This is a genomic window from Grimontia sp. THUN1695, from assembly GCF_059704325.2.
In genome coordinates, this window is the sequence record NZ_AP046576.1 from 115,343 (window position 1) to 346,028 (window position 230,686).

A 230,686-nucleotide genomic window follows, 5' to 3' on the forward strand; every position below is an offset into this window, starting at 1 on the left:
ACCCGGCGCGGCAGACACTTCACCCAGTTCCCAGGCGTAAAGAAAGAAAGGAACCGCATACCAGAAGACCAGCACCAGAAAGGGGAGGAGCAAGATCAACAGACCAAAGAGTTCAATCACTGCCTGGGTTTTCAGTGAGAAGCGGTCACGAAGTAAATCGACTCTGACATGGCTGTCTGTAACCATGCAGTAAGAGAGGCCAACCAGCCAACCCAGCGCATAAAGATGCCATTGAAGCTCTTCAAACTCGATTCGCCCTTCACCTAACAGGTAACGCATCAGCACATTGGTAATGATGACCAGCATCAGAATGACCCAGACCCAGGAAAATGCATTACCGATCCTGAGTAATGCCGAGTCCAGAGCACGGGAAAGGCGAGTTTCTGGCAGCATGTTTTCCGGTACTGTCGCCACTTCTGAATTGAGTTTGGTATTATTGTTTTGCATAGCGAATCCTTGCCCTGAATAGCTCCCCGGCCGCACAGACTGGGGAGTGTTTATGTCATCCCAGTTGCCGAATTACTCGAAATTGCGTGGCAGGTAGGCCTTCTGTTTCCAGAGTTTGTAGTTTTCCATAAAGGCTTGTTGCGAGGCGTAGATGCGCTTGAAGTCAGGGTCTGACTCGGCAATTTCAGTCATCACTTCGGTTGACAGAGTATTGAGTGATTTCAACAGCTCCGGGCCCAGTGAACGTGCTGTCACTCCTTTTTCTCCGAACCCGGCCATCACATCACCCTGAAGTGACTCGCCCCGGGTCAGCGCGCGGAATGTGCCCGCGGTGCAAGCCATGTTGATCGTGGATTGGGTTGATGCTTCAAGTGAATCCCAGACGTCTTTGTTAACGACAAGATGAGAGGCGGTGAAGGTTTGGTGCCAGCCAGGGAAGTAATTGTTTTTGGCAATCTTGTCAAAACCCATCATGCTATCGATGGCGGGCATAGAAAATTCGGATGCATCAATAGCGCCTTTTTCCAGTGCGGGGAAAATTTCGCCGCCCGGCAGCACAGTGACTGATGCTCCGGCTTTTTGCAGCACTTTGCCGCCAATGCCTGCGAAGCGGATTTTCAATCCTTTAAAGTCATCGAGAGATTTTATTTCCTTGGTAAACCAACCAGCAGTTTCAGGGCCAATGACACTACAAAGCACAGGATGAACGCCGTGTTTTCCGTAAAGTTCCTCGGCAAGTTGTTGACCTTCTCCTTCATACCACCATGTCGCGTATTCCCATGGCTCCATGCCAAAAGGAACCGCGGCAAACAGGGCTGCTGCCGGGATTTTTCCCTGGTCATAACCCAGCCAGGTATAACCGGCATCAATTTGTTTGTTTTTGATTGCTTCGGTGATCCCAAAAGGGGGAACCAGTTTGCCCGGCTCATAGATTTTGAACCGGATATCACCGTCGGTCGCTTTTTCAATCTGCTCGGCAACCTGCATGATCGGATCGCCCAATGCTGGTAAATGGGTGCCAAATACGGCTTGTACCTTCCAGCGGATTTTCTCTTGGGCTGCAACTGGAACGGCCAGCATTGCTGCAATAACGCTGCCCAATACCGTGACTGTCCATGCTTTTCTTCCTTTAAATCCATTATTTATCATTGCCTTGGTCCTCTCTGTTTCATGCCCAACATCAGGCAGTCATACTTGGTTGCTATCAAAATGATACGATATTTATCATTTTGTTAATTTAATGGTTTTGCAAGAGAGGGTCATATCGATACAAAATAAATCAATATAACGTTTCATATGTGCAATTAAATGGCCATATGTTTTAAAAAAGAGAATTAAAAAGAAAAAATAGTTATATATCAGTGAGCTAGTCTGTTAAGCAAATAACAAAAAACCATGAAAAGGAAAGGGTTACCTGAAGTCTTTTTCTTAATAATGAAACGTTTTAGGGTGGGCTGTGCGGTTTCATTATCCCGATGATACGACAGTCATGTTGTTATCGGTAACAGTTCGAAACATTTCCCTGTCTTGCTATCAGTCATTTTTGTCGAAATGATTTAAGAAGTTTTTGCTTGGTCGTATTTTGCGCGTAAAAAGTTTAAAAAAATCGCTGTTGAAATCTTGTATTCATATTTCTGTAATATTCAGTTCATAGCATCCACTTCGAACTGAAAACATTATTATCAGGAAGTGAGTTATGAGCATCCAGTCTGATGCGCTACAAGGACCGCAGTCCGCAAACCCCAAACGCGCCATCCAATGGGCAACCCTTATTGGTATGCTGTATTTGCTGCTGGTTTCTGTTTCTATGATCGGCAGTGGTTTCAAGTGGGCTGTAGGTGAGCAGGCAATAGAGCTTTTCGAGTTTGCTTCTAATCCTGTTGCTGGCTTGATGATTGGTATCGTTGGTACTGCACTGATTCAATCTTCAAGTACTGTCACGGCGATTATTGTAGGACTGGTTGCTGGAGGCTTGCCCGTTGCGACAGCGATACCAATGGTCATGGGGGCCAATATTGGTACCACAGTGACCAATACGCTGGTAAGCCTTGGTCACGCCCGTTGTAAAGACGAATTCCGCCGCGCCTTTGCATGTGCCACTGTCCATGATTTTTTCAACCTGTTTGCGGTTGCTCTTTTTCTGCCGCTGGAAATGATGACCGGTTTTCTGGCGAAAATATCAGCCTGGTTGGTGTCACCACTGATGCAGGCAGACAACCTGAGCCTGAAAGGCCTGAACTTCATCAAACCCCTGACAAAACCGATGGTCAGTGGTGCCAAATCCCTGTTTGAAATATTCCCCGGCACGCTGGGTGGTGTGGCTCTGGTAATATTCGGTATTCTTCTGGTGGTGGTGTCTATCACAGTGATGGGCAAACTGATGAAGAAATTGATGGTGGGTAAAGCGCGTGAAGTGCTGAACAGTGCGATTGGCCGTGGCCCGCTACACAGCATTGCTTCCGGTACGTTGGTGACGATTCTGGTTCAATCCTCTTCCACCACGACAAGCTTGATGGTACCGCTGGTTGGCACCAATGTGTTGAGCGTGCGTCAGGTCTATCCATTTACCCTCGGTGCAAATATCGGTACCTGTATCACTGCGCTGCTGGCAGCCACTGCTGTGACGGGGGGAAATGCCGTATTCGCATTGCAGATTGCCTTGGTTCACCTGGCTTTCAATGTATTGGGTATTCTGGTTATCTTCGGCGTTCCTTTCTTACGTGAGCTACCACTCAAATGTGCAGAGCTATTGGCTGAGTATGCAGCCAAGACCAAACTGGCTGTTGTGGCTTACCTTGGGGCTGTATTTGTGCTGCTACCGGGTCTGGTGTTGTCAGTGTCTTAACCGCTCTAAGAAGATAACAAAAGAAAAGCCCTGCCTATTTAAGGTCAGGGCTTTTTGCTTTGAGGAATATCAGTGCTCATGGGAGGCAAAAAGGCTTGCAAACCTGCCTGTGTCTGTTCAGGAATTGGACAACTCCGGCAGGTGTTCTGGCATCTATGATTGCACACCATGGAGGACACAGAGACAAGGCCGGTGACAGCTTGTGCCGGTTTAATGTGATGTCTGGGTGCAAAAATATAAAATTAGCGACAAGTTAATTAGATTATGCTAAAATAAATGTATTCAGGTGAAATGTTACGAATGAGGAGGTGGTTATGTCACAGGTTGATTCAGGTTCTGATCAAGGAAAAGGGATGTCACTTGAAGGTGCAGTGCGGATTTTTGCTGGCGTAATGGTGCTGGTTTCTTTAGCACTCACGATATGGGTAAACCCGTTGTTTATCTGGTTGACTGTATTTGTCGGGTTTAACCTTATCCAGAGTGCCTTTACGGGGTTTTGTCCTGCGGCCATGGTGTTTAAGAAATTAGGTTTTCGTTGAATCCGGTATGTTGAGGTTAGATCTTCACTTTTCCGCGCAGTGATTTGGTTTTTCCGCGCTGGGTTTTCGCATCCATCCGCTTTCTCTGGGAAGAACGGGTGGGTTTGGTGGCCCGGCGTGCTTTCTGCACAACAGTCACGCTTTTAATCAGCGTTTGCAGGCGCTGCAATGCATCTTCACGGTTCTTTTCCTGAGTCCGGAATTGCTGCGCTTTGATCACGATGATGCCGTCTTTACTCAGACGGCTGTCTTTCAGCGCAAGTAGGCGGTCTTTGTAAAACGCTGGCAATGATGACGCGTTAATGTCGAAGCGAAGGTGTACTGCTGACGACACTTTATTCACATTTTGTCCGCCGGCTCCCTGGGCACGGATATAGGAAAGATCAATCTCGTCATCGGGGATTGATACGTTGTGTGAAATAAACAACATGTCTTTTTTCTCTTCAGGTCGGCAGTCCATGGTTCAGGAGGCGGTACTATAACCAAGCTGACTGCCTGTGCCTACCCGTGTAACTAACTGGAGGTCACCGGTTTTTGGGCGCGGGAGAGGTTGGCAATCAGAATGCCGGCAACGATAAAAGCCATACCCAGCCAGTGATATCCCTGTAGCTGTTCGCCAAGCAGCAGCATCGAGAAGATAAGCCCGAAAACCGGGATCAGGTGCATAAACTGCCCGGTTGTTGCCGCGCCCATCCGTTGCACCGCCGCATTCCAGCAAAAGAAAGCAATGCCAGAGGCAAAAATGCCGGTGTAGAGTGAAATGGCAATGCTCTCCCAGGTAACAGGCATGGTTTCAATCCACACTGATTCAGCCAGATAGACCGGCAGCAACATCAGGTTGCCGAGAAACACGGTATATCCCAGCATGGGTAAGCCTTTTAGCGCGGCGGGAAGCTTTTGTACCAATACGGAATAGGTCGCCCAGACCAAAATAGCAAACAGGGCGATCAGCTCGCTCTGGCCGATGGCAAAACCGATAGCCAACTGCCCTTTCGTAATGATGAGCAATACTCCAACAGCGGACACACAGATGGCAAACGTCTGCTTAAAAGTGGTGAACTGGCGAAACAGCACGAACTGGACCAGCAAAATCATCAATGGCGAGGAAGATTGCAAGATCACCACGTTGGTGGAGAGGGTGTCCTCAAGCGCGATGTAAACCAGCGTGTTGTACCCTGCGACACCAAAGAGCGCGAGCAGCAGTACCAGCCGCCAGTGTTGCCTGAACAGGGGAAATTGCTGCTGCATTGGACCGATGACAAAAGGCGCCAGCACCAGTGAGGCTATTGTCCAGCGCCAGAAAGCGAGCCCGATAGGTGGGATCGATTCATTGACCAGCTTGGCCAGTGTGATATTGCCAGCCCAACTCATGGTCGCGATAACGGCGAGCAAAATAGAGAGCCAGGCCAGTGAGGGACGGGTATGGGTCATATGCCTGTAGAATCATTACACTCAAGCCGTCCAGTTAGGCACCTTGTTAACGCTTTGGCAACAACCTGACGTCAGCAATGTGCCATTACTCACTTTGTGTGGGAATTCAGTCGTACACTATGACGGTGATGGCAATCGAAAAGCTTACATAAGGGTTTAAAAGGAAAACGCTGAACTCACCAAATATGACCACCAACAGGGTCTGTGTCAGAACCTAAAGTCACTTTTCGCAGCCGCTTTTGCTAGCCCAAAAAAGAAAAAACCCGCCGGTTGGCGGGTTTGGAAAGGGGTATTGGCGCTTATGCCAGCAGCTCTTTGGCTGTCTCCACCACGTTTTCGGTGGTGAAACCAAACAGCTTGAACAGTTGGTCTGCCGGTGCAGATTCACCGAAACTGTTCATGCCGATGATACGACCATCAAAGCCGACATACTTGTACCAGAAGTCGGCAATACCCGCTTCGATAGCGATGCGTGCCGTCACGTCTGATGGCAGTACGGCTTCGCGGTATGCGGCATCCTGTTTGTCGAAGGTGTCAGTCGATGGCATCGATACCACACGAACCGCTTTGCCTTCTGCGCTCAGCTGTGCGGCTGCGTCTACTGCCAGCTCTACCTCTGAACCCGTTGCAATCAGGATAAGCTCTGGCTGGCCTGTACAGTCTTTCAGGATGTAACCACCTTTGGCGATGTCAGCCACCTGCTCTGCGGTACGGTCTTGCTGTGCCAGGTTCTGGCGCGAGAAAATCAGCGAGGTTGGGGCGTCTTTACGCTCAATCGCCAGTTTCCACGCGACGGCAGATTCTACCTGGTCACACGGACGCCAGGTGCTCATGTTTGGTGTCAGACGCAGGGATGCGATTTGCTCAACTGGCTGGTGGGTTGGGCCGTCTTCACCCAGGCCGATAGAGTCGTGGGTGTAAACCTGAATGTTCTGCACTTTCATCAGTGCCGCCATACGCATGGCGTTACGCGCGTATTCCATGAACATCAGGAAGGTGGCGCCGTAAGGCACAAAACCACCGTGCAGGGCGATACCGTTGATGATGGCGGTCATGCCGAACTCACGCACACCGTAGTGGATGTAGTTGCCGGAGGCATCGTCAGCAGTCAGCGATTTGGAGCCAGACCACATGGTGAGGTTTGACGGCGCAAGGTCAGCAGAGCCACCCATAAATTCTGGCAGCAGTTTGCCGAACGCTTCCAGCGCGTTTTGCGACGCTTTACGTGAGGCAATGTTCGCAGGGTTGGCTTGCAGGTCAGCAATGATTTGGTTCGCTTGCGCTTCCCAGTCTGCGGGCAGTTCACCGCTCATGCGGCGTTTAAATTCTGCCGCCAGCTCTGGGTAAGCCGCTTCATACGCGGCAAACTTCTCGTTCCATGCGTTTTCTTTGGCTGCACCGGCTTCTTTGGCATCCCATGCGCTGTAAACGTCTGCCGGGATTTCAAATGGGCCGTGTTCCCAACCGAGGAATTCACGCGCTGCTTTGATTTCATCATGGCCCAGTGGTGCACCGTGACAGTCGTGAGAGCCGGCTTTGTTTGGCGAACCGAAACCAATGATGGTTTTGGTACAAATCAGGGTAGGACGACCGGTTTCTGCTTTCGCCGCTTCAATCGCAGCGTTGATAGCGTCTGCGTCGTGACCGTCTACTGCCGGGATAACATGCCAGCCATAAGATTCGAAACGCTTCGGCGTGTCGTCAGTGAACCAGCCTTCAACGTGACCGTCGATAGAGATGCCGTTGTCATCCCAGAATGCGATCAGTTTACCAAGGCCCAGCGTCCCCGCCAGTGAACACGCTTCGTGCGAGATGCCTTCCATCAGACAGCCGTCGCCAAGGAACACGTAAGTGTTGTGGTCAACGATGTCGTGGCCGTCGCGGTTAAATTGTGCCGCCAGTGCTTTTTCCGCAATCGCCATACCCACCGCGTTGGTGATGCCCTGACCCAGCGGACCCGTGGTGGTTTCAACGCCCGGTGCGTAACCGTATTCCGGGTGACCCGGGGTTTTCGAGTGCAGCTGGCGGAAGTTTTTCAGATCGTCGATAGACAAATCGTAACCGGTCAGGTGCAGCAGAGAGTAAATCAGCATAGAGCCGTGGCCGTTAGACAGCACGAAGCGGTCACGGTCAGCCCACGCAGGGTTTTGAGGGTTGTGGTTCATGTGGTCGCGCCACAGCACTTCGGCGATGTCCGCCATGCCCATGGGGGCACCTGGGTGACCAGAGTTAGCTTGTTGTACACCGTCCATGCTGAGGGCACGGATTGCATTGGCAAGGGTTTTACGTTCCATCTTGGGCTTACCTTGTTGAAGTGTGTTCAAATCTGATTTCAATCAAGCGAATGATATAGGAAACAAGAGAGCGGCAATAGCCGCTCTGGGTAAATCTGTTTTTCCGGTTACAGCATACTGCGGATCATGTCTTCCAGTTTGCCTTGGTCAACGGCAAAATTGCGGATACCTTCAGCCAGTTTCTCAACCGCCATCGCATCCAAATTGTGTTCCCACAGGAATTCAGCATGAGTCATTGGTGCTGGACGCGCTTTTACGTCTACATTGTCGTTCAGTTTCTGCACCACGTCCCCTTCTGCATCAGACAGCTCTTGCAGCAGTTGTGGACTGATGGTCAGGCGGTCACAGCCTGCCAGCTCTAGGATTTCACCAGTGTTACGGAAGCTCGCGCCCATAACCACGGTGTCATAGCCGTGCTCTTTGTAGTAGTTATAGATCTTGGTAACAGACAGCACACCTGGGTCTTCTGCTGCTTCAAAATCACGGCCTTCTTTGGCTTTGTACCAGTCCATGATGCGGCCAACGAATGGTGAAATCAGGTATACACCGGCTTCTGCACAGGCACGTGCCTGGGCGAAAGAGAAAAGCAGGGTCAGATTACAGTTGATGCCTTCTTTTTCTAACACTTCCGCCGCACGGATACCTTCCCAGGTTGACGCCAGCTTGATCAGGATACGGTCATTGCTGATACCTGCTTCGTTATACATGCTGATAAGCTTACGCGCTTTGGCGACGCTGCCTTCGAAATCATAAGAAAGGCGCGCATCGACCTCGGTAGAAATACGGCCAGGGATCACTTTCAGGATCTCTTTACCGATGTTAACTGCCAAGCGGTCACTCGCATCAGCCAGTTGTTGCTCAATATCGTTGCTTTTTGCTTTTGCATACGCAATCGCTTCTTCGATCAGCGGCGCATATTTCGGGATTTCGGCGGCTTTCAGGATAAGGGAAGGGTTAGTGGTTGCGTCTTGAGGTTGGTATTTAGTGATCGCATCAATATCACCCGTGTCAGCAACCACGGTTGTGAGCTTGCGTAATTGTTCCAGTTTCGTGCTCATCTTTTAAGCCTTTTGTTTATTTAATAGGGGCCCAGGACAGTGCACTTGCACACTTGATGTATCGGGGTAAAAAACCAAATGAACAAATGCAACATGCCTGAGCAAATGATGAAGTCATATTTGTGTTTTTGTGCGATAAAGTCAACGTTCTGATCTGATAAATATCACCGTGATCTCATGGAAACGTTTGCTATTTACCCTCTCTGTTGAATATGCGATGAAGCCAACGTGGTTAACCCGATTCATCTACATTCATTATCGACCATATTCAATAATGCCATTGCACAACTTGCGCTGGTCGCCAGAATATCAATCGTGCCGGTTTTCAGAGCACCAAGAATAGACAACGCTTTCCTGCTTTCACTGGCTATCGCGATAACATTGGGGATGCGCTTTAAATCACTCATTTCAAGGCCAACAACCCGATTCCGCATCAGGGTTTTGGCGCTGCTGCCATCGAGCTTAAAAAAATCAAAGCCACCAATATCTCCCACAATTCCATCATTGAGACGTGCTTCAACAAATTCACGGGCTGAGAAGCAACCCAGCTTTACCATGTGGCTGTTTTCATCCATGTCACCGATACCGACCAAGGCAAATTCTGCCTTTCGCGCCTGATTGAGGGTTTCGTTAATGTTGGGGTGGCTTAAAAACACATCACGGATTTGCGGTGTATCCACATAGGCAGGCGCGTACAAGGTTTCACTGCTGCCGCCAAACTTTTTTGCCAGCCGACGGCAGATGTGGTCCGCATTAATGATGTCACCGCTGCGGTGTGTGCCGCCAATCGCACAGACAAAGCGTGCATTGCGGTGTGATACGATGCCTGGGTGATCAGCGACGGCCGCTACGTTTTGTCCCTGACCGACAGCAACAACCATTCCTTCCTGTAAGTTTCCGTCCAGAAATGAGGAAACCAGCATTGCGACCTGGATGCGTTGTTCCTGGACGCTCGGTTGGTCAAGCGCGATCAACGCCCGTTTCAGGCTGAACTTTTCCATTAGCCTTTGCTCCAGTTGTGCGCTGTGCACGGGGTGAAACTTGACGGAAATTTCGACGATCCCTTCTTCGCGCGCCCTGCGCAACAGACGGCTAACCTTAGCCCGGCTGATCCCAAATTTTTTGGATATCTCTTCCTGTGTTGTGTTCTGTTGATAATAGAGAATCGCTATCTCGGTGAGAAAATTAGTGTCATCAAGCAGGCTTTCAAAGTTGCCGCTCAATGTGTGTGTGGAAATCATTCGGGTATCCTGCTGTATATGAACTGATACAGAGTCTACGGCGTTTTAGAGAAACGAACAAATGTTCAGTAGTGGATCATATGTTTGCAGCTACATTTTGCGATCACATTTATTAGTGAAGCATGTATCTGAACCAATTTATTTGTGTGTTATGTCCTCTGAATGTTTGAAAAAGTAGTCATTCGTATCTAGATTGAAACTATCTTTGTCAAAATTTATTTGCAGCCACCTTCGTGCCACCTTCGTTTAGTCACGGTTTCAGTGAAATTATAGAAGGCTGCGTATTGGTTGGTTTATATGGCCCAGGTATCGAACATCTTTGCTCTCGTCAACGTTGTTTGTTTGCCCCTCACTCTCCAGACCCGGGAGCAATGAATGAAATTTCAGCCTTTGATCCCGAACCGTCCGCTTTGGTTGTCTGCGGCGTTTTTTGTCATACTCTTGAGTACACTCGTGGGCGCACGGTTTGCCGGGCTCTTTCCTGCCTTGGTGGCTTCACCGGAGAATGTAGAGACAAGCTATAGCTATTTTGTTGATAATACTAATAGCCACGTACTCAGCTATGTCCGGGAGTCGGCCAGTTTCCGCACCATTGAGGATCCAAAAGACATTCCCTGGTCGCTCGGTGAGAAATCCTATTGGGTGCAGTTGGAGATTCAAAACTTTGAATCCGAATACCGTCACCTAACACTCTATTTTGATACGCCGATGATAGATAGGCTCAATATTTACCAGTATGACGAGTCTGGTCGTGAAGTTAAGCGTTGGCGGCTAGGCGACAGTCTTGAAAGAGGCTATCTGGTCGGAGATATGCCGCCAGCTATCCATTTTATGATGGAAGGCTTCGAGCGCTCCTACATCTATCTTCATGTTTATTCTAAAGGGATACCTGTTATGCCGATCTGGGTAATGGATAAACATGATTTCCATACCTTGACCCAGCTTTTGCACGCAATATGGGGGGGCTTTACTGCCATTATGCTGACAGTGGCGGCGTATACGTTTGCGGTATACGCGATGTTGCGTGAAAGGGTATATATCGTCTATACCCTTTACGTGCTGGTCTCAATGGTCCAGTTGGGCGCGGTGCACGGGTTTGGTATTTATCTGTTTCCGGCACCTATCCAGGTTTTCTTCAGTAACAATACGGTGGGTCTGACATTTGGCCTTTTTCTGCTTTCGCTTCTGTATGCCTATCTGTATTTGCGTTCTCACAAAGTCAAAAGCTTTCTCAGGCAGGTCGTGAATTATGCCATGATGGTGCTGTTAGGGCTGATGTTGATTTCTTTTGTTACCCCAGAATATATTGCTGCGACTTTCCTTATTGCCGTCCAACCGGTGTTTTATCTCCTTATCGGCATACTGGTATGGAAGCGTTGGACGATGGCACAGAAGTGGAGCCCAATGTTCACTTTCTCTTGGATACCCTTGGTGATATCGGGTATTTTTCCGCCACTGTTGATCACCGGCACCATTGAATATTCTCTGGCGTCCCGTTACGCCTTTATGTTGGGGAATGTCACTGCGGTAATGTTTATGGCCTTGGCGCTGGCAGAGCGTTTCCGTCAGCAACGGGAGCAATCGGTGTATCAAATGACCCATGACACGGTGTCTGCCACGCCTAATGTTAATGTTCTTTCCTTGGTGATGGATAACCTGATAGACCGCAACCGTGCGTTCACCCTGTGCTGCTTTCAGATAGACAGATTTAACTCTCTGGCGCCTTATATGTCTTCACAGCAAAAAAAAGTCTTCATCGGTGAAGTGTGCGATCGCCTGCATCAATCACTGGATTGCGATACTGTACAGGTGTTGGAAAGCGGTGATGATCGCACACACCGTATTGCCTGCATCAATGATGGGCTGTTTGGTTTTGTGGTGTTATCGACGGAAAAAGCGAAAATAAAACTGTTATTGGCAAGTGTGCTTGATGAGGTCGACAACTACGTCGAGCTTAGTGATCTCAGTATTCGTACTCAGGGCACGATTGGTTCAAGTGAATTTCCCAAAGATGGAAATCAACATGACACGTTACTGCGCAAAGCGATGCAGGCAGTGGCGGAAACATCACCAATAGAAAAGCGGCTCAATACCTATGATTCGTTGAACAGTTTCAATCGAACGTTAAATATGTCGTTGGTGTCTGATCTGAAAAAAGCCATCGAGAGAGACGAACTGGATCTGTATCACCAGCCACAAGTAGATTTGCGCACAGGGTCAATTCATGGTTCAGAAGTATTGCTGCGATGGGATCACCCGAAGTATGGCCAGGTTTCACCGGAGGTTTTCGTCAAATTGGCGGAAGAGGTGGGGCTGATTAATGATTTAACGCTGTGGGTTATTAAGCGTGCTTTTTACCAGCAAAGTAAACTGATTGAGCTGGGTTTTAGCCGTCGGCTGTCTATCAATGTCAGTGCATCTGATATCGTTATTCCCAATCTGGTTGATAGAATCGCTGATATCGCCCAGAAGTACCATGTGCCGACAGGAACGCTTTCTCTGGAGCTGACAGAGTCAACCATGGTGTCAGACTACGATAGCCTGCATGAAGTTATCGATCGTCTATCAGAGTATGACATTGAAGTGTCGATTGATGATTATGGCACGGGCTACTCGTCGCTGACCTACTTGTCCCAGTTACCATTTACTGAGTTAAAAATTGACCGGAGCTTTATTAAGACCCTGACCAGCAGCCCACGTAAACAGAACATTGTCCGTGCTACGACTGAAATGGCCAAATCGTTGGGTTTGATGGTAGTGGCAGAAGGGGTGGAAGATTTGGAAACGGCCTCGGTGCTGAAACGTTATGGCGTCGATATTGCCCAAGGCTATCACTATTCACGACCTCTCAGTTTCAGCCAGTACCTGTTATACCTGAAGCGGACAGCGCACCAGGTGCCGGTTGTCCTTAAAAGGTCAAACCGCTTTGGTGCGCAATCGGGATAATACATTAATCAGGGTAATAGATGGCGCCAAGCCTGCATGGGCGACTGGCGCCGGTGACATCGGGCAGGTTACCTGGTTTTCCTTCAAGGGCCTGCTGTGCCAGCCAGGCAAATGCCAGTGCTTCCAGATAATCGCCATCAACGCCTTTGTCATCTGTCGTCATCACTTGCCAGTCTGGTAACAAGGCTTGAAGCGCAGCCATCAAGGCGTTGTTTCTGGCACCACCGCCACATACCAATACCTCGCCTTGCCTAAAGCGGCGCACATCATTTGCAATTGAATGGGCTGTGAAGGCGAGCAGGGTAGCTTGCACATCCTCAGGTTTCACTGGCTCGTTGAACAGGTTGAGCTGGGCGTTCAGCCAACTGTGGTTAAACAATTCGCGTCCGGTGCTTTTCGGTGCCGGAAGCGCAAAATAATCATCACTGAGCATTTGGCTCAACAGGGCTTGATTCGTCGACCCGCTTGCTGCCCAAGCACCGTCTTTGTCGTAGGGCTTGCCGAGATGTTGGTGGACCCAACTGTCCATCAGCATATTGCCCGGGCCGGTATCGTAACCTACAACAGGATTACCCGGTGAAAGCACGGAGATATTGGCAATGCCGCCAATGTTAAGTACCACTGTTGTGGTGTCTTTCATGCCAAAAAGATACTGGTGAAATGCAGGAACCAAGGGCGCGCCCTGTCCGCCAAGTGCCATGTCTTTGCGGCGGAAGTCGGCGACGGTCGTAATGCCTGTTAATGCCGCAATCAGGTTGGCATCGCCCAGTTGCATCGTAAAGGGCATTGGGCCTGTCGGCTTATGGAACACAGTTTGGCCGTGACAGCCAATAGCGGCAATGGCAGTGGCTTCCAGCCCCTTTTCGTCTAGGAAACGGTTCACCGACCCGGCGTAGGTTTTCCCCAGAAAATGGTCAATCGTCCCTATTTCTTCAAGTGTGACGGGCGCACCTTGGCTGAGCGCGATTAGCTTGTCTTTCAGTGTTTCCGGGAAGGGGTACATGGCCTGATGATGCAGCACAACACCGGCATCAGAGAAAGAAGCCGCGACCATATCAATGCCATCCAAGCTGGTGCCGGACATGATACCGATATACATATGTTCAATTTACCTGAGTACCTTGGGTTTCCTAAGTCTCTCACACCATAGGAAAAGAGGGTATTAAATTCCGGAATTGGGCTTTTTAGCGTGTGCATGTCAGCGTAATATGTTGCCCAACATATTGAATAAACCGAACAGGAGCGAACCATGGGCCCATTGTGGCTGGATGTTGAGAGATGTGAACTCGACGCAGAAGAGCGAGAATTGCTTCAACACCCGACCGTTGGCGGTGTCATTCTTTTTGCCCGCAATTACCACGACAGCCAACAGTTGGCTGCGTTGACCACTGCTATCCGAAAAGCAGCGAAACGGCCAATTTTGATTGGTGTCGATCAGGAGGGAGGACGTGTTCAGCGCTTTCGCGAACAGTTTACGCTGATCCCACCGGCACAATCTTATGCACAAATGCGCGACGGTCTGGCCATTGCCCAGGAATCGGGGTGGTTGATGGCAGCGGAGTTGATGGCCCACGATATCGACATCAGTTTTGCCCCAGTGCTGGATCGTGGTTTTGACTGTAAAGCGATTGGTAGCCGGGCGTTTGGTGAGGATAATGATACGGTGATTCGCTACTCCACCGCGTTTATGAAAGGCATGAAAGAAGCAGGAATGGCCACCACCGGTAAACACTTCCCGGGACATGGGGCAGTGATTGCTGACTCACACGTTGAAAGTCCGAAAGATGAGCGTGACAACCTGTTCGAGCAGGACATGGCGATTTTTACTGCCCAGATAGAGGCTGGCGTGTTGGATGCCATGATGCCCGCGCACGTGATTTATCCCCACTATGACGATTTGCCTGCCAGTGGTTCGCCTTACTGGCTGAAGCAGATTCTCCGTGAACAACTTGGCTTTAAAGGGATTGTGTTTTCAGACGACCTGAGCATGGAAGGCGCGACCGTGATGGGCGGCCCGGCAGAACGTTGTAAGCAATCTTTAGCCGCAGGTTGCGATATGCTGCTACTTTGCAACAATCGCCAGTCTTCTATTGAAGCCCTCGACAACCTGCCAATCATTGAGGTACCACAAGCGGTCAATTTAGCCAAGAAAAAGCATTTCAGCGTAAAAGAGTTGCAAGGGACTGAAAGGTGGCGAGAAGCCCAAAAACGCATCGAGGCCTTTCATGTCGAGTGGCAGGAAAAGCAAGAGTAAGTCGGCAGGCAGATGATTTGCCATGCTCCACATTGGAATGCCAGTCGCTTGAAACAATAAAACCAGCGTTAAAAAACGCTGGCTTTTTTACATCAACGCATCAATCGAACGGGTAATAATCCTCTTGAAGTGAACGACCAGGACGCGTCTTGCGACGTGCCTTTTTGCCACGTTGTCGATCATCGAATTCATCGTGGAATTTAGAATGAAACTTCTCTTTGCGCTTTATGTCGTCTCTCAGCCACTGTTCCCACTTGGCCATTATTTATACCTTGTTCGTTTATCAATGCGTCGGAATAGATTCTGGTTTTAACAAACGCAGTTAACATTGCGTCAGTTGATGTCGTTGAAAATATAGCCGATGTATTGTGACTTATTGATGATGTTTTCTTGGCATGACTATGACACCAATTCCAAACAAGCATAGTTCCTGTATTACGAATAAATAAAACGAAAAAATTCACTGCTATCGATGAAAGTTTTCGATAGCTGTGGGCAAAACCTTACTCATTGGAAGATGAAAGGATAACTGCGTTTTTTCCTGTGTCCGCGTGCGCTCGTTATCGGGCTGTAAAGCAGTAAAAGTGTGATGTAAGGTCTAATGCTTGACTGATGATGCGAAGGAAGTAGAGGGAATTTTCTAGGGGTGTAGTGGTGAAAAAATGGTCAGGCAATGACATTTTTTACACAGTTACAATAAGTTACTTTTTGACCATCTCGACGTGATATAGCCTTACTGCTACCTTTGATGAAATTAGTTAAAGTTTATCTAGATAAAACTCGACAGAATTCGAAATCACCGCTATAAACCGCATTAAGAATTAAATTTATTAATCGTCAGTTCAACAATATTTTGCTTTACACCTTAGTGGTTTAATGAAGAATAAGGCACGAATTTGTTAAGGAGCTAAATAATGTTTAGTGGTCAAAAGTTTTTTGATGACAAGCATTTTCCAAAAGGTTTTGCTCGTTCAGGGTATTTTACCATCAAAGAAGCACAACTATTGGAAAGCTGTGGCCGTACCATGAAGGCATTGTTCGATGGTACCATGGTCCCACAAGACGAAGAGCAGCAAAAGTTTGTTGACGAAGTGAAGGGGCGTCGTGCGGCTGAATCAAGCTACGCTCTTTGCTGGTTGAAGTATCTGAAAGAGATCAACCACAAACATGTCGTCTACAATCTTTGCTCCACTTCCCGCAGTAGCGCGAGTGAAGATTACTCTGATCTTGAAGCTGACGAGTAACATCTATAACGTCAAAATAAAAAAGCGAGCATTTGAGGCTCGCTTTTTTACTGCCTGACATCTAGGGTTTTGGATGGTAAAAAGCCAGCAGACCCTAAGAGTTGTAACGATTACGCGAGCAAATTTTCCAACGTATAGGGATGGCGTGTTAACCCTAGTGCCTGTGCTGGTGTGAAGCCGTCACTTTTTAGGTAACATAAATTGTTCCATGCCCGGAATATATCGAGTAACGGGAGCAATCCCCCTGGGCGTAACCGGCGTCTTGGCTCATCAATCAGGGAACGGAAGTGATGATGGAAGCGATCTTGATACTCTTCCAATGCGGTTGTTGAAGCACACTGTAACCAATCTACTTCATTACCCATATCACGACCTAAGTGGCAAATTGCTTTGGCTTCGTCCCCTTGTTGGCTAAATGCCCAACGGTCACGCCACCAGCTAAGTAGCATGATGTCGATATTTTCTATTGTATTGCTTTTTTTCCACTGTGGTGTCTGTGCAACATACACCGGATGACATTGCTTATTGCGTAGACGCTCTTTGAATACACTGATAATGGCAGAGCGGAGCAATGTTTCCTGGGGCAAATAAATGGTTAGATTTTCCCAGTCGTCTGTCAGCTCTTGTAACCGCAAGTAGTGAGCATAGGCGGCATACTGTGGCCTGATCAAACATCCTTTCGAGGGATAGTCGATGTGGATTGGGCGTGTGTAAATGTCTTCGACATTTGCGCGGGAAAGCACTTCCTTGTATTTGGCGTTGATTTGGCTCAGCAGATCTGTGTGATCTGGCTCATGCGATTCCTGGATGTGTACAAAACTGTCCGGTACCAGACGTGAATTGACTGTACACATATCAACAGACTCTTTGGGTTTGTTTTCTTCCGAGGAATAATTGATGTTTTGTAGCAGCACATAACCTTGATTTGCATCGCCTGTCGTCAGCCAAAGCACGCCGTTGTTGCTGTTAGGCTGCAGAGGGGTTAATGCGCATGCCAATGGATGTTGTTTTGCCAGTTGCATAAAGCGGGCGTCAACACTTGCCAGCTTGTTCCGACATCGTGCAGCGATCTGCTCCAGATGATCGTAGAACGTTTTGGGATTGATGTGGAGTTTTCGGCAAATTTCGCGCACCGGATGACCGGTAAACAGCAAGTCTAACAGGTGCTGTTGCATGCCTAGTTTCTGGTTGGTATTTGACCACTTGTCAACAAAAGTCGACTGACAGTGCTTACAGCGATAGCGCTGGCGATCACCGCTGTAGCCAAATGCATGATAGTGTTCGCGGTGAGTTAAAACAGGTTTGCCATACGCTTCGCAGCCTTCTGTGCAGCAGGCTGCAAGGTTGCCTGCGTCCTGCTTTTTCAGGCGATTGAGTTCTTCAATAACGCCTTGGTTGTTAAGAAGAGGAGGAAAGGCACCACACTCTCTGCATACCAGGCCGGGACGGGATGGATCCGTATTCTGAAGCAAATAATACTTCTCATCACTCAATCCAAAGTTTCGACACGCCAATGTTTTACAGAAGTTGAGTTGTAATCCATCTGCCGCCGGCGGTAGCTTCCCTGTCGACACCAGTCCTCCTCGAATTCTTTTATGTCATAGATAGAAAATGAAAACCGGCGCTGTGATAAGCGCGTCAAATGGTTTCAGTACAGATGCGCGGTACTAGGAAAAAAATCGTGTGATCATGGCTTGGTAGATAACGCCCCCAAGATAAATACCTACAATGCCCATAATGCCGGAAATAACCGGTGGAGCAGGCAAAGGTAATTTCACGGCACTAAAGAAAAAACCCACAATGGCGCCAGCGAATAGCGCTAATAAAATTTCACTCATTAATATAATCCCTTTGTGTTTGCATCAAAAACAGCAATATTTATTAGTCTTTGTGTCATTACTGTTAATATTTCTTGAACCCAGTCTAGGGGTCATGCAACACGCTTCAGCAGATCCCGATCACAATCACTGCGTTTCTATTTCGTTTTTTGTATATTGATTACTAATTGTGTTGTTTTAGCGATGTATATCACATTTAAGCTTAAAGATCATCTGACCTATAATGAGATAGCGTTGAAGGGGATGTAGCGAACACAGCAGAAAATAAGCAAGCGCCGCAGAATGTGGCGCTTGTTTCCCGTTATTTGATCACGGTGATATCGACTTTTTTACCTAAAGACATAGCGAGATTGTTATCGTAGTAAGCGGCTTCATTAATAAAATGTGGATAGGCTTCATAGTTGCCATTCCAGCAGATTTCTGAGCCATCGAATGTGGTAAAGATAGGATCGCCGTTTTTTAGGGGGGTGAAGTCGGCATCCTGAACATTTTTATGCACCATGCCGATGCGTTCCCCCTGCGCGTTTTCCGGAAGTTTCAGTGTTTCTACATAACGGTAGGCTGAGATGGTGTCCGGCAGTTCAGGTACTTCACCTTTGTTGTACAGATCAACAAAATCAAGAATATGTCCTGTCATGTTGTCCATCCACTCCAGCACATCCTGGCGGACCACTGACTGTGGTTGTGGACCCACTTCTACAATAATGCCCTGATTGGCAATGGAGCAAAGGAATAATTGCTCGTCCATAGAGCAGTGATCTTCAAACAGGATCACGGCATTTTCTATTTGTTCCGAAACGTAAGCAGCCAGTTGCGTGTTGAACGCATCATTTTTCAGCAAGATAAGGGTGGGGCCCATGTTGCTGGTGGTATTGTGTAAATCAATGATCAGGTCGGTGCGGGCGTTGCCTTTTGGACCCAACTGTTGGTTGATGGCTTTCGCCCGGCTTTGTTCATAATTACCGAGTGACGGATTGTCGAGATCGGCCGGGGCAAACTGGCGGTTCAAATCGCAATCGATATACCGTTTATTGTCACGAAATGCATTGGGGTTAGCGAAAAGCGTTTCTGTTTCGAAGCTTGGGCGGCTGATAAGGGCGGGAGTCTCCTGCCACTTTCTAAGAAGATAAATGCCGCTGAATTCGTTTCCATGGGTGCCGCCAACAATGGCAACCCGGTTGAATGTATTCATCCTTGTCCTCTCCTGAACGACGAAACGCCAATATATCAGGGCGATGGACATTCCCCAAGGGGCAAAGTACCTATGAAAATGAATTTTTATTCGCTACGTAAATTTATATATGCAAATGGGGTGATCTGGTCAAAAAATCCCTCACGTTAAGTGAGGGACTTCTGTATAAAAGACAGGCTCTGCAGGTGGTTTCTTTACTATTCGAGTTAGTCTCCAACTCGGTTATCTATGATTAAAAACGCTCATTCTTCCATATAGCTTTCAATGCTTGGGCAAGAACAAATCAGGTTACGGTCACCATATACGTTATCGACGCGGTTAACGGTCGGCCAGTATTTGGCATCTTTCGACTGTGCGCTTGGGAAGCAGGCCAGTTCACGGCTGTACGGGTGATCCCACGCTGTTGCCATCAAGTCAGACTGGGTGTGTGGAGCATTAACCAGTGGGTTGTCATCCAGTGGCCATTCACCGTCCTGTACTTTGGCGATTTCTTCGCGGATTGCGATCATCGCGTCACAGAAACGATCCAACTCCGCTTTGTCTTCACTTTCTGTCGGCTCAATCATCAAGGTGCCGGCAACCGGGAATGACATCGTAGGCGCATGGAAACCGTAGTCCATCAAACGCTTGGCGATGTCTTCCTCAGAAATACCTGATGCCTCTTTGATTGGGCGGATGTCGATAATGCATTCGTGTGCGATGCGGCCGTGAGTGCCACGGTAAAGCACCGGATAGTAAGGACGCAGGCGTTCCATCACATAGTTTGCACTCAGGATGGCAACCTTGGTGGCTTCCGTCAGCCCTTGCTCGCCCATCATGGCAATGTATGCCCAGGAGATAGGCAGGATAGAGGCACTGCCGATTTGCGCTGCAGATACGGCGTAATTTGTGCCTTCAACCACATGACCCGGCAGGAAAGGGGCAAGGTGAGATTTCACGCCAATTGGTCCCATGCCCGGACCACCGCCACCGTGTGGGATACAGAAAGTTTTGTGCAGGTTAAGGTGAGAAACATCAGAACCGATAAAGCCCGGGCTGGTAAGCCCTACCTGTGCGTTCATGTTCGCGCCGTCGAGGTAAACCTGGCCGCCCGCTTCATGAACCCGTTCGCACACTTCCTGCACCGCTTCTTCATATACGCCGTGGGTAGACGGGTAGGTGATCATGATGCAGGACAGTTCGTTGCGGTGTTTTTCAATCTTCGCTTTCAGATCATCAATGTCGATGTTGCCGTTCTCATCACAGCCTACCACCACCACTTTCATGGAAACCATTGCCGCCGATGCCGGGTTGGTGCCGTGCGCTGAGCTTGGGATCAGACAGACATTACGATGACTTTCGCCACGGCTTTGGTGATAACGCTGGATGGCAATCAAGCCAGCATATTCACCCTGCGCGCCAGAGTTAGGTTGCAGGGACATCGCGTCGTAACCTGTGATTTCACACAGCATTTTATTCAGGGATGCTGCAAGTTCAGCGTAACCCTGTGCCTGATCTGCGGGCACAAAGGGGTGCAGGGCACCGAACTCTGGCCAGGTAACAGGGATCATCTCTGCCGCTGCATTCAGCTTCATGGTACAGCTGCCAAGCGGGATCATGCCGTGTGTCAGGGAGAAGTCTTTGTTTTCCAGTTTCTTCATGTAACGCATCAACTGGGTTTCACTGTGGTAGGTGTTAAACACAGGGTGCGTCAGGAAATCGGTGGTGCGGCGGCACGCTTTTGGAATGGCCGCGAACTCGTCTGCTTCGACGGAGGAGGCGTATTGCGCCACGTCTGTTTCGTCGGTCAGTGCAGCAACCAGCGCGTTTACCTCTGCAAGTGTCGTGGTCTCGTCAAAGCTGATGCCGATTTGGCCGTCCAGTTTGCGAAGGTTGAAACCGGCATCCTGCGCTTTCTGGAGCAGGGTATCGGTCTGGTCGCCGGTGTTCAGCGTAATGGTGTCGAAGAAATCATGGAATGCCAGCGTGATGCCTGCATGGTTAAACGCCGCTGCGGCAAGGGCTGTCAGGTGGTGTACACGACGGCCAATTTTTTTCAGGCCTTCCGGACCGTGATACACCGCGAAGAACGCCGCCATGTTGGCCAGCAGTGCCTGCGCGGTACAGATATTAGAGGTGGCTTTTTCGCGGCGGATATGCTGCTCGCGGGTCTGCATGGCCATGCGAAGCGCCTGATTGCCCTTGGCATCGATAGATACGCCAATTACACGGCCAGGCATGGTGCGTTTCAGTTTGTCACGGGTTGCCATAAAAGCGGCATGAGGGCCACCAAAGCCCATTGGCACGCCAAAGCGCTGCGCTGAGCCAATCACCACATCTGCACCCATTTCACCCGGTGCTTTCAGCAGGGTAAGGGACAGTAAATCTGCAGCCACTGTAACCAGTGTTTTGTTGGCCTGCGCTGCCGCGATAAGGTCTGTCAGATCGCGCACCTGACCGGTCGTGCCGGGATATTGCAGCAAGGCACCGAAGACATCGTGCTGGGGCAGGTTTTCAGCAGCGTCAACCACCACGTCGAAGCCCATGAAGCCGGCGCGGGTATTGATAACATCCAGTGTTTGTGGGTGAACATCATCAGCAACAAAGAAGGCATTGCTCTTGCTCTTTCCGCCACGTTTACACAGTGTCATGGCTTCTGCAGCAGCAGTGGCTTCATCCAGCAGGGAGGCGTTCGCCAGTTCCATACCGGTCAAATCCATCACCATTTGCTGGAAGTTCAGCAGGGATTCAAGGCGGCCTTGCGAAATTTCCGGCTGGTACGGCGTGTAGGCGGTATACCACCCCGGGTTTTCGAGAACATTACGGAGAATGGGCGTCGGTGTGTGAGTGCCATAGTAACCCTGACCGATAAAGCTGCGTTTGATAACGTTTTTGCTGGCAATCGCTTTCAGCTTGTCCAGCATAGCCACCTCACTCAGTGGTGCATCCAGTTCCATCGGCTGTGGCAACCGGATCGCGGCCGGTACGGTTTCTTCAACCAAATGTTCAAGGCTGGTGGCATTGACAGTGGCCAGCATTGCCTGTTGGTCTGATTGGCGCGGGCCATTGTGGCGGGTGACAAACTCGTTGTCTGGCTGCAATTGATCAAGTAAGCGTGATTCTGTCATGACTGTCGTCCTGAATTAGTCTTCGAGAGTTGCCTGATACGCGTCTGCATTCATCAGGTGATCAAGGTTGCTGTCATCAGCCAGCTTGATTTTGGCAATCCATCCGCCTTCGAAAGGGGCTTCGTTGACCAGCTCTGGGCTGTCTTCCAGCTCTTCGTTTACTTCGATCACTTCGCCATTTACCGGACCGTAAATATCTGATGCTGCTTTTACAGATTCTACGAGAGAAAAGCTTTCGCCGATTTCCACGTCGCTTCCCACTTCTGGCAGGTCAACAAACACCACGTCGCCGAGCAGCTGTTGCGCGTGCTCAGAAATGCCTACGGTCACTGTGCCATCGCCGTTGTCTTTTACCCACTCGTGGCTCTCTGTAAACTTCAGGGTTGCATCCATTTTTACTTCTCCGTTTTCAAACGCGTTTGATCGTCGTCGCTTACTGCGACATAACAAGGGTGGCAGGCCGGGAGCTGACCGACCCGCCAATCATTCTGTTTCGCCGTTAAACAGGCAGGATCACCAGACCCTAACAGGCAACAACATTGATGGCGATGGCATGGGTTGCCAGACCGCCCTGTGAGGTTTCCTTGTACTTGCTCATCATGTCTAGCCCTGTTTCGTGCATGGTTTTGATCACGCTGTCGAGGGAAACATGGTGCTCGCCATCGCCACTGAGTGCCAGGCGTGTGGCGTTAATCGCTTTCACTGCGCCCATGGTGTTGCGCTCAATACAAGGCACCTGAACCAAGCCGTTAATGGGATCGCAGGTTAACCCCAGATTGTGTTCCATGCCGATTTCTGCGGCATTTTCAATTTGTGCCGGTGTGGCACCCATGGCGGCAGCGAGTCCCCCTGCGGCCATTGAGCACGCGACGCCGATTTCACCCTGACAGCCGACTTCTGCTGCAGAAATCGACGCATTGGTTTTGTACAGGGAGCCAATGGCGGCGGCAGCAGCAAGGAAGGTGCGGATACCTTCCATGTTGTTGGGTGACACAAATTTATCGTAATAGGCCAACACGGCCGGAATCACGCCAGCTGCCCCATTGGTTGGCGCGGTGACGACACGGCCACCGGCTGCATTTTCCTCATTAACGGCTATGGCAAACATGTTGACCCAGTCATTGGTATCAAGTGGCAAGCCGTCTGAATCTTTCTTTTTGATGCTGTCGTGCAGCTTCTTTGCCCGGCGTTTAAGTTCAAGGCCGCCGGGCAGTACACCGTCTTGCTGGATACCGCGTTCAATACAGGCACTCATAACCTGCCAAATGGCATCAATCTGCTGGTTGACAGTCTCCATGGTCGCGTTTTTATCTTGCGACTTGGCACGGGCAAGTTCATTGGCAAACATGATGTCTGCAATCGACATCTCCTGCTTGTCGCAATGAGCCAATAACTCCAGGGCATTATTAAACGGAAAGGGCGGAACAAAATCTGATGCAAGGGCATCAGTTTCACCTTTTTCCACCACAAAACCGCCACCTACAGAGAAGTAGGTGCGGCAGAGCAATACCTTGCCGTCTGCGCCCGTTGCGGTCAGCGTCATGCCGTTTGGGTGTTCCGGCAGTGCTTGGTCGAAGTGGAAAACCAAATCGGTCTCCCAGTCAAAAGGAACAAACCGGTGTCCATCCAATGGCAACTCTTTGCTGCCTTTGACCATATTGGTCATGGTGGGGATGTCATCAGGATTGACGCTTTCCGGCCATTCCCCCATCAATCCCATCACGCAGGCAACGTCGGTTGCGTGTCCTACCCCGGTTAATGCCAGCGAACCATAAAGGTCGACAGTGACGGTTTCCACGCTGTGGAGTATGTCTTTTTCGCGCAATTCTGTTGCAAACCTGGCACTGGCAACCATGGGCCCGACAGTGTGAGAGCTTGAAGGGCCAACGCCAATTTTGAACAGGTCAAACATGCTGTGACTCATTGCACGTCTCCTTGCTGTTTGTAGGTTACGCACCCCAGCGTCCTGTTTGAATAGGATGTTTTGGGGACCGGGTGATGACTGTCTGCGTCATCGCATGCCCAGTGGGAACGCTGGCGGGCAGTATCACTCTGGGTATCGAAAGCGTGGCGCTTTATTGTTATTGAAGCTTAAACATTTACGTAACATACAAAACGTGTTTGTACCCTGCAAAACAAAATTTCCTATAGGAAACGCTTGATGTGATCTCACAAGCAGTTCTGACAAATGGCTCAGTATTGGCAAAAGGTTATTTCAATACCACAGGCAAACGTTTGCTTTTTTACGCCTTTAGACACATGATTGCAAATGTTAAATCCATGAAATCTTAATTAATCATTAAAAAACAATGAGTTGATTGTTGTTATGGAAAAGTGTTCACTCTGGCGGCATTTTTCGGCCCTTAGACGGTGCCGGATTAATGCACCCAGCGTGTTTTTTCCGGAGAAAGGCATGTTACACAGGTTTCCAATAGGAAACTTTGTGTTAAAAGTGTTAACTTGCCCGTGTTGGTTACCGCCGACTTTGTGCAAGAATGGCGACCAGTAACGACACATTTAAAGGTGTTCTCAGTTGTCGGTACGCAGGTTGGGAAAAACCAAAGGTGAGAGAAAACCATGTCAGATCATGATGCACAGGATGTGTATCCGTCAGTGACCATTGAAAGAGCAGGTACACAGGCTGATGCGCCGATTGCCCCCTTGCGCCTCGGGGAAAGGCTGAAAGAAATCCGCACCAACAACGGACTGACGCTGGAAGAAGCGAGCAAGCTGACTGGCCTGGCGCGATCGACACTGTCTAAAATTGAAAACGAACAGATTTCGCCCACGTTTCAGGCAATGCAAAAGCTGGCGGCCGGTTTAAACATCGATATTCCCCAGCTCTTTGCGCCACCCAAACAGCGTCAGGCGACAGGCCGACGCGACATTACCCGTGCCGGGGAGGGAAAAAACCGCCCGACTGGAACGTATGAACATGAACTGTTGGCAACCCAGCTCACCAACAAAAAAATGTTCCCATTTAAATCCCGCATCCGTGCCCGATCATTTGAAGAATACGATGAGTGGATCCGTCACGATGGTGAAGAGTTCCTTTTGGTATTGGAAGGCCGTATCGCTTTCTACTCCGAGTTTTATGAAGCTATTGAACTGAATGAAGGGGACAGTGTGTATTACGACGCCGCCATGGGTCATATGCTTACCTCTCTCAGCGACGAAGACGCCTTGATTCTTTGGGTGACGGCATCCTGAATCAACAGCCCCTAACAGTAACCCGCTTTATTGGCGGTTGATTTTTCAGTAAACCGGCTTGCGCCGTGATCATGGAGTGAAACATGTCTCAGGATCTACTTAAAATCCCACTGCACGCCCTACATGTAGAAATGGGCGCCAAAATGGTGCCTTTTGCAGGTTACGAGATGCCAGTGCAATATGCGCTGGGCGTGCGCAAAGAACACCTTCATTGCCGTGAACATGCGGGCCTGTTTGATGTTTCTCACATGGGGCAGCTTCGCTTGCATGGCGAAAACGCAGCAAAAGCGCTGGAGGCTCTGGTTCCGGTAGACATCATTGATTTACCGGTGGGCAAACAGCGTTATGCGCTGTTCACCAATGAGCAGGGCGGGGTGATGGATGACCTGATGGTGACTAACTTTGGCGATCATCTTTTTGTGGTAGTGAATGCCGCATGCAAAGCGCAGGACATTGCGCACCTGCGCGCCAATCTGCCGGCAGATGTTGAGCTGGAAGAAATCGAAGACCGCGCGCTGTTGGCACTGCAGGGTCCGAAAGCAGCGGCTGTGCTGGCAACTCTGAACCCAGCTGTGGCGGATATGGTATTCATGGATGCAGCGAAAATGGCGCTGGCAGGCATTGAGTGCCTGGTCAGCCGCTCCGGTTACACCGGTGAAGATGGCTATGAAATCTCGGTGCCTGCAGATAAGGCAGAAGAGTTCGCCCGCCGCCTGCTGATAAAAGAAAAAGTGGAATGGATTGGTCTGGGCGCGCGCGACTCCCTGCGTCTGGAGTGTGGTCTGTGCCTGTATGGTCACGATATTGACCAAACTACCACACCGGTTGAGGCCAGCCTGTTGTGGGCAATCAGCAAGCCGCGCCGCACCGACGGCGAGCGTGCCGGTGGTTTCCCCGGTGCGGATATCATTCTGGATCAAATCGCGACCAAGGATGTATCCCGCAAGCGGGTTGGGTTGCTGGGCATGAGCAAAGCGCCGGTGCGTGAAGGCGCAGTGTTGTTTGATGCGGATGACAATGAAATTGGCGTCGTCACCAGCGGCACGTTTGGTCCAACCAAAGGCCAGCCTGTCGCGATGGGGTATGTTTCGACAGCCAATGCGGTGATTGGAACAGAAGTGTTTGCAGAAGTGCGAGGTAAAAAGTTGCCGATGACCGTCGAAAAAATGCCGTTTGTGCCACAGCGTTATTATCGTGGTTAACGGCTACGTTACATTTCAATCCAAAGGCCGGTGTCATACATCGGCCTTTTTTCTTTTATCTGTCAGTAGGCTGGAATGGACGATAGTAAGGATGTCGAAATATTTTGCAGAGAGTTTCAAAACTGGCATCAGATATGCTAAGTACATAAAGTGAGCTTTCTATCATTAAGGATGTTATTTCTTTGGCACAGGAAGCAAGAGACCGTGAAATCCGAATGAACTGCTTAATTAAGCAGGCGATTCACGGAATTATGGATTAATGTCTTATATGTACGGCATGAAGCCGATAGGAGATGAAGTGGTATGCTTGCTGAACAACGGGATGATATTGATAACCCCCTGATCTGGCCAATATTGAGTGTACTTGAAGCGTCCAACCAGAGTTGGAAAGTGCACTACCTGATGGCAGAACTCCAGAAAAATACCATCATGGACCACCTTGATGACAACCCCCAACTGGATTTGTTCAAGCGTAACTTCCTTATCATGAACGCGCTTTACCAATTGCAGGAAATGCTGTTGCCCCAACAGTGGCTGCAGGTAGAGTCGATGGATATCCGCCTTATGTGGCGCGGCGCTGGCACTGGATTTGTCCAGCATGAGGTCGATCGTGACGACCCGCTGCGTGAATACTACATGAATTGGACAAATTATGACGCGCAGCAGGAAGATGTAAGAGAGCTGCTCAGCTCTTTCTGGAAGCGATATCAGCAGCATGTTGGCCATTGCGTTGAAGCGACCGTAGAGCGGAGAAATGCACTGGCTGCGCTGGGTCTTTCTGAACACGCGTCTGAGTCAGAAATCCGTCGCCAGTGGCGGAAAATGGCGCTCAAGTGGCACCCAGACAGACCCGAAGGGGATGCCGCTATCTTCCGCACCATGTGTGAAGCATGGCAAAGTCTGAGGCTATGACATTCTCCATGAAAGACACCCGAAAACCCAGCTAGACAGCGCTGGGTTTTTCATTATGGGTTTGGCGATTTTGGGTGTTTCCGAATGTTGCCTGGTGATTTTGTGATAAGTCAATAAGTGCAAACAAGTTTTACCTTTTCCGCCTTTATCTAGTCCAACTCGCCGTCTACGCTTATTTGATAGGAGTGTCACCATTTAGAGAATTTGGAGACAAAATGAGATCGATACGCCACATCTTTTTTGCGTTGATGGGCTTAAACCTGGTTCTCGGCATTGCCATTATCCTCGCTCACTTTCGCTCCGATACGCTGAGCAGCCAGATCAATGCTATTTATGAGCAGCGCTACCAGCAATACCATCTGGCGATGGAGCTGAAACAGAGCTCTGATCTCCTCACCCGTTTTGCCCGCATTTACGCAGTGACCTCTAGCAATAAATGGCGTTTTCTGTATGAGCAGGTTAAGGCGATCCGTGACGGACAGCTGCCTTTACCAAACAACTATAACTTCGATTACTGGAATCAATTGTCAGATCCAAACGTCATCATCGAACAGCCAGAAATCCCAATTCGCCCTAATTATCCTTCATTGTTAGCGCGTTTAAGAAATGCGGGGATCAGTGAAGCGCACATGTCTTTTTTAACCCAGGCGCTGTCTCGCTCTCAGGATTTGATTGGTATTGAACAGGTGGCGATGGATTTAATCCAGGGACGTAAACGTACTGCTCGGGGTATTGAACGTGTGATCCCTGATCCTGAACTGGCTCAGGAAATGTTGTTTGGTGCCGACTACCTGCATGCACGAAGCAAGATCATGGGACCAATCGGTGCTTTCTATGAAGCCATTGAAAAGTCAACCAACCAAACGCTTCAGCAACTGCAGCAGGAACGGGCCAATATGGATGGTATTGCGATCTCAATGGCGTTTATGTTGTTGATCGCCGTCATATCAACAACGGTATTGCTTTGGTTTCGGTTTCTTAAGCCTCTCGATAATATTCGCAGCACTATCGTCAGTAAAGTGCGTGATAAAGAATTTGAATTTAAGCTCGATGTTGATAACCAGGGGGAATTGAAAGATCTGGCTCAGGCACAAAATGAAGTGTTGCGTGAGATTGCTGAACGTTTCGAGCTTGGTCGTCAGGTCAAAGCCTTTGCTGACTTGATCCGCGGCTGTTCAGGAATGGACGAGTTGGGCGATCTGGTCACCAATTTTCTCTCAAAAGGATTGGAGCTGCCTTACGTGGCGCTTTATGTCGTACGTGGAAGGACAATGACACTGGTAGGTGGTGTGGGTGTTGATGAAAAATCAGACGCCATGGACAAAGATACGGTTTCATTCCACCGTGCCATTCTTACGACAAGACAATTTCTCCGGATCCGCAATGATAAAGGCCACTTCACACTCACTTTACCGGTGGGAGAACTGTCATTATCAGAGATGTATTTCATTCCCCTGATGGTCAACAACGAAATGGTGGGGGTGTTAGAGGTTGGAGCTGTGCGGCTTCTCTCTGATAAAGAAATGGATTGGCTTTCAGAAATGCAAGAGGATTTGGCAGTAGGGATTCAACTCACGCTCAATGCTGAGATGCAAATGGAGGCTGAGCAGCGTATTTCAGAGCAACTTAAGCTCAACCAGCAAATTATCAATGCCATTCCAAACCCCACTTACTTTCGTGACACTCAGGGAACTTATATTGGAGTCAACGATGCGTTTACTGACTTCCTTGGCCTTTTCTATATTGATGTTGTAGATAAAACGCCGTTAGAGCTGTTTGCTAAAGATGTTGCAAACATGTTTACAGAAAAAGAGCGAGAACTTTTTGAAAACCCGGGTTCAACCGTCTATGACATTGAACTGGCAAACAGCCATGGGGACGTAAGGATCCTGAACGTGTATGAGGCTACCTATTACGGCACTGACGGTGATCCTATGGGTATAGTTGGTCTGTTTGTGGATGTCACTAAGCAGAAACGTCTCGAATCTGATTTGATTGCGGCGAAAGATCAGGCCACGGAAGCGAGCAAAGCCAAAGGTGAATTCCTGGCCAATATGAGTCACGAAATCCGAACGCCAATGAACGCGATCCTCGGGATGTCGCACCTGGCTCTTCTGACTGACCTTAATGATAAACAGCGTAATTATGTCGGAAATATTGAAAAAGCCGGAAAATCCTTGCTGGGTATCATCAATGACATTTTGGACTTCTCAAAAATTGAGGCCGGTAAACTGTCAGTTGAACATGTTGATTTCCGCTTCAGTGAAGTATTGGACAACATCAGCAATATCATTTCAGTTAAAGCCAAAGAGAAAGAGCTGGAGCTGATTTTTGATATCGATCCGAACTTGCCAGACGATCTAGTCGGTGACCCGTTGCGCCTGGGGCAAATCATTATCAACCTGACCGGTAACTCAGTGAAATTTACCGAATCGGGTGAAATTATTATCCGTGCCCGCAAAGTCACAGATGTGAATGAAATCATAGAGATCCAGTTTGATATTGAAGATACCGGCATTGGTATGAATGAAGAACAACTGGGACGCCTTTTCCAATCGTTTTCCCAAGCAGATGGATCGATCACCCGAAAATATGGTGGTACCGGCCTTGGATTGACCATTTCAAAGAGTTTTGTCGAGCTAATGGGGGGCCGTATTTGGGTGGAGAGTCAACCAGGTAAAGGTTCAACCTTTTCTTTCACTATTCGTTGTGGCCGCAGCAATTCCAGTATCAAAGAGCAGATCGCCAAAACCACCATTCTCAACGACAAACGTGTGCTGGTGGTGGATGATAACCAGGCTTCGCGCGACATCATGTATGCATTATTGGATAACCTGGATCTGCGTGTTGCTGCTGTCTCTAATGGTGAAGAAGCCGTGTATGAGGTTGAGTCGGCTGACCTGAGTAATGATGGCTTTGATGTAGTGGTCATGGACTGGAAGATGCCTGGTATTAATGGTGATGAAGCGACAGTGAAAATTCGTGAGTTATCACTCAATAAAATGCCGAAAGTGATTCTGGCCAGTGCCTACGGTGAAAATTCTGGGCTTATCAATGAAGAGGTGCAAAACGTTTTTGATGCATCCTTGGTCAAGCCAATTAACCCATCTTCGTTGTTTGATGCACTGATGGAGGCGTTTGGCCAGTTGGAAATGAAACGCGCCAACAGCCGTGAAGCAGCAACAATAAAAACACAACATATTGATTTAAATGGAATAAAAATACTTCTTGTTGAGGACAACATGATCAACCAAGAAGTCGCAAAGGGCATTCTGGAGCAGTTTAACCCTACTATCGAAGTGGCAGACAATGGTCAGGTAGCGCTGGAGAGAGTGCAGAAAGAGCACTTCGATATTGTTCTGATGGATATGCAAATGCCGGTGATGGATGGTTTAACTGCGACCCGTAAAATCCGCGAGATTGAAGCACTGGCAGGCCTTCCGATTGTTGCCATGACGGCGAATGCCATGGAAAGGGATATCAAGCAATGTAAGGCGGCGGGGATGAACGATCATGTTTCAAAGCCCATCGACATAGAAGAACTCATTAACGCCATTCAGACATGGACATCCATGTCTGAACACGCCGTAAGGTCATTCGATTCGCTGAATGAGCAACAAGATGAAGTATCTACTGACACGTCTTATCTGGATGATATTGATCCCTTGGTGTTAGATGCTGCAGAAGGTATCAGCAGGATTGGAGGAAATGAGGATGCGTATTGGAAAGTGATCTCTGCGTTCACTCAGGCCAAGCTGGCAGGCATTGATAAAATCCGAAAAGACGTGCTTGATGAAAACCGACAAGAAGTTGAGTTGTTTGCCCACTCACTGAAAGGTGCTGCGGCGAATGTTTCAGCGAAAGGGCTCGCGGTGTTAGCGGGTAACCTTGAAGATCAAGCGGGTTCGAAGATAAAGATTGAAGCCTCACTGATTGACAAGATTGAACAGTGTCTAAGGGAAATCCAGGGTTATATCCCCAGTGAAAAAAAAGAAAAAGATGTCTCTGATATGATGGTGTTTACAGGGTATACGGACAAAGAATTCCGTATTGAACTCGAGCAATTGAAGATTCTACTGGATAATTTTGATACTCAGGCTGTTGATTTTATTACTGGAATTCAGGAAAACGCCAAGGGTATGGAGGTTGATTTATCTGCCGTAGAAGAGGCTATCCGCAAATTCGAATACGAAGCCGCGGCGGCAAAACTGCAGGCAGTGATTGCGTCGTTAGGGACAGGAGAAGTGGATGAAACCCCCGGCGCTTTTCTAAGAGCATAAAAAACGCCGCGTTGAAATGCGGCGTCACGTTTTGGTGTGAACTCAATCAGAGCGAGCGGCTGCGTAATTCAAAAATCAGTTTTTCCGCACTGCATTCAAACTTAAGTTTTACCGTCAGCGGGTTGAGGGAAAGTTCAGCATTTTCATTAAGATCGTGAATAACGTTTTCATTTACCTGCTTTGCTAGATCAAGATAACGTTGAAATTCAGCAACTGCTGACGCTTTGTCTTCAGCGAAAATTTCAACTTCTGCTACATCGTCACCTTCACCGATAATAAAGCCCACTTCTGCGGTCACTCCACATGCATCGCATACTTGATAGTCTTCTTGGCTCATCACTTTTTCTCTCATTTGCCGGGGCAAACCAACTCTGGAATGGCTCCGGTAAGTTGATACTTAAGCAATATTATTACACATAAGCTTTATGTTTGTAGGGATTTTTAACCCAGTGAGAGGGTCTTACTCTTCCCACTGAATTAATATGTGAGATGGCCAGTTTGCACCGATATCGTGATACTTTTTTTCAAGCAGGTGACGCTTGATCTTCAGTGTTGGCGTCAACATGCCATTCTCAATGCTCCAAGGTTCTTTGATCATTAAAACGCCACGGATTTTCGCGTGTGATTCGAGTTCACTGTTGATAGTTTCTATCACATGTTTCACGCGACGCTCATAACGCTTGCGGTCAAAATTTGGGAAATGATGGGGCAATGCCAGTAGGATCGGACCTGGCATACCTGAGCCCACCAGACACATCATTTCAACATTGCTCAGCTCAAACAGACGCTTCTCAATCGGAACGGGGGCAACAAACTTGCCTTTCGCGGTTTTAAAGGTGTCATTTTTACGCCCTTGAATGGTCAGAAAACCGTCGCTGTCCAGAAAGCCGATATCACCAGTGTGGAGCCAGCCGTCTATGATGGTTTCAGCTGTGGCCTCCGGGTTTTTATAATAACCGGTGAACAGACCTTTGCTGCGTACCAGGATTTCTTCATCTTCAGCTATCTTGATTTCCACTCCGGGACCTGCATTGCCGACAGAGCCAATTTTATCGCTGCGAAATGGGTAATTCAGTGTGCTGTATGCGTAGGATTCGGTCATGCCCCAGGCTTCGGTAATGTTCAAGCCAAGCTTTTCATACCAGCGAAGCAGTGCTGCTGAGACGGGGGCTGAACCACAGCCCAATACACGTGCCTGATCCAACCCGAGATTCTGTGCGATTTTCTTTTTGACCAAACCTGAGATGATGGGCAGCTTCAGCAACAGGTTAAGTTTGCCTTCGGGCAGTTTTTCCTGAATGCGCTGCTGGAACAGTGTCCACAAGCGGGGAACAGAGATAAACAGGGTAGGGCGATGCATTTTGACATCTTCAATAAAGGTATCGAGAGACTCTGGAAATGCCGTGCAGATACCGGCATTCATCGCTGTTGCCATGATGTAAACACGCTCCGTAATATGAGCGAGTGGCAGGTATGAGAACAGTCGCTCGCCTTCACGCATGCCAATATGATTTATCAGCTGTTGTGCTGACCAGGCGTGGGCACCATAAGTCAGCATAGCGCCTTTCGGCAGACCAGATGTGCCAGAGGTGTAGACGATAGACATTAAGTCGTCATCCTGGTGCTCAGGCCTTACTTCTGCTCTTTCGTTTTGGGCAACCAAATCATTCCAGTCATAGCCACAATTAATGGTCGGGTAGGGAAATGCAATGGTCGGAATATCAGCCCGTTCGCTGAGTGATTCTTTCAGCGCTTTTGTGTCATCCAGTTTACCGACGAACAGGGCTTTTGATTCACTGTGATCGATAACGTGGGAAATGGTTTCCGCGCCCGCAGTAGGGAAAATCGGCACACTGATATAGCTTCCGAGCATCATAGCCAAATCGGCCGTGAACCATTCTGCGCAGTTTTTGGAGATAAGGGCTATGCGATCTCCAGGCTCCAATCCCATACCGCGCAGTGCAGAAACAAGGCGCAGTGCCTGATCGACCACATCCGAATAGGTAAAGTCATTGAACTGTCGGTTGATGATTTGGCGAAGGAAAACCTCGTTGGGACGTTCATTCGCCCAGCGCAGCACTTGTAGATAGGGTTTTTGTTGAGCCATAAAGGACCCCGTATAAAAGTAGGGAAAAAAGCGTTGTTTTAATTTTGTGTTACTTGGATGTTAAATTATGTGTCGAATGGGGCGCAGGTCAAGCGATTCATTCAAACGCTTGTTCAAATTTTGATGTAAGTAACGCTGTCACTCACGGCATTACATTGTCAGTGCTGAGAATAGTATTTTTCTTTCAGTATGTTATAGCCTGACAACATGTATGACTTCTGCAAATATAAGGCTGTTTCCGCTTCTTATTTTTTACATCTAGATAGCTCATATTATAATCAAATGTACTATCTTTAAGACAACTTGCGTTAAGGGTTGGCAGTCGGTAAACCCTTTTATTATTCACATGATCAAGTTCTACATACGTGAAATACAGACTAAAAACAGCGTTTACTGCGATAGTAGTGATGTCTTGATTGCTAAAGCTCATGGAAGCCCAAAAAACAGGGATATAGCTATGCCAAAGAGAAGTAAAGAAGATACAGAAGTCACCATCAGGTTAATTCTGGATGCGGTGGTTGATCAGTTGGTCACGCTGGGATACGACAAGATGTCTTACACCACGTTGAGCCAGCAAACAGGCATATCCAGAACTGGCATTAGCCACCACTTTCCAAAGAAAACTGACTTTATCACAAGGCTTGATGACAGGTTGTTGGGTATCCTGATTGACAGGCTGGATCTTGAGGGAGATAAACGTTCTTTTATAGAAAGCTGGTTGAGCGCGCTTCGTTCCGACAACCGTTTTATTGCGGTTCTCCGCCTATTCTTTCTCCATACTGTTTCATCAGAGAATGCAGTGGAATTTACCAGCCATGCCAGCCGCAAGCTGTATGATGTCTGTTGTAACCGGTATGGCGAAGAGTTTGAAAAAGACCTTGAATGGCTAGTTGGTAAGTCGCTGTTGACAATGGCATAGAGAGCATCCAAAACGCTTTAAAAGACGCTCATTGAAGCGTCTTTTTGCTTTTGTATAGGGGTATCTTCTGGGGTGATTCTTGATCTGACGCAGTAAAAGTCAAGAAAAGTATCAATCGTTAAAATATAAGTTGAATTGTTCAAAATTAATTTAATAATGAGGTTCGATATCGAAATTCATTTATTTTGCCAATGAGATTTGTTCATGAACAATTCACTAGTACTTGTCCTTAACGCAGGTAGTTCTTCTCTTAAATTCGCATTGATAGATGCACAAACTGGCGAAGCAATCCTTTCCGGTTTAGGTGAATGCTTCGGTCTTGATGATGCGCGTATTAGCTGGAAACGCGAAGGCCAAGACAAGCAAGAAACCATGCTTGAGCAAGGTGGCAACCATCACGAGAAAGCGGTTGCGATTATCGTTGAATTAGTCGAGAGCATGGAAATCGGCGATCGTTTGATCGCGATTGGTCACCGTGTGGTGCATGGCGGTGAGAAGTTTGCCGAGGCAACCCTACTCAATGAAGACGTGGTTCGTGATATTGAAGCGCTGAGCGAGTTGGCGCCACTGCACAACCCGGCAAACGTTATGGGTATCCGCGCAGCAACGAAAGCCTTTAAAGGGCTGCCACAAGTTGCGGTATTTGACACCGCATTCCACCAAACCATGCCTAAGAAAGCGTTTACCGGTGCTATCGCCAACGAGCTTTACAAAGAATACGGTATCCGCCGTTACGGCTTTCACGGCACCAGTCACTTCTATGTTACCCGTGAAGCGGCTAAACAGTTGGGCAAGAATATTGAAGAAACAAACTTCATTTCGGTCCACCTAGGGAACGGCGCATCAGTGTGTGCAGTTCGCAATGGCAAGTCTGTTGACACTTCCATGGGCTTTACACCACTGGCTGGCTTGATGATGGGCACACGTTCCGGTGACCTTGACCCTGGCATCATTGAATTCCTGCTGAAAAAAGGTTGGAGTCAGGAGCGCGTATTTGAAACCCTGAATAAGAAATCCGGTTTCCTTGGTGTATCCGGCCTGACATCAGATGCACGTGGTATTCTGGAAGCGATGGATAATGGCCATGAGGGCGCGAAGCTGGCATTTGAAGTGTTTACTTACCGTGTTGCGAAATACATTGGTTCTTACATGATCCCTCTGGACAGTCTGGACGCGATTATCTTTACTGGCGGCATCGGTGAAAACTCACTGCCAATCCGACGTGAGATCCTGAAAAACCTCAAACTGCTTGGTTTTGTGGAAGATGAAGCGGGTAACGAAGCTGCGCGTTTTGGTAAAGGCGGCCTTATTGGTAAATCAGATCTGCTGGGCGCAGTGGCGATGGTTGTGCCAACCAACGAAGAATATGTTATAGCCTCGCAATCGGCTGAATTTGCGAAGTAATTAAGCGATTACAAGAGTTTTAAAAAGCCGCTGATGAGAGTCAGCGGCTTTTTTATGCAAACAAAAAGCACGAGAAAAAGTTTGAGTGACTCGCTCATCTTAATTTCCGAATAACAGTGCTTTTCTTCTCCCTGTAGCTGGCGGGCGACGTCAATATCATGGGTAGTGGACAGCAGACCTCCGTCAACTTTGGCTGCGACAACGGCTAATCGGGTCGTCATATCGCGGTCAAAAATTGCGTGTGCAAAACCGTGTCCGACGACCAGCTAAGAGAACAGCGAATCAATCATCACAATCTCTTCAATCACAGCGACTAATTGAATACCGATAAACGCCATACCTGGCACTGCCATATTGCGAATACTATGGCGTAAAACGTCTGTGATTTGCTTAAACCTTTAATGCGTGAAAATTAATTGAAAGCGTAGGCCCCTCCACCTCTACATTTTCGGTATAAGCTTTTATGGCAAAGATGGTAGCCATGGAGTAACGGCTGATGAAGAGTAAAAGTGTTTCAACGACCGACGATATATTGCAGTTTGTGGCACTACTCTATCAGGTGTCCAGCCATATGCAGCCTGGCGATTTCAAGCAATGGACCATCACCCAGCTTCGTCAACTTATTCATTTTGATAGCGCATGGTGGGGACGCGCGCTCTTTCCTGAACTCTCTGATACCCCAGAAGTACACGGCAATTCATTGTTCCAACTACCGGACGATTATTTTGAGCAATGGCAGAAAATTGCGGATTGCGACACCATTGCTGAACGCCTCTACAACAATGCCACACAGCCATTTATGTCAGAGGTTCAACGCGAAACAATGAGTGAGGCATTGTGTGATTTCCTTTGGCAGCACGACATTCGCCATGTGCTGTCATTTATGAAAAACGATCCTGAACTTTTGCTCGATGCTAACGGAAATATGGCGGAGAGTTTACTGGTGGATTTTCTCTCACTCTACCGCAATGAAAAAGACGATGCGTTTCAACGAGAAGACAAGCGGTGCCTTCGCCTTGTCATGCCTCACATTGCGCTCAGCCTCAATCATTGCCTCGAATTTTCGGTGTTAACGAGCCAACATGCGCAAACGAACAGTAGGGTTGAAGCCGTGATGTTCGACAGTGGGTTCATGCTGAATACCCCGTCAAATCACTTTACTGACCTGCTCAAACGGGATTATCCCGATTGGGATGGATGCATTCTGCCAGACGAGATACAAGAATGTGTGCTCGGGAAAATCTCGTCATGGAAGGGAAAACATTTCACCCTGACATTTGAACCAATAGACAACTACTGGTTTATACGGGCTTATCCTACCTCTTTGCTATTTGAACTGACGGAGCGGGAAGCGCAGGTCGCAGAGCTGTTCGCGAAGGGAAAAACCTATATGGAAATTGCGCAGGAGATTAACCGCGCACCAACAACCGTGCGCAATCACTTGCAGTCCATCTACCTGAAACTCGGTATCAGAAACAAAGTTGAGTTGGTGGAAAAATACCGTTCCCTTATTTGATACACACAGAGGGAAATCCTCCGAAAAAATGCAAAACAATGCATTTGCATCATTCACGGATCTGCGCCTGCCTCCTAGGTTGATAAATGCGTCCAGTTCAAATGACGGGACAGTTTTTCTACCAAGGAGGTACACAATGAGAAAGACAGGATTGGTGACACATGAACTCTACTTCTGGCACAACACGGGTGAGGCTGCTGCATTTTTGCCACCGGGACTAACTATTCAACCCGACAAGCATGCGGAAAATGCGGAGACGAAGCGACGTATGCTTAATCTTCTGAGCGTCGCAGGCCTTTCTGATTCTCTAACGACGATTCCCCCGCGACTAGCAAGTAATAACGATTTACTCACTTTTCATACTCAAGCCTATATCGACCGCATCCGGGAAATGAGTGATGCCAACGGCGGTGATGCGGGCGAGTTGACTCCTTTTGGTCCGGGTAGTTATGAGATTGCCTTGATGAGTTTGGGCGGCTGTCTGGAAGCCATGGATCGGATGATGGAAGGACAAGTCGACAATGCATATTGTCTGGTAAGGCCGCCGGGTCATCATGCTGAAGCTGAAATGGGACGCGGATTCTGTATTTTTGGCAATGGTGTTATCGCTGCCAACTACGCCAGAAATGTGCATGGTTTGGCACGTGTGGCCATCGTTGATTGGGATGTTCATCACGGGAACAGCCAGCAAGGCGCTTTCTATAACGATGCGGGTGTTCTGACCATTTCCATTCATCAAGATAACTTTTACCCACCCCTGTCAGGCGCGCTGGATGAGCATGGCGAGGGTGACGGCGAAGGCTACAACATAAATATTCCTCTGCCTCCAGGCTCTGGTGACGGAGCATACCGACAAGCGTTTGAAGAGGTTGTGCTTCCCGCTCTTGAGGCTTATAAGCCGGAGATCATCATTATTTCATCCGGCTTTGATGGCAGCGCACTAGATCCGCTTGGCCGCAATATGGCGACGAGCGACACTTACAGATATATGACGGAAGCCTTGGTCGCTGCTGCTGAAAAACTCTGCCATGGCCATTTGCTGTGTATCCACGAGGGTGGGTATTCCACGGCCTATGTGCCGTATTGTGGGTTGGCGGTGATGGAGGCATTAAGTGGTATAAAAACCGAGCTAGAAGACCCCTTCTTACCCATTGTTGGCGGGATGGGAGGGCAGGATTGTCAGCCTCATCAGGCAGCGTTAATCGCTGCGGTGGCTGACTCTGCTCCCTTACTGAAAAAGTAAACGCCTGACAGCGGATCGCAGGTGATCCGCTGTTCTCTAGTTGTTGACCTCTAATGGTCCTGACGTCTCATCCAGACATGGAAAAAGGGTGAGCCAAACGTGGCTTAAAACCTGGTGCCATTTAGCTTCTAACCAACGAGGAAAATGTGATTGCCTCGCAAGCTGCTGATAGGAGTAACTGTCCCGTAATGAGGCACGGGCTAGAACAGCACAACATCCAGCGGGCCTTGAAGAAAACGGCCCCAAAGTAATAAGGAGAAATTATCAATACCAGTGACAGTAAGGGTTAAACCAGCGATAGAGATAGCGATACCGATCAATAGAATCGGTTTTCTGCCAATCGCATCTGAAAGAGGACCATAAAAAAGCTGTGAGGGACCAAACCCCAAGAGATAGTAAGAGATAAGAAGTTGGACTTGCTCTGCATTCAAGGAAAACTGCTGGGCAATAGAAGGCAATGCGGGGAACAAAAGTCCCACGCTCAACTGGCCAATACTGACAATGAGGCAGGCCAATAATACAGGACGAAGGGAAAGTTTATCTGACATTAACGGGCTCCTTAGAGGTGCATTATCACCGCAAAGGAATGAACGTATTTAAAATTTCGCGGCAGGAGTTTCTTTCCATAATGGAATGAATCTCGTTTTACCGCTAATGGCGAACTTAGTTATTGCAAGACAAAGGTAATCACTGCGTCCTCAAGGAAGATATAGTGACAGTGAAAAACATATCCTTTTTCTAAAGGATCCGCCAAAGGTTGGCTCAACGTTATTGTGATTTTATCTTTAGTGATAGAGGTGACAGAGGAGGTTTCAAATCCTATCACTCGATTGATGTATGGGTAGATTGCCTTAAAGACACTTTCTTTCGCGGAAAAAATGAGCGTGGTCTTCTGAGCGTCGGTTAAAGACGTACCATCAAGTAGCGCGTATTCGCTTTCTTTGGTAATCATGGTTCGAATGCTCATTTCGCTCTCGCCTTTCACTGCGTATTCCGGCCGGATCTGAACAGTAATTCCGGAAACACTTGAACACCTATTCTGGAATCATTTGAACTCTGATTCCGGATTTATTTAGTACAGTTTTGTGCTCATTTCCGGAATCGGTGTTCAAGTACACCGGAATTTTCTCAACGCATTGAAATAACAATTAATTTGATAACTTAACCACTGACTTTTCGTTGGCGAGTGAGGGGTAGGTTTGAAAAGGATCACAATGCGTAAAATCAGAGAGGTTTTAAGGCTGCATTTCTCGGCAGGATTGAGTATCCGAGAGATCCACCGCAGCACCAAAGTCAGTGTCGGTAGTATTCAAACACTGCTCAGCAAAGCCAAGAGCATGAACTTATCCTGGCCACTGCCGGGTGAACTGGATGATGCGCAGTTGGCCCGCTGCTTTTATCCGCAAGCCGATACCCGCCATGCCAAGCGATTCCAAGAGCCGGATTGGGCAGACTTACGTAAGCAACTAAGCCGTAAGGGCGTGACGAAGCTGCTGTTGTGGGAGGAATACACTCAGCAATACCCCAACCGCTGTTACAGTTATTCCCAGTTCTGCGACCGCTATCTGCACTGGCTGAAGAAACAGCGCCGCTCCATGCGTCAGCATCACCGGGCAGGTGACGTCTTGTTCGTCGATTACGCAGGGCAAACCATGCCTGTTGTGAATCCACAGACTGGCGAGATCCGGCACGCCCAAATCTTCGTGGCGGCCATGGGAGCGAGCAGCTATTACTTCGCCGAAGCGACCTGGACGCAAGGTATACAAGACTGGCTGGGCAGCCACGTTCGGGCCTTTGACTATCTCGGTGGCGTCCCCACTATGGTGGTGCCGGACAACTTAAAAAGTGCCGTCACCAAAGCCTGTAAAAGCGACCCAGATATCAACCCGGCCTATCAGCAACTGGCGGCTCACTATGATACGGCCATCGTGCCGGCCAGACCGTATAAGCCGAAGGATAAAGCCAAGGCCGAAGTGGGTGTACAAATCATTGAGCGCTGGATATTAGCCCGGCTTCGCCATCACACTTTCTTCTCACTGTATGAGCTGAATCAGTGCATCAGCGCGTTACTGATAGAAGTAAACAGTAAGCCCTTCAAACAAATGGCTGGAACCCGTCAGCAGTGGTTCGACGAACTGGATAAACCCGCCTTAAAACCGCTACCGTGTCATGCCTATGAATACACTGACATCCGCCAGGCTAAAGTGAACATTGATTACCATGTGCAGTATGAGAGCCATCTTTACTCAGTACCGCATCAACTGGTTGGTGAGCGGGTTGAGCTTCACGCGAAGCCGCGCTTAGTGCAAATCTACTTCCAGGGTAAATGCGTTGCCAGCCACCCCCGTAATGACCGCTACGGGTTTACCACTACACCGCAGCACATGCCTGTACAGCACCAGCATTACCACAAAGTCAGTGAGGGCAGTCTGATGAACTGGGCGAAGGACATCGGCGATGACGTGCTTGTCTGGGTAAAAGCGCAGCTTAAACGCAAACCGCATCCACAGCAGGCGTTCCGCGTCTGTCTGGGCGCATTGCGATTAGCCAGCCAGTATCCACCGCAGCGGCTCAATACCGCCTGTAAACTGGCTAATCAACATCAGCTCTATCGCCTGCAACAGCTCAAAGACATCTTAAACAGTAATCAGGACAAGCTCATCAGTGAATCCAGCCAGGAAACACTGACACTCCCTCAGCACCACGAAAATATCCGTGGCCCACAGAGCTTCCATTAAGGAGAAAACCCATGGTAAACACCACACTCTCCCAACTGCACCAACTCAAACTGAGTGGCATGGCAAAAGCATTGAGCCAGCAACTCGAACAACCGGGCCAGTATCAGGACCTCTGCTTCGCTGAGCGGCTGCAACTGCTGGCCGACCAGGAAATCCATGAACGGGATAACCGTAAACAACAGCGCCTGCTCAGACAGGCCCAACTAAAACTTGCGGCAACCGCCCAGGACATCGATTATCAGCACCCGCGCGGCCTGCAAAAAAGTGTCATGACAGGGTTGCTTCAATGCGACTGGCTACAGCGGCAGCAAAACCTGTTACTGACCGGGCCATGCGGCACCGGGAAAACCTATATCGCCTGTGCGCTTGCTAACACCGCCTGCCTGAAAGGCTACACGGTGAAATACTACCGGGTGAGTCGTCTGCTCATGGAACTCACCCAGGCCAAAGCCGATGGCACTTACAGCAAGAAGCTGAAAAGCCTGGCTAAACTCAACCTGCTCATCCTGGACGACTGGGGACTAGAACCGCTAAAAGCCGCGCAGCGCAACGACCTGATGGAGATCATGGATGACCGCCATGGCAGTAGCTCAACCCTCCTCATCAGCCAACTCCCCACCGACCAATGGTATCAATCCATCGGTGATAACACGTTGGCCGATGCCATCCTCGATCGCCTGATGCACAATGCACACCGGATAAAACTGAAAGGAGAGTCAATGAGGAAAATACTGGCGACCGTTGACGCCACTTGAACACTTAAGTTAAAAATCGGTTAGCCAACGATGCGTTGATCTGAGGTGTTCAAATAAAACCGGAATGGCTGTTCAAGTAAATCGGAATACGCACTTTCACTATGTCTTCAACATCAATCCCTACAAAATCCAAGTGTTCTTGCCATGTCACTAGGCTAACAGCAAGTGAACCGCAGTGAGAGATAGACCCCCTCACGTTAGGTGGAAAGCAGGGATATCCGTCATCGCGTCTTTCGAGTTGCTCGACGCTTACCCCTATTTGTTTGAAATACTCGGGATTCAGCGGTTCACCCGTTGCTTGAATCACGAGTTCATCCGTTGTCAGCGTTGAGCCTTTCGACCAGATATTTTCTTCCAACCACGCACTGATTGGCGCGATATCCAGTGCTTCAATACACCCATCCACATCTACCGTTTTGCGCATCGCAGCCATAAATTGAGCGGCATACATAGCCCCTAAAGTGTAACTTGGGAAGTACCCGATCATTCCTTCGGTCTAATGGATATCTTTCAACTTCTTCAAAGATAACCTGGCTACATCTATGTGTGATCTGCGTAACGCTTTTGGGCATTTCTCGCTAACTTGTCGAGTGCACATACTTAATGTCCCGCTTATTCATGCCATACGAATAGAAATCCAACCAACGAAGAGTTCGTTATCGTATCGCAGGCGATGGAACTGGTTCAGAACCTGTAATAATTGAGATATTTAATCAATAAGCCACTGATTATAAGTGGTTTTTTTATGATTTAGTTTTAATTTTAGCAAAAACTAAATCTATAGCAAGGCATCCCTTTTAATCGGTGATTGGCTATTCACGTCATGTTGCTTGGGTATGTCCAATCCCAGATAAATTGATGGTGGATAAAGTACGTGATGCTTCTATAATTAATCAGTTGTCTAGACATGTCTCTGAACATATCTAGATCTCTTCCAACCAATCTCTTTGAGAGCGCCATTCCCGGGTTTTTAGACCTGTTTCTACGTGTATAGCACGGTCACAGTGTTGACACGTTGTCGTTATGAAAACGACACAAACAGACCACACGATAGGGACACCACATAACGAGGTTCCCTGAAACATGGATAGCATCATCGAAGTGAATGGTCTGACGAAGACGTTTGGAAAAAACAAAGCGCTTGATCAGATCAACCTCAAAATCCAACACAAAGAAATGGCGGCGCTACTTGGGCCTTCCGGCTCAGGAAAATCAACGCTGCTTCGCCATTTGAGCGGGCTGGTTTTCTCAGATAAAAACCCTGATGGACATATCCAAGTGCTTGGTAAAACCGTGCAAAGTCAGGGGCGTGCTTCTGGTCAGGTCCGTGACTGCCGGGCTCAGTTAGGTTACATCTTCCAGCAATTTAATCTGGTTAACCGCTTGTCAGTCATGACCAATGTACTGATTGGTGCACTTAACTACACACCTTTCTGGCGCACACTTACTGGAAACTTCACCAAACAACAGAAAGAAGATGCCATGGCTGCGCTTGAACGTGTCGGCATGCAAAACTTCGCCCATCAGCGAGTCTCTACGCTTTCCGGTGGCCAGCAACAACGTGTGGCCATCGCGAGGGCACTGATGCAAAAAGCCCGCATCATTTTCGCCGATGAGCCTATCGCTTCTCTGGATCCGGAATCTTCCCGCATCGTGATGGAGCTTCTTAGCGATATCAACCAACGTGAGGGCATCCCAGTGATCGTCACGCTTCATCAGGTCGATCACGCCCTTAAATACTGCCAACACGTTGTCGCATTGCGCGATGGCAAGATCTTCTATTAGAGAAAGTGCAGCAATCGATAAGCGCACTGGCTGAGCTCTATGGCCGTAAATCTGACATGACACAGGAAGTCGGGATAGTCGGTATGGATGAACAACCGGCTGCTGTGAAAAAAGCAGCACTTTCTTTCATCAGCTAAACCGTTAACACACAAAGCACGATGATGATGTTACGAGCACTACGCACAATCACCTGTGGATTTGGCATGCTGGCTGCGGCTATCACGGCGCCAGCTTTTGCCGATGACAAAATGGACACGCTGAACTTCGGTATAATTTCGACCGAATCCCAGCAAAACCTCAAATCGGTGTGGAACCCGTTCCTAGACGATATGAGCAAAAAACTGGGCATGGAAGTGAAAGCCTATTTTGCCCCTGGCTATGCGGGCATCATACAGGGCATGCGTTTCAACAAAGTTGACGTTGCATGGTTTGGTAACAAATCAGCGATGGAAGCGGTTGACCGTTCAGGTGGTGAAATCTTCGCGCAAACGGTTGATGCAGAAGGTAACCCCGGTTACTGGAGTTTGCTGGTAACTCACAAAGACAGCCCTATCAACAGCGTTGAAGACGTGATTGCCAACCGTAGCAAACTGGCTTTCGGTAATGGCGATCCAAACTCAACGTCAGGCTTCCTGGTGCCTTCTTACTACGTGTTCGCAAAAAACAACATCCAACCGACCGATTTCAAGCGCACCTTGAATTCTAGCCACGAAGTGAGCCTGTTCGCTGTCGCCAACAAACAGGTGGATGTGGCGACGAACAACACGGAAAACCTGCGTCGTTTCGAACGTAACAATCCAGAAAAATTCAAAGAGATCAAAGTGATTTGGCAATCGCCGTTGATCCCTTCTGACCCCATCGTATGGCGCAAGAACTTGCCAGAAAACGTGAAAAAAGACATTTACAGCTTTTTCATGAACTACGGTACAGCCGGTGATGCGCAGGAAATGGCCATTCTGAAAGGTCTGGAGTGGGCACCGTTCAAACCATCAAGCGATCTGCAACTGCTCCCTATCCGTCAACTGGCACTGTACAAACAACTCAACGGCCTGAGCAGCCAGAACACGCTTTCTGATAAGCAAGCCGCTGAGTTGGCAAATATCAAGAACTTGCTGGCTGCTCTGAACCGCCAAATGAGCGCACTGGAAGCTTTATGTCGATGAAACCCTGATCACTATCCAAATCGCGATTTGGGGCACCGTGCTTTCTGTCTTTCTTTCCATTCCATTTGGTCTGCTTTGCGCTGAAAACATCGTGCCTTGGTGGGTCTACCAGCCGATGCGCCGTTTGATGGATACCGCCCGTGCTATCAACGAAATGGTTTTCGCCATGTTATTTGTTGTCGCGGTTGGGCTTGGGCCTTTCGCTGGGGTATTGGCACTGTTTGTTCACACCACGGGTGTGCTGGCTAAGCTGTTCTCAGGAGCGGTCGAAGCCATTGATATCGGCCCAGTAGAAGGCGTGCGGGCAACCGGCGCCAACAAGATTGAAGAAGTGATGTACGGTGTGTTGCCTCAGGTACTGCCGCTGTGGATTTCTTTCACCCTATATTGGTTCGAATCGAATGTTCGTTCAGCCACCGTTGTTGGCATGGTCGGTGCGGGAGGAATTGGCGTGATGCTTTGGGAGGCGATTCGTGGATTCCAGTTTCAACAGACCGCCGCCATCATGCTGATCGTGATCGTAACCGTCAGCCTGATTGACTTTGCATCTCAGTATATTCGCAAGATGTTTATTTAACATCCCCAGACTGCTGACAAAGCCCTGGCCATTTGGCTGGGGCTTTGATCTAATAAGGGATAAGCAAATCAATCATGGATGTGGTGACATGCTTAAAGACCCTGGCCCTCAGCAATATGAATTCGAGATGGTGACACTCGAACAGTTGGTTCCCAAAAACCATCTTGTTCGCAAAATCGATGCTGCCGTCGACTTTGAGTTTATCCGCGACGAAGTCGCCCATCTCTACTGCCACAACAATGGCCGTCCTGCGATAGACCCCGTTCGCCTGTTCAAAATCCTGCTCCTAGGCTTCCTCTTCGGTGTTAAAAGTGAACGCCAGCTCGTCAAAGATATCGAGGTCAACGTCGCTTACCGCTGGTTCCTTCGCATGTCGCTAACCGAAAAGGTGATTGATGCGTCCACCTTGAGCCAGAACCGCCGCCGTCGCTTCAACGATACCGACGTGTTCGAGCGCATCTTCATCCGCATCGTCGAGCAGGCGATGAACAAAGGCATGGTCGAGGGACGCGTCTTATTTACCGACAGCACTCACCTGAAAGCCAATGCCAACAAGCGTAAATACCGTAACGAACTGGTGAAACAAAACGTCAGTGCTTATGCCGAGCTGTTAGATGAAGCGGTTGACGCTGACCGTGCAGCAGAAGGAAAACGCCCACTCAAACCGAAAGATGGTCACATTGAGAAAAACACCAAAGTCAGCACCACCGACCCAGACAGCGGGTTCATGACACGGGACCAAAAACCACAGGGCTTCTTCTACCTTGACCATCGCACCGTCGACGGCAAACACGGCATCATCCTCGACACCCATGTCACGCCAGGCAATGTGAATGACGCCCAACCGTATATCGCCCGTCTGGATACCACGTTAGCGCGCTTTACGCTCTCGCCTGTTGCCGCCGGGCTTGATGCCGGTTACTTCACCGCGACTATCTGCCATGAACTGGAGCAGCGCCAAATGCTGCCGGTGATGGGATACCGCCGGCCGCACCGTACGAAGAATCCTATCAAGAAAAAGCACTTTCATTACGACAAAGAGACGGACCGCTATCTCTGTCCTCAGGGACAGGAGCTGGTTTACAAGACCACCAACCGTCAGGCATACCGCGAGTATCACTCTGACCCACAGATATGCAAAACCTGTCCGCTGCGCGATGATTGCACCAAGAGCAAGAATCACAAACGGGTGATAACCCGGCACCTGTTCGAGAAATCGGTAGAGAATGCCAATGCCTTGAGGCTGACAGCCTGGGGAAAGAAAGTGTACCGACGACGGGCAGAGACGGTGGAGCGAAGCTTCGCAGATGCCAAACAACATCATGGCCATCGCTATGCGAGGTTCCGTGGTCTGTTGAAAGTACAAATCCAATGCTGGTTGGCGGCAGCAGCGCAAAACATCAAGAAGATAGCCTTACTGGAGGCTTATCTTCGCAAAATCGGGCTCAATACACGGCAAATAGTCCAGATAGTGACGCAATTTAGCGTCTATGGGCTAAAAGCAGCCTGAACATAACAATATGGAAAAATAGCGCGATCGCGGCCTTCGGCCACTAACAAAAGAAAACCCCGCTTGAAAAAGCGGGGTTAGTCAGCAATCTGAAGATGTTTATTTAACATCCCGGCTTTTTATTTCACCCAACTTGTCTAGATAACCTAAAAGGTAAAGGGATAAACCATGCGCGTGTATTTAGATATCGCCAGACATCTCGAACAGGAAGTTCGCAACCACTTTCAGGTGGGAGATTACCTGCCGCCTGAATCCAGGTTGGCCAAGAGATATGACGTAAACCGTCACACGGTGAGGCGTGCTATCGACGAACTGGTGTTCACAGGTCTCATCGAGCGCCAGCAGGGGCGCGGCAATATGGTGGTCAGTCAACCTTATGATTACCCGCTTCACTCCGGCGCACATTTCACTGATAACTTGTTAGAGCAGGGCAGCTTGCCTACCAGTCAGGTGATCAGCCGTGGCCTCGTGGCGGCAAACGGGAAAATGGCGGACATGTTTGGTATCGGGCTGGAATCGAAAATCATCAAGCTTCGCACCCTTCGCAAGATTAACTGTATGTCAGCCAGTGTGATCGATCACTACCTTGCTGATCTTGCATGGTGGCCGGTGGTGAAGCATTTCGAAGTCGGCTCCCTGCATGCCTTTCTCAAAGACAAGTTGGATGTTCACCTCACCCGCAAAAGTACAAGACTCAGAGCCATGATGCCGAAAAAGACCGATTGTCGGTTACTTCAACTGTCTGGCAAGACACCCATCATGGTGTTTAAAACCATCAACGTGATTACAGGAACCGACCGGATCGTGGAGTTTTCGTCATCCCATACACGTTCTGATCTGGTTGAAATTGTTTTGGAGCACTGAATGGAACAGGAACAACAAACACCGCGTCAACGCTGGATGTCAGTTCTCGCCAGAACGGATACCAATGCCTTGATAACGCACTGGGAAAAGCTTGCTCTGAGGCCGCAATACCAACGGGTTCGCGCGCCGGAAATAGGCTTGGCACAGGTCCGAGCCCGCATGGGAGGAACGGGTAATGCTTTCAATCTCGGTGATGTCACTATCACCCGGGCTGTCGTTCGGTTGGAAAGTGGCGAGTTGGGTTACAGCTACGTCACAGGAAGAAACAAACAGCATGCAGAACTTGCTGCTGTGATCGATGCGTTGATGCAAACCGCTGCACACGATGTATTACAACACGCCCTGATATTGCCCCTCGCGGCAGAAAAAGCAGAACAAGAACAGTTGCGTGCAAGAGAAGTGGCAACCAGTAAAGTCGACTTTTTCACCATGGTAAGGGGAGAGGATGAATGAACAAGATAACGGCAGGGTTTGATTCACCCGTGCATGATACGCAGCAGGTGTTCCGAAAGCTGATGGAGGCAATGTCCCGTCCGGGCAAACGTGTTTCGCTCGATCATTCAGCCCAGTTTGGCTCGGCGAGCAGCGCGGCAACACAGGTATTACTGACGCTGGCTGACAATACAACCCGCTTATGGCTATCCCGCCTTTTTAGCGCCGATGAAGCCTTGATTGAGAACGTTCGTTTCCATTGTGCTGCACCTGTCACCTTAGAGAAATCACAGGCGGCGTTTGCCTTAATAAAGGGTGATGAACAGGAGCGTTTTAAAAGCTTTTCATTCGGTGATGAGATTTATCCTGACAGAAGCACCACGCTGATTTTGGATGTTGGCGGTTTTGATAGCGGGTTGGCATTTTCACTCACGGGGCCAGGCATCAAGGCGACTGAAAAATTGTCGGTAAAAGGGCTGAGCAGCACGTTGTTGGCATCCCTCATCGCTCACCGCGGCGTGTTTCCCCAAGGGATCGACATTTTACTCACAGCGGGCAATGACGTGGCCGCGATACCACGTTCAACAGAACTGACACTGATTAGCAAGGAGGCCGCATGTATGTATACCCGTGATCATTGAAGATGCTTGATTTTCATCGGTATGAGGATCATGCTACGCCCCATGAAAGTGACTCTGACCTACAAGCAAAAACATGAACTCGAAAACCAGCACGATAAAACGCGTGATGGTCGAGTGCGTGACCGTATTAAAGCGGTACTGCTTGCTTCTGAAGGTTGGAGTACTGCCATGATTTCTCAAGCCTTGCGTATTCACGAAACCACCGTTCTCCGTCACCTTCACGATTACGCGCAGTCCGAGAAACTCAAACCTGAAAATGGTGGGTCCAGCAGTGGCTTATCGGCTTCACAGACGATGGCGCTCATCGAGCACTTAACAGAGGTGACCTATCACCATACTCACCAGATTGTTGCCTATGTTCTGGCGCAATTCGGCGTCTGCTATACCGTCGCTGGCATGAACAAGTGGCTGCATCACCACGGTTTTAGCTATAAAAAGCCTAAAGGTGTCCCTCACAGGTTTGATGAGGCTAAACAGCAAGAATTTGTCGAAGCCTACAAGGCACTTAAGTCGAGCTGCGGCAAAGAGGAAACTATCCTGTTCATGGATGCGGTTCATCCCACTCAGGCCACCAAACTCTCTCATGGCTGGATACGTACTGGGCAGGACAAAGCGATTGAAACCACGGGAAGCCGCAGTCGCCTCAACATAGTGGGTGCATTAAATCTCTCTGAGATTGGCCGCACTGTTATCGATAATTACGAGAGCATCAACAGCGAAAACATCGTTAGGTTTTTGTGTAAGCTGAGAGAAAGCTACCCACTGACGCATAAGCTCCACCTCATTTTGGATGGTGCAGGGTATCACCGAAGCGACTTAGTAAAAGACGCCGCCTTTGTGCTGAATATCGAGCTTCACTATTTACCGCCCTACAGTCCCAACCTCAATCCGATAGAACGGCTTTGGAAAGTGATGAACGAGCAGGTAAGGAACAATGTCTACTTCAAAAGTAAACGGGATTTTGAAGCGGCTATTGGCCGATTTTTCACTGTGATCCTTCCACAAATCGCAGGCTCTTTAGCGTCTCGTATAAATGATAATTTTCAAGTGCTCAATCCTGCATCTTCAAGTTGAATGGGTATATGTCAGTGAGAGTGAAAGTTGCCGCTAAATATCGACACGTTTGAACATATTCCCGCATATCTTCCCGTTGTTGAATTCAGAGAATGTGACTACAAAATAAGAATTAACCGTATTTCCTACCTTTATCAGACATACCCAATAGTCATCCTGCTAGAGTATCCCACGAACCAGTGAATGTTAGGTGGCTTGCCTGATGTCGGCTCCTGTGCACCAGCACTGACCGGAAGGGTGATAACGATAAAAACGAAAGCCTGAGGTCTCTGACTGTCTTTTGGTTTGGTAACGTGTTGTCACTGGGTAGTTTTCCGTGTTTTAGATGTGCAGCAAATGACGAGTAGCCAATGGCTATTGTTTTTCAGGGTGAGTGAATGCTGCGCAAACCCGTTAGAAAACACCGTGACTATAAAAGATTCATCAAGGTACTGAACAACTGTCAGGCGATGAGTTCGCTCCCAATAGCCGACAGTGAAGTTTGGGTTGTCCGTTGGATCAGTCATGCCAATACAGGCAATAAACACAGTTCCCGTGTTGCTTCTTGTACCCGGTTGCAAACTGGGTACAAGATAAGTGGTTTGAGGCAATTTTAATACACGGTGTGAATACCCAAAGGGGAGATACATGGTTGATACCGAGCTAACCCTGACTGGCAAACGTCAGGACGCATTGCTTATTATTGATGATAACCCAGCGTCACAAAAACAATTAAGCCACGCTTTAGAAAGTGAAATGTCAATTATAACGGCTCCACCAGATAGCGTGTCTTCAGCGCTAAACCAAGTATTAACGTCAGTGGTGGTTGTGGGCCAGACCAATGCCACTTCACTGTCTCTGGTCAAAGAAATCCTGATGCTTTCGCCACGAACCAAGGTAGTGATGGTGATTGATAAAGAAAAGGGTAGCGATCCGACACTTGCGTTAGAGGCAGGGGCTTTCGATATCATTGAGCGACCTTTCAGTGATGATCTGCTGCGGATGATAGTAAAAAGGTCCAGATACATTGCAAAGCTGGAAATTGACATTGGGCGCCTTAAAGCCTTTGAGCGGCAGCAACGTCTAATATTGGGTGGCAGTGCCCCTATGGTACAGACCCTAAAAATGGTAGATCGTGTAGCCAGTACCGATGTAAGTACTTTAATTTATGGCGAAAGCGGAACGGGTAAAGCATTGCTAGCCCGGGCGATACATGATCGCAGCGGCCGAAGCGACAAGCCATTCGTAACAGTCAATTGCGCTTCCATTCCTGAAGACTTGCTTGATAGTGAGCTGTTTGGTATCGAAAAAGGGAATTTTGGCTCGCGCCAGGTGAAGGTTGGCAAGATTGAAACAGCGCAGGAGGGGACACTGTTTCTGGATGAGGTGGGGGATATGCCTCCTGCTATTCAGGCAAAAGTACTGCGGTTTCTGCAAGAGCGCGTGGTTGATCGCATAGCAGGCCAGCGCGCGATTCCCGTTGATGTTAAAGTAGTGGCAGCGACTCATCAAGAGTTGAATCACCGTGCAGGTGATCGTCGATTTCGGGAAGATCTTTTGCATTTGCTCGGCGAAGTGACGATCAATATTCCACCGCTTCGCGAACGCGGGGATGACACTCTCTTGCTGGCGAAAACCTTTTTACTCCAGTTTAATGAAAGTTTAAGCCGTAATCTGGCTGGGTTCACAGAAGATGCTATTGAAGCCTTACTGTCTTATTCTTGGCCTGGAAATGTGCGCGAGTTGCAGAACAAAGTGCAGTCCGCTGTGATCATGGCCGATGGTACCCAAATCAGTGCTGTGGATTTGGCGCTGACAAAAGAACACCGTAAAGACTGTGGGTTGTCCATAAACCTTAGGCAGGTACGGGAAGAGGCAGAACGTCATGCCGTTACACGTGCTTTGGAGCGTGCGGAAGGCAACATGTCCCAGACTGCCAATCTGCTGGGGGTTTCACGTCCAACACTGTATACCCTGATAGAAAAATATACTCTCCAGCGCTAGGTTCTGTTGACCTTTTGTGGTCAGGAATAACCTCAAAAGGTCAACAGATTCTCGTTCTTTCCGTTTGAAGTAGTTCTTGTGTTCCGGATGGGTTGGAGTCTCTCCATCTTGATATTGCGACACTAAGGTAATTAACCATAAATATAGTGTGGAAAAAGAAATCAGCATGTACAGTTAAACAGTTGCTTGTTGTGATTATGCAAGTGTCATCTTCAGTTTTCGGGCAGCGGAGTAGTAACGATGAGAGTGACAGAACTGATAGATAATAATCTGGTGCTGAAGGCTGATGTGGATGTGTGTCTTGCCGAAAACTTTTCGCTTGAGGTTTGCAGTTATGAATCTGGCGATCAGATGGTGCTTTTTAGCCCCAACACCGGTGATGTGATGGTGTGTGACAGTGCCACCGGTGTCTTCCTGTCTCTTCTTGAGAAAAACCTTTCATTGGGAGCGGCATTGTCAGCGTTGTCTGTTTGTGAGCCGGAATATGCCCGTAACCTGCTAAAAGAGTTGGAGCGCATGGAAATCCTCTCCCTTACTGGTGTGCGCTGGCGTTAGGCAACTGCCCAACATTTCCTGACATTCGACATGTTCACGTTTTCACGTTGTTTTGGGATCAACGGCTGTAATCTCCCGGTGACTGAGGTATGCTTGGCTCCTTATTTTGGGAAATAAGAGCGGCGTTGCTTGCAGTACATCAAAATCACCGATGCCATTCGCGAACAAATTTCTAGTGGCCAGTTGGCCGCAGGTACCAAACTGCCTTCGGAAAGAAAGCTTGCTGAAGCATTTAAAACAACACGGGTGACACTCCGTGAAGCTCTGTCATTGTTGGAGACCGATGGACTGATTTTTCGTGAAGATCGGCGGGGCTGGTTTGTTTCCCACCGACCTCTCAAGATAAACCTTTCCGCTTCCCTCGATTTTTCTGCATGTGCCCTTGCCCAAAGGCGGCACCCGTCTATCAATGTGATTGCGTCAGAAAGCATGATGGCGAATAAAGAAAGCTGTCAGTTGCTATCGTTGCCACCGTTTTCCGATGTGTATCGTGTTGTTCGCCTACACAGTATTGACGGTCGGCCAGTCATGCTTGCAGAACACGTGATCCGGGCTGATCGTGTCCCCAATCTTCTGCAACATGATTTGGATGGGGAGTTACTGCCGCTTTACCAGTCAGCGTGGCAATTGCAGTTTGCCAAATCGCGCTACATTGTAAATTCCACTACGTTTGATCACAGTGTTGCCTTGGCGATACGTTCTACCGCTGGTGCCCCCGCCCTAAAAATTACCCGGGTGAATATCGATGACACAGATACTGCGCAAGAAGTGGTTTTTGAATATTGGAGAAGCAGTGCGATAGAGCTGGAGATCGAATCAACCTTTATTCGTGAGTAACCCACTGCTTGCGCAGCACGGTGGCAGTCCCAGACGGTTCCATAACTTCTTTCTTTTTGGCCCGCGTATAGAGCGCCCGGTACCGGAGACGGTATTCATGATGGCTATGTTTTTCTATGACGTATCGCCGTGAAGCCTGGCCGAGCCGCATTCGTTGATGGTCATTCTCATACAGAGTCAAGAGTTGGTATTGCATCAAGCTAGCGTCGTAGTCGGTTGGCCACAACAGTGGATCATCGTCGATACATTCACTGTCATCATCTCGTTGACTGATAACGGGCAATCCCATCGACATGGCTTCAAGCAATGAAACCGGTGTGTGCCCTTTTTCTCCCAAACTGACTATGGCATCAATATGGTGGTAAAAACGGTCGTAGTCCGGAAAGTGATTGCAGATGCGTACACTGTTGTCGCTGACACCAGCGTGCGCAAGCGCATTTTTGTATTCGCAAAGGTGCGGGCTATTCCCCAGCAGCAGAAGCAGACAATCATGTGCAAAGCATGCAGACTGCGCCCTGGCAGCGATATATTCATCCAGAAATGCCAACACTGTTGATTTATTGGAGCTTGCCACCGGCACACCCACAACGAAGTGATGTGTCGGGATTGGTACTGTCCCGACAAAGTGATTGGAGATACCAGAATCAACTTCTCGTAGCCTGGGACAATGGCAGCGGTTGTCGATACCACTACGGATAAGCTGTGTTTTCCCTGATTCCAGCTGGGCTTTTTCGGTTAACCAGATCAGGTCGCTATCTTCGGTAGAGATCACAACATCAACTGAATGGGAGAGAAGGCGATATTTCACGTTGCGGATCGGATCCAGTGGCCACCCCGATTGGGCGCGTGTTGAATGATGGATGTGGAGTTTTAACGGAATGTTGAGTCGGTGCGCAAACCACTGCACAGGAAAAGCATGTTCGCCGTAAGTTTGGCAAATATCCGGTCTCAATACCGTTAGCGCTCTATGGCATTCCCGCATGCGGTGAATCCAAGAGCCTTTCAGTGCCAGTTCAAGGCAACTGACATCGTGGGGGAGGACCATAGACAGGGGATGGGACTTTTTCAGGACAATCAGTGTGTGCTCAAAATGCGGCTGCGGAAATTGGCGAATGTTGGCAATAACCAGTGCATTCTGCTCAGCATCTTCCAGTGAGCTGATGATATGGCAAATTTGTCGCGGTGAGGTGACAGACACCATACTGGACTCCGTGCACATGCATTTTAAGGACCCCTAATAGTTGCATGTTTATAACCCCCCGTGTTTCTGAATTCAGAGACAATCGGTGAAAAAGCCGGTTGGCGTTATAGCGTTGGTGAGCAAAAAACCCCGCCCATGCTGATGGTGATAATGCTGCGGTTGGTATTACCCTGATGCAGAATGCACGGGGTACGCATGACTTGACACTTCACCCTGCAAGTGACCATAAATATCGTTGTTTGGCCAATCTCTATAAGCGGTAGAAAAAGAGGTATGTGGGTATAGCCCGGTTTTTGAAAAATAAAAGGTACATAACGCTTTAAAAACAGCAATTTATTTCAGGTTGTGTTGTGGCGGTAATGAAATCAGCTTCTATACTGAGACTGTATATGCAATCTCGCGTCTATGCGATATCAGCATATCCGGTTTTCACATGGAATAAGAGATATCACATTGAAAACGACAAAACGAATCCGCAAATTTTTCCCCTTAGACTTCTATGGTGAAGATAGAAGCTGGCGGTTTGTGATAAGAGCATACAATACCGCAGAAGTTTTCGATGCGCTGATGTGGCGTTCTTACCTCTCAGTCCGTCGACAGGACTTTAACTTGCTGCATCTTGCAATCGAAACCTTCCAATATGTCAGTGACTACTCTGATGGTCGCGCGGCTGAGATTTCTGGGTCCCGAGGCACGCTGATGCGTGTAAAAATGTTAGGGCCGGTTGTTGAAGTCAGCGCCTTGAATAAAGCGTATCGTGAGAAACAGATCCTGGTGCAGAATTACTGTTCCGTTGCCTGACAAAACGTGAAATGAAAAAGCCGGGTTGGATTTTCCCGGCTTTTTAATGAATGGGTCAATGAACTACCGGCGTGTCTTGTAGGTTTGTCGGCAGCCAGTAACTGATGGCACTCGCCAAAGCCAACATAGCTGCAGATGCCCAAAGACAGGCAACCAGCCCGTAATCCTGATAAATCCAGCCCGAAAGCAAGGTGCCAGTCAAGCGACCCATTGCATTGGCCATGTAGTAGAAACCGACATCCATTGATACACCATCTTCCCGGGCATAGCTGACTATTAGGTAACTATGGAGTGATGAATTGACGGCAAACACAGCACCAAACACCAAAAGCCCAGTGATCAGCGAAAATGCTGGCGATATATTCTGCATCAAGGCAACGGCGATGGACGCCGGCAAAAAAGCCAGTGCACCGGCCCATGCCATGGCTGTACGCCCATCTGGAGTTTTACCGGTGATTCGCGGGGCAAAGCCTTGCACAATACCGTAACCCATCACCCAGGTGGCAAGGAAGCCGCCGACATACCAGTGCTCCCAACCGAACTGGCTGGTAAGGTAAACCGGCAGTGCGACCACAAACCAGACATCCCTGGCGCCAAATAAAAACAGCCGGGCGGCAGAAAGGACATTTACTGAGGTGCTTTTGGAAAACAGGTGGGTAAATTTAGGCTTGTTTTTAGCCTGACCCAATTCCGCGTTAAGCAATATCAGGCTCATTAGCCAAACCAGACCCAGTGCCGCCGCCATTGCCGTGACGGCACCTTGAAACCCCAGCATAGACAGCAGCATACCGCCGAAAAAGAATCCGGCGCCTTTCAGGGCATTTTTGGAGCCTGTCAATATCGCCACCCATTTATAAAGTGTGCCATCTGCATTCGCGGGCACCAGGGTTTTTACTGCACTCTTGGCACTCATCTTGTTAAGGTCTTTCGCGATTCCCGACAGTGCCTGAGCGGCCATCACCCACGCAACTGTCAGCATGCTAGCGGGAACCATCAGCATGGCAAGGGCAATGATTTGGAGTCCCAAGCCAATGTTCATTGTCCGGTTCAGGCCGATCCGAGCGCCTAACCAGCCGCCAACCAGATTGGTCACAACACCGAAAAATTCATAGAACAGGAACAGCAGTGCGATTTGCAGCGGGCTGTACCCAAGCCCATTAAAATGCAGCACCACGAGCATCCGCAATGCGCCATCGGTTAGGGTAAACGCCCAGTAGTTACCTGTGACGATCAGGTACTGTTTCATTTCCCGGGAAATGGCAGAAAACGGCATGATAAAACTGCTCCTATTGTGTGTTATCCATGCGGCCTATCATCAGTGCCAGTTCAGCGGTACGGTTAGCATAGCCCCATTCGTTGTCATACCAGACGTAGAGTTTTAACTGGGTGCCGTTGATGACCATCGTTGATAGCGCATCAATAATGCCTGAGCGTGGGTCGGTGCGGTAATCGATAGAGACCAGCGGTCGTTCTTCATAGCCAAGAATGCCATTCAGTTCGCCATCGGCTGCCTCTTTCAGCAATGCATTTACCTCTGTTTCCGTTGTCTTACGACTGAGTTCGAAAACACAGTCCGTCAGTGAGGCATTGGTCAGCGGAACACGGACAGCATGACCGTTCAGCCGGCCTTGCAGTTCCGGAAAGATGTGGGTAATCGCGGTGGCAGAGCCTGTTGTCGTCGGAATCAACGAACTGCCGCAAGCACGGGCTCGACGGAGATCTTGATGGGGGGTGTCAATAATGGTTTGTGTATTTGTAATGTCATGGATGGTCGTCATGGAACCATGGACAATGCCAAGTTTTTCATGGATCACTTTTACTACCGGGGCCAGGCAGTTAGTGGTGCAGGAAGCGGCGGTCACGATACGGTGGGCGTCTGGGTTATATTGGTCATGGTTGACACCCATGACAATGTTTAACACACCGTCTTCTTTCACCGGTGCTGTTACCACAACACGCTTCACGCCCTGTTCGAGGTAGGCATTCAGCAGGCTCTGGGTTTTCATCTGGCCGGAGGCTTCAATCACGACATCACAACCAGACCAATCGGTATCGCCAATCGCTTTGTTCTGGGTACATTGAATCACTGTATCGCCGATCACCATGTTATCACCATCAGCAACCGCTTCGTGGTGCCAGCGGCCATGAACGGAATCAAAGTTGATAAGGTGCGCCAGGGTTTCTGCATTGCCAGCTGGATCATTGATTTGAACAAATTCAACATCTGCCTGATCGAATGCTGCACGAAATGACAGACGTCCCATACGGCCGAAACCGTTAATACCTATTTTGATAGTCATAGATTTTCCTTTAAAGCGCGAATGATCAATTAAGGCGAGAACACCTATATTTGATAAATCATATATTCGATTTTTCATATGTAAAGTGAAGTATCGATGACAGCGGTGTTTTTATGGTGAGTATGGACATCGTAGTGGAGAAAGAGGTAGGGAGCGTGTAAAGAGATCTGACAGTTCACGTTAGGCAAGTATAAGTCGCATACTTTTACACCTGATTTGTAACGAGATATTTCTAAAAGTAATAAAGTAACAAGTATGTGATGTGCCTGATCGAGATTAACCTATTAATATACTGAAGAAATTTCTCTTACATCGACCTAAAGTTGTATGGTGGTGTTATGGGTTTGTAATGTCCTGTTTTTGGTGCATATCGATAAAATGTGTAAAAATAACGTCTGTTGAACAAAATACGTTTAAATTTTTCATTAATCTTGCTTATTGGAGTAAAAATGGCCTTTTTAGTGGTTATTTTTCTTTCCGTTGTCGGTGGCATTCTTGCTGGCGATCACTTCCATTCTTACATGGTAGGTTTTTCGTTGGCGACATTGGCTGTCGGCTGTTGTTACTGGCTGAGTTTCCGTCATACGAAATACCCTCAACTGGCACTCCTTCTGCTCATTTCAGGATTTGCCGCGAAGTTGGGTATTACTGTGTTTGGCGTAATGTGGAGCTTGGAACGTGAACTGATTACCTCACCACTCATCTTTGCGCTGTCGTACCTGTTCTTTTCACTGGTTGCTACTTACGGTTACTTTAAATACCGCGAGTTTTGGAACAAACGAATGGGTGCTGTTAAGAAGAAACTGCAGACGACTTAACGTGACATTGTTAGAAAAAGTAGTTTTGATCACTTCTTTTATTTTTTACCTTAAACCTTACTCATTCACATATTTTCAACGTTATTCTGCATCAGAGAAATGCTTGTCTAAACTTTGAGACATTGGATGCTCAAAGAGAGATGGCGGCATGGTTATGTCTCCCAAAAAAGTCAATGTCGTGCTGGTTATACTTACGCTGATTGTGGCGGGGATGCTGGTATTGCATAACTTTCAGCAGGCTAGACACGCAGAATATATTAATGAATCTTGGAATGACAAGTCGCTAGAAGTGATGCAAACCGCCATGGATCTTGCCGCCGTTGAGCGTTCTTTTGGTTATATTGGCTTTATTCATCACTTTAAAAACTATGTATTGCGCAGGGATGAAGTGTATTACCGGGAGGCGACAAAAGCGTACTGGGTGACCAATGATGCATTGCTCCGGTTGATCTTATCTGACTTGCCAGAACGGGATGTGAGAGATCTTATTCAGGTTCAACGCACCCTGAATGAGTATTTCCGGAAGCTTAACGATGCTTATATTCACTATGCGCTGATCTGCCAGCAAAAAAGCTCGACGCTATTGTAAGGGTTGATGACTTGGCTGCCCGTGATGCGTTGTCCAGGCTAAGAATGGATATCATCCCAAATTTAAACGACCACTATCAGGTGGCTTCACTGAGTAATGCCCGGTACGAGCAGTGGACGCTGGTAAGTACGATTATCCCCCTTATGATCATCTTCGGTTTTGCTGTCGTCATTTCCGTGGTTAGCAGAAAGGTACTGATGCGGGCAAGGGAGATTGACGTTATCTTTCAGGCATCCCCAGATGCATTTATCTATTCAGATTCGAAAGGCAATATACTTCGCTCAAACCAAATGGCATCAGACATTTTCGGTTACAGTGAGTTTGAACCGAAAAAGCTCAAAATTGAAGATTTGGTTGAACCGACTAAGCAGGAGCATCACGAAAACCTTAGGAAAGCATTTGTCAAACAAGGTGGCAGACGAATGATGGGGGGGCGTAATACGAAAATAAAAGGCGTGACCAAGTCGGGAAAACGAATTCCATTGAGTATTGCTATCTCTTCGTTTTCTTTTGAGGAACATCAGGGCAGTATCGCCATTATTCGTGACATCACTGATTTTAAACGCCTGGAATCAGATTCCATGCATGATGCTCTGACGGGGGTTTATAACCGCCGTCATATCGAAGAGCGGTTTGAGGATGAAGTAAAAAGGGCAAAGCGTTACGCAAGGACGCTTTCATTACTGGTGGTAGATCTTGATAATTTTAAAAACCTGAATGATACCGAAGGGCACCGAGCTGGAGACAAGGGATTGGTTGTAGCGGCAGAACATTTGCTTTCCCAGTTAAGAAAACATGATCACATTGGTCGCTGGGGGGGTGATGAGTTTGTTGTTATATGCCCTGAACTTGATCGAGATGACGCTATTGAGATTGCAGAACGCATTCGCCGTCAATTTGAGGCACTGCAATTCCCGTGGCATCACAAAGTGACCATGAGTATTGGTATTACTTCGCTTTCCCCCCGGCAAAGGCGTAATGACGCCGCAAGACTTATTCGAAGAGGCGGATCAGGCGCTCTATCTTGCCAAGGAGCGCGGAAGAAATCGCGTGGAGCATTTCTTCGATTTCCAGCGTCCCAAGCGGGTGAAATAGCTACCTTACCCACGTGTGACTTTTTGGTCTGGTGCCGCCACGGCTTTTCCATCATCATTGAAAAACGGGGTGGGGACGTTCGTGCCCTTAATTTTGTTTTTCAGCATAAAGCGAATGATCAGCCACAGAGACAGCAGGGAAAATTTGGGATGGGGGTGAGTCGGGGGATTGCCTTTAGCGTATTTTCCCATGACATAACATTTCACTGGCCCCAAGGCTTGCTCCTTGTTTACACCATGGATGGCGGCAGTCAGGATCCCAGCAAAAGGATGCTTACGGCTAATGGTATTGGCGATCGGCGTGCGGCAGCAGGCCGTATAAAAGCGATAGATGCCACCGGGTGTCATTCTTACACAGCGTAACTGATCCGCGCCTTTGTGAATATCGATGGCTGCCGGTGCAAGCTGAAAGATATCGGTACCGCCCCATTTATCGAGCCATTTTTGCTCATTGCCAAGGTGTTTGGCGAACCCCTGGCAATCATTGCAATAGCACACAATGTGGTTACCGGATGTCGGTGACACATGCTTCAAGGTGCCTTCTAATTCGCCACATTCGCAGCGCAGAATAAGATCAGTCATACGGCTTCTCACTTGTTTAGGTCTTTCTATTTAAACACGTCATCGGCGTTTATGTGTCTGAGATTTGATACTGGAAGAATAGACGGGGTTTTGCCTGTTTACCTCGATGCCACTACCACAGTTGTTCGAATCGGTCACCGATACCAGAAGCCCCGCCGCAGCTCCGTGTGTTGACGGCAGATAGGAGAATAATGGCCGAGATTTCTGCTGCCATGTCGATTTATGCCACCAGCGTATAGGTGATCACGTAGAACTCTTCATCGTTTGGATAGATGTTGCGGATAAGGGGCTTCAACTCTTCCAGCGGGAGAAACTCCTGCGCGGCGTGCTCTTCATTGATGTCATCGAATCCAATCTTTTCAACGGAAACGATATCAATCTGGCATACGTACTCATCTTTCTCCAGCGTGTGGACATCCACGCGGGTGCCGGGCACATAATGTCTTTCAGACTTGTCACGGATGGTGATGGTTTTCTTTCCTGATGCGACAAGTGGGGTCAGCCATTCAAAGAAGGTAATTTTAGTGGGAGCGTGATTCACAGTGAGTCCTGCAATTTTTTAAAAGTGCAGAACATTATACCCAAATAACCTGAAAATGCAGGATGTTAGCGTGTATTTTAATCAAACAGCGGCTGCGTCTTCACTCTTTCCCCAGTGCGATTTTCCCCGCCAGACCTATCAGTAACATACCGGATGACCCTTCGAGCACCCTTGAGAACCGCGTTGAGGTTGCAGAAGAAAACAGCCAGCTGCCGGCAATTGCGTAGGTAAGGTTACAAAACGTGGCCGTCAGACAGAAAACAATGCCAAGAAGCAGAAGCTGGGATTCCGGTGATGCAGCCGTGGTGTCAATAAACTGTGGCAGGAAGGAGAGAAAAAACAGGGCCACTTTGGGGTTCAAAACCGCCACCAATACACCCTGTTTGAACACATTTTTCGTGGGTGCCTGCTGGGCACTGACGGTGATTTTGGAATTGCCTGCCCAAAAGCGTCTCAGGACACTGAGGCCAAGGTAAAGCAAGTAGGCTGCGCCTAAGTATTTCACCACCATAAAAGCAACGGCGGAATTGACGATAATCGCCGAAAGGCCAAACACTGCTGCCAGTGTGTGAACAACGTAACCAACCCCCAGCCCCATGGCGGCGCGAAGCCCTATCTTCATTTTCCCCGCCATGGTATTGGAGACAATGTATACCACATCTGGTCCCGGGATCAGGTTGATGGAGAGGGAAGCCACCACAAATAGCAGCAGGGTTTGGATATCCATAATCTGTTTTTTTCCTTTTACCCCGAAGGGGGGCGAGCCTTGGGTGTTCACTTGGTTGTTACCGACCTTAGCAAAACTCACGAAAAATGATACTGCCTGATATCAGGGAAGAGACGAAAACGGTTCCAATCGCAGTGACGCTTTGGGGTGAAAGGCGTATTGGATGCTGTTGAATATTATGTGAGCAAATAAGTGTGATGAGATTAAGTGTTAGCCAAAATCGGGATGACTTGTGAGCAATTATTCATTGGCTAATATTATTTTCATTTTCAAAAATAGATTTCAATCAATTAAATGATGGGAAAGTTATTAATTTATCCACTTATTTATCAAATAAATTAGTTTAATCACAGAACATATCACCAGAGCCCTAATTCTCTTGAACTCCCCTTATGGCAATGAAAGTATGCATATGAAAGTGTCTGCACTGAATGTAGATCTTCCTATAACTATTGTTAAATTAATGTTTTTTATCATTGAGTTAGAGGTTCTGATTTTCACTTGAGGACCACTGTCTCAATGCCTTTAGAAATTTTTGTTTTGAAATGATTTCATTTTGCAGTATCAGATGAGGGTCTAAATGGTTACTTTTCTTGCCTTGCCAATAATATTTGGCGTTGGTTATTTCATTGTAAAGAAATATAACACCCAGGCGGTTTTATTTCTTGCGGGTTTGTTAATGATTGCATTGGGTGTGATGGACGGTGCAACCGACTTCATTCCCAAAGGGGGCAAGCCTACCGGTTCACTGATTGTTGATTTCTTTGAAGTCATCAAAGTCCTTTCTTCTTCGACTCTGGCGAAGCTGGGCCTGATCATCATGGCGGTCGGCGGCTTTTCCAAATACATGGGCCATATTGGCGCTGCCAATGCCATGGTCCAAATCGCCACCAAGCCTCTTTCCCATATTAAAAACCCTTACTTGGTATTGGCGATGGCCTACATCATTGGCCAGTTGATCAACATCTTTATCCCGAGTGCAACGGGGCTGGCACTGTTGCTGTTGGTGGCAATGTATCCTGTGCTGGTGGGCGTAGGTTGTAACCCGGCGGCTGCAGCGGCAGTTGTGGCAACCACGGGTTGTCTGGACCTGGGCCCGGCGTCTTCTGCGGCAAACAAAGCGGCAGAAGTCTCAGGCGTTGATGTGGCAACTTACTTTGCGAGCTACCAGCTGCCGGTCGCTATCGTGACCATGATTGTGATTGCGGTGCTGCACTTCTTCAGCCAGCGTTATTTCGACAAGAAAGATGTAGAGAAAGGCGTCAGCCACGAGTTTAACATTGATGCCAAAGAGCAGCGTAACGCGCCAGCATGGTTTGCTATCCTGCCTGTCCTGCCACTGGTGTTGCTGCTGGTATTCAGTAAGTTTGCGATTACCAGCGTGCGTATGGATGTGGTGACAGCGATGTTTATTGCCCTGTTCGTTTCTATGGTGGCAGATTTCATCTACACCCGCGACGGCAAACAGGTTGCAGCGTCACTGAAAGTGTATCTGGAAGGCATGGGCAACGTTTTCTCCAGCGTGGTAAGCCTGATTATCTCTGCGCAAGTGTTTGTCGTCGGTCTGACTACCATCGGCTTTATCGACCTGCTTTTAGGCAGCGCAGCGAACCTGGGCCTCGGTTACATGGCGATGGTGCTGATCCTGGTGGGTATCATTGTGGTTGTTACCATGCTCTCAGGCTCGGGTAATGCATCGTTCTTCAGCTTCTCTAACCTGGCACCGGATGTGGCAGCGCAAGTGGGCACAACTGCTGCACACGTTGCGATGCCTATGCAGCTGGCAGCGGGCATCATGCGTTCAGCATCACCGGTAGCGGGCGTGGTAATTGCCTGTGCGGCGACGGCAAACGTATCGCCGATTGAGCTGGCAAAACGCACTATGATCCCAATGTTAGGTGGCCTTGCAACCGCATTGGTGTGCTCCCAGTTCCTAGTGTAATACTGAGCGTTAAGTGATCCTCTGAGGCTGCGGCAGTCATACCCGCAGCCTCATTGATATGAAGTGGACAGAAACATGAATATTGTCGATCGTTTTTTGCAATATACCCGCATCAATACCACAACCAGTCGTGAGAAAGGCGCCGCAGGGATCATGCCATCGTCAGATGGGCAGATGACACTGGCGCGCCTGCTGAAAGGCGAACTGGAAGCGCTGGGTCTGGTAGACATCGAGCTGCGCGATACTGCCATTCTGACCGCGACCTTGCCGTCAAACCTGCCGGAAGGGCAGAAAGAGCAGGTGAAAACCGTCTCTTTCTTTGCCCACCTGGATACCAGCGCCGAGCAAACCAATGACACCAAGGCACAGATTGTCAGTTACCAAGGCGGTGACATCTGCCTGAACAAAGAGCTGGGCATTACCCTGAAACTGGCGGAGTTCCCAGAGCTTGCTAACTATGTGGGCGACGACATTCTGGTGACAGACGGTACCAGTCTGCTGGGGGCGGATGACAAAGCCGCCATTGCCGCGATCATGGATGCGCTGAGTTTTCTGGTTGCCAACCCTCAAATCCCACATGGCGACGTGAAAGTGGCGTTCCTGCCGGATGAGGAACAAGGCCTTCGTGGTGCAAAAGCCTTTGATGTAGACGCATTCGGTGCAGACTTTGGCTATACGCTTGATTGCTGTGGCATTGGCGAGTTCGTGTATGAAAACTGGAATGCGGGTGATGTGGTGGTGACGTTCACCGGTCAGTCTGCACACCCAATGTCAGCCAAGGGCAAACTGAAAAACTCGCTACTGATGGCGCACAAGTTCATCAGCATGCTGCCGGAAGGTGAGGCACCGCAATACACCGAAGGAACAGAAGGCTACTACTGGGTGAAAGAAATGTCGGGCAACAGTGCGAAAACTGTGCTGAAAATGGATGTCCGTGATTTTACCAAAGCCGGTTACAAAGCCCGGATGGACTTTCTGAAAAAACTTGCTGAAAGCTGCGACATGCTGTGGGGCGAGGGCACAGTTTCTATCTCGCTGGCAGACCGTTACCAGAACGTGGCAAACAGTCTGGAAGGTGACGCAGGCTTCCCGATTGAGATTGCGAAACTGGCTTACGCGCGCAATAACATCGAGATGAAAGCGATTCCAATGCGCGGCGGTTACGACGGCGCGGTGCTTTCCCAGAAAGGTTTGCCGTGCCCGAACATCTTTACCGGTGCACACAACTTCCATTCTATCTACGAGTACCTGCCGGTGAAATCACTCAAAGCGGCAAGTGCTGTGGTGGTTGACGTGATTAAAATAACGGCCGAGCGTGGGTAACGCTGTTTTTGGCTGGGCAAAGGCGGGTAGGGTTACCCGCCTTTTTTCGTTTTGTCACTATTTATAACCCGTGTTATTTGCTGGGGCACACGTTTACAAAACGCTCATTTTGACGCCAGAGGGCTGATTAGTCGTGGGTTCTTTGATCATCTCTCGGTTATGGTCACAACGGTTTTCCCATCTCTCTGCTATGCTGGCGAAAACAATTGCTGGAGTAACACCATGAAAAAAATTAAACATGAGGCCCAGTTGCTCAAAAAAGCGCTACAGATTGGTGAGCAGTACGCCCGAAAGCGTGGCTTCGCGACATTTGATGAGGGCACATCCAATAAGGTGAAAATTGAATGTATTTACCGGTTGTTGGTGGAAGATAAAGTGCTGGTGCCACTGGCTTTGGATAAAGAGGATGGACCAAACATGAAGCACAAACTGGTGCTGTGGATTCACAAGCAGCTGCCGGAAGGACATCCTTTACTGCAGGACTGAACATACGCTGAAGTCCTCCCGTATTAAGGGGAATGTTGGCTTGGAAAAGAGGGAACCGACAATGAAGAAAACGGCGCTTATCTATGGTGCGTTAGGGCTTATCCCCTTTGTCGCGTTGGGTATGTTGCTACCACTGTGGCCAGATGCCTGGCAGCATGGCTTGGTTTATGCCTTTAACAGCTACAGCGCAATGATTCTGGCGTTTCTTTCCGGCGCGGTATGGGGAATGACGATCAGCGGAGCAGGGGCAGATAAACCAAGCAATGGGTTAACAGTAGGGATTATTTTCTCGCTGGTGGCTGTCGCGGCGTTGCTGATGCCATTGCCTTATTCGCTGTATATGTTGATTGCTTCCTTTGCGTTGTTGTTCTTGCTGGAAGTGGTGTTGATGTTCAAGGGTGTTTATCCTTTCTGGTATACCTTGATGCGGGCTTTTTTAACGGCAGTTGTGGTGGTATGTCACCTAGTCATGCTTTATTGGCTGAATGACCTTAGTGTAATGTCCATGCCGATGGAGCCAGTTTAACTATCAAAAAAGCGCCTTCGGGCGCTTTTTATCAAAGAAGAATCAGTCTTCCAGATCTTCCTGCCAAGGCATTTCCGGCAACATGTCCAGGTGCTCTTCATAGCGCTTGAGGTTAAACTCCCCACCGCCTTTCGCTACATCATAGATTTCAACCATCAGGGCGCAGGCGATATATTCCATGGCTTCTTCCTGGGTTGAGCCTGTCATGCAAAGGCGCATCAGGGTTTCTTTTACTTTCTTCGGGTTGTTGTCTGCCAACTGGTTTTCAACAATCTCAATCAGGTTTTCACTGGTCAGGATGTCGTCATCATTCATTACGTTATGCCTTGTATTGGAGTCAGTGCCTGAGTTTATGGTAAGCGATATCAGTTTGCTTTCACAGGGCAAGTGTCCGCTGTTCCAATACGTTCGCTGACGTGGGCTATTTTTCTTTCTCTAACGCGACGGCATTGATGCAATAACGTAGGCGGGTTGGCGGGGGCCCGTCGGGGAAAACGTGTCCAAGATGTGCATCGCACACATTGCAGGTGACTTCCACACGTGTCATTCCATGGGAAATGTCCATATTGTACGCCACCACGTTTTTTTCCAAAGGCGCGGTAAACGAAGGCCAGCCGGTGCCGGAGTCGAATTTTTTATTGGCATTAAACAGCCGTTCGCCGCAGCAGACACAGGTGTAAATGCCTGGCTCAAATAGCCTACACATTTCAGAGCTGAACGGGGGCTCTGTTCCATGTTTACGTGTCACGTAAAACTGCTCCGGGCTCAGTTCTGCCTGCCAATCGACGTCTGACTTTTCTATCCGACGCGGCGGATCCAGGTTCCCTTTTTTGGCAGTAGTGATTACAGAATCCCAGTTACGCATACTTTTCACCTTCGATCTGTTAAAAGAAATGCTGAGGGTATAAAACTTGCCGTCAGCGAAGTAAGAAATTGACCGCAACACCTACAAACTTATTTCATCTCACATCCTTATCAGCACATTGTCCAGCCTATACTAAGGTTGAATCATGACATTTCTACCGTACTTTCATACTCAACCCAACTGTCTGCCAGTCCTTGTTCTGGCGATTTACCGTGCGCTACTGCTGGTAGTTGGTCTTATTGTCTTTTCTGGGTGTGCATCGGACAACACCCGATCAGTTACGTTCAGTGATTTATCTCAGATCAAAGATGGTGAAGTGATGGTGGTTGGTAAGATGTCCAAGCTACCGGCTGTTGTTGCGGCGGATTTAAAGCAGGAAACGGATACGTTTACACCGTTCAGCGGCGAACGAATTCTTCTCTGGCTTTCCGGAAGTGCGGAGAGTGATGGTGAACCCATCGGTTTGTTGGCTAAGTGGGGAGAGCCCTTTTATTTTGCAGTCCCCAGAAAAACGATGCGATTAACCACACTGAAACGGCGCTCAGATGAAGGCGGCACATTCACTTACCTTTCCATGCCACTTCCTGAACCCTTGATATTTTTGGTACGTGCGGACGATAGGGCAGTCTATATCGGCAACATCCGGCTTTACGTTGATGAATTTGACCAGATAGTGGCGCTGGAAGTTGTGGATGAAACCAGCAAGATGAAGACGGCATTTCAACAGCGTTTTGGCACATCACTCCTCCCGCGGGTTTCATTGATTGCTCCGGAAAAACACTTCCGTTGATACCATAGCAGCTTACGCTACACCAATACCCCATTTGATTTCGTTGCTGGCATCATCCACCACTTCGTCGAGGTAGGTTTCAACCTGCTGCTCGACCAGCTTGTCCGGCTCTTCAAAGAAAGCAATGTGATAGATTGCGTCGCCTTCGTTAACCAGCGGCAGGGTTTGCTGACCAATGATGATCCCGCCCTGAGGTGCGTAAATTTGGATCTCTTCGCTGCCGACCGGGCTGCTGATTGATGCCAGGGATTGTCCCTTACTTACCCGTTGACCCAGTGAAACATGTGAGCGCAGGATACCGTCAGCTTCTGCGCGCACCCAGCGGGTTGCACGGGCGATAACAGGCTCAACGTTGGTTTTCTTGCTGGTTTTACGGATCATGCCAAGGTACTGCATGACGCGTTTCACGCCTTTAACACCGGCAGTGATGGCATACGGTTCGAAGCGCAGTGCTTCCCCAGCTTCATACGTTAGCACCGGAATGCCAATTTTTTCTGCTTCAGAACGTAAAGAGCCTTCACGCAACGCAGCATCAATAATCACTGGCGTACCGAATGCCAATGCCATGTTGCAGGTTTGCTCGTTTGACAGGTTTGCACGGATCTGTGGCAAATTAGTGCGATAGATGGCAGCCGTGTGCAAGTCAATGATATGAGTACAACGACGGGCAATTTGCTCGAAGATTTGAAACGCCATACGGCCAGCAATAGAGCCGCGCTCAGAACCCGGGAAGCAACGGTTCAGGTCACGACGGTCTGGGAGGTAGCGGGATTTATGGATAAATCCGAACACGTTAACCACGGGGATTGCAATCACAGTGCCTTTCAACGTGGCAGGATTTAAACGCTCTAGGGTTTGACGAACCACTTCAACACCGTTTAGCTCGTCACCATGAATGGCCGCGTTTATCATTAATACGGGACCGGGTTTCTTTCCATGAACCACCTCTGCTGTCACAGACAGCGGAGAGTGTGTGTAAAGTTTAGCTACTTCAAACTCAACGCTTGCACGCTGACCTGGCGGGATGGTGACCCCGCCAATTTCGAAGGCACTGTTTTTATTATTGGCTTTTGACACGTGTCCTTGTCCTCGGAGAAGAGACTATTTTCTCTATATGATCAATGATCAGGCCTGCTACGTCTTTACCGGTAGCCGTCTCGATCCCTTCAAGACCGGGTGAAGAGTTTACTTCCATCACCAGCGGTCCACGCTCTGAGCGCAGCAAGTCAACACCTGCCACATGAAGACCCATTGCTTTTGCCGCCGCAACCGCCGTTTTACGTTCCTCAGGGGTAATACGTACCAGTGAGGCACTGCCGCCACGGTGCAGGTTTGAACGGAATTCGCCCGGCAGCGCCTGACGCTTCATTGCTGCAATCACTTTATCGCCGATAACGAAGCAACGAATATCCGCGCCGCCTGCTTCTTTGATGTACTCCTGAACCATGATGTTGGCTTTCAGGCCCATAAAGGCTTCAATAACACTCTCCGCCGCTTTACGGGTTTCAGCCAGTACTACGCCGATACCCTGAGTACCTTCCAGCAGTTTAATCACCACCGGTGTGCCACCCACCATGTTCAGAAGGTCTTTAATATCGCCCGGTTTGCTCGCAAATCCTGTGATTGGCATACCAATATTCTTACGCGACAGCAATTGCAGTGAACGCAGTTTGTCCCGCGAGCGTGAAATTGCCACAGAATCGTTCAGGGTGTACACGCCCATCATCTCAAACTGGCGCAAAACCGCCGTACCGTAGAAGGTCACTGAGGCGCCGATACGTGGAATGATAGCGTCAAAGCCCACCAGATCTTCACCCATCAGGTGAATAGAGGGTTGGGTGGAGTTGATGTTCATGTAACAGCGCAGGGCATCGATAATTTTGTATTCATGGCCGCGCGCCTCGCACGCCTCGATCAGGCGACGAGTGGAATAAAGATTTTCGTTTCGGGATAAAATGCCAATTTTCATATTTTTAACCTTGTGGCGCCTGAACGAGGTAGGATTTCACCGGATCAACCATCAGTCTGTTTTCCATCGCTGTGCGACCCAGCAACATTCTAAATACCATGGTGTCGCGCTTGGTGAGTGTCATCTCAATCGGGTATGACAAATCACCAATCACCAATGTTGTTTCAATGACATAACGCAGGGTTTCATGACCACCAGAGTCACGCACATTGCGCATGTCTTTGACTTTCGCGTGACATTCTTTTTGGGTCACGTTGTCGTCTTGAATGGGGTGAATCATAAATTTCACCCACTTCTCGTTATCCTTTTCATACTCTTCGATGCCAAAGGTATGCAGGCACGAGGTTCGAGCGCCTGTGTCTACCTTCGCTTTTATCGCTGAGATACCGATATCTGGTAAGGCAACCCATTCACGCCAGCCCACAAGCAATCTGTCGTTAGAATTCGCTTGGTTCGTGTTCTCGACTGCTGGTCGAACTGTGTTTTTGTCAGTCATTACTGTCAATGCCCCAGGTAGTGAATTTCGTACGGATGGAGTGAGTGCGTGCATCAATCGTTAACGTTAACTCAAATAAACGATAGTTGCTCAGTGGGATCGTGCCGCTCACATTTATAAGAACCGATTGAATAATCAAGACTATCGTTTATACCCAAACGACCTGACGTTACAGGTGATTAGGGTGAACTCCGGCGGTGCACAACATCAGCAACTTTCTCTGCACCGTTCCAAAAGAGCGCGCAAGTTACAGCTTTGCGAGGTCAGCGACAAGTCAAATTATTACTTGTAACCATTAAGTTATTCGATTGGTGTTGGCGGTGGAATAGGCGAAATATCATGTGGTTGATGTTAGTTAGAGAGTCAGCTGGCGACATAGAGCCACGCGTTGCGTTGCCATTCGCACAGAATATCCAACAGACCTTCTTCGTTGCAGTGTTGTCTTGACTTTTTTTCTACAAACCCGTGTTTTTGCCAGAATGCGCGCGCTGTTTGGTTTATCTCGAACGTATAAACGTGTAAATCCTGGTGGGTGGTTTCTTTGGCGAGCTCAACCAGTGCACTGCCGATCCCCTGGTGTTGGTAGTTTGGGTCAACATAGAGCTGAGTAATGAAGCGGTCATCAAATGCAATCATTGCTAACACGCGTTCTGTGCGTTTTTCGACGGCAAGGTAAATGTGGTTGGTTGCTGCCAGTATGCGGTTCAGATAATAACGGTGTTGGTCAAAATCATGGGCCTCGGGTATCCCCAAGGCATTTTCTTTACTGATGCGCCACATGGAAACTGTCTGGTCTGTGTAGCGCGGGTGGTAATCAATGATGTCAATTTTTGTGTTCATAATCTTTGATAGACGTTATCCATAACGTTGTGTATTACCCGACAGTAGAAGAGGACGGGAGTCAGGCTGGACTGAACGGGAGCAATACCTAGGTATAGAAGACACTGTAGGGATCATCAGTGTCGTTACCGAAGGGGGCGCGTGTTTCAAAGCCAGACCGCTCATACAAACGTCGGGCAGGGAGAAATTCCAGTTCAGTACCTGTCTTTAAACTTAGACGTGCGTACGGATTTCTGAATGGCTTTTGGATAATATGTGCGAGCAGGTTCGCAGGGTTTTTGCGTCTTTTGCTTGCTGTGCACCATCAGTAACAGGCTGGTTACCACCAGTGCGATGCCCATCCACTGGAGTGGCCCCAAAATCTCTCCGACCAGAAATATCCCAAGGGCCACAGCAGCTAACGGATTGAGCATGCTGATCATTGCCATGCTGTCGGCACCGATTTTCTTAATGGAACGGGAAAATGCCCAGTAGGCAAATGAACTGTTCAGCAGGGATATCCAGATAAGGCCAGGCAGTTCGGCTGTTGTGATGGCTTTAGGGGCTCCTTCGACCAGCAAAGCAACCGGTACCAACAGCAGCCCCCCCAGCGTCAGTTGCCAGGCAGTAAGACGAAAAATATCCGTTACTGGCCAGTCTTTCAGCCATAGTGAAGAGCGTGCAACCAGTGCCGTTGCTGTCAGTGCAGCCCCCGCACCGATAGGATCAATATCCGCGCTTGGATTCAGGATCAAAACAATGCCGGAGAAGCCGACGATAGCCAGCAGCAACATTTTCCACTCAGGCTTTTTGCCTTCAATCAACCACTGCATGAACATCAGCATCAGGGGAAGTGTTGCGCCTAGAGTGCCTGCGACTGAACCGGGTAAGCGATAGGCGGCGATAAACAGCAACGGAAAAAAAGCGCCAATATTAAAGATGCTCAGCAGTGACATTCTGAACCAAGATAGGGGCGGTTTCCCCGGTTTTAATAACAGAAGCAGCAAGCCAGCAGGCAGTGCACGCCAGACTGCGACCCAAAATGGTAACATGTCGTGCAGGAACAGGCTGACGGCTGCGTAAGTGCTCCCCCATAAAAGCGGAACAAGGGCTGCTAACAGGTAATTTGCCACGCATGTCTCCAGTTGTTTTTGTGAAAAGTATCTTTTGTGAAAGATAAACTATTCGCTTTGACCCATTAGATCAAGTATCTTTTAGAAAAGATAAATCCAGTGATGAGCAAAAGACAGGATGAAAACTGATCATGTTGACGCAATTCTTGCGCAGTGGGCAGAACAACGGCCGGATTTAGACTGTTCGCCGATGGGGGTGATTGGCCGTCTTAGTCGAATGAAGCAGTTAATGACACCAAAGCTTGATGACGTGTTTAAACAACATGGCCTCAGTAGCATTGAATTCGATATTCTGGCATCGCTGCGCCGGGCAGGGAAACCTGTTACTCCAACGGAGCTTTATCAAACACTGATGCTCTCATCTGGCGCAATGAGTACGCGCGTGGATGGATTGGTCAAGCGTGGCCTGGTCGTAAGGCAAGCCAGTGAAACGGACAGAAGAAGTTGTTTGGTCTCGCTGACGGATGAAGGTAATGCGTTGATTAACCGAGCAATAGAGCAACATTTTGAAAACGAACGACAGATCCTGTCGCCCTTTACGCAGGAGGAACAGACGCAACTCGCCAGTCTGCTGAGAAAGTGGCTGATCGCCAATGAATAAGTATTTGCAGTTAAATGAATCATGTCAGGTGTAAATAACACTGTTTTGCTTAGTTTATTCTTATTTGGGGGGCGTGTTTTTTGCGGTAAGCAAGTGGACTTAGCCCTTTAATACGGCGGAATTGGCGTGAGAAGTTGGCAAGGTTGTGAAAGCCAACGGTTTGGCTAATCCCTGCGATTGTGTCTTCTGTGTCACTGAGCAATACGCAGGCACGCTGTATGCGGACCCGGTTGACGAAATCGGTAAAGCGATGCCCTGACGACTGATGAAAGAAGCGGGAAAAATAAGACTCTGTCATCCCCAATCTGTCTGCCATCGTTTTCAGGCGGATAGGCTGTTGGTAATTGGTCATCACATAGTCGACAACATCATTGATACGGGCCTGGAGCGTACCGGCATCTTTCACCTCGGAAGCTGGCATACTCGACAATATCCGCGTGTTTCTTTGGCTGAGGTAATCCAGAAAAGCCAGAAAATTCACCAGCCGTGTCACACCTGCGCTTTCCCTGACTTTCAAAAAAGACTCAATGGCTATCTCTAACGGTACGTTGAGAAACTCCAGTCCCATTTTGGCCTGTTCCAACATGGGACCTAACTGCGCCAGTTCTGGAAACGAGTGGATGGCTTTGTCAAACAGGTCGGCTTCAAAAACAATCACCATGTCGCGAAGTGAGTGGGTTTCGTCAGGTTGGAGGTTACTTTCCCAGTTGTGCGGTAACCAAGGGCCGACGAGTGTCAGTTGACCTGGTGAAAATGGCCCCAGGTGGTTGCCAATCATCGCTTTGCCATGGGTTTTGATAATCAGATGTAGTTCATACTGCTCATGTACATGCCAATGAATGCTGTGATGAGGGACGCCATGCTCTCGGTAACAGATGGCGCTCTCTCCAATCTGGATAAACTCCCATACTGGATTTTTCTTTGTTGCTGACATAAGCCTGCTCATCCTTTCACTTCACTAATACCCGCTAGGCCAGGCGGTGATAGTAGTCGGTAAACCGCTGGTGTTGTCTCTCATGATATGCTGACTGTTCCTGTCGGGGGTGAAACACTTCCGAGACGTCAGGAGGGGTGCAGATTGCTTCAATGCTTTCTCCTGTCACACTGAGTCTTGCCAGACGAGCCGCCCCCAATGCCGGACCCGTTTCCCCACCGACATATTGTTTTATCGGTACTTCCAGTACGTCAGCCAGCATTTGCAGCCAATACCGGCTGCGTGCGCCACCTCCGATGGCCCCTAACTCCCGAAATGGCGGTTTACCGTCTTTGTCAGACAGAGCAATCAGGCAATCTTTGAAGCTGTAGGCAATGCCTTCCAGGATAGCTTGCGTCATGTTGTGGCGCTGGGTACTGGACGTCATGTTCTGGAAACTGCCTGTGGCAAATGGGTTGTTGTGTGGGGTGCGCTCGCCACTGAGGTATGGCAGGAACATCACTGACTCATCGCCACTAAAGTGGGTTTCAGCTTCTGCGATCAGCTTGGGCACAGTCTCTCCACAAATAGAAGCAAACCATGTCAGGGGACTGGCGCCATTGAGAAGACACGCCATCTGGTACCAGCGCTCAGGCACGGCATGGGCGAAGTCGTGCACGAGTTTTTCCGGGTTGGCGACATACCGCTCTTTGGCAACAAACAGTTGCCCAGATGTCCCGATAGAAATAAAGGCATCACTATCATTAATTGCGCCAATGCCGACACCACCCACAGCGGCATCACCGCCCCCGCCACACACTGGTGTATCAACCGAAAGGTTAAATTCAGCCGCTGTTTCAACGGTCAGTGTCCCGCTGATCATGTTACCTTCGATGAGCCTGGGCATTTGGGATATGGCGAGGCCACACGCTGAAAGAAGGTTTTCATTCCAGCTCCGTAAACGCTCGTTCAGCCACAAGCTGCCGGCGGCATCGCTGACATCGGTGCAAAGCTCATCGGTCAGTTTCAGCCGGACATAATCTTTAGGAAGAACCACGGTGCAGATGCGGGCGAACGTGTTTGGCTCGTGCTGTTTGAGCCACAGCAGTTTTGGCGCGGTAAAGCCCGGCATGGCCGGAACCCCAGCGTTCACTCCAATATGTGGAAATCGTTGGTTCAGTATGGCGCACTCTTCAAATGCCCGGCCATCATTCCAAAGGATGGCCGGTCTGACAGGTGTGTTCTGCGCATCAAGGCAAACCGCACCGTGCATCTGGCCTGACAACCCAATTGCAGCGATAGCTTGCCAGGCATATGACTGCCGTTTCTGAAGTTTCCGGATAGCCGTCCGGGTGCTATTCCACCATATCTCAGGGTCCTGCTCACGCCATAGCGGTTTGGGCGATTCGAATGGGTAGGAGACAGATTGAGTGTCTATTACCTCGCTATTTTCTCCCATCAAAATGACTTTAACTGCCGACGTGCCGACATCGATACCCAGATATGTTGCCATAGGCTTAACTCATCACGTTGCCGCCATCGACATTGTAAGTCTGGGCGGTAATGTAGTCGGAAAGCGGCGAAGCCAGAAAAAGGGCCATGCCGGCAATGTCATTGGGAACACCCATTCGACCAAGTGGCACGTCTTCGCCGACACGTTTTTTCTTCTCGCCGGGCTGTCTGTTTTCGTATTTGGCGAACAGGGCGTCCACCTGATCCCACATGGGGGTATCGACCACGCCGGGAGAGATACCATTGACCGTAATGCCGTGCTCTGCGAGTGCCAGAGCGGCAGACTGGGTATAACTGATCACGGCAGCTTTGGTTGCGCAGTAGTGTGCGACCAGCGCTTCGCCACGACGGCCTGCCTGTGATGCCATATTGATGATTTTGCCACCATTTCCCGCATTGACCATGGTATTGGCGACATCCTGCATTAAGAAGAACATGCCTTTGACATTGATGTTGAATAACTTGTCGTACTGTTCTTCTGTGGCGTCTAACAAGGGGTCCATGTCAAAGATGGCAGCGTTGTTAAACAAAATATCAATTTGCCCAAAAAGAGAAAGGGTTGAGGTCACTAAATGACGGCGGGCTTTAGTATCAGTAATGTCACAATGCTGGTAGGCCACATGGTCACCATACCGGCCTAACAGGGCGGCGACACCTGGCGAGGGTTCCAGCGGAAGGTCCGCAATCACACACTTTGCGCCACTGGCGAGATAGGCATAGGCCACCGCGAGGCCAATGCCGCCATTTGCACCGCTGAGAAGTGCCACTTTACCCTTCAGCAGTGGTGCGCCGTTGAGTTGAACTGAGTGGGTCATGGATAGCGCTCCTGATAATCATCAAGTGTTTCTTTGATTTGCGCTCCGAGTTGTTCGGCGAAGCGCGGAAAGCGGTGGTTTAACCCTTGCCAGATATCGGGATCAGCAAGAAAGGCAGCGACAGGATCTGATGTTTGCATCCACCTCTCAGCAATGTGGAGATAAGGATCTTTATAGTTGAAGCGAAAGCGGCCGCCCAGATACAACGAGAGAAAACAGTACCAATGGGTGATCAGCGTTATTGCAGCGGTAGGGGTGTAGCCGCGTTCCAGATTCAGTGCCACAGTAGGTAGAATGAACTGGGGGAACTTACTGATGCTGTCCATGGCGATACGCTCGATAGAATCCGCGATGTGAGGGTTGCCAAAGCGCAGCACAATGATTTGGCGATAGTTCTCCAAATCAAAAGGAGACTCATGAAGTGTTGGGATCACTTCGTTTTGGTGGTAGTCCTGAAGTAAGGCATTCAATTCGCTGTCGCGCATGTTTTCATCGTACGTTTTGTATCCCCGTAGGGCACCGATATAGGAAAGGCCGAAGTGCCCGCCGTTGAGAATACGGATCTTGGCCTCTTCGTAAGCCTGGACATGATGGGTGAAGGTGACGCCTACCTTATCCAACGGCGGAAAATCGGTCGCTAGCTTTGTTTCGATGACCCACTGCTCGAAATCCTCTCCCATGATGGGACAGGCATCGTGGGCACCAACGGCATGTTGGACTTCCTCAGAAAGAGTGGCGGGTGGCACTGGTGTAATCCTATCTACCATCGAACAAGGAAAAGTGACGTTGTCACCAATCCAAAGGCCAAGACGGGTATTTCCCGTGGCACCAACAAACTGGTTGAAGGCTTTTTCGAGCCGTTTGCCGTTGTCTCGCAGGTTGCCACGGTGATCGCGCCTTTAACCATATCGCTGCGTGCCAGCAAGGCAAGGGCGAGGAAGCCATAGAGGGTTTTAGGTTGACCATGACCGGCACTAATCACGTGTATGTCATGTGTAATCTCATCGTGTTGGAGATTCAAATCATCTGTTTCTGTCAGGTAGTAGCCTGCTTCTGTCACTGTGATAGTGAGGGCTTTGACTGCGTTGTCGTTGAATATTTTCTTGATAACACCAGGATCTGCCGATGCATCCTCTATCCTGTCGATACTGGTGATTTCGATGTACTGGGTACGCCCATCCGGTGAGATTCGCTTGAAGTGAAAATGCCCTTGCTGCCTTTTCAATGCCAGGGGAATGGCGCGGGTCTCTTCGCGTAAGTTTACACCGGTATAATACCAGCGTTCATTTTCCGTTAACTGTTGGTTCAACAGGTGTAGGTAATATGCCTGGTGACCACGGTGGAATGCGCCGACACCGAAATGGACGAGTCGTTTGTGTTCAGACATGGCTGACCTCTCCGTAAATGTTGGCGGCGTTTTCATTCGCATCAAATAGGTAGATACGCCGTGGGTCGAGCTTTACGCCAATGCTTTGGCGCAGAGGCGGGGTGTATTTAGGCTCTGCCCGCACCACAACGGTTTCTCCGGTCAGGGTCCGGATGTAGGTGAGGGTTTCAGAGCCTAGCTGTTCGATGACTTCAACGTCGCCTGTCAGCTCGCCTTCGTGAGGTTCACAGAAGGTGAGGGATTCCGGACGAAAACCAATGGCTTTGGCATCAGCAGCACCCTGCTCAAACAGTGATTCACTGAGTTGGACACGGGCATTGGTGTTGAAATGTACATCGAGCATACTACCGGTCTTCAGCACGTTATCCACAGTGAGTACGTTCATCTTCGGTGTGCCAATGAAGGTAGCGACAAACTGGTTGGCAGGCTGGTGGTACAGTGCCAGAGGGCTGCCGATTTGGGCGACCTCGCCCTGGCTCATGATCACCACTTTGTCAGCGAGCGTCATCGCTTCAACCTGATCGTGGGTGACATAGATCATGGTGGCCCCCAACTCCTGATGCAGGCGGGAAAGCTCAATACGCATTTCCACGCGCAGTGCAGCATCGAGGTTGGAGAGCGGCTCATCAAACAAGAACACTTTGGGGTTCCGGACAATGGCGCGGCCAATTGCCACACGCTGGCGTTGACCACCGGAAAGCGCCTTGGGTTTTCTTTCCAGCAGTTCATCGAGCTTCAACGCCTTTGACGCTTTGGCTACCTTGGTTTCAATTTCGTTTTGCGGACGTTTTGCTAGCTTAAGCGCAAAGGACATATTGTCTTTGACAGACATGTGTGGATAAAGTGCATAGCTTTGAAACACCATGGCAACATCGCGCTTGGAAGGATGGGTCTCGATAATGGATTGTCCGTCTAAATGGATATTGCCGCCTGACGCGTTTTCCAAGCCAGCAATGGTGCGCAACAGTGTGGATTTTCCACAGCCTGATGGCCCGACAAACACCACAAACTCCCCTTTCTGGATGTCGAAATCAATGTCTTTGAGCGCGAGCGCGTCACCGTATTTTTTATATAAGTGATTGACTTGTAAGTAACTCATTTTACAGCCCCAAAAGTTAATCCCTGGACCAGTTGTTTCTGACAGAACCAACCGAGAATGACGATAGGCGCACAGGCCAGCGTAGATGCGGCGGAAAGCTTCGCCCAGAACAGCCCTTCAGGGCTGGAGTAGGTCGAAATCATGGTGGCGAGTGTGCCCGCGTTGGCCGAAGTGAGGTTGATAGACCAGAAGGCTTCGTTCCAGCTCAACACGATGGAGAGCAGCGCCGTGGAGGCAATGCCACCGAGAGACAAGGGAAGCAGTACATGGCGTATTTCGCCCAGTGTACCAGCGCCATCGAGCCGAACGGCTTCGAGGATGTCTCTTGGAATATCTTTGAAGTAGGAGAACAACATCCACACCACGATAGGCAAATTGATCAGGGTATAGATGATCGTCAGTGCCAGTGTGGTGTCGAGCAGCCCGGTTTTCTGACAGAGGATATAAATCGGTACCAGTACCCCTACGGCAGGAAGCATCTTGGTCGATAGCATCCAAAGCAGCATATCTTTGGTGTACTTTTTGGGGTAAAACGCCATGGAGTATGCGGCAGGGATTGCGATGAGCAGTGCAAGGATGGTCGATCCGAATGCTGTGATGACCGAGTTGGTGGCAAACTTCAGGTAGTCGCTGCGTTCCTGAACCAGACCAAAGTTTTCGATGGTCGGTTCAAAGATAAAACTTGGCGGAACTTCGATCGCCTGTTGCTCGGTTTTGAATGCAGTGATCAGCATCATCAGGATAGGGAAGAACACCAGAAGGGCCAGTGCCCAACAAATGATAGGACGGAGCCACCCTGTTTGGTCGATTAATGAAACATGTTTAGCCATGTAGCCTCCCTAAGTGACAAGGTTTTTCCCGATCGCACGGATCAGGAAGAAAGCGACGATGTTGGCGAGGATCACGGCAATTAATCCGCCTGCAGATGCGACACCAACGTCAAATTGCATCAATGCCTGTCCGAAAATAAGGAAGGCCAGATTGGTGGATTCATAGCCTGGACCGCCACCCGTTGTGACGAAGATTTCCGCGAACACAGAAAGCATAAAGATGGTTTCAATCATCATGACTACGGCGATAGGGCGTGCGAGATGCGGCAGGGTCAGGTACCGGAAAACCTGCCAGCCCGTTGCCCCGTCGAGCAGTGCGGCTTCTTTTTGCTCGTGGTCCATCGACTGGAGCGATGTAATGAAAATCAGCAGTGCAAAGGGCATCCATTGCCAGCTGATCATGGCAATGATAGAGCCAAGAGGGTATTGCTCGAGCCAATCAACAGGTTGTAATCCCACGCTTTCCCAAAGGGCAGCCAATACCCCATACACTGGGTGCATCATCATGTTTTTCCAGATCAGAGCATTGACTGTCGGCATGATGAAAAATGGTGATATCAACAGCACACGGGCAATCCCGCGGCCAAAGAAAGGTTTATCCAGTGCGATAGCGATGACCAGCGCACCGATTACCGTCACAGCCAGTATCATGCCTACCAGTGTTAAGGTGTTGATGACAGCTGGCCAGAACGCTTCGTCCGTGTAGAAAAATTCGAAGTTCATCGAACCGATGAATTCGTTGTCTCCCGGATAAAGTAGGTTATATCTGATGGTTGAAAAGTAGATGGTCATAGACAGCGGAACGATCATCCACAGCAACAAGCTAACAAAGGACGGTGCAACCAACAGCCGAGGCAACCATTTTTGCATTTTCAATTACCACTAAATCTAAAAATGAAACCGGGCAGCGGGCTGCCCGGCAAGCTGGGGATTACTTGTAGTAACCAGATTTACGCATTTCGCGGTCTGCTGACTTATTGGCGTTTTTCAGCGCTTGCTCAACAGAGATCTTACCGGCAAGTGCGGAGGTAAATTGCTGACCGGCAGCGATGCCAATTGCCTGGAATTCAGGAATGGCGGCGAACTGCACGCCGATGTAGGGCGATGGTTTCAATGTGCTGTTTGCCGGGTCTGCGGAGTTTATGGCCGCCAGCTCCGCGTCTGCAAATATGGCTGCTTTCTGGAAGTTGGGGTTATCGTAAGTGGATTGACGGGTACCGGTTGGGACATTTGCCCAGCCGTTTTCTTTCGCCACCAGATTGATGTAATCCTTCTAGGTCGCCCATGTCACGAACTTCTGTGCTGCTTCTGCATGTTTGGTTGCTGCCGGGATTGCCAGCGCCCATGCCCAAAGCCAGTTGGCACCACGGTCAGTGACAGCTACAGGGGCTTGTGCGAAGGCCACTTTGTCGGCGACTTTGCTTTGGCTGGGATCAGAGATGAAAGAAGCCGCAATGGTAGCATCTACCCACATGCCGCATTTCCCTTCGTTAAACAGCGCCAGTATTTCGTTAAAGCTGTTAGAGCTGGAACCCGGGGGACCATAGTTGTCCAGAATATCCACATAGAAGCTGACGGCATGTTACCATTCGGGGGAGGTCAATTGCGGTTTCCAGTCCTCGTCAAACCAGCGTGCACCAAAAGAGTTCGCCATCGTGGTGATGTATGCAGTGTTATCACCCCAACTGGGTTTACCGCGAAGGCAAATGCCGTAAACGCCGTTGTCAGGATCGTGGATAGCCGCTGCCACATCACGAATGTGACCCCAGGTAGCCCGATCAAGGACTGTCATGCCTGCTTTATCGACCAAATCCTTGCGGTACATCACCATGGAACTTTCGCCATAGAAAGGGACTGCATAGAGTTTGCCATCGTAAGACAGGCCAGCGCGCATAGCGGGGAGCAGGTCTTCGGCATCATAGGCTGCGTTAGTTTGGATTTCTTTCAGCCAGCTTTTCTCGCCCCAGATAGGGGTTTCGTACATGCCGATAGTCATCACGTCGAACTGACCGCCTTTGGTTGCAATGTCGGTCGTGACACGTTGGCGAAGTACTCCTTCCTCCAGTGTGACCCAGTTGAGTTTGATATCAGGATTTTGTTTTTCGAACGCTTTACTCAGTTTCTGCATTTCAATCATGTGGCCATTATTCACCGTTGCAATGGTGAGCTCCGTGGCGGCGTAAGCGGATGCAGAAAGTGCCGCAAAGGCAGCGGCAAAAGTCGTTAGTGTTTTCCTTTTTGACAGCATTATTTCGTTCCTCTGATTGAAAAGATGTACGCTGAATTTTTTGGTAACATCTACCCAACAATAGAAGATCAAAAAAAGGTAAGAGGGAATAAATGCGGTGCATAAAAGTACTTTTATGCTGGGGAATGATGATTTTTTTACCTGATAGATTTAACAAAGTTAGAATATTGGACGGGAAATGTAAGAGCCTGTCTTCAAAAACAGACAGGCCGAAGGGAAGGAATAAACAGGTTCAGCAATGCAGGGCGCTTGAGTCGGGATCTGTGAGCAGGTCTTCAACAAAATTGACTGGAGGCTGTTTCAGGACGCGCTCACAATACATGGTCATAAAGTCCTCACGGATAAGTTGCTCCAGTTCGGTTGCGCGCTCGGTTGGGCAGAAGATGCGGATATTTACCTGTGGATCGCCAAGGTCGCTTGACGTGACATGGATATGTGGGTCTGCACCAGGGAGATCGACACCGGCATGACGTTCGATGACATGGTTATACCGGGTTGCCACTTCATAGAAGTCTTCGCAATGGTCATCAATTCTTGCCAAGAGACTGGGCACCAAAGGGTAAAGATTAGCCGTCTCTTTTACGGTGATTGTAAATTCATGATAAACATAGCGTTTCATAAAGTTCAGGTTCTTCACTGGTGTGGTGAAAAACAAGCTGTTGGGGAAGGTGACGGTTTTTCCTGTGTAGTTGTAGGTGCCGTGGTGTAAGTCAATTTCCTGAATTTTAGTCGCCATCAGGTTGTGTTCAATCACTTCACCGCACAGCGTGCCGACTTCAATCCATTCACCAATCTGGAAAGAGCGGGAACTGGCACGCTGGATAGAACCAGTAAAGCAGAGAATGATTTCTTTGGACGCTACTACTACCGCGACCGCTATTGCTGTCAGTGACAGGGCAAATTCGTTGATCTCTGAACGCCATATCATGAACATGATCAACAAAAGCAAAGTAAAAGAGCCATTTTTGGTGCGGGAAATCCATTTTCGTTGGTCTTCGCTAAGAAAATTGGTGTCTCCCCAAATAAAGTTGATCAGCAATCTTCGAATCAGCACGAAAACGACAATCACCACCAGGGTGAGGAGAAATTTATTTTCCGTAAAGAAGGAGATAAGAAACTCTAGTTGTTGCACAACGATATCCTGATTGTTTTTTGATACCTTCCATCAGCAGTATGGCCCATGGGATCCCTATGTATCCAGTCATCTGAAACCCAGCACCCTGAGGTAGTTTTGATAAAGGTCTAAACAACCTGACATTCAGGTTGTTTGGGTATACCACACTAAACACTATATCTGACAGGTGCAATAGTGAAACTCACCTAATTCTTTGCGAATTTCTGGTGGTTAGGACGATGTTGCTTGGGTGTATAAAGCTGTGATTATTCAGGCGTACTTCTTGGCGGGAAATGTTCAAACATCGCGTGAACCTGTTCATTAATGAATGCGTTTTTGCTTGTTGGGGTCATGCCATCTGTCAATTTGCGGTTGGAGACCGCGCGCCAAACAACGTGATTGGATATCGTATCCACCATTTCTACTACCAATTGCCCATAATCGCGTTGATCTATCCTGATGGGAGTATTGTAGAGGGTGCCAAATCGTCGTGAGCCATACCCAATGCTGAAAGTAGGACCATAGGCGATGCTTTCTGTTTTTGGTTCAATGAAATAACGCAGGGTGACATCGGGGGACTCCACTGTGTCTGATAACCCTTTGGCACGCATTTCATTTTGCAGCGCGCGTTCAATGCGACTGCCGTCGAGCGAAATCGGAGACGTATTAACATTGGCTGCAATGTTATACGTCTCAATGTCCTGATAAGGAAACCGTTGATCAAAATCGGTATACACACTTTGGGCACATCCAGAGAGAATGACAACAAAGAGCAGGGAGAGAAAGCGAGCGGACATCGTTAATGCCTCAAGTTTGGGGGATACTGATGTTATAGACTCATGTAATCAGCAAAAAGTTGCTTTATTGGTTGCTGTTGGCAGTAAATTGAAGAGTGTGAGTGACGGCATATTTCCCGTATTTTCAGGCAATAAGATCTTATGATATATCATGGCCAAGTAGCGCATGTGCCTCATAAGTATAGGGATGTGTCGGAGCCAATTTACGCATTTCGTCAGCCCATTTTTTGGCCATATCCTGATTGTTCATATTAATGGCCGCTTTCACTGCGCCGATATGGATCCAAGCTCGGGGACCGAAGGGGTAATACCCCAGCTCATTCGATGTCATCATGCTTTTCAACATGTTAAATCCCCGCTCTTGCTGTTCAAGTGAATCGGACATATTAGTGAAGGAAATGGCAGCAAGAGACTGTACATAGAGCCCTTCGTTGAGCCCGTAATAGGGTTTGTTAAACGACTCGTCTGAGAGTTGATTGAGTGATGTATTCAGCGAGTTGATACCCATCTGGGAGAACTTTGCTCGATTCCAGGGTAGCCATGCATCTCTTGCTTTTATCGACATACAACTGCCGTAATAGGCCGTGAGCAGAGGGTCTCCGGGATATTGAATAAGTAGGCTTTCGACAGCATCGAGCACATGATCGTTGGCATCGTTATCACCAGCGGTTGCATCCAGAAAGGTATCTTGTAGTGTCCGAGCCATTGTGGTTGCGTTGACCTTTGCCAACCAGGTTGGTGTGTCTATTGCAAAAGCGACCAGTCCACACAGTAAAATGCGGTACAACCATTTGTCTTTGAGTGGCATTGCGTCTCCCGCGTTTTTTGATCCTTGAAGCGCTAACGTAACTCAGTTTGTGGGAAGTTGAAGCGTGATGAGACCAACGGCCGTTTTCACTGATGAATAGCCGTTGGTTGATATAAAGTGACGATGATGCCACCGAAAGACTGAAATATTTTTTGGGTTACATCTGTTTGAAAAGCGCATTTGCACTGCGGCTGACAGGGAGCTGGCTGCGCTTTGATGTTACTTCCACCACCATTTTTCCCGTTATGTCTTTGAACACTCTGTTAATCGCAGAGACTTTGACGATCACTGAGCGATGGATCTGCCAGAAAGTTTCTTGGCAAAGCATCTGTGACAGGTTTCTAAGTGGTGTCCGGATAATGTACTCAGCGTCTTTGGTACACACGGTGACGTATTTGTCTTCGGCTTTGAAATACTCAACATCATCGACATGGATCAGATGAATGTCATCACCTTTTGCTGCCTTCAGCCATGTTAAGAGCGTTTTCTGCTTCTCCTTCGCTTCTGTCAGGATTTGGCTCAGCTCATCAGGGTTCAGTGTTGGTTTTGTTCGGGTTTTAAGACGGTTGCAGGTTTTAGTCAGGCGTTTTTCATCGATAGGCTTGATGAGATAGTCGATTGCACCATGTTCAAACGCTTCAATAGCATAGTGATCATACGCGGTGACAAACACGATGCGAGGCGGTTTGCTGAGACCGTTGACGGCGTCAGCGACTTCCATTCCATCCAACCCAGGCATTCGAATATCCAAAAAAACGATATCAGGTTGTAATGTTTTGGCCAGCTCAATGGCCTCCAGGCCGTCTTTTGCACAGCCTACAACGTCAATGTCTGAAGATACTGCACCTAGCAGGCGGCTTAAATGATGTCTGAGAATAGGTTCGTCATCAGCTATTATGGCTCGCATTGAAATGAAATCCTTGTCGTGAACCCCCCGCTATGATGGGGGGTGAGTGTAAGTTGGCCTTTTTCTCCGTATAGTGCGGATAAGCGCTCCCTGACGTTCTTCATGCTAACGCCATTTCCCTTAGAATTTTCGTTGAAGCCGATGCCGTTATCAGACACTTCGACCGTGATCGTATTTTCCTGCTTGGTGAAGTTAACGTGGATATAACCGCCTTTCACTGAAGGCTCAATACCGTGGACGACGGCGTTTTCTACTGCCGGTTGAATAAGAAAAGGAGGGATTCGGGTTTGTTTTGAAAGGGAAGGGTCTACGTTAATATCAAACCCCATACGATCAGAAAGGCGTATTTGTTGGATAGAAAGGTAACTGTCGAGCAGCTTTAACTCGTCGTGAAGAGAAATGGTCTCTTTTCTCTGTTGCTTAAGGCTGGCTCTGAGCAAGTCGGTGATCTTTTCCAGTAACGCTTTGGCTTTAGATGGATCAATATCAATCAGTACCTGGATATTCGCCAGCGTGTTGAATAGAAAATGGGGTTCCATTTGTCCTTGCAGGCTACGTAATTGGCTGTTTATAAGTGCTTTCTCTTGTTCTGCCTGACGGATTTGAACGTCTTTTAAATCGTTTTCTGCACGCCTTGCCCGTTCGCGGGTAATAAAGAAATAGGCTGTGAATGTCGCAAAGGAGACCGTGAAGATTAGCGTAGGAAACAGCACCTCGGTGCGGAGGTATCCACGGTATTGGTAAATCCAGAACAGCATGTTCATGGTGCCTAAGATAGAGCCAACAGAAATGGAGATAGTTGTTCTTTTCAGGTTGTTCCAGGAGGGAAAGCTTTGGGAAAAAAAGAGATGGAGAAAATGGAATGTGATGCCATAACCCATGGAAATCGCTAAGTGGTAATAGTAGGCACCGCCAATTAAAAAGGAGGTAATGTAGGCAATGACAGAACAAATTCCGACGACGATGATTATTCGAGTACGATCAAGATAATGGTTTGTAGGGTTCATTGTGCTTTATCTTTTCTAACTAATTGGATGTTAGTTTTTCTTGTTTTGTCTTGAAATACCTAACCTGCCTTGATTTGGTGAAGGCACTCGAAAATTCGACTTCCCAGTGCTTGTAGCGCCTTTGTGGATATAAAAAAGAGGCGCAGCATAATTCATGCGCGCCGTTCGATAAGGTATTTCGGATGCACAGTGGCTTTTCCGTTTCATTTGGAAAAACAACCAACCCAGCCACAATAACGCATTTTTTTCATGATGAAACCAGTATGCGACGAATGAACCAAATAATAGATGAGTGGCGTTATTGGGGCGTGAAGCGCTCAGCCTTGACTGGATAAGGGCTGGGTGGCTATCACGTCGAATCGGGTATTATTACCGCCTTTTCGCTCTGCTTCGATACGCATCATTTCACTGGTATTGAACATATGTTGTGGGTTGATGCGCTCATCACTGGCATCAAGCGAAGACAGTCCAATACTAAAAGTTAATGCGCCAGTTGGCGCAAGCATAAACGGCACGTTTTGTACTTTGAGGGCATCGTGAAGTTTCTGGCATACAATCTGGGCGTTTTCCTGCGTTGTATGTGGAAGAATGACAGCAAATTTTTCATCCACCAGATGGGCCACCACATCCGAAGAACGCTGACAGGTACGGGATAACACCTGACTGACATCAGTCAAGGCTTTGTTTGCTTCCTCATTCCCTTGTGCTGCTTTATATTCCTCAAAATGATCAATTGAAAGTAGCAATAAACTAAGCGGGGTTTTGTAGCGGCTGGCCCTGCGGAGTTCTTTATCAAGCATGTCATTGAAATACCGCAAATTGATAAGGCCGGTTAAGTCATCAATCGGATTCATTTCTTCCAGTTGATGGGTGGCATCTTCCAGGGCTTCCTGATTGAGGTCCAATGCTTGTGTGAGCTCCTCTTTTTCGTCGCTTATCTGGTGGATGGTGTCACTCTGGCGCTTTGTCAGCAGTACAAATGCCAGTACCAGTGATGCGAGTCCGAAGATGATCACCAGTGTGGTGAGCGCTTCTATTTTGTATTCCTGCCAAATGGGGGGACGGTAATTGATAAAACGTGTGCCTTCGGGAAGGGCGTTGCGATCAATATTGTGTTTGTCTAGAGCCTCTAAATCAAAAAACAACGAAGAAGGTGCAGATTGGGCGTCAGGTAACGAAGCATTGATGCCTTTGTCCAGCACTTCTAACGCCAGTTGTGCAGCCGCTTTTCCCTGACTGTAACCTGTGACAATTTGCCCGCCAACGGCACCGTGCCCTATGTGTGAATGCCAGTAGGTATAGAGTGGGAAAGGTGTGATGGAAGACAGTAACCGGGCGGTTTCTGCCGGGCTGTATTGCGTGCCGTCTGCTTTCGGAAGGGTATTACTTAGCAGGAAAACCAACGTATTGGCAGGAAACTGGCTGAGCTCAGCATCCAGTGCATCAATCGATAGATTGACAAAGATCTCAGTATCTATCACACCTGCATAAGCAGGTATAACCTGCTTTTTAACAATATCGACAACACGTTGGTTATGCCCTTCGGTGGTAGTACCAACAAAAACGACAGAACCTGCCTGCGGATGTAATAACAAGGCAAGGTCGACGGCATCTTTGTAGTCGATGTATTCAGAAATACCGGTCGTATTGCCTGTTGCCTGCAATTTCTCAGGGGAGTAGTCCTTTACGGCGGTATAGAGCAAGGGCTGGTTGGGAAACAGAACGGATTGATGTTGAAGCGCAAAATCAACCGCGGCATTGTCAGAGGCAATGACAAGATCGGTGGAGGCTGAGATATTTTTCGCCGCAAGCAACCCGGCTATTTTTTCGCTGACCGAAGCGCCTTGATGGCGCAAGGTATCAAGATAGACCACAGATAAATCAATTGTTGTGCCGGATGCATCAAAGGTATCGCGCAAGCCACTTTCAATTTCATCGCTCCATCCATAACCCCGGTGAAATGCGTTGATATACAAAACCCGCTTGGCACCCGCTTCGACTGATGCATTCGACGGTGAAATGGTCATAAACAGGGTAATGAATACACCCACGACCAGAATCAATGTATAGATACCGGTATGATGCGCAACAGCCCTTTTCATCTTGTCTTTCATACTGCTCTCATGTGCGTTCTTATGGTGGTGGTGACTGTTCATAAAATGAGACAAGGTCATCCGGTAAGTGTAGTTTGGAAATAGAGGATGAGAGGACGAATAACTGGCAATGTAAGAGCCTGGGATGTTGTGCAAATTTTTGCATAAACACAAGAAGAGGTAACAACTGGAATGTGACTTGTTCTGCTGTTTGCTTGAAGTAGTGGAACGAACTCTGTACCCTTGCCGCGTTTTCCCATTCTCTGTTCAGGATTAATACCTTGCTAAGTACTGCTAATATCACCCAGCAATTTGGCGCCAAGCCACTTTTCGAAAACATTTCCGTCAAGTTCGGAGAAGGCAACCGCTATGGCCTTATCGGCGCAAACGGCTGTGGTAAATCGACGTTTATGAAGATACTGAGCCGTGAATTGGAGCCGACCAGTGGTAATGTCAGCGTGGACCCAAATGAGCGCGTCGCCAAGCTGAACCAGGATCAGTTCGCGTATGAAAACTTCACGGTGATTGACACGGTTATCATGGGCCACAAAGAACTGTGGGCGGTGAAGCAAGAGCGTGATCGCATCTATGCACTTCCGGAAATGAGCGAAGAAGACGGGATGCGCGTCGCTGACCTTGAAGTTCAGTTTGCTGAAATGGACGGTTACATGGCTGAAGCCAAGGCCGGTGAATTGCTGTTGGGGGTGGGCATTCCCGTTGAACAGCATTATGGCCTGATGAGCGCGGTGGCACCGGGCTGGAAACTGCGTGTTCTTTTGGCACAGGTGCTGTTTGCCGATCCCGATATCATGCTGCTTGACGAACCAACGAACAACCTGGATATCGATACGATTCGCTGGCTGGAAGATACGCTGAACGAACGCAACTGCACCATGATCATCATTTCGCATGACCGTCATTTCCTGAACTCAGTTTGTACCCACATGGCGGATTTGGATTACGGAGAACTGCGTGTTTATCCGGGCAACTATGATGAGTACATGATAGCAGCGACACAGGCCCGTGAACGTCTGCTGGCAGACAATGCGAAGAAGAAAGCTCAGATTGCTGAGCTGCAAACCTTTGTGGCGCGTTTCTCGGCAAACGCATCAAAAGCGAAGCAGGCGACCTCTCGTGCCAAGCAAATCGAAAAAATTCAGCTGAATGAAGTGAAGGCATCAAGCCGCCAGAGTCCTTTCATACGCTTTGAGCAGTCGAAAGAGCTGTTCCGCAATGCGCTTGAAATTGAAAACCTGAGCCAGGGTTTTGACCACGATTTATTTTCCAACTTCAGTGGTATTTTTGAAGTCGGCGAACGTGTCGCAATCATTGGTGAAAACGGCGTGGGTAAAACCACGTTGCTAAACACCTTGGCAGGTGTAATGGCGCCGCGTACCGGTTTTTACAAGTGGTCTGAAAATGCCAATATTGGTTACTACGCGCAGGATCATGCGGCTGACTTTAAACAAGACATGAACCTGATGGCGTGGATGAGTCAGTGGCAACAGGAAGGTGATGATGAGCAAACCGTGCGTGGTTTCCTTGGCCGTATGCTGTTTTCTCAAGACGATATCAAGAAATCAGTGAAAGTACTTTCCGGTGGTGAGCAAGGACGTATGTTGCTTGGCAAGATCATGATGCACAAACCCAATATCTTGCTGATGGATGAACCCACTAACCACATGGACATGGAATCGATCGAAGCGCTGAACACCGCACTTGAGCACTACAAGGGTACCTTGTTCTTCGTATCACATGACCGTGTGTTTGTTGATTCTCTGGCGACCCGGATTCTCGAAATCCGTGATGGCAAGATCACTGACTTCAAAGGTACGTATTCGGAGTTCCTGAAATCACGCGGTATTGATGGTTAATCCAACGTCCTCCCCTTGAAGAAACACACCCGCATTTTTGCGGGTGTGTTTTATCTGGAGATGGTACCGCTATAACGTGTGAGTCATGATTTTAGAAGCATGGTGGAATGCCAACCAGCTGATTGAAAAATGAGCAAACAAACGGGTGGCGCAATAATCTTGTTGTTATTTATAGCGTGAATGGTTGGCATTTATAATAGCCGTGGATCGGGTGAATGTCAGGGTGCTTTAACGTCTGTTTAACTGGCCTGGCATTACATTTACAAGAGGGTGTGAATGAGGTGTTATTAAGCCTGTTTTCGTGCAAATCTACCTCTCTTTTTTTTCTGAAAATACGCTGTATACTTCGCCAACTTTTTCAACTCACAGTGTGTAAAACGATGAAAAAATTTGCAATTAAAGCTGTTGCAGCAGCAGTACTGTCAGTGTCGCTGACAGGTTGTATCGGTCAAATGGCAACGTCTGGCCTGGTAATGAAACTGAACCTTTCTGCAGTAGATAACCGTTATGCACGTGCGGGTCTGTACGTACTGATGAGCCCTGTTTACGGTATTGCAGTGACGGCTGACCTGTTCATTTTCAACTCCATCGAGTTCTGGACAGGCACCAACCCAATTTCTGGTAAATCTCCGGCGGTGGCAGACACCCCAATGAGCGCTGTTATTCAGATCAACCAGAAACTGGATAAAGATCTGACAACCGCACCAGTGAAGATTTCTTCTGCTGACATCAAGCAAGTGAATGACAAATCGCTGGAAATGTCAGTGGCTTATGCAGACGGTACAACCCAGGTTCTGCGTGGCGAAAAAGAAGGCGAGATGGTTAACTTTTATCTGAACAACGAATTCATCACTGCTGTGTCTGTTGATGAACTTAGCGAATACGCGGCAAATCGCGTATAATCGCCGTTTGGATGACGAGCCCTGCTTTGGCGGGGCTTCGTTATTTCTGGGGCAGGATGCCAACATATTCAAACCATTTGAAATTGCAGCTTGTGTAGTGATATCACCTAAACCTGACCCTGAGGATATTCTAGCCGTATGTTGAAATTGATCACCACCTTACCGCCTTTGGTCACGTTGTCGGTCGCTATTCTCTTTGAAATTGTGGCGACGTCTATGATGCCGAAAACCCAGTCATTCACTCAGCCGGTATCGACGGTATCTGTTTTGTTATGCTATGCGATCTCTTTTTATCTGCTATCTATTACGGTAAAAACCATGCCGTTGGGTATTGCTTACGCTATCTGGAGTGCGGCAGGTATATTGTTGGTGTCGATGGTGGCTTGGTTGATTTATGGTCAACAGTTAGATTTGGCTGCCATTGTAGGAATGACAATGATTGTCGGTGGCGTCGCCATTATTAACCTGTTTTCCAGCGTAATGCATTGATTGCTGAGCTGGTCACGCTTTAGCTTTACGTGCCAGGTTTCTGGCTATTTCCACCAGGTGGGAGATATCATATTCACCTTCCGGCTCCACCCAGGAGACCCCGACAGAATAGTTGAGTGTGTAGGGGAGGCTTTTTTCCTTTGCATCGCGGTCAACACGCTTCTTAAACCGGTTAAGAATGTCCTGGGTGTTGGAGATCGGTGTGTTTGTCATTAACACCGCAAACTTGCCGTGCTCCAACCTTGCCAGTACATCCGATCCTCTGAAGCCAAACTTCAGCAATTCAGCAAAAAAGACCATTGCGTTGTCCCTTTCTCTTTTATGAAACGGGTTTATTTGTGTTAGTCCACTTAGGTCGAAAAATGCCAGTGAGGCAGGCAGGTTGAGCCTCTCACACATATTCAGGCTGTTTTGGCTAAGCACCTCGAAACCACCTTCATTCAATAAGCCAGTCAGTGGATCCTGCATAGTACAACTCTGCATGGATGCCAGTTCGTTTTCCACCAACGCAGCGATGTCTTTCATACAACTTATCTCGTCGACATCAAAGTGCCTAGGTTCGTCATCAGCGAGGCTCAGTGTGCCAAGCAGGGCTCCGTTGCGGTGGCGGATTGGGTAGCCGGCATAAAAGCGGATACCGGGCTTTCCGGTGACCATTGGATTATCGGCAAAACGCGAGTCGGCGTGAGTGTCCTGCACCACAAGGGGAGTGTGCTCTAAAATCGTATGGGCGCAAAACGTGATATCTCTGGGGATTTCCTTGTCTAAAGGACCAATGGCGGATTTTACCCATTGGCGATTGGTGTCGATAAAACTGATAGCGGCAATTTTTGTTGCGAACATTTGCTTTGTCAGACGGGTCAGCCTGTCAAAACGCTCCTCACTACCGGTGTCCAGAATGTTGAGATGTTCCAAAGACTGGAGACGCTGGCGCTCGTTGGCAGGTATGTCCGGTTTTTTCATTGTCGACCCAATGTGCAAGTGTTTTCATAAATATAGACAAACGGTGGCAATCTGGAGGTGGGTTAACCTGTCTCATAAACAACCATCTATAGTCACCGGGCGGGATTGGCGTGAATCAATGTAAATCCTGCTTGATATTTGATGGGTTAACCCCCATCGTATTTCAATATAGAAGCCAACACGTTTTTTTAATCCACGGGGAATGACTATGAAACAAATCCTGACTGGTGTGGTTACGCTTATTCTCGGCTTCTTTACCCTGGTGTTTGCCGCTGTGTTCGGCCTGATTATCTCGGTAGGAGCGTTGATTGCAAAACCTTTCCTCATGAAGAAATTACGCAAAGTGCAAGCACAGCAGGCTGCACAATTTGAACAGGCATACAGTGAAACCAAAGACCCCTCTTGGGCCCCTAAGACAAAACATCACGGGCAGACCATTGAAGGTGACTATCAGGACGTTACTGACAGCCGTTAATGTGTGGGCACCGAAAAAGGAAAGTATTCCCACTCGTGCGCATCAAATAAACGCTTTATTTCCCCCTGTTCCAGCAAGGTTTCAAAGCGCTTATCATAGATGCGTCTCAGGTTTTCTCCTTTCTCGTTGCTTACAAACCCAGGGTAAAGTTTCAGTACCATGAGGTCAGCCATTTCAAAAGCATCACGCTGGAGATTGCCAAGCTTGAACTCTTCTTCGAATTCTTCTTTGGCATCCAGCAAAACATCCAGCCTGTCGGTGTAGACCATCGATAATCCCTGATGGCGTGATTTCACTTCCCGGAAATTCAACTTGATATTCAGGTAATCGTGGTAGTCATAACCCTTTATCCAACCAACTGAGCGACCCTTCAAGGTTTCCTCTCCGTTCCAGACAGGGATAACCGAGTCTTTGTAGACGGCGGATATTTGCTCTATGTCATAGTGCCAGTAAGGGTAAAGGATCTTTTCCTGTTCATCGATGTACGAACCAAGGAAAACGTCCATCTTTTCGGCTTGAACAAGATAGATACTGCGAGAGTAGGTAGTGGTAACAGTCTTGATGGTATAGCCCAAGGGTTCAAATACCTTGCGCATAATGTCGAAATACAGCCCTGAACCATCTTTCTCGGTAGCATATTTCCAGGCTTCGCTAACAATAATGATCTCTTTATTGTCATGCTGCTTGGCAGTAGCCGGAAGCGAAGACAAAATTAGCGTTGAGAGTCCGGCAATGATCAGCAAATGTTGACTGAGCCTACGAATCATACTGGGTTCCTTAATGGTGGAATATCAATAATGAGACACCATATTAAGCTTAACCAAGATACTGTTTTTCGCGAGATAGATGGTGCTGTTGAAGATTACTGGCGAAGCGAAATGGTGACGCTGACAATCGCATGGTCGCTGCTGTAGGTGTCATGGTCGTATTTGGGGTTAACCAGGTGCGTATCTTCGCAATGAAAATCGCCCACTTCAGCAAGACTGACAGGATCAGCACTGTTAAATTCACTGGAAAGCAGGATGTAATCAAGCACGGATCCTTTTGCGTGAAAATAGTGAGTTGCAGGGCGTTCCAATGCGGTTTCCCCCGTGTTCTTCGTATATAGATCCCAACTGTCGTGAAGCTGGTAGTGGGATAGCGGCATGTCTGCCATATCATCTGTGATGGAACGCAGTCCGGAGATGTGAAAGGCGCGCAAGACCTCTGAACGGAGGTCGTCATTAAAGTCCCCCATCACTATGGCAGGATTGTTGGTATGGGAACGGCGCTTAATAACACTGCTCATCAGGTGGCATGCTTCTGACCCCCTTTGAATTGCTGATGCCCATGAACCAAAGATTTCTTCCTGCGTGGAATCTGCCAATTTCTTGGGTTCGTTGCCTTCGGTAGTTTCTTCCATAATGGGGCGCTTGGATTTAAGGTGCACCACGTATACGTCGGTTTGACCCAAAGAGGGCAGCTCCAGTGTGGCAAACAGCGGCAATCGGCTGAACTGGAACTGCTCATGGATACCTAACTTGGCAGAAACAGCGGGATCTGCCTGCAAGGGAAGGGCACTGAGAATGGGGTAACGGGATGCCAGACAAACAACCGGACTTTTATAGATGTATTCCTCCAGTGGTTCGGGTTCATCAACGACCGCAAAAAATCGATAACCTAACGGCTCAAGTAAGGCTTTTAGCGCTGATGCGCTGAACACTTCCTGAAAGGCAATAATGTCAGGCTGGTAGCTGCCAATATAACGGTTCAGCCAGGCACGCTTTTGACGCCATTGATCTTCGCTGTAGATATTACTGAACTCATAATATGCCCCGGGCGGCTCGATAAAATTGAACAGGTTTATCGTCGCCAGCTTCAGGCCTAACGCACTGTGGGCATAGGAACTTTTGCTGTTGGTCGCGAACACGGCACCGTCTCAGGAATTGTTATAAAGGTACGGACAGTATAGCGAAATCTGTCATGTGGGGATGGCAGAGGTGCGTATTTTTCGAGGTGAGAATAGAGAAAAAGCGCTTTAGCAAGAAGCGCTTTGAATAAGGTTACGCGGATGCTTTCACATCATCAGACTTTCCTGCTGTCGTCCCTTCTCCGGTATTGTCTGATGACGTTTGATCACTGAGTATATCAACCAGGTGCTGGCGGGAAAGTTCGCCCTGCAATTCGCCATCTTCACCGAGAACGGGCAGCGGTAGCTCGTTTTCAAGTGTATCTGGGATCACGTGCTCGATCAGGGCATCAGACTGGATACCCGGCACGGTTTCAAGCACTTTCTCGTCAATGGCGTCGCCGTGGCGGGCTGCGTCCAGAGATTCGAGTTTTTCCATGCTAAGTGCGCCTTGATAGCCGTCATCATTGACGTAATAACCATGCTCGGCTTTTGCTTTGCGCATTTCAGCCAGTGCCTCACCAATGGTTTCAGAACTGATGCGAAGACTCTGCGGCTTCATCACGGTATCGACAGTCAGTGCGCGTGCGCGGTTCACGTCTTTAACAAACGCTTCAACATAGTCATCGGCCGGATGCAGCAGGATATCGACCGGACGGCCCTGTTGCACCAGCTTACCGTCACGAAGAATGGCGATGCGATCGCCCAGACGCAATGCTTCATCCAGATCATGGGTGATAAAGATAATGGTCTTGTGCAGTTTTTCCTGCAAGCCAATCAACTGATCCTGCATTTCACTGCGGATCAAAGGGTCGAGCGCTGAGAAAGCCTCGTCCATCAGCAGGATTTCGGCATCGGTACATAAGGCGCGGGCGAGGCCGACGCGCTGTTGCTGACCGCCGGAAAGTTGTGAGGGATATTGTTGCTCGTAGCCACCGAGACCCACGGTTTCAAGCCAGTCTGCGGCCTTCTTTTCCCGCTCTGATTTATCCACGCCCTGTACTTGCAGGCCATAAGCGACGTTTTGAATCACGGTACGGTGAGGCATCAGGCCAAAACGCTGGAACACCATCGACATCTTGTGGCGACGGAAATCCTGTAAGCCTTTCTCGTCAAGCTTCATGACGTCTTCGCTCTCAACAATGATTTGGCCTTCGGTCGGCTCAATCAGGCGGTTGAAGTGGCGGATCATGGTTGATTTTCCTGATCCGGAAAGCCCCATGATCACAAAGATTTCACCACGTGCAATGTCGAGGTTAATGTCTTGTAGGCCCACGGTATGGCCGGTTGCGGCCAGAATGTCATCCTTGGATTTGCCTGCCTTAACATCCGGCAACACCTTTTGTGGTGTATTCCCGAAGATTTTGTAAAGGCCCTTAATCTGGATCAGCGGCATGCTGTTTTTCGTGTTACTCATTGTGGCCTCCGCTCAGGTGCTGCTGTGAACGTTTTGCATAACTTTGGGATACGCGGTCAAAGATGATAGCCAGTGCGACAATCGCAAGGCCGTTAATCAGACCAAGGGTAAAGTACTGGTTGGTGATCGATTTCAATACCGGTTGTCCCAGTCCTTTCACCCCAATCATAGAAGCAATGACCACCATCGCCAGAGCCATCATAATGGTCTGGTTAATACCAGCCATGATGGTTGGCATGGCCAGCGGAAGTTGGACACCGAAAAGGCGTTGTGTCGGGCTGGCACCGTACGCGGTGGCGGCTTCGAGCACTTCTTTATCGACCAGACGGATACCGAGATTTGTCAGGCGGATAACCGGTGGAATGGCATAAATAACCACGGCAATTACGCCCGGAATTTTACCAATACCAAGTAACATCACGACCGGGATCAGGTAAACAAACGCCGGCATGGTCTGCATCACGTCGAGCAGCGGTGTCACGGCTGACTGGACCCGGTTTGAACGCGCCATGGCAATGCCAATAGGAATGCCGAGGAAAATGGCGAGCATGGTGCAGACCAAGATAATGCTCATGGTACGCATAGTGTCTTCCCACATGCCGAAGTATCCAATGGCGAGGAACGACACCACGACGGCAACGCCGAGTTTCCATGAACGGCTCGCCATGTAGGATACACCCGCCAGAATCGCGATCATCAGCCACCAAGGGGTGCCGAGGAGAAGTTTTTCAAACCAGATAAGAAATTGGAGCAATGGGTCGAAGAAAGATTCGATGGTTTCACCGTAGTTTCGTGAAAACTCGCGGTAAGCGCCATCGAGCGTTTTGCGAATTGCCAGAAGATCGGAGCGGGACATCTCCGGAAATTCTGTTAGCCAAGAATTGTCTGCCATAACAGTACAGCGTCCTCTGCGTCTTTAGAATTAAAAACCATATCCCTATCACAGGTAGATGGTCGGCGACGTTCTTTGTGTTTTAAAAAGAGATGTCGCAAATACTTTTTGTATTGTCGAAAAAAACAGCGGGCTGAAAACACCAGCCCACAAACCGAGGCAGGCAATTACAGCGCCGATTTGATTTTCTTCGCTACGTCAGGGGTTACCCATCCACCCCAGATATCTTCATGGTTTTCCAGAAAGTACATTGCCGCGATTTCTCCATCGGCCTGGTTATCTTCCATCCATGCCAGAAGACGGTTCAACTGTGCATTGGTGAAAGAGCGGTTAGAGAGATAGCTGACGGCTTTTGGTGCATTTTGCGCGAAGCTTTCAGTGATGACAGTATCGACCGCAGAAGGTGGATACATGGTCACTTTAGGCTCAAGACAGTCTGGGTTGGTGGTACAGGTTTCAAAGTGTTCTTTGTCGATACCCGATCCGAAATCCACTTTTACCATTTCGTATTTACCCAATACTGCTGTTGGTGCCCAGTAATAACCAAACCAACCTTCACCGCGCTCATAGGCTTTGGCGATTGAGCCCGACAAGCCTGCACCTGAACCCGGATCGATAAGCTCAAACCCTTTGTTTTCCAGTTTCAGGGCATTGAACAGGTTGCCTGATGAAATTTGGCAGTTCCAGCCAGCCGGGCAGCCATAAAATGCCGATTTGGATGGATCTTCCGGGTGGGCAAACAGCTCACGATTAGCGGCAATGCCTTCAATCGTGGCCAGACTTGGGTTCTTTTCAACCAGGTATTTCGGTACCCAAAAGCCTTCTTCACCGCCGTCTGACAGCACGGCACCCGTATAGCGAAGGCGGCCTTCTTCGACACCACGATCCAGCGCGGCTTTCAATGAATTGCTCCAGAACTCAGGTGCAATGTCCGGCTCGCCTTTTTCAATCATTGACGTTCCGGTCGGCATGGTGTCGCCCGGCACCAGCTCTGCATCACAGCCATAACCTTCGGAAAGGATGATGCGATCGACATTGGCGATGAGGCTTGCAGAGTTCCAGTTCATATCAGCAATGGTCACTTTGCCGCATTCAGCTGCAACACCCGTCATTGGCAATGCCGACAGCAGCAGGCATGACGTGGTCAAACGTTTTTTCATGGAAGTTCCCTCTCATTTGAATAGTAACGATAAATGTGTACTCATCTAATTATTTATTTTTCTAATGCTGCACTACGTTATTTGTCCGATCTAGGTTTAACTGGCTGAAAAATAGGCATGCAACGATATAAATTATAACAAGTTTGCAGCAGGTTTTCTCAATCACTGTCACTTGTAAGTTGGTAATTGATTTGAGCTCTAAGTAAATATGCGACTTATTACTTAAAAACAACATCCAATAACGTAATGATTTGGAAAGGGAAAACGTCAGTAAGGACCCATCCCTTGTATGAAATGTAAGAATTGGTGATCAGGTCAAAGATTTGTGCGGCCAAAGCCCGTTTTTTTCGACGGTATTCTTCAGATATGCCACGCGTATTTTGGTTCTTGAGAGGCGGTATCAAGTAACAGTACAACAGAGGGAACATATTGAAACCTGTTGTTGGTCTTTGAAGATGACGCGGTTATCGCGGGTCTGATTGTTCCGCTCCTTAGTGGAAATGGTTTATTTCGCGTTGATACGTCTCGTTTCTGTGCAGAGCCAGTGGCAAACAGCTGCCAGTAATGCAAGGCCGGATAACCGGCCTTCTCCCACTAAAAAGGTGATCAGCCAGCAAAGGCTGGTAGTATCCCTGCCATGGACAGAAAATGGAACAGGGCAGTCAGCAGACCAAACAGGATCACTGCACCAATCATAGCGTTGCCGCCAGGAGCCATAAAACCCTGAGTGCCTCCAGCCAGTGTGCGCGATTTCATTGCCAACAGGGCGGGAATGATACACGCCCAGACGGTTGCCGCTGCGCCAGCATAGCCAATCGCGATGATAAAACCGAAGGGAAACAGCAACGACATCACCAGAGGTGGCAGGAAAGTCACCGCCCAACATTTGGTGCGCCCGGCTTTGGTATCATCGAACTTGAAGAAGTCCGCCAGAAAATCAAACACACCCAAACCGACGCCAATAAAAGAGGAGAGGATTGCGGCCATGGAGAAGGCATTAATGGCTTTGGAGATGCTTTCAGATGCGATCACCCCATCGAGCTGTTTTAACAGGGCATCCACGTTACCGCCCTGTTCAATGACAGGACCAAACTCATGGCGGGGCAGGTTGCCGAATATACTGATTAGCCACAGGCAATACAGTGTCAGCGCAATAATGGTACCGCCTAAAATGGCATACTTGGCTTTTCTCTCCTCGCCATAATAGGCGCGCATGGAAGAGACTGAATGGTGATAGCCAAAGGAGGTCAGGGCGACGGGCAGCATTGCCATCGCATAAGAGGCGTACTGTGTGTCAGCGTTCGCCACATCGAGCAGCACCGCGACATCCACATTAATCGCCATGCCGGAAACGCCAAAAACAAAACTCAGCACCATGAAGCTAATCAATACGACAGAAATGCGGTCAACCGCGCGGGTAGAGTGCCAGACAAACAGGGAGAAAACGGCGACAAAAAGAATGGATGTGACCTGGCTGCTTACCCCCGTGATTTCCTGAAGGATAAGACCCGATGATGTTATGTAGGCATAAAGTAAAATTCCTCCCACAAAATAAACGGTAATGTTATTAAAAATGTTAACTTTGTTTCCGAGGAGATCTTTGGTGACAGAATTAAATGATACTTTTAAATCGTAATGTTTGAATGATTCAAGCAGCATCCAGCCTGAAATAGTCATCACGATCATTGTTATTGAAATAGCGAGTATTGACCAAATTGTCCACGCTCCCGCTCCCGAACTGGGTAGCCCCAACATTCCCGCACCAACACATACGCTGGCGATAATGCAGGAGCCACCGATTAACGATGGGCTCTTTTCCATAATTATTTCTCTCAAGTTTCACGTTATTGGATTTATTTTTTGTTATTGGAATAAAAAAGAGCGCAATAAATATGGCGCTCTTAAAGTGGTTTTATACGGTTTCTAATTCAATTGTTTCAGGATTTTTTTCTTCCACGGACTCGACTTCTTTGAGACGTGCTGTGAAGTGACGAAGGACAGAAGGTTCATAAGTGAAATCCAGCCCTTTTACCTTGTGCGCGTTTTTCTTCACTTCCCCAAACGCTTCAATAATAAAGTCCATGTGCGATTGCGTGTAGGTAGCGCGCGGAATGGTCAGGCGCAGCAATTCAGCTGGGCAGGGGTGTTGCCTGCCGGTAACCGGGTCACGGCCAAGAAGCAGGGAACCGATTTCCACTGAGCGAATGCCTGCTACTTTGTAGAGCTCACAAGCCAAGGCATGCGCTGGGAACTGGTGGGGTGGAATGTGTGGCAGCAGTTTACCTGCATCCACAAACGCCGCGTGTCCCCCAGCTTGCTGACAGACAATGCCAATCGCTTCCAGACCATCGACCAGATATTGCACTTGTTTTATGCGGTACTCGAGCCACTCCTGACGCATACCGTCGTAAAGGCCAACGGCCAGACGCTCCATCGCGCCACCTTCCAGGCCACCGTATGTCGGGAAGCCTTCCTGCACCACACAAAGGGTGCGGCATTCCTGATAAACATCCATAAAGGATTCGTCTTTAAAACACAGCAAGCCACCCATTTGCACCATGGCATCTTTCTTGGCCGACATCGCCAGCCCATCGGCGTATTTGTAGGCTTCTCGGGTAATTTCAGCAATGGTCCAGTCTTGGTAACCTGGTTCACGTTGTTGCACGAAGTAAGCATTTTCAGCAAAGCGGGCTGAGTCCATGATCACAGGGATATCATAGCGTTTTGCAATCTCGTACACCGCTTTGAGGTTGGCGATTGACACTGGCTGGCCACCCGCAGAGTTACAGGTAATGGTGCTGACAATATAAGGAACGTTTTCCGGGCCGGCCTCGAGAATCGCCGCCTCCAGTTTTTGCAGGTCAAAGTTTCCTTTAAAATCAGCGGAAACGGAGGTATCGAACGCTTCTTCGGTGTAAACGTTTTTCGCCACACAACAGTTCACCTGTGTATGACCCTGTGTGGTGTCAAAGAAGTAGTTGGACAGCGCTACCATTTTGCTGCGATCCAACCCTTTTTCTTTTTCACGCTTTTTAATCAACACAGGGATATAAATTTGCTCTGCGCCGCGGCCCTGGTGGGTAGGAATGGTCAGCTCGTAGCCAAAGATATCTTTCACCGCATCAGATAGGACGTAATAGCTGCGGCTACCACTATACGCTTCGTCGCCACGCAGCATGGCCGCCTGCATGTCCTGTGTGATGGCACCGGTGCCGCTGTCAGTCAGCAGGTCGATAAACACATCTTCACTGTCGAGCAGGAAGGGGTTCATACCCGCCTTCAGGATGGCCTGTTCACGATAAGCTCGGGTGGTGCGTTTTACTGGCTCAATTACACGGATACGGAAAGGTTCTGGTAAGTGTTTGAAATTTTCCATGATTTTATACCTTTTGTTTTTCTGGCAGGACTTGGCCATTTTATTTAATTAATTCGGGCACTATTAATCCGTCAGGAAATGAATCTGATTGAAATTATTTTTATGGGTTTTAATTATCAAAATAACAGGTGTAACAACACGGAGTTAATATTCATTAAGCTGGGTAAGTCATACTGTTTATTGATAATGACGCATAGAAATGCGCAAGGGAACAGCTTATGCAGGGAAAAAGAAAGCAATTTTGTAGTCTTGAGTAAACCAATGATTTAATTCATTCACATTCATATTTCACCAACCTGAAACTCAATAATTCAAGCTAACGATAATACTATCGATTAGAAAGTCTCAGCTGTCATCCATAAAAAGAGCAAATTGAGAACACGTAGGCAATTTTTATATGGGCGCATTTATGTTGTGTATCCAAGGGTAGCCATCTTTGTCAAGTTGCTTAGGCATTGCGCGCCGAGGTATCAGTTTCCGGTGGTCATTTCCTGAAGAGCATGGACGTCAGGCACTTTGCTGCACAGTAACCCGCAAAAAACAGTGATTCAGCTCAAATTTCATTTCCCCAAATGTTCAAGAACAGGGATCAACATCACGGCTGGAATTTTCTTTTAGAGACGCATCGAAACGTTTCGATTATTGTCAACGAAACGTTTCGATGGGTTGATTTTCCGGTCGGGTTTCACCACAAACCGGCGGCTCATCGACAATTAGCCGCTGTAAGAAGGTTAAAGAATGAAAAAAAGTACCCTACTGAACTCTGATATCACGCATCTGGTCTCTACGTTGGGCCACACCGACGAATACACCATTTGTGATGCTGGCTTGCCCATTCCTCAACATGTTGCACGTATTGATTTGGCGCTTACCCATGGTGTTCCCAGCTTTCTGGATACGGTTCGCGTTGTACTGACTGAATCTCAAATCGAAGGGATTATCCTGGCGGAAGAGTTCGCGACGGTAAGTCCTGAATGTCATGAAGCGCTGATTCAAGAAATCCGAAACGAAGAAGTACGCAGCAGCAAAACCATTTCAATTCAATATCTTTCGCATGAAGCATTCAAAGCGCGTACTCATGACAGCCATGCGGTGATTCGTACCGGAGAATGCACACCTTACGCGAACGTGATTTTTCAAGCTGGCGTGGTTTTCTAAGCGCTTTGGATTTGAGTGAGACGAGGACATTCCTATGACTCAGGCAATATTGCAACTCAGCGAGATTGAAAAAGCTTTTCCTGGCGTGAAAGCGCTGGATAAAGCCAGCCTCAACGTTTACCCAGGGCGCGTGATGGCGCTGATGGGGGAGAACGGTGCCGGTAAATCGACGCTGATGAAAGTGCTTACCGGCATTCACCCGCTGGATGGTGGCTCAATTCATTACGAAGGCAAAGCGGCGGCGTTCAAAGGGCCGCGTGATTCGCAGCAGGCCGGTATCAGCATTATCCACCAGGAACTGAACCTGATCCCGGACCTGACTATCGCTGAGAATATTTATCTAGGCCGCGAGTTCACCGGCTCATTCGGCCGTGTACTTTGGGACAAAATGTACGCCGAAGCCGATAAACTGCTGGCTCGACTGAACGTGAAGCACAGCTCAAAGACTTTGTTGGGTGCGCTGAGTTTGGGCGAGCAGCAAATGGTTGAAATCGCCAAAGCGCTGTCGTTTGAATCCAAGGTCATCATCATGGATGAGCCAACGGATGCATTGACCGACACCGAGACAGAATCTCTGTTCAAGGTCATTAATGAGCTTCGTGATGAAGGCTGCGGCATTGTATATATCTCCCACCGTCTGAAGGAAATCTTCACCATTTGTGATGACATTACCGTGCTGCGTGACGGTAAGTTTATCGGTGAATGTCAGGTGAAGGATATCGATGAAGACCGCCTGATTGAAATGATGGTGGGCCGCAAGCTGGAAGAGCAATATCCACGCATTGCCGTTACCCACGGCGACACCTGTCTTGAAGTGAAAAACGTTTCTGGCGCAGGTGTGAAAGATGTCAGCTTCACCCTCAAGCGCGGCGAGATCCTCGGTGTGTCGGGCCTGATGGGCGCAGGTCGCACTGAACTGATGAAGGTGATTTACGGTGCGCTTCCGCGTGATGGCGGCGACATCAAACTCAACGGTAAAACCGTTAATCCAATTAGCCCACGTGATGGGTTGGTCAACGGCATTGCCTACATCTCTGAAGATCGTAAAGGCGATGGCCTCATTTTGGGACTCTCGGTGAAGGAAAATATGTCGATTTGCTCTCTGGATAAGCTGAGCAAAGGCATGCAAATCCGCCATAACGATGAAGTGATTGCGGTTGATGATTTTATCAATCTTTTCAACATCAAAACCCCAACCCGCGAGCAGTTGATTGGCAACCTTTCCGGTGGTAACCAGCAGAAAGTGGCGATTGCCAAGGGCCTGATGACCAAGCCTCGTGTGCTGATCCTCGACGAGCCAACCCGTGGCGTTGATGTGGGTGCGAAGAAAGAGATTTATCAGCTAATCAACCGTTTCAAAGCAGAAGGTATGAGCATCATTCTGGTTTCTTCTGATATGCCGGAAGTGCTGGGAATGAGCGACCGAATCATGGTGATGCATGAGGGCCGCATTACCGGCGAGTTCGATGCCAAAGATGCCGATCAAGAAACATTACTGGCCTGCGCTGTAGGTAAACACGTTAAGAAGGATGCAGCATGAATAGTAACGCCGTAACCCAACCAAACGCTGAAGGTAACAAGCTGTTCAGCAAAGCGTGGTTGATTGAACAGAAATCGCTTATTGCGCTTCTGTTCCTGATTGTCGTGGTGTCGTTTTTAAACCCTAACTTTTTTACCGTCGATAACATACTGAACATTCTTCGCCAGACGTCAATTAACGCCATTATCGCAGTGGGGATGACGCTGGTTATTCTCACCGCAGGGATTGACCTGAGTGTGGGTTCAGTTCTCGCACTGTGTGGCGCCTTTGCAGCAACATTGATTGCGATGGAAGTGCCAGTGCTGGTGGCGGTGCCAACCGCGCTGTTCGCCGGTGCAGTGCTGGGGGCGATCTCCGGCATCATCATCGCCAAAGGCAAAGTGCAGGCATTTATTGCCACGCTCGTCACCATGACGCTGCTGCGCGGCGTGACCATGGTTTACACCGAAGGCCGTCCAATCTCTACCGGTTTCACGGATACCGCTGATGCATTTGCCTGGTTTGGTACGGGTTACGCGCTGGGTATTCCGGTTCCTGTCTGGATCATGGTGGTGGTATTCGCCGCGGTCTGGTACCTGCTAAACCACACCCGTTTCGGTCGCTACATCTATGCGTTGGGCGGCAATGAGTCAGCAACCCGACTGTCTGGTATCGACGTCGACAAAGTGAAGATTGGTGCTTACGCCATTTGTGGTCTGTTGGCCGCTCTTGCAGGGATCATCGTGACCTCACGTCTTTCTTCTGCGCAACCTACCGCAGGCATGGGCTACGAGCTGGATGCGATTGCCGCAGTGGTACTGGGCGGTACCAGCCTGATGGGCGGTAAAGGCCGCATCATGGGTACCCTGATTGGCGCGCTGATCATCGGCTTCCTGAACAATGCTCTAAACCTCCTGGACGTTTCTTCTTACTACCAAATGATTGCCAAAGCGACAGTGATACTCGCTGCGGTCATGATCGACAACAAAAACAAGTAACCCTACGAATTTCAATTTAAACCAAAAATTTACGTGTAGAACGCGCCGGTGTTACCGCCATCGGCGCAGCCAAAAACAAAAGGACCCAAACCATGAAAAAACTATCCATGCTTATCTCAGCGGCACTGCTTTCTTCAACCGTTTCTGTGGCTGCACAGGCGCAGGACACCCTGGCGATTGTAGTATCAACCCTGAATAATCCCTTCTTCGTTACCATGAAAGAAGGCGCAGAAAACAAAGCCAAGGAACTGGGTTACGACCTGATTGTGCTGGATTCACAAAACGACCCGAGCAAAGAGCTCTCGAACGTGGAAGATTTGACCGTTCGCGGTGTGAAGGCGATTTTGATTAACCCAACGGATTCTGCAGCGGTTTCCAACGCCATCCGTATTGCAAACCGCAGCGAGATCCCAGTTCTGACGCTGGACCGCGGTGCGCAGCGTGGTGACGTGGTAAGCCACATTGCGTCTGACAACGTGGCAGGCGGCGAAATGGCTGGTAAGTTCATCATGGAGAAAGTGGGCGAGAAGGCAAAGGTTATCCAACTGGAAGGTATTGCCGGTACGTCAGCAGCCCGTGAGCGTGGCGAAGGCTTCATGAACGTGGTAAACGGGGGTTCAATGGAACTCTTGGCGAGCCAGCCTGCAGACTTCGACCGCACCAAAGGTCTGAACGTGATGGAAAACATGCTGGCGGCCAACCCGGATGTTCAGGCAGTATTCGCGCAGAATGATGAGATGGCACTGGGCGCGCTGCGTGCGGTTCAGGCGTCAGGCAAAGACGTGATGATTGTTGGCTTTGATGGCACCGACGACGGTATCGCAGCCGTAAAACGTGGCAAACTGGCAGCAACGATTGCACAGCAGCCTGAACTCATTGGTGCCATTGGTGTGGAAACGGCAGACAAAGTGCTGAAAGGTGAGCAGGTTGAGAAGTCCATTCCTGTTCCACTGAAAGTGGTTACTCAGTAAATCCCCAGTCCCTCCCTCTGGAATAGGGGGAGGGAGCACATCATCAATGCAAAAGCCCAGTGCTTTGGCGTCTTGATAAAGAAACCAAATCACTGAGTTTTTATAATCAACAACACGGTTTTAAGTGCCAGCAATTGTTCAATGTTTTGGCTGGTAACTTGTCTGAGGATAGCGCGATGAATAAGTTAGTGGTTTTAGGAAGCGTTAACGCGGACCATGTATTGCAGGTGCCTTCTTTTCCCCGTCCGGGTGAAACCCTGCATGGTCACAATTATCAGGTTATCCCTGGTGGTAAAGGGGCAAACCAGGCTGTGGCTGCTGCACGCTTGAAAGCGGATATTGGTTTTATTGCCTGTGTGGGCGATGACCCATTTGGTGTAAATATCCGCGAAAGCTTCAAATGCGATGGCATCAATATTGGCGGCGTAAAAATGCAGGCGGATTGCCCAACAGGTATTGCCATGATTCAGGTCTCTGATAGCGGTGAAAACAGCATTTGCATCTCAGCGGAGGCGAACGCCAAACTGACGGCTGAAGCGGTTGAACCTGAGCTGGAACGAATCCGCCAGGCGGAATACCTGCTGATGCAGTTAGAAACGCCGATTGATGGCATCGAACGCGCGGCACAGGTAGCGAAAGAGCATGACACCAAAGTGATTCTTAACCCGGCTCCGGCGCGTGAGTTGCCTGAAAGCCTGCTGGCCTGTATCGACATTATCACGCCAAACGAAACCGAAGCTGAGGTGCTGACCGGCGTGAAAGTAGACGATGATGCGTCAGCGAAAGCGGCTGCAGATGTGCTGCATGGCAAAGGCATTGACACCGTGATGATCACCCTGGGTGCAAAAGGTGTGTATGTCAGCCAGAATGGCGAGGGACACATTGTGCCCGGATTCCGTGTTGAAGCAACAGACACCACCGCAGCAGGTGATACTTTCAACGGCGCATTCGTCACTGGTTTAATGGAATCCATGCCTTTAGAATCAGCGATTAAGTTTGCCCACGCCGCGGCAGCAATTTCTGTCACCCGCTTTGGCGCGCAGACGTCGATCCCGACCCGCGAAGAAGTGGATGCCTTCCTGAAAAGCCACGCCTGATAAGGAGATGATATGGCAACAATGAAAGACATCGCGAAGTTAGCCGGTGTTTCCACCTCGACCGTTAGCCATGTCATCAACAAAACGCGCTTTGTCAGTGATGAAATTGCAGAGCGCGTAAATAGAGCCGCGAAAGCGCTCAATTACACTGCGCCTTCCGCTCTGGCGCGCAGTTTCAAAACCAACCGCACCAACACCCTCGGCATGATAGTGACCACCTCCACCAATCCGTTTTTCGGCGAAGTGGTTAAAGGGGTAGAGCGAAGTTGCTATCACGCCGGGTATAACCTCATCCTTTGCAACACTGAAGGCGATGCCCAGCGCATGAAGGCTTCGATTGATACCCTGATGCAAAAGCGGGTTGATGGCTTTATCCTGATGTGCGCCACGCTGGAAGGGGAGTATTCGGAGATTCTCGAAAAGCTCAACACCGTGCCAGTGGTAGTGATGGACTGGGGACCGATTTCCTTGCCCTGTGACAAAATTCAGGATAACTCTCTGCGCGGTGGCTACCTTGCGACGAAATACCTTATCCAGCAGGGGCACCGGGAGATTGGCTGCATCACCGGGCCATTGGCAAGGTATCAGGCTCAAATGCGGTATCAGGGATTTAAGCGTGCGATGAAAGAAGCCGTGCTCGATATCAATCCCAAGTGGGTAGTGGAAGGCGATTTTGAATGTGAAAGTGGCTATCAGGCACTGGCGGCGTTCAAACGCAGTGGTAAGTTGCCGTCCGCCATTTTTGCCGGGAATGACATGATGGCTATGGGGCTGATTAATGCGGCCAGTGAACAGGGGATTTCCGTTCCGGGCGATCTTTCTGTGATGGGGTATGATGACATACACTTGGCAAAATACATGACACCTTCGCTCACCACGGTACACCAGCCGAAATACCGTCTTGGCAAAGCGGCAGTGTATGCATTGGTTCAGCGGATTAGCGACAGCGCCCGCGCCCCCCAGATTGTTGAATTGGAACCCACTGTGGTGGAACGTGGCTCGGTTGTCGCACTCAATGGCCAATAGATAGCTTAACTAAGGCGGCAATTTGTGGGATGTGCTGTCTCGTTAAAGAGGAAGTGGACAGTTTCTTCATGTCGCTATTTTCGCTATTACATGTATATAAACTCGCTGAACCCTGCATTTTCAGGTGGTGTTTAAATTTTGAGATCAACGCTCTTGTTTAAGAAAAAACAAAGTATTTATGAACCATGGTTGAGTTTTATACGGTCTGTTTAACAATTAAATGAAGAAGACAGTTTTCTTTGGTGAGACTGGTGAAGCAGAGCGACCTAGCATGAAGATTTGGCCATATGATGGAAAACAGGAAGAGAAGACGTTTGTAGCAGACACCACATTGATTGATGGTGTCTATGTGATAGACAGGCGATCGAGAAGAAACAGGCGCAGGAATCGCTGCAAATACCAAGGGTACGACCGGCGGGTTAGTGCAGACCGTCGTGGCAAAGCGGACGTTGACGAATATATCTAACACCCTCCCCACACAATCCTTTTTAGTCCGGTTTAATATACAAAGTTTTTTGTCGATCCGAACGTCTCATTCTGGCAGACGATTTTGTGGTAACTCGAAGTTATAAAGAAAAATATTTGGTTGTTTCATAATCTTTGCGATATACGACTTAAGATCTGTGTCAAAGTCTTATGCATTTATGTCAGTATTGGTTCGTGAATTTGAACCAGGTCAAAGTTATGCGCGCGGTTAAGATGTTACAAAAACTGGGCACGAAAAAAACGGGTTACACCATCGCCGTGTATTCTACAGTGAAAAAACAGACACCCAGGAGAATCGCCATGACAAGCGCATTTTTTATCCCTACTGTAAACCTGATGGGCGCAGGTTGCCTTGTCGATGCTGCCGACGCCATTAAGTCCCATGGCTTTAAACACGGCCTGATTGTGACCGATAAGGTACTGAACGAAATTGGCGTTGTAGAGAAAGTGGCGTCCTTGCTGGCAGAGCGTGATGTAAAAACCGTGGTATTCGACGGTACCCAGCCCAATCCAACCATTGGAAACGTTGAAGCAGGCTTGGCGATCCTGAAGGAAAATGACTGCGATTTCGTTATTTCCCTGGGTGGCGGTTCGCCTCACGATTGTGCAAAAGGTATCGCGCTGGTGGCAACTAACGGCGGCGAGATTTCGGATTATGAAGGTGTGGACCAATCAGCCAAAGCGCAGCTTCCACTGATTGCGATTAACACTACGGCGGGCACAGCGTCTGAAATGACCCGCTTCTGTATTATCACCGACGAAGCGCGCCATATTAAAATGGCAATCGTGGACAAGAACACCACACCACTGATTTCAGTCAACGACCCTGAACTGATGCTGGCAAAACCGGCGTCGTTGACTGCGGCAACAGGTATGGATGCCTTGACCCATGCGGTTGAAGCCTATGTGTCAACCGCCGCTACGCCGATTACCGATGCGGTTGCGATTAAAGCGATAGAGTTGATCCAGGCTAACCTTCGCACAGTCGTGAATGATGGCCAGAATTTGGTGGCACGAGAGCAAATGGCGTATGCACAGTTTATGGCGGGTATGGCTTTTAACAACGCATCGCTGGGCTACGTGCATGCAATGGCGCACCAACTGGGTGGCTTCTATGACCTGCCACACGGTGTATGTAATGCCGTGTTGTTGCCACACGTTCAGCGTTATAACGCCCAAGTCTGCCCAAGCCGCTTGCGTGATGTAGCGAAAGCGATGGGTGTAGACGTTGAGGGCTTAACACCTGAACAGGGTGCTGATGCCGCAATCAATGCGATCCAGGCACTGTCAAAAGATGTGGGTATTCCAGCAGGCCTTGAAGTATTGGGAGTAAAAGTGGACGATATTCCTGTTCTGGCGGATAACGCATTGAAAGATGCATGTGGTTTCACCAACCCGAAACAGGCAACACACGAAGAAATCTGCGAGATCTTCCGTAACGCAATGTAAGCCACACATCCTTTCTCGCATAAGCCGCTTTTCGAAGCGGCTTTTTTGAACCATCAAGAAGGGCTTGCCGTAGATTTCTGGTGACAGCAGGAGATCACGATGAAAATATCCCTTACCAAGCTCGAAAAATGCGTTGCTATCGATAAACTGATCATCCATTCACTGGATTTGTGCCTGTATCAGGCTTCCGTGATTATTGAGGGTGACGAATATTTCGTATGTCACGATGATGGCAATTTCCTTCGCTCTCACTCCCTTATCGACATCCAAAAATACTGTAAGAACCTCAAAGCAAAAGAGGCCGTGCTTCGACAGGAAAGCGCTTACGACGAGATGATTGGCGCATCCTCTAAAAGAGAGAGTAATGCATTGGAAGTGCCGCTGAAAGATCACGGACTTTATTAGGTTGCTGAGACCTGTCGACCTTGATAAATCCGACTATTTTTGTGTTGCGTCTCACCCCAGTTCAAATAAGATTTGAATCTCGGTTTGTACTGTATATTCTTTTAGTTTCCAGACGTTAACCATTCAAATCTTCAAGGATTTACTCGAAGGACGGCTAAATACGATGAGTACATTTTGGGGTAAAGTTAATGCGTCGCTTTCCGAGACGCTCAAGGATCTTTCTGAGTATCAGGAAAGGGTGTGGATTGTCAGTGTCCGCGACAACCAGCTGCTGAACGATTCTTTCGTTGTCTCGGAAGACACGTTTCGAGAGCCCATGGATTGGATGATCGACCAAGGGTATCCAGACGATGTGCTTGAAGCGCTGGAATACCAAAAGCTATCCCAAACCATCAGTGTTAAGGTTGGCAATGTTGAGCACTGTATCATGCGCGTAAAGTAGCGTAATGGCATCAAACTCCCTCAAAGATACAATGCGAGATTAGTGTATTTTCTATTTATTTTTCAATGGGTAACGATAAACTTCGTGCCATTGATGACGTTGTGTATTCATTTTTATGAAAAAAGTCATGCTTGGTGTTGCTACGGCAGCATTGCTTTCCGGTTGTGTTACCTTCCCAACGCAAGAATCAGAACAAGTGAAAGTTATCTGGGATGATGTGAGTGCTATTCAAGGTTGCGAACATCTGGGAACGGTGATTGGCTCTGAAGGTCATTTCTATGATTACTGGCTGCATGCTGACAAGGATATGGTCTGGGGGACACTGAACCAGATGCGCATCAAAGCCGCTGCAAAAGGTGCCGACGTACTGTATCTTTACCAGCCTTTTGGTTTCCTGAGCTCAGTCACCATGTTTGGTAATGCCTATGCGTGCGGTGAGAAACTGGCAGATACGGAGGTTGTTGCTGAAGAAGTTGCAGCCGAAGATTCTGCCGTCGAAGTCGAAGAGGCTAGCACTGAGGCCACAACGGATACCAGCGCAGGTGACGTGGAGTAATTTACCGTAATTCAAACAACCTTACAGTGCAAACGAAACGCACTGTTGAGTTAGATGGAAAAATTTATCCGTATGTCACTCTGGATGTTTCGTCATACAAAAATGCCGCTCGGATGAGCGGCATTGTGAGTCGGATTAATGCTTAACTGACAGCGCGTTACGCTTACGCGATATCAAAGCGGTCTGCATTCATCACTTTGGTCCACGCGGCAACAAAGTCTTTCACAAATTTCTCTTTGTTGTCGTCCTGTGCATAGACTTCGGCATATGCCCGGAGGATAGAGTTAGAGCCAAATACCAAATCCACACGGGTCGCTGTCCATTTCACTTCACCGCTGCTGCGTGAAACGATGTCGTAGGAGTTGCGGCCGGTTGGTTTCCAGCTGTAATTCATGTCCGTGAGTCCAACGAAGAAATCGTTGCTCAAGGTGCCGACGCGGTCGGTGAACACACCATGTTTTGAACCGCCGTAGTTGGTGCCCAGCACGCGCAGTCCGCCGATAAGTACCGTCATTTCCGGTGCTGTCAGGCCCAGCAGTTGGGCACGGTCCAGCAACATTTCTTCTGGTGCAACGGCATAGTGCTTCTTCTGCCAGTTACGGAAGCCATCTGCGACAGGCTCAAGTACCGCAAATGATTCAGTATCGGTCTGTTCCTGGCTTGCATCACCACGACCCGGTGCGAAGGGTACGGTGATGTTAACGCCCGCTGCTTTCGCTGCCTGTTCAACACCCAGGTTACCGGCCAGCACGATAACATCTGCCACGCTGACACCGCTTTCCTCGGCAATGGCTTCCAGTACATTCAGTACTTTGGCCAGTCGCTCCGGCTCGTTACCTTCCCAAGTGTTTTGCGGTGCCAGACGAATACGGGCTCCATTTGCGCCGCCACGTTTGTCAGAACCCCGGAATGTGCGCGCGCTGTCCCATGCGGTGGCAACCAGTTCGCTGACAGACAGGCCACTTGCTGCGATTTTCGCTTTTACTGCGTCAACATCATAGTCAGTGCGTCCCGCTGGGATTGGGTCTTGCCATAGCAAGTCTTCTGCCGGTACATCCGGGCCAAAGTAACGGGATTTCGGGCCCATGTCGCGGTGGGTCAGTTTGAACCATGCACGGGCAAACACCTCAGAGAAGTACGCAGGATCCTGATAGAATTTCTGGGAAATTTTCAGGTAGTCCGGGTCCATTTTCAACGCCATGTCGGCATCTGTCATCATTGGGTTGTGACGGATGCTTGGGTCTTCAACGTCGACAGGCTTGTTCTCTTCTTTGATGTCGACAGGTTCCCACTGCCATGCACCCGCTGGGCTCTTGGTCAGTTGCCATTCGTGGTTGAGCAGCATGTCAAAGAAACCGTTGTCCCATTGGATAGGGTTGGTTGTCCATGCGCCTTCAATGCCACTGGTCATGGTATCGCGGCCAATGCTACGGGTGGTGTGGTTTTGCCAGCCGAGGCCTTGTTCAGAGATATCAGCGCCTTCTGGATCTGGACCGATATTTTCGGCCTTGCCGTTACCGTGTGCTTTCCCGACGGTGTGACCGCCTGCGGTCAGGGCAACCGTTTCTTCATCGTCCATACCCATGCGGGCGAAAGTGACGCGCATATCCTGTGCGGTTTTCAGCGGATCCGGATTCCCGTCAACCCCTTCTGGGTTTACGTAAATCAGGCCCATCATGACTGCGGCCAGTGGGTTTTCCAGATCGCGTTCTTCTTTTGCATATCGGCTGTTTTCGCCGCCGCTTGGCGCCAGCCACTCTTGCTCTGAACCCCAGTAAATGTCTTTTTCTGGGTGCCAGATATCTTCACGGCCGAAAGCAAAACCAAAGGTTTTAAGACCCATCGACTCATACGCCATGTTACCGGCAAGGATTATCAAATCTGCCCAGCTGATCTTGTTGCCATACTTTTGTTTGATTGGCCAAAGCAAGCGGCGTGCTTTGTCGAGGTTGGCATTGTCTGGCCAGGAGTTGAGGGGAGCAAAGCGCTGGTTACCTGTGCTCGCGCCACCGCGACCATCACCAATCCGATAAGAACCTGCAGAGTGCCAAGCCATACGAATCATCAGGCCGCCATAGTGACCCCAGTCTGCTGGCCACCAATCCTGGCTGTCAGTCATTAATGCTTTGAGGTCATTTTTCAGTGCGTCAACGTCTAACGTTTTGAGGGCTTCCCGATAGTTGAAATCGGCACCGAGGGGATTGGATTTGGTGTCGTGCTGATGAAGGATGTCGAGGTTGAGTGCATTTGGCCACCAGGTGACATTAGAATTGCCGGATGATGTCATTGCACCGTGCATTACCGGGCATTTGCCCGCGCTTCCGTTTTTGTTATCCATGCTTTGCACCTTGATTGTGTTTTCAGTTCGTGTTTAAGAATGTGTGTTTCTCTACGCTTCCTAATATTGACAATAATCCTGATTGGTAAAAAAGGACAATGGCTTTGTTCTATGAGTGCAATAGGATCGTTCTATCGTCATTTTTTAGGAGGGGTAAAGTGTGCGGGTTCATGGCACCACTCTCGTGGGCTTTGGTCTCTAAATAGCCCATTTCCGGTAGAAAAATTTTTGCGGAACAGTGTGAGTTGTTGGGCAGGGACACGCATGGCCCCTGCCTTTGGACGTTATGTGGCTTTCCAGCACCCGCTGTTGACAAGGGTATCGGTGACCTTATCGACGGCTTTTCTGGCACGAGTGACAATCTCATCGATGTCGGTGCAGTCAACAATCAACGGTGGTGCAAAGCCGAGGATGTCACCGTGGGGCATGGCTCGGGCAATTAATCCCTGCTCCAGACACGCTGTCGCAATTTGTGGGCCGACTTTCAGGTTAGGATCGAAATGTTCACGTTTGTGCCTGTTGCTGGAAAACTCAAGGGCATGAAGTAAACCAATACCGCGGCTGTCACCGACAAGAGGGTGATCAGCAAAAGCAGCTTTCATCTGCTGCTGGAAGTATGCGCCGGTGTCACGGGCGTTTGCCGTCAAGCCTTCCCGTTCAATGATGTCAAGGTTACACAGGGCAGATGCCGCGCCGAGCGGGTGACCGGAATAAGTATAGCCATGGCCGAATGCCCCCCATTGGTCTGTCCCGTCTTCGAGCACGTTCCATACTTTTTCGCCGACCATAACGCCAGATAACGGTTGATAGGCGGAAGTGAGACCTTTGGCAACGGTAATAAGATCTGGCTTCATCTCGTACATGATGGACCCGAAATCGGCCCCCAGACGGCCAAACCCGCACACCACTTCATCAGATATCAGCAGAATGTCGTATTTATCCAGTACGTTACGGATTTCCTGCCAGTAACCTTGCGGCGGCGGAACAATACCGCCTGTCCCAAGAACAGGCTCGGCAATCATAGCTGCCACCGTTTCCGGGCCTTCGGCGAGGATCATTTTTTCCAGCTCACCGGCGCAGTGTCTGGAGAACTCGCGCTCGGTCATGCCATCATCTTCCCGGCGGTAGTAGTACGGCGCAATGGTGTGTTTAATCCGCTCAAGTGGCAGGTCAAAGTGTGCGTAGAAGAGGGGCAGTCCGGTCAATGAGCCGGAAGCGATGCTTGAACCATGATAGCCACGGTCTCGGGAGATAATTTTCTTTTTCTCCGGCAAACCGCGTACATTGTTGTAGTACCAGACCAGTTTGAGCTGGGTTTCATTGGCATCGCTGCCGGACATGCCGTAATAGACTTTGCTCATGCCTTGCTCTGCCATCTTGAGGATCCGTTCAGACAGAGTGATCAGGGCTTCATTGGTGTGGCCGACATAGGTGTGGTAGTAGGCGAGCTTTTTCGCCTGCTCGTAGATGGCTTCTGCCATCTCTTCGCGTCCATAGCCGATGTTGACGCAATAAAGCCCGGCAAAGCCATCAATCAGCTCAACACCCTCGGAATCTCGAATGCGGATACCTTTGGCATCGGTAATGATGCGACCCGCCATTTCGCCATGGGCATACTGTTTGAGATGGGTAGAGGCGTGAAACACGTTCTGGCGGTCTGTCTCAAGCAGGGCTTTGGTATCAATGTTCTGAGTCATAACACACTCCTTTTTTCGTCAGCAGCCGCTGGCTGTGGGTAAACCGCCGAGGCAGTAGTATTTGATTTCGCTGTATTCATCGAATCCGTGGCGACTGCCTTCACGGCCGAGGCCGGATTGCTTCATGCCGCCAAAAGGAATGGGATGACCTGTCATCTTCACGCTGTTGACACTCACCATGCCAAACTCCAATCCACGCATCAGTTTCCAGATGTGGCGAATGTCGTGACCATAGATATATGCGGCGAGGCCGTATTCGGTGTCGTTAGCCTGTGCAATCACCTGATCCAAATCGTCATATGCCAGCACGCCCGCAACCGGGCAGAAGTTTTCTTCGCGGTAAACGGCCATGTCCGGCGTGACATGGGTCAGCAGCACGGGGTTGAAGAAGTTATTGCCCGGCGGTGTTTGGCGGTTTGTTGTAATCAGGTTTGCGCCTTTTTCCAGCGCATCATCCACCAGTTTTTGCGCCTTTTCGACGGCCTGTCGGTTGATCAGTGGCCCGATATCGATGTTTTTGTGCATGCCGTTGCCCACTCGCAGTTTCTGCATGCCGGATGCAAAGGCATCGATAAACGCGTTATAACGATCTCTTGGCACAAAAATCCGGTTCGCGGCAAGGCAATCCTGACCAGACGTCTGGAATTTGGCATCGATAGCGGCTTTTGCTGCGTCTTTAATGTCCATATCAGGCAGCACAATGAAAGGGGCATTGCCGCCGAGCTCCATCGAGCATTTCTTGACGGTGTCTGCACTCTGGCGAAGCAGTATTTTGCCGACGCGGGTTGAGCCGGTGAAAGAGAGGGCTTTGACTTTTTCTGACGCGCAGAGGGTTTCAGAGATCATGGGGACATCACCGGTCACCACGTTAAACACACCGGGCGGAATATCGGCGCGTTCGGCAAGTTCGGCCAATGCCAGTGCTGAAAAGGGCGTTTCATTGGCTGGTTTTACGACCACGGTACAGCCAATTGCCAGCGCTGCCGCGGCTTTTCGTGTGATCATCGCGTTGGGAAAGTTCCAGGGCGTGATAAGTGCAGCAACACCGATGGGTTCACGAATGGTGGCCAGTTGTGCATTGGCGATGTGGCTGGGAATGGTTTCACCATAGGCGCGGCGTGCTTCTTCGGCAAACCAACTGACAAATGACGCGCCGTACCCGATTTCGCCACGGGCTTCTTCAAGCGTTTTACCTTGTTCCAACACCATTAAGCGCGCCAGATCTTCTTTGTTTTCTAACAACAGACGGTGCCACGCCATCAACTTCACCGCACGTTGCTCTGCAGAAAGCGCCCGCCATGTGGTAAACGCCTTGTCAGCAGTGCTGATGGCGGTCTCGACCTGTGCTTTTTTCAGCGAGGTGACATAACCGATGACGTCGTCGTTGACAGGGTTGGTGACGGCGATGTCCTGCTTGCCCGTTACCCATTTCCCGTTGACGTAAGCAAGCTGGCGAAACAGGCAGGCATCATCCAGATGTTCCAGCACGGCATGGCTTGCTTTTCCGTCATGTAGCAGATTTAGCTCGGTCATAATATGACCTCCCCGGTTGAGTAAATGCGTTCTCCCACTGAAAAGGTATGCCAGCCGCCGCGAAATTGTTTTCTGTTAGGCAGGCAAAACAAGGCTGTTTTTTTTAAATCTGGCTTTAAGAGTGTCTGTTTTTTCTGGCGAAACGTGGGAAGGGATGAATACCCCGGCGTGTATCTTTGATCATCGAATCAGGTTTTCGTCGATCTCAATCACTGCCTGTTGGTGCTTGATGGTTTTGGTCACAATGTAGGTATAGTAACGCTCAATCCCAAGGTCTGACATCAACCAGCTGTCGACAAGGCGCTGGTATTGGTCGATGTCTTTTGCCATTACGCGGAGGATGTAATCCACGCCGCCGCCGGTTGCAAAGCAGTCTACAACCTCTGGACATGCCTGCATGGCGTGCTCGAAACGCCCAAAGCTTTCTGCATCATGTTTTCCCAGCGTGACTTCAACCAGTACCGGCGTTTTCTTTGCCAAAATACCGGGGTTGATTTTGGCGCCATAGCCTTCAATGATCCCGGCTTCTTCAAGGCGTTTGACCCGCTCCCAGCATGGGCTGATCGACAGGTTGATTGCGTCGGCAAGGTGTGACTTGGTGATGCGCCCCTGAGTGGCCAGAATGTGAAGGATTTTGGTGTCGTAACGATCAAGCCGCATTGCGTTCTCCAAATGGCAGAGGTGGGAAAGCCAACGTGCAGTGAATCCCGTTGTTTACCTGCCTTCCTGTAAGCGTGGTATAGTGTTGGAAATATTGGAAATTCAGGGATTATTGAAGAACGGGTTTCGCCAGCACGGCGAAGGTATCACCGATATTAATTAAAGCCATGTGCCGTCGGGCGGCAAGGATACCGTCTGTTTGGGCGCGGTACTCGGTCGGACATTCTCCGGTCCGTTCCATGGAATAGATGTGGGCAATAAGATCGCCTTGTCTGATTTTCTCTCCCAGTGACACGCACATCTCGAGGATGCCGCTGTGCTCACTCTGCAAATAGCATTGGGCAGTGGGGATCTCCAGATACTGAGGCGCGGCGGGTGGGTCAATATAAGTTTTTTGTAAGATGCCACTGTAGATCAGGAAGTTGTGGATGCCTCGATCGGCGATTTCGAGGGTTTCAGGTGTCGTTGTGCCACCTCCGCGCAATTCGGTGGTGACAAACACTTTCCCCTGATTCTCGACGGCAGTGTCATAGAGCTGGGTTGGATCCATTTCTTCCATGTAAAAGCAGTAAGGCGCGCCAAACAGTCTTGCACCTTCCAAACAACGCTGTTCCAGGGGTTTGTCGCGCAAGCGGTGTGCGGCAGCGAAAGGCAGGATGTCCAGCGTCTTACCGCCGGAATGGATATCCAGTGCGGTGTCGCACATGGGGATAAGGTAGCGGTTGAAATAGTCCGCCATGCGTTCGGTCATTCCCCCGTAAGGATGACCGGGAAAAGCGCGGTTCATGTTGCCATTATCGATAGGGGAAACCCGGTTGCCTGCTTTTACCGCAGGCTGGTTCATCATGGGGATGATAATGACCCTGCCTTTAATCTGGTTAGGGCTGAGCGAATGACAAAGCTTCAACAGTGAGGTAATGCCTTCGTATTCATCGCCATGGTTACCGCCGGTTAACAGGGCGGTGTGTCCTTCGCCATTTTTGATGACAGTGATTGGCGTCATAATGGCGCCCCACGCAGAACCGTCATGGGAATAGGGCAGTTTTAAAAAGCCATGCTGGATTCCGTCGGCCTCAAAATTCACGGTGGCAGATACTGAACTTGGCGGAAGCGTTGCCATAATCTTTTCGTCCCTACGTTTCAGTGTTTAACAAATAGCTGTCGGGGGAAATTACACAGAGTTTCTGCACCGTATTTTGTGATCACAATACTTTCCGTGGTCTCCATGCCCCAGTCGTCCATCCACAGGCCCGGCATAAAGTGAAAGGTCATGCCTTCTTTCAGCACTGTGTTGTCCGTCGGGCGCAGGCTCATGGTGCGCTCGCCCCAATCCGGGGGATAGCTGATACCAATAGGGTATCCACAGCGTGAACCACCACGGTCAAACCCATATTTTTCCATGGTGGCATTAAGGGCGGCGGCAATGTCACCACAGGTGTTACCGGGTTTGGCAACCATAAGCCCTGCCTCAAGACCTTCATTCAATGCATCGTTAGCCCGTTTGAAGTGATCTGCTGGCTCACCAAGATAAATGGTGCGTGATAGCGGACAGTGATAACGACGATGCACGCCTGCCATTTCAATGAAAGTGCCTTCGCCTTTCTTGAACGGTTTATCATCCCAGGTTAAGTGTGGTGCTGACGCATCAATCCCTGATGGTAACAGGGGGACGATGGCTGCGTAATCGCCAAAATGACCGTCATGGCCGATCACAGAATGCTTGTTAATTTCAGCCACCAGAATGTGTTTTGGCAAACCTGGCTCAATTAATTCGTAGGCGACCCGGTGCATGTTCTCGACAATACGGGCGGCGGCGCGCATGTAATAGAGCTCCTGGTCTGATTTTTCTGCCCGGCACCAGTTAACCAGTCCGGTTGCATCAATAAACGAGGCGTTAGGCAGGTTTTCCTGTAATGATTCATAGGCAGTCGCGCTGAAATAGTAATTGTCTTTCTCTACGCCAATGCGTCCTCTATCCCAAAATCTTTCATATAAGATTGTATTGGCAAGGTATTCCATGGGATGGAGAGGAGGATTCATCACATAGTGGTCGGGGTAGCCAATCACGTTTTCGCGATGCATATACACAGTGCGGCGTGCGCCGTTGGCATCCTGTCCACGGCCGAACCAGATGGGTTCGCCGGTATGACCGATGACAACACACTGAGGCACGTAAAACGACCAACCGTCATAACCTGTCAGCCATGACATATTGGACGGATCATGGACGATCAATAAATCCAGTTCATGGTGTTCCATGACTGCACGGACTTTCGCCAGCCGGACGCCGAACTCATCAAGCGTAAAATTAAGCACAACGTCACTCATGCCCCTTCCTCCTTATATACCGCCCCTGTAGGACGAACGTTGACATCACAAGAGTCATCGCCAGTCATCAACTGCTATAAGTGGTGGAATTTGGGGTCAATATTCCGCCTTGTCAGCAAGATGAATGTTTTGCCTCTCAGCTTTGTTTTGTCACGGCCAGCTCGTGTTGTTAGATGGCTTGACATGCCTCATTAAGAACTGTGAATACCTCTACAAATGTAATGCAATGTACTGCAATGTAACAAAAGTGTTTATAAAACAGTTTACTTTACACTTACACCATTGGTTTCAAATTGGTCAATAAAAATATTGAACTATGACTTTCGGGCTAACTTTCAATATGGGGCGAGAAAACAAAAACGCGCCATAGAAGGGCGCGTATACTCTCAGGCAAGCCTGTCAAGATCAGTGCGTTTTCTTGCCACCAAAATACTTTTCCAGAATCTCAGGTGTTAATTCACCTTTGGCTTCAAGCGCTTTCAGCTCTGCTGCAATGCGCTTTTGCTCTTCCATTGAAGGTAAAGGAATATCCGGTTCGCGTTCTGGCGCATGTTTAATCAGGTTTTCTATATCGATCATGTCGTCTTTCACCTATTGAGCGTTAGAGGCCATTTTAATGAAAAAGCGCAAGCGCTAGCAAGTTTGCGAGTTTCATATCTGTGGCGTGACGAATCTTAATCAATGTCTTGTGTTTTGCGCTAATTTATAACACTGTAACAAATAGAAAATAAACGTTACATGTTCAGGTGCCGTACTTCATTGATGCTAAATAAGATGCTCGAAAATGATGCCGAGAATATGCAAGCTTGATAAAACCAGTGAACTTGGTTGCTTGTGTATCACTATAATAAGAATGAAGGGAAGGTAGCTATGTCAGATTATATTGAAGTCTACGTTGTGAATGCATTTGTCGCTGACAATCAGGGGGGGAATCCTGCTGGGGTAGTTCTTAACGGCGAGAATCTCAGTGCCAAACAAATGCAGTCCATTGCTGCAGATTTAGGTTATTCTGAAACTGCGTTTGTTTTACCCTCCCAAAAAGCAGATTATCACGTTCGCTTTTTCACGCCGACTGAAGAGGTCGATCTCTGTGGTCATGCAACTGTCGGTACGTTTTCGACGCTGTATAAAGTTGGGAAAATTGAAGCCGGTGACTATACCCAGGAAACAGGTGCTGGCGTGCTGGGCGTGTCTATTACTCAGGAAGGCCGTGTCAATATGCAGCAGGCATTACCGACGTTTGGCAACTCGTTCAATGCCGAGGACATTGCACCACTGCTTGGCCTTACCGCTGAAGATATTCTGGCAACTGGCCTACCAGTCAAGTCTGTTTCGACTGGTCTGTGGGATGTCATTGTACCTGTGAATAATGAAAGCCGTTTGTTGCAGATCACGCCGGATTTTGACGCGATTTCTTCCTTCAATCACAAGTCTAAAACTGGCGCTATCCACGTATTTGCGCTAACACCTACTGAATCTGATATTTCCGCACGCTGCAGGAATTTTGCTCCGTTGCTGGGTATCAATGAAGAGTCTGCAACGGGTAGTGCGGCAGGGGCATTGGCATCTTACCTCCACGTGTATCAAGGTGGCAAATACCGCTACCTGTTCGAGCAAGGTGAGGTGTTAAACAGGCGCTCTCTGCTTTGGGCAAGTGTTGAATCTGATGATGAAAAGATCACGGCAGTATTTGTCGGTGGAATGAGCGATAAGCCCCTGCGAATTCCATATCGGCTGAGTGAAGTCACGACGTAATAGTCAAAAGGAGCGAAACTGCTCTTTTTTATGCTTTGTTGAGCTGTATCTGCTCGCCTAAAACGCTTTTTGCGAGAACGAAATTTAACCACCAAAGATCAGCAGCCCTTCGATAGATTGAGTATATTTAGCGGAAAAAGAAGGAAAAATACCACCAGTAGTCTAATTTTTAATTAGGGTTTCTTACAAGTGGGACGTGTACTGCGTGGCCGAAATATTCTTCTCCTGTCAGCCGGTTTTTGACAATGACCTCGAACAATGGGGGAGTGAATTGCTCTTTCGCGAGGGGTTGGAAAACAAATTCCCATCCATTGACGAGGATACGGCAACGTCCCGTATCCTCAGTGCAAACTTTTTAGCGTGTGGTGGTAAGCCGGGAGATACCCGTTACATTGTCAGCTTCGGCGAATCTTCGCTGGTAGATGAAATTCCTCTATCAATGCCACCACAGAGCCTGATTATCTCTATTACTGATGATTGCACGCCCAAACCAGAGGTTGTCAGTAAACTGCGTATCTATCGCACAGAAGGTTACCGGATCCTGATGGACGGTCAGGCCATGGTTAATGAATGGCGAAATTATCTGGAGCTAGTGGATATATTCAGTATCAGTATGGAGCGTTCAAAGCCATCCGAATGGGAGGAGGAGATTGAGCAGTACTCACAACAAGTTTTTCTGGCAAGAAAAGTAGAAAAACAAGAAGAATTGGTTGCTGCGCAAAGCAGTGGATTTGCATTGTTTCAGGGATACTTTTTTGAGAAGCCACAAATTAAACGCTCTGAAGACGTTGCCCCCTCAGTCATGTCCCTTTTGGATGTCTACATCACTGTCAATCGCAATCCGGATGATATCGATACGTTGACAAAAATCATCTCGAAAGACGTTTCACTGTTTTACAAAGTGGTGGCTAGCGCCAACATTCTGGCGAAAACCAAAGCCAATAAAATCTCCAACCCAAGGCAGGCCGTGGTGTATCTTGGGGGTCAGGCGTTACGTCGGCTTGTTTCTTTATTGATCATGTCAAATCTTAATCACCAACATGCCCACCAACTGCAAAGCGTCTCCCTTACCCGGGCAACATTTCTTTCTTCACTGAACATCTATGGCGGCGGTGCTTTCAACAAAGATGAGGCGTTTATTGTGGGAGCTTTTTCCATGCTTAACGTTATGCTCAGTAAGCCGATGGCAGACATTGTTGGAGACTTGGATCTCTCCAATGATGTCAAGCGTGCTTTAATCGGTAAGGAGGGCATCTACGGGCAATTATTAAGCCTGTGCCATGATATAGAACATGGGAATTGGAACGGCGTGGTTCACTGGTGTAACCAAATGAATCTGAATGACAGAGCCGTTTTGAAAGAGTTCGAACAGGCTCGCAGCAGCACGGCGGAAATCACCGCCAGCATGCAGGTGTAACAGTATGCTGATGATGCGGACAAAACTCGCTATCATTCTGTTGATCTGCGGTACGTTGATCCTCGGTGTGTTTGGCGTATTCAATTATTACAAAACCTATGAACGCCTCTATGGTCAGATGGACTATAAACTTTCTGCGATCGCCACACGCCTTGCCTATCGGCTTCCTGCAAATATGTGGAATTACGATTTCGATACCGTTATAAAAGATTTGGAAAGTGAGTCCTCTTCCCGGTTTGTTTATCGCATTGAGGTCATATCAAAAGACGATAATTTTCGCCATATTACCGCTCCAAAAGATGGTGAGTTTGACAACGAATTCCGGTTGCGCAGCATTCCCCTTATTTATAACGGGTTAGGTGACGAGACCAAAGTCGGTGATTTGATCATCTATGAAGACCCCAGATCAGTTGAAAGCACGCTGACTTCTGAAATTGTCTCCGGTATCGTGCAAGTCTTCTTGCTCGATCTGATTATTATGTTCCTGATCTGGAAATATGCGCGGGCAATTAAAGAAATAGAATCGAGCAAGAACTACCTCAACACTATCATTCACAGTTACAAAGATGGCCTGTTGGTTCTGGGAGAGAATCACCAAGTTTCCACGTTGAATGAAGCAGCAAAGCGAATGTTTGAGCTGGATGATGTGCCGTTGGAGGATATCACTTTGTCGAAGATCATCGCCAAAGTGGTACCAGATTCACGCGCCTACTTCTCCCAGTCACTCTATGGGTTTAATACTAAGAACATAAACTACGAACTGATCCGAACCCATGACCGGCAGATTGTGCAAGTGCGTTCCAACAAAATAGATGTTAACGAAAAAACGCTTCAGGTCGCCATTATCCGGGATATTACTGAACAACACCTCGACAAGATGAAAGTGTCAAAAGGCGCTGAGCTCTTTTCCGCTGTAAAAGCCCTGCAAGATAAATTTCTGGTCAGTGATGACTTCCATAACAGTTTCCGTGAGGTGCTGAAAATCCTGTTGAAGATAGGAGAGAGTAACCACGGTATTATTGTTGAGCTTGATCACGGGGAGCCTGACAGATATCGGGTGCTGGCGCAAACAAGACTTATCGCCAATGGCTATGTGTCGGAAGATTTTGTCCGTGACGTAGTGGGACGGGTTATCGATACCAAAAAAGGCGACAGGAGTCTTCAGTTGATGGGACTTTCGGCCAACAGTGGAAAATTGATCATTAATGCACTCAGTATGCCTCTCTATCTTTCTAACCAGTTGGTGGGTGTTGTTTGCTTATTTGATGAGTCTACCAATTATGAAGACGATCTGGTGTCCTGGTTAGAGCCAGTGCTTTCCAGTTTGAGTGCCATGGTGAACTTTGTTCGCCAGAAAAAACTCAATGACATGATTTCAGAGGAAATGGTTCGAGCCAAAGAAGACGCTGAGCGAGCGAACGAGGCGAAAACCAATTTTCTGGCAATGATGAGCCATGAGATCCGAACCCCGATGAATGGGATTGTGGGTATGTCGAATTTGTTAAAGGAAACGGATCTCAACCAACAGCAATCCTACTTCGTCGATACGCTTATTCACTCATCTAACGCATTACTCAATATCATCAATGATGTGCTTGATCTCACCAAAATTGAAGCGGGGAAAATGCGTCTGATTGAACAGGAAAGTGAATTGACAGATCTGGTGCATGATGCACTTGTTGTGTTTCACGCTAAAGCAGTGGAAAAGAACCTGCGTTTGCATTGCCTGATTGATCCCCATTTACCGCGCTGGTTAATACTGGATCCTGTCCGCTATACCCAAATCATCCTTAATTTGGTGGGGAATGCGCTCAAATTTACCAAGCATGGTTCAGTGATGGTGCATTTAAGCCAGGTGACGGAAGGGGACTCGGACATGCTGCGGCTGGAAGTCAAAGACTCTGGTATAGGCATTCCCGAAGACAAGCTGCATAACATCTTTGAAAACTTTACTCAGGTGGATAATTCCTATTCCCGCTCTTATCAGGGAACTGGGTTAGGTTTACCCGTCTGTCGTAAGTTTATTGAGTTGATGGGTGGCGATATACGTGTCGTCAGTAAAGAAGCTGTCGGTACCACATTTACGGCCGATGTGCCGCTTGTTGTGACACCGAAGCGCCCGCAGACATTGCTGGAAGGGTTGGTTGTCAATCCGGATATCCGGGATATGAAAGTGTTGGTGGTCACTGAGGACACCCAACTCTACATGGTGCTCAGCACTTATCTTGAAAGCATGGGTATGGCCGTTGAGCAGCTTTATGGTAAAAATGTGTTGTCGGAAAGCATAGACGGTTCGACCTTGCTGATCATCGATGACAACATGATGAGCGATGTCCGGCCAGCAATTAGCCGAGCGGCGAATACCATTTTGATCAGTCACAACGGCATCGTAGAGCAGATGGGGATGCCTTGTCTGATCAACCCAATCAATCCATATGCCCTCGCTCATGCTTTAACGTATGATTCGCCAATCGAAAACAACCTGCAGGAAGAGAATATTGAACCAGTCCATTTTGGTGGTTTGAAAGTATTGATTGCAGAAGACCATTTGGTTAACCAAGATTTGATGGTATTGGTACTCAATAGTCTTGGGTGTGAATCTACATTGGCAGACAATGGGTTACAGGCGCTTGAACAACACAAAGCCAATCCTTTCGATTTAATTCTGATGGATTGTCAGATGCCTGAAATGGACGGCTTTGAAGCGACCCGTAACATCCGTGAGTTCGATCAAAACGTCCCCATCATTGCGGTGACAGCCAATGCGTTGTCAGGGGATGCAGAACGTTGTCTGGAAGCGGGGATGAACGCACATTTGGCGAAGCCTTTTACTAAAGATCAATTGGTTAACCTGATGATGTTGTACGTATCTGATGCCAAAAGAAACCCGGTGTCAGAGGAATGGAAGTTTCAGCGCGAGACCAGTGTTGAAGCGGAAGACCATACTAAAGGGGAGCGGCTGTCTCCCGCCATTGTGGCGTGTACCAGTTTCGATCTTGATCAGCTTAAAGATCAGGTAGGGGATAGTGCCGAGCTGTTAACCCATATTCTCACCAAATACCTTTCAACCCAACAGGCCGATCTTGATGCATTTGAATCTGCGATGAAAGTGTCAGACATGTCTGGTGTGAGAAAAATTGCTCACAAGATGAAAGGTGCAGCCGCTATGATTGGTGCCAGGGAACTGGCCGATATTTGTCTTTCTATTGAAAAGGAAGACGTTGAAGCGTCCGATACCATTCCCATTCAGCGGAAGTTAGAGCAAATTCATGATAGAACTGCAGCCATCCGTCGTGAAATAGAAAACCTCGTTCGGGGCCATCTGCACTTTACTTCTTTGTGATACAAACCAACGTTTGTTGGTCTTGTCCATGTTGATTATATCCCCCCAGAGCCTTACAGTTTTTCTGCCCAATAAAACATCATCCTGCCTGACGATTAGGCTCATTGAAAAGTCTTCTTTGTACACGTATTTTTCATTTAAGAATCTTGCTATGTATCACACACCAAAAAACATCAAAAAGTAGCGTATATTTCCACTCTGAATTTTCACTATAAAAAACAATGAAATAGACGCATTTTTTGTCTGTGGATAACGAATTTTTTATCCACAAAAACAGTTGATAAGTCGGTAGACTTCTCATGGGGGTACTGATCTGGAGCGGCTTACGAGAATGTCAATACCTGGACTGTCTAAAGGGAGAGAAGTGAAATGTCCGGTTGCAGAAAAAGACAAAACCTGTCCACGCCAATCACGAAGATTTTGTGATTGAAGGTGAGCAAGTTTTGTTTATATACAAGAGATTGACTATTTGCTGATGGCTTTAACTGAAAGTGTGAGATCAAACAAAGCCATCGGTTCGTCACCATGAAGGCTTGGGCAGGTAGCAGTAATGCGGACAGGCTGATTAACCCGCTCGCCTGTGGAAAGGGTTTGGTCGAGCATTTGGTCAATTAGCTTTCCATCATTGCAGGTAAAAAGTACATCGGCCTCTGGTCGTTTCAGGAACTCGGCAGTGACAGCCTTAAACGCGAGAGAAATCTTCTTGCCCCTGGCCTCGGCTTTGCTCATTGCCATAAAACCGCCCGCCACATCTGCCCCCACAGCGAGAGTGCCGAAATACATGCTGTTGAGGTGGTTTTTGGTCTTACGTTTTAACGGAATCCGGATCTGTACCTGCTCCTCATTCAATACCAAAATGTTAGGGCGGCAATACCAGATAAGGGGAACCTTGAAAAAGCCAAACAGTTTGAGCATTCGGTTGGCGTGGGCGAGCGTCTGTTTCATGCTTCATCCTTGAAGAAAAAGATGTTCTCACCCTATGGTCCAACTGGTCGGATGTCAATGTTAACGCGTTGTGAAGATTTGCCTATGTGATCAGTCCGAGCAATTGGGCCCGGCAAAACGCCACAATGGTTTTGCTGTCCTGAATCTCATTATTGGCAATCATGTGTTGCACCTCATTGACGCTGAAATGTACCACTTCAATGATTTCATCCGCGTCCATTTCAGCACTGCATGGGTGAAGCTGTCTGGCGACAAAAAGGTGCTGGGTTTCATTGCAGAATCCGGGCGCAGGCAGGGATTCGCCAATAGCATGCCATTCCTCAGCCCTGAGCTGCGCTTCTTCCGCAAGTTCACGCTCTGCACAGACACGGGGAGATTCATGGGCCTCAAGTGTCCCAGCTGGAAATTCATAAATCCACTGGCGGATAGACGGGCGATACTGGCGAATCATGACCAGTTTACCGTCGTCAGCAATGGGCAGGATCAGCACGGCACCGGGGTGTTCAAGAGTGATGTGTTTCGTGATAAGGCCATTTGGCAGGATGTGCTCACTCTCTTCCAAAGAGAACCTTTTCCAGGCAAAAAGTTGTTTCGGTTTATTCATCGTGTGGGGTCCCAGTTAGATAAGCAAAGTACACTACGCCGATTACCGGGTAATAGAGATAATGGGTTGTTTTATGTACTTGAAAATGTGATCCATGCCAATAAAAACTGCGTCTAATTTCAGAAGTATGGTAGAATCCGCGCCAATTTTGTGGGAGTTGGGAAAGCCATGTGGGCGCAATAACTCCCTGTACCAACGCAAGTTACCGCTATTTGGTGACTTGGTATAGATGATAATTCTGGAGTATTACCTTGCAATTTGAAGACCTGGGTTTAGACAAACGCCTTTTAAAAACGATGGAGCTCTGGGGATTTGATACCCCGACGGATGTGCAGGCATCTGCGATTCCTGTCGTTTGTGCAGGGAAAGATCTGCTTGCGTCGTCTAAAACCGGATCAGGTAAAACACTGGCTTTCCTCTTGCCGGCATTACAGCGTGTGATGCGCAGCAAAGCATTCAGCCGTTCTGGTCCCCGAGTTGTGGTGCTGGCTCCCACCCGTGAACTGGTAAAACAGGTGTATGGCGAGCTACGTAAGCTGCTTGCCGGCACACAGTACAAAGGGATGCTGATTCTGGGTGGAGAGAACTTCAACGATCAAGCAAAAGAATTTCGTAAAAACCCTGCCTTTATCGTGGCGACACCAGGCCGTTTGGCGGACCATCTGGAGCATCGTCACCTGTCATTGGAAGGCTTGGAGCTGCTGATTCTGGATGAAGCTGACCGTATGCTGGATCTGGGCTTTGCACCACAATTAAAAGCAATTAACAGCGCTGCAAACCACCGTCGCCGCCAGACATTGATGTTTTCAGCAACACTCGATCACCAGCAGGTGAATGAGATTGCAGCGGATATGCTTAAAGAGCCCAAACGTGTTGCCATTGGCTTTGTGAATGAAGAGCACAAAGACATCGAGCAGCGTTTTTTCCTGTGCGATCACCTTGACCACAAACAGGCTTTGCTCGATCGGGTGATGGAGCAAGAGTCTTACCAGCAAGTGATGATCTTTACGGCGACACGTGCAGACACAGATCGCTTGGCGACATGGTTTGTCGAACGTGGCATCAAAGCGGTTGCCCTGAGTGGTGACCTGAGCCAAAGCGCCCGTAACCGTATCATGAATGAGTTCGAGCGTGGCCTGCACAAAGTGTTGGTGACCACGGATGTTGCGTCCCGTGGATTGGATATTTCGAATGTTTCCCATGTGGTGAATTTCGATATGCCAAAACATGCTGAAGAATACGTGCACCGTATTGGTCGCACCGGCCGTGCGGGCAATAAAGGTATTGCAATCTCATTCGTGGGGCCGAAAGACTGGAACAGCTTTAAAAACATTGAAGGCTTTCTGGACAAACGCATGAGTTTCCAAACCCTTGAAGGCCTGGAAGGGAAGTTCAAAGGACTGGCACCGAAGAAAAAGAAAACCTTCAGCAAAAAGCCGCAACACAAGAAGAAGGGGGATAAACCTACCCAGAAAAAAGCGGCAGTACCGAAGAAGCGCAACAAAAGCTTCTACCAAGGCGTGGCTGTGGGTGAGCAGGTGTTTGCGATTAAAAAGAAAAAGCCGACAGAAGAATAATCGGGCTGGACTGAAAATAGCGCCTTTCACTGGCGCTTTTTTATCGTTTGGATATATCACTCGGTTTAACATCTCTTTGACTGCCCGGTCCAAACTGTTCATAAATTGAAAAACAAAAAAATAAAAAACAAAAGGGAAATAAAATGCACGCAGCTCAGATCAACGGCAAAAAGATGTCGTACTTGGATGTTGGCGAAGGCCCGGTTGTGTTGTTTGGTCACAGCTACCTTTGGGATTGCGACATGTGGCGACCGCAAATCGAGGTACTCAGCAAAAAGTACCGTTGCATTGTGCCTGAACTGTGGGCGCATGGTCAGTCAGAGGAAGCACCGGAAACCACCACATCGCTGATTGATTATGCTGACGATATTCTCTTGCTGATGGATAGCTTAGGCATTGAACAGTTTGCACTGGTTGGTTTGTCTGTTGGCGGCATGTGGGGCACTGAATTGGCATTGAAAGTGCCGGGTCGAGTGAATGCCTTGGTGTTGATAGATACCTTTATCGGCTATGAACCAGAGGTAGCCAAAGAAAAGTACTTTGCGATGTTTGATACTATCGAGCAAATGGGCATGATCCCGCCCTTCATGGTGGATGCAATTACGCCTCTGTTTTTTGCCAACGATGCTGAAACGGCCAATCCCGGATTGGTTTCTGCCTTCAAGGATAAGTTAACGAGCTTGAATGGTGAGTCAGCAAAAAATATTGCCAAGGTTGGGCGAATGGTTTTCGATCGCCGTGACACGTTTGACGATATTGAAAAGCTGACAGTTCCAACATTGATTATGGTAGGGGCTGAAGATAAGCCACGCCCACCGCTGGAATCTATGCTGATGCATGATGCGATTGATGGAAGCGAATACAAGGTCATTCCTAACGCGGGGCATATCAGCAACCTTGAACAGGCAGATGTTGTTACCCAAGCGCTCACCGACTTTCTTTCCCGCCACCTGTAAATCCCCGAAAGCCGTTGAGGCGGCTTTCTTTTTGTCGTCAAACAGCGCTCAGCCTTGTATATCAGTTCGAGCATTTTCAGGTTGGTTGGGTATATTTGTGTGGCAGAGGTTACAAAATGCACCATCCAATGTGATTTTTTATCTATTTCCCTTTTCTAGTATGTGAGTTGAACACAACAGAAAGGGAAGACAACAATGAATAAACTCGCCGTGGCTACGATTGCATCACTTTTATCCGTTTCAGTGGCAAAAGCGGAAGAAGGGCTGATTCAGATACAGAGCGCCAATTCAGTGGCAGAGACAGCAAGCAAGGTTGAAATGTTCTTGAAGGAAAAAGGCTTAACCCAGTTTGCACGCATTGCTCATGCTGCCAATGCGGAAAAGGTAGGATTAACGCTCAGACCGACGGAAGTCATTATTTTTGGTAACCCGAAAGTAGGGACGCCCTTGATGCAATGTGCCCAAAGTATTGCTATCGATTTACCGCAGAAAATGCTGATAAGTCAGGATGCTGATAACAACGTTTGGTTGGCTTATAACGATCCAGTGTACCTCAGGGATCGCCACAACATGGAAGGGTGCGAGAATGTGCTCAATAAGGTGTCAAAGGTGTTGGCAGCCATCGGGAAAACAGCGACCAACTGATTTTCCGAGCATTCATATTGCCCAGTTTGATACTGGGCGTATGCCTGCGTGTATTGGAACCAACATCGTTAAGAAGTCGTGGCGCTTATACTGTCAATAAATACCCCAATAAGCGGAATATTTTTTTGCTTCCTGTCACAAAATCTCCTTTATCAGATGAAAGGGTTTGCACTACTATACGCAAATGGCCTGAAGATGCTCGACTTCAGGTGATTTGATGGGTATATGCAGGCTCAACCATTTCAATATAGGCGGATTATTATGAAAAAGGTTATTGCTTCAATGGCTATTATGTTTGCGCTGACAGGCTGTGAAGAAGCAAACGAAGCGATCGACAAGGCGCAAGAAGTGGCGACCAGCGCTGCAGAAAGTATTCAGGAAAAAATGGACTCCGTTGATCTTGGTGAACTGAATTTGGATTCGCTGGAAAGTGCGACAGCATATGCTAAAGCGCTCACTGAGTCGATGGAAGAAGCACTGCGTGCTGATCTTACCGATGCTGATGTGGTTGCAAAGGTTCAGGAAAAAGTGGCGAACTCTTACGCCTGCCTTATCGATGCCACCTCAGAAAATACGGCAGAACAACTGCTCAATAAATTTATGTCAGCCATCAATGATGAGGACGCGCAGTCCCTGATTGAAAAAGGCGTGGAGAAAGCCAAAGCGGCGAAAGCGTGCGTGATGTAACCGACGTGAATGCCTCCTCTTAAAGGTTGACGCATTGTCAGCCTTTTTTAATCAGTGATGCATTTTTGTCTCCATTCACACTTTTCATTTTGGTAGCAAACTTTTTGCCTAAAAAGTCAACAATTAGTGAGATTTGCTTTTCGGATTTAGTTATACTCCCGCCTGAACAAAAAGTAAGCAATTCGAAAAAGTAAGACGTGGCGTCATGACAGTGCTACGACAAGCTAAGCAAAAAATTATAGGAGAGAAACATGGAGACTGTTTTAGTTGTCGCATTTATCGTTGGAGCGTTCTTTATCGTGAAAAAAGAGCGTGCATGTCGTTCATAACTCATTGATGTTGGCTGTTTGATATCATTTTATATTCCTTTTTACAGTCGAATAACATGGTGCTGAACACAAAAGCAGAGCCTGGCGCTTTGCTTTTTTTGTTTGGTTTTACCAACGCATTACAGCTCACCAACCACAGTGCCTTCGCTGGCTAATGCATACAGGTGATGCCTGATGCTATTTTCTGCTTCGGCCGAAAGACCGAAAACATCGTAAATTCCAATCACCTTCCCAGTTACTTCTTCCGATGTGACCAGCATTCCTGTTGCAACAGGTGCACCCTGCAACATGCCGACAAACAGCTGAACCTGCATCCCTTCCGGGAGGGGAAGATCTGTCAGTGATAGTTGGGAAAGAAACGCTATCAGGGTTTCGCGTTCATGTTCTGGCCATTTCAGGGACAGGGTTTTGGCGTATCGCACCATCAGGGGGTGACAATCGACTTCATAGACGATGAGGCTTCCTCTTTTTTCTACTATTGCAATATCAATTTCAACGGGCTCGGCTTCTGCGGCCTTGTATAAACGTAGCCCTTCTTTACTTTCCAAGGTGGGAAACTGGGCGCTTTCAACATGGCTGGCCATCCAGGCACGCTTTTTGTGAAAGTGCGAGAGAATGATAGATTTACTCACGAAAACTCCGGTTTTTATGGGATGAGCGATCCGTGCACAAATCGTTCCTCCAACATCATGAAGGCAATCTTCAATCGTGGTTTGATAATAACGCTGCTGGATGAAATAACAATGTCTTGCTCACAAAATGAGGAAATATCACGACTGAATGTAGATAATTTGAGCAAGCCTATTCAATTCACTCCAACGCCCAGTAACTTAGGCTTATACATTGATAGTAAATCAAAAAATCAGGTATAAAATAGGGAAGTAAACTCTATAATCCCCCACACTTTAGGTTCCGCTTTTTATGTCAGGACAACGTCTGCAAACCCAGTTTTCAATGATTTATACCCATTTTGGGGGAAAAGACAGCGATACCAACCTTGAAGCCATGTCAGAGATCTTCTGCTGCACCCGGCGTAATGCCCGGATGGTGCTGAATAAAATGGCAGGGCAGGGTTGGCTGAGCTGGGAGCCAGCCGTAGGGCGGGGAAAAATGAGCCGCCTGACGTTCCACCGCAGTGATGCAGATCTTCAAATGAAGCGGGTTAGGAAATGGGTAAAAGAAGGCAAGCTGGATGCAGCCTTGGAAGAGCTTGACAATGATGCAGCCAAACTGGCGAGGTTGATTCAAGAGCAATTGGGTGTCTCCACGCTAGAAGGGCGACAGATTATCCGCCTGCCGTATTACCGTTCATTCCCTATACTGAATCCGGCCAAGCCGTTGCGACGCTCTGAGCAACACCTGGTAAGGCAAATTTTCAACGGCCTCACACGTATTAACGAGTCCACAGAGAAGGTGGAACCTGATTTGGCACACCATTGGGAGACGTTGTCTGACACGCACTGGCGTTTCTATTTGCGTCCGGCTGTAAGATTCCATGATGGAACGTTGCTTTGCAGCGAAGATGTTATCTGGTCACTTAAAGCCGTGTCTTCCCATCCATATTTTTCGCATATCGAGCGCATTGAAGCGCCGACGGAAAACGTGGTCGATATTTATTTGAACCGTCCGGATTGTCGGCTTGCTGAAACGCTCGCCGTTCCTATGGCATCAATCCAATCGAAGAAAGTGGCACACAGTAAAGATGCTGATGCGTTTCCGGTTGGAACAGGCCCTTATCGCATTGTTGAAAACAACAGCCGTCAGTTGGTGTTGAAAGCCCATGACCAATATTTTGGCTTCCGTGCCTTAACCGATGAAATTGAAATCTGGGTTTTAGATAGCGCAGCAATGTGTTATTTGCAGCCGACAGCGTCGCTGGATCCGACAGCATTGGATTCGCGTCAGGGTGCGTTAAAAAGTGCGGCAAACCAAAGGCTGGAATTGGATGAAGGTTGCAATTATCTGTTGTTGAACCGTAAAACCGGATTGGCCAAAGATCCGGCATGGGCAGAATACTTCAGCCAACGTGTTTCCTCCTTGTTTCTGTTACCTCACCTTGCAGAGCGGGGCATTGGCGAGTATCGCTTGACGAATGCTTATGGTTTGGTTCCTGGCTGGATTCATACCAGAACAGCCAGACAGGATGTCAAGCCTCCTGCGATGGGCAAATTGCGTCTGGTCCACCAGAAAGATAACCCATTGTTCCCATTGCTTGCTGCCGCCTTAAGGGAAATGTTGGCGCAGGACGGGGTTAATCTCGAAATCTGCACAGTTTCATATGAGGAGATGATGCTGCCAAAAAATGCCAAAAAGGTAGATGTTTGGCTTTGTGGAATGAGCCTTGGGAATAAGCGTCATGATGCTATCTTACCTTGGTTATTGAGCTTCGAGCATATTTCTGCGGCGATGCCTGAAAAGGAATTCATCCAGTTGAAGGAGAAAGTGGCACAGTGGAGAGAAACTGAAAATGTGGTGTTTGATGCAGAGTCTATAGGACGCTCTTTGGTGGAATCTTCACAGATAGTCCCGCTTTTCCATATCTGGTTAGGCGTGGTAGATGGGCAAGAGCTGGAAGATGTTGCTTCAAACAGGATTGGCTGGTTCGACTTTAAATCGGTCTGGAAAAAACCGATTGTGTAGGAAAAGAACAGGACATGGGGTCAGAACCAGGCAAATGCGGCCATTAACAGTAGAGGAAGTGTCACCAGAGTAAGGAAGTTCCCAAATAACACCATGGAAGCCACCTTATCGGCACCGACTTTAAATCGCTCTGCAAACAGGAAGTTCAACACGGCGGGTGGCAGCATGGCAAACAATAACATCATGCGAAGGTGTTCTGATGGCAATGGAACAAAGAAATATATCACCGCAAAACTGATGGTACCAGTCAGCAAGCTGAGAACGGTACTTAACAGGCCCACCCCGAGCCCTGACCATTGAATAGCGGTGAGCTGGACGCCTAGGGAAACTAGCATTACCGGCACTGCTGCATTGCCAATGAGCGTCATGGCTTCATTCAACGGATCCCAAACCGTCCAGTCATTAAAATTAAACACCAACGCCAGCATTGAGGCCCAGAGCAGGGGCATTTTAAGCACATTATTGAAACGGTATTCGCTATTGCTGAGTAGTGCCAAGCCTACAGTGACGTGGAGCATCATTGATACGACAAACAACAAAATTGCGGGGGCTTCAGCGCTCTGCCCAAACGCATAACCAAACAGTGGAATAGCGAGATTTCCGCTGTTGCGGAACATTTGCGGTGGTCCCCAGGTTTTGAAGGGCAGTGACAATGTCTTGCCAATGCCCATCATTAACATGCCTGGTAATAGAACGGCGATAAGTGCAGCAATAAACAAGGATGTTTGTTTGCTGCCCATTGGCATAACAGAAAGTGAGGTGAAAACAAGGCACGGCACCATTAAATCAATGTTAATACGGTTGATGTGGCGCATATCAGGTTTCAATGCTTTTCCGACAAAAAAGCCAGCGGCAACTACGGCAAAAACCGGAAACAGTATACTGATGACTTTTTCGAGCATTTCTGGCCCTTAATGAGTTTTGGGATAAATGAAGTGGTCAGAAAATCCGTTATCCCTGAGCAGGTAATGCCAGTCTAACCAATGATATCCATTTGGCAATTAGCCTTTTGATGAAACACTGGAAAATTAGCATGCAGGTGTCGAAAGGTTAAATCGTGTAAGTTGCAGTCAACAGCATGTATTTGAACAGGGGTAATCCATCTCGTTGGCGGAATAAGGGATGGAATATCCGGTGTTTCCCTTCCGTTAACTGGCATGTTTGTGCAAAATCAGCTGCCAGGCTTTTTTCGGCATCAACCAGTCTGATGCCCTGCGCAACATATTCTTCTTTGTGAATGGGTTGGTGACCTAACCACCAGCTGGGTATTGACTTGCTGGCGTTTGAACGATCTACCCAGTGATCAGCGATGATGATCAGGCGTTTTTCTTTTGGGCAGGCCGTGTCGAGGTGCTCAAGTGTCCGGAGGGTATCTTTTACCAGTGCATTCCGGCAGGCAATATTGGCGCTGATGAGACGATGAGCGGCAAGATAAATCTGGTGCTCGGGGCTTTCTATGCGAAACGCTGAGTGTTTGATTGAGGCGCTTTCCCCAAGCTGGACATATTCAGTGTTAATGCCCAGATTATGGTAGGAATGGATTAACCGTCGAGACAGCGCTCTCCCAAGATGACTTTCTTTCATGCCACGGTTGTGGATAGTCGGATAGTGATGTTCGCAAAAGCTGACACAGTCAGATTGGAAATCTCTCAGACTCAGCGAAATAAGTTCATCCAGCAAGAACGCCTACTCCAAAAATCAGCACAACAATGTAGGAATTTATCAAAGTGGCCATGGGCTACTTAAAGTATGGCAAAAATGAGAATTTTGCCATATTTGGATGCGCTATTTGTGCAGAGGCGTTCAAAAGTCGGGTTATGTTCTTCTAAATACTGGACGAATAACGATTCTTTTTAGCGTTTTCCAACGAATTGCCAGCAGTGAAAGTGCGAGAACAATGTAAATTGTCGGCTCGACAAGTTCAGATTTTGCCGACCAATAGAAGTGGATGGGGCTCAGAATAAGAGCGAGATAGACCAAGTTGTGCAATCTTTGCCACTTCGCCCCCATATGCCGTTGGATTTTCGCTGTAGAGGTGATGGTAAGTGCAAGCAAGATCACCCAGGAAACAAACCCGATTGTCATGTAAGGGCGCGAGATGATTTCTTGCCCCAACAAGGTGAAATTCAAGGTCAGATCCAGCGTAAAGTAAGTCAGCATATGTAATGTTGCCCAAAAGAAAGCATAAAGGCCTACAACACGACGGCACCGGACCAATAGCCCATTTTTGGTAAAACGGGCTATTGGGCTGATCAGCATAGAGATGATCAGGGTGTTCAGCGCTGCCAGCCCGGTGTAATGGGTGAGGCCATCCACCGGATCGGCGCCGAATTGGTTGGATAAAACCAGATAGGCCATGTTTGCTACAAAGCCAAGGCTGAAAAAATGTACCATCACTTTTATGCCAGTGATCTGGAGAGGGGTGACTCGCATTAATAATTGGCCCTCAGATCCATGTTGCTGTATAGGTGGGCGACTTCTTCACCATAGCCGTTAAACATGGCTGTTGGTTTGCGACGGGAGCTGAATATTGATCCTTCGCCGATGAAACGCTCTGATGCTTGACTCCAGCGTGGGTGATCAACCTGTGGATTAACATTGGCATAGAAACCATATTCATGTGGAGCCAATACATTCCAGGTGGTTGGCGGCTGGGCTTCAAGCAAGTGAATTTTGACGATCGACTTGATGCTCTTAAAGCCATATTTCCATGGCACGACCAAACGGATGGGGGCGCCGTTTTGTGGTGCTAATGTTTGACCATACAAACCCACACTCAGCAGAGTAAGTGGATTCATGGCTTCATCTAAGCGCAAACCTTCCACGTAAGGGTAATCGATACCGCCGCCAACAAACCGGGAGCGTTGTCCTGGCATTTGTTCAGGATCATAGAGGGTTTCAAACGCAACATATTTGGCGCTGCCCATGGGCTCGGCGTCTTTAAGCAATGCCGCCAATGAAAAACCCACCCAAGGAATATTCATGGACCAGGCTTCAACACAGCGCATTCGGTAGAAGCGGTCTTCAAGCGGGTATTTTTTTAGCAGGTCGTCATAACTCAGCCTCATTGGCTTATTTACTAACCCACTGACTTCAAGTGTCCATGGTTTGACAGCAAAGTGTTGGCTATTTTCTACAGGGTCGCCTTTGCCTGCTCCGAATTCGTAGAAATTGTTGTAGGTCAGCACTTTGGATTCAGGGGTTGCTTCAAGTCCTTTTCCGTAAGGGGTTGTCTTTGCCACTAGAGGCGATCGTACGAAGGACCCTGCTTCACTTTTATTATCACTACCAAAGACATCAAATATGTTGGCTTGGCTTTGCGCAGCAAAGGGAAGACTGGCAGTCACAATACCGAGCTTTTTCAGGATCTCACGGCGAGATTTATAGATGCTCTCTGGCGTCAGTTCGTTTTCTTTTATCTCGGATTTCTTCGGTACTCGAATCAGCATTTAGGTGCTCCATTGCATATGCTTGTTGGTTTACTAACACACAGACCTAATAAACGCATAACTTATTTCAATAGATTGGTTTTTTTATGAAAAAAAAAATGCATTCCAGTATGGCAGTTCGGTTTAGTGGTGAGTAGAGTGACTCATTAACGACTGCCTTATATACCTTTAGCAACGACTTCACTTCCTGCATCAGTGCAAGGGTTGTTGGCAGGTGTTTTCTTTGGGGATAGAGAAAAACGGCATTACTGTTGATGGGCTATGGAATATGGGAGAATGGCTGGCGCGGCCTGAGTTTGTCCCTGCGTACGCATACACTGGCACACAATGGGTGGATGATGAGTACTATAAATGGGGGCCTCGAGCGGGGTTGGGTATTGCTATCCCTATGGGGCAACGGTCCTATCTCGTGTTATGTTTAGAGGCATTGCTCCAATTTTAGAAGAGAGACCATAGCGAGATGATGAAGTTCGCGAGAAAACTTGTACCTATTTTTTTTGCAAGCTTGTTACCAACACTGAGCATGGCCAATGAGTACCCTTGGCCTGAAGCCAACACCCGATTGATTGGCGATAATCCTGTGCATATCGTTCAGGCTGGTGAACATCTTGAGAAAATCGCTAAAGCTTACAATGTGGGCTTTTTGGCGCTGATGTCTGCAAACCCAGGTGTTGACCCGTATCTGCCTAAACCTGGTACGTTTATCACTGTTCCCCAACAGGTTATCCTGCCGGATGTGGAATATGAAGGCATCGTGATTAACCTTGCAGAGCTCCGTCTTTATTACTTCGATACTGAAAACCGTAAAGTGCATGTTTTTCCGATAGGTATTGGACGGATAGGCCGCGATACTCCGATCATGCAAACCAAGATCAGTCAAAAGCGTGAAAATCCAACCTGGACACCACCTGCTAGCTTAAGAAAAGAATATCTGGAAGAGAGGAATATTGTATTGCCTGACGTAGTACCGGCAGGGCCAGATAACCCCCTTGGGACGCATGCGTTAAGGTTAGCGTATGGAACGGGGTCATATCTTATCCATGGTACGAATAAAAGCTTTGGTATTGGGCTGCGTGTGAGTGCTGGTTGTATCCGTATGCGCCCGACAGATATTGTGTGGCTGTATAATAAAGTGGCAGTAGGTGAAAAAGTGCGGGTGATTAATGAACCCGTTAAAGTCAGCTTTGAACCAGATGGTACTGTATTTGTAGAAGCTCACAGGCCCTTATCGGCAGACGAAACCCAGGTAGGAAAGCGGGTGTTGACTCAACCGGATCCACGCATCTCCAATTGGCTTGAGTTAAATCAAATGAACGTCAATCGGTATCGTGCGGCACTTGCTGTGCAGTCTGGTGTGCCAATTGAAGTGGGGTATGCGATCGCACAAAACGCTGCGGCACCCGAAGGTGCCGCAGATTTATAAAGCAACGATGGTGCAGGTCTTATTTGGTGTAAGACTGCGCCATGTTGTCGATGCGCTCGTTTGCACGTGCTGCTTCATCATAAGCTTGGTTGGTTGCAGATGCTACGTCTGCCACATCGCCTTGTAGCGCTGAAACTTGGTTAGACAGAGAGTCTACTTTAGACGAAAGATCAGCAACACTTTGCTCTAGAGCTGAGTTGTTTGAACAACCAGCCAATACTGCACTTGAAGCGATTGCTGCTAACGCTAGGAGACGAATTTTCATAGTAAAAACCTCTTCGTTTTTTTGTTGGGGTTGTCTTACTGCTTTACATTTACCTGTTAAATAACTGGCTGCAGTATAAAACATAGACTGCGTTTATGTATTTTGCCGATGGAGGGGAGAGTTATCCGCCTCAATGTTGATACAGCTTATAAACTACTCCCGCCATCAGCCTAAAAACTTAGAACTTTGGTGGTTTAGTGAGCACTTTCGCGATTATGCTCCATCTTTGCACCTGCCATAACTTTACGAATCGGGACTTCCCGGGTGATTTCTGAACCATCCGAGAAGAGCAGAGTAAGTGGAAGTGTCTCACCTTCCTTGAGTGGCATGCTTAAATTAAACAGCATGACATGTAAACCACCCGGCTTCAGTTCAGTGCTTCCATTTGCAGGAATGTCAATGGCTTTTACCTGACGCATTTGCATCATCCCATCTTTCATAACGTGATTATGCAACTCAACTTTTCCTGCCACCGGCGTGGATGCTTCGACTAAAGAGAGTTTTTTATCACTATCGTTGCTCAGCACCATAAAAGCTGCACTGTTAGGTGCATGTGGTGGAGTAGCTCGGACAAAAGGTCCCACAACATCAACTGCAGCATAGGCGGCAAAAGAAGCCATCCCCAATACTGCAACAAACAATGAAGCGCGGAAAATCATCAAAAAAACTCCTGTTATCTTGAGCAGCCAGCATCCACCGACTGAATCTTTTTCTATTATCTTCTAAAGTCGCGTTTTTCCAAAGAAATTATTGCGATGTCCCGGTTAGGCGCAAAATGGCATCGGAAATCATGTCGGGGTTCAGTGTATGTGGAACCTTTTCTAGTAGATTACCTGCCGGATCAAGAAAATAGAAATAAGAGCTATGGTCAACGGCATACTCCATGGCAGATCCTTTAAGCTCGGTAATTCGGTAAAGAACACCGTATTGACGAGCAAGGGCTGCAGTGCTCTTCTCTGATGTGCTCGCCCCCTCAATGCCTGGGTGAAAATAGCCTGCATACTCTTGTGCCGCTTCACCGTTGTCCCGCTTTGGGTCCAGTGTAATGAAAACAGGACGAACTTGTGTCAGGATATTGTCAGATAAGGACTTCAAGGCGGCAGCCAATATGGCGAGAGAAGTGGGGCATACGTCTGGGCAGTGCGTGTAACCAAAGTATACAACGCGCAGGCGCGGATCTCGTTGGTCAAACAGGTCGATGGTGTTTGAACCGCTTTGCAAAATCCCAATGCTCTCAGTAGGGGGTGCTGTCTCATTACGATCAACCCAAAACCTTGCGCCAAAACCCGCCAGGAGGGCGGCCACAATAACCAGAATTTTTAATTTCATCGGGTCATCCTTATGTCAACAGGAAGTGACACTGCGTTATCGGGACTCTGTATCTTTCCACGCCATGTCATTTCTGATTCCATGCAAATGGGTAGCATGATGTCGCCGTTATAGATGTTGTCATGTGACTGGGTAAGTTTGAGTTTATACACACCCATGTTCATTTCTACACCCTCTAATTCAACATACAGGTAGTCCGGAGCATGTCCTTCGAGTTTTACGCTGAGTTTGGTGGGAACGAGTGGCGATACTGTGTCGCTTGCCAGTGATGCTTCAGCATGCCCAAAGTAACACGTGGCTGTGCCTAAGGTGCATGAAGGGGGTAATGTGGGAACAGGCTCGTCGAAAAGCATTTGATCTGCAAAAAGATAACCTGTACCAACTAACAACATAAGACTGACGAATTCAACGCCTCGCCGGCGTCCTTTCCCAAAACGGTCCATAGAAGAGCTACAACTGAAAAAATGATCAGTAAGGGTATCACTTCGTTTGTGGGGCTGATGTGAGAAAGCTCTTGAAATGAAAGCGATACAGCGAAGATGCCTTATACAAAAAAAGCAAAACGGCCTCATTATTGAGACCGTTATGAATAAGAGAGTAGGCCGCCGATTTGATGGCGACGCTAACGGCCTCAGTCAGCCAGTTTCTCTGACACTTTTTCCAATCCCAACACCAGCACAAAACCAACAATCATCATAATAATGGCCGTGACCACTAAAGGATCTTGACTGGTAGCTGTTTCAAAACTGCCCGGTGTCAGTATTTTTTCTACCAACGGTACTTGCTCGCCAGAAGAGTTGATACGGAAGCTAATCGCTTGTTTCCAGGGCCACACTTTACCGAGTGCACCAATGAGTAAGCCTGTCAGGAAGGCAAGTGTCATGCCGCGATATTGACGAAGTAACCAGGACAATACGTGAGAAAAAGAAAGAATACCTGCGAGACAGCCTACGGCAAACAGACCGAGAATTGACAGGTTTAGACTTTTGACCGCATCCAACACTGGTGCATACATCCCCAGCAAAAGCAGAATAAAACTCCCCGAAATGCCAGGAAGAATCATGGCGCAAATGGCAATGGCTCCAGAAATAAACACAGTCAGCATGTTGAACTCCATGCTGATCGGGCTGGCAACGGTAATACCGTATGCAAAAACGGCCCCGGCGATTGCCATGGCGATTTCAGCGACTGACCAACGTTCCACCTGTTTAATCATGTGAATGGCAGACGCAATGATCAGGCCAAAGAAAAACGACCAGATAATGATAGGGTGTGATTCAAGGGCGTAAGAAACGGCTTTCGCCAGTGTGAGAATGGCGGTGAGAATACCTGTTAATAGTGATGCCAGAAAGGTGCCGTTGATATGTTTCCATACGGCAGTAAAGCCGTCATTACGCCATAAGGAAAAGATTGAGGGGTTAACGCGACGAATACTTTCAAGAAGAGTGTCGTAAATGCCTGTAATAAAGGCGATAGTACCACCAGACACGCCAGGAACGACATCTGCTGCACCCATCGCCATTCCTTTGAAAAAGGTGAGAATATTATGCTTCATTGCTTGAAATATAGCCAAAGTCTACAAGTGGGTTGCCATTATAGCGACTTGATATAAAAGGGCTATGAATTGTTGTTAAATGCCCATTCGTACGCTGCAGCAAGCTTTTCTCTTCCATTAAACATAATCGGATCACCATGAACAGGGAGAATATGGTCAAAAGGCCATGTCAGGATCTCCTGCAGGGATTGTCGCAGGAGTTTCGATTCTTTAATTTGGATTTTATAGAGCAGAGGGACACGTGCTTCTTTAGAACAGCCCAATAATCGACCGGTTAATCGCCTTGCCAGGCTTCCTTCACGGAGTAATAACAAGCTTTCACCCAGTATTAAGGTTCGGCTTTGGGGATCGCAGAAGATGACTTCTTCACATGCATCGTTGCCCCGTAATACCGTTTGATAGAGTTGCTCTTTCCACAGGGTAAATGTAGTTGAATTCAGGATGCCATCAAACCCTAGATCTGTGCGTTTACTGTAGAGCCCCGGTGCTGCGAGAAAACGTGCTTCAGGGTACTCAAGCCACCAATCGGACAGGTGCTGGTGGAGGTTTAGGTTCGCGGTCGTAACACAACTTATTTTACCTAGCCGTTTAAGTTGCTCTTTCAGACCTGCGGTGAGAGCTATCGGGTTATGGACAAGTAACGAATTGTCATTGAGGCGAAAGACTGTCATCCGTTGCCCGATATCGATGCCATAGTGCCGATAGGACTCAGTATGATGCCACAGAGTATTTGCGTGCCACTCAATCATGTCATTCATCCATGGGTTAACAGTATGGAATATCAATATCAGAAGCGTTGAACTTCTCAAAGCAATTATTCGCAGGATGGAAGAGATCAATTTAGGCGCTTCCTTTCCGTATGGCTCACGATTATGCATCATACAGTAAACAAAATGTTGAATAGTTATGTTGCATTTGGTTTATTTCTGGTTGGATAAATGTTGGGAACCATACTTTGTTTGTTATTGTGCATGCAGCTGAAACAGTACTTTTAGTCACTGGCCTTATCGCGTTGGTCCGGTGCGCGTTTCAATATGCATCAAGGACCGAAAACTGGCACCAGCTCAACGTGGTGCTCTTCCATGTACAAGACCTTTCCCGAGAAGAAATGAAGTGGTGGTATATCGCGATGATCTGCCTCATTCTCGGAGGGGCTGCAAGGGTGTTCACAACTATCGTCCTCTCTTAAAAATCTTTTGCAATAAAAGTGTGATGCATGTGAATTAGTCTGGAACTTTGGTACACTCTTGTTTTGTGCAATGCAGAAAAGGACAACATGCTAAACGCGACACCGATCACGCTATCTATTGCGCATATCAACGACACACACTCTCACTTTGAACCCACTCCGATTTCGCTGGCTATAGCCGGTCTGGATGAAAGGGTTTATGCCAATGTCGGTGGGTTTGCCCGCATTTCATCTGTTGTTAAGTCGTTCAAAAAAGAATCAGAACAAGAGACTGACGGATTTTTGTTCCTGCATGCGGGGGATTGCTTTCAAGGCACACTCTACTACGGCCTGTTTAAAGGGGAGGCCAACGCGACTTTACTTAACATGCTGGGTCTCGATGCAATGGCTCTTGGCAACCACGAGTTGGACTTAGGAAATGCGGCAGTTTCTAAGTTTCTCGATCAAATCAACTTTCCGTTTCTTGCAGGAAATTGGGATGTCAGCAATGAATCCGAGGGCAAAGCATTTCCCGTGAAGGGGAAAAAGCCACTTCTGTCATATGACCCAGAACAACAAATAGCGAGTGTGCTGATCAAACAGTTTGGTGACAGCAAAGTGGCTATCTTTGGCGTAGCACTGGATAAAATGGCAGAGATTGCCATGCCGGACCCAGACACACCGTTTGTGAATGCTAAACAGACCATTATTAATACTGTTTCCCATATCCGCGAAGAGATTGGCACGCCTCATATCATTCTTTTGAGCCACCTTGGCTACGATCAAGACCTTAAAATAGCAAAAGAAGTTGAAGGCCTGTCAGTCATTGTTGGGGGCCATAGCCATGTGTTACAGGGTGACTTTAGTAATCTAGGTCTTGGCGATATGGGACCCTACGGATGTCATATCAATGGCACTCTGGTTGTACAGGCTGGGTGCCATTCACTTGCTCTTGGGAAGCTTAAGGTGTCATTAGATGAAAATGGCAGGGTTACTGATTACAAGGGTAGCAATGTACTGATGCTGGGCAGAAGCCTTGCTATGGATGCATCCTGGGATCAGGGGCTTTCTGAAGACAGTTTTCGAAAGGCGAAAGAGTACCTATTGTCACAACCGAATGTGGTTCACTGTCGTGGGGACGAAGCCATCAAAGCCGTCATCAATGCTCATTATCGTCCTGCCGTGGACAAACTTAAAAGTGACGTCGTCACTTTCCTGCCGGAAAAACTGCGCCATATTCGTGTGCCGGATGAGAAAGGAGGAAGCCAAATTGCCCCATTGGTATGCGAAGCCATGATCTATTCTGCACGTAAGCGTGGTCACCATATCGATTTCGCGATACACAATGCCGGTGGTGTACGTGTCAGCCTTGAGCAAGGCAAACTCACTGCGGCGGAAGTGGCGGGACGATTACTGCCTTTTGCGATCGATCTGATGTTGTATGAACCGACAGGCTTGCAGGTAAAACAAGCATTGGAAGGGGCGATCAATAACGCCACAAATAATGGTGTAGAAGGGATCGGAGATGGCAGTTTTCCGTATACGGCTGGGTTGAGATACACCTATCATTGCGACAAGCCCAAAGGTAGCCGTATCACACAGCTCGAGTATCAATCCCCGGAAGGCAATTGGTTGCCGCTGGAGATGGAGCGGCACTATACGGCTATTTCCTCTGCCTACACGTCACAGGGTAAAGAGGGATATGATTCGCTCAAGAACCTCGCTACATTACCGCGATCAATTGATATCACGTTAGCAGACAGTTTTATCGAATACGTAAGAACCAAAGACGAATTGTTAGCGCCAGAGCAAAATCTCGAACTCTACCTTCCTTGTTTATCTGGCTGATTGATATAGCAAAGATATTTCTACTGTCCAGGCGGCAACTCAGTCGCCGTTTTTAAAGCCGTCAACCTATTATCTGAACTATCAAAATATACACTTCTTTAGTTGCGCACGAAATTTGCATAGTGTCGTAGACAGAGTGGAATGTTGCCGCCACAAAAAACAGCGAAAAAATAACTTAACTTCTTTTTGTATTGACCGATATGTAAATAAGAAGATTGTTTTAAGGAGGAAATGATGGTGGAAAAGCGAGATTGGCTGGACTTCGGACTTATTGCCTTTTGGATCCTCGCCTGGGCATCACTGGTTTACTTTGTTCCAGCGGCAGGTCTATAACGAATTGGCTCAATTTGCGTCCAGATCAACTGGGCGCAAACCATGTGATACAAGCAGGCCCTAAAGTTTCGATGCTTTGGTGGCTCTTTTCTTATCATTTCTCAATATCAATTCCATCAAGGCAGGTTGAAGGTAAATGGGCAGCTGTAACGCGCCGATCAATGGCAAGTAAAGCGGTCCAAGGAAAGCACCTGCTACTGAATAGGTTAAAAGAACATTACGATTTCCTGATGTAATAGCCGCGACGTAGGCTTCTTCTTTACCTTTGTGCCAATAAAAAACCAATCCAATCATGAAAAATAATACGCATATTGCAAACGCCATAAAGAACATCGCAATCGCAGAAGTTCTGTCTTGCTCCCACAGCCAACGGTATTGACCAGTAAGGCCGAAGGGAAAGCTGAAAACCAGAATGATAGTAAACTGCGTCAGCTTGCTATGTATCCGGGTTAAACGTTCCTCAGGGACATATTTATGGACCCCGAAAGAAAATATCATTGGTCCGCAAATAAAGATGATTAGGCGCAGGCAATAGTCCTGGAGATCCAGGGAAAACTGATCGGCACTGAAGACGGCGAGGTTGATATACAAGGCGATTGGCATCATCAATGTCGTCGTAATAGTAAATGCCATGGCTTTTAGTGGATCAAAACCGACAGAACGTACAATGGCGGGTGTCGCAAAAAGTGTTCCAGTAGCACAAACTGCTGCTGTTGCCATCAGTAACTCAGTGCTGGCATTAAAAGCGTACCCGATAAAAACAACAAAAAGTGTGGTGACACCGCAATGAACAAGGGCATACAACCAAGCTTCTTTGTCTGCGATTGACTTGACCAGTGCCCGCTGGTCAATACCCAACAATGTAAACAACATCAGGGTAAACAATATGTAAGGGAGGATGGGCAGCGTTGCTTCAGAGAGCGAAGGAAATGCAAACCCGGCTATAGCAGACACAACCAGCAAAATCGATGAATGTTTACTTAAAAAGGCAAGCAAGGGAGCCTCAACAATCCGTTGTTAAAACCAAATGTTAACAAAACGAAGTGTTTTTGATAAATAAACATTAATAATGGCTAATGAGAATTCTGTGCTTACAAAAAATCAAATAAATTCAATTTTATTGCGCTATTACCGTGATTTTAATTTCTAATTTAAATTAGAAAAACTAATCATTAAAGTAAATTAAGTCATTTTGTGTGTGCGGTAACTGGTTGTGATTTATTCAGTAAAGACAATCACATAATGAGGAAGTGATGACACTGGCCGTTAATTTTTTTCCTGTCGCTTCAGGTGTTTTTGGGAGTCCTTTTGATATCAGGTTTCTTCTTCTCTGTGCTGGACAACAACTGGGCGTTTCGTCACTATAAACTTTCCTATTGGTTCGATCATTGAGGGTGAATTAACGTGGGACTTTTTGACTGGTTATTCAGCAGCAAGGAAAAACCAACGAAAGAAGCCGAGCCGACAGAATACAAAGGTTTTTTTATTTATACCGAAGCAAAGTCTGAGGGGGGACAGTACAGGATCCATGGGCGTATTTGCAAAGAGATTGATGGTGAGTTGAAGACACACCATTTCATCCGCTCTGATCTTTTGCCTTCTGAAGAGAGTGCTAATGAACTAATGCTTCGTAAGTCTCAATTATTTATCGATCAAATGGGAGAAAGAATGTTTTGATTATGCGGTCTTTACAGTAATCAAAGCAATGAACTGAAGATGTTATCAACCAGCGTTTTCAGGCTGATACATATGACACCGATTACAAAGGTCGCCAATGGTTTGTAAGGATACAAAACGACGCAAAACTGAATAATAACGAGCTTAAAATCAATAAGTTAATGGCCTAGATTAGGTCTGCCTTAAGATTTAATAAATGACGTTATTTTATTACTGAAAGTCATTAAAAATGTTGTGTGTTGCGCTTGCTTATTGATTGTTTTGGTATTTTTCTTACAGAAATACTTGATTAAGTGTATTCGGTTCGTTACAAAAAGATTACTTTTACTGCCAATAGTCAGGGATTAGCGATGCAAATTGGTGTTCCAAAAGAGATACTCGCGCATGAAACGCGGGTGGCTGCCACACCGAAAACGGTTGAGCAGCTATTAAAGATGGGCTTCGAGGTTGTTGTCGAAAAGGATGCAGGGGCGTTGGCAAGTTTCGATAACGCGGCATTCGAGCAGGCTGGAGCGAAAGTTGTTGATGTCGATGCCGTTTGGCAATCAGACATCATTTTTAAAGTTAACGCACCGCATAAAGATGAAGCGGCAGGGATTAACGAAATCGATCGCATTAAAGAGGGTGCTACGCTCATCAGCTTTATCTGGCCAGCTCAGAATGAAGCACTGATGCAAGATCTTTCTTCCAAAAATATCAATGTCCTTGCGATGGATTCTGTGCCGCGTATTTCCCGGGCACAAGCGCTGGATGCATTGAGTTCGATGGCTAACATTGCCGGTTACCGCGCGGTGGTTGAAGCCGCACATGAGTTTGGCCGTTTCTTTACTGGGCAAATTACCGCTGCCGGTAAAGTACCGCCTGCGAAAGTCTTTGTTGCTGGTGCCGGTGTGGCGGGGCTCGCTGCTATTGGTGCGGCGGGCAGTCTCGGTGCTATTGTCCGTGCATTTGACGTCCGCCCTGAAGTTAAAGAACAAGTCGAAAGCATGGGCGCTGAATTTCTTCAGGTGGCGTTTGAAGAACAAGCAGGCAGTGGTGACGGCTACGCAAAAGAAATGTCTGATGATTTCAACAAAAAGGCCGCAGAACTTTATGCAGAACAGGCGAAAGACGTTGATATCATCATCACCACTGCATTAATTCCCGGTCGTCCCGCCCCTAAACTTGTGACCAAAGAGATGGTCGATTCGATGAAGCCAGGCAGTGTGATTGTTGACCTTGCAGCAGCGAATGGCGGCAACTGTGAATACACCGAAGCCGATAAAGTCGTTGTTACTGACAATGGCGTAAAAGTAATTGGCTATACCGATATGGTCGGTCGTCTACCTACCCAGTCTTCACAGCTTTATGGTACTAATCTCGTGAATCTGATGAAGCTTCTCTGTAAAGAGAAAGACGGTAACATTAATATTGATTTTGACGACGTGGTGCTTCGTGGTGTGACGGTTATTAAAGACGGCGAGATCACCTGGCCAGCACCACCTATTCAAGTTTCTGCACAGCCCCAGGCAAAAGCTGAACCAAAACCTGTCAAGAAAGAAAAAGTTGAAGAACCGGTATCCTCAGTGAAGAAATTGGCAGCGCTGGTTGTTGGGGTGGGCGCATTTGGTTGGGTTGCCTCGGTGGCACCACCGGCATTCCTTTCTCATTTCACCGTATTTGTTCTAGCTTGCGTGGTGGGTTACTACGTGGTTTGGAACGTTACACATGCGCTGCATACACCTTTGATGTCTGTGACCAATGCGATCTCGGGCATCATTGTTGTGGGTGCGCTACTCCAGATTGGTCAAGGTAATGGTGTGGTTTCATTCCTCGCTTTTATTGCCGTTCTCATTGCAAGCATCAATATTTTCGGTGGCTTTACCGTTACCAAACGCATGCTTGAAATGTTCCGTAAAGATTAATAGGAGTAGCAAAGAATGTCTGCAGGACTAGCACAAGCGGCATATATCATTGCTGCACTGTTTTTCATCCTGAGCCTTGCTGGCCTCTCTAAACAAACGTCAGCAAAATCAGGGAATTATTTCGGCGTCGCCGGTATGGCCATCGCACTTATCGCGACTATTTTTGGCCCTTATTCACAGGGACTGATCTGGATTGTTCTGGCTATGGTGATCGGTGGCTCTATCGGTATTTACTATGCAAAGCGCGTAGAAATGACGGAAATGCCGGAATTGGTAGCCATCCTTCACAGCTTTGTGGGTATGGCTGCAGTGTTGGTGGGGTACAACAGTTACCTTGAACCACCCTTATATTCCGGCGAGTTTGCCCACACAGAGCACGTTATCCATATGGTGGAAGTGTTTCTGGGTGTATTCATCGGTGCGATAACGTTCACAGGCTCTGTCGTCGCGTTTGGTAAGCTTCGCGGCATCATCTCTTCCTCACCGCTCAACTTGCCTCACAAACATAAACTGAACCTGGCTGCGGTTGTTATCTCAACACTGCTGATGGTGTATTTTGTTAAGGCGGATGGCAGCACGTTTGCGTTACTCGTGATGACCTTGATTGCTTTTGCCTTTGGTTATCACCTTGTGGCGTCAATCGGCGGTGCAGATATGCCGGTTGTGGTTTCCATGCTGAACTCTTATTCGGGTTGGGCAGCCGCCGCTGCCGGTTTCATGCTGGCAAACGATCTTTTGATTGTGACGGGGGCGCTGGTGGGCTCTTCCGGTGCGATTCTGTCTTACATTATGTGTAAGGCAATGAACCGTTCGTTTATCAGTGTGATCGCGGGGGGATTTGGTCAGGAGGTTTCCATTTCTGCAGATACTGAATACGGTGAACATCGTGAAGTGTCGCCAGAAGACGTGGCGGAAATGCTGAAGGAATCCCGCTCTGTGATTATCACGCCGGGATACGGTATGGCGGTTGCACAAGCGCAGTATCCGGTGCATGAAATTACTGAGAAGTTGCGAGCTAAGGGTATCAATGTCCGTTTTGGTATTCACCCGGTAGCGGGTCGCTTGCCGGGGCACATGAATGTGCTGTTGGCGGAAGCGAAAGTACCTTATGACATCGTATTGGAAATGGATGAAATCAATGATGATTTCCCTGAGACGGATACTGTTCTGGTTATTGGTGCTAACGACACGGTTAATCCGGCAGCGATGGAAGATCCGGGGAGTCCGATTGCCGGAATGCCCGTTCTAGAAGTGTGGAACGCAAAGAATGTTATCGTGTTTAAGCGCTCGATGAACACCGGTTATGCGGGCGTACAAAATCCACTTTTCTTCAAAGAGAATACAGCAATGCTGTTTGGCGACGCGAAAGAGAGCGTTGACGCGATTTCTAAAGCTATTTGAACCGGTGTCACAGATGAATCAGGCCAGCGAATGCTGGCCTTAATTGTATAAGGGAGCAGCAAATAAACCTCTTTTCTCGTTTGACTCTTACAAATTACTGACATTTAGAAATATTTTGATGGTAATCTCTCGCCATGCGAACGTTTCTGGTTGTATGTTTAACGTTGCTCAGTACTCGAACCTGGGCAAATGTCTCTTTCCCTGAACAGCTCAGTGCTTTCAGGTCGTCATTATTGGCTGAACCTCCGATCGCAACATACGCACTGAATGCGATTCACAGTGAATACCCTAAAGCGTTACTGATCCCGGACAGTCTATTACCACAATCAGTGAATTATCCGCTGAAGGATTTAAAACGCCTTTATCAGGCTTCTGAACAGTGCAAGGGGCCATGGCCGGTAAGCCCTTTGGTGACTGATCCCTTGGTGTTTACTCGTGCGCTCTGTTTTAACACCTATTTGCCGTCTGTCTGGTTTTCCCGTTCAAACCTGATCCATCCTGGTGGGGGAAGTTATGCAGCAAAATATGTTGAGAAGTTCCCAGAACGTCGGGATGAACTGCTCCGCTTTTTTCATATAAAAGAGCGAATGTTGGCACTACCCGACACTTTGTTGGGAAAATTGCAACGTATGACGGAAAATGCTGTCAATGCTTTAAACGGTGGTGCTGAAACGATCCTTTCAGGGGACGATTTTTGGCTCCGAGAGGGAAGTCAGTACAAGGTATATAGTGCAGATGTCTGGAAGCCGCTTCTGGAGAGTCAGAATCTTCTGGCATCTCAGATCGACCAAAATGGCTTTTGTTTGTCTCGTATTGGCAACGTTTGCTGGAACCAAAAACAGGCGCCGTCTTATTGGCCCCAACTGGTTATTGCACTTGCTATTATTAACGTGCTCTGGATGGCGGGTTGGATTTTCAACCGCTGGAGTGTGAAACGGCGGCTGATGCAAGAACGTATGCTGGTATTGCAGATCCTGACGCATGAACTGCGAACACCTATTGCCAGTTTATCTATGACTGTAGAAGGATTCCGACGTAAGTTTGATGCCTTGCCAGAGCCGCTCTATGACGAGTTTCGACGCTTATGTGAGGACTCAATGCGTCTGAAACAACTTGCTGAAGCAAGCAAAGATTACTTGCAATCCAACCAACAACAGCTGGTGAGGGAAAATATCCCTTCACTGGAAACGTGGCTAAGTTACCTGTGTGAAGAACGTCAGGTAGAATTGAAGGTCAAAGAAGATGGGCCAGTCGCGGTCAATATTTATTGGTTGACGACATCACTTGACAACCTAATTAGCAACGCCAAGAAATACGGCCATGCGCCGGTAATGGTATTTGCCGAAATTAGAAATGGACTACTTATAATTAAAGTACAGGACCAAGGAAGACTGTCTGCAAAAGACTGGAAGACAATTCGTAAACCTTTTGTCAGTGAAAAAGGTCTAGGGCTAGGACTGACAATCGTTGAAGCAATGATAGAAAGGATGGGAGGCAAACTGACACTTGTCGGTCCGCCAACCACATTTACTTTGGAGATACCTTGTGACCCAACAAACGACTCTGTTGCTGGTTGAGGATGATGCAAACCTGGCAGATGGTCTTCTCGCCAGTTTAGAACAGAATGGATATAAGTGTTTGTACGCAGATTGTGCAAGCAAAGTAGAACACCTCTGGGCGCAGGCTGACTTGGTGGTTCTTGACAGACAACTGCCAGAAGGCGATTCCATGGAATGGCTACCAGCCTGGAATAAGATCAAAGACGTTCCCGTGATCATGCTGACCGCTATGGTGTCAGTGCGAGATCGTGTTGGGGGACTGGACTCGGGGGCGACAGATTATATGACCAAGCCTTTTGCTGAGGCTGAGCTGTTGGCACGTATCCGTGTGCATCTGCGTCGTCCTGTGACGGCAGGAGAAAGTACCTCTGACGACATCGTCGTGGGGAAATTGCGTATTAACCTGTCGACGCGCTCAGTGATTTGTGCTGAGAGTGAAGTGGTCCTTACCCGTACTGAATTTGACCTGCTGGCTTTCCTTGCAAAGAATGCTGGGCGTGTGTTCACGCGAGACGAACTGCTTGATCAAGTGTGGGGATACAACCATTATCCCACCACACGCACAGTCGATACCCATGTACTGCAGCTTCGTCAGAAATTACCAGAATGTGAAATTGAAACGCTGCGTGGTGTTGGTTACCGGATGAAAATGCAGTAATGAGACACGCGGTATTTCTTTTTCTCATTTCAATGCTTCCATGTGGAAGTTCAGCGGCATGGTTTGGTGGTTCTGATGCGTTGACATCCGCGCATCAGCGCTTGCTGGAAGGAAATACCGCTGAGAGTTTTGAGTCCATGGTTGAGGCTTGGCAGCAAGAAAAAAATGATACGGAAAAACGGCACCTGACAGAGTTTCTCTCACTCGCGATCAGTGAAGATTGTGGTCGGAGTTTAAGCACCTTGTCTCTACCTCAATGGTTACAAGCGATTGTGATTCGGCGAGAAACGGTGCAAACACCTAACCGTGTTTACTACCAATTCTCTCTTTATGGTTCGTCACAAGCTGGCGTTGCGAATATTACATTTTCAGAATGGCCTGAGAAAAAACTGTTGGCTACTAATCTTGACGGTGAAAATGTCAACAACTTCAAGCTAGATATTGAAGGGCGTCCGGGAGCACTCCAGGCGGGTTTATACAAACTGGAAGTGACATCTCTCAAAGGGGAAAAATGGTCTTCCTGGGTGCTGGTTTCTAAACCTGATCCCATACAGAAAATCAGTTGGAAGGACAGTCGAAGCTGGCGTATTTCTCCGCCGACGGATTTAAAAAATACCTGCCCACGCCCATTTCTTTCGATGAATCTCTATCAAAAGGACATTGGGCAGGATGCACCAATATGGTCGGATGAAAAAGACAAAAATTTGCCAACGTCATTACCGGTGATCGATGTTCCCAATGGGCAATATTGGTTTTCAGTCGCCTTGATTGAACGGCGTTGGCAAGGCGCCATTCTATTCGAAGACGTTCAAAGAATCGCGCGATTCATTGATTTGCCTGATGTTGATCTTCGTGAACTTTCTCTCAAGGAAGAGGGAGAGTAATCATTTTTAGCTAATTTTTTATCAAAAAAACAATGCTTGTGTTTGAGAATTGTCACACCTTCAATAAATGTCTCATTAGTGGCACTTTCCATTGACTAGTATCTGTTAAAGACAAGAGGACACAAAGCCTACTACCGTGTTTCTCTCTTTTCGATTTGACAGAAATGGAATTCCGCCATGAAAAAAAGTTTACTCGCACTCAGTCTCGCCTTGACGTCTATTCCCGCGCTGGCAGCGAACTACAGTATTGATACAAGAATTGATGCCATGGCTGGGGCTGGTACGGCAGCGGCGAACTATCTGTCAGCTGGCTTCCATAACCCGGCGTTGGTAGCCATGGATCCTGACAGTAACTTTGGCGTGCTTTTTCCTGTTATAGGGATTCAGTTGCGTGATCCGGATGAATTGGTTGATAAACTTGAGGATTTTGGGGGCGTGTTTGATGCATTTAAAGCTGAGCCATTAAGCGAGACTAACCGAACAAATGCAGCAAACGCACTTCGAAATTTGCAAAACAAACTGGCTTATGTCAACGGTGGTATAGGTGGCGCTATTGCATTACCGACCTCAACCATTTCAGGGAATTTCTTCGTGAAAGGCTACACCGAAGCAGTTGTTATTCCTGAAATCTCTGATACAGATATTTCAAATATCGAAAACCCTGTGTTGGATCCTAATGCCGATTATAATCTCACATCGAGTGGCCGTGTATTGGCTTTTGGCGTGGTAGATGTCGGGCTTGCTTTGGCGGGAAATATTGAACTGGCTGGACAACGGATTGCAATTGGTGTGACACCTAAATCCCAGAATTATTATACCTACCATTACGAGGTGTCCGTTGAGAACTTCGAAGCCAATGACTGGGATTCAGATGCCAACCGTACGGAAGATAGCGCGTTTAATATTGACCTGGGTGCAGCTTGGCAGACGGGGCCGTTCAGAGTCGGTTTTGCAGCGAAAAATATGATTTCGCAAGACATCAAAACCGTTAACTACACCCGAGAATATACTTACCACATTGACCCTCTTTACACTGTGGGTGGCGCTTTTATAGCGGATCTGTTTGTCGCGGCAATAGACATAGATCTCAACACGCAGAAACGTTTCTCTGCGCCAAGTGGTCCAGCCATCATCGATGATACCCAGTTGATTCGATTGGGGACAGAATTCAATGCATGGGGCTGGGCTCAGGTTCGTGCCGGTTACATCAATGACTTGGAAGATACCCTTGATGGAACCGTCACGTTGGGCCTTGGCCTGTCGCCCTTTGACACTGTCCATTTTGATCTGGCGGCACAACTTATCGACAGCAACAGTTATGGTGGTTCGGTACAACTCTCGTTTACCTTCTAAGGTGTTTGGGTATAGACTACGCGGCTTCTGAAAGCATTTTTTGAGGTCGTCGCAATGAACCAAATGCCAACATTGAGCCATGCTGAACAACAGGAAGCTGCAGAGCGTATCCATGCACTAATGGCGCAGGGTATGAGTAGCGGTGAAGCTATCATGAAGGTAGCCAATGAGATCCGCGAACGCGAAGCGTCAAAAAATAATGATTAATGTGAAAGCGGCCATTTTTTGGCCGTTTTCTTTTTCGTTTCTAACGTTATTCTAGGATCTGTTTATTTATCCCTTCTTAAAGTGGGGAAATCAGAGGAAAGGGACGACGTTGAACGATCGTTTGCTACTGGCAAAAGCATTTGCCCGCGCCCGACATGCAGGACAGCGATATGGCGAATTTCCCTATCATGTGCATTTAGATGATGTGGAGCGGTTAGCCCAACCTTTCGGTATCAATGCGATGGTTGTGGCGCAGTTGCATGATGTGTTAGAAGATACCACCACCAGTGTTGATGAGTTACTGCAAGATTTTGGTGAAAAGGTCGCTTTATCCGTCAGCTATCTAACGGATCCGATGGTGGGTAATCGTGAGGAAAGAAAACGTCAGATAAACCAGCGTTTCCGAGAGCTTGATGAGTCAGATGAAGCGGCAAAGTTGGCATTGATTGTAAAGGCGTGTGATAGGCTCTCCAATGTAAAAGCTTGTCGGTTATTCCACCCCGAAAAATTCATCAGATACCAGCGAGAACATCCTGAATTCCGTAAAGCGGCTTATCGGCACGGCTTGTGTGAAATGATTTGGTGGGAATTGGATATGTTAATCGAAGTGGGTGACAAGCTCGCAAGGTTTTAGGTGCGTTATTCACTTTTGCAACCAAATCCCGATATGACAAGATATAAAGCGCTCTGGGGAGCGCTTCACGTATTTATTCATTGTCGTAAACCGTTGGGATGGGCTGACGCTTGTGTTGTGTCGCATTGTAGATACTGATCAGACGATCCTTAACGCGATCCTCTACAGGCTTGCCTTCAAGGAAATCGTCGATTTCATCATAAGTTAGTTGCAACGCGTCTTCGTCGGCTTTTTGTGGCGACAATTCTTCCAGATCTGCTGTGGGTGTTTTTACCACCAATAACTCTGGCGCCCCCAGATAAGCAGCCAGTTGGCGAACCTGACGTTTGTTCAGACCAAACAGGGGGGCAAGGTCACACGCGCCGTCACCAAATTTAGTATAAAAACCGGTAATATTTTCTGCAGAGTGGTCAGTGCCCAGCACCAAACCGCCTACCATACCAGCAATTTCATACTGGGCGATCATACGGGCACGGGCTTTCACGTTACCTTTCACAAAATCGAGTTTTGCGTTGTCTTTCGGGATCAGACCGGTATCTTCGAGGGCTGTAAGGGTTGACGCATGCAGGCCATCAACCCCCTCTTTGATATTCACGCTGACAGAATGGGTAGGTTGGATAAAGCTTAGTGCCAATTGAGCTTCATCTTCATCCTGTTGTACACCGTAGGGAAGACGAACGGCAATAAACTGATAATCCGTTGAGCCGGTTTCTTCATTCAGTTGTTCAACCGCCAGTTGTGCCAGTCGGCCACAGGTCGAAGAGTCGACACCGCCACTGATCCCGAGGACCAGTGATTTCGAGCCCGATGCTTGTAAACGGTTTTTAATGAAATTCACACGACGCTGAACTTCAAATTCAGGGTCGATGGTTGGGAGTACTCGCATTTCTGCACGGATAGCTTGTTCCATTTCCATTCCTAATGACAGGGTTTCTTTAAAGCCAACAACTTTAATGACAGGTTATTTACTGCATTTTGCAACATCCTTCGTGCAAAATCATGATCATTCTTACATAGATGGCCACTGTGATAGTTTTTCATTCTTTTGGTGCGGGGAAACGATAACACTCACTAAAATAAGGCAAAATTATACGTATTAGGTGGTTTCTTGTTCATCCAATCCCGCTTCATCCTGAAAGGGATTGAAGGATGCAGATTGGATCAGGTATCAATAGAAGACGATTGTGGATATGAAGAAGAACATATGAGTAAAGCGGAATTACGGCAACAAATTGCCATATTTGGCAGTGCATTCAATCCGCCCAGCTTAGGGCACCTCAGTGTCGTAAAAAGGTTGGGGCATTTTGATCGGGTGCTTTTGGTGCCAAGCTTCGCCCACGCCTGGGGGAAGAAAATGGTGGATTTCGATAAACGCTGTGAATGGGTCGAGATTTTTATTCAAGATGCAAACTGTTCCAACCTAACCCTTTATCGCGAAGAAGAATTTTTGAGTGGTAAAGGCACGGTTACAACATGGGCGCTTCTAAACCATATTCAGCAGCAATATCCCAATTCTGATCTGACCTTTGTACTTGGTCCAGATAATCTTTTAAATTTTTCCAAGTTCCACAAATCGGCAGAGATATTGCAGAGATGGAACGTGCTTGCATGTCCTGAGACTTTATCGGTAAGGAGTACAATAATCAGGGATAGGCTGTTGGCAGGTGAATCGATTGATGACCTAACAACGCCTATTTTGGCGAAAAAGCTGACGTGTCAGGATTTTCGCCAGGAATAAGACAAATCAATGCTAGCTTTTGTTGTAAATACAGATGGTTACTCTATAGCATGATTCGAGGTTAGACCGGCCCTGCGATTTTTCCGATCAATTGCATCAAAGATGCTTCAGTGAGGGATGCTTGTTGGGCAATATGGGTTGAGTTTTGGCCAGATTTCATTTTTTTTATCCAATCCCTGACTTTCAATTGCTCTGAAATCTCTTGGGTTTCTAAGCCTAACATGCTTATACAATCAATGTTGTCTGGTGAGCCACCGTTGTCTAACAGTGCGATGGTTTCGGCCAGTTTCAACGTGCTGTCATCATATTTATCGTCAGGGGAAACCAAGGCGAAATAATCCCGGGCGCAACGCAGTAAACGTCCATAGGCTGATAACCACGTGTTGTTACCATTTTTGTTGAGTGTATTCAGCTGTTCTACAATACCCTCTACCAATGTCGAAGGTGCAATATAACCGACGCAGTTTGGCAGTGAAACTGTCGAACGAATTGAAAAATTAAACGTCGAAAAGAGAGATCCCTGCAAAACCGTTACAGCAGCAAGGCACCCCGAGGGCAGCCAGAATCCTTGTTTTTGACAAACAGGTAGCTCTAATTTGCCTAGACGGATAAGTGCCATGCCCTCGTGAATGAGGATATAGGAAGAGTGGGGTTGTTTTTTACGCGGACCGACAATCAGGAAGTCGGCAGTTTGGTGCAGAAATTCTATGGCTTGCTTCATGTTAACGTTCTCTCGTTGCAAGGCGCACATAGTCATCGGTTTTTCCGGTGAGATCAAGCTAAGCGTATCTTGTTGTATGAAAATGCGCCGCGTTGTTACAATAAGTTGTAGAGAAAAAGAGGTAAGACCTCCAACCTCTGTATTGTGACGATGAAAACAATGTTCGAAATCCCATAACCGCGTAAAATAGCGCGGTTTTTATCGGAGTAAGTAGAGTCCCGTGCAACAAACCAACGATCCTTTCCTAGATATTCGTCCATATAATGATGATGAAGTTCCCGGGGCGATTGAGCGCCTGGTCAATGATGAAGAATTTATCGCTGCCATTATAAAATACCGTTTTCCTCAGTTGTCGGGCATTGCCGGGTGGTTGCTTAAACCCGTTTTGAAGCAGTACCTACGCTCAAAATGGAATAAAGTAAAAACCGTGCGTGATGTACAGCTGCATGTAGCGAAATACATGGAGTCGATGCTCAAAAACTCGTCGGACGGTTTAACGACCAGCGGTTTGGATAAACTCGATCCATCAAACAGCTATCTTTTTGTTTCCAATCACCGTGATATTGCTATGGATCCCGCCATGGTAAATTGGTGCTTGCACCAGCGTGGCTTTGACACAGTGCGCATTGCCATTGGAGACAATTTGCTCAAAAAGCCTTGTGCGACAGAATTGATGAAGCTGAATAAAAGCTTTATCGTGAAGCGATCAGCGAAAGGCCCACGTGAGATGATGAAAGCGTTGGGGCAACTCTCTGCTTACATCAAATCATCACTCGATGAAAAACAGTCGATCTGGATTGCACAAAGAGAAGGCCGCGCAAAAGATGGTAACGATAAAACCGATCCCGCCATCCTGAAGATGTTCTTTATGGAAGGCCGTCGCCAGAACATTGATTTTGCGGACTACATTGCGTCACTTCGCATTGTGCCAGTGACCATTTCTTATGAGAATGATCCTTGTGACGCGGCGAAAGCCAATGAACTTTTCCGTAAACAGCAGGAAGGTGGATACGAGAAAGGCGAATTTGAAGATATCGAAAGCATCGTACAAGGCATTGTTGGTCAGAAGCGCCGCATCCACGTTGCGTTTGGTGATGTGATTGGTAGCGAATTTGATTCACCCGATGCCTTGGCCGAAGAAATAGATCGCCAGATTTACCGGAATTATCATTTGTTCCCGGCAAACTACATTGCTGCGGGTAAAGAACACAGTTCGATCACGGATAGTGATCGTGCGCAGTTTGATAGCAAGTTGTCATCATTACCGGAAGGTATCGCACAAATCGTGAAAGCAATGTATGCGATGCCAACGGTTAAAAAAGCGGATGCTTAAAATAAAGCATTAGTCTGGAATAAGAAAAAGGGATGTGACATTGTCACATCCCTTTTTCTATGAATTTGGAGTGGGGTAAGCCCTTTATAGGTGTGCTTCAAACTACCCGAATGTTCTCGGAAAGAAAATTCACGAAATGGCGCACTTTCGGTGCAAGGTATTCCCTCCGGGGATAGACAGCATAAACAGGTAGCTTCATTGTCGGTTTCCAGTCTTTCATCAGCACATTGAGTTCACCATTTTTTATTTCATCGTTAAGAAGGTAGGTGGCGATATAGGCAATGCCAACCCCTGATTTTGCTGCCTCCAAAACCGCTGGGGCGTTATTAATGCGATAACTCCCCCTGACAGTCACTGACTGTTCACTACCATCACGTTGGAATGACCATTGATCATAAATGTGCTGAACATTTTGATAAGTAATGCAATTGTGATCGCGAAGATCGGATGGGTGCTTGGGTGTACCGTTTTTTTCAATGTAAGACGGTGAAGCAACCAGCTTAAACTGACAATCTCCCAGCTTTCTTGTCACCATTCCTTCCGATGGGACTTCATGAATGACCAACCAACAATCGAACCCATTTTCAATCAGATTTGGGCAATGATCGAAAAGATGCACCTCGAGCTCTAATTCAGGAAATTGCGCTTGAAAAGAGGAGAGCAGTTGTGTGATTTGGGGATTGCCAAAGGATTGTGAAATGCCCACTCGTAATCTTCCTGATACTTCATTTCTAAAACCAGCCACCACCGCTTCAGCATTCTGCATGGTTTCAACAATTTGACGCCCGAAAGCGGCGTATTGTTTACCTGCCTCTGTCAGTGCGACTGACCGGGTATTGCGCTGCACCAGTTGTACGCCTAAACGCGCTTCCAGAAAGCGGATCTGCTTACTGACCTGAGACTTTGAGATCCCAAGATACTCGGCAGCACGGGTAAAGTGCTGTTCATGGGCAACTGTCGCCAGAATGACCATTTGTTGCAGGTTATCTAACATATGGCAATTTCGTTAGTTATCGAGAGGGATAGCGTACCACAATCAAGCAATATTCAATGAGTGACGTTGTCACATCATATTAATTTGATCGTCGGATTTGAAAATGTGTAGCAATACTCCCGGTGTTTTCTTTCTTATCTCTGTGTTTGTTTGTCGCAAGTAAAAAACATGTCGGTTGTGCCGAATATTTCGGGTTGGAATAACAGAGTAAGGCTGAGCGGATCTTTGATCTCTTTGCGACATAGCCAGGTGTGAGTTCAGATATGGAATCCATGTTTGTCAGCGAGTTACATAGTATTCTTTCAATATCTCCAGTGGGGCAGAGTTAAATTAAGGCAATAAAAACAGTTAGTTGTATGCTTTGTTTTCTTCAGGAAACAATTAATAGCGAGGTTAGTAAGTGCTAACATGTGGGTGTAGTAAATCTTCAATATTCAAATCCCATCGGTTGTTCAGGGGGGATTTTATGGTTTTGAGTAGATTTAATGGAGATGATGAATAGTGTGGATTGATAGGAATTGTTTTTATTCATAGAAAGCGCCTTTTAGAATCGTTTTATCCATACTGGTATAAAGCATATGGGATGCTGGATGCTTGGTTCATTAAGGAGGTTATCGTTCGGATGTTAGAGGTTTTGCTTCGTTTCTTTGTCCTTGGCTGTATGAGCTTTGGGGGACCCGTCGCCCATATTGGTTATTTCCAGCGGGAATTTGTTGAAAAGCGAAAATGGATTGAAGAAGAGACATTTTCAATGGCATTGAGCTTGTGCCAGTTTTTGCCTGGCCCGGCAAGTAGCCAGTTAGGCATGTTTATTGGTTATCATCGTGCAGGGTATCTGGGAGCAGTCGCTGCGTTTCTGGGCTTTACCTTTCCGTCTTTTGCACTTTTGACTGTGGCGGCGATGTATAGCACGAGTTTAGGAGAATCCTCTGCTCTGACACTGATTATTTCGGCAGCGAAGTTGCTGGCAGTGGTGGTAGTGGCCGATGCTATCTGGACAATGGCACGTAAGTTTATCAGTGACGCTGTCACATTTTCTGTCTGTATGATCTCAGCAGCATGGATCCTTTGGCAAACGGGCTTGATCGCACAATTGATGCCTATTGTTATCGCGGGTGTGCTGGGTTGGTTGTTTATCCGTAAACCTAAAACTTTAGTAGAGGCGGGTAAATCTGAGGGCATTAAACAGACAGCGGTTTTGTTTGGTGTGTTCGCTATATTTCTTGTTCTGCCCGCGGTAAGCAGTGCACCTGTAGTGAGCCTGTTCCATCACTTCTATCAAGCGGGGAGTTTTGTATTTGGTGGGGGCCATGTTGTCCTGCCATTGTTGCAGCCATTAATTGGTGATACAGTACCTGGGGATGTGCTGGTAGAAGGATATGCCGCCGCACAGCTGGTGCCAGGCCCAATGTTTACGATTGCCAGTTATATTGGTGCGTCAATGGAAGGGATGAATCCTGTTCTTGGCAGTGCAGTGGCGACTATTGCTATTTTCCTGCCGGGAGCACTGCTTTTATTCGCTGCAATTCCTGTCTGGCAGGCAGTAATGCACCATCACAAATTCGCTGGCTCAGTGGTGCTGATTAATGCTGCGGTAGTAGGCCTTCTTATCGCCGCCTTTTATCAACCGGTTTGGGTTTCAGCGGTTCATGGCGTTGCGGATATTGTCGCTGTCATTATCGGTTTTGCAGTATTGCGTAAGTTCAACCTCTCAGTGTTTTGGTTACTGGTGGGCATGTTGGTCTATGTTGTTGGCAAAAGCATGCTGTAAGAACGAAAAAGTGCCTAAGGTTATTCAATGTAGCCCGTGTTTACGGGCTTTTTTACATAGGTACTCTGTGTATATCATTATTTTGGACTTTTTCATGCACTATAACTTTTTATTGAGTGCTTATAGATAAAGCGGGGATGGTGAACCATTTAGGTTCAGGCAGGGGCGGTGTCTGGCAGAAAAAAGAACGATTATTCTTCAGATGTTGCTGGGTGGAGGACATGTGGTTTGATGGGAATAACGCCGGGATTGACCGGCGTTGATTGGCGATTAAAACTCCCAGCGCTCGGTTTTACCGGTGTCAGAGGCATGTTGGGCAAGCTCCAGCGCATAAACGCCTTTCACCGCGTCATAAGGATCGATAGGTGGTGGTGTACCGTTTAGAATCGCAGACGCTAGGCTGGCAAAAAGCTCCGAGTAACAACCATGTTCCAATGCAATGTCTTTTTCTGTGACATTGTCACCTATTTCCAGTTTTCCAACATGCTGTTGACGGCCAAACTCAGCGTTTGTAACCGTGACGCCGTCACGAAGTTGCTGTTCCTGAATATCCAACCCAAAACAAGAGAAGGTTGCTTTGTTACCCTGGACCACAAATCTTGCCCCCTTACCAGAACGGAATGGACTCGAACTGAGAATGACCTCTTTGTCTGCGTAGTGAAGTGTCATATGGAAATAATCAACAGCCTGAGATTGATGACGCATGGATTTACATTGTGCTGAAACAGAGCGTGGATCGCCAAACAGGTGGATAGCTTGATCAACCAAGTGCGAGCCCAAATCATAGAGGATGCCAGCACCTTCGCCCGGTTGTTCCCGCCAGCGTTGGCGAACGTCAGGACGGAAGCGGTCAAAGCGGGATTCAAGGACCTTGATGTCGCCAAGATCGCCTGAGTCAATCAACGCTTTTAACGTCAGGAAATCGCCGTCCCAACGGCGGTTTTGGTAAGGGCAGAGAATTTTTCCACGGGCATTGGCGAGGTTTATCAGCGCCATACCCTGACCACTTTTCACCACAAAAGGCTTTTCGAGTAAGACATGGCAGTCTGCCTCTAGTGCTTGTTTGGCAAGAGTAAAGTGAGTGTGGTTTGGTGTGGTGATGATCACCAGATCTAACGCTGCATCCCGCAGCATGTCTTCAATGTTTGAGTAATACGTCGCCGAAGGCAGTTTCTCTGCCACCAAATCATGGTTTGAAGAAACAACCGCAACAGGCTCAAAATCTGGGTGGATAGTAAGAAAAGGGAGATGGAAGGTTTGTGCGGCGAAACCAAACCCAACAATGCCAGTACGAATCATATAGCGATCCTTGTTTTCGTTCGTGTTGTGGTTAGCCATTGATTATACGCGAGCCGATGAGAAAAGCTGTTTACCTGTCGAAAAAAGCCCCGGCAATTATGCGAGGGCTGTTGGAGATATTGGAATCAGGCAAGAATAACCGGGTAGTGCTCAGTAGGATGGGGCATCACATTCACTGGCCATCCATACACATCTTCGATGATGGCAGGTGTCAGTACAGATTCTGGTTGTCCATCTGCCACAATTTTTCCGCGGTTCAGCATTAAGATGCGATCAGCGTATTGCGCAGCAAGATTTAAATCGTGGATCACGGCGATCACCGCAGATCCCTCTCTTGCCATCTGCTTGGCCAGCATTAAGGTTTTATGTTGGTGTCCAATATCCAATGCGCTGGTGGGTTCGTCTAACATCAAAATCGGATCACGCTCTGATCTGGCGATTTGGGTTAATACCCGCGCAAGGTGTACCCGTTGTTTCTCGCCGCCGGACAAGCTGGGGTATAGCCTGTCTGCCAGATGCAATACATCGGTCCGCGCCATTTTTTCTTTAGCAATGTCTGCAATTTCCTTTTGGGATGCTGTTAACGCAAGCCCACCAAGTTCAACCACCTCACGAACGGTAAAAGCAAACGTCAGGCTGCTGGATTGGGGCAGAATGCCGACAGATGCTGCCAGTTGCTGGGGTGTCCAATGAGACGCCGGCTTGCCGTAAAAACGGAGTGTACCGCTACAGGGCCACTCCCGGCTGAGCAGTTTCAAAAGGCTGCTTTTCCCTGTCCCGTTTGGACCAAGGATAATCGTCAGCTCACCCAGCCTGAATGCAGTACTGACATCATCGAGCAGGGTTTTATTGCCTAGCGTCAGTGAGGCATGTTTAATTTCAATACCCATTATGCCAAACGACCTTTTTGTTTTAGTAGCAGAGCGAGAAAGAAAGGGGCCCCCAGTGCTGCCGTAATAATACCGACAGGGATTTCTAACGGTGCAACGATAGTGCGGGCAATCATGTCCGACGCTAAAAGCACCAGCCCACCTAAAACGGCGGATACCGGAATGAGAGAGCGATGGTCTGGTCCAATCAACATGCGGGCAATATGCGGCACGACAAGACCGATAAAGCCAATCATACCGGATAGGGCTACTGTCACACCCACACCAGCCGCTGTTAACAGGATGAGGTTTCGTTTTAGAGACTGGACATTAATGCCTAAATGGCGCGCCTCAGCTTCACCTAATAACAACGCGTTCAACGGTTTGGCATAGCGCTGGAAAAGTATGCCGAGTATGGCCAGTGATACAAACGCCAGAAGGATCGCATCCCACGACGCACCTGCTAAAGAACCCATGGTCCATAACGAGAGATCGCGAAGCTCTTGATCGTTGGCAAAGTAGTTCAGCAGCCCCATGCCTGCACCCGCAATCGCGCCAAGGGCGACGCCTGCCAACAACATAATCGTCACAGATGTCCCATTGCTGCTGGTTCCCATGTAATAAATGGCAAAAGTGGTAAGTGCACCGCCCAGAAAGGCGAAAACAGGCACGGTTCCAAACACCAGAAACGCGGTATGTGTAATAACGCCGCCAAACAAAACAATTGCAATCGCGGCGCCAAGTGATGCACCGGCTGAAACACCAATAATGCCGGGATCAGCCAGGGGATTTCTGAACAAGCCCTGCATCACGGTACCGCACATTGCAAGAATACCACCCACAGCAATAGCCAGCAGGGTGCGTGGCAAACGAACCTCCTGGATGATCACCGACATATAGTCAGGAAGATCTGACGGGAGAGGGAGCAGTGCTTTCAAGCTGTCGAAAAAGCCAATGTTCATCGGTCCCAGCGTAATTGAGCTTACGACGGTGATATACAGCAAGACCGAAGAAACGACCATCATCCACCGCACAGGCACGCGGCGAGTTAACAAATCATTCATGGTTATGGCTGCTCACTGGCCACAAAGCGTTGATTTAGTTCCGTTGCCAGCTCCAGGCTCGCTAAGCCGAACCCGCCCAAAATGGCATAGCCAGAAATGGGAATGACGTTGTTGTTTTTAAACGCCGGGGTGGCTGTCAGTAAAGGTTGCTGCTTAACCATGCCTTCAATACCGCCAACCTGCGACAGGGTACGCTCTGACACCAGAATGTATTCGGGCTGCATCTCTACAATCGATTCTGTTGACAGCGGTTTATAGCTGGATGTCTCTTTTGCGGCGGGATTGATGCCGCCAGCCAACTCGATCACTGTGTTAACCGTCGTTTCGTTGCCTGCGACGGTCAAGGGGCGGCCATCAGAGAGCATCATGAACAGGACGGTTGGTTTCCTTTCTGGGGCAGAAGCCGTTAGGTGACTGATCTTTTCTGCAACATTCGATTTGATTTCTGCACCTTTATCGATGGTACCGGTGATCGATGCTACGAGATCTACCCGTTGATTAAAGTCTTCAATGGACGTGCCTGTCGGCAGTTTTTGCACGTCTACTTTTGCCGATTCCAACAGGTTCAATGTGCTTTCTGGCCCCATCTCAGGCGAACCAATCAAGTGGGTGGGACTCAGTGCCAACAAGCCTTCTGCGGAAAGCTGACGGTGATAACCCAGCACAGGAATATCCCGTCCGTCGAGATAATGGCGACTGGTCAGGTCAACCGCCACGACATCTTTGTCAGCGCCAAGGGCAAACAACAGCTCCGTGACTGTTGAGCCCGCACTGATAATCCGCGCACCATCAGCAAACGCGCAAGAAGCAAACAAACCGGAGATGAGTAGCGCAGCAGCGCCAAGTTTAGTGTTTATTTTCATTGTTCTTCCATCACAATATTGGTGGCATTGATATTGTTGTTTTGCATAAAGGCGAGGACTTTCAGCATGCTTTCCACATTGGCTTGTTTGTCCGCGGCAATCACCACTGGTTTATCAGGCGCTTGTGCAATGGCTTCCAACAGTTGTGTGGTGAATGAGGTCCAATCGGGGATGGGTTCCCCCTGTAATGCCCATGAAGGCTCGCCACGCAATACGTTAATGGCAATAACATCACGGTCGGGTGATGCCAGCACATCCGTATCTTCCGTCTGGGGGATGGCGATATCCATGGTTTTGATTTGGATATTGGCGGTCAGCAGCAAGAACACCATGACAATAAAAATGATGTCGAGCAGGGGCGTGAGATCGGGCGTGAATGACAGTGATTCACTTTCGGGTTGTGAGCGAATCATGCAGTAGGCTCCGAAGGGGTAATTGGGCAAACAGGCTTACAATGTTTTGGACATTCACCGTTTTCATCAAACGATACACCTGCCAAATGAAGGTTAAAGTGATTCAGTACGTATTCTATTTTCGCCAGCGTACGATCCGCCCAAAGACTGAATACCTGTGATGAGGCAATGGCTGGCAGCGCAATAAGTAAGCCTGCTGCGGTGGTTGACATGGCAAGGCCCAAGCCATCAGCCAGTTCCGCCGGGGAAATACCGCCCTGTGTGACAGACAGGCCTTTGAACATCTCAATCAAGCCCATGACAGTGCCAAGAAGACCAATGAGCGGGCTTAGGACACCAATAATATTCAACATCTTTAGGCCTGCAGTGAATTGGCGGCGTTTTTTCTGTAGCCAGATGCTGACTGCTTCCTCACGTAACGATTTGGTAAAGTGGCGATGATTGATCAACATGCAGATCCCCTGAGAAAGGGTACTTTTGTCTTTCTGGTGGCGCTTAACATACGCCTCGAGTTGCTTGTCGTTAGTCAGTGATAATGAATAGATCTCTTTTTGCAGTGGTTTGCTGCCCGTTTTGGTGTTCAGGATGGCAAAAACAATGCGCTCGACAATCAGCATCAACATCAATGCAGAAAGCAGAGTCAACGGCCAGGTCATGATGCCAAGCTGCGCATGAATAGAAGAGATAAAGTGTAAGTCGAACATGATTAATCCAGATTAAAACGAACAGGAATTCTGACTCTGTGCGCCAAGGCGACACCATTTTCTTTGTGGCCGTTAAACTGCCACTTTTTCACTGCTTCAATCGCAGCATCGTCAAGCAAATCAAAGCCTGAGCTTTTCAACAGCGACAGGTTGGTCTGGTCGCCATTTTCATCAAGCCACACCTCAAGCAGTACCGTGCCTTCCATACCTTTACGCTTTGCCATTCTTGGGTAGTTTGGTTGGGAAGGACGAACTTTAAATGTCGCCTTATCGACCAATACCGGGGAAGAGGCAGCTGCCTGGTTTGCTTGTGTTTCAGAGCTCACTTTCTTGACGGTCTCTTTCAGTTTTTCATTGGACTTATCTTTCATTTTTTTTCTGTCAGGCTGTTTTTTTTCCTTCTTGGGTTCCTGTTTCTTCACCGTTTCAACGGGCTTTTTCTCCGTTTTCGTTTCGGGTTTAGGCTCGTTTTTTCTTGGCAACTCTGTTTTTTTCTTTTTTGTCAGTTCACTGATCTCTGAAGGCTTAGGTGCTGCCGGAGGTTCTGGTGCCTTTCTCTCTACTCTCTCTACTCTCTCTACTCTCTCTACGGGTTCAGATACTTGCGTGTGAGGCGGTTCATCGACAGGAGAGGGGGCTGGCTCCTTGGGTACCGGTTTTGCGGTTGCAACAAGCTTTATAGCCACGCGGTTTCCTGTGTTGGCATCATGCAACGTGAACTGGGGTGAAGGTGGCTGGGCAAATATCGCCAGACTGTGCAGTGCAACTGAAACGACACCACAAACTACGTACCGTTGAGCGTTCACACATACTCCTGAAGAACGTCATTTGATAAGCGATTAACTGCATTATGCATGAAATACGAATGAGATCAATTATCAGTTGCATTATTTTCTAATCTGAATATGATTGAATTCACAAGGAAACAGCGCGCAGTTTGACGCTGTTAGTCGTAAAGGTTGCTCATTGAGATGAATATTGATCTCCACAATCCGGAACTGGTCGGGCTAAACACGCCTGATCCACTTCGTTTTGCCTTTCAACGTAAAAAGAGTGCACATGCTGGTGGCATGATGCGGCCTGTTAACGCTGAAGATATTCAAAGCACGCTTGAAAAAGCACACGCAACCCCCGCGTTGTCAGCGTATTCACCGCGTTGTCTGTACATTCATATTCCGTTTTGCCGGGTGCGGTGTACGTACTGCAATTTCTTCCAGTACGCATCCAGCAATTCCCTGATTGAAGGGTATGTTGAGGCACTGCGGGCAGAAATACGCTGGAAAGCGGCGCAAACCTGGAGTCAGTCTGCACCTTTTCAAGCAGTCTACATTGGCGGAGGAACGCCAACTGACCTCAGTGGCGAGCAAATCCGGCTGATTGTGTCGGATATACGCAGTCTGTTTCCCCTGACGCCGGATTGTGAAATCACTCTGGAAGGCCGGGTAAACCGCTTCGGGGTAGATAAATTCGAAGCCGCATTGGAAGGGGGTGTGAACCGCTTTTCGTTTGGCGTGCAAAGTTTCAATACTCTGGTTCGCCGCAGTGCAAAGCGCCTTGATGACCGTGACGTAGTGCTGGAAAAAATTCAGCAGCTTTCACGCTATAACGCAGCCCCCATTGTGCTGGATTTGCTCTATGGATTGCCACATCAAACCCTGGAAATCTGGCAGCAGGATTTGAATGATTACTTGGAATCCGGTGCACACGGTGTTGACCTTTATCAACTGATCGAAATGCAAGGCTTGCCCATGGCCAAGTTGGTTGAAGCGGGTAAATTGCCGCTCCCTGCTGACACCCAAATGAAAGCCAGCATGTTTGAGATGGGGGTGAACTTTATGGCAACGCATCACCAGAAGCGTCTTAGCGTTAACCATTGGTCGTCAGATAACCGTGAACGCAGCATTTATAACTCCCTGGCGAAAACCACCGCAGAAATCATGCCGCTTGGCGCGGGGGCGGGTGGCAATGTGAATGGCTGCCAAATGATGCAGACCCGTGATATGGAGACGTATATCTCAGCGATTAAAGATAATCGTTACCCTGTCACCATGTTAACGATGACATCACCTAACCGGGCTGTTATCGCAGAAGTGAAATCAGGTTTTGATGCGGGTGTACTGTCCCAATACAAACTGGATGCGGTTGCTGGCACAGGAACATTCGACGCACTTTCCCCTTTGTTTGAGGCCTGGCAAGGGAATGGGCTGGTCTATCTTGAAAAGAACGGAAATAACCGAAGCTATTTAGCATTGACCCTGGCGGGGCAATTCTGGGCGGTCACGCTCGCTCAGAACCTGATTGACGTTTTATCGAAACAACAAGCGGCAACAGTCGCCGCTTAGGAGTAGCAATACGATGCAACAAGCGATCATCGTGACGGAAGAAACCAAACAGCGTGTCGCTGATTATTTAGCCAAAGACGTGCATACGCCTGTGTCCAATATGGTGTCTGAACTTGGTCTCACCGAAGGTGAGATCACCTTGGCGCTTCCGGAAAGTATGGTAACCCGTGTAGAGGGCGCGTTGGCTCAAACCATTCTGGAAACCATACCATCCTGGGGTAGAGTGACCACGATTGTCCATTCAGGTGGGTCGGTGTTTGAGTTCAAGGCGGCTTTTCCAAAAGGCAAGGTGGCGCATGGGTACTACAACCTGATGGGCCGGGAAGGGCAGTTACATGGTCATCTTCGTCTCGATCTGGTGTCAGATATTGTTTTTGTCAGCAAACCTTTCCGTGGCACCGAAAGCCACTATATCGGTTTTTATGATGCGAGCGGACATTGTGTTTTCAAAATCTATCTGGGTCGCGATAAAAAGCGTCAGTTATTCCCAGAACAAGTTGAACGGTTTAATGCCATGAAGCAGGAGTTGGCAAAATGAGTGACAAAGCAGAACGTATACAAAACCGTCTGGGTCCTGAAATCCAAGAATTTCGCGATTCACGTAAAACGCTTCAGCTTGGCACTGTTGATAAAGAAGGCAGACCACATACCAGCTATGCGCCTTTTGCCTTCTCTGAGCGGGGTTACTACATTTTGGTGTCTGACTTAGCCACTCATGGACAGAACCTCAAGACTTGTAAAGCCGTGTCTATCATGATGATCGAAGATGAAAGCGAAGCCCGCTCGATTTTTGCGCGTCGCCGTCTGTCTTTTGATACCAATGCAGAGCTGATTGAGCGTGATTCTGAGCACTGGAATACCGCGATTCACGTGATGCGTGAGCGCTTGGGCGAGATGATTGACAACCTCAGCCAGCTCGGTGACTTCCGCCTTTATCGCCTGAACCCAGTAATTGGCCGCTATGTGAAAGGTTTTGGCCAGGCGTTTGATGTGTCGGGTGAAGACATGCTTTCCGTGATCCATTTGAATGAAGGTCACGTGAAGCAAATGAAAGAGAATGCGTAATCTTATTTGCAGCCCCTCTATCTGAGGGTCTGCCATTTCTTATAACGATAAAAATCGCACGGAAACCAGTGTGAGTGGGTTTCTTTTGCCTGATGAAAACTGAATGGAAATTCTCAGGCATTTAAAAAGAGTGGAAATTATGACTATCAGGAAAAATAAACTGGCACTTTGGGTCGGATTACTGTGTACCGGCAGTGCGGCAGCACAGGATGTCTACACTTTCGACGAAGTGGTAGTCTCTGCAACACGGAGTGAGCAAAACATCAGTGATGTGGCGGCATCGGTGGACGTGGTCAGCAGTGAAGCGCTGGAGAAAGATCTGTCCCAGAACATGAAGTCCGCTGTTGAGTCAGAACCGGGTGTGAATATGGCCGGTAACGGGCGGTTTGGTCTGACAGGATTTAACATTCGCGGTCGTGATGAAAACTATGTAAAGACCATTATTGATGGTGTTGAACTGCCTGGAACATATAATCCAGGTGCGGATGTTATGCGCAAGTACAATAACACGTTAGAAACCGACACACTTCAACGTATAGAAATCAATAAAGGACCGGTTTCCAGTCTTTATGGCAGTGATGCATTGGCCGGTGCGGTGATCCTTCGCACCAAAAATCCGGCTGATTTGCTGGATGAGGGCAATGATACCTACGCCAGTGTGAAAGGCGGTTACTACAGTGCGGATGAGAGCTACAAAGCTACAGCAACGTTGGCAAACCGCACTGGCGATTTGGAAACGCTGCTGATTTTCACCCATCGTGACGGGCATGAAACCCAAACTTACGGAGGCTCTGATATTGCCGGACCAGATCGTGGTGAGGCTGATCCGGTTGACTTCCAATCTGATAACATTCTGGCAAAGGCCTTTTATCAACTGAATGACGCGCACCGTGTCGGTGTTTCCGTAGAGTCTTACCATCGTGATCAGGACGTTATCCGTTTGTCTGATGAAGGTGATGTCATTGCATTTGGTCCATACCGCTATGTGTATTCCAACACCCGCGGGTACGATGATGATTCACGCCAACGCTACAGCATTGAACATCAGTGGCAGGCGAATAACCCAGCGTTTGATTTACTCGAATGGCGGGTTGCTTACCTGAAATCGGAATCCAAACACGACAACACTGACACCCTGACGAAAACCACGCCAACAGGGACAAGTGTTGAAAACCGAAACCGTCAGAGAATCGGTGAAGACGAATCGTGGCAAGCCGATGTCCAATTCAATAAAGTCGTTGCGTTGGATAGCACCTATCACGACGTGGTTTATGGTGCCAGTTATGTCAGCAATGAATTCAACCTGGACTATAACAACATCAATCGGGATACCGGGATGGTGACCGATGCAACCCCGGAAGTACCCAATGCAGAATCCCGCAAATGGGGAGTATTTATTCAAGACCAAATGTTCTTGATGAATGAAACACTGGTATTGAATGCGGGTCTGCGATACGACAACTTCAGTGCGGTTCCAAAAGGTAACAGCACCTATGCTGATGGCAAAAATGATGCGTTGACTGGGCGTTTAGGAGCGGTTTATCACTGGAATGATGCGTTCAGTACCTTTGCTCAAGTCAGTCAAGGATTTAAAGCGCCAACGCTTCAAGATCTTTACTACTTCTATGACACAGGGGCGACGTTCATTCCTAACCCGAACCTGAAAGCAGAAGAAAGCATTTCCTATGAAACCGGTATGCGGTTCAGGCAAGAGTTTGGCCGTATTGATATTGCTGTTTTCTATAATGATTATAAAAATTTCATTGAGAGCCGTTTAGTGGATGCAAACGGGCCTGATGGAAAAGAAGTGTGGACAACGGACAATATTGGCCGTGCTGAAATCTACGGTGCTGAACTGAAAGCGCATTTGGCATTGGATCGTATGCTGGGTGCACCAACGGGCATCTATTCTGATCTCAGCCTTGCATATGCCAAGGGTGAAAACAAAACCAATGGCGAAGCGATTGATACGGTTGCCCCGCTAACGGCAACGCTCGCACTCGGCTATGTGGATTCGGAAGATACTTACGGTGGTAAGGTGTCGATGCGCGCTGTCGCGGGTAAATCGGGGGATGACTGGAGTAACGCCAATAATGTCAATAACGTGAGTGCGCCAGGTTACACTGTCACGGATTTGACAGCATATTACCGTCCAATGAAAGACCTGACCCTACGAGCGGGCCTGTTTAACGTCTTCGACAAGAAGTATTGGGATTATGCTGATCTGGCAGGCGTGGACAAAGATGAGTCTGGGCTTGATCGTCGCACCCAGCCTGGACGTAATTGGGGGATAGAAGCGGAATACGTGTTCTAATTCCCACCGTGTCTTACCGCAAACACCCCGGGGATTTCCGGGGTGTTTTCCGTTCTGGCCTGCGTTATGCTCAGGTTATGCATAAAAATAAGTATGACAAACTCTTCTGGAGAGATAGTGAGTAACACGACACTAACAACCCTTTCAACGCGCTGGTTGATTGAACAGGCAAAGAAACAAAAAAAACGCCTGATTGCCGCCAACCTTATTGCGATTTGCGCGACCTTGATCAGCGTGCCCATTCCTCTGTTTATGCCCCTAATGGTTGATGAGGTGTTGTTGAACAAGCCCGCTGGTGGCGTCGCTTTCTTCAATTACATCTTGCCTGAATCATTGCATCAACCGGCTAGTTACATCGTGATGGTACTGCTGCTGGTTATTGTGATGCGGATACTCAGCCAGGCTCTCAACATCTGGCAAAGCCGTCAATTTACCTTGGTATCCAAGTCGATAACCTGTCACATCCGCCAACAGTTGCTTGATAAACTGGGCCGCATCAGCATGAAAGAGTATGAAGAACGCGGCAGCGGAGGCATAAGCTCTCACCTGGTGACAGACATTGAAACCATTGACAGCTTTCTGGGTAACAGCCTGAGCCGCTTTGTGGTCGGTGTGCTCACTGTTATCGGCACGGCTGCTATCCTGCTTTGGTTGGATTGGGCACTGGGGTTGTTTATCCTGCTGGTTAACCCTGTGGTCATTTACCTTTCCCGTAAAATGGGCCAGCGGGTCAAGCACCTTAAAAAAGCCGAGAACCAATCTTTCGAGCGCTTTCAGCAACGTTTGGTGGAAACGCTGGACGGTATCTACCAATTGCGTGCCGCTAACCGTGAGCGCGCATACTTAGAGACGTTGAAAAAAGATGCCGATGCCATCCGCCATGACGCCGATAAATATGCCTGGCAATCAGAAGCAGCAGGGCGCATCTCCTTTCTGATGTTCTTGATTGGCTTTGAACTTTTCCGCGCTGCCGCCATGTTGATGGTGCTGTTCAGTGACCTGACTATCGGCCAGATTTTTGCGGTGTTTGGCTATCTGTGGTTTATGTTGAGCCCGATTCAGGAGCTGTTAGGTATTCAATATGCCTGGTTCAGCGCCTCCGCCGCGATGAAGCGCCTGAATGGATTGCTGGCATTGGAGGAAGAGCCACGCAAGAATGCAGGGAAAGATCCATTGGCTGATTTGGATACCTTCGGCGTGGAGTGCCGTGACCTGACGTTCAGTTACGACAGCGAGAAAACTGTGCTGAACGGGCTATCCCTCACCATTCCACAAGGCAAGCGTGTTGCACTGGTTGGAGCATCCGGTGGTGGGAAATCCACGCTGATACAACTTTTGCTCGGCCTTTACCGGAAATCCGGCGGTGACGTGTTGGTTGACGGCAAACCGGTTGAAGAGATTGGCTACGAAACTCTACGCCAGCATACGGCCGTGGTGTTGCAGCAACCGATGATCTTTAATGACACCCTGCGCGAAAACCTGACGCTGGGCCGTACCGATTTTTCAGACCAGCAGCTTTGGCAATCATTGGAGATTGCCCAGCTGAGTGATGTGGTTGAAAAGCTGGATAATGGTCTGGAGTCACAGCTGGGCCGTCAGGGGCTTAAGCTTTCTGGTGGTCAGCGACAGCGTCTGGCAATTGCCCGGATGGTGCTGACCAACCCGAAACTGGTGATTTTGGATGAGGCGACCTCAGCGCTGGATACTGCAACAGAAGCCGCGCTGCATGACGCACTGAATAACTTCCTACAGGGCCGCACTACATTGATCGTGGCGCACCGTTTGTCCGCAGTGAAACAGGCTGATCTGATTTATGTGCTGGAAGACGGAAAAGTCGCGCAGTGCGGCAACCATAATGAGCTCGTGAAGGAGGAGGGCGTGTACCAAACCCTTTATGGCAACCTGCAAGTCGGGTGATTGATGTCATCTGGTAAAGATGGAAAGCCCTGCGGTGCAGGGCTTTCCCGTTTCTGGAGCTGGGAATTATTTTACTTTCAAGGACGCACCCTGTGTCCTGATCACATCCTGATACCAGAAGAAGCTTTTTTTGCGTTTCCGTGCCAGTGTGCCGCTGAAATCATCATGGCGGTCGACATAGATGAAGCCATAACGCTTACGCATTTCTGCGGTAGAGTTCGCCACCAGATCGATAGGCCCCCAAGAGGTAAAGCCCATTAATTCGACGCCATCTTTGATTGCTTCACGCGCCTGAACAAGGTGATCATTCAGATACGCAATACGGTAGTCGTCCTGGATCTCGCCATTTTCGTCAGGTTCATCGCGTGCCCCTAATCCATTTTCAACAATGAAAAGTGGTTTTTGGTAACGATCATATAAAAAGTTCAGCAGAATGCGCAGGCCTTTGGGGTCAATCAACCATCCCCATTGGCTCTTCTCCAAGTAAGGATTTGGCACGCTGGCGACAATGTTTCCGACCTCTTTCTGCTTTGGATCGGCGCTGGCACAACCACTGGCATAATAGCTGAAGGAAATAAAATCGACCGAAGCCTGGGCTATTGTTTCAAGGTCTCCATCTTCCATTGCGATATGAATACCGTTTTCACGGAAGTAACGCAGCATATACCCGGGATATTTTCCGCGTGTTTGAACATCGCCAAAGAACAACCATTTGTTGTTCTCGTGCATGGCGGCAATCACATCATCAGGGTTGCAGGTGAGTGGGTAGTTGAGCGCGCCCAGCAACATGTTGCCAATTTGGGCATCAGGGATAATCCGGTGGCACAGCGTTACGGCTTTGGCATTTGCCACCAACTGGTGGTGAATCGCCTGATAGATAGCCTGCTCACTGGCATCCTCCGGCAAGCCTACGCCGGTGAAAGGCGCATGGAGAGACATATTAATCTCATTGAACGTTAACCAAAGTTTCACTTTATCTTTGTAACGCTCAAATACCGTGCTGACATAGCGTTCAAAGAAACCGATAAGCTTTCGGTTAGCCCAACCGCCATAGTTTTCTACCAGTGCATATGGCATTTCATAATGGGAGAGTGTCACAAACGGTTGGATGTCATACTTGGCCAATTCATCGAAAATGCGGTCGTAGTAGGCAAGGCCAGCCTCGTTTGGCGTCTCCTCATCGCCATTGGGAAAAATACGGGTCCATGCAATCGAAAGGCGAAGACAGTTGAACCCCATTTCGTTGAACAGAGCGATATCCTCTGGGTATCGGTGATAGAAATCAATCGCCACATCCTTGATGCCCGGTGTGCGTCCTTCTCGCGTCTGGTGAGGGCTTAGAATACCTGAAGGGAGCATATCTGATGTCGACAGCCCTTTTCCTTCGACATCAAAAGCGCCTTCTACCTGGTTGGCAGCGATTGCACCGCCCCATAGAAAATTATTCGGGAATAACGTCATGTAAACCTCGTTGGGATACAGGATGAATGCATAAAGATGATATGTAGTATCGATGACTATTCCTGCAAGAAAAAGAGGCTTTTATGGAGGAGAACTGTTCCTTATTTTCAGGAAAGTTTCCAGTTTTTGGAAGGCTAACGAAGAAAAGGGGAAACAGAGATTGACCAGATGTGTCACTTATTTACATGTGAAATGGAGCAAAAGCGAAATGTGGCTGGAAAGTGTAGTCAGTGTAGCCCACGCTTATTGATACTAAAAATAGTAGAAGGGGATGAATTGCTAATGAAAGTGAGGTTGAAGTCCGACATGACATGCCCGCGATGTGGACACAAAAAATCTGAATTGATGCCTGTAGACGTGCCCCTGCATCACTATGAATGCGAAAATTGCGGGGAAGTGCTTGTTGCCCAAGAAGGGATGTGCTGTGTTTTTTGCGCCTATGGTAGTGTTCCATGCCCGCGTGCGCAGATAAAAGGCCATTGCACTAATAAACGTCATTAATCACCGTACAGATCTGATGTGGAAAAATTATGTGGAGTACGATTGCTGAATAATTCATTCTTGTCTCGATCATAAGTCGCGATTCATATGAGATATAAATTTACACTCATTGTGATAGAGCAAAGGCTTTAGAAAGGAGATAATATGGGTTTGCATCTTTGGTACTGCAATAACTGTAAAACAGACACTGAGCATGAAGTACGGGAGCAAGCCCACCATGATCCCGCAGTTAGGGCATTAACATCCCCCCCTCTTGATGGCGATTATCAAGACCATGCCGAGTGTACTTGCACGATATGTGGCTTTGTTGAATGGGTCGATCCGGTCGACATATTTCAACTTGATGTACATGACTTTGGTGATTGAAAAAGCTGTCAATCACATCCCGCAAAGGAACAATATAAGGATTGTTCTTTTTAAGCACACATTAATGCACTATAACTTATCTTCACTTTGATCAAATAAACCTCCATCATCTATCATATACAACGTAAGCGCATCATAAACCCCGCATTCTAATCGTCTAGCCCGAATAATAAGATCAAACCTCCAACCCAAAGGAGATTTGAAATGGCCAAACGACGCACTAACCAGGAATGGCGAACCCTGTTCGAACACTATGAATCCAGCCAACTATCACAACGATTATTCTGTGAACGTAACGGACTGAGCCTCTCCACTTTTTACGCTAAGCGCCAACAGTTAAAGCACATCGAAAAACCGAACACGGTTGGCTTTGTTAAAGCAGAAGTCGTTGAAAAGACCACAAAGTATCAAGCCACTCACGTTGTCGTTGCCAACATGACACTACTTGTAAACCGTGTTGAACTGAGCATCCCACAAGGCACGCCAGCGACCTATCTCGCAGAGCTTATCGGTGAGTTATCATGAAACGCATGCTCAGTGCTCCAGAGATTTACTTGTATCGTGAAAGCGTCGATTTTAGAAAGTCCATCAACGGTCTTGCTGCGATGATCGAAAGTGACACCGACTTACCCTTAGGAAGCGGTGCATTGTTTTTGTTTACCAATAAACAGCGCGACAAAATCAAAGTGTTGTATTGGGATAAAACGGGCTTTGCTCTTTGGTACAAGCGCCTTGCGTATTCCGGCCGGATCTGAACAGTAATTCCGGAAACACTTGAACACCTATTCTGGAATCATTTGAACTCTGATTCCGGATTTATTTAGTACAGTTTTGTGCTCATTTCCGGAATCGGTGTTCAAGTACACCGGAATTTTCTCAACGCATTGAAATAACAATTAATTTGATAACTTAACCACTGACTTTTCGTTGGCGAGTGAGGGGTAGGTTTGAAAAGGATCACAATGCGTAAAATCAGAGAGGTTTTAAGGCTGCATTTCTCGGCAGGATTGAGTATCCGAGAGATCCACCGCAGCACCAAAGTCAGTGTCGGTAGTATTCAAACACTGCTCAGCAAAGCCAAGAGCATGAACTTATCCTGGCCACTGCCGGGTGAACTGGATGATGCGCAGTTGGCCCGCTGCTTTTATCCGCAAGCCGATACCCGCCATGCCAAGCGATTCCAAGAGCCGGATTGGGCAGACTTACGTAAGCAACTAAGCCGTAAGGGCGTGACGAAGCTGCTGTTGTGGGAGGAATACACTCAGCAATACCCCAACCGCTGTTACAGTTATTCCCAGTTCTGCGACCGCTATCTGCACTGGCTGAAGAAACAGCGCCGCTCCATGCGTCAGCATCACCGGGCAGGTGACGTCTTGTTCGTCGATTACGCAGGGCAAACCATGCCTGTTGTGAATCCACAGACTGGCGAGATCCGGCACGCCCAAATCTTCGTGGCGGCCATGGGAGCGAGCAGCTATTACTTCGCCGAAGCGACCTGGACGCAAGGTATACAAGACTGGCTGGGCAGCCACGTTCGGGCCTTTGACTATCTCGGTGGCGTCCCCACTATGGTGGTGCCGGACAACTTAAAAAGTGCCGTCACCAAAGCCTGTAAAAGCGACCCAGATATCAACCCGGCCTATCAGCAACTGGCGGCTCACTATGATACGGCCATCGTGCCGGCCAGACCGTATAAGCCGAAGGATAAAGCCAAGGCCGAAGTGGGTGTACAAATCATTGAGCGCTGGATATTAGCCCGGCTTCGCCATCACACCTTCTTCTCACTGTATGAGCTGAATCAGTGCATCAGCGCGTTACTGATAGAAGTAAACAGTAAGCCCTTCAAACAAATGGCTGGAACCCGTCAGCAGTGGTTCGACGAACTGGATAAACCCGCCTTAAAACCGCTACCGTGTCATGCCTATGAATACACTGACATCCGCCAGGCTAAAGTGAACATTGATTACCATGTGCAGTATGAGAGCCATCTTTACTCAGTACCGCATCAACTGGTTGGTGAGCGGGTTGAGCTTCACGCGAAGCCGCGCTTAGTGCAAATCTACTTCCAGGGTAAATGCGTTGCCAGCCACCCCCGTAATGACCGCTACGGGTTTACCACTACACCGCAGCACATGCCTGTACAGCACCAGCATTACCACAAAGTCAGTGAGGGCAGTCTGATGAACTGGGCGAAGGACATCGGCGATGACGTGCTTGTCTGGGTAAAAGCGCAGCTTAAACGCAAACCGCATCCACAGCAGGCGTTCCGCGTCTGTCTGGGCGCATTGCGATTAGCCAGCCAGTATCCACCGCAGCGGCTCAATACCGCCTGTAAACTGGCTAATCAACATCAGCTCTATCGCCTGCAACAGCTCAAAGACATCTTAAACAGTAATCAGGACAAGCTCATCAGTGAATCCAGCCAGGAAACACTGACACTCCCTCAGCACCACGAAAATATCCGTGGCCCACAGAGCTTCCATTAAGGAGAAAACCCATGGTAAACACCACACTCTCCCAACTGCACCAACTCAAACTGAGTGGCATGGCAAAAGCATTGAGCCAGCAACTCGAACAACCGGGCCAGTATCAGGACCTCTGCTTCGCTGAGCGGCTGCAACTGCTGGCCGACCAGGAAATCCATGAACGGGATAACCGTAAACAACAGCGCCTGCTCAGACAGGCCCAACTAAAACTTGCGGCAACCGCCCAGGACATCGATTATCAGCACCCGCGCGGCCTGCAAAAAAGTGTCATGACAGGGTTGCTTCAATGCGACTGGCTACAGCGGCAGCAAAACCTGTTACTGACCGGGCCATGCGGCACCGGGAAAACCTATATCGCCTGTGCGCTTGCTAACACCGCCTGCCTGAAAGGCTACACGGTGAAATACTACCGGGTGAGTCGTCTGCTCATGGAACTCACCCAGGCCAAAGCCGATGGCACTTACAGCAAGAAGCTGAAAAGCCTGGCTAAACTCAACCTGCTCATCCTGGACGACTGGGGACTAGAACCGCTAAAAGCCGCGCAGCGCAACGACCTGATGGAGATCATGGATGACCGCCATGGCAGTAGCTCAACCCTCCTCATCAGCCAACTCCCCACCGACCAATGGTATCAATCCATCGGTGATAACACGTTGGCCGATGCCATCCTCGATCGCCTGATGCACAATGCACACCGGATAAAACTGAAAGGAGAGTCAATGAGGAAAATACTGGCGACCGTTGACGCCACTTGAACACTTAAGTTAAAAATCGGTTAGCCAACGATGCGTTGATCTGAGGTGTTCAAATAAAACCGGAATGGCTGTTCAAGTAAATCGGAATACGCACGCCTTGAAAAAGCCAAGTACAAGTGGCCTACAAAAGAGAAAAATGACGTGTTTACCCTGACTCATTTCGAGCTTGATAGGCTGCTTTCAGGCTTCACGATTATCGGCCATAAACCCGTTAGAATAAACGATTTTACAATGACTTAAGCGATAATATAGCCTTATCCACCAAGCGTTAACGGCATGATTTTAGTATAATAAATGCCATGAAAAAGACGCCAAATCTCAACCCAGAAAGCCAAGATGTTGCCGAGCTACAAGCGATGGTGAAAGCGCTGATGTCGGAGAAAAATGAGTGGCAACAAGAGCGTCAATCCCTACTTGAACAGCTCAAACTTGCCTTCGACCGTCAGTTCGCTAAACGCTCGGAGGCGTTAAAGCCTTACGATGAATCCCAAGGTGACCTCTTCAACGAAGTGGAATGTGAAGCCGCTAAGGAAGAAGAGGTTGAAGTTGTCACAACGACCATCACAACGAAGAAACGCGGTAAACGTCAGCCCCTGCCAAAGACCTTGCCTCGTGAGGTTATCGAACTCGATTTAGACGACGATGAAAAGCAGTGCGCTTGCTGCCAACATAGTCTGCATAAAATCGGTGAAGACCGCAGTGAAAAGCTTGAGTTCACGCCAGCGGTACTCAAAGTGTTGGAATATGTTCGTCCTAAATATGCTTGCCGCCAATGCGAGCAAACTCAGGACAACAGCCACATTGTTCAAAAGCCAGCGCCGCAAAGCATTATCCCGAAGAGCTTCGCCACAGAAAGCTTGTTGGCCAATATCATCCTCGGCAAATACCAATATGCGATGCCACTTTACCGTCAAGAATCCCTGTTTACCCAGTCGGGTATCGAACTCTCACGAACCACCATGGCAAGGTGGATTATCCAAGTCAGTGAGAAGTTCGCTCCACTTTATGCGGCCTTAAAAACGCACCTACTTGAGCAAGTGGTGATTCAGGCGGATGAAACGCCGCTCAATGTCCTCAAAGAAGATAAACAGTGTTACATGTGGCTCTACTGCTCGGGCGCAGACTCGCCAGATGCCGCACTCCCCAATGTGAAAAATATCGTCTTGTACGACTATCAAAACAGTCGCGCGAGGGCGTGCCCTGTTGCCTTCTTGGGCGACTATGATGGGTATCTGCAAACCGATGGCTATGGTGTTTATGATGGGCTTCATCTCGTCACCAATGTCGGTTGCTTCGCGCATGCTCGGCGCAAGTTCATGGACGCGAAAAAGCTTCAAGGCAAAGGTAAGTCAGGTAAAGCGGATAAAGCGCTGGCCAAAATCCAGAAGCTTTATGGAATAGAATCACGCTTAAAAGGAGAGTCTGCGGAAAAACGAAAAACAGAGCGCCAAGAGCATGCTAAGCCGATACTGGATGAGCTTTATGAATGGATGACAACTCAGAAAGTGCTTGAGTCTAGCCCGCTGGGTAAGGCGATAAAATACACGCTCGGTCAGTGGCCGAAGCTCACCCGCTATATCGACGATGGTCATTTATCGATAGACAACAATCGCGCTGAACGCGCAATCAAATCGCTGGTTATTGGCCGAAAAAATTGGCTCTTCTCGACCACCCCTAGTGGGGCTGACGCGAGCGCGATGCTTTACAGTATCGTCGAGACAGCAAAGGCCAACGGACTCATCCTCTACGACTACATGGTCAAGTGCATGCAAGAGTTAGCGAAATCTGAGCCCGATATCGATGCGCTCCTACCTTGGAACTTCCAACACTAACAATATCGCCCCGTGGGATCATGGGGCGCATACTATACAACAAACACTTAACTATTTACATCTATGGTTCTTCTCAAAAATAGCCATTTTCTACAGAAATCGCTGTTATACTCTGTATAAATATAAAACAGTGTTCAATTATGTCGTGAACTTTGCAATACTCTGACAATCCGGTTTTTATAGAATTTACGATTCGCCAACTCACGCATATCCTTGGTAAATGTGCCAAGTACAATCCCTCGAAGTATGAGGGTACAAAGAAGGAGATAGAATTATGCGTAAATCCATTCCTGTCGTTACTTTGGTTACAGCTTCTTTAATGTTGGGTGGCTGTGCAACAAACACAGGTAAGGGCGCAGCGATTGGGGCTGCAACAGGTGCTATTTTAGGCAAAGCGACTGGCAACCATAAAGACAAGCGGATCTTTATTGGGGCTGCAATTGGCGCCTTGGCTGGCGCTGCGGTGGGTCAATACATGGACCGTCAGGAAGCTGCGTTTCGTGAAGAATTGGCAGGTTCTGGTATTGAAGTGGTGCGAGAAGGAGACAACATCCGTCTTGTTATGCCTTCAAATATTACGTTTGGCTCCAACCAAAGCGGAATATCTCCCAGTTTCTATCAATCCCTTGATGCCGTTGCTCGTGTTATGAATGAGTATGACAAAACGTTTCTGAGTATTGAAGGACATACTGACAGTACAGGTGATGCTGCTTATAACATGACACTATCTGAAAAGCGTGCGGAGAGTGTAAAGAGTTATCTTCTACGCTCAGCAGTGAATGCCAAACGCTTATATGTTACCGGTTATGGTGAGACACAACCGATCGCTTCAAACGATACGTCTACAGGACGCGCTCAAAACCGCCGTGTAGAAATTCAGATCGTACCAAACCAAGCATAACTTTCTCTCATGGAGGAGGATTTATACTGGTCCTCCTCACTTTCGTTTCATTAATTTCCCCGTAATATGTTCGTTTCTGTCATTTATACTAAACGACATCTAGTTTGGTAGCACCAATCTTAATAGAATGGCAGGTTTAACATCCCTGAACTCTAAGATTAGAAGGCTCCAGGGGGAATAGATAACGAATTCAGAAATGGAAGAGGTTCTCATGCCATTAGTTTCTTGCCCTGTTTGTGAAAAACAAGTTTCCAAACATGCACTTTCGTGTCCTGGATGTGGAGAGCCTGATCCAGCTGGTTACCACACACGCAACACCTGGTTGTCGCGTCTATTCTGGCTATTAGTATGGATCGGCATTGGTGCGGTGGTCTGGTACAAAGTCGTGCCATTAGTAATGGAAATGTTCAAGCAATGAAAAAAAGTGGAAGGGGCGCGTCGCTTTTCAAGGGATCTGTGCTTATGTACAGATAAGTATCATTGCACATAAATAAGGAAATTATGAGAGATTCGTTGCGCAACAAAGTTATTGATGTGTGTAAAAAGAAGATTCTATCTAAGGGAGAGAATGTAAGTGTTTCTTTTTACGCCTTTTTCACTAACAAGAATGATGATCCAGAACTGCTAATGGAAGCCGCTACCTGGTGGATTCAAACCCACGAATTAAACCATTTCGTTAAAGCCAAAGACATTATCTCTTTGATTGAGAATGAAAGATAGAAGTGCAGTACTAAGTACTAATAGCGGCTAAAAACGAGAACATGAGTGACATATCTAATGAGCTCAGATAACTTTGTGCCTACAGATTTTGTCAATCCTAAGTTGAAAATGTCACCTTGCTCTGCAAAGTAGAAATGTCACTTTGTGGTTTATGAGTAAGTGAAAGGTATTGCATAGTTTGGGTTGAACGGAGCGGTTAACGATTAGTAAATTGTCCTGTCTGTTTTTTCGTTCATAAGAGCTAAAAATGTCTATAGTGAATCAATAAATAGACTAGGGGATGCAACGTGAACGTAGATTTAAACGACATTGATAAAGATAGGCTGTCCGAATTCATTTCATGGGCGAACAATCTGGAAGAGATTGAATTATCAGACGTTGTACTTGACGTTCCGTAAGCGACAAGAGGCTTGCAGCATCTTTACGTCGAAGGCGACGATCGCAAGCATCACGGATAACATCGGCACGGCTAATTTCTTTGTCACTCATAGTAATCAACATCTCGATAATCCCTTGGCTGTGGCAATCAAAAAAGACTAGCTCAAGGGGACATCTGAACTTTGCTTAAAAGTGACATTACAACTTAGCGCCTACACACCAAACTACGCATTATCTATCAACGGGTAAATAAAAATTACACCCGTTCGCCTTGTCGTAACGTATTGATTAGGCGGGGATTATCGTATTTTTCCTCAAGGATTTTATACACCACATTTTGGTCGTCTAATTGCAGTAAATCCGCCAGTTTGAATATGGTTTCCCACTCGGCTGAACTGCGATTTTTTCTCCATTGGTAAATAGCATTGCGCGCAACGCCCAATTTCTGGGCAAGAGCGTAATCTGACGCTATGTCATGCCTGATTTTCACTTCGTCCAAAAGTTCCACTAAATAACTCATTCCGTTCACCCGATATTGACGCCATTTGTTAAATCTTAGCCTGACATCATGTCACTTTCTATGCCTCACGGCACGTTGACGTCATCATTATGGGTGAATTAGCCTTTTTACGACGCTAATGCATGGGGATGCAGACATGGAAAAAGTGAATCACCAATTCTGGATAGATAAAATCCGCGCCGACCTCGGCCTCAAAAAAGACCCGAACCGCAAACAGGGTTGTCCTGACCTTCGTTACTCTGCCCGTTTTCAACGCGCCGCTCAACGCATGATGAAATTGCGCATGGCGAGTGGGGGCGCGCTATGACGCCATTGTTGAGTGTGATTTTGTTTGGGGTGGGGTTCTGGATGGGCCGGGACGCCAACACCCGCAAGATTGAGCCAGTCAGTGAGAGCGCGATTGTTATCGTGTATGGATGGGCGTTTGTTGGGCTAATGCTGACTGTCATTGGTTCGGTGCGGGGGTGGGTATGAGTATTCGTAACGGAAGAAAGCAAGCCTACGCCATTCGTATCAATGGCCGTTTTTTCTACGAAATCTCCCGAACAAACCGTGTCATGACGGCGTGGTCACTGGCCGGGGCGCGGCTGTTTCTGCATCATGGCGATATTGACACCGTGTGTGCCAAACTCGAAAAACGAGGAAAACAGTTTGAGGTGGTCACTGTTGAGTTAGTCGGGGTGGCGGCATGAAAGAATCCCCAAGCGTCGAGGCGGACGGGGCGAAAGCCCCTGATTCCTTTTGGACGCTCACCCAAAAAGATATTCAACACATCGCCGGGGCCATTATCCCCGGCGACCTTCTATGCGCCCGACTCGAAAACCCCGTTAACGGCACTACGCCGGAGGCATGGTTTAAAGAACGTCACCACGAATTAATCCGCGCGGAGTTCTATCACCGTGAAGCGGTGAAGGGAAACCAACGCCCAGACCTGCCCGCCGCAGGCGCACCGCGAAGCGGTGGAGAGGCTAGGCTCGTCCAAGGGTGCGAAAGTCCGACACGGTCAAATGAAGACGAAAGACGCACCCTGATAGCCAATCAGGCAAAGCTCCTGCAACACAGGGCAGACGGTGGGACGGTCGGCATTCGGTTTGCTGACCAGACCCCACGAACGCACCACGACGATTACAGCCACCACAACGGGCACCGGATTTCAGAGCGTAACCGCGCATTTCGCATCATGCACCAACCATGGTCGGGCAAATACCGCGCCGGGATATTCGTGCAACCGCGTCCGCAGGATGCGCCGGCCCCTACCACGGGTGCGCGATTCTCCGAGCGCCTGACGCCGAAAGCGGTGGGCAAAATCTTTGAATCTGCCGCCTACGTGGCAACGTTACATAACGGGTTTACCACGTTCCTGACGCTGACTTTTGCCCCCGAAGCGCGGCAAAAACTGTTTGCCGGGGATGAAGACACCCCGGAAACCACCATCGGCCGGGAGGTATCCCGGTTTCTGGATGGGGCGAAAAAGGTCTTTCAGCGGGGGTTTGATTTCCATTACGTAACGGAACGCGACGGGGACGACCATCCCTTACATAACGTAACGGAACGCGACCCACTGAAAGTGCGCCCACGTAACGGGGATTTTCATTACATATGGGTGGCAGAGTGCCCGCCCAATGATGACGGTGAGCCTAATCCCCATGTGCATGTGCTGCTTAACTGGCAGGTGCCAAAACCGCTTTTCCGGGCATGGGCTGAACGTGTTGAAGCGTTATGGGGGCATGGCCTTGCGCACCTTGAACGCATCAAACACGGTAAAGCGGCGGGTAAATACATCATCAAGGCGGTGGGCTATGCTGCTAAAGGTGACAACGGCGAGCAGGGACTGATTCGGGGCAACCGTTACGGCATTGCGCAGTGTTCACGCGCGCCGGGATGGGAATGTCTGGCGACGTTCGACGCAGATTGCATGGGGGCGATTATCGCCGAATACCGCCACCGTCTGGGCAAGTGGAAAAAACCAATCATCCGGTTGCGCAGCAAGACGAAAAAGAAAATCGCGGCGAGTGCGCGCGCACTCCAGATTGTGAAGAAATCGAAAAAACTCACCCCAGAGCAGATGGAAACCCGGGTGCAGAAACTGCGTGCCCGGCTCGCTCAGTTAGACGGGGTGATGGATGCCACTGCCGCCAAAATTCGGGAGTGCGGGCGCACGGTCAGCGATGACCATCCGCTCGTGCATTTCGATGGAGAAAACGCCCGTGATCACCTCGACCGCTTCCTAATCTGGGCGGTGGGGCACCGTGGGTGGAACATGCAGAGCGACGACGTAGAAAGCTGCCGCCTGTTAAAACAACAAATCAAAGCACACTTTAAAGGGGAACTTACCGCATTCAGGGATGAGCTGTTAATCCATGATTCGCGCGTCAGTTGGCTAAAAGAAACCGGGTGGGACCCGGCAACACTGGAGCTTAACAGCTATGGCGAACAACGAACATTTGGAGAATATTACGGGCGAGATTGATAAAGCAGTACAAGTCGCGACCAAACACCCGATTTATGGCCGTTTTCTGGCCCCGCTGCGCCTGTTGGTGGTGTGGGTCAAATCCGTGAATGCGGAATTACGCGAAATCCGCGCCAGTATCGAGCAAAACGAAAAGCAGGCCGTCACCATTGAACACGGGGAGGGCTGAGCATGGCACGGGAAACCATAGGGCACGTTAAATGCCCGATTGCGGGCGACATGGCAGAGGTACGTCAGGACAAACGCGGCAAACTCTACTATCTGGGTGAGGCGGGCATGATTAAGCCCAACTTACCCACGGGTCAGGCATGGCTTGAAAGGCACATGATACCGCTGTCAGGGTCGCAACCTGACAAAGCCCCCCGCGATGATGACGGCGGGTTTTTAAGTGCCCTCTGGGGGTAAATTCACTTTTCACTGTCGGGAGACAGAGACATGGAACAAGACGACGTAAACGACGTGCAAGCGGAATTGAAAGCCCTTGCACCGCAAGCGGTGGCACTCGATGGGGGTGAACCGCTGACGCCCCCCGGGGGCAGTGCACAGCAAGACGGCCTGACGTTCGCGCCGCTATCAGAGGATGTGCTCACCGCAGACCCGGAAATGAAAGGCGCGCTGATGACCGCCGCCATGATGATTGTCCCGCTGGCAATGCCGAACTGGCAGGTAACGCCGGAGGAAATGGACGCGGTGTGTGAGCAGGGGGCGCGCACTATCCAGCATTATTTCCCTCATGTCAAAGCGGCGGAAATCCTCAAACATCCCGCATTGGGCTTAACGCTTGCTGTGTCGGCCGTGGCATTGCCGCGCATTGCAATGAAAGTGCCGCTGCGTGAGAAACCCGAGCCGGACGACGGGGACACCCTGTCCAGCGATGACCCCGCGCCCGCGCCTGAAAACACACTGAAAGAGGGGGCTCTCAATGAGCGATAAGCGGATTGATACCGCCTTAACGGCCCAGCATGAATACATTTGCGGCACCACTGGGGCCGGGAAATCGTCCCACGTCAAACGGGTGATTGATAACGCGTCACGGGTGGCGGTGTTTGACCCGGATGACGAATACAGCGAGCTGAAAGGGTTTGTCAGGGTGGACAGCGCCCGGGCGTTTCTCGATCACCTCTACCGCTACCCCAAGGGCGCGCTGAAAATTGCCTATGTGGGCGAGGGGAGCGCGGCGTTTGATTTTTGGTGCAATGCGGTGTTTGCGTGGGGGCGCTGTGTGGCGGTCGCAGAGGAAATCGCTGATGTCACCTCACCCGCCAAAGCCCCGCCCGCGTGGGGGCGTTTGCTGCGCCGGGGACGGAAACGGGCGATAAAAGTCATCGCCGTGACCCAGCGCCCGGCAGAGGCGGATAAAACCGCGCTCAGTCAGGCGGCCATCATCCGTACCGGATTGCTCGGGATGGATGCGGACCGGATGCGTGTGGCGCGGGAGATGAACATTAACCCGGAGGCGCTGGCCGGGTTGGTGCAATTGGACTGGGTGGCATTCCGACGGGCGGATTTGTCCGTGACCAAGGGGAACCTGACCCATCAGCGGGTCGAGACCCTCAGAGCGCCCATAACGTAACGGAAAGTTGGACAAAAGTGTTGAAAAAAGCGTCAATATCACCTTGACTAGATAAGGACTATCAACCCGGCACGTCGTGAGACGTCCCGATTTATCACGTTGTGAAACGTCATAAGGAACCATAAGCATGATTAAGAAATATGCGCCGCTCGTACTGGTGACACTGGCGACCCTCTGGGTAGCTAACCGTGTTGAGCCCGTTAAAAAAATCGTTTACGCATAAGGGGGTGACATGCGCTTAACCCATAAGCTCCCTTCGTTTTCAAACGTCGTTGCAGGGGCAACCGCGACGCTTCAATTGCCGCTGGGCCTGTCCTTTCACATGCTGTTGTTGGAATTTGCAGGCGTCACGCTGGCGCAAATGAAAAACATCCGTCTGGAAGTGAACGGCAAAGTGGTGCAGAAATGGAAAGACGGCGAGCGCCTGAACTCCATGAACAAGCACTACAAGCGCGGCACCGCCACGGCCTCCAGTTTGCCCGTCTGGTTTATTCGCCCGGAAATGGATGACCCGCTACAGCAGCGCGTGTTTGCCATCGGCACCAGTGACGTGCAGACGCTGACCCTGTTGATTGATATTGACAGCGCCGCCACGGCCCCGGTCCTGAAAGCGCACGCCATCAAGGGCAACCAGTCCCCGATTGGTATTATCACCAAAATCAAAACCTTTCCGGTGTCATTTGCCACCGCAGGTGAGCAGGAAATCGACAACCTGCCGCTGCCCCGTGGCGCACGTATCGCCGCCATTCACCTCTACAGCCCGGACATTACCCGTTGTGAGCTGGACATGAACGGCCGCAACGTGTTTGAACTGGACAAAACGCTGACCGCGAAAATCCAGACCGATTACCAACGCGACCCGCAAACCAGTGACAAAATGTCGATGGACTTCATGTTAGAAGGGGACATGTCACAGGCGCTGGTACTGGAAGGGGTGCAGGATTTCCGCATCCGTCCGACGCTGGCAAACCCGGGCGCGGTGGATGTGGTGGTGGAATACCTCGACCAGTTTAACGGCGGATTCTAAGGGGGCATACAATGGCGCAAGCAACGGATGCACTTAACCCCAACGCAGAAACCGCCCCCAAGGCGGATTCATGGCTCGGTGATTTTGCCGCCGGGGCCATGGATTTTTTCGGGCAGGCCGCCGGGGCGTATCTGGAATATGAACGCATTCAGGCCGGGCAGGATGCGACCGGGGGCTCTCAGGCTCCCGTGACCAGTCAGCCCGAGCGCCCGAGCCAGGTAAACACCGCCGCCCGTGCCGGGTTTGTGCCGGGTGTCAGCAATCAGATGCTGATGCTGGGCGTGCTGGGGCTCGGCGCGGTGATGCTGCTGAAAAAATAAGGGGGCAGTATGGAGCCGTTATCTCTTGGCGCAGGCGCGCTGGGTGCACTGGAAACCATCACAGGTGGCGCGGGCGGACCGTCCGGCGCGTGGGGGGGAACCCACCACAGCGGACAATGGCAGCTCGGCGGCCTGACGGTCAATAATGGCCTGCCGCAATGGGTCTGGATTGCCGCGCTGGCGGTAGGGGCGTTCTATGTGTACAAGCGCCACGCTTAAACCCCTGTCATGGTCAGAGGCCGCCCCCGCACTGGCGGCGGCACTGGGTGACTACATGAACGACGCCAAAACGCAAACCGCACTCGGTAATGAGTTTATTTTTGGCTGTCACGGCGCGGTCATGTTGTTACGGGCAGAGGGGCGGGAGCTGGTGATTGTCGGGTTTTCCGGCCCTCACCGCCTTGCCACTGCCGCCCCCGCGATAGTGGCGACCGCCAAAGCGATTGGGGCAACCTCCCTTAGGGTCCACACCACACGGCGCGGCGAGCTGCGCTATCTCAATATGTTGGGCTACCCGTTCCGGCTGGCTGAAACGCGCCCCGACAACCACGAATACGTTTTGAGGATGACCATCTAATGGGCGGAAAATCATCATCATCCAACACCACACATACCACTAACGTCGTGACGTCAGGACAGAGCCACGTTGACGGCGACAACACCGGGGTCATTCTGTCGGGGGTCAATAACAGCCGTGTGTCGCTGTCTGTCACCGACCACGGCGCAGTCAGTGCCGCCTTAAAAGCCATGAGCGAGACGGCGGCGGATGCCTTCGGGCTTGGCCGCGATGCCATTGAAAGCAATGAGGCGGTGTCCAAGCTCGCGATTGGTGAAATGTCTGACCTGTCACAGGACATTGTTAATAAAGCACTGGTCAGCGCGGAGGGGGCCACCAGTGCCGCCCTTGATGTGGCGAAAAACCTGACCCTGTCGAGTGACGCAGGCAGCGCGCAGCAGATGACCAAATACGTGGCGCTGTCACTGGCGGCGGTCGGTGTCGCTGCCGCATTACGTGGAGGGTTCAAATAATGGCGACCCAGAAAATCTCACTCTCTGCCGCGGTGCAGACGCTGGCATTGCGGGGCACCCAGTTTGCTTTACTCTCCGGCGCCCCCGTTAAAGCCACCTTTTACGGGGTGCGGGATAACTGGCAGGAAATCGTCGATGTCGGTGTGGGTGACGTGCTCACGTTTCCGGCGGAATTTGGCCGTATTGAACTGACGGCCGAATACAACACACTGGCGGAAATCTACGCCGGGCGCGCCGCATTCAGCCGTAACCGTCTGGACGTGTCCACCGCCGGGACGTCCACCATTTACACCCGGGGTGTAGACGTGCCGAAAACCGAACAGATGCTGGTTTCGCCCCGCGCGGGCCGTCGCTCTGTATTGATCATTCCGCTGGATGGCAATATCTATGTCGGCGGCTACCAGACCAGCCAGAATGACAAAATCCCTGTCCCTGCCGGGAGTCCATTTTCGATTGATACCGAGGCGGCCCTGTATGCCAGTGCGGACCCTGACACCGTGGCGGACACCGTCAATGTGCGCATTCTGGAGGAGGTCAACTGATGGCAAGTCTCAATATTTTTGGTGGGAACATCACCTTTCAGTCCGTGACGCTCGCGCAGGGGGGCAGCAGTGAAAACCTGCTGATTAACCCGCGCGGGGTGATTAATCAGGCTGACGAACCCGACGGCCTTTTATCCGCAGGTCAGTATTTTTGTGACGGCTGGAAAGCAGGCGCAGGCGGGGCAGAGGTTTACCGCGACCCAGACGGCTTTTTGATTAATCAGGAGATAAACCTTAATGCGTAACGTTATTGAATCCCTAAAACGCCGTCTAACACAGCCGTCCACCGTGCGCGGACTGGCGTTGATTGGCTCGGGGGTGGCGCTGGCAACCGGACAGGGACACCTGTTTACCGCCACCGTCACCGAGGCAGGCGTCAGTTATGGCGGCATCATCGGCACCGCCATCCCGGTTGCGGTCGGTTTCTGGGAGACCGTGCGCGACCAGTTTAAGGGGGCGTGATGGGGCAGATACTCATTGAACTGAATCAGATGGGCCTGTCCCCGGTACTGGTCGGGGTTGGGCTGCTGATTTGGCGCATGGAGCGCCGTATCACCGTGATTGAAACCCGGATGGAGGCCACCGCATGATACCTAACCAGTTTGGTGTCAATGTGGCCACACCCGAGCCGTTAACCGTCAAACTCGATGTGTCAGAAAGGACCATGTTGCTGGCCGGGTTTGTGGTGGTGGTCGGGGCACTGGTACTCAAACGCCTCAAGCGCTAACCAGCCCGCGACCGCGGGCCGTTTCTTACCGTTTTATTTTTTCCCGTCGTTTTATTTTGTCCCGCGTGGGTATCCACGGCGCCGCCTGTTTACGATGGCCACCCCGGTACACGGTCATTGGCTCCAGAGGAGGCCTGACGGGCGGGCGGTCAATCAGACCGTAGCGCTCACGCAACGCGTAATACTGGTCACGCCACAGCGGAAAACCATCCAGCTCGCGGGGCGCAAACTCCCGGCCCTCGGGGGTGATGATCACCGCGCGCTCTTCATTGACCTTAAAACCGTCCCAGTTCAAATCATTCGGCAGATAGCCCCGCGCTTTGATGATTAGCAGTTTTTCTGCCATCGGGTTAACGGGCGTGAGCCCAGAGAGCCAACGGCGAATGGTGTTGCTGGAAACGTGAAAATACGCCGCGCCGTCCTGAACGGTGGGAAATTCCCGCCAAAACAGAGTTTGAAATGCATCCTGTAACATGCGTCACCTCACAAATATAATCGGTTAATGAATGTTTTTTTCGATTGGTTTTGGTGCGCACCATCGGTATTTTCAATAAATCCCGTAATACACCGGGGATGTGTCGAAAATGTCTCAATGAGTTTGCATGATTATTGAAAAAGCAACAAGACGAAAAAGGTCGAGATTTCCATATAAAATTGATATTTATCAGTCAGTTGGCGAGGGATTAGAGGCAAAAACTGTAAAATGTTAAAACACATGCCAGCAGTGCGCATTATACATCTTATGTTAAATAACATGCACAGATACGCCAAATCTAATTTCCTTAAGCCTGCAATCACCCACTTTCTTCATAGAAAGCGTCGTATTGAACGTAATTGTCTATTTACCATAAAATAGATAATTACCAATTCTCTAAGAGACTCAGTTGGATCGTATTGTTCCAACTGAGTTCTTCTAGCGTTGGTGAATTATCTAATAAGAAGCAAGCTTGAGTGGTTGCCGGCCGCTTCTAACGGGATTTATCTTTGTCATCATCTTGACCCGCGCTTTTGATAGTACTTGAGCAATCAGACAGTTTAGACCAAATGAGTGGCTCTATTAGAAAATTGGTCGGGCGCTTCAAGCTTTAAACCAGATCTGACACTTCGATTTGAAAATGATTAGAAGAATTAACCGCCAGCCAATTTTACTGTGTGGCCTTTCTTTTCAAGGTAAGCTTTTATTTGATCCCGCTTGTCCCCTTGAATTTCTATCACTCCATCTTTGACAGAGCCACCACAACCACACACTTTTTTCAGGTCTGTAGCAACAACCTTCAGTTGCACATCGTCCAGATCTAGACCAGTAACCAGACAAACACCTTTACCTTTTCGACCCTTAGTCTGGCGTTGAATACGAACAATGCCGTCACCTTTCTCGCGAGTCGGCGCATGTTTTTCTTCCTTAATACGTCCAGTTTCGGTGGAATAAACCAATAAGCTGTTATCGTCTCTCATCATTCACTCTTTGATGCATGAAAATGGGGTTAATGCTAACAGGCAAAATACGTTAAATGGAAGCTTCTCTGGAAGAATTAGTAGGATGGCCGTGATGAGAATAATTGTTGAGAACAGTTAGCTTAAGATTTTGTCGCTACCCTTTTATCTATAAACTGTTTTAACGCAGGAAGCGAACCTTTGAGGAGCCTTCCCTTGATCATCATGTACCAAGAATTGTTGTTGTCAGGGGTATCATTCATGATCTGAATTCCCTTATAGTCTTCAACACCTTTTTGTTGTGGTGGATTGAACTCTTGCTTATCGAATTCATTGGGCTCACATACCACATTGGTATCACACCACCAATCGATGGATTGTTTAATTCCCAACAAGGTACCGGAGACGCGCCTTCCCCCAAGGCGCGCGCTGTATTGCCCGGCCTTTTCGTCGGTCAGTTCGATATTGTGACCACGGTGGAATAAGCGTTTTCTCATTGGCAGTAACTCTCAGTAGATTCATCATAAAAGAATATGCAACAAAATTTACTTCTACTGTGTAAATTAGACTAGTTTTACATAGCCCGCCAGTGTTAAGGCCTTTAAAAAACGGTAAAAAACAGCAGTACACTTTAGGTTATGTGATCATTTCCCTTTTCAAAGTCTCCCTATGCTGGGATAATTGAAAACAAATATAATAAGTTATAGTGCATTATAAAGTGAAAAAGATACATCCTCTTAGCGATCCTGCTGAAATCAAACAAAGCCTTGCTGTATTCAAGTGCGGTGATGTCTCTTTGGATGATTGGAATATGCTCACAAATGGCTTATACAGCCGCAACTCCTTATTGAGTTTCCAGAATGACTGGCAAGTATTTGTTGAGTACTGCAGGGAAATGAATGTCTCCCCCCTTCCTGCTGCGGTAACAGCGGTAAGACGGTTTGTGGAAAAACAGGCAACTAGTCGCAAAGTTTCCAGCATTAAGCGCTATGTCATTACGGTTTCTATGATGCACCGCCTCCATTCGCTTCAAGACCCTACCCGGCATCGTGAAGTCCGGTTTACCCTAAACCGGCTGTATCAGGATAAAGCTGATGAAGCGACACAGGCGAATGCATTCCATTACACGCACCTGCTAATGCTTCAAGAAAAATTGGGCACGAGTGAAAGATTAAAGGATATCCGGGATTTACTTATCTGGACACTTTGTTTCGAATGCATGTTGAAACGCAGTGAATTAGCAGCCATCAGTGTTAACGATGTCTCTCTGACAGAAGAAACCGGCATGCTGAATATTGCTGAACATACACTTGAGCTCTCCCAAGAAGCCACAGGACTTATTGAACAATGGTTAACTCTGACAGGCATCACTGATGGTCCTCTCCTGCGACGCATTAATAAGCACCAGCAATTGGGTGACGCCCCGATGGATCACTCCTCTATTTATCGGGTGTTCCGTCGGGCTGCATCAGAATTAGGTGTTGAGGGTTCTCTGACATTCTCTGGCCAGTCACCGCGGGTGGGCGCAACCCAGGATTTATCGGCCTCTGGGCTTTCTATTAAAGAGATACAACAGCAAGGAAGATGGAAAAGCCCCGCCATGCCTGCCCAATATGTGGGTAACAAGAAGGCAAGAAACGAGGCGATGAATAAATTTAAGCGTAAGCTCGAAAAAGATTAGTTGGCGATACCTGCGCGGATACAGCTTTCCAGATACTCCGAAAACGTATGGCCGTTGTGTTCGACCAGTTTTGGGAACATAGAAATCGGTGTCATACCCGGGAAGGTATTGATTTCATTCAGCAGCACATCGCCTTCTGGTGTCAGGAAGAAATCGATACGCGACAGATCTTTTAGTTTCAAATTCACAAACGCTTTTTCTGCGTATTCCCGCATTTGGGCTATCTGCTCTTCTGTCAGGTTTTCTGGTTCAACAGTCGTTTGGCTATGGCTCCCGGAGCCGTATTTCTCTTCATAGGTGTAGAAGGTATCTTCCGGACAGGCAATTTCGCCTGGTCGGGTAACAACCACTTCACCATTGTAATGATAAGCAGCAATTTCCAGCTCTCGTGGACGAACAGCTTTCTCAACCAACACCTGGTTTGAATACCCGAATGCACTGACAACTGCTTCGCGCACTGCGGATTTTTCGGTGACTTTATAACAACCAACCGACGAGCCCTGACACGCCGCTTTGACAAAAATTGCGCCCCAACGTTCGAAGGCTTCCTCAGCACTGCGAACACTGTCTTCGTTGTTATCCGTCAGAAAAACATACGGTGTGTTTGGAATACCAATAGCATCAAACCAAAGCTTTGATGTGATCTTGTTAAAACAAACATTGCTTGCCGACGAATCACACCCCATATAAGGCACGCCTGCCAGCTCAAATAAAGATTGAATATCACCGGTTTCACCGGGAAAACCGTGAATGCAAGGTACAGCAAAGTCGATATTGATAATCTCATCGCCGACCTTGAGGGTTTTATCCAGGTTCAGGCGGCAGTCTTGCCCTTTACTGTCTTTCCAGCCATTGTTTTTAGTGATTTCAACACGGATAACCGAGACAGACGGCAGCTTATTTAACTCAGATTCCAGATAATTTGCTGATACCAATGAAACTTCATGCTCAGCGCTACCGCCACCACACAACAACAATACTTTAGTTGGGTTCATGACCATTCCTACTTTGCCCTGACAACACGCTCAGGGGTATAAAATCCAATCGCACAATCCGTGAGGCCCTTATAGTAGACAAACAAATTGGCCGTTTCATTTAATCCAACGCAAATATCAGGCAATTTTTGCGTGATTGCGCAAAAACCAACCGTTGGTACCCCCAATGTTGTCTTCCATTTTTCTTCAGACAAGAAAAAAGAGAGCTTTCGCTCTCTTTCCCCAGTATTTCAGCCGCTTAGTTTAATCGCGTCATTTCTGGTGTCGACGATGATTTGATAGAAACGATTGAACGGATAAATGGACCAAACTGCTTGATATCCTTTGGCAATGCATTCAGCGCACGTTTGGCATCATCTTTCGATGCAAACTCACCATAAAGCAAGGTGTACCAAGGCAAACCGTCGACCATTTTTTTGTTTGACCAGACCGGCTTGTCAGACGGTAACTTATTCATGTAATCGTTAAAGCCCTTGTTATGGCTCAATGCGATCACCTGAATCGTATAAGTGGTTGATTCACTTGCTACAGGTTTTTTAGGTGGTTTCGGCTTTTCCGCTACCACAGGTTTTGGCATCGGTTTCGGCGTCACAGTTTCAGGCTCAGGAGCGGGAGCGACTGGCTGGCTGACCGGCATCACTTCTTCTTCAGAAGACTGGGTCAAAATTTGTGTGGTGCTGGTTCCTCCAGCACACCCGGTAAGCGCAAGGGTTAATAAGATAGAAAGGATTTTCTTCATGAATATTCTACTTTAGGAGTCACTGTCCTTATTCTGAACCCAGCCAATGATTCATTCAACTGAAACCACGACCACTCTGATCAGTATCTGCCATATGTCACACATCATTCTGACTCATTGACTTACCGTACGACGGATTTAGCGACGGATCACAACGACGCTAACCAGTTGAATCATCAAGATGACAAAACAAGTAAGATACAACGGTTCGCTTAGCTTACGCGGAGAGGGAAATGACCAGCCTGAACACCTTGTTTAAACCAAAATCCATTGCCGTTATTGGCGCATCAGACACTCAGGGACGCACAGGTAACGTCATCATTCGCAACCTTCAGTCAGGGGCATTTCAGGGACCAATTATGCCTGTAACCCCTAAATATCAGGCAGTCGCCGGGATCCTTGCTTATCCAACTATTGAAGCATTACCTCTGGTTCCGGATCTGGCTATCCTCTGCACTCACGCATCGCGAAATAGCGAACTGATTCGCCAACTGGGCGAAAAAGGCGTCAAAATGGCGATTATTCTCGCTGCTGGTATGAAAAAAATCAAAGCAGAGGATGGCAGAAGCGAATTTGAAGTGATGCGGGAAATCGCCTCACAGTATGCGATGCGGGTTATTGGCCCAAACAGTCTCGGTCTGATCCTTCCCTGGCTTAACCTGAACGCATCTTTCTCCCCTATCCCTGCAAACCGGGGCAATATCGCGTTTGTGTCTCAATCTGCTGCGGTGTGTACCACCATTCTCGATTGGGCCAGAAACCGCCGTATTGGATTTTCTACCTTTATTTCTCTGGGCGAGGCATGTGATATCGATTTTCCTGAACTGTTAGATTACCTCAGCCGGGAAAGTAAAACCGATGCGATCCTGCTTTATATCGACAATATCCAGGATGCGCGGGCCTTTATCTCTGCCGCCCGGGCCGCGTCGCGTAACCGTCGGGTACTGGTACTGAAAAGTGGCAGGACACCTGAAGGTGCGGCAGTACTTCCCCACCTTCAAGAAAACGCAATGGGATTGGATGGCGCTTATGATGCAGCCATCAGACGTTCCGGTATGCTGCGCGTAAAAACTACCCACGAGCTGTTTGCCGCCGTAGAAACCTTGTCCCATTCTGTACCGTTGCGCGGTGAGCGCCTTGCGATTATCTCTAATGGTGGAGGCCCGGCGATCATGGCAGTCGATACCTTGCTGGAAATGGGGGGCAAGTTAGCCGTGTTAAGCGAAGAAACCATCAGCAAGCTCAATACGGTGCTTCCGGCCAGCTGGTCGCAGTCAAACCCCGTCGATATCGTGGGTGATGCTGACATAGAACGTTATAAAAAGGTCACCGAAATCCTGCTCGAGAGCGATGAGGCCGATGCGTTATTGATCCTTCACTCGCCCTCGGTTACTGCGCCAGGATTAAAGACGGCCAAAGCGCTGGCTGACATGCTGAAAAATTCGCAGCGCGCGAAACGTTTCAATATCCTCACGAACTGGCAAGGTGAAAGTGATGATGCCACCGTTGCCCGTCTAGCCTTTGCACACGCTGGATTTCCCGCTTACCGCACGCCAGAAAGCGCCGTCACTGCCTTTATGCACTTGGTGGAATACCGCCGTAACCAGAAACAATTGATGGAAACCCCGGTATCTATCGGCCAGATTGATTACGACGTGGAAGGCGGAAAAGCGCTGATTCGGCAGGCACTGGATGAAAACCTGACCACCCTGACAACCCATGAAGCACGGCCGCTCCTCTCTAAATACGGCATCAATGTGATGGCAACATGGCTTGCAGAAGATGCCGCAGAAGCCGCCCAGATCACAGAGCAAGTCGGTTACCCGGTCGCAGTCAAACTCCGCTCACCAGACATTGCCCACAAATCTGACGTCAACGGTGTCATGCTTGATCTGAATAACGCCACCGAAGTTGCCAATGCTGCCCAGCTTATGCTGAACCGGGTCAGCATGACCTATCCCACCGCCCGGATTGAAGGACTGCAAATCCAGAGCATGGCGAACCGCGCTGGCTCGCAGGAATTGCGTGTCTGTGTGCGCTATGATCCGGTATTCGGCCCGGTCATTTTGCTCGGTGAAGGCGGGTCTGAGTGGGATATAAACCGTGATGCTGCTGTCGCGATCCCTCCTCTCAATATGGCACTGGCACGCTATCTAGTGATTGGTGCGCTCAAGTCCGGCAAATTGCGCCAGCGTGGCCACCCTTATAATCTGGATGTGAATGCACTTTGTCATTTCTTAGTGACCCTGTCACAAATCCTTATCGATGTTCCGGAAATCACCGAGCTCGATATTCACCCTCTCTTGGTAACCGGGGACAGTTTCACCGTACTTGACGCATCGATCCGACTTTCCCCGTTTGAGGGTGACGCCACATCGCGCCTGGCTATCCGTCCTTACCCGAAAGAGTTGGAAGAAAAAGCCAGCCTGAAAGACGGTCGCGCTATTTTGTTGCGCCCTATCCTGCCTGAAGATGAGCCAAATCATAAATCCTTTATCGAACACGTATCGGTCGAAGATCTGTACAAACGCTTTTTCTCTGATGTTGGCGAACTAAATCATGAAGCACTGGCAAACCTGACCCAAATTGATTACGACCGGGAAATGGCTTTTGTTGCTGTTCACCGCCTGAATGATAGCAACGAAGAAATACTCGGCGTAGTGCGGGCATTAGCAAACCCCGAGCATACAGATGCAGAGTTTGCCGTATTGGTGCGTTCAGATCTTAAGGGCATGGGATTAGGCCGTATCCTGATGGAGAAGATCATCAGTTATGGCCGTTCGAGCGGATTAAAACGCCTGAACGGGATGACGATGCCATCAAATTCGGGAATGATTGCTTTAGCGCAAAAAGTCGGTTTCAGTATCGATGTGCAATTACAGGATGGTATTGTTGATATGGATCTGCCACTTTAACAGTCAACCCACTGATTATTTGAGAATAAAATACTTTTTGTCTAATAGTAAACTGTCTGTCGGCTCTGAATTCCAGAACCGACGGGTTGATGTGATTCCGCTCTGTGCCTTTACTCTACTTTGCCTTCTGTAACCGGCTGGAGCACTTTCAGGAGTCGTGGAATTTCGCGTAACATCCAGATTTTGGCATTTCCCATCCGGTTACGCTTCCAAGCCATTACCCAGTAGAGTTTCTGTGGACCACTGCCGTCAATGACTTTCAACCGCCCTTCTTCAATATCTTTGTTTATCCACCAGTCCGGCATCGTACCAATTCCATAACCATCAAGAATGGCATGGTACTTTTCCGTCATCGATGAAACCGTCAGGCGCGGCTGTTCGTCAAGGATGTTGAACGTATAGGTTTTTGCATTACGGGCAGAGTCCGCCACCGAGATACTGCGGTACAAACGACGCACATTGGCATCGAAAGGGTTAGCATGGCGATGAATAGGATGATTTGTCGCTGCGACCCAATAGCTGTCGGAGTAGCCGATCTCCTGGATTTTGACACCCGCAGGCGCTGTAGGTGGCTTGGGACTAATCAGAATATCCGTGCGATCATCTTCCAGCGATTCCCAGGCACCTGCGAGGATTTCTTCTTGTAGCCGCACCCGGGTACTGGCCTCACGTCCAAGCTTTTCCACCAGCGGGAAAAAGTGACGGGCAGTAAGCAGGCCATCAAAGGCAATGGTGATATCCAACTCCCAGCCATGAGCCAGAGATTTTGCATCTGCCACCAATTCATCAGCGGCATTCATCAAAATACGCCCTCTCTCAAGCAATAATTTGCCAGCGTCAGTGAAGACAGCTTTGTGTCCCGAGCGATCGAAAATCACCAAATCCAGCTCCTGCTCAAGCTTCTGGACCTGATAACTCAGTGATGATGGCGCACGGTTAAGTGAATCTGCGGCAGCGGCAAAGCTACCCTTACGCTCAATGGCATCTAAAACCTGAAGTGCTTCAAAAGATAGCATGCTAATTCTCGTTCCTTGTACTCATTTAATACATGACCTGCATAGCAACACAATGTATTCGTTTGGCAGGTATTTGTATCCATTTCCTAAAGCTAGTGGATTGTAATTCATTTGGGTATATGTCAAATGAATCACAATCTACTGATTGAGAACAGAAAAATATGGGCAGAAAGTGAATTCGTGATGCATGTACACTCATAGTGCAGCGATCTGTCTTAGGCTTAAGATAGAGGTGAGTATGAAGTTAGATCGCATTGAAATTTCCGGTTTCAGGGGCATTCGCCGCCTTTCTCTCAGTATGGACGAGCTGACTGTCCTTATTGGTGAAAATGCTTGGGGTAAAAGTTCACTGCTCGATGCCCTTTCGCTCTGTTTGCCCTCTTCCGGTGAACATTACGCATTCAAACGTTCAGATTTTCATATTGATTACACGCTAGGCAATGCCCAAACCAATCAAATCCAGATAATATTCCGTTGGGTTGAAAGCTTTGCAGGGGAACATCGGGCCCGCCGTTATCGTCAATTCAATGAAGTATGGAACGGTAATGGTGATAACGGGTTACGCCGGCTCGATTTCCATATTAATGCACTGTACCAGGAAGGGAAAATCACCGTCAGTCGGGATTTTCTTGATACAAACGGCAACATCATCGACACCGACAAAAGCGAAGTGTTAGCGCAAAAACTGGTGTTGTTACACCCAATCATCCGGATTCAGGATGCACGACGCTTACGGGACAACGAGCTTGAGATGAACGGCAACAAAACCCGTTTGGAAAAGCGACTCGAAAACACCGTAAAGCGCCTTCAGCAAAAGCCTGGACATGTCAACAAAGGGGAGATCCACAGCGGGCTGAAAGCCATGCGCACTTTGCTCGATCACTATTTTGCGTTTAACAGTCACAACCGCTCACCTTCAGAAATCGAACCCTCCAGACACCTAAACATGCGCGCCAATTACGTGCACCCTCTGGAACTGGTAGCAAGCAATACCTCCAACCACAGCCGCCTTTTGCTGATGGGATTGCTCAGTACCTTTGTACGTGCCCGCGGCCCAAAACAGTTAAAAGCAAACGCACGTCCTATCGTGATCTTTGAAGATCCAGAAGGCCGACTACACCCAACACTGCTCAATCAGGCCTGGCGGCTGATCAGCATTATGCCAATGCAGAAAATCCTCACTACCAACAGCGGTGATTTGCTGTCAGCTGTGCCACTGACCAGCATCCGGCGTTTGGAGCGCGGGGCAGCACACACTGAATCCCACCAAGTGCCTGTTGGCAGGTTAAGTAAGGATGAAGAGCGTCGCGTTTCCTTTCATGTCCGCTTCCATCGCCCCAGCGCCTTGTTTGCCCGCTGTTGGCTGCTGGTAGAAGGTGAAACCGAAGTCTGGTTGTTCAATGAAATGGCCCGGATACAGGGGTACGACTTGAGCGCAGAAGGTGTCCAGATGATTGAATTCGCGCAAAGTGGGTTAAAACCTCTAATCAAGCTCGCCATTGCCCTTGGCATTGAGTGGCATGTGATTACTGATGGTGACTGGGCGGGGCAAAAATATGCACATACCGTCCGCAGCAGATTGGGTGGCGAAAAAGAAAAACACCGGCTAACGGTGCTTCCAGAGCGGGATATTGAGCATTACCTGTTCGCCCACGGATACGAGCCCCTGTTCCGTCAAATGGCAAATATCGAAGAAAACACCCATGTTTCCCCCAAGAAAATCATTGCCTGTGCGCTGAAAAAATATGCCAAGCCAGATGCCGCACTGGCGATCATTGAATACACAGAGCAGCATCTGGAAGAAGACATCCCGCTGCTCCTGCGATGGATTGTACAGCGGGTGGTCAGTATGGCGCGCGGTTCAGGTTAATCCTGCTTTTCAAAGAAAATGGAAATCTTGCCAACTTCGACACCAAACTTCTTCATGGACGTCAGGTTGAAAGCACGTTTTTCATCCTGACGATACAACCAGTCATCCAGAGTAAGCACATAGATACTGTCGCCAACTGGCACGCTGAGATCGTAAACCCAGTTCAACGCATTGCCGGACTCCCGGCCTTTTGCAATTCCAACGACATCCCCGGCGGTGCCTTCATAACTGCCATCTTCAAGGCGGGTGATCGTCCAGATTCGCTTTTGCGTTTCACCGTCATCAAACAGGAAATCTTCATCCAGCGTGATTTGGTTGCCCTCAACCGTGCCGACAATACTGACGTTAAAACGCCGGGTTTGTTTCCCGGTGTAATCCTGCACCATCCCCCAGGCAAGGGTTTCCCCTTCAAAATAGTCAAAAAGATTAAACGCCGGTGTACTGGATTCATACTCTTCCAGTGACGCAGAACAACCAACCAGCGCCAGGAATAGAACGTATAGGTAAATGATTTTTTTCACTCAGGCTTTCCTCCAATTAACGCCAGACGAAGCGACGGATAGGCGGTAGCCGGTGACAACCAGATAGCAGAAAACGCATTGGCGATGTCTGCGTTATCAAGAGCGCCAGTAGGCTGTGCGTTACCTTGCAGGGGCTGGTAAAAAAACCGTCCTCTGTCATTCGATAAAACATAGATTAAACGGTCTCCTTCCCTGACATCTGGCCATATACCAGACATCTGAGGCAGCCAGTTTTGAATCTGGCTCCCTGTAAAGCCAAGGTGCTCCCACTGTTCAACGGTCGCTTCCAGCAAATCTTCGGCGTCGATATCTCGGCTGTATGCAATGACCAAAGCGAAAGGATCGCCAGATGCGGGCTCAAATTTGCCGCTGGGCGTTCTCAGCTCGCTGTCGTAAATTTTCCAGAATCCCCAGGTCAGTGAGGCTTTACCGACAGGTTTCCACCAGACCCAGTCATCATTTGTGTCTATCTGGTTTGTCGTCGCCATCGCCGGCAAAGACAGCCACGTAAAGACAAGAAACAGGCTTGCCAGTAAACCCAACCCTAGTCTTTTTCTGTCAGCGACGTTTTCGTGATTTGTTGTGTGGTGGTTTCGCATGTCTCCCCCTGTCGCGAAAGGCGTTTGAGTAGAGATAAGAAAATGGTGGTGTAGAGAAACCAGGCGACAGCCAATACTGCCACTGTGGTGGTTAAAGGCAGTGAAAATGTCACGCCGCCCAGTTTTTCCCCGCCGAGGTAGCTCATTGCACCACCGACTGTACCCACACTGATAAGCAGCCATAACGGCTTGCCAAACAACCAGTCTCTCACCATCCAGATAAAGGCAGCAAAGCCCGCCCATAACATGCCCAGCCACAAAGGAATATGTGGTGTGTTGAAATTCAGCACCTGGGCATAGGTCAGTACGCTGTCACCCAAAACACCGATCAGGGTGATAATAGGAACAGCTTTCACCACGCCCCGATCAATAAACACCGAAACCAACAGCACGATCACCAGAAAAGGAAGCAAGTCGTTCTGCCCAAGGACAGCGGCAAACCAGTACACATTGAATGCCAGCGACACGATAACAATCCGCATACTTGCCTCCTTTTTTCTGGTTTATTCGCGCCAGTCAGGGCGGCTTAACAGCAGCTGTACGGTACTGATAGTGCGTTCGCGGAATCCCCCTTCGCAATAACAGAAGTAGTAACGCCACAGGCGGGCAAACCGTTCGTCATAACCCAGTTCAGCCAACTCATTCAGGTTGTCATTAAAGCGTTGGTGCCATTGCTGGAGGGTTTTGGCGTAATCCAACCCGATATCTTTCAGATCGCGCACGACCAGATCGCTTTGACGGGTGAACTGGTCAAGAAGGATGCTGACTGACGGCAGAAAACCACCGGGAAAGATGTGCTTCTGGATAAAGTCCACGTTATTGCTGTAGCGCTCATAACGCTGGTCGGCAATGGTGATCGCCTGAATAGCCATTAAACCATTAGGTTTAAGCAGCGATTCGCATTTCTTGATATACGTGGTCAGGAACTGTTTGCCCACCGCCTCAATCATTTCAATTGAAACCAGCTTGTCGTATTGCCCTTCCAGATCGCGGTAGTCTTTCTTTAGCAAGGTGATCCTGTCGCTTAGCCCTTCCTGTTCAATGCGGCTTTTTGCCCACTCATACTGCTCATTGGAAATGGTGGTGGTTGTCACCTTACAGCCATAGTGTTTCGCAGCATGGATTGCCATTCCCCCCCATCCTGTGCCGATTTCAATCAGGTGGTCGGTCGGTTTCAGTTGAAGCTGCTGACAAAGGCGATCCATTTTCTGAAACTGTGCACGTTCCAGCGTGTCAGTATCACTTTCGTAAATACCACTGGAATAGAGCATTTCCTGATCGAGAAAACGTTCGTACAGGTCATTGCCTAAATCGTAATGGGCAGAGATATTAGATTTGGAATTTTCTTTGGTATTGCGTTTTTTCCAGTGCGCGAACCTGGTGGCGATACTGGCAATCCATCCCACTTTGCTCTCCAGCCTATCCAACGCCGGTAAGTTGCGGCAAACGACACGGATCACATTGGTCAAATCTGGTGAATCCCACCAGCCATCAATGTACGCCTCCGCCGCAGCAATACTGCCCCCAGTCAGGATGCGCCGGTAAAAGCCCGGATGACGAACAATCACTTCTGCGTGCAACCATGCATCGGCATCGCCAAGTTTTTGGGTTTGCCCGTCAAAATCGACCAGCGTCAACGCCGCATCTTGCATATGCCCAAACGTTGACATGATCATGCTTCTTGCGAAGGTATCTCTCCTCGTTACCGGCCAGGCAGACGTATTGATATTCGCTGAATTCATAGTTTCTCCTTTGCCTGTTCAGGATGACCGTAAAATGGTGCGCCTTTTATCCAGAGTTTAAGCGCTTGCCAGTAAATCGAAACGACGACTTTTACCGTCATCACGGGCGTTTTTGCGATAAGTTTGGAAAGCTCAGACGAGGTAAACGGCTTCCTTTTCATGGCAAGGGTGGCATCGAACTCACGTTCACCACGATGCGTTTCCAAATGCACAAACGCGGTCTTGTTCAGGGGGCGCAATTTCCAAACGTATTTTTGATCAATAGGGTTGAAGGGAGAGACATGGAATGCTTTGTTATTCTCCCAATGCTTCCCGGCAGGAATGGCGTAATAATGCCTTTCATTCCATGGCGTGTTGCTTACTTCAGCCAGCATGTAGGCCCAGTTTCCTTCCTCGTCGTAGAGGTAATAAAAATTGACCGGGCTAAAATAAAATCCGAAGTAGCGCAGGTGGCAAAGCGCCAGCACTTTGCCGGTGAAACGTTTCCCGGTTAGGGCAACAACTTTATCCTGAACAGCTTGTTTCGTGTTTTCACGCCCTTCCATGTAGTCCGGCCGGTAAAAAGATGCCATGCCCCACTTTTTGGTGCTGAACCCCTTTACCGACGCCGCAAGCTCATCGACGTCATCAAGGTCAATCAGCGGCATAAACATCGGGTAGGAAAACACATGTTCTACCGGTGTGAATCGCCGGTGGCGAACACTGCCAACAAACAGGCCACTTTGGGATGCCGCGTTCATGATGCGCTCCGAAGTGGGAAAGGTTCGACATTGCTGTTAATGCCAGCAACCACATCCAGGGCGCTTCTCACGCCGTCTTCATGGAAACCGTTGTACCAATATGCGCCACAGAACCAAGTGTTGTTCACACCCGAGATTTGCTCGCGCTTTTGCTGGGCTGCAATACATTTCTGGTCAAACACCGGGTGGGCGTAAACAAACGTTCTCAGGATCTTAGAAGGGTCGATGTTGTCCGTTTGGTTCAACGTGACACAAAAGGTTTCCGGAGAGGTTATCCCTTGCAGGATATTCATGTTGTATGTCAGTGCTGCCGGACGGGATTCCAGTCCTTCGTCTTTACCGAGGTGATAGTTCCAACTCGCCCAGGCGGCTTTTCGCTTCGGCAGCATTTTTTCGTCTGTATGCAAGACAACGTCGTTATCCTGATAATCAATATCCCCCAGAATATCGCGCTCCTGTTTCGTAGGATCGGCCAACAGTGCCAATGCCTGATCGCTGTGACAGGCAAACACCACCTTATCGAAACGCTCGTCACCCTGCTCACTGTGAACAATCACATGATCATGGAAACGGGTCACCTGCTTAATGCGAGCATTGAGGCGAACACGGTCTTCAAAGGCAGGCACCATCTTGCGTACGTATTGGCGAGAGCCACCCGGGATCACATACCACTGTGGCCGGTTCGCCACTTCCAGCAGGCCATGATTGGCAAAGAAGCGCAGGAAGAACTTCAGAGGAAAAGCGCGCATGTCGCTCAGGGTAGACGACCAAATCGCCGCCCCCATTGGCAAAATGTAGTTCTGGCAGAAATACTCGCTGAAATGACGACGATTGAGAAAATCCCCCAAGGTCTGTTCGATCAACGGATCGCCGTGGGTAGACACCGCATAAGCTTCGCGCGCTTCCTTATTAAAACGGAGGATTTCTGCGATGAATTTGTAGAATTTGGGGTTAAAAAAGTTGCGCTTCTGGGCAAACAACGAAGCTACGCTGTGTCCGTTATATTCCAGCCCACTTTCATCGTTGTGCACACTGAAACTCATCTCCGTTTCCTGACCACTGATGCCTATCTCAGACATCAGGCGTTGGAAATTCGGATAGGTCCTGTTATTGAACACGATAAAACCGGTATCAATCGCATATTGACCACTGGCAACCTCGACATCCACTGTGGCCGTGTGCCCACCGATGTAGTCATTGGCTTCGAACAGTGTGATGTCATGCTGCTTGTGCAGGTAGTGCGCGCACGTCAGGCCGGATATACCTGAGCCGATAATTGCCATTTTCATTATGCTTTCCTTATTATTTTTCTTACCAGCGCGAGTTGCATTGCCATTGGCAGTGAAGAGAGGAATTTCAGGAAGTAGCTGAACTTACGGGGGAAGTGCACTTCCGTTTTCTTTTTTGCCAGGCCATGTCGGATAGCGTTTGACGCATCTTCTGGCGTCACCAACATGGGCATAGGAAAATCGTTTTTGTCTGTCAATGGTGTTTTAACAAATCTGGGTGAAATCAGTGACACGGTTACTTTCTTATTTTCCAGATCGACGGACAATGAACGGGCAAGATAAGAAACAGCAGCTTTTGATGCTCCGTAGGCTTCAGCACGCGGAAGGCCGAGATACGCGGCGGTCGACCCCATCAGCGCAAGGTGCGTACCTGGTTTAAAGTTATTTTGTAGCGCTTCAATACAATGGAGCAGACCGAACAGGTTGATATCAAAAACACGCTTGAACAGGTCAACATCGATATGGCCGTTATCGATATATTCACAGGTTCCTGCATTGAGAATAATCAGATCAAAAGGTTGATGGCATTGTCCAAGGGCGGTACTCGTCGCCTCTTTATCCGTGGCATCAAAGCTTAACACAGTGACGTTGTCACAACTTTCAGCCCAAGACTGCAAACCGGTGACATTCCTGCCACAAGCCGTAACGTGCCATCCATCAGCGGCATAGTCTTTGGCTAGCTGCAAGCCGATGCCTGATGTCGCACCGGTGATGAGCACCCGGTTCATTGCCCCAGCTTCTTTTTGATCATACGCACAGCAGAACCGAGCACTGGCAGCGCTTCGTAAAGCATCTCGCCGAGATCAAAATAATCACGGTGCATCACGACACGCCCCTCCTTGAGCACCAGTCGAGAACATCCCTGAACCGCACGCTGAGCGCCGCCATCCAATTTGGGATGAGACAAGGTCATGGTCCAGCTGATAAACGCCACATCGCCATTCACCGCATGATCGTGGATATCAAAGCGACAATCGGTCACGTTGGTGTACATGGCTTCAAAATACCGGGAAAGATTGTCATAACCTTCGATACGGTGCGCGGGATCCTCAAAAACCACGTCCTCGCTATAGATGGTATCCAGTGAGTGAAGATTGTCTTTGTGCAGAGATCGATAGACGGAGATGAAGCGTTCCAGTACATCATTCTGTGACAGTGTGGACGTTTGAATCATGGTTCGACCCTTTGTGTACTCTGGTAGTTTTTCGCCATCTCAAACATTTCGATAGCGCTGATCCTTGCCGTTTTGTGATCCACAATTGGGGTTGGGTACGAAAGTTCTATTCCCTTTTTCTCGGCCCAAATGTGCGGAGCATGCAATGCTGAATCTGGCACAGATTCCAATTCTTTCAACCATCTACGGATGAACCTTACATTCGGATCAAACTTTTTACTCTGAGAAGCCGGATTAAATACGCGGAAATAAGGCTGGGCATCCGTGCCTGTAGAAGCAGACCATTGCCAGCCACCATTATTGGCGGCAAAATCGCCGTCGATCAGTTTGGACATGAAGTACCGCTCACCCCATCGCCAATCAATATGCAGATCTTTCACCAGGAAGCTGGCGACGATCATCCGCAAACGGTTATGCATCCAACCGGTATCATTTAGCTGCCGCATTGCCGCATCAACGATAGGAAAACCGGTTTTACCCTGCTTCCAGCGCTGGAACTGCAACTCATCCCGGTTCCATTCAATGTTGTCTGTCCAATCCTGGAATGCTTTCCCTTTACTGACATCTATATAGGCGGCGACAATATGCTGATAGAACTCACGCCAAATCAGTTCACTAAGCCAAACATGGGCACCACCGGCGTCTTTTTCCATACAATTCGGTACTTCTGCTAACAGCCTCGCCAAACATTGACGGGGAGAAAGCGCACCAATGGCCAGATACGGTGAGAGCTGGCTCGTTCCCGGAATGGCAGGGAAATCCCTTGTGGCTTGATAATGGTCGACCCGGTAACGACAGAAATCACGCAAGCGCTGGATAATGGCACTGTCATCAATCGGCCAGCCAACCGAATCACATTGCGGGTAACGAAACACTATCTGACAAGGCTGACGCAGCAATGCGCTGGTCAATGCATCGGTTTTAACCGGACTGGGTATGCCTATAGGTGAAAGATCAAGCTGGGTTGCCTGTGTTATCCAGGCTTTTTTAAACGGGGTAAAAACACGGTATGTATTGCCTGCACCGTTGGTCACCATACCGGGGGCAAAGATGCATTTGTAATCAAAACGGTACAGCGTTGTGCCCGTCAGGCTTAACATGCCGGCAATGGCGTTGTCACGATCCACTTCGTCCGTTTCGTAATCACGGGTGCAGAAGATATCGGCAATTTGATATTGCTGGCAAAGCTGTGCCAATGACTGATTGATGTCTTTGTACCTGTCCACTGAGCGGAACAACAACGGGATATTCAACGCTGCGAGCTCTTCCCGGAGCGCAACCAGACGGCGCTGGATTAAATCAGCCTGCATGGGCGCAAGAGCGTGGGCTTTCCACTGTACTGGCGTTTCGTAATAAATCGCAATGACGGGCTCACCGTTTTTGCATGCTTCAGTCAGGGCAACATTGTCTTTTGCCCTCAGATCTCTTCTGAACCAAACCAGCTTCATCCTGCTACTTCCTGATTGTCTTGTGGGGGTTGATGTTGGGCAGTGTCCTTGTTGTCATGGTGAACTCTGGGTGTATTTTTGTGCACTCACCTGACACCTCGATATCAATTTCGGTAGATTCCATCATGGTTAAAAGTTCACGTTTCTGAACGGGGGTAAAAGCCTGGTCCGAATAAATGACCAAACAGTGAATTCCTTTCTCTTTTAAACACTGACTGAGGATAGTGATGCCAGTGCCGATGCCACTCAGTGATGTGACAGCGTAACCTTCTGACTGAAGTAATAATGCTTTAAGGTAAAAACGGTAGTTTGGCTCACACGCAATATTCACTATCCAGCAACGTTTCTTGCCTTTTGCTTTCTTATTCCTATGAAAACAGTGAACCAGTACATTGTTCAGTGCCGCACGCCAAATATGCGCACACAAGATGCCAGCATCAGAAGCTTGTTTATCAAACCAACGAGTCAGGGGCTCAAGCAGTTTGGTGTTGAGTACCTGTATGGGGTAGTTTTTGGTGAGCTCAAAGAGCATTGCTTCAAGTGCAACCACATCAACATTGACCACCAGTTTTTTTAATGTGTCCCATTCTGGCAGTGTTTGGACGTCTGAGACATCAGTAGTGGCTGTTCCTAATAACGATTTCACTTGCCCAACAGGCACGCCTTTGTCTAACCACGCAAGGATCTCCTGAATACGTTGTACGTCCTGCCCGGTATAGAGCCGGTGCCCTTTCGGTGTCCGTTTTGGGATAATTAACCCATAACGTCGTTGCCAGGCACGTAACGTGACGGAATTCACGCCTGTGATTTCAGACACCTGACCGATTGACAGCAGTTTTTCTTCAGAGCCCATAACGCAACCTCAAGCTATTGGGATAGGGATTAAGGTAACTTTGCTGTTGCAGATAAGGGTCTGGATTTCGGTTCAAATGGTGATTTATCAGTGTTAGTGGTGCCAGCAAAGGCATCTCACCTTTGCGGTAGGCATGAATCAAATCCGCTAGCTCTGCTTTCTGCTGCTTGTCAAGGCGGCGCTTGAAATAGCCTTGCAGGTGCATCAAGACATTGGTGTTATTTTTGCGTGTTGCCCGATGGGTGATTGCCTGCATAAAACGGCTGCGGTATTCAACAAAAAAGGCATCAAGGTCATGATTGGCAATGTCCGCGACAAACTTACCCAGCTCTTTGTAAGCTGTTGGGCTATGTGCCATTAACACCAGCTTATAACGGGAGTGAAATGCCACAATCGCACGACGGCTCACTCCCTCCGCCATCGCGTCGTAGAAGTCCTTCAGCGCGAAAATACGGAATACAAAGTTCTCACGAAGGATGGGATCATTGAGCCTGCCATCTTCCTCTATTGGTAGCCACGGCATACGCTTAATCAGTTGTTGGGTGTAGAGCCCCACCCCGATTTTTTCTGACGCCACATAGCCATTTTCTCGGTAAACCTTAACCCGCTCCATCCCACATGTTGGTGATTTGGCGCATACGACATAGCCACACAGCTCCATACCCGCAAGGTGCTCAGCTTTCCTCTTGCTGAAGTTGATCATCTTTTCGGTGTGATCGGCATCAGCGTCTTTGGTTTCTACCAGACGCACACCTGCCTCTTCGCCACGATCCAGCAAACGAATGGTTGGACGCGGTACTGGTAGCCCAATCCCAACTTCCGGACAAACGGGCACAAACTCGACGAACGGGGACAGTTCTTCTGCCACAAAATGGCTACGCTTGTGCCCGCCGTCGAAGCGGACGTTGTCGCCGATAACACATGCGCTGACGCCGAGTTTAATCTTCATGATGCTAATCCTTGTTATACAGATTTTACTGTATGTACAAGTTAAGCATAAAAAAGGATCACTCTTGTACAATTTTTATTCTTCGTACAAGTTAAAATGCCAATGGCGAGACAAAAAAGCCCTCCCGGTATAGGGAGAGCCTTTAATAAAGAACTTAGAAATGTACGTTAGTCTGCCGTAACAGGCCGTTCCGCTGCCAGCGTTATCTGCTCTTCAAACCCTTTGAGCCGCTTGTAAATCGACATCAATTCAACAATGGTTGACCAGGAGTTGACCAGAAACTGGAACGATTCCTCTACTTTCCCAAATGCCCGGATGATTTGCTGCAATATACCCAGCGTGACGGCGCCTGACACAATAGTAGGACCAAGTGCAATGTAAGGGACAATCACCGTACCCTGCAAATAGGACCATTTCGCAATGTCAAAATAGAGATAATGTTTATACAGGTTGAAATAGTTGCGTCTGACATTGAAAAACAACGTGTTCAATGACTCTGGTGTTGCGCGGTCTTCGTGATCTTCACCATATACCAGTTCTTTACGATACGCCGCCTCAACTTTCTGGTTTTTGAACTCCAGCCCCGGCAGCTTAATGCCGACAACAGCCAGCAGCACTGTACCAAACAAGGCTGAAAGAATCGCGATGTAAACCAAAGAGCGTGAAACTTCGCCAATCCAAGGCAGTTCGGTAATGTTTTCACTGAGCACCCAAAGGATCGGCAAGAAAGCAAACAGTGTCATTAAAGAACGCATGAAACTGACCCCTAGGGATTCAACGATACGTGCGAAACGCATTGTGTCTTCCTGAATACGTTGCGATGCCCCCTCGATATGGCGAATCTTGCTCCAGTGGGAGACATAGTAATCATTCATGGCGGTTCGCCACCTAAACACATAGTGACGGATGAAAAACTCTAGAAGTACGGCCACGACAATGTATATCGTGGCAATGGAAAGGAAATCTAAACAAGCAGCGAGAAACTCATCAAAGGAGACGGTATTCGGCTCCGCCAGTGCTTTTTGGATCAGGTTATAAAACGTACCAAACCACTCGTTGATCTGGACATCGAGCTCTACTTTATACCAGGTGACATAGAGGATCAGGGCTGACCCTAGAATTGACCAATGGAACCAGCGTTTATCCAGAAAAAAAGATTTAAACATAAAGAACACTTCCTAATACACAGTATGAACCTTTGACGCAGGTTTACGCCAAGAGTTTCCTTACTCATCCCTCTTCTCCAAGGATGATAAACATGAACGTATATTGTCTCCAAATATTTCAAGTTTAGTCACTCTTGGTGCTATTGACGAGAAGATAACAATCTGATCTTGCAGATTATTCTATGAGTTTAAGGGGGGATTATTGTATTGGAGGATGGAGAGTATGCGTGCATGTCTTCCCCATCAGCAATTTGCAGAAAACATCAAATGGCACAGGATCGCCAAAATACGAGCCCTGGAGCATCTCGACGCCAGATCGAATGAGATAGTCTGCCTGCACTTTGGTTTCAATACCCTCAGCTACGACGCGCAACTTCGATTCCCTGGCAAACGCAAGGATCGAGTCCAGAATGGTGTTTTTGAAGTCTTCCATACCAATTCCGTCTACAAACATGCGATCGATTTTTATCGTGTCGATATTAAGCACATGCAGGTAAGAAAAAGCACCGTATCCCGTGCCACAATCATCTAACTTGATCGAGATCCCCTGTTCAGTGAGAGCTTCAATGCAAACGGCTGCTTTATTCAAATCACCGAACTTGGTCCGCTCGGTGATTTCCAACGAAAGCAAGTGTGGGTCAAGACTGGCGTCTGCGATTTTACTGAGAATTTTGTCTGCAGTATCTATTTTTTCCAGATAGCTTGGCGACACATTAATGCTGACAAAGAAACCGTCCGGCACGTCCAACGCTTTTACGTGGTGAAGAACATTGTCTATCAGCTGATCGGTGATCCTATCTATGGTGCCATTTTGTTCAGCCAACGGGATAAAGGTATCCGGCGGAATAAATTCGCCATCACTGGCCTGCCAACGAACCAATACTTCTGCACCAACAATCTTGTAACCTTTTCCATCTGGCATCACGATGGGTTGGTAAAAAGGCTTCAGCGCATTGGACTCAATGGCTTCATCCAACAGTCCCGTTAACCCTTTTCGCGAAGATTTGCTGAGCTCAACCCCCACTGCAACCAGCACACCAAACAACACCACCAGTGTCGAAAACAACACAACGAGATTGTTCACCAGATACTCAACCCCATCCTGATTGATATAGATGCGGACAGTGATGTTACCGTTCATTTCACTATTATAGATCTGACGATATAGTTTCCCGTTTGTCTGATACAGAGATGTCTCGCGCCCATTGACCTTCGCCACCACGTAAAAGCATTTGTCGCAGTTAGAGAGGAAATTGCGAGGTTGCTGGAAAATAAAACGCAGTAGTCCTTTCTCATTATGGAAACGCATTTCTATGAACTGGTTATCGCTCAATATCAGTGATATTGCATTGAACTCAATCCCGTTCTGGGGCTGAAATGCCAGCAGCTCCCGGTCTGTCTGCTGATTGTTATAGACAGAGCAGGACTCATCATTACTCAGGTACAAATCAACGTATTCAATAAAGAGATTGTTCTCTTTTGCCTGGTTCATCAGTTCAATGTCATTATCATCGCAAAGGTAGAGCAGTTTGCTGTCGAGCTTTCGCATAGCACTAAAGCTCTGCCGGTAAAGTTTCGAGTAAAATTCAGAAAGCGCAGAAACATCTTCCTTGATCTTTTTCTCAACTAACCAATTCGAAACCACGAACTGCGATAAATACGCAAAAAGAACGGAAACCAGTATAATTGTCAGCGCGTTAACGTGTTTAGTGAGCCAATCCACCTGGGCTCCTGTTGTATCCCTAATCATTGGTTTAAGGATAGGACAATTGGCAATAGAGTATTTGTGAGAATACGAGACTATTTCAAATTAGTTAGTCTCTATGGTTCATCTACCACACCCTGTCTCACACACTTCATCATTCAACACAGCCTACGTTGAAAAGCGTCTCGGCTCTTTTTCTCTCCTCAGAGTTTCCTGTCAGTGTTTTAAACACGGTCCCAGATGGTTTACCTTACTGACGAACAGGACATTTTGAATTTGCAGTAAATTTATTTTGTTTGACATTGCGATCTGTCGCATATGACTTAAACTTTTTTAGGATCACCTGACTCATTATTAAGGGTTTGTATTGCCTATTGAACCGCCATATTCCGAAAGCCCATCCCATCACGATTTAAATACACCAAGGTTCAAATCTTTGGTGGGGATCGCTCTGGTATGTATGGCAATACTGATTTCCACGTTCATCTTGTATCGGAGTGCACTGACTCGCCAGTTGGAGCTTCAGGATCAAATGCTCAACATAGAAGTCAACCGGGTTCAGCGCGCCATTGAAGTCAATTTGCAAAAAGAAGCCTATTTTCTCGTTGGGCTGGCAAACAACCTCCAGAATAAAGGAAGAATCAATCAACAAGTCTGGCAAAATGCCACTGATGGGATAGACCGTACCCAGCCTTTTTTTAACGGCATTTATTGGCAAGATCTCAACCAAGAAGTGGTGCGGACTGCACCGAATTCATTTCAACCCATTCGTTTAGAAAGTGGTTGGCAAATTGCCATCTCAACCAGGCTCAACAACATGCCGGTACTTTCCAATCTTTCCACGTCCAGCGTCAGGACGTTACCAGATGGAAACTTGTCGATAGAAATGCTTCATCCTGTCTATTTTGATGATCGTATCGCAGGCTATCTGGGCGCAAGCTACAACATCAAGCGTATGCTGGAAGCGATTACAGTAGAATTTCTCAGTGCAGATCAACAGGTAGTACTTAGCGATGGTACACGGCCATTTTGGGGGGAATTGCCTGACGTTAGCAATGCCATCATGGATACCGTGGAAGTATCAGCATTGAAAGGGGTGTGGCAACTGACGGTTTGGCAGCGGCCTGAGTTATATCAAACCTACTTTTCCCTCCCCATGCTGATATTTTTTGCTGGCCTGATTGTCACGGTACTTACCGCTATTTCTCTATATCTTCTGGAAGTTAACATCATCTGGCGACGGGCCGAGTCTGAAACTGTTTACAAACTGAAAAAAGAGATTAACCAACGGCGTGAAATCGAAGCACAATTGCAATTTACCGCAAACCATGATCCTCTAACACATCTACCAAACCGTTTCGCAATGGAGTCTTACCTCAACCGGATACTCACATCTGAGCATGACATCGTCCTGATGTGTGTGACGCTAGATAAACTCCGCGAGATCAATGATATGTATAGTCATCTCGTAGCAGACCAATTGATCAGTGAATCAGCCAAACGGTTCAAAACCGTGCTACCACCCCATGCAGTTTTGGCTCGAACAAGTCATGATCAATTTATGGTTGCCTGCGCGGGCATGTCACAACTGGAAGCAGAAATGCACGCAAACCAACTGCGCATGTGCCTAGAAGAAGAATTTTTTATCGAAGATAACGATATCCTCACGACCTGTGCAATTGGTATCGCCTATCGCTACAGCAATGATCTGCGTGCAGAACACTTGATACGCCATGCGGATACTGCCGCCAACAAGGCCCGCGTCTTGGGTAACCGTAAAGTAGTGGCATACAATCAAACCATGCAAGATCAACTCAATCACAAAAAAGACTTAGAACGCGCCATTCGCAACGCGATCAATAACGATGAGCTGGAACTCTATTTCCAGCCTCAGGTCGATCTCCGTACCCGCCAAATTGTAGGCGTTGAAGCACTGGTCCGATGGGAATCCCAAAACGGTGCAGCCATCAGTCCCGGCATCATTATTAAAACTGCCGAAGAAACCGGCTTGATGCAACGACTGGGCCACTGGGTGATCGATACCGCACTCCGACATTTTTCACATATGCTGGATGAACGTTGTGCACCAAAATGTATTGCTATCAATGTCTCCGGACATGAATTCCAGGATGGCTATCTGGCTGATTACGTTATCCGCGCCATCAACCATTACGATATTCCACCAACGCGTGTGCAAATTGAACTCACCGAGCAAGTGTTCATAGAAAACCTGGAGCGTAACCAACATATTCTGAATCGTTTAACCGCATCAGGGATCAGTCTGGCGATTGATGATTTTGGCACCGGTTATTCATCCCTCGCCTACCTCAAGCACTTCCCAGTGAACACAGTCAAGATTGATCGCGGCTTTATTAAAGAGCTGCCTCGTTCAAAAGACGATTTGGTAATATGTCAGGCAGTGGTGAGCATGGCAAACCTGCTGCAATTGAAAGTTGTTGCAGAGGGTATTGAAACCATCGACCAACAGGAACTACTTAGAAACATAGGGTGTAACTTCGCCCAAGGTCATTACTACTACCCGCCAATGACCGCCGAACAATTGATGACTGAGCTGAAAAAGCAAAGAGCCGGGCGTCTGTACCCGGCATCTTGATATTACCCACCCATGATTTGCCTGCATTTTCATACGCAAAATGCAAAGCAATTTATGCTGCTGCGGTTTTCCACACGTCCGGCTGGATGGCAATCACTGAATTCCCAACCGAAAACCAAATCTGGCCATCTTCGATGGTTGACTGAATGGTCATATTCCGGCTACTTGCAGCTGCTGCAACATCCAAGATTTCATCCATGATATTAATCACGGTCAGATTCCTGAATGGAAACAGCTTGTTGAGCATTTGCGATTTCCACACACTGGCAGCATTGTCACCATACGTGAACAACACCACTTCCTTCGCTTGGGTGCAGGCTTTCTTCAAGCGTTTTTCATCTGGCAGTCCCAGTTCTACCCAAAGTTCAATTTCGTCGCTGTAGTTTTTAATCCAAAGTTCAGGTTCTGAGTCTTCACAAAGACCTTTCGTGAATTGCAGACGCTCATCGGCATACATGGTCCATGCCAGCAGGCGAAGCATCATACGTTGTTCGGTTTCTGACGGGTGCTGCGCCAGCGTCACAGCGTGGTCAAGATATACATTTCTCGACATGTCTGCGACATTAATGGAAGCTTTGTACACCGTTGCTTTAAGTGCCATGGTTTATACCCACTCTAAATTCTGTCGTTTAATAAGACCTGTATACCCATTCAACTTGAAGATGCAGGATTGAGCACTTGAAAATTATCATTTATACGAGACGCTAAAGAGCCTGCGATTTGTGGAAGGATCACAGTGAAAAATCGGCCAATAGCCGCTTCAAAATCCCGTTTACTTTTGAAGTAGACATTGTTCCTTACCTGCTCGTTCATCACTTTCCAAAGCCGTTCTATCGGATTGAGGTTGGGACTGTAGGGCGGTAAATAGTGAAGCTCGATATTCAGCACAAAGGCGGCGTCTTTTACTAAGTCGCTTCGGTGATACCCTGCACCATCCAGAATGAGGTGGAGCTTATGCGTCAGTGGGTAGCTTTCTCTCAGCTTGCACAAAAACCTAACGATGTTTTCGCTGTTGATGCTCTCGTAATTATCGATAACAGTGCGGCCAATCTCAGAGAGATTTAATGCACCCACTATGTTGAGGCGACTGCGGCTTCCCGTGGTTTCAATCGCTTTGTCCTGCCCAGTACGTATCCAGCCATGAGAGAGTTTGGTGGCCTGAGTGGGATGAACCGCATCCATGAACAGGATAGTTTCCTCTTTGCCGCAGCTCGACTTAAGTGCCTTGTAGGCTTCGACAAATTCTTGCTGTTTAGCCTCATCAAACCTGTGAGGGACACCTTTAGGCTTTTTATAGCTAAAACCGTGGTGATGCAGCCACTTGTTCATGCCAGCGACGGTATAGCAGACGCCGAATTGCGCCAGAGCATAGGCAACAATCTGGTGAGTATGGTGATAGGTCACCTCTGTTAAGTGCTCGATGAGCGCCATCGTCTGTGAAGCCGATAAGCGACTGCTGGACCCACCATTTTCAGGTTTGAGTTTCTCGGACTGCGCGTAATCGTGAAGGTGACGGAGAACGGTGGTTTCGTGAATACGCAAGGCTTGAGAAATCATGGCAGTACTCCAACCTTCAGAAGCAAGCAGTACCGCTTTAATACGGTCACGCACTCGACCATCACGCGTTTTATCGTGCTGGTTTTCGAGTTCATGTTTTTGCTTGTAGGTCAGAGTCACTTTCATGGGGCGTAGCATGATCCTCATACCGATGAAAATCAAGCATCTTCAATGATCACGGGTATATTGAGTGAAAATTTCGCGGAATTCGCGCTTTATTGCAGGCTTTAAGCGGGCTTGCTTCAGTTGTTTCACCAGATCTTTTACGCAATTGTGCAGCAGCTTATCCAGTAAAATGGCCTTATACTCTTGTGTTTGCTCGTCATCCATGTCGTCGAATTTCATGTCCTGAGTCTCTTGCATGAAATCAAGGCCAGCGTAGCTTTGGCTCAGGCTAACCAGCGCATGGAATTGCTCGAAGTTGTCCAGAATGTTTTGTGCGCTGGCAGGCATGGCATCCCAAGCTTCACGGATAACACTTTCTGATGCTTCATGGATGGAAGCCAGCATGGTGAACAGTTCAGCAGGAACTTGTTCATAGTTAATAACTTGCTGGAGCTCTGGAGATAGGTTTTCCAGTTTCACGGTTTCTTCTGCTTGGTTTGCATGTTCAGACATCTTGATACTTCCGAAATAACATATTTTCGCGCATCGTATAGGGCTGGGGGATGAAGTCAACAGTTGAAAGCGATCCGCGATTTCAACTGTTGATCAATTACGCGTACGCGCGGTTTAGTCGGATGCAGTGTTTTTCTTTACTTCAGGGGCAGGGGCGGGTTTTGCCTGTGTGGAAGGCTTGTCATTCACCACTTTTAGGGACAGCTCTTCCTTCAGTTTGTTTTCACCCATCAAGCACCCGCCTTTTGCAATGGTGAGTTGCTCACTGTGGATCACGCCTTTCATTTTTCCGCAGCTAAGGATATTGACTTCACGGGCTGTACAAGTGCCTTCAACAAGGCCGTTGATGGTGATGTGATCTGCGCGGATATCCCCGCTAAAGTGGCCAGTAGAGGAGATAACAACATTTCGTGCGTTAATGACTGAGCCTTCCCCTTGGCCGTCAAATTGGATGTCACCTTGCAGATCGAATTCGCCAACAATGCGGCACTCTTTCGCAATCAATGATAGACATGGGCTAGATGCAGTTTTCTTTCCAAACATACCCATTTTCACTCTCCTTTCAGCGCCAAATAAGGATAGTGACGCCCTTGTTTACAACGTAAAACAGCAACATATATGAGAGAGTATAGGAAAACTGATAAGTATCGTGACAGAATCTTTTTTTGTTGAGTCAAAATCACATTTGTAAGACGGGCTTGTGCGTTGTGCACATTTTGCTAGATCGATTGGCGGAACATCGGGCAGTTACATCACGGAACCGTCAAATAGTCACTGGTTAAGTTGCTGTAGAAAGCGTTGGTTGATATAAACCGCTGCATGGGATCCATCTAAGGTATCAAAATATGGCAATTGAACTCACTCCGTACGAAATGCGTGTGGTTGGCTGTTTATTAGAGAAGGAAGTCACCACGCCAGATCTCTACCCGTTAACGCTCAACAGCCTGACAACTGCCGCAAACCAAAAAAGCAACCGCGATCCGGTGTATTCGCTGACGGAAGCTGAAGTGCTTGATGTTGTCGAATCATTGAAATCTAAACGCCTTGTCAGCGATCTGGAAGGGTTTGGCAGTCGTGTGACTAAGTATCAACATCGTTTTTGCAATACCGAATTTGGGTCATTGCAACTTTCCAAACAGGAAAAGGGCATTGTTTGCGTGTTGTTGCTCCGTGGCCCACAAACACCGGGTGAACTGCGTACCCGCACTAACCGCCTTTGCGAATTCTCTGATGTACAGCAAGTAGAATTTGTATTAGGTCAATTAGTCGAAAAAGGGCATGTTGCCCAATTGCCACGTGAACCGGGTAAACGTGAAAGCCGGTATATCCACTTGTTTGGTAGTGAAGTACCAAACATGCAGCCAATCACATCAACCCCATCAGAAAGCAGTGACCATTCGCTGGCTATACGTGTTGAAGCCCTTGAGCATGAAGTAGCTGAACTGAAAGCACTGGTCAACCGGCTGATGGATAATCAGGATCTGTGAGTTGAAACCAGGCATTCCTTTGTCATGAGCTTAATGCTATCCAGCGACATACCAGGATCTGACTCGCCTTGGTTTGTTTACCTTATTCGCGCACGCGATAATTCTTTGTATTGTGGTGTTACCACAGATGTTGCCCGTCGGCTTAATGAGCACCAACAGAATGGCATGAAAACTGCTAAGTATTTGAGAGGTAAGCAACCCCTTATATTAGCCTGGTCGTACGAAGCAGGAACAAAACAGCAGGCGATGTCGCTGGAGTGGAAAATAAAGCGGCTAACTAAGCGGGAAAAAGAGCGCCTTTGCAAGGAATACGACGGTATATACCCGTGATCATTGAAGATGCTTGATTTTCATCGGTATGAGGATCATGCTACGCCCCATGAAAGTGACTCTGACCTACAAGCAAAAACATGAACTCGAAAACCAGCACGATAAAACGCGTGATGGTCGAGTGCGTGACCGTATTAAAACGGTACTGCTTGCTTCTGAAGGTTGGAGTACTGCCATGATTTCTCAAGCCTTGCGTATTCACGAAACCACCGTTCTCCGTCACCTTCACGATTACGTGCGTATTCCGATTTACTTGAACAGCCATTCCGGTTTTATTTGAACACCTCAGATCAACGCATCGTTGGCTAACCGATTTTTAACTTAAGTGTTCAAGTGGCGTCAACGGTCGCCAGTATTTTCCTCATTGACTCTCCTTTCAGTTTTATCCGGTGTGCATTGTGCATCAGGCGATCGAGGATGGCATCGGCCAACGTGTTATCACCGATGGATTGATACCATTGGTCGGTGGGGAGTTGGCTGATGAGGAGGGTTGAGCTACTGCCATGGCGGTCATCCATGATCTCCATCAGGTCGTTGCGCTGCGCGGCTTTTAGCGGTTCTAGTCCCCAGTCGTCCAGGATGAGCAGGCTGAGTTTAGCCAGGCTTTTCAGCTTCTTGCTGTAAGTGCCATCGGCTTTGGCCTGGGTGAGTTCCATGAGCAGACGACTCACCCGGTAGTATTTCACCGTGTAGCCTTTCAGGCAGGCGGTGTTAGCAAGCGCACAGGCGATATAGGTTTTCCCGGTGCCGCATGGCCCGGTCAGTAACAGGTTTTGCTGCCGCTGTAGCCAGTCGCATTGAAGCAACCCTGTCATGACACTTTTTTGCAGGCCGCGCGGGTGCTGATAATCGATGTCCTGGGCGGTTGCCGCAAGTTTTAGTTGGGCCTGTCTGAGCAGGCGCTGTTGTTTACGGTTATCCCGTTCATGGATTTCCTGGTCGGCCAGCAGTTGCAGCCGCTCAGCGAAGCAGAGGTCCTGATACTGGCCCGGTTGTTCGAGTTGCTGGCTCAATGCTTTTGCCATGCCACTCAGTTTGAGTTGGTGCAGTTGGGAGAGTGTGGTGTTTACCATGGGTTTTCTCCTTAATGGAAGCTCTGTGGGCCACGGATATTTTCGTGGTGCTGAGGGAGTGTCAGTGTTTCCTGGCTGGATTCACTGATGAGCTTGTCCTGATTACTGTTTAAGATGTCTTTGAGCTGTTGCAGGCGATAGAGCTGATGTTGATTAGCCAGTTTACAGGCGGTATTGAGCCGCTGCGGTGGATACTGGCTGGCTAATCGCAATGCGCCCAGACAGACGCGGAACGCCTGCTGTGGATGCGGTTTGCGTTTAAGCTGCGCTTTTACCCAGACAAGCACGTCATCGCCGATGTCCTTCGCCCAGTTCATCAGACTGCCCTCACTGACTTTGTGGTAATGCTGGTGCTGTACAGGCATGTGCTGCGGTGTAGTGGTAAACCCGTAGCGGTCATTACGGGGGTGGCTGGCAACGCATTTACCCTGGAAGTAGATTTGCACTAAGCGCGGCTTCGCGTGAAGCTCAACCCGCTCACCAACCAGTTGATGCGGTACTGAGTAAAGATGGCTCTCATACTGCACATGGTAATCAATGTTCACTTTAGCCTGGCGGATGTCAGTGTATTCATAGGCATGACACGGTAGCGGTTTTAAGGCGGGTTTATCCAGTTCGTCGAACCACTGCTGACGGGTTCCAGCCATTTGTTTGAAGGGCTTACTGTTTACTTCTATCAGTAACGCGCTGATGCACTGATTCAGCTCATACAGTGAGAAGAAGGTGTGATGGCGAAGCCGGGCTAATATCCAGCGCTCAATGATTTGTACACCCACTTCGGCCTTGGCTTTATCCTTCGGCTTATACGGTCTGGCCGGCACGATGGCCGTATCATAGTGAGCCGCCAGTTGCTGATAGGCCGGGTTGATATCTGGGTCGCTTTTACAGGCTTTGGTGACGGCACTTTTTAAGTTGTCCGGCACCACCATAGTGGGGACGCCACCGAGATAGTCAAAGGCCCGAACGTGGCTGCCCAGCCAGTCTTGTATACCTTGCGTCCAGGTCGCTTCGGCGAAGTAATAGCTGCTCGCTCCCATGGCCGCCACGAAGATTTGGGCGTGCCGGATCTCGCCAGTCTGTGGATTCACAACAGGCATGGTTTGCCCTGCGTAATCGACGAACAAGACGTCACCTGCCCGGTGATGCTGACGCATGGAGCGGCGCTGTTTCTTCAGCCAGTGCAGATAGCGGTCGCAGAACTGGGAATAACTGTAACAGCGGTTGGGGTATTGCTGAGTGTATTCCTCCCACAACAGCAGCTTCGTCACGCCCTTACGGCTTAGTTGCTTACGTAAGTCTGCCCAATCCGGCTCTTGGAATCGCTTGGCATGGCGGGTATCGGCTTGCGGATAAAAGCAGCGGGCCAACTGCGCATCATCCAGTTCACCCGGCAGTGGCCAGGATAAGTTCATGCTCTTGGCTTTGCTGAGCAGTGTTTGAATACTACCGACACTGACTTTGGTGCTGCGGTGGATCTCTCGGATACTCAATCCTGCCGAGAAATGCAGCCTTAAAACCTCTCTGATTTTACGCATTGTGATCCTTTTCAAACCTACCCCTCACTCGCCAACGAAAAGTCAGTGGTTAAGTTATCAAATTAATTGTTATTTCAATGCGTTGAGAAAATTCCGGTGTACTTGAACACCGATTCCGGAAATGAGCACAAAACTGTACTAAATAAATCCGGAATCAGAGTTCAAATGATTCCAGAATAGGTGTTCAAGTGTTTCCGGAATTACTGTTCAGATCCGGCCGGAATACGCAATTACGCGCAGTCCGAGAAACTCAAACCTGAAAATGGTGGGTCCAGCAGTCGCTTATCGGCTTCACAGACGATGGCGCTCATCGAGCACTTAACAGAGGTGACCTATCACCATACTCACCAGATTGTTGCCTATGTTCTGGCGCAATTCGACGTCTGCTATACCGTCGCTGGCATGAACAAGTGGCTGCATCACCACGGTTTTAGCTATAAAAAGCCTAAAGGTGTCCCTCACAGGTTTGATGAGGCTAAACAGCAAGAATTTGTCGAAGCCTACAAGGCACTTAAGTCGAGCTGCGGCAAAGAGGAAACTATCCTGTTCATGGATGCGGTTCATCCCACTCAGGCCACCAAACTCTCTCATGGCTGGATACGTACTGGGCAGGACAAAGCGATTGAAACCACGGGAAGCCGCAGTCGCCTCAACATTGTGGGGGCATTAAATCTCTCTGAGATTGGCCGCACTGTTATCGATAATTACGAGAGCATCAACAGCGAAAACATCGTTAGGTTTTTGTGCAAGCTGAGAGAAAGCTACCCACTGACGCATAAGCTCCACCTCATTCTGGATGGTGCAGGGTATCACCGAAGCGACTTAGTAAAAGACGCTGCCTTTGTGCTGAATATCGAGCTTCACTATTTACCGCCCTACAGTCCCAACCTCAATCCGATAGAACGGCTTTGGAAAGTGATGAACGAGCAGGTAAGGAACAATGTCTACTTCAAAAGTAAACGGGATTTTGAAGCGGCTATTGGTCGATTTTTCACTGTGATCCTTCCACAAATCGCAGGCTCTTTAGCGTCTCGTATAAATGATAATTTTCAAGTGCTCAATCCTGCATCTTCAAGTTGAATGGGTATAAAACATCTTCGAATTAACAAAGCCTATGCAGGTTTCAACCATCATGTCCGATAAAGTACCTTCACCACATGCCAGCCAAATTTGGTTTTGACGATATGTGGTGTCAGTATCTCTGCGTTAAAACAAACTTTGTCAAATTGGGGTACCATTTGGCCACGACGGAATTCGCCAAGGTCACCGCCCTTCTTACCTGAAGGGCAGAGTGAGTATTTCTTTGCCAGAGCCTGGAACTTGGCCCCCTTTTTCAACTGACTGACAAGGTCCTCCGCCTGGTTTTGATGCTTAACCAGAATATGAAGGGCATGTGCTGTTTTGGCCATGATTGCACTCTTTTAATACTGTATTTCAATGGGGGCGGATTATATCCAAGGTTTAGTGTGCTTTGCAGTTTTTCAGCTCATCCAGTGGTAACCAGTTTATCTTCACCCCTGCCTGCTCAAACATATCAACGCTGACTTGGATTTTGTCACCCCAGCGGGAAAGAAAATCTTCACTTTGTTCAGGGCAATGGACCTGTGAAATACCGGTTTGAATGATCTTCGCAGCGCAATTCGGACACGGGAAATGAGTTACCCAGATTTCACAGTCCAGTAAGTCACGTTTGGCAAATAAAATCGCATTTTCCTCTGCATGCAGGGTTTTCAGCAATTTCATCTCCCGTCCGTCTGTTTCAGCGCTGTCTGAAATACCATGAGGATAACCATTAAACCCTACCGATACGATACGGTTGCCTTTGGTGATCACAGCACCGACCTGGGTTGAAGGGTCTTTACTCCAAGAACCTACCAACTTCGCCATTTGATAAAATCGTACTGCCCATTTTGAGATCATTGTCTTTCCGATATGTTATCGAGCCATCATGGCACTATTTTGCAAAAGTGACAGGCATAGCTCAACAAAAAAGCGGCTGGAAAGCCGCTTTCATGATGAAACCACTTAATGCATTAAAACAGTGCGCTGTTAATAGTTAAGTGTGCCAGGATCGCCGCCACATACCCTAACATAATGACAGGACTCCACTTAAGGTGACCAAAGAAAGTGTATTTACCCCGGGCCTGTCCCATCAGCGCGACACCGGCGGCAGAACCCAGTGATAACAAGCTGCCTCCCACACCGGCCGTTAAGGTGACCAATAGCCAGTTACCCATCGACATATCTGGCTGCATGGTTAAAACCGCAAACATGACTGGTATATTATCGACAATTGCAGAAAGTAACCCCACGATGATATTTGCCCAGACAGGATCCCATTGCAGGTACATGATGTTTGAGATAGTGGCAAGATAACCAATCAAGCTAAGGCCCCCCACACACATGACAACGCCATAGAAGAACAACAAGGTATCCCACTCGGCATGGGAAACACGGCGAAATACATCAAAAGGAACCACGGAGCCTAAACGTTTCAATGCAGCTTCGTCTTGCTTAGCCTGTGCAATAGCACGTTTTCTTGCCAGTGAACGGGGTAAGGTTTTGCGAAGGTAAAAACCAAAAAACTGCAAATAAGCAAGGCCCATCATCATCCCAATCACAGGAGGGAAATGAACCAGTCCATGGAAACCAACAGCGGTGACAATGGTCAACAGGAAAAGGACCACAATGCGCTTTGCACCACGCTTAATTTCCACATATTCATGCACCACGTTTGGCTGAACTTTCGGGATAAACAGCGACATAATGAATGCAGGCACAACATAGTTGATCACCGAAGGAATAAACAGTGCACCAAACTCGAAGAAGTTAACCAGCCCTGCCTGCCAAACCATCAACGTGGTGATATCACCAAAGGGGCTGAAAGCACCACCAGCATTGGCTGCTACTACTATGTTGATACAGGCAAGATTGACGAATTTTGTATTGTCTCCGCCGATTTTCAGTACTACGGTACACATCAACAGCGCGGTTGTAAGATTATCGGCAATGGGTGAAATAAAGAAAGAGAGAATGCCAGTGATCCAGAAAAGCTGCCTAAGATCATAACCCTTACCGACAATCCAGGCTTTCAGCCCATCGAACAGTCGTCGCTCTTCCATCGCGGAAATATATGTCATCGCGACAAGTAAGAAGAGCATTAGTTCCGCATATTCAAGCAAATTATGCTCAATAGCGCCTTGTGCGATGTCTATTTGCCCCGCGCCCGAATAGGCAAAGCCAAGCATCAACCAGATCAAGCCGGCTGCCAGCAGTACCGGTTTCGATTTTCTGAGGTGCAACTGCTCTTCGAGCATGACGAGGGTGTACGCCGCTGCAAAAATAACCAAAGAAAGATAACCAACAGCGGAATTGGTCAAGTCCAGAGGGGTGCCACTGGTAGTGGCAGCGACGGCATTACCGGAAAACAGTAATACTAACGCCATTAAACACTTCATCCTTGTGCCTCCAAGCGAATTAAATGGGGGGTTCGCGCGGGGCATAATCATGCTTCATGAGCGGGTAGAATACACTCACCGATGCAATGCCCCAAAATGATCTCTCCCTGATATTTTCACAACCTCTCACGATACGCAGTATATCAGTGGAAATATGGATGTTATTTATAGTGATTACTGGCAGATCCTGACCAGTATGGAGCTCAAATAACGCGCACCAATGATAGATCTTGTTAAAGAATA

At 48.4% G+C, this 230,686-nt stretch carries 225 protein-coding genes and 9 pseudogenes (1 of these 234 only partly in view); 114 read left to right on the forward strand and 120 right to left on the reverse strand.

Going from position 1 to position 230,686, the window contains the following annotated elements; genetic code table 11:
- Positions 1–447 carry the 5' portion of a TRAP transporter small permease subunit gene (locus AC6IB1_RS00565; protein ID WP_497566462.1) on the reverse strand. Its footprint begins 165 nt before the window's first position, so 447 of the gene's 612 nt are visible here — the first part of the coding sequence; its start codon is at positions 445–447; its stop codon lies off the left edge, out of view.
- 72 nt (positions 448–519) lie between these two features.
- Positions 520–1,596, reverse strand: a complete 1,077-nt coding sequence (locus tag AC6IB1_RS00570) for a TRAP transporter substrate-binding protein (protein ID WP_497566463.1) — start codon at positions 1,594–1,596, stop codon at positions 520–522.
- Positions 1,597–2,143: 547 nt separating this feature from the next.
- On the opposite strand from AC6IB1_RS00570, the gene AC6IB1_RS00575 reads away from it, so the two are divergent.
- Together AC6IB1_RS00575 and AC6IB1_RS00580 are read left to right on the forward strand one after the other, a co-directional pair.
- Entirely contained in the window at positions 2,144–3,292 is a 1,149-nt protein-coding gene (locus AC6IB1_RS00575; protein WP_497566464.1) for a Na/Pi symporter, read from the forward strand.
- A 353-nt stretch (positions 3,293–3,645) separates the two neighbouring features.
- Positions 3,646–3,831, forward strand: a complete 186-nt coding sequence (locus tag AC6IB1_RS00580; RefSeq protein ID WP_497566674.1) for a YgaP-like transmembrane domain — start codon at positions 3,646–3,648, stop codon at positions 3,829–3,831.
- 16 nt (positions 3,832–3,847) lie between these two features.
- Here the strand turns inward: AC6IB1_RS00580 and arfB are convergent, their stop codons facing one another.
- The 5 genes from arfB to AC6IB1_RS00605 form a co-directional block, all read right to left on the reverse strand.
- Entirely contained in the window at positions 3,848–4,261 is a 414-nt protein-coding gene (arfB, locus tag AC6IB1_RS00585; protein WP_497566465.1) for an alternative ribosome rescue aminoacyl-tRNA hydrolase ArfB, read from the reverse strand.
- A gap of 83 nt (positions 4,262–4,344) precedes the next feature.
- A complete protein-coding gene (locus AC6IB1_RS00590) occupies positions 4,345–5,262 on the reverse strand; it encodes a DMT family transporter (RefSeq protein ID WP_497566466.1) in 918 nt (305 codons plus the stop codon).
- A gap of 299 nt (positions 5,263–5,561) precedes the next feature.
- Positions 5,562–7,556 (reverse strand): transketolase, encoded by a 1,995-nt coding sequence (tkt, locus tag AC6IB1_RS00595; RefSeq protein ID WP_497566467.1) that lies wholly within the window; start codon positions 7,554–7,556, stop codon positions 5,562–5,564.
- A gap of 107 nt (positions 7,557–7,663) precedes the next feature.
- On the reverse strand, positions 7,664–8,614 hold the full coding sequence (gene tal, locus AC6IB1_RS00600; protein WP_497566468.1) for a transaldolase: 951 nt from the start codon (positions 8,612–8,614) through the stop codon (positions 7,664–7,666).
- 242 nt (positions 8,615–8,856) lie between these two features.
- Positions 8,857–9,855: a sugar-binding transcriptional regulator gene (locus tag AC6IB1_RS00605; RefSeq protein ID WP_005502821.1), complete on the reverse strand. Its 999-nt coding sequence runs from the start codon at positions 9,853–9,855 to the stop codon at positions 8,857–8,859.
- A gap of 375 nt (positions 9,856–10,230) precedes the next feature.
- On the opposite strand from AC6IB1_RS00605, the gene AC6IB1_RS00610 reads away from it, so the two are divergent.
- Positions 10,231–12,801 (forward strand): EAL domain-containing protein, encoded by a 2,571-nt coding sequence (locus AC6IB1_RS00610; RefSeq protein WP_497566469.1) that lies wholly within the window; start codon positions 10,231–10,233, stop codon positions 12,799–12,801.
- Positions 12,802–12,805: 4 nt separating this feature from the next.
- Here AC6IB1_RS00610 and AC6IB1_RS00615 read toward each other — a convergent pair whose 3' ends face one another.
- The gene (locus tag AC6IB1_RS00615; protein WP_497566470.1) at positions 12,806–13,900 is read right to left on the reverse strand and encodes an anhydro-N-acetylmuramic acid kinase; all 1,095 of its coding nucleotides are present in this window, start codon (positions 13,898–13,900) and stop codon (positions 12,806–12,808) included.
- 150 nt (positions 13,901–14,050) lie between these two features.
- Between AC6IB1_RS00615 and nagZ the strand changes: the two genes are divergently transcribed.
- A complete protein-coding gene (gene nagZ, locus AC6IB1_RS00620) occupies positions 14,051–15,055 on the forward strand; it encodes a beta-N-acetylhexosaminidase (RefSeq protein WP_497566471.1) in 1,005 nt (334 codons plus the stop codon).
- A 100-nt stretch (positions 15,056–15,155) separates the two neighbouring features.
- On the opposite strand, the gene AC6IB1_RS00625 is transcribed toward nagZ, so the two are convergent.
- Complete coding sequence (locus AC6IB1_RS00625; RefSeq protein WP_497566472.1) at positions 15,156–15,317, reverse strand: hypothetical protein; 162 nt, start codon at positions 15,315–15,317, stop codon at positions 15,156–15,158.
- 652 nt (positions 15,318–15,969) lie between these two features.
- Between AC6IB1_RS00625 and AC6IB1_RS00630 the strand changes: the two genes are divergently transcribed.
- Complete coding sequence (locus tag AC6IB1_RS00630; RefSeq protein ID WP_005502810.1) at positions 15,970–16,299, forward strand: MaoP family protein; 330 nt, start codon at positions 15,970–15,972, stop codon at positions 16,297–16,299.
- A 110-nt stretch (positions 16,300–16,409) separates the two neighbouring features.
- On the opposite strand, the gene AC6IB1_RS00635 is transcribed toward AC6IB1_RS00630, so the two are convergent.
- The 6 genes from AC6IB1_RS00635 to AC6IB1_RS00660 all read right to left on the reverse strand — a co-directional run bounded on the left by AC6IB1_RS00635 (position 16,410) and on the right by AC6IB1_RS00660 (position 24,360).
- Complete coding sequence (locus tag AC6IB1_RS00635) at positions 16,410–17,873, reverse strand: transposase (protein ID WP_497566473.1); 1,464 nt, start codon at positions 17,871–17,873, stop codon at positions 16,410–16,412.
- Positions 17,874–17,966: 93 nt separating this feature from the next.
- Complete coding sequence (locus AC6IB1_RS00640; protein ID WP_497566474.1) at positions 17,967–18,137, reverse strand: XapX domain-containing protein; 171 nt, start codon at positions 18,135–18,137, stop codon at positions 17,967–17,969.
- A gap of 301 nt (positions 18,138–18,438) precedes the next feature.
- Positions 18,439–19,329 (reverse strand): aspartoacylase, encoded by an 891-nt coding sequence (locus AC6IB1_RS00645; protein ID WP_497566475.1) that lies wholly within the window; start codon positions 19,327–19,329, stop codon positions 18,439–18,441.
- Positions 19,330–19,571: 242 nt separating this feature from the next.
- Positions 19,572–22,436, reverse strand: coding sequence for an aminomethyl-transferring glycine dehydrogenase (gene gcvP, locus AC6IB1_RS00650; protein WP_497566476.1), 2,865 nt, complete (start codon positions 22,434–22,436; stop codon positions 19,572–19,574).
- 15 nt (positions 22,437–22,451) lie between these two features.
- Positions 22,452–22,829, reverse strand: a complete 378-nt coding sequence (gene gcvH, locus AC6IB1_RS00655; RefSeq protein ID WP_497566477.1) for a glycine cleavage system protein GcvH — start codon at positions 22,827–22,829, stop codon at positions 22,452–22,454.
- Positions 22,830–22,959: 130 nt separating this feature from the next.
- Positions 22,960–24,360 carry an L-serine ammonia-lyase gene (locus tag AC6IB1_RS00660; protein WP_497566478.1) on the reverse strand — a complete coding sequence of 467 codons (1,401 nt, stop codon included), beginning with the start codon at positions 24,358–24,360 and terminating at the stop codon, positions 22,960–22,962.
- A 653-nt stretch (positions 24,361–25,013) separates the two neighbouring features.
- Here AC6IB1_RS00660 and AC6IB1_RS00665 point away from each other — a divergent pair.
- The 4 genes from AC6IB1_RS00665 to AC6IB1_RS00680 all read left to right on the forward strand — a co-directional run bounded on the left by AC6IB1_RS00665 (position 25,014) and on the right by AC6IB1_RS00680 (position 32,040).
- Entirely contained in the window at positions 25,014–25,646 is a 633-nt protein-coding gene (locus AC6IB1_RS00665) for a helix-turn-helix domain-containing protein (RefSeq protein ID WP_497566479.1), read from the forward strand.
- An 83-nt stretch (positions 25,647–25,729) separates the two neighbouring features.
- A complete protein-coding gene (gene gcvT, locus AC6IB1_RS00670) occupies positions 25,730–26,848 on the forward strand; it encodes a glycine cleavage system aminomethyltransferase GcvT (RefSeq protein WP_497566480.1) in 1,119 nt (372 codons plus the stop codon).
- 303 nt (positions 26,849–27,151) lie between these two features.
- Complete coding sequence (locus tag AC6IB1_RS00675) at positions 27,152–27,760, forward strand: DNA-J related domain-containing protein (RefSeq protein WP_497566481.1); 609 nt, start codon at positions 27,152–27,154, stop codon at positions 27,758–27,760.
- Between the two features lie 215 nt (positions 27,761–27,975).
- Positions 27,976–32,040, forward strand: a complete 4,065-nt coding sequence (locus AC6IB1_RS00680; protein WP_497566482.1) for a response regulator — start codon at positions 27,976–27,978, stop codon at positions 32,038–32,040.
- A gap of 46 nt (positions 32,041–32,086) precedes the next feature.
- Here AC6IB1_RS00680 and AC6IB1_RS00685 read toward each other — a convergent pair whose 3' ends face one another.
- Positions 32,087–32,377, reverse strand: a complete 291-nt coding sequence (locus tag AC6IB1_RS00685; RefSeq protein ID WP_497566483.1) for a DUF406 family protein — start codon at positions 32,375–32,377, stop codon at positions 32,087–32,089.
- 123 nt (positions 32,378–32,500) lie between these two features.
- Complete coding sequence (locus AC6IB1_RS00690) at positions 32,501–34,147, reverse strand: AMP-binding protein (RefSeq protein ID WP_497566484.1); 1,647 nt, start codon at positions 34,145–34,147, stop codon at positions 32,501–32,503.
- 457 nt (positions 34,148–34,604) lie between these two features.
- Here AC6IB1_RS00690 and AC6IB1_RS00695 point away from each other — a divergent pair, with 457 nt between their 5' ends.
- Complete coding sequence (locus AC6IB1_RS00695) at positions 34,605–35,066, forward strand: TetR/AcrR family transcriptional regulator (protein WP_497566485.1); 462 nt, start codon at positions 34,605–34,607, stop codon at positions 35,064–35,066.
- 204 nt (positions 35,067–35,270) lie between these two features.
- Positions 35,271–36,470 carry an acetate/propionate family kinase gene (locus tag AC6IB1_RS00700; protein WP_497566486.1) on the forward strand — a complete coding sequence of 400 codons (1,200 nt, stop codon included), beginning with the start codon at positions 35,271–35,273 and terminating at the stop codon, positions 36,468–36,470.
- Positions 36,471–36,478: 8 nt separating this feature from the next.
- Here AC6IB1_RS00700 and AC6IB1_RS00705 read toward each other — a convergent pair whose 3' ends face one another.
- Both AC6IB1_RS00705 and AC6IB1_RS18610 read right to left on the reverse strand, forming a co-directional pair.
- Entirely contained in the window at positions 36,479–36,691 is a 213-nt protein-coding gene (locus tag AC6IB1_RS00705; protein ID WP_497566487.1) for a hypothetical protein, read from the reverse strand.
- 48 nt (positions 36,692–36,739) lie between these two features.
- A pseudogene (locus AC6IB1_RS18610) lies at positions 36,740–36,882 on the reverse strand (ABC transporter permease subunit); the annotation flags it as partial.
- Positions 36,883–36,966: 84 nt separating this feature from the next.
- Here AC6IB1_RS18610 and AC6IB1_RS00710 point away from each other — a divergent pair.
- The gene (locus AC6IB1_RS00710; protein ID WP_497566488.1) at positions 36,967–37,986 is read left to right on the forward strand and encodes a response regulator transcription factor; all 1,020 of its coding nucleotides are present in this window, start codon (positions 36,967–36,969) and stop codon (positions 37,984–37,986) included.
- Positions 37,987–38,122: 136 nt separating this feature from the next.
- Entirely contained in the window at positions 38,123–39,229 is a 1,107-nt protein-coding gene (locus tag AC6IB1_RS00715; RefSeq protein ID WP_497566489.1) for a histone deacetylase-like amidohydrolase, read from the forward strand.
- Between the two features lie 200 nt (positions 39,230–39,429).
- Here AC6IB1_RS00715 and AC6IB1_RS00720 read toward each other — a convergent pair whose 3' ends face one another.
- Positions 39,430–39,777 (reverse strand): MFS transporter, encoded by a 348-nt coding sequence (locus AC6IB1_RS00720; protein ID WP_497566490.1) that lies wholly within the window; start codon positions 39,775–39,777, stop codon positions 39,430–39,432.
- A 119-nt stretch (positions 39,778–39,896) separates the two neighbouring features.
- The gene (locus tag AC6IB1_RS00725) at positions 39,897–40,196 is read right to left on the reverse strand and encodes a 4'-phosphopantetheinyl transferase superfamily protein (RefSeq protein ID WP_497566491.1); all 300 of its coding nucleotides are present in this window, start codon (positions 40,194–40,196) and stop codon (positions 39,897–39,899) included.
- 247 nt (positions 40,197–40,443) lie between these two features.
- On the opposite strand from AC6IB1_RS00725, the gene istA (AC6IB1_RS00730) reads away from it, so the two are divergent.
- Both istA (AC6IB1_RS00730) and istB (AC6IB1_RS00735) read left to right on the forward strand, forming a co-directional pair.
- Positions 40,444–41,967, forward strand: a complete 1,524-nt coding sequence (gene istA / locus AC6IB1_RS00730; RefSeq protein ID WP_497566251.1) for an IS21 family transposase — start codon at positions 40,444–40,446, stop codon at positions 41,965–41,967.
- An 11-nt stretch (positions 41,968–41,978) separates the two neighbouring features.
- On the forward strand, positions 41,979–42,722 hold the full coding sequence (istB, locus tag AC6IB1_RS00735; protein ID WP_497566252.1) for an IS21-like element helper ATPase IstB: 744 nt from the start codon (positions 41,979–41,981) through the stop codon (positions 42,720–42,722).
- Positions 42,723–42,981: 259 nt separating this feature from the next.
- Here istB (AC6IB1_RS00735) and AC6IB1_RS00740 read toward each other — a convergent pair.
- Positions 42,982–43,218: pseudogene (locus AC6IB1_RS00740) on the reverse strand (carboxypeptidase); the annotation flags it as partial.
- Positions 43,219–43,805: 587 nt separating this feature from the next.
- Here AC6IB1_RS00740 and phnC point away from each other — a divergent pair.
- The 11 genes and pseudogenes from phnC to AC6IB1_RS00795 all read left to right on the forward strand — a co-directional run bounded on the left by phnC (position 43,806) and on the right by AC6IB1_RS00795 (position 54,143).
- Positions 43,806–44,644, forward strand: a pseudogene (phnC, locus tag AC6IB1_RS00745) (phosphonate ABC transporter ATP-binding protein).
- 27 nt (positions 44,645–44,671) lie between these two features.
- Complete coding sequence (phnD, locus tag AC6IB1_RS00750) at positions 44,672–45,670, forward strand: phosphonate ABC transporter substrate-binding protein (protein WP_497566675.1); 999 nt, start codon at positions 44,672–44,674, stop codon at positions 45,668–45,670.
- Positions 45,666–46,247 (forward strand): annotated as a pseudogene (gene phnE, locus AC6IB1_RS00755) (phosphonate ABC transporter, permease protein PhnE); the annotation flags it as partial. The gene phnD and the pseudogene phnE, both read left to right, overlap by 5 nt.
- Before the next feature lie 88 nt (positions 46,248–46,335).
- Entirely contained in the window at positions 46,336–47,757 is a 1,422-nt protein-coding gene (locus AC6IB1_RS00760; RefSeq protein ID WP_497566492.1) for an IS1182 family transposase, read from the forward strand.
- 168 nt (positions 47,758–47,925) lie between these two features.
- A complete protein-coding gene (gene phnF, locus AC6IB1_RS00765) occupies positions 47,926–48,621 on the forward strand; it encodes a phosphonate metabolism transcriptional regulator PhnF (RefSeq protein ID WP_497566493.1) in 696 nt (231 codons plus the stop codon).
- Positions 48,622–49,074 carry a phosphonate C-P lyase system protein PhnG gene (gene phnG, locus AC6IB1_RS00770; RefSeq protein WP_497566494.1) on the forward strand — a complete coding sequence of 151 codons (453 nt, stop codon included), beginning with the start codon at positions 48,622–48,624 and terminating at the stop codon, positions 49,072–49,074.
- Positions 49,071–49,694 (forward strand): phosphonate C-P lyase system protein PhnH, encoded by a 624-nt coding sequence (gene phnH, locus AC6IB1_RS00775; protein ID WP_497566495.1) that lies wholly within the window; start codon positions 49,071–49,073, stop codon positions 49,692–49,694. The genes phnG and phnH overlap by 4 nt, the downstream gene beginning before the upstream one ends.
- Positions 49,695–49,736: 42 nt before the next feature.
- Positions 49,737–50,768, forward strand: a complete 1,032-nt coding sequence (locus tag AC6IB1_RS00780) for an IS630 family transposase (protein ID WP_497566496.1) — start codon at positions 49,737–49,739, stop codon at positions 50,766–50,768.
- Between the two features lie 627 nt (positions 50,769–51,395).
- The gene (locus AC6IB1_RS00785; protein ID WP_497566497.1) at positions 51,396–52,751 is read left to right on the forward strand and encodes a sigma 54-interacting transcriptional regulator; all 1,356 of its coding nucleotides are present in this window, start codon (positions 51,396–51,398) and stop codon (positions 52,749–52,751) included.
- Positions 52,752–52,991: 240 nt separating this feature from the next.
- Positions 52,992–53,306 (forward strand): hypothetical protein, encoded by a 315-nt coding sequence (locus tag AC6IB1_RS00790; RefSeq protein WP_497566498.1) that lies wholly within the window; start codon positions 52,992–52,994, stop codon positions 53,304–53,306.
- Positions 53,307–53,435: 129 nt separating this feature from the next.
- On the forward strand, positions 53,436–54,143 hold the full coding sequence (locus tag AC6IB1_RS00795; RefSeq protein WP_497566499.1) for a UTRA domain-containing protein: 708 nt from the start codon (positions 53,436–53,438) through the stop codon (positions 54,141–54,143).
- Here AC6IB1_RS00795 and AC6IB1_RS00800 read toward each other — a convergent pair.
- A complete protein-coding gene (locus tag AC6IB1_RS00800; protein ID WP_497566500.1) occupies positions 54,130–55,344 on the reverse strand; it encodes a glycosyltransferase in 1,215 nt (404 codons plus the stop codon). The two genes, AC6IB1_RS00795 and AC6IB1_RS00800, sit on opposite strands and share 14 nt — an antisense overlap.
- A 453-nt stretch (positions 55,345–55,797) precedes the next feature.
- On the opposite strand from AC6IB1_RS00800, the gene AC6IB1_RS00805 reads away from it, so the two are divergent.
- Entirely contained in the window at positions 55,798–56,145 is a 348-nt protein-coding gene (locus AC6IB1_RS00805; protein WP_497566501.1) for a hypothetical protein, read from the forward strand.
- A gap of 55 nt (positions 56,146–56,200) precedes the next feature.
- Here AC6IB1_RS00805 and arsJ read toward each other — a convergent pair whose 3' ends face one another.
- Together arsJ and AC6IB1_RS00815 are read right to left on the reverse strand one after the other, a co-directional pair.
- A complete protein-coding gene (gene arsJ / locus AC6IB1_RS00810) occupies positions 56,201–57,418 on the reverse strand; it encodes an organoarsenical effux MFS transporter ArsJ (RefSeq protein ID WP_497566502.1) in 1,218 nt (405 codons plus the stop codon).
- Positions 57,419–57,431: 13 nt separating this feature from the next.
- Entirely contained in the window at positions 57,432–58,445 is a 1,014-nt protein-coding gene (locus tag AC6IB1_RS00815; protein WP_497566503.1) for an ArsJ-associated glyceraldehyde-3-phosphate dehydrogenase, read from the reverse strand.
- Positions 58,446–58,894: 449 nt separating this feature from the next.
- Between AC6IB1_RS00815 and AC6IB1_RS00820 the strand changes: the two genes are divergently transcribed.
- The 3 genes and pseudogenes from AC6IB1_RS00820 to AC6IB1_RS00830 form a co-directional block, all read left to right on the forward strand.
- On the forward strand, positions 58,895–59,263 hold the full coding sequence (locus tag AC6IB1_RS00820) for an NADH:ubiquinone oxidoreductase (RefSeq protein WP_497566504.1): 369 nt from the start codon (positions 58,895–58,897) through the stop codon (positions 59,261–59,263).
- Positions 59,264–59,417: 154 nt separating this feature from the next.
- The gene (locus AC6IB1_RS00825; RefSeq protein WP_497566505.1) at positions 59,418–59,852 is read left to right on the forward strand and encodes a hypothetical protein; all 435 of its coding nucleotides are present in this window, start codon (positions 59,418–59,420) and stop codon (positions 59,850–59,852) included.
- A gap of 197 nt (positions 59,853–60,049) precedes the next feature.
- Positions 60,050–60,793, forward strand: a pseudogene (locus AC6IB1_RS00830) (sensor domain-containing diguanylate cyclase); the annotation flags it as partial.
- A 159-nt stretch (positions 60,794–60,952) separates the two neighbouring features.
- Here the strand turns inward: AC6IB1_RS00830 and AC6IB1_RS00835 are convergent.
- From AC6IB1_RS00835 to AC6IB1_RS00845, 3 genes are all read right to left on the reverse strand, one after another.
- Positions 60,953–61,528, reverse strand: a complete 576-nt coding sequence (locus AC6IB1_RS00835) for a DUF6151 family protein (protein WP_497566676.1) — start codon at positions 61,526–61,528, stop codon at positions 60,953–60,955.
- Positions 61,529–61,748: 220 nt separating this feature from the next.
- Positions 61,749–62,069, reverse strand: coding sequence for a N(4)-acetylcytidine aminohydrolase (gene yqfB, locus AC6IB1_RS00840; RefSeq protein WP_497566506.1), 321 nt, complete (start codon positions 62,067–62,069; stop codon positions 61,749–61,751).
- A gap of 100 nt (positions 62,070–62,169) precedes the next feature.
- Complete coding sequence (locus tag AC6IB1_RS00845; protein WP_497566507.1) at positions 62,170–62,796, reverse strand: LysE family transporter; 627 nt, start codon at positions 62,794–62,796, stop codon at positions 62,170–62,172.
- A 580-nt stretch (positions 62,797–63,376) separates the two neighbouring features.
- Between AC6IB1_RS00845 and dcuC the strand changes: the two genes are divergently transcribed.
- From dcuC to AC6IB1_RS00865, 4 genes are all read left to right on the forward strand, one after another.
- A complete protein-coding gene (gene dcuC / locus AC6IB1_RS00850; RefSeq protein ID WP_497566508.1) occupies positions 63,377–64,738 on the forward strand; it encodes a C4-dicarboxylate transporter DcuC in 1,362 nt (453 codons plus the stop codon).
- Positions 64,739–64,813: 75 nt separating this feature from the next.
- The gene (gene pepT, locus AC6IB1_RS00855; RefSeq protein ID WP_497566509.1) at positions 64,814–66,061 is read left to right on the forward strand and encodes a peptidase T; all 1,248 of its coding nucleotides are present in this window, start codon (positions 64,814–64,816) and stop codon (positions 66,059–66,061) included.
- Positions 66,062–66,283: 222 nt separating this feature from the next.
- A complete protein-coding gene (locus AC6IB1_RS00860) occupies positions 66,284–66,547 on the forward strand; it encodes a DUF5062 family protein (protein ID WP_497566510.1) in 264 nt (87 codons plus the stop codon).
- 61 nt (positions 66,548–66,608) lie between these two features.
- Positions 66,609–67,073, forward strand: coding sequence for a DUF3429 domain-containing protein (locus AC6IB1_RS00865; RefSeq protein ID WP_497566511.1), 465 nt, complete (start codon positions 66,609–66,611; stop codon positions 67,071–67,073).
- Positions 67,074–67,115: 42 nt separating this feature from the next.
- On the opposite strand, the gene AC6IB1_RS00870 is transcribed toward AC6IB1_RS00865, so the two are convergent.
- Positions 67,116–67,388: a hypothetical protein gene (locus AC6IB1_RS00870; RefSeq protein ID WP_497566512.1), complete on the reverse strand. Its 273-nt coding sequence runs from the start codon at positions 67,386–67,388 to the stop codon at positions 67,116–67,118.
- A 106-nt stretch (positions 67,389–67,494) separates the two neighbouring features.
- Positions 67,495–67,938, reverse strand: a complete 444-nt coding sequence (msrB, locus tag AC6IB1_RS00875) for a peptide-methionine (R)-S-oxide reductase MsrB (protein ID WP_497566513.1) — start codon at positions 67,936–67,938, stop codon at positions 67,495–67,497.
- A 145-nt stretch (positions 67,939–68,083) separates the two neighbouring features.
- Between msrB and AC6IB1_RS00880 the strand changes: the two genes are divergently transcribed.
- The gene (locus AC6IB1_RS00880; protein ID WP_497566514.1) at positions 68,084–68,728 is read left to right on the forward strand and encodes a hypothetical protein; all 645 of its coding nucleotides are present in this window, start codon (positions 68,084–68,086) and stop codon (positions 68,726–68,728) included.
- A 12-nt stretch (positions 68,729–68,740) separates the two neighbouring features.
- Here the strand turns inward: AC6IB1_RS00880 and AC6IB1_RS00885 are convergent, their stop codons facing one another.
- The 5 genes from AC6IB1_RS00885 to AC6IB1_RS00905 all read right to left on the reverse strand — a co-directional run bounded on the left by AC6IB1_RS00885 (position 68,741) and on the right by AC6IB1_RS00905 (position 73,145).
- Entirely contained in the window at positions 68,741–69,805 is a 1,065-nt protein-coding gene (locus AC6IB1_RS00885) for a succinylglutamate desuccinylase/aspartoacylase family protein (RefSeq protein ID WP_497566515.1), read from the reverse strand.
- A complete protein-coding gene (rimK, locus tag AC6IB1_RS00890; protein ID WP_005502335.1) occupies positions 69,789–70,697 on the reverse strand; it encodes a 30S ribosomal protein S6--L-glutamate ligase in 909 nt (302 codons plus the stop codon). The genes AC6IB1_RS00885 and rimK overlap by 17 nt, the downstream gene beginning before the upstream one ends.
- 4 nt (positions 70,698–70,701) lie before the next feature.
- A complete protein-coding gene (locus AC6IB1_RS00895; protein WP_497566516.1) occupies positions 70,702–71,193 on the reverse strand; it encodes a putative ATP-dependent zinc protease in 492 nt (163 codons plus the stop codon).
- Between the two features lie 363 nt (positions 71,194–71,556).
- Positions 71,557–72,033, reverse strand: a complete 477-nt coding sequence (locus AC6IB1_RS00900; protein WP_497566517.1) for a GNAT family N-acetyltransferase — start codon at positions 72,031–72,033, stop codon at positions 71,557–71,559.
- A gap of 194 nt (positions 72,034–72,227) precedes the next feature.
- Complete coding sequence (locus AC6IB1_RS00905) at positions 72,228–73,145, reverse strand: DMT family transporter (protein WP_497566518.1); 918 nt, start codon at positions 73,143–73,145, stop codon at positions 72,228–72,230.
- 118 nt (positions 73,146–73,263) lie between these two features.
- Here AC6IB1_RS00905 and AC6IB1_RS00910 point away from each other — a divergent pair, with 118 nt between their 5' ends.
- Positions 73,264–73,746 carry a MarR family winged helix-turn-helix transcriptional regulator gene (locus AC6IB1_RS00910; RefSeq protein WP_497566519.1) on the forward strand — a complete coding sequence of 161 codons (483 nt, stop codon included), beginning with the start codon at positions 73,264–73,266 and terminating at the stop codon, positions 73,744–73,746.
- A gap of 49 nt (positions 73,747–73,795) precedes the next feature.
- Here the strand turns inward: AC6IB1_RS00910 and AC6IB1_RS00915 are convergent, their stop codons facing one another.
- The 15 genes and pseudogenes from AC6IB1_RS00915 to AC6IB1_RS00990 form a co-directional block, all read right to left on the reverse strand.
- A complete protein-coding gene (locus AC6IB1_RS00915) occupies positions 73,796–74,680 on the reverse strand; it encodes a helix-turn-helix domain-containing protein (RefSeq protein WP_497566520.1) in 885 nt (294 codons plus the stop codon).
- A 34-nt stretch (positions 74,681–74,714) separates the two neighbouring features.
- Positions 74,715–76,172, reverse strand: a complete 1,458-nt coding sequence (xylB, locus tag AC6IB1_RS00920) for a xylulokinase (RefSeq protein WP_497566521.1) — start codon at positions 76,170–76,172, stop codon at positions 74,715–74,717.
- 4 nt (positions 76,173–76,176) lie between these two features.
- Positions 76,177–76,986 carry an L-iditol 2-dehydrogenase gene (locus AC6IB1_RS00925; RefSeq protein ID WP_497566522.1) on the reverse strand — a complete coding sequence of 270 codons (810 nt, stop codon included), beginning with the start codon at positions 76,984–76,986 and terminating at the stop codon, positions 76,177–76,179.
- Positions 76,983–77,666, reverse strand: a complete 684-nt coding sequence (locus tag AC6IB1_RS00930; RefSeq protein ID WP_497566677.1) for a mannitol dehydrogenase family protein — start codon at positions 77,664–77,666, stop codon at positions 76,983–76,985. The genes AC6IB1_RS00925 and AC6IB1_RS00930 overlap by 4 nt, the downstream gene beginning before the upstream one ends.
- Positions 77,667–78,415 (reverse strand): annotated as a pseudogene (locus tag AC6IB1_RS00935) (mannitol dehydrogenase family protein); the annotation flags it as partial.
- Complete coding sequence (locus AC6IB1_RS00940; RefSeq protein WP_497566523.1) at positions 78,366–79,472, reverse strand: ABC transporter ATP-binding protein; 1,107 nt, start codon at positions 79,470–79,472, stop codon at positions 78,366–78,368. The gene AC6IB1_RS00940 and the pseudogene AC6IB1_RS00935, both read right to left, overlap by 50 nt.
- Positions 79,469–80,302: a carbohydrate ABC transporter permease gene (locus AC6IB1_RS00945; protein WP_497566524.1), complete on the reverse strand. Its 834-nt coding sequence runs from the start codon at positions 80,300–80,302 to the stop codon at positions 79,469–79,471. The genes AC6IB1_RS00940 and AC6IB1_RS00945 overlap by 4 nt, the downstream gene beginning before the upstream one ends.
- Before the next feature lie 9 nt (positions 80,303–80,311).
- A complete protein-coding gene (locus AC6IB1_RS00950; protein WP_497566525.1) occupies positions 80,312–81,172 on the reverse strand; it encodes an ABC transporter permease subunit in 861 nt (286 codons plus the stop codon).
- 61 nt (positions 81,173–81,233) lie between these two features.
- Positions 81,234–82,550 (reverse strand): annotated as a pseudogene (locus tag AC6IB1_RS00960) (ABC transporter substrate-binding protein).
- A 232-nt stretch (positions 82,551–82,782) separates the two neighbouring features.
- A complete protein-coding gene (locus AC6IB1_RS00965) occupies positions 82,783–83,682 on the reverse strand; it encodes a mechanosensitive ion channel family protein (RefSeq protein WP_497566527.1) in 900 nt (299 codons plus the stop codon).
- A 248-nt stretch (positions 83,683–83,930) separates the two neighbouring features.
- The gene (locus AC6IB1_RS00970) at positions 83,931–84,461 is read right to left on the reverse strand and encodes a DUF4136 domain-containing protein (RefSeq protein WP_497566528.1); all 531 of its coding nucleotides are present in this window, start codon (positions 84,459–84,461) and stop codon (positions 83,931–83,933) included.
- Positions 84,462–84,600: 139 nt separating this feature from the next.
- Positions 84,601–85,269 (reverse strand): hypothetical protein, encoded by a 669-nt coding sequence (locus tag AC6IB1_RS00975; RefSeq protein WP_497566529.1) that lies wholly within the window; start codon positions 85,267–85,269, stop codon positions 84,601–84,603.
- Between the two features lie 157 nt (positions 85,270–85,426).
- Entirely contained in the window at positions 85,427–86,176 is a 750-nt protein-coding gene (locus AC6IB1_RS00980; RefSeq protein WP_114995705.1) for a LytR/AlgR family response regulator transcription factor, read from the reverse strand.
- Entirely contained in the window at positions 86,164–87,183 is a 1,020-nt protein-coding gene (locus tag AC6IB1_RS00985) for a sensor histidine kinase (protein ID WP_497566530.1), read from the reverse strand. The genes AC6IB1_RS00980 and AC6IB1_RS00985 overlap by 13 nt, the downstream gene beginning before the upstream one ends.
- A 317-nt stretch (positions 87,184–87,500) precedes the next feature.
- Positions 87,501–89,297, reverse strand: coding sequence for a diguanylate cyclase domain-containing protein (locus AC6IB1_RS00990; protein WP_497566531.1), 1,797 nt, complete (start codon positions 89,295–89,297; stop codon positions 87,501–87,503).
- A gap of 260 nt (positions 89,298–89,557) precedes the next feature.
- On the opposite strand from AC6IB1_RS00990, the gene AC6IB1_RS00995 reads away from it, so the two are divergent.
- The 3 genes from AC6IB1_RS00995 (at position 89,558) to AC6IB1_RS01005 (ending at position 92,541) form a co-directional block, all read left to right on the forward strand.
- A complete protein-coding gene (locus tag AC6IB1_RS00995) occupies positions 89,558–91,150 on the forward strand; it encodes an ABC-F family ATPase (RefSeq protein ID WP_497566532.1) in 1,593 nt (530 codons plus the stop codon).
- A gap of 380 nt (positions 91,151–91,530) precedes the next feature.
- The gene (locus AC6IB1_RS01000; RefSeq protein ID WP_497566533.1) at positions 91,531–92,052 is read left to right on the forward strand and encodes a DUF3332 domain-containing protein; all 522 of its coding nucleotides are present in this window, start codon (positions 91,531–91,533) and stop codon (positions 92,050–92,052) included.
- Between the two features lie 138 nt (positions 92,053–92,190).
- Positions 92,191–92,541: a DMT family transporter gene (locus AC6IB1_RS01005; RefSeq protein WP_497566534.1), complete on the forward strand. Its 351-nt coding sequence runs from the start codon at positions 92,191–92,193 to the stop codon at positions 92,539–92,541.
- A gap of 12 nt (positions 92,542–92,553) precedes the next feature.
- Here the strand turns inward: AC6IB1_RS01005 and AC6IB1_RS01010 are convergent, their stop codons facing one another.
- Entirely contained in the window at positions 92,554–93,504 is a 951-nt protein-coding gene (locus AC6IB1_RS01010) for a GGDEF domain-containing protein (protein ID WP_497566535.1), read from the reverse strand.
- 208 nt (positions 93,505–93,712) lie between these two features.
- On the opposite strand from AC6IB1_RS01010, the gene AC6IB1_RS01015 reads away from it, so the two are divergent.
- Positions 93,713–93,979, forward strand: coding sequence for a hypothetical protein (locus AC6IB1_RS01015; RefSeq protein ID WP_497566536.1), 267 nt, complete (start codon positions 93,713–93,715; stop codon positions 93,977–93,979).
- On the opposite strand, the gene AC6IB1_RS01020 is transcribed toward AC6IB1_RS01015, so the two are convergent.
- From AC6IB1_RS01020 to tnaC, 8 genes are all read right to left on the reverse strand, one after another.
- Positions 93,976–94,746: a substrate-binding periplasmic protein gene (locus AC6IB1_RS01020; protein WP_497566537.1), complete on the reverse strand. Its 771-nt coding sequence runs from the start codon at positions 94,744–94,746 to the stop codon at positions 93,976–93,978. The two genes, AC6IB1_RS01015 and AC6IB1_RS01020, sit on opposite strands and share 4 nt — an antisense overlap.
- Before the next feature lie 95 nt (positions 94,747–94,841).
- Positions 94,842–95,888: an endonuclease/exonuclease/phosphatase family protein gene (locus AC6IB1_RS01025; RefSeq protein WP_497566538.1), complete on the reverse strand. Its 1,047-nt coding sequence runs from the start codon at positions 95,886–95,888 to the stop codon at positions 94,842–94,844.
- Positions 95,889–96,021: 133 nt separating this feature from the next.
- Positions 96,022–97,284, reverse strand: coding sequence for a quaternary amine ABC transporter ATP-binding protein (locus AC6IB1_RS01030; protein WP_497566539.1), 1,263 nt, complete (start codon positions 97,282–97,284; stop codon positions 96,022–96,024).
- A complete protein-coding gene (locus tag AC6IB1_RS01035) occupies positions 97,277–98,176 on the reverse strand; it encodes an ABC transporter permease (RefSeq protein ID WP_005502387.1) in 900 nt (299 codons plus the stop codon). Before AC6IB1_RS01035 ends, AC6IB1_RS01030 begins: the two co-directional genes overlap by 8 nt.
- Positions 98,177–98,343: 167 nt before the next feature.
- Entirely contained in the window at positions 98,344–99,336 is a 993-nt protein-coding gene (locus tag AC6IB1_RS01040) for an ABC transporter substrate-binding protein (protein ID WP_497566540.1), read from the reverse strand.
- Between the two features lie 606 nt (positions 99,337–99,942).
- Positions 99,943–101,157, reverse strand: coding sequence for an aromatic amino acid transporter (locus tag AC6IB1_RS01045; RefSeq protein ID WP_497566541.1), 1,215 nt, complete (start codon positions 101,155–101,157; stop codon positions 99,943–99,945).
- Between the two features lie 91 nt (positions 101,158–101,248).
- On the reverse strand, positions 101,249–102,712 hold the full coding sequence (gene tnaA / locus AC6IB1_RS01050; protein WP_497566542.1) for a tryptophanase: 1,464 nt from the start codon (positions 102,710–102,712) through the stop codon (positions 101,249–101,251).
- 216 nt (positions 102,713–102,928) lie between these two features.
- The gene (tnaC, locus tag AC6IB1_RS01055; RefSeq protein WP_081455996.1) at positions 102,929–102,997 is read right to left on the reverse strand and encodes a tryptophanase leader peptide; all 69 of its coding nucleotides are present in this window, start codon (positions 102,995–102,997) and stop codon (positions 102,929–102,931) included.
- A gap of 453 nt (positions 102,998–103,450) precedes the next feature.
- Here tnaC and rbsD point away from each other — a divergent pair, with 453 nt between their 5' ends.
- The 11 genes from rbsD (at position 103,451) to AC6IB1_RS01110 (ending at position 112,819) form a co-directional block, all read left to right on the forward strand.
- Positions 103,451–103,870: a D-ribose pyranase gene (rbsD, locus tag AC6IB1_RS01060; protein WP_497566543.1), complete on the forward strand. Its 420-nt coding sequence runs from the start codon at positions 103,451–103,453 to the stop codon at positions 103,868–103,870.
- 34 nt (positions 103,871–103,904) lie between these two features.
- A complete protein-coding gene (gene rbsA, locus AC6IB1_RS01065; protein ID WP_497566544.1) occupies positions 103,905–105,410 on the forward strand; it encodes a ribose ABC transporter ATP-binding protein RbsA in 1,506 nt (501 codons plus the stop codon).
- Positions 105,407–106,387 carry a ribose ABC transporter permease gene (gene rbsC / locus AC6IB1_RS01070; RefSeq protein ID WP_497566545.1) on the forward strand — a complete coding sequence of 327 codons (981 nt, stop codon included), beginning with the start codon at positions 105,407–105,409 and terminating at the stop codon, positions 106,385–106,387. Before rbsA ends, rbsC begins: the two co-directional genes overlap by 4 nt.
- A 92-nt stretch (positions 106,388–106,479) precedes the next feature.
- Positions 106,480–107,358: a ribose ABC transporter substrate-binding protein RbsB gene (gene rbsB, locus AC6IB1_RS01075; RefSeq protein ID WP_497566546.1), complete on the forward strand. Its 879-nt coding sequence runs from the start codon at positions 106,480–106,482 to the stop codon at positions 107,356–107,358.
- 176 nt (positions 107,359–107,534) lie between these two features.
- Complete coding sequence (gene rbsK, locus AC6IB1_RS01080) at positions 107,535–108,455, forward strand: ribokinase (protein WP_497566547.1); 921 nt, start codon at positions 107,535–107,537, stop codon at positions 108,453–108,455.
- Positions 108,456–108,467: 12 nt separating this feature from the next.
- Positions 108,468–109,481, forward strand: a complete 1,014-nt coding sequence (locus tag AC6IB1_RS01085) for a substrate-binding domain-containing protein (protein WP_497566548.1) — start codon at positions 108,468–108,470, stop codon at positions 109,479–109,481.
- Positions 109,482–109,701: 220 nt separating this feature from the next.
- Positions 109,702–109,947 carry a hypothetical protein gene (locus tag AC6IB1_RS01090; protein ID WP_497566549.1) on the forward strand — a complete coding sequence of 82 codons (246 nt, stop codon included), beginning with the start codon at positions 109,702–109,704 and terminating at the stop codon, positions 109,945–109,947.
- 320 nt (positions 109,948–110,267) lie between these two features.
- Positions 110,268–111,416 (forward strand): L-threonine dehydrogenase, encoded by a 1,149-nt coding sequence (yiaY, locus tag AC6IB1_RS01095; RefSeq protein ID WP_497566550.1) that lies wholly within the window; start codon positions 110,268–110,270, stop codon positions 111,414–111,416.
- 99 nt (positions 111,417–111,515) lie between these two features.
- Positions 111,516–111,821, forward strand: a complete 306-nt coding sequence (locus AC6IB1_RS01100) for a DUF6482 family protein (RefSeq protein ID WP_497566551.1) — start codon at positions 111,516–111,518, stop codon at positions 111,819–111,821.
- 163 nt (positions 111,822–111,984) lie between these two features.
- Positions 111,985–112,263: a hypothetical protein gene (locus AC6IB1_RS01105; protein ID WP_497566552.1), complete on the forward strand. Its 279-nt coding sequence runs from the start codon at positions 111,985–111,987 to the stop codon at positions 112,261–112,263.
- A gap of 115 nt (positions 112,264–112,378) precedes the next feature.
- Positions 112,379–112,819, forward strand: a complete 441-nt coding sequence (locus AC6IB1_RS01110) for a DUF4156 domain-containing protein (protein WP_497566553.1) — start codon at positions 112,379–112,381, stop codon at positions 112,817–112,819.
- Positions 112,820–112,982: 163 nt separating this feature from the next.
- Here AC6IB1_RS01110 and katG read toward each other — a convergent pair whose 3' ends face one another.
- The 7 genes from katG to AC6IB1_RS01145 form a co-directional block, all read right to left on the reverse strand.
- Positions 112,983–115,157, reverse strand: coding sequence for a catalase/peroxidase HPI (gene katG / locus AC6IB1_RS01115; protein ID WP_497566554.1), 2,175 nt, complete (start codon positions 115,155–115,157; stop codon positions 112,983–112,985).
- Between the two features lie 284 nt (positions 115,158–115,441).
- A complete protein-coding gene (locus tag AC6IB1_RS01120) occupies positions 115,442–116,854 on the reverse strand; it encodes an aspartate aminotransferase family protein (RefSeq protein WP_497566555.1) in 1,413 nt (470 codons plus the stop codon).
- A gap of 18 nt (positions 116,855–116,872) precedes the next feature.
- Positions 116,873–118,387 carry an NAD-dependent succinate-semialdehyde dehydrogenase gene (locus AC6IB1_RS01125; protein WP_497566556.1) on the reverse strand — a complete coding sequence of 505 codons (1,515 nt, stop codon included), beginning with the start codon at positions 118,385–118,387 and terminating at the stop codon, positions 116,873–116,875.
- 180 nt (positions 118,388–118,567) lie between these two features.
- Positions 118,568–119,047: an Lrp/AsnC family transcriptional regulator gene (locus tag AC6IB1_RS01130; RefSeq protein WP_497566557.1), complete on the reverse strand. Its 480-nt coding sequence runs from the start codon at positions 119,045–119,047 to the stop codon at positions 118,568–118,570.
- A gap of 109 nt (positions 119,048–119,156) precedes the next feature.
- Positions 119,157–120,167, reverse strand: coding sequence for a N(2)-acetyl-L-2,4-diaminobutanoate deacetylase DoeB (doeB, locus tag AC6IB1_RS01135; protein WP_497566558.1), 1,011 nt, complete (start codon positions 120,165–120,167; stop codon positions 119,157–119,159).
- 20 nt (positions 120,168–120,187) lie between these two features.
- Positions 120,188–121,375, reverse strand: coding sequence for an ectoine hydrolase DoeA (doeA, locus tag AC6IB1_RS01140; RefSeq protein ID WP_275872892.1), 1,188 nt, complete (start codon positions 121,373–121,375; stop codon positions 120,188–120,190).
- A gap of 405 nt (positions 121,376–121,780) precedes the next feature.
- On the reverse strand, positions 121,781–121,954 hold the full coding sequence (locus AC6IB1_RS01145; RefSeq protein WP_005502428.1) for an ATPase: 174 nt from the start codon (positions 121,952–121,954) through the stop codon (positions 121,781–121,783).
- Positions 121,955–122,245: 291 nt separating this feature from the next.
- Here AC6IB1_RS01145 and AC6IB1_RS01150 point away from each other — a divergent pair, with 291 nt between their 5' ends.
- From AC6IB1_RS01150 to AC6IB1_RS01160, 3 genes are all read left to right on the forward strand, one after another.
- On the forward strand, positions 122,246–123,130 hold the full coding sequence (locus AC6IB1_RS01150) for a PhzF family phenazine biosynthesis protein (protein WP_497566559.1): 885 nt from the start codon (positions 122,246–122,248) through the stop codon (positions 123,128–123,130).
- Between the two features lie 205 nt (positions 123,131–123,335).
- Positions 123,336–124,547: an EAL and HDOD domain-containing protein gene (locus AC6IB1_RS01155; protein WP_497566560.1), complete on the forward strand. Its 1,212-nt coding sequence runs from the start codon at positions 123,336–123,338 to the stop codon at positions 124,545–124,547.
- Positions 124,548–124,551: 4 nt separating this feature from the next.
- The gene (locus tag AC6IB1_RS01160; RefSeq protein WP_497566561.1) at positions 124,552–127,890 is read left to right on the forward strand and encodes an ATP-binding protein; all 3,339 of its coding nucleotides are present in this window, start codon (positions 124,552–124,554) and stop codon (positions 127,888–127,890) included.
- A 465-nt stretch (positions 127,891–128,355) separates the two neighbouring features.
- Here the strand turns inward: AC6IB1_RS01160 and AC6IB1_RS01165 are convergent, their stop codons facing one another.
- A complete protein-coding gene (locus AC6IB1_RS01165; RefSeq protein WP_497566562.1) occupies positions 128,356–128,835 on the reverse strand; it encodes a PaaI family thioesterase in 480 nt (159 codons plus the stop codon).
- 82 nt (positions 128,836–128,917) lie between these two features.
- Positions 128,918–129,439, reverse strand: coding sequence for an NUDIX hydrolase (locus tag AC6IB1_RS01170; protein WP_497566563.1), 522 nt, complete (start codon positions 129,437–129,439; stop codon positions 128,918–128,920).
- A gap of 251 nt (positions 129,440–129,690) precedes the next feature.
- On the opposite strand from AC6IB1_RS01170, the gene AC6IB1_RS01175 reads away from it, so the two are divergent.
- The 4 genes from AC6IB1_RS01175 to AC6IB1_RS01190 all read left to right on the forward strand — a co-directional run bounded on the left by AC6IB1_RS01175 (position 129,691) and on the right by AC6IB1_RS01190 (position 133,304).
- On the forward strand, positions 129,691–131,016 hold the full coding sequence (locus tag AC6IB1_RS01175; protein ID WP_497566564.1) for a DEAD/DEAH box helicase: 1,326 nt from the start codon (positions 129,691–129,693) through the stop codon (positions 131,014–131,016).
- 143 nt (positions 131,017–131,159) lie between these two features.
- Entirely contained in the window at positions 131,160–131,972 is an 813-nt protein-coding gene (locus AC6IB1_RS01180) for an alpha/beta fold hydrolase (RefSeq protein WP_497566565.1), read from the forward strand.
- A 195-nt stretch (positions 131,973–132,167) separates the two neighbouring features.
- Positions 132,168–132,617, forward strand: coding sequence for a DUF302 domain-containing protein (locus AC6IB1_RS01185; protein WP_497566566.1), 450 nt, complete (start codon positions 132,168–132,170; stop codon positions 132,615–132,617).
- 261 nt (positions 132,618–132,878) lie between these two features.
- Positions 132,879–133,304: a hypothetical protein gene (locus tag AC6IB1_RS01190; RefSeq protein ID WP_158162533.1), complete on the forward strand. Its 426-nt coding sequence runs from the start codon at positions 132,879–132,881 to the stop codon at positions 133,302–133,304.
- A gap of 448 nt (positions 133,305–133,752) precedes the next feature.
- On the opposite strand, the gene AC6IB1_RS01195 is transcribed toward AC6IB1_RS01190, so the two are convergent.
- Positions 133,753–134,265 carry a hypothetical protein gene (locus tag AC6IB1_RS01195; protein ID WP_497566567.1) on the reverse strand — a complete coding sequence of 171 codons (513 nt, stop codon included), beginning with the start codon at positions 134,263–134,265 and terminating at the stop codon, positions 133,753–133,755.
- A gap of 289 nt (positions 134,266–134,554) precedes the next feature.
- Here AC6IB1_RS01195 and AC6IB1_RS01200 point away from each other — a divergent pair, with 289 nt between their 5' ends.
- Positions 134,555–136,273, forward strand: a complete 1,719-nt coding sequence (locus AC6IB1_RS01200) for an SgrR family transcriptional regulator (RefSeq protein WP_497566568.1) — start codon at positions 134,555–134,557, stop codon at positions 136,271–136,273.
- 20 nt (positions 136,274–136,293) lie between these two features.
- Here AC6IB1_RS01200 and AC6IB1_RS01205 read toward each other — a convergent pair whose 3' ends face one another.
- From AC6IB1_RS01205 to msrP, 4 genes are all read right to left on the reverse strand, one after another.
- On the reverse strand, positions 136,294–137,175 hold the full coding sequence (locus AC6IB1_RS01205; protein WP_497566569.1) for an AEC family transporter: 882 nt from the start codon (positions 137,173–137,175) through the stop codon (positions 136,294–136,296).
- A gap of 148 nt (positions 137,176–137,323) precedes the next feature.
- Positions 137,324–137,953, reverse strand: a complete 630-nt coding sequence (locus AC6IB1_RS01210) for a hypothetical protein (protein ID WP_497566570.1) — start codon at positions 137,951–137,953, stop codon at positions 137,324–137,326.
- A gap of 135 nt (positions 137,954–138,088) precedes the next feature.
- The gene (gene msrQ / locus AC6IB1_RS01215; RefSeq protein ID WP_497566571.1) at positions 138,089–138,706 is read right to left on the reverse strand and encodes a protein-methionine-sulfoxide reductase heme-binding subunit MsrQ; all 618 of its coding nucleotides are present in this window, start codon (positions 138,704–138,706) and stop codon (positions 138,089–138,091) included.
- Complete coding sequence (gene msrP, locus AC6IB1_RS01220; protein WP_497566572.1) at positions 138,706–139,722, reverse strand: protein-methionine-sulfoxide reductase catalytic subunit MsrP; 1,017 nt, start codon at positions 139,720–139,722, stop codon at positions 138,706–138,708. The genes msrQ and msrP overlap by 1 nt, the downstream gene beginning before the upstream one ends.
- A 463-nt stretch (positions 139,723–140,185) precedes the next feature.
- Here msrP and AC6IB1_RS01225 point away from each other — a divergent pair, with 463 nt between their 5' ends.
- A complete protein-coding gene (locus tag AC6IB1_RS01225; RefSeq protein ID WP_497566678.1) occupies positions 140,186–141,145 on the forward strand; it encodes a L,D-transpeptidase family protein in 960 nt (319 codons plus the stop codon).
- A gap of 19 nt (positions 141,146–141,164) precedes the next feature.
- Here AC6IB1_RS01225 and AC6IB1_RS01230 read toward each other — a convergent pair whose 3' ends face one another.
- The 6 genes from AC6IB1_RS01230 to AC6IB1_RS01255 all read right to left on the reverse strand — a co-directional run bounded on the left by AC6IB1_RS01230 (position 141,165) and on the right by AC6IB1_RS01255 (position 145,043).
- The gene (locus AC6IB1_RS01230; protein ID WP_005502466.1) at positions 141,165–141,410 is read right to left on the reverse strand and encodes an Lpp/OprI family alanine-zipper lipoprotein; all 246 of its coding nucleotides are present in this window, start codon (positions 141,408–141,410) and stop codon (positions 141,165–141,167) included.
- 194 nt (positions 141,411–141,604) lie between these two features.
- Positions 141,605–142,069: a copper chaperone PCu(A)C gene (locus tag AC6IB1_RS01235; RefSeq protein WP_497566573.1), complete on the reverse strand. Its 465-nt coding sequence runs from the start codon at positions 142,067–142,069 to the stop codon at positions 141,605–141,607.
- Between the two features lie 88 nt (positions 142,070–142,157).
- Positions 142,158–142,739 carry an SCO family protein gene (locus tag AC6IB1_RS01240; RefSeq protein ID WP_497566574.1) on the reverse strand — a complete coding sequence of 194 codons (582 nt, stop codon included), beginning with the start codon at positions 142,737–142,739 and terminating at the stop codon, positions 142,158–142,160.
- On the reverse strand, positions 142,736–143,092 hold the full coding sequence (locus AC6IB1_RS01245) for a hypothetical protein (protein ID WP_497566575.1): 357 nt from the start codon (positions 143,090–143,092) through the stop codon (positions 142,736–142,738). Before AC6IB1_RS01245 ends, AC6IB1_RS01240 begins: the two co-directional genes overlap by 4 nt.
- 278 nt (positions 143,093–143,370) lie before the next feature.
- The gene (locus AC6IB1_RS01250) at positions 143,371–144,294 is read right to left on the reverse strand and encodes a polyprenyl-phosphate transporter (RefSeq protein WP_497566576.1); all 924 of its coding nucleotides are present in this window, start codon (positions 144,292–144,294) and stop codon (positions 143,371–143,373) included.
- A 62-nt stretch (positions 144,295–144,356) separates the two neighbouring features.
- The gene (locus AC6IB1_RS01255) at positions 144,357–145,043 is read right to left on the reverse strand and encodes a methanol oxidase (RefSeq protein ID WP_497566577.1); all 687 of its coding nucleotides are present in this window, start codon (positions 145,041–145,043) and stop codon (positions 144,357–144,359) included.
- A gap of 527 nt (positions 145,044–145,570) precedes the next feature.
- On the opposite strand from AC6IB1_RS01255, the gene AC6IB1_RS01260 reads away from it, so the two are divergent.
- A complete protein-coding gene (locus AC6IB1_RS01260) occupies positions 145,571–147,310 on the forward strand; it encodes a bifunctional metallophosphatase/5'-nucleotidase (protein ID WP_497566578.1) in 1,740 nt (579 codons plus the stop codon).
- 393 nt (positions 147,311–147,703) lie between these two features.
- Here AC6IB1_RS01260 and AC6IB1_RS01265 read toward each other — a convergent pair whose 3' ends face one another.
- A complete protein-coding gene (locus AC6IB1_RS01265; protein WP_497566579.1) occupies positions 147,704–148,639 on the reverse strand; it encodes a hypothetical protein in 936 nt (311 codons plus the stop codon).
- Between the two features lie 408 nt (positions 148,640–149,047).
- Here AC6IB1_RS01265 and AC6IB1_RS01270 point away from each other — a divergent pair, with 408 nt between their 5' ends.
- The 9 genes from AC6IB1_RS01270 to AC6IB1_RS01310 all read left to right on the forward strand — a co-directional run bounded on the left by AC6IB1_RS01270 (position 149,048) and on the right by AC6IB1_RS01310 (position 157,920).
- Positions 149,048–149,320: an HlyU family transcriptional regulator gene (locus AC6IB1_RS01270; RefSeq protein ID WP_497566580.1), complete on the forward strand. Its 273-nt coding sequence runs from the start codon at positions 149,048–149,050 to the stop codon at positions 149,318–149,320.
- Positions 149,321–149,670: 350 nt separating this feature from the next.
- Positions 149,671–151,224 carry a Re/Si-specific NAD(P)(+) transhydrogenase subunit alpha gene (locus AC6IB1_RS01275; protein ID WP_497566581.1) on the forward strand — a complete coding sequence of 518 codons (1,554 nt, stop codon included), beginning with the start codon at positions 149,671–149,673 and terminating at the stop codon, positions 151,222–151,224.
- Between the two features lie 15 nt (positions 151,225–151,239).
- On the forward strand, positions 151,240–152,625 hold the full coding sequence (gene pntB / locus AC6IB1_RS01280) for a Re/Si-specific NAD(P)(+) transhydrogenase subunit beta (protein ID WP_497566582.1): 1,386 nt from the start codon (positions 151,240–151,242) through the stop codon (positions 152,623–152,625).
- A gap of 134 nt (positions 152,626–152,759) precedes the next feature.
- Complete coding sequence (locus AC6IB1_RS01285; RefSeq protein WP_497566583.1) at positions 152,760–154,202, forward strand: DUF3404 domain-containing protein; 1,443 nt, start codon at positions 152,760–152,762, stop codon at positions 154,200–154,202.
- On the forward strand, positions 154,171–154,842 hold the full coding sequence (locus tag AC6IB1_RS01290; protein WP_005502488.1) for a response regulator transcription factor: 672 nt from the start codon (positions 154,171–154,173) through the stop codon (positions 154,840–154,842). The genes AC6IB1_RS01285 and AC6IB1_RS01290 overlap by 32 nt, the downstream gene beginning before the upstream one ends.
- Positions 154,842–155,726 (forward strand): DUF2861 family protein, encoded by an 885-nt coding sequence (locus AC6IB1_RS01295; RefSeq protein ID WP_497566584.1) that lies wholly within the window; start codon positions 154,842–154,844, stop codon positions 155,724–155,726. Before AC6IB1_RS01290 ends, AC6IB1_RS01295 begins: the two co-directional genes overlap by 1 nt.
- A 177-nt stretch (positions 155,727–155,903) precedes the next feature.
- A complete protein-coding gene (locus AC6IB1_RS01300) occupies positions 155,904–157,079 on the forward strand; it encodes a conjugal transfer protein TraF (protein ID WP_497566585.1) in 1,176 nt (391 codons plus the stop codon).
- A 54-nt stretch (positions 157,080–157,133) separates the two neighbouring features.
- On the forward strand, positions 157,134–157,286 hold the full coding sequence (locus AC6IB1_RS01305; protein ID WP_005502494.1) for a YoaH family protein: 153 nt from the start codon (positions 157,134–157,136) through the stop codon (positions 157,284–157,286).
- A 109-nt stretch (positions 157,287–157,395) separates the two neighbouring features.
- Complete coding sequence (locus AC6IB1_RS01310) at positions 157,396–157,920, forward strand: nucleotidyltransferase family protein (protein WP_497566586.1); 525 nt, start codon at positions 157,396–157,398, stop codon at positions 157,918–157,920.
- A gap of 73 nt (positions 157,921–157,993) precedes the next feature.
- On the opposite strand, the gene nadE is transcribed toward AC6IB1_RS01310, so the two are convergent.
- Complete coding sequence (gene nadE / locus AC6IB1_RS01315; RefSeq protein ID WP_497566587.1) at positions 157,994–158,830, reverse strand: NAD(+) synthase; 837 nt, start codon at positions 158,828–158,830, stop codon at positions 157,994–157,996.
- A 294-nt stretch (positions 158,831–159,124) separates the two neighbouring features.
- Here nadE and AC6IB1_RS01320 point away from each other — a divergent pair, with 294 nt between their 5' ends.
- Positions 159,125–159,658, forward strand: a complete 534-nt coding sequence (locus tag AC6IB1_RS01320) for a nicotinate-nicotinamide nucleotide adenylyltransferase (RefSeq protein WP_497566679.1) — start codon at positions 159,125–159,127, stop codon at positions 159,656–159,658.
- A gap of 61 nt (positions 159,659–159,719) precedes the next feature.
- On the opposite strand, the gene AC6IB1_RS01325 is transcribed toward AC6IB1_RS01320, so the two are convergent.
- Complete coding sequence (locus tag AC6IB1_RS01325; protein WP_497566588.1) at positions 159,720–160,436, reverse strand: hypothetical protein; 717 nt, start codon at positions 160,434–160,436, stop codon at positions 159,720–159,722.
- Positions 160,437–160,599: 163 nt separating this feature from the next.
- On the opposite strand from AC6IB1_RS01325, the gene AC6IB1_RS01330 reads away from it, so the two are divergent.
- The gene (locus AC6IB1_RS01330; protein WP_497566589.1) at positions 160,600–161,712 is read left to right on the forward strand and encodes a 1-acyl-sn-glycerol-3-phosphate acyltransferase; all 1,113 of its coding nucleotides are present in this window, start codon (positions 160,600–160,602) and stop codon (positions 161,710–161,712) included.
- Between the two features lie 97 nt (positions 161,713–161,809).
- On the opposite strand, the gene AC6IB1_RS01335 is transcribed toward AC6IB1_RS01330, so the two are convergent.
- On the reverse strand, positions 161,810–162,706 hold the full coding sequence (locus AC6IB1_RS01335; RefSeq protein ID WP_497566590.1) for a LysR family transcriptional regulator: 897 nt from the start codon (positions 162,704–162,706) through the stop codon (positions 161,810–161,812).
- A 622-nt stretch (positions 162,707–163,328) separates the two neighbouring features.
- On the opposite strand from AC6IB1_RS01335, the gene chrA reads away from it, so the two are divergent.
- Positions 163,329–164,477 carry a chromate efflux transporter gene (gene chrA / locus AC6IB1_RS01340; RefSeq protein ID WP_497566591.1) on the forward strand — a complete coding sequence of 383 codons (1,149 nt, stop codon included), beginning with the start codon at positions 163,329–163,331 and terminating at the stop codon, positions 164,475–164,477.
- A gap of 270 nt (positions 164,478–164,747) precedes the next feature.
- Here the strand turns inward: chrA and AC6IB1_RS01345 are convergent, their stop codons facing one another.
- From AC6IB1_RS01345 to AC6IB1_RS01375, 7 genes are all read right to left on the reverse strand, one after another.
- Positions 164,748–165,776, reverse strand: coding sequence for a Gfo/Idh/MocA family oxidoreductase (locus tag AC6IB1_RS01345; RefSeq protein ID WP_497566592.1), 1,029 nt, complete (start codon positions 165,774–165,776; stop codon positions 164,748–164,750).
- 125 nt (positions 165,777–165,901) lie between these two features.
- On the reverse strand, positions 165,902–166,666 hold the full coding sequence (locus AC6IB1_RS01350) for a heme ABC transporter ATP-binding protein (RefSeq protein ID WP_497566593.1): 765 nt from the start codon (positions 166,664–166,666) through the stop codon (positions 165,902–165,904).
- Positions 166,666–167,709, reverse strand: coding sequence for a FecCD family ABC transporter permease (locus tag AC6IB1_RS01355; RefSeq protein WP_497566594.1), 1,044 nt, complete (start codon positions 167,707–167,709; stop codon positions 166,666–166,668). The genes AC6IB1_RS01350 and AC6IB1_RS01355 overlap by 1 nt, the downstream gene beginning before the upstream one ends.
- A gap of 2 nt (positions 167,710–167,711) precedes the next feature.
- Positions 167,712–168,572, reverse strand: coding sequence for a heme/hemin ABC transporter substrate-binding protein (locus AC6IB1_RS01360; RefSeq protein ID WP_497566595.1), 861 nt, complete (start codon positions 168,570–168,572; stop codon positions 167,712–167,714).
- The gene (locus AC6IB1_RS01365; RefSeq protein WP_497566596.1) at positions 168,569–168,985 is read right to left on the reverse strand and encodes an ExbD/TolR family protein; all 417 of its coding nucleotides are present in this window, start codon (positions 168,983–168,985) and stop codon (positions 168,569–168,571) included. Before AC6IB1_RS01365 ends, AC6IB1_RS01360 begins: the two co-directional genes overlap by 4 nt.
- Positions 168,982–169,689 carry a MotA/TolQ/ExbB proton channel family protein gene (locus AC6IB1_RS01370; RefSeq protein ID WP_497566597.1) on the reverse strand — a complete coding sequence of 236 codons (708 nt, stop codon included), beginning with the start codon at positions 169,687–169,689 and terminating at the stop codon, positions 168,982–168,984. The genes AC6IB1_RS01365 and AC6IB1_RS01370 overlap by 4 nt, the downstream gene beginning before the upstream one ends.
- 2 nt (positions 169,690–169,691) lie before the next feature.
- On the reverse strand, positions 169,692–170,495 hold the full coding sequence (locus AC6IB1_RS01375; protein ID WP_497566598.1) for an energy transducer TonB: 804 nt from the start codon (positions 170,493–170,495) through the stop codon (positions 169,692–169,694).
- A 165-nt stretch (positions 170,496–170,660) separates the two neighbouring features.
- On the opposite strand from AC6IB1_RS01375, the gene hutW reads away from it, so the two are divergent.
- The 5 genes from hutW (at position 170,661) to AC6IB1_RS01400 (ending at position 177,327) form a co-directional block, all read left to right on the forward strand.
- Positions 170,661–172,031: a heme anaerobic degradation radical SAM methyltransferase ChuW/HutW gene (gene hutW / locus AC6IB1_RS01380; RefSeq protein ID WP_497566599.1), complete on the forward strand. Its 1,371-nt coding sequence runs from the start codon at positions 170,661–170,663 to the stop codon at positions 172,029–172,031.
- Positions 172,032–172,044: 13 nt separating this feature from the next.
- Positions 172,045–172,569 carry a heme utilization cystosolic carrier protein HutX gene (gene hutX, locus AC6IB1_RS01385; RefSeq protein ID WP_497566600.1) on the forward strand — a complete coding sequence of 175 codons (525 nt, stop codon included), beginning with the start codon at positions 172,045–172,047 and terminating at the stop codon, positions 172,567–172,569.
- The gene (gene hutZ / locus AC6IB1_RS01390; protein ID WP_005502519.1) at positions 172,566–173,096 is read left to right on the forward strand and encodes a heme utilization protein HutZ; all 531 of its coding nucleotides are present in this window, start codon (positions 172,566–172,568) and stop codon (positions 173,094–173,096) included. Before hutX ends, hutZ begins: the two co-directional genes overlap by 4 nt.
- A 139-nt stretch (positions 173,097–173,235) precedes the next feature.
- Entirely contained in the window at positions 173,236–175,410 is a 2,175-nt protein-coding gene (locus AC6IB1_RS01395) for a TonB-dependent hemoglobin/transferrin/lactoferrin family receptor (RefSeq protein WP_497566601.1), read from the forward strand.
- Positions 175,411–175,527: 117 nt separating this feature from the next.
- Positions 175,528–177,327 carry an ABC transporter ATP-binding protein gene (locus AC6IB1_RS01400; RefSeq protein ID WP_497566602.1) on the forward strand — a complete coding sequence of 600 codons (1,800 nt, stop codon included), beginning with the start codon at positions 175,528–175,530 and terminating at the stop codon, positions 177,325–177,327.
- 66 nt (positions 177,328–177,393) lie between these two features.
- Here the strand turns inward: AC6IB1_RS01400 and AC6IB1_RS01405 are convergent, their stop codons facing one another.
- Entirely contained in the window at positions 177,394–178,788 is a 1,395-nt protein-coding gene (locus tag AC6IB1_RS01405) for a glycoside hydrolase family 1 protein (RefSeq protein ID WP_497566603.1), read from the reverse strand.
- Between the two features lie 345 nt (positions 178,789–179,133).
- On the opposite strand from AC6IB1_RS01405, the gene AC6IB1_RS01410 reads away from it, so the two are divergent.
- From AC6IB1_RS01410 to AC6IB1_RS01455, 10 genes are all read left to right on the forward strand, one after another.
- Complete coding sequence (locus tag AC6IB1_RS01410; RefSeq protein ID WP_497566680.1) at positions 179,134–179,289, forward strand: GDCCVxC domain-containing (seleno)protein; 156 nt, start codon at positions 179,134–179,136, stop codon at positions 179,287–179,289.
- A gap of 144 nt (positions 179,290–179,433) precedes the next feature.
- Positions 179,434–179,655, forward strand: a complete 222-nt coding sequence (locus tag AC6IB1_RS01415; RefSeq protein ID WP_497566604.1) for an eL42 family ribosomal protein — start codon at positions 179,434–179,436, stop codon at positions 179,653–179,655.
- 204 nt (positions 179,656–179,859) lie between these two features.
- Positions 179,860–180,180 (forward strand): IS66 family insertion sequence element accessory protein TnpA, encoded by a 321-nt coding sequence (gene tnpA / locus AC6IB1_RS01420; protein ID WP_497566605.1) that lies wholly within the window; start codon positions 179,860–179,862, stop codon positions 180,178–180,180.
- A complete protein-coding gene (gene tnpB, locus AC6IB1_RS01425; protein WP_497566606.1) occupies positions 180,177–180,410 on the forward strand; it encodes an IS66 family insertion sequence element accessory protein TnpB in 234 nt (77 codons plus the stop codon). Before tnpA ends, tnpB begins: the two co-directional genes overlap by 4 nt.
- Positions 180,411–180,617: 207 nt before the next feature.
- The gene (istA, locus tag AC6IB1_RS01430; RefSeq protein WP_497566251.1) at positions 180,618–182,141 is read left to right on the forward strand and encodes an IS21 family transposase; all 1,524 of its coding nucleotides are present in this window, start codon (positions 180,618–180,620) and stop codon (positions 182,139–182,141) included.
- 11 nt (positions 182,142–182,152) lie between these two features.
- Positions 182,153–182,896: an IS21-like element helper ATPase IstB gene (gene istB, locus AC6IB1_RS01435; protein WP_497566252.1), complete on the forward strand. Its 744-nt coding sequence runs from the start codon at positions 182,153–182,155 to the stop codon at positions 182,894–182,896.
- Between the two features lie 299 nt (positions 182,897–183,195).
- Positions 183,196–184,728: an IS66 family transposase gene (tnpC, locus tag AC6IB1_RS01440; RefSeq protein WP_497566607.1), complete on the forward strand. Its 1,533-nt coding sequence runs from the start codon at positions 183,196–183,198 to the stop codon at positions 184,726–184,728.
- 274 nt (positions 184,729–185,002) lie between these two features.
- Positions 185,003–185,629, forward strand: coding sequence for a YiaD family glycine zipper/OmpA-like lipoprotein (locus tag AC6IB1_RS01445; RefSeq protein ID WP_497566608.1), 627 nt, complete (start codon positions 185,003–185,005; stop codon positions 185,627–185,629).
- A gap of 211 nt (positions 185,630–185,840) precedes the next feature.
- A complete protein-coding gene (locus AC6IB1_RS01450; RefSeq protein ID WP_497566609.1) occupies positions 185,841–186,047 on the forward strand; it encodes a hypothetical protein in 207 nt (68 codons plus the stop codon).
- 83 nt (positions 186,048–186,130) lie between these two features.
- Positions 186,131–186,349, forward strand: a complete 219-nt coding sequence (locus AC6IB1_RS01455; protein ID WP_497566610.1) for a DUF6500 family protein — start codon at positions 186,131–186,133, stop codon at positions 186,347–186,349.
- 634 nt (positions 186,350–186,983) lie between these two features.
- Here AC6IB1_RS01455 and AC6IB1_RS01460 read toward each other — a convergent pair.
- A complete protein-coding gene (locus tag AC6IB1_RS01460; protein ID WP_497566611.1) occupies positions 186,984–187,247 on the reverse strand; it encodes a transcriptional regulator in 264 nt (87 codons plus the stop codon).
- Between the two features lie 136 nt (positions 187,248–187,383).
- Between AC6IB1_RS01460 and AC6IB1_RS01465 the strand changes: the two genes are divergently transcribed.
- From AC6IB1_RS01465 to AC6IB1_RS01550, 18 genes are all read left to right on the forward strand, one after another.
- Positions 187,384–187,554 (forward strand): hypothetical protein, encoded by a 171-nt coding sequence (locus tag AC6IB1_RS01465; RefSeq protein WP_497566612.1) that lies wholly within the window; start codon positions 187,384–187,386, stop codon positions 187,552–187,554.
- On the forward strand, positions 187,551–187,721 hold the full coding sequence (locus tag AC6IB1_RS01470) for a hypothetical protein (protein ID WP_275873658.1): 171 nt from the start codon (positions 187,551–187,553) through the stop codon (positions 187,719–187,721). Before AC6IB1_RS01465 ends, AC6IB1_RS01470 begins: the two co-directional genes overlap by 4 nt.
- A complete protein-coding gene (locus AC6IB1_RS01475; protein ID WP_497566613.1) occupies positions 187,718–187,939 on the forward strand; it encodes a hypothetical protein in 222 nt (73 codons plus the stop codon). The genes AC6IB1_RS01470 and AC6IB1_RS01475 overlap by 4 nt, the downstream gene beginning before the upstream one ends.
- Positions 187,936–189,717 carry a rolling circle replication-associated protein gene (locus tag AC6IB1_RS01480; RefSeq protein WP_497566614.1) on the forward strand — a complete coding sequence of 594 codons (1,782 nt, stop codon included), beginning with the start codon at positions 187,936–187,938 and terminating at the stop codon, positions 189,715–189,717. Before AC6IB1_RS01475 ends, AC6IB1_RS01480 begins: the two co-directional genes overlap by 4 nt.
- Positions 189,674–189,886, forward strand: a complete 213-nt coding sequence (locus AC6IB1_RS01485; protein ID WP_497566615.1) for a hypothetical protein — start codon at positions 189,674–189,676, stop codon at positions 189,884–189,886. Before AC6IB1_RS01480 ends, AC6IB1_RS01485 begins: the two co-directional genes overlap by 44 nt.
- A 2-nt stretch (positions 189,887–189,888) precedes the next feature.
- Positions 189,889–190,122, forward strand: a complete 234-nt coding sequence (locus AC6IB1_RS01490) for a hypothetical protein (protein WP_497566616.1) — start codon at positions 189,889–189,891, stop codon at positions 190,120–190,122.
- Positions 190,123–190,152: 30 nt separating this feature from the next.
- On the forward strand, positions 190,153–190,650 hold the full coding sequence (locus AC6IB1_RS01495) for a hypothetical protein (RefSeq protein WP_497566617.1): 498 nt from the start codon (positions 190,153–190,155) through the stop codon (positions 190,648–190,650).
- Positions 190,640–191,290, forward strand: coding sequence for a helicase HerA domain-containing protein (locus AC6IB1_RS01500; RefSeq protein ID WP_497566618.1), 651 nt, complete (start codon positions 190,640–190,642; stop codon positions 191,288–191,290). The genes AC6IB1_RS01495 and AC6IB1_RS01500 overlap by 11 nt, the downstream gene beginning before the upstream one ends.
- A gap of 232 nt (positions 191,291–191,522) precedes the next feature.
- Complete coding sequence (locus AC6IB1_RS01505; protein WP_497566619.1) at positions 191,523–192,317, forward strand: major capsid protein P2; 795 nt, start codon at positions 191,523–191,525, stop codon at positions 192,315–192,317.
- An 11-nt stretch (positions 192,318–192,328) separates the two neighbouring features.
- Entirely contained in the window at positions 192,329–192,637 is a 309-nt protein-coding gene (locus tag AC6IB1_RS01510) for a hypothetical protein (RefSeq protein WP_497566620.1), read from the forward strand.
- 9 nt (positions 192,638–192,646) lie between these two features.
- On the forward strand, positions 192,647–192,856 hold the full coding sequence (locus AC6IB1_RS01515) for a hypothetical protein (RefSeq protein WP_275873668.1): 210 nt from the start codon (positions 192,647–192,649) through the stop codon (positions 192,854–192,856).
- Positions 192,834–193,214 carry a hypothetical protein gene (locus tag AC6IB1_RS01520; RefSeq protein WP_275873670.1) on the forward strand — a complete coding sequence of 127 codons (381 nt, stop codon included), beginning with the start codon at positions 192,834–192,836 and terminating at the stop codon, positions 193,212–193,214. Before AC6IB1_RS01515 ends, AC6IB1_RS01520 begins: the two co-directional genes overlap by 23 nt.
- The gene (locus tag AC6IB1_RS01525; RefSeq protein WP_275873671.1) at positions 193,214–193,666 is read left to right on the forward strand and encodes a hypothetical protein; all 453 of its coding nucleotides are present in this window, start codon (positions 193,214–193,216) and stop codon (positions 193,664–193,666) included. Before AC6IB1_RS01520 ends, AC6IB1_RS01525 begins: the two co-directional genes overlap by 1 nt.
- Positions 193,666–194,208 carry a hypothetical protein gene (locus AC6IB1_RS01530; protein WP_497566621.1) on the forward strand — a complete coding sequence of 181 codons (543 nt, stop codon included), beginning with the start codon at positions 193,666–193,668 and terminating at the stop codon, positions 194,206–194,208. Before AC6IB1_RS01525 ends, AC6IB1_RS01530 begins: the two co-directional genes overlap by 1 nt.
- Entirely contained in the window at positions 194,208–194,453 is a 246-nt protein-coding gene (locus tag AC6IB1_RS01535) for a hypothetical protein (protein WP_497566622.1), read from the forward strand. The genes AC6IB1_RS01530 and AC6IB1_RS01535 overlap by 1 nt, the downstream gene beginning before the upstream one ends.
- On the forward strand, positions 194,446–194,670 hold the full coding sequence (locus AC6IB1_RS01540; protein ID WP_497566623.1) for a hypothetical protein: 225 nt from the start codon (positions 194,446–194,448) through the stop codon (positions 194,668–194,670). Before AC6IB1_RS01535 ends, AC6IB1_RS01540 begins: the two co-directional genes overlap by 8 nt.
- Positions 194,670–194,798, forward strand: coding sequence for a hypothetical protein (locus tag AC6IB1_RS01545; RefSeq protein WP_497566624.1), 129 nt, complete (start codon positions 194,670–194,672; stop codon positions 194,796–194,798). The genes AC6IB1_RS01540 and AC6IB1_RS01545 overlap by 1 nt, the downstream gene beginning before the upstream one ends.
- Positions 194,795–194,935 carry a hypothetical protein gene (locus AC6IB1_RS01550; protein ID WP_275873687.1) on the forward strand — a complete coding sequence of 47 codons (141 nt, stop codon included), beginning with the start codon at positions 194,795–194,797 and terminating at the stop codon, positions 194,933–194,935. Before AC6IB1_RS01545 ends, AC6IB1_RS01550 begins: the two co-directional genes overlap by 4 nt.
- Before the next feature lie 25 nt (positions 194,936–194,960).
- Here AC6IB1_RS01550 and AC6IB1_RS01555 read toward each other — a convergent pair whose 3' ends face one another.
- The 3 genes from AC6IB1_RS01555 to AC6IB1_RS01565 form a co-directional block, all read right to left on the reverse strand.
- Positions 194,961–195,410: a DUF3653 domain-containing protein gene (locus AC6IB1_RS01555; protein ID WP_497566625.1), complete on the reverse strand. Its 450-nt coding sequence runs from the start codon at positions 195,408–195,410 to the stop codon at positions 194,961–194,963.
- Between the two features lie 653 nt (positions 195,411–196,063).
- Positions 196,064–196,390, reverse strand: coding sequence for a stress response translation initiation inhibitor YciH (gene yciH, locus AC6IB1_RS01560; protein WP_497566681.1), 327 nt, complete (start codon positions 196,388–196,390; stop codon positions 196,064–196,066).
- Positions 196,391–196,512: 122 nt separating this feature from the next.
- Complete coding sequence (locus AC6IB1_RS01565) at positions 196,513–196,866, reverse strand: DUF3319 domain-containing protein (protein WP_497566626.1); 354 nt, start codon at positions 196,864–196,866, stop codon at positions 196,513–196,515.
- A 221-nt stretch (positions 196,867–197,087) separates the two neighbouring features.
- On the opposite strand from AC6IB1_RS01565, the gene AC6IB1_RS01570 reads away from it, so the two are divergent.
- A complete protein-coding gene (locus tag AC6IB1_RS01570; protein ID WP_497566627.1) occupies positions 197,088–198,050 on the forward strand; it encodes a tyrosine-type recombinase/integrase in 963 nt (320 codons plus the stop codon).
- Here AC6IB1_RS01570 and AC6IB1_RS01575 read toward each other — a convergent pair.
- Entirely contained in the window at positions 198,047–199,045 is a 999-nt protein-coding gene (locus AC6IB1_RS01575) for a D-alanine--D-alanine ligase (protein WP_497566628.1), read from the reverse strand. The two genes, AC6IB1_RS01570 and AC6IB1_RS01575, sit on opposite strands and share 4 nt — an antisense overlap.
- 238 nt (positions 199,046–199,283) lie before the next feature.
- Positions 199,284–199,784, reverse strand: coding sequence for an SPOR domain-containing protein (locus tag AC6IB1_RS01580; protein ID WP_497566629.1), 501 nt, complete (start codon positions 199,782–199,784; stop codon positions 199,284–199,286).
- Between the two features lie 233 nt (positions 199,785–200,017).
- Between AC6IB1_RS01580 and AC6IB1_RS01585 the strand changes: the two genes are divergently transcribed.
- Positions 200,018–202,699, forward strand: a complete 2,682-nt coding sequence (locus AC6IB1_RS01585; protein ID WP_497566630.1) for a bifunctional acetate--CoA ligase family protein/GNAT family N-acetyltransferase — start codon at positions 200,018–200,020, stop codon at positions 202,697–202,699.
- A gap of 110 nt (positions 202,700–202,809) precedes the next feature.
- Here AC6IB1_RS01585 and AC6IB1_RS01590 read toward each other — a convergent pair whose 3' ends face one another.
- Positions 202,810–203,715 (reverse strand): LysR family transcriptional regulator, encoded by a 906-nt coding sequence (locus AC6IB1_RS01590; protein ID WP_497566631.1) that lies wholly within the window; start codon positions 203,713–203,715, stop codon positions 202,810–202,812.
- A gap of 238 nt (positions 203,716–203,953) precedes the next feature.
- Between AC6IB1_RS01590 and AC6IB1_RS01595 the strand changes: the two genes are divergently transcribed.
- Positions 203,954–205,585, forward strand: a complete 1,632-nt coding sequence (locus AC6IB1_RS01595; RefSeq protein WP_497566632.1) for a DUF2813 domain-containing protein — start codon at positions 203,954–203,956, stop codon at positions 205,583–205,585.
- Here AC6IB1_RS01595 and AC6IB1_RS01600 read toward each other — a convergent pair.
- The 13 genes from AC6IB1_RS01600 to AC6IB1_RS01660 all read right to left on the reverse strand — a co-directional run bounded on the left by AC6IB1_RS01600 (position 205,582) and on the right by AC6IB1_RS01660 (position 217,789).
- Positions 205,582–206,106 carry a DUF3833 domain-containing protein gene (locus tag AC6IB1_RS01600; RefSeq protein WP_497566633.1) on the reverse strand — a complete coding sequence of 175 codons (525 nt, stop codon included), beginning with the start codon at positions 206,104–206,106 and terminating at the stop codon, positions 205,582–205,584. The genes AC6IB1_RS01595 and AC6IB1_RS01600 overlap by 4 nt on opposite strands.
- Positions 206,103–206,705 (reverse strand): chalcone isomerase family protein, encoded by a 603-nt coding sequence (locus AC6IB1_RS01605; RefSeq protein WP_497566634.1) that lies wholly within the window; start codon positions 206,703–206,705, stop codon positions 206,103–206,105. Before AC6IB1_RS01605 ends, AC6IB1_RS01600 begins: the two co-directional genes overlap by 4 nt.
- Positions 206,651–207,187 carry a DUF2878 domain-containing protein gene (locus AC6IB1_RS01610; RefSeq protein ID WP_497566635.1) on the reverse strand — a complete coding sequence of 179 codons (537 nt, stop codon included), beginning with the start codon at positions 207,185–207,187 and terminating at the stop codon, positions 206,651–206,653. The genes AC6IB1_RS01605 and AC6IB1_RS01610 overlap by 55 nt, the downstream gene beginning before the upstream one ends.
- 21 nt (positions 207,188–207,208) lie before the next feature.
- The gene (locus tag AC6IB1_RS01615; protein ID WP_497566636.1) at positions 207,209–208,447 is read right to left on the reverse strand and encodes a class I SAM-dependent methyltransferase; all 1,239 of its coding nucleotides are present in this window, start codon (positions 208,445–208,447) and stop codon (positions 207,209–207,211) included.
- Complete coding sequence (locus AC6IB1_RS01620) at positions 208,444–209,187, reverse strand: DUF1365 domain-containing protein (protein ID WP_497566637.1); 744 nt, start codon at positions 209,185–209,187, stop codon at positions 208,444–208,446. Before AC6IB1_RS01620 ends, AC6IB1_RS01615 begins: the two co-directional genes overlap by 4 nt.
- Positions 209,184–210,476: an NAD(P)/FAD-dependent oxidoreductase gene (locus tag AC6IB1_RS01625; RefSeq protein ID WP_497566638.1), complete on the reverse strand. Its 1,293-nt coding sequence runs from the start codon at positions 210,474–210,476 to the stop codon at positions 209,184–209,186. The genes AC6IB1_RS01620 and AC6IB1_RS01625 overlap by 4 nt, the downstream gene beginning before the upstream one ends.
- Positions 210,476–211,204, reverse strand: coding sequence for an SDR family NAD(P)-dependent oxidoreductase (locus tag AC6IB1_RS01630; protein ID WP_497566639.1), 729 nt, complete (start codon positions 211,202–211,204; stop codon positions 210,476–210,478). The genes AC6IB1_RS01625 and AC6IB1_RS01630 overlap by 1 nt, the downstream gene beginning before the upstream one ends.
- Positions 211,201–211,650, reverse strand: coding sequence for a nuclear transport factor 2 family protein (locus AC6IB1_RS01635; RefSeq protein WP_497566640.1), 450 nt, complete (start codon positions 211,648–211,650; stop codon positions 211,201–211,203). Before AC6IB1_RS01635 ends, AC6IB1_RS01630 begins: the two co-directional genes overlap by 4 nt.
- The gene (gene phrB / locus AC6IB1_RS01640; RefSeq protein ID WP_497566641.1) at positions 211,647–213,098 is read right to left on the reverse strand and encodes a deoxyribodipyrimidine photo-lyase; all 1,452 of its coding nucleotides are present in this window, start codon (positions 213,096–213,098) and stop codon (positions 211,647–211,649) included. Before phrB ends, AC6IB1_RS01635 begins: the two co-directional genes overlap by 4 nt.
- Positions 213,099–213,102: 4 nt before the next feature.
- A complete protein-coding gene (locus AC6IB1_RS01645) occupies positions 213,103–213,951 on the reverse strand; it encodes a MerR family transcriptional regulator (protein ID WP_497566642.1) in 849 nt (282 codons plus the stop codon).
- Positions 213,941–214,900 (reverse strand): YbgA family protein, encoded by a 960-nt coding sequence (locus AC6IB1_RS01650; RefSeq protein WP_497566643.1) that lies wholly within the window; start codon positions 214,898–214,900, stop codon positions 213,941–213,943. Before AC6IB1_RS01650 ends, AC6IB1_RS01645 begins: the two co-directional genes overlap by 11 nt.
- Before the next feature lie 167 nt (positions 214,901–215,067).
- Positions 215,068–216,066: a peptide antibiotic transporter SbmA gene (gene sbmA / locus AC6IB1_RS01655; protein ID WP_497566644.1), complete on the reverse strand. Its 999-nt coding sequence runs from the start codon at positions 216,064–216,066 to the stop codon at positions 215,068–215,070.
- A 199-nt stretch (positions 216,067–216,265) separates the two neighbouring features.
- A complete protein-coding gene (locus AC6IB1_RS01660) occupies positions 216,266–217,789 on the reverse strand; it encodes an EAL domain-containing protein (RefSeq protein ID WP_497566645.1) in 1,524 nt (507 codons plus the stop codon).
- 442 nt (positions 217,790–218,231) lie between these two features.
- Between AC6IB1_RS01660 and AC6IB1_RS01665 the strand changes: the two genes are divergently transcribed.
- Positions 218,232–220,385 (forward strand): EAL domain-containing protein, encoded by a 2,154-nt coding sequence (locus AC6IB1_RS01665; RefSeq protein WP_497566646.1) that lies wholly within the window; start codon positions 218,232–218,234, stop codon positions 220,383–220,385.
- A 52-nt stretch (positions 220,386–220,437) separates the two neighbouring features.
- Here the strand turns inward: AC6IB1_RS01665 and AC6IB1_RS01670 are convergent, their stop codons facing one another.
- The 4 genes from AC6IB1_RS01670 to AC6IB1_RS01685 all read right to left on the reverse strand — a co-directional run bounded on the left by AC6IB1_RS01670 (position 220,438) and on the right by AC6IB1_RS01685 (position 223,109).
- The gene (locus AC6IB1_RS01670) at positions 220,438–220,986 is read right to left on the reverse strand and encodes a YaeQ family protein (protein WP_497566647.1); all 549 of its coding nucleotides are present in this window, start codon (positions 220,984–220,986) and stop codon (positions 220,438–220,440) included.
- Positions 220,987–221,036: 50 nt separating this feature from the next.
- Positions 221,037–222,068, reverse strand: coding sequence for an IS630 family transposase (locus tag AC6IB1_RS01675; RefSeq protein WP_497566648.1), 1,032 nt, complete (start codon positions 222,066–222,068; stop codon positions 221,037–221,039).
- A gap of 42 nt (positions 222,069–222,110) precedes the next feature.
- On the reverse strand, positions 222,111–222,560 hold the full coding sequence (locus AC6IB1_RS01680; RefSeq protein ID WP_497566649.1) for a DUF3069 domain-containing protein: 450 nt from the start codon (positions 222,558–222,560) through the stop codon (positions 222,111–222,113).
- 114 nt (positions 222,561–222,674) lie between these two features.
- Positions 222,675–223,109, reverse strand: a complete 435-nt coding sequence (locus tag AC6IB1_RS01685; RefSeq protein WP_497566650.1) for a bactofilin family protein — start codon at positions 223,107–223,109, stop codon at positions 222,675–222,677.
- A gap of 296 nt (positions 223,110–223,405) precedes the next feature.
- Here AC6IB1_RS01685 and AC6IB1_RS01690 point away from each other — a divergent pair, with 296 nt between their 5' ends.
- The 3 genes and pseudogenes from AC6IB1_RS01690 to AC6IB1_RS01700 all read left to right on the forward strand — a co-directional run.
- Complete coding sequence (locus AC6IB1_RS01690; RefSeq protein WP_497566651.1) at positions 223,406–224,047, forward strand: YceH family protein; 642 nt, start codon at positions 223,406–223,408, stop codon at positions 224,045–224,047.
- Positions 224,048–224,071: 24 nt separating this feature from the next.
- Positions 224,072–224,377: a GIY-YIG nuclease family protein gene (locus tag AC6IB1_RS01695; RefSeq protein ID WP_497566652.1), complete on the forward strand. Its 306-nt coding sequence runs from the start codon at positions 224,072–224,074 to the stop codon at positions 224,375–224,377.
- A gap of 49 nt (positions 224,378–224,426) precedes the next feature.
- Positions 224,427–224,615 (forward strand): annotated as a pseudogene (locus AC6IB1_RS01700) (helix-turn-helix domain-containing protein); the annotation flags it as partial.
- 91 nt (positions 224,616–224,706) lie between these two features.
- Here AC6IB1_RS01700 and istB (AC6IB1_RS01705) read toward each other — a convergent pair.
- Both istB (AC6IB1_RS01705) and istA (AC6IB1_RS01710) read right to left on the reverse strand, forming a co-directional pair.
- On the reverse strand, positions 224,707–225,450 hold the full coding sequence (gene istB, locus AC6IB1_RS01705) for an IS21-like element helper ATPase IstB (protein ID WP_497566653.1): 744 nt from the start codon (positions 225,448–225,450) through the stop codon (positions 224,707–224,709).
- Positions 225,451–225,461: 11 nt separating this feature from the next.
- Positions 225,462–226,985, reverse strand: coding sequence for an IS21 family transposase (gene istA, locus AC6IB1_RS01710; RefSeq protein ID WP_497566251.1), 1,524 nt, complete (start codon positions 226,983–226,985; stop codon positions 225,462–225,464).
- 231 nt (positions 226,986–227,216) lie between these two features.
- Here istA (AC6IB1_RS01710) and AC6IB1_RS01715 point away from each other — a divergent pair.
- Positions 227,217–228,065, forward strand: a pseudogene (locus tag AC6IB1_RS01715) (IS630 family transposase); the annotation flags it as partial.
- A gap of 50 nt (positions 228,066–228,115) precedes the next feature.
- Here AC6IB1_RS01715 and ppiC read toward each other — a convergent pair.
- The 3 genes from ppiC to nhaD form a co-directional block, all read right to left on the reverse strand.
- Positions 228,116–228,394 carry a peptidylprolyl isomerase PpiC gene (gene ppiC, locus AC6IB1_RS01720; protein WP_497566654.1) on the reverse strand — a complete coding sequence of 93 codons (279 nt, stop codon included), beginning with the start codon at positions 228,392–228,394 and terminating at the stop codon, positions 228,116–228,118.
- A gap of 52 nt (positions 228,395–228,446) precedes the next feature.
- Positions 228,447–228,905 (reverse strand): dCMP deaminase family protein, encoded by a 459-nt coding sequence (locus AC6IB1_RS01725; RefSeq protein WP_005502575.1) that lies wholly within the window; start codon positions 228,903–228,905, stop codon positions 228,447–228,449.
- Positions 228,906–229,018: 113 nt separating this feature from the next.
- Complete coding sequence (gene nhaD, locus AC6IB1_RS01730; protein WP_497566655.1) at positions 229,019–230,443, reverse strand: sodium:proton antiporter NhaD; 1,425 nt, start codon at positions 230,441–230,443, stop codon at positions 229,019–229,021.
- Positions 230,444–230,686 lie beyond the last annotated feature (243 nt).

Coding starts and splice junctions, on each gene's coding strand:
- AC6IB1_RS00570 (WP_497566463.1), bottom strand. CDS start 1,596: ATGATAAATAATGGATTTAAAGGAAGAAAAGCATGGACAGTCACGGTA.
- AC6IB1_RS00575 (WP_497566464.1), top strand. CDS start 2,144: ATGAGCATCCAGTCTGATGCGCTACAAGGACCGCAGTCCGCAAACCCC.
- AC6IB1_RS00580 (WP_497566674.1), top strand. CDS start 3,646: ATGTCACTTGAAGGTGCAGTGCGGATTTTTGCTGGCGTAATGGTGCTG.
- arfB (WP_497566465.1), bottom strand. CDS start 4,261: ATGTTGTTTATTTCACACAACGTATCAATCCCCGATGACGAGATTGAT.
- AC6IB1_RS00590 (WP_497566466.1), bottom strand. CDS start 5,262: ATGACCCATACCCGTCCCTCACTGGCCTGGCTCTCTATTTTGCTCGCC.
- tkt (WP_497566467.1), bottom strand. CDS start 7,556: ATGGAACGTAAAACCCTTGCCAATGCAATCCGTGCCCTCAGCATGGAC.
- tal (WP_497566468.1), bottom strand. CDS start 8,614: ATGAGCACGAAACTGGAACAATTACGCAAGCTCACAACCGTGGTTGCT.
- AC6IB1_RS00605 (WP_005502821.1), bottom strand. CDS start 9,855: ATGATTTCCACACACACATTGAGCGGCAACTTTGAAAGCCTGCTTGAT.
- AC6IB1_RS00610 (WP_497566469.1), top strand. CDS start 10,231: ATGAAATTTCAGCCTTTGATCCCGAACCGTCCGCTTTGGTTGTCTGCG.
- AC6IB1_RS00615 (WP_497566470.1), bottom strand. CDS start 13,900: ATGTATATCGGTATCATGTCCGGCACCAGCTTGGATGGCATTGATATG.
- nagZ (WP_497566471.1), top strand. CDS start 14,051: ATGGGCCCATTGTGGCTGGATGTTGAGAGATGTGAACTCGACGCAGAA.
- AC6IB1_RS00625 (WP_497566472.1), bottom strand. CDS start 15,317: ATGGCCAAGTGGGAACAGTGGCTGAGAGACGACATAAAGCGCAAAGAG.
- AC6IB1_RS00630 (WP_005502810.1), top strand. CDS start 15,970: ATGTTTAGTGGTCAAAAGTTTTTTGATGACAAGCATTTTCCAAAAGGT.
- AC6IB1_RS00640 (WP_497566474.1), bottom strand. CDS start 18,137: ATGAGTGAAATTTTATTAGCGCTATTCGCTGGCGCCATTGTGGGTTTT.
- AC6IB1_RS00645 (WP_497566475.1), bottom strand. CDS start 19,329: ATGAATACATTCAACCGGGTTGCCATTGTTGGCGGCACCCATGGAAAC.
- gcvP (WP_497566476.1), bottom strand. CDS start 22,436: ATGACAGAATCACGCTTACTTGATCAATTGCAGCCAGACAACGAGTTT.
- gcvH (WP_497566477.1), bottom strand. CDS start 22,829: ATGGATGCAACCCTGAAGTTTACAGAGAGCCACGAGTGGGTAAAAGAC.
- AC6IB1_RS00660 (WP_497566478.1), bottom strand. CDS start 24,360: ATGAGTCACAGCATGTTTGACCTGTTCAAAATTGGCGTTGGCCCTTCA.
- AC6IB1_RS00665 (WP_497566479.1), top strand. CDS start 25,014: ATGTCAGATCATGATGCACAGGATGTGTATCCGTCAGTGACCATTGAA.
- gcvT (WP_497566480.1), top strand. CDS start 25,730: ATGTCTCAGGATCTACTTAAAATCCCACTGCACGCCCTACATGTAGAA.
- AC6IB1_RS00675 (WP_497566481.1), top strand. CDS start 27,152: ATGCTTGCTGAACAACGGGATGATATTGATAACCCCCTGATCTGGCCA.
- AC6IB1_RS00680 (WP_497566482.1), top strand. CDS start 27,976: ATGAGATCGATACGCCACATCTTTTTTGCGTTGATGGGCTTAAACCTG.
- AC6IB1_RS00685 (WP_497566483.1), bottom strand. CDS start 32,377: ATGAGCCAAGAAGACTATCAAGTATGCGATGCATGTGGAGTGACCGCA.
- AC6IB1_RS00690 (WP_497566484.1), bottom strand. CDS start 34,147: ATGGCTCAACAAAAACCCTATCTACAAGTGCTGCGCTGGGCGAATGAA.
- AC6IB1_RS00695 (WP_497566485.1), top strand. CDS start 34,605: ATGCCAAAGAGAAGTAAAGAAGATACAGAAGTCACCATCAGGTTAATT.
- AC6IB1_RS00700 (WP_497566486.1), top strand. CDS start 35,271: ATGAACAATTCACTAGTACTTGTCCTTAACGCAGGTAGTTCTTCTCTT.
- AC6IB1_RS00705 (WP_497566487.1), bottom strand. CDS start 36,691: ATGACGACCCGATTAGCCGTTGTCGCAGCCAAAGTTGACGGAGGTCTG.
- AC6IB1_RS00710 (WP_497566488.1), top strand. CDS start 36,967: ATGAAGAGTAAAAGTGTTTCAACGACCGACGATATATTGCAGTTTGTG.
- AC6IB1_RS00715 (WP_497566489.1), top strand. CDS start 38,123: ATGAGAAAGACAGGATTGGTGACACATGAACTCTACTTCTGGCACAAC.
- AC6IB1_RS00720 (WP_497566490.1), bottom strand. CDS start 39,777: ATGTCAGATAAACTTTCCCTTCGTCCTGTATTATTGGCCTGCCTCATT.
- AC6IB1_RS00725 (WP_497566491.1), bottom strand. CDS start 40,196: ATGAGCATTCGAACCATGATTACCAAAGAAAGCGAATACGCGCTACTT.
- istA (WP_497566251.1), top strand. CDS start 40,444: ATGCGTAAAATCAGAGAGGTTTTAAGGCTGCATTTCTCGGCAGGATTG.
- istB (WP_497566252.1), top strand. CDS start 41,979: ATGGTAAACACCACACTCTCCCAACTGCACCAACTCAAACTGAGTGGC.
- phnD (WP_497566675.1), top strand. CDS start 44,672: ATGTTACGAGCACTACGCACAATCACCTGTGGATTTGGCATGCTGGCT.
- AC6IB1_RS00760 (WP_497566492.1), top strand. CDS start 46,336: ATGCTTAAAGACCCTGGCCCTCAGCAATATGAATTCGAGATGGTGACA.
- phnF (WP_497566493.1), top strand. CDS start 47,926: ATGCGCGTGTATTTAGATATCGCCAGACATCTCGAACAGGAAGTTCGC.
- phnG (WP_497566494.1), top strand. CDS start 48,622: ATGGAACAGGAACAACAAACACCGCGTCAACGCTGGATGTCAGTTCTC.
- phnH (WP_497566495.1), top strand. CDS start 49,071: ATGAACAAGATAACGGCAGGGTTTGATTCACCCGTGCATGATACGCAG.
- AC6IB1_RS00780 (WP_497566496.1), top strand. CDS start 49,737: ATGAAAGTGACTCTGACCTACAAGCAAAAACATGAACTCGAAAACCAG.
- AC6IB1_RS00785 (WP_497566497.1), top strand. CDS start 51,396: ATGGTTGATACCGAGCTAACCCTGACTGGCAAACGTCAGGACGCATTG.
- AC6IB1_RS00790 (WP_497566498.1), top strand. CDS start 52,992: ATGAGAGTGACAGAACTGATAGATAATAATCTGGTGCTGAAGGCTGAT.
- AC6IB1_RS00800 (WP_497566500.1), bottom strand. CDS start 55,344: ATGGTGTCTGTCACCTCACCGCGACAAATTTGCCATATCATCAGCTCA.
- arsJ (WP_497566502.1), bottom strand. CDS start 57,418: ATGCCGTTTTCTGCCATTTCCCGGGAAATGAAACAGTACCTGATCGTC.
- AC6IB1_RS00815 (WP_497566503.1), bottom strand. CDS start 58,445: ATGACTATCAAAATAGGTATTAACGGTTTCGGCCGTATGGGACGTCTG.
- AC6IB1_RS00820 (WP_497566504.1), top strand. CDS start 58,895: ATGGCCTTTTTAGTGGTTATTTTTCTTTCCGTTGTCGGTGGCATTCTT.
- AC6IB1_RS00825 (WP_497566505.1), top strand. CDS start 59,418: ATGTCTCCCAAAAAAGTCAATGTCGTGCTGGTTATACTTACGCTGATT.
- AC6IB1_RS00835 (WP_497566676.1), bottom strand. CDS start 61,528: ATGACTGATCTTATTCTGCGCTGCGAATGTGGCGAATTAGAAGGCACC.
- AC6IB1_RS00845 (WP_497566507.1), bottom strand. CDS start 62,796: ATGGATATCCAAACCCTGCTGCTATTTGTGGTGGCTTCCCTCTCCATC.
- dcuC (WP_497566508.1), top strand. CDS start 63,377: ATGGTTACTTTTCTTGCCTTGCCAATAATATTTGGCGTTGGTTATTTC.
- pepT (WP_497566509.1), top strand. CDS start 64,814: ATGAATATTGTCGATCGTTTTTTGCAATATACCCGCATCAATACCACA.
- AC6IB1_RS00860 (WP_497566510.1), top strand. CDS start 66,284: ATGAAAAAAATTAAACATGAGGCCCAGTTGCTCAAAAAAGCGCTACAG.
- AC6IB1_RS00865 (WP_497566511.1), top strand. CDS start 66,609: ATGAAGAAAACGGCGCTTATCTATGGTGCGTTAGGGCTTATCCCCTTT.
- AC6IB1_RS00870 (WP_497566512.1), bottom strand. CDS start 67,388: ATGAATGATGACGACATCCTGACCAGTGAAAACCTGATTGAGATTGTT.
- msrB (WP_497566513.1), bottom strand. CDS start 67,938: ATGCGTAACTGGGATTCTGTAATCACTACTGCCAAAAAAGGGAACCTG.
- AC6IB1_RS00880 (WP_497566514.1), top strand. CDS start 68,084: ATGACATTTCTACCGTACTTTCATACTCAACCCAACTGTCTGCCAGTC.
- rimK (WP_005502335.1), bottom strand. CDS start 70,697: ATGAAAATTGGCATTTTATCCCGAAACGAAAATCTTTATTCCACTCGT.
- AC6IB1_RS00895 (WP_497566516.1), bottom strand. CDS start 71,193: ATGACTGACAAAAACACAGTTCGACCAGCAGTCGAGAACACGAACCAA.
- AC6IB1_RS00900 (WP_497566517.1), bottom strand. CDS start 72,033: ATGAACACAAAAATTGACATCATTGATTACCACCCGCGCTACACAGAC.
- AC6IB1_RS00910 (WP_497566519.1), top strand. CDS start 73,264: ATGAAAACTGATCATGTTGACGCAATTCTTGCGCAGTGGGCAGAACAA.
- AC6IB1_RS00915 (WP_497566520.1), bottom strand. CDS start 74,680: ATGTCAGCAACAAAGAAAAATCCAGTATGGGAGTTTATCCAGATTGGA.
- xylB (WP_497566521.1), bottom strand. CDS start 76,172: ATGGCAACATATCTGGGTATCGATGTCGGCACGTCGGCAGTTAAAGTC.
- AC6IB1_RS00925 (WP_497566522.1), bottom strand. CDS start 76,986: ATGACCCACTCAGTTCAACTCAACGGCGCACCACTGCTGAAGGGTAAA.
- AC6IB1_RS00930 (WP_497566677.1), bottom strand. CDS start 77,666: ATGGGAGAGGATTTCGAGCAGTGGGTCATCGAAACAAAGCTAGCGACC.
- AC6IB1_RS00940 (WP_497566523.1), bottom strand. CDS start 79,472: ATGAGTTACTTACAAGTCAATCACTTATATAAAAAATACGGTGACGCG.
- AC6IB1_RS00945 (WP_497566524.1), bottom strand. CDS start 80,302: ATGGCTAAACATGTTTCATTAATCGACCAAACAGGGTGGCTCCGTCCT.
- AC6IB1_RS00950 (WP_497566525.1), bottom strand. CDS start 81,172: ATGCAAAAATGGTTGCCTCGGCTGTTGGTTGCACCGTCCTTTGTTAGC.
- AC6IB1_RS00970 (WP_497566528.1), bottom strand. CDS start 84,461: ATGTCCGCTCGCTTTCTCTCCCTGCTCTTTGTTGTCATTCTCTCTGGA.
- AC6IB1_RS00975 (WP_497566529.1), bottom strand. CDS start 85,269: ATGCCACTCAAAGACAAATGGTTGTACCGCATTTTACTGTGTGGACTG.
- AC6IB1_RS00980 (WP_114995705.1), bottom strand. CDS start 86,176: ATGCGAGCCATAATAGCTGATGACGAACCTATTCTCAGACATCATTTA.
- AC6IB1_RS00985 (WP_497566530.1), bottom strand. CDS start 87,183: ATGAACCCTACAAACCATTATCTTGATCGTACTCGAATAATCATCGTC.
- AC6IB1_RS00990 (WP_497566531.1), bottom strand. CDS start 89,297: ATGAAAGACAAGATGAAAAGGGCTGTTGCGCATCATACCGGTATCTAT.
- AC6IB1_RS01000 (WP_497566533.1), top strand. CDS start 91,531: ATGAAAAAATTTGCAATTAAAGCTGTTGCAGCAGCAGTACTGTCAGTG.
- AC6IB1_RS01005 (WP_497566534.1), top strand. CDS start 92,191: ATGTTGAAATTGATCACCACCTTACCGCCTTTGGTCACGTTGTCGGTC.
- AC6IB1_RS01010 (WP_497566535.1), bottom strand. CDS start 93,504: ATGAAAAAACCGGACATACCTGCCAACGAGCGCCAGCGTCTCCAGTCT.
- AC6IB1_RS01015 (WP_497566536.1), top strand. CDS start 93,713: ATGAAACAAATCCTGACTGGTGTGGTTACGCTTATTCTCGGCTTCTTT.
- AC6IB1_RS01020 (WP_497566537.1), bottom strand. CDS start 94,746: ATGATTCGTAGGCTCAGTCAACATTTGCTGATCATTGCCGGACTCTCA.
- AC6IB1_RS01030 (WP_497566539.1), bottom strand. CDS start 97,284: ATGAGTAACACGAAAAACAGCATGCCGCTGATCCAGATTAAGGGCCTT.
- AC6IB1_RS01035 (WP_005502387.1), bottom strand. CDS start 98,176: ATGGCAGACAATTCTTGGCTAACAGAATTTCCGGAGATGTCCCGCTCC.
- AC6IB1_RS01040 (WP_497566540.1), bottom strand. CDS start 99,336: ATGAAAAAACGTTTGACCACGTCATGCCTGCTGCTGTCGGCATTGCCA.
- AC6IB1_RS01045 (WP_497566541.1), bottom strand. CDS start 101,157: ATGGAAAAGAGCCCATCGTTAATCGGTGGCTCCTGCATTATCGCCAGC.
- tnaA (WP_497566542.1), bottom strand. CDS start 102,712: ATGGAAAATTTCAAACACTTACCAGAACCTTTCCGTATCCGTGTAATT.
- rbsD (WP_497566543.1), top strand. CDS start 103,451: ATGAAAAAAAGTACCCTACTGAACTCTGATATCACGCATCTGGTCTCT.
- rbsA (WP_497566544.1), top strand. CDS start 103,905: ATGACTCAGGCAATATTGCAACTCAGCGAGATTGAAAAAGCTTTTCCT.
- rbsC (WP_497566545.1), top strand. CDS start 105,407: ATGAATAGTAACGCCGTAACCCAACCAAACGCTGAAGGTAACAAGCTG.
- rbsB (WP_497566546.1), top strand. CDS start 106,480: ATGAAAAAACTATCCATGCTTATCTCAGCGGCACTGCTTTCTTCAACC.
- rbsK (WP_497566547.1), top strand. CDS start 107,535: ATGAATAAGTTAGTGGTTTTAGGAAGCGTTAACGCGGACCATGTATTG.
- AC6IB1_RS01085 (WP_497566548.1), top strand. CDS start 108,468: ATGGCAACAATGAAAGACATCGCGAAGTTAGCCGGTGTTTCCACCTCG.
- AC6IB1_RS01090 (WP_497566549.1), top strand. CDS start 109,702: ATGAAGAAGACAGTTTTCTTTGGTGAGACTGGTGAAGCAGAGCGACCT.
- yiaY (WP_497566550.1), top strand. CDS start 110,268: ATGACAAGCGCATTTTTTATCCCTACTGTAAACCTGATGGGCGCAGGT.
- AC6IB1_RS01100 (WP_497566551.1), top strand. CDS start 111,516: ATGAAAATATCCCTTACCAAGCTCGAAAAATGCGTTGCTATCGATAAA.
- AC6IB1_RS01105 (WP_497566552.1), top strand. CDS start 111,985: ATGAGTACATTTTGGGGTAAAGTTAATGCGTCGCTTTCCGAGACGCTC.
- AC6IB1_RS01110 (WP_497566553.1), top strand. CDS start 112,379: ATGAAAAAAGTCATGCTTGGTGTTGCTACGGCAGCATTGCTTTCCGGT.
- katG (WP_497566554.1), bottom strand. CDS start 115,157: ATGGATAACAAAAACGGAAGCGCGGGCAAATGCCCGGTAATGCACGGT.
- AC6IB1_RS01120 (WP_497566555.1), bottom strand. CDS start 116,854: ATGACTCAGAACATTGATACCAAAGCCCTGCTTGAGACAGACCGCCAG.
- AC6IB1_RS01125 (WP_497566556.1), bottom strand. CDS start 118,387: ATGACCGAGCTAAATCTGCTACATGACGGAAAAGCAAGCCATGCCGTG.
- AC6IB1_RS01130 (WP_497566557.1), bottom strand. CDS start 119,047: ATGCGGCTTGATCGTTACGACACCAAAATCCTTCACATTCTGGCCACT.
- doeB (WP_497566558.1), bottom strand. CDS start 120,167: ATGGCAACGCTTCCGCCAAGTTCAGTATCTGCCACCGTGAATTTTGAG.
- doeA (WP_275872892.1), bottom strand. CDS start 121,375: ATGAGTGACGTTGTGCTTAATTTTACGCTTGATGAGTTCGGCGTCCGG.
- AC6IB1_RS01145 (WP_005502428.1), bottom strand. CDS start 121,954: ATGATCGATATAGAAAACCTGATTAAACATGCGCCAGAACGCGAACCG.
- AC6IB1_RS01150 (WP_497566559.1), top strand. CDS start 122,246: ATGTCAGATTATATTGAAGTCTACGTTGTGAATGCATTTGTCGCTGAC.
- AC6IB1_RS01160 (WP_497566561.1), top strand. CDS start 124,552: ATGCTGATGATGCGGACAAAACTCGCTATCATTCTGTTGATCTGCGGT.
- AC6IB1_RS01165 (WP_497566562.1), bottom strand. CDS start 128,835: ATGAAACAGACGCTCGCCCACGCCAACCGAATGCTCAAACTGTTTGGC.
- AC6IB1_RS01170 (WP_497566563.1), bottom strand. CDS start 129,439: ATGAATAAACCGAAACAACTTTTTGCCTGGAAAAGGTTCTCTTTGGAA.
- AC6IB1_RS01180 (WP_497566565.1), top strand. CDS start 131,160: ATGCACGCAGCTCAGATCAACGGCAAAAAGATGTCGTACTTGGATGTT.
- AC6IB1_RS01185 (WP_497566566.1), top strand. CDS start 132,168: ATGAATAAACTCGCCGTGGCTACGATTGCATCACTTTTATCCGTTTCA.
- AC6IB1_RS01190 (WP_158162533.1), top strand. CDS start 132,879: ATGAAAAAGGTTATTGCTTCAATGGCTATTATGTTTGCGCTGACAGGC.
- AC6IB1_RS01200 (WP_497566568.1), top strand. CDS start 134,555: ATGTCAGGACAACGTCTGCAAACCCAGTTTTCAATGATTTATACCCAT.
- AC6IB1_RS01205 (WP_497566569.1), bottom strand. CDS start 137,175: ATGCTCGAAAAAGTCATCAGTATACTGTTTCCGGTTTTTGCCGTAGTT.
- msrQ (WP_497566571.1), bottom strand. CDS start 138,706: ATGCGAGTCACCCCTCTCCAGATCACTGGCATAAAAGTGATGGTACAT.
- msrP (WP_497566572.1), bottom strand. CDS start 139,722: ATGCTGATTCGAGTACCGAAGAAATCCGAGATAAAAGAAAACGAACTG.
- AC6IB1_RS01225 (WP_497566678.1), top strand. CDS start 140,186: ATGAAGTTCGCGAGAAAACTTGTACCTATTTTTTTTGCAAGCTTGTTA.
- AC6IB1_RS01230 (WP_005502466.1), bottom strand. CDS start 141,410: ATGAAAATTCGTCTCCTAGCGTTAGCAGCAATCGCTTCAAGTGCAGTA.
- AC6IB1_RS01235 (WP_497566573.1), bottom strand. CDS start 142,069: ATGATTTTCCGCGCTTCATTGTTTGTTGCAGTATTGGGGATGGCTTCT.
- AC6IB1_RS01240 (WP_497566574.1), bottom strand. CDS start 142,739: ATGAAATTAAAAATTCTGGTTATTGTGGCCGCCCTCCTGGCGGGTTTT.
- AC6IB1_RS01245 (WP_497566575.1), bottom strand. CDS start 143,092: ATGCTTTTCGACGAGCCTGTTCCCACATTACCCCCTTCATGCACCTTA.
- AC6IB1_RS01250 (WP_497566576.1), bottom strand. CDS start 144,294: ATGAAGCATAATATTCTCACCTTTTTCAAAGGAATGGCGATGGGTGCA.
- AC6IB1_RS01255 (WP_497566577.1), bottom strand. CDS start 145,043: ATGATTGAGTGGCACGCAAATACTCTGTGGCATCATACTGAGTCCTAT.
- AC6IB1_RS01260 (WP_497566578.1), top strand. CDS start 145,571: ATGCTAAACGCGACACCGATCACGCTATCTATTGCGCATATCAACGAC.
- AC6IB1_RS01275 (WP_497566581.1), top strand. CDS start 149,671: ATGCAAATTGGTGTTCCAAAAGAGATACTCGCGCATGAAACGCGGGTG.
- pntB (WP_497566582.1), top strand. CDS start 151,240: ATGTCTGCAGGACTAGCACAAGCGGCATATATCATTGCTGCACTGTTT.
- AC6IB1_RS01285 (WP_497566583.1), top strand. CDS start 152,760: ATGCGAACGTTTCTGGTTGTATGTTTAACGTTGCTCAGTACTCGAACC.
- AC6IB1_RS01295 (WP_497566584.1), top strand. CDS start 154,842: ATGAGACACGCGGTATTTCTTTTTCTCATTTCAATGCTTCCATGTGGA.
- AC6IB1_RS01300 (WP_497566585.1), top strand. CDS start 155,904: ATGAAAAAAAGTTTACTCGCACTCAGTCTCGCCTTGACGTCTATTCCC.
- AC6IB1_RS01305 (WP_005502494.1), top strand. CDS start 157,134: ATGAACCAAATGCCAACATTGAGCCATGCTGAACAACAGGAAGCTGCA.
- nadE (WP_497566587.1), bottom strand. CDS start 158,830: ATGGAACAAGCTATCCGTGCAGAAATGCGAGTACTCCCAACCATCGAC.
- AC6IB1_RS01320 (WP_497566679.1), top strand. CDS start 159,125: ATGAGTAAAGCGGAATTACGGCAACAAATTGCCATATTTGGCAGTGCA.
- AC6IB1_RS01335 (WP_497566590.1), bottom strand. CDS start 162,706: ATGTTAGATAACCTGCAACAAATGGTCATTCTGGCGACAGTTGCCCAT.
- chrA (WP_497566591.1), top strand. CDS start 163,329: ATGTTAGAGGTTTTGCTTCGTTTCTTTGTCCTTGGCTGTATGAGCTTT.
- AC6IB1_RS01345 (WP_497566592.1), bottom strand. CDS start 165,776: ATGATTCGTACTGGCATTGTTGGGTTTGGTTTCGCCGCACAAACCTTC.
- AC6IB1_RS01350 (WP_497566593.1), bottom strand. CDS start 166,666: ATGGGTATTGAAATTAAACATGCCTCACTGACGCTAGGCAATAAAACC.
- AC6IB1_RS01355 (WP_497566594.1), bottom strand. CDS start 167,709: ATGAATGATTTGTTAACTCGCCGCGTGCCTGTGCGGTGGATGATGGTC.
- AC6IB1_RS01360 (WP_497566595.1), bottom strand. CDS start 168,572: ATGAAAATAAACACTAAACTTGGCGCTGCTGCGCTACTCATCTCCGGT.
- AC6IB1_RS01365 (WP_497566596.1), bottom strand. CDS start 168,985: ATGATTCGCTCACAACCCGAAAGTGAATCACTGTCATTCACGCCCGAT.
- AC6IB1_RS01370 (WP_497566597.1), bottom strand. CDS start 169,689: ATGTTCGACTTACACTTTATCTCTTCTATTCATGCGCAGCTTGGCATC.
- hutW (WP_497566599.1), top strand. CDS start 170,661: ATGAATATTGATCTCCACAATCCGGAACTGGTCGGGCTAAACACGCCT.
- hutX (WP_497566600.1), top strand. CDS start 172,045: ATGCAACAAGCGATCATCGTGACGGAAGAAACCAAACAGCGTGTCGCT.
- hutZ (WP_005502519.1), top strand. CDS start 172,566: ATGAGTGACAAAGCAGAACGTATACAAAACCGTCTGGGTCCTGAAATC.
- AC6IB1_RS01395 (WP_497566601.1), top strand. CDS start 173,236: ATGACTATCAGGAAAAATAAACTGGCACTTTGGGTCGGATTACTGTGT.
- AC6IB1_RS01405 (WP_497566603.1), bottom strand. CDS start 178,788: ATGACGTTATTCCCGAATAATTTTCTATGGGGCGGTGCAATCGCTGCC.
- AC6IB1_RS01410 (WP_497566680.1), top strand. CDS start 179,134: ATGCCTGTAGACGTGCCCCTGCATCACTATGAATGCGAAAATTGCGGG.
- AC6IB1_RS01415 (WP_497566604.1), top strand. CDS start 179,434: ATGGGTTTGCATCTTTGGTACTGCAATAACTGTAAAACAGACACTGAG.
- tnpA (WP_497566605.1), top strand. CDS start 179,860: ATGGCCAAACGACGCACTAACCAGGAATGGCGAACCCTGTTCGAACAC.
- tnpB (WP_497566606.1), top strand. CDS start 180,177: ATGAAACGCATGCTCAGTGCTCCAGAGATTTACTTGTATCGTGAAAGC.
- istA (WP_497566251.1), top strand. CDS start 180,618: ATGCGTAAAATCAGAGAGGTTTTAAGGCTGCATTTCTCGGCAGGATTG.
- istB (WP_497566252.1), top strand. CDS start 182,153: ATGGTAAACACCACACTCTCCCAACTGCACCAACTCAAACTGAGTGGC.
- tnpC (WP_497566607.1), top strand. CDS start 183,196: ATGAAAAAGACGCCAAATCTCAACCCAGAAAGCCAAGATGTTGCCGAG.
- AC6IB1_RS01445 (WP_497566608.1), top strand. CDS start 185,003: ATGCGTAAATCCATTCCTGTCGTTACTTTGGTTACAGCTTCTTTAATG.
- AC6IB1_RS01450 (WP_497566609.1), top strand. CDS start 185,841: ATGCCATTAGTTTCTTGCCCTGTTTGTGAAAAACAAGTTTCCAAACAT.
- AC6IB1_RS01455 (WP_497566610.1), top strand. CDS start 186,131: ATGAGAGATTCGTTGCGCAACAAAGTTATTGATGTGTGTAAAAAGAAG.
- AC6IB1_RS01460 (WP_497566611.1), bottom strand. CDS start 187,247: ATGAGTTATTTAGTGGAACTTTTGGACGAAGTGAAAATCAGGCATGAC.
- AC6IB1_RS01465 (WP_497566612.1), top strand. CDS start 187,384: ATGGAAAAAGTGAATCACCAATTCTGGATAGATAAAATCCGCGCCGAC.
- AC6IB1_RS01470 (WP_275873658.1), top strand. CDS start 187,551: ATGACGCCATTGTTGAGTGTGATTTTGTTTGGGGTGGGGTTCTGGATG.
- AC6IB1_RS01475 (WP_497566613.1), top strand. CDS start 187,718: ATGAGTATTCGTAACGGAAGAAAGCAAGCCTACGCCATTCGTATCAAT.
- AC6IB1_RS01480 (WP_497566614.1), top strand. CDS start 187,936: ATGAAAGAATCCCCAAGCGTCGAGGCGGACGGGGCGAAAGCCCCTGAT.
- AC6IB1_RS01485 (WP_497566615.1), top strand. CDS start 189,674: ATGGCGAACAACGAACATTTGGAGAATATTACGGGCGAGATTGATAAA.
- AC6IB1_RS01490 (WP_497566616.1), top strand. CDS start 189,889: ATGGCACGGGAAACCATAGGGCACGTTAAATGCCCGATTGCGGGCGAC.
- AC6IB1_RS01495 (WP_497566617.1), top strand. CDS start 190,153: ATGGAACAAGACGACGTAAACGACGTGCAAGCGGAATTGAAAGCCCTT.
- AC6IB1_RS01500 (WP_497566618.1), top strand. CDS start 190,640: ATGAGCGATAAGCGGATTGATACCGCCTTAACGGCCCAGCATGAATAC.
- AC6IB1_RS01505 (WP_497566619.1), top strand. CDS start 191,523: ATGCGCTTAACCCATAAGCTCCCTTCGTTTTCAAACGTCGTTGCAGGG.
- AC6IB1_RS01510 (WP_497566620.1), top strand. CDS start 192,329: ATGGCGCAAGCAACGGATGCACTTAACCCCAACGCAGAAACCGCCCCC.
- AC6IB1_RS01515 (WP_275873668.1), top strand. CDS start 192,647: ATGGAGCCGTTATCTCTTGGCGCAGGCGCGCTGGGTGCACTGGAAACC.
- AC6IB1_RS01520 (WP_275873670.1), top strand. CDS start 192,834: ATGTGTACAAGCGCCACGCTTAAACCCCTGTCATGGTCAGAGGCCGCC.
- AC6IB1_RS01525 (WP_275873671.1), top strand. CDS start 193,214: ATGGGCGGAAAATCATCATCATCCAACACCACACATACCACTAACGTC.
- AC6IB1_RS01530 (WP_497566621.1), top strand. CDS start 193,666: ATGGCGACCCAGAAAATCTCACTCTCTGCCGCGGTGCAGACGCTGGCA.
- AC6IB1_RS01535 (WP_497566622.1), top strand. CDS start 194,208: ATGGCAAGTCTCAATATTTTTGGTGGGAACATCACCTTTCAGTCCGTG.
- AC6IB1_RS01540 (WP_497566623.1), top strand. CDS start 194,446: ATGCGTAACGTTATTGAATCCCTAAAACGCCGTCTAACACAGCCGTCC.
- AC6IB1_RS01545 (WP_497566624.1), top strand. CDS start 194,670: ATGGGGCAGATACTCATTGAACTGAATCAGATGGGCCTGTCCCCGGTA.
- AC6IB1_RS01550 (WP_275873687.1), top strand. CDS start 194,795: ATGATACCTAACCAGTTTGGTGTCAATGTGGCCACACCCGAGCCGTTA.
- AC6IB1_RS01555 (WP_497566625.1), bottom strand. CDS start 195,410: ATGTTACAGGATGCATTTCAAACTCTGTTTTGGCGGGAATTTCCCACC.
- yciH (WP_497566681.1), bottom strand. CDS start 196,390: ATGAGAGACGATAACAGCTTATTGGTTTATTCCACCGAAACTGGACGT.
- AC6IB1_RS01565 (WP_497566626.1), bottom strand. CDS start 196,866: ATGAGAAAACGCTTATTCCACCGTGGTCACAATATCGAACTGACCGAC.
- AC6IB1_RS01575 (WP_497566628.1), bottom strand. CDS start 199,045: ATGAACCCAACTAAAGTATTGTTGTTGTGTGGTGGCGGTAGCGCTGAG.
- AC6IB1_RS01580 (WP_497566629.1), bottom strand. CDS start 199,784: ATGAAGAAAATCCTTTCTATCTTATTAACCCTTGCGCTTACCGGGTGT.
- AC6IB1_RS01585 (WP_497566630.1), top strand. CDS start 200,018: ATGACCAGCCTGAACACCTTGTTTAAACCAAAATCCATTGCCGTTATT.
- AC6IB1_RS01590 (WP_497566631.1), bottom strand. CDS start 203,715: ATGCTATCTTTTGAAGCACTTCAGGTTTTAGATGCCATTGAGCGTAAG.
- AC6IB1_RS01595 (WP_497566632.1), top strand. CDS start 203,954: ATGAAGTTAGATCGCATTGAAATTTCCGGTTTCAGGGGCATTCGCCGC.
- AC6IB1_RS01605 (WP_497566634.1), bottom strand. CDS start 206,705: ATGCGAAACCACCACACAACAAATCACGAAAACGTCGCTGACAGAAAA.
- AC6IB1_RS01610 (WP_497566635.1), bottom strand. CDS start 207,187: ATGCGGATTGTTATCGTGTCGCTGGCATTCAATGTGTACTGGTTTGCC.
- AC6IB1_RS01615 (WP_497566636.1), bottom strand. CDS start 208,447: ATGAATTCAGCGAATATCAATACGTCTGCCTGGCCGGTAACGAGGAGA.
- AC6IB1_RS01620 (WP_497566637.1), bottom strand. CDS start 209,187: ATGAACGCGGCATCCCAAAGTGGCCTGTTTGTTGGCAGTGTTCGCCAC.
- AC6IB1_RS01625 (WP_497566638.1), bottom strand. CDS start 210,476: ATGAAAATGGCAATTATCGGCTCAGGTATATCCGGCCTGACGTGCGCG.
- AC6IB1_RS01630 (WP_497566639.1), bottom strand. CDS start 211,204: ATGAACCGGGTGCTCATCACCGGTGCGACATCAGGCATCGGCTTGCAG.
- AC6IB1_RS01635 (WP_497566640.1), bottom strand. CDS start 211,650: ATGATTCAAACGTCCACACTGTCACAGAATGATGTACTGGAACGCTTC.
- phrB (WP_497566641.1), bottom strand. CDS start 213,098: ATGAAGCTGGTTTGGTTCAGAAGAGATCTGAGGGCAAAAGACAATGTT.
- AC6IB1_RS01645 (WP_497566642.1), bottom strand. CDS start 213,951: ATGGGCTCTGAAGAAAAACTGCTGTCAATCGGTCAGGTGTCTGAAATC.
- AC6IB1_RS01650 (WP_497566643.1), bottom strand. CDS start 214,900: ATGAAGATTAAACTCGGCGTCAGCGCATGTGTTATCGGCGACAACGTC.
- sbmA (WP_497566644.1), bottom strand. CDS start 216,066: ATGTTTAAATCTTTTTTTCTGGATAAACGCTGGTTCCATTGGTCAATT.
- AC6IB1_RS01665 (WP_497566646.1), top strand. CDS start 218,232: ATGGCAATACTGATTTCCACGTTCATCTTGTATCGGAGTGCACTGACT.
- AC6IB1_RS01670 (WP_497566647.1), bottom strand. CDS start 220,986: ATGGCACTTAAAGCAACGGTGTACAAAGCTTCCATTAATGTCGCAGAC.
- AC6IB1_RS01675 (WP_497566648.1), bottom strand. CDS start 222,068: ATGAAAGTGACTCTGACCTACAAGCAAAAACATGAACTCGAAAACCAG.
- AC6IB1_RS01680 (WP_497566649.1), bottom strand. CDS start 222,560: ATGTCTGAACATGCAAACCAAGCAGAAGAAACCGTGAAACTGGAAAAC.
- AC6IB1_RS01685 (WP_497566650.1), bottom strand. CDS start 223,109: ATGGGTATGTTTGGAAAGAAAACTGCATCTAGCCCATGTCTATCATTG.
- AC6IB1_RS01690 (WP_497566651.1), top strand. CDS start 223,406: ATGGCAATTGAACTCACTCCGTACGAAATGCGTGTGGTTGGCTGTTTA.
- AC6IB1_RS01695 (WP_497566652.1), top strand. CDS start 224,072: ATGAGCTTAATGCTATCCAGCGACATACCAGGATCTGACTCGCCTTGG.
- istB (WP_497566653.1), bottom strand. CDS start 225,450: ATGGTAAACACCACACTCTCCCAACTGCACCAACTCAAACTGAGTGGC.
- istA (WP_497566251.1), bottom strand. CDS start 226,985: ATGCGTAAAATCAGAGAGGTTTTAAGGCTGCATTTCTCGGCAGGATTG.
- ppiC (WP_497566654.1), bottom strand. CDS start 228,394: ATGGCCAAAACAGCACATGCCCTTCATATTCTGGTTAAGCATCAAAAC.
- AC6IB1_RS01725 (WP_005502575.1), bottom strand. CDS start 228,905: ATGATCTCAAAATGGGCAGTACGATTTTATCAAATGGCGAAGTTGGTA.
- nhaD (WP_497566655.1), bottom strand. CDS start 230,443: ATGAAGTGTTTAATGGCGTTAGTATTACTGTTTTCCGGTAATGCCGTC.